At 40.0% G+C, this 230,686-nt stretch carries 207 protein-coding genes, 1 tRNA gene and 2 riboswitches (1 of these 210 running past the window's edge); of the genes, 114 read left to right on the forward strand and 94 right to left on the reverse strand.

What is annotated here, in order from left to right; translation table 11 throughout:
- Window positions 1–1,291 precede the first annotated feature (1,291 nt).
- Window positions 1,292–1,495 carry a hypothetical protein gene (locus ACFSKL_RS04325; protein ID WP_376883807.1) on the reverse strand — a complete coding sequence of 68 codons (204 nt, stop codon included), beginning with the start codon at window positions 1,493–1,495 and terminating at the stop codon, window positions 1,292–1,294.
- A 104-nt stretch (window positions 1,496–1,599) separates the two neighbouring features.
- On the opposite strand from ACFSKL_RS04325, the gene ACFSKL_RS04330 reads away from it, so the two are divergent.
- Window positions 1,600–1,839, forward strand: a complete 240-nt coding sequence (locus ACFSKL_RS04330; protein WP_241349912.1) for a helix-turn-helix domain-containing protein — start codon at window positions 1,600–1,602, stop codon at window positions 1,837–1,839.
- A 37-nt stretch (window positions 1,840–1,876) separates the two neighbouring features.
- Window positions 1,877–2,119: a helix-turn-helix domain-containing protein gene (locus ACFSKL_RS04335; RefSeq protein WP_376883809.1), complete on the forward strand. Its 243-nt coding sequence runs from the start codon at window positions 1,877–1,879 to the stop codon at window positions 2,117–2,119.
- A 131-nt stretch (window positions 2,120–2,250) separates the two neighbouring features.
- On the opposite strand, the gene ACFSKL_RS04340 is transcribed toward ACFSKL_RS04335, so the two are convergent.
- Window positions 2,251–2,472 carry a hypothetical protein gene (locus tag ACFSKL_RS04340; RefSeq protein WP_376883811.1) on the reverse strand — a complete coding sequence of 74 codons (222 nt, stop codon included), beginning with the start codon at window positions 2,470–2,472 and terminating at the stop codon, window positions 2,251–2,253.
- A 483-nt stretch (window positions 2,473–2,955) separates the two neighbouring features.
- On the opposite strand from ACFSKL_RS04340, the gene ACFSKL_RS04345 reads away from it, so the two are divergent.
- From ACFSKL_RS04345 to ACFSKL_RS04390, 11 genes are all read left to right on the forward strand, one after another.
- Entirely contained in the window at window positions 2,956–4,206 is a 1,251-nt protein-coding gene (locus ACFSKL_RS04345; RefSeq protein ID WP_376883813.1) for a GTPase-associated system all-helical protein GASH, read from the forward strand.
- A 1-nt stretch (window position 4,207) separates the two neighbouring features.
- On the forward strand, window positions 4,208–5,194 hold the full coding sequence (locus tag ACFSKL_RS04350) for a TRAFAC clade GTPase domain-containing protein (protein ID WP_376883815.1): 987 nt from the start codon (window positions 4,208–4,210) through the stop codon (window positions 5,192–5,194).
- Window positions 5,181–6,029 carry a TRAFAC clade GTPase domain-containing protein gene (locus ACFSKL_RS04355; protein WP_376883817.1) on the forward strand — a complete coding sequence of 283 codons (849 nt, stop codon included), beginning with the start codon at window positions 5,181–5,183 and terminating at the stop codon, window positions 6,027–6,029. The genes ACFSKL_RS04350 and ACFSKL_RS04355 overlap by 14 nt, the downstream gene beginning before the upstream one ends.
- Window positions 6,022–9,126, forward strand: coding sequence for a GAP1-N1 domain-containing protein (locus ACFSKL_RS04360; RefSeq protein ID WP_376883818.1), 3,105 nt, complete (start codon window positions 6,022–6,024; stop codon window positions 9,124–9,126). The genes ACFSKL_RS04355 and ACFSKL_RS04360 overlap by 8 nt, the downstream gene beginning before the upstream one ends.
- Window positions 9,127–9,142: 16 nt before the next feature.
- Complete coding sequence (locus ACFSKL_RS04365; protein WP_376883820.1) at window positions 9,143–9,823, forward strand: abortive infection system antitoxin AbiGi family protein; 681 nt, start codon at window positions 9,143–9,145, stop codon at window positions 9,821–9,823.
- A 631-nt stretch (window positions 9,824–10,454) separates the two neighbouring features.
- A complete protein-coding gene (locus tag ACFSKL_RS04370) occupies window positions 10,455–10,892 on the forward strand; it encodes a DUF4844 domain-containing protein (protein ID WP_376883821.1) in 438 nt (145 codons plus the stop codon).
- A 677-nt stretch (window positions 10,893–11,569) separates the two neighbouring features.
- Window positions 11,570–11,890, forward strand: coding sequence for a hypothetical protein (locus ACFSKL_RS23250; RefSeq protein WP_465252689.1), 321 nt, complete (start codon window positions 11,570–11,572; stop codon window positions 11,888–11,890).
- Entirely contained in the window at window positions 11,839–12,318 is a 480-nt protein-coding gene (locus tag ACFSKL_RS23255; RefSeq protein WP_465252691.1) for a hypothetical protein, read from the forward strand. The genes ACFSKL_RS23250 and ACFSKL_RS23255 overlap by 52 nt, the downstream gene beginning before the upstream one ends.
- A gap of 432 nt (window positions 12,319–12,750) precedes the next feature.
- Window positions 12,751–14,070, forward strand: a complete 1,320-nt coding sequence (locus ACFSKL_RS04380) for an ATP-binding protein (RefSeq protein WP_376883823.1) — start codon at window positions 12,751–12,753, stop codon at window positions 14,068–14,070.
- Between the two features lie 983 nt (window positions 14,071–15,053).
- On the forward strand, window positions 15,054–15,680 hold the full coding sequence (locus ACFSKL_RS04385; protein WP_376883825.1) for a C10 family peptidase: 627 nt from the start codon (window positions 15,054–15,056) through the stop codon (window positions 15,678–15,680).
- A gap of 25 nt (window positions 15,681–15,705) precedes the next feature.
- Window positions 15,706–16,191, forward strand: a complete 486-nt coding sequence (locus ACFSKL_RS04390) for a hypothetical protein (protein ID WP_376883827.1) — start codon at window positions 15,706–15,708, stop codon at window positions 16,189–16,191.
- Window positions 16,192–16,786: 595 nt separating this feature from the next.
- Here the strand turns inward: ACFSKL_RS04390 and ACFSKL_RS04395 are convergent.
- Window positions 16,787–17,761 (reverse strand): ATP-binding protein, encoded by a 975-nt coding sequence (locus tag ACFSKL_RS04395; protein WP_376883829.1) that lies wholly within the window; start codon window positions 17,759–17,761, stop codon window positions 16,787–16,789.
- A gap of 95 nt (window positions 17,762–17,856) precedes the next feature.
- Window positions 17,857–18,546: an ArsR/SmtB family transcription factor gene (locus ACFSKL_RS04400; protein WP_376883830.1), complete on the reverse strand. Its 690-nt coding sequence runs from the start codon at window positions 18,544–18,546 to the stop codon at window positions 17,857–17,859.
- 66 nt (window positions 18,547–18,612) lie between these two features.
- On the opposite strand from ACFSKL_RS04400, the gene ACFSKL_RS04405 reads away from it, so the two are divergent.
- The 21 genes from ACFSKL_RS04405 (at window position 18,613) to ACFSKL_RS04505 (ending at window position 40,024) form a co-directional block, all read left to right on the forward strand.
- A complete protein-coding gene (locus tag ACFSKL_RS04405) occupies window positions 18,613–19,008 on the forward strand; it encodes an amino acid-binding ACT domain-containing protein (protein ID WP_376883832.1) in 396 nt (131 codons plus the stop codon).
- Window positions 19,009–19,027: 19 nt separating this feature from the next.
- Window positions 19,028–19,498, forward strand: a complete 471-nt coding sequence (locus ACFSKL_RS04410; protein WP_376883834.1) for an OsmC family protein — start codon at window positions 19,028–19,030, stop codon at window positions 19,496–19,498.
- Between the two features lie 585 nt (window positions 19,499–20,083).
- On the forward strand, window positions 20,084–20,725 hold the full coding sequence (locus ACFSKL_RS04415) for an outer membrane beta-barrel protein (protein ID WP_376883836.1): 642 nt from the start codon (window positions 20,084–20,086) through the stop codon (window positions 20,723–20,725).
- Window positions 20,726–20,871: 146 nt separating this feature from the next.
- Window positions 20,872–21,789, forward strand: coding sequence for an AraC family transcriptional regulator (locus tag ACFSKL_RS04420; RefSeq protein WP_376883838.1), 918 nt, complete (start codon window positions 20,872–20,874; stop codon window positions 21,787–21,789).
- A 459-nt stretch (window positions 21,790–22,248) separates the two neighbouring features.
- Window positions 22,249–22,788, forward strand: coding sequence for a hypothetical protein (locus ACFSKL_RS04425; RefSeq protein ID WP_376883840.1), 540 nt, complete (start codon window positions 22,249–22,251; stop codon window positions 22,786–22,788).
- Window positions 22,789–22,954: 166 nt separating this feature from the next.
- Window positions 22,955–23,485: a hypothetical protein gene (locus tag ACFSKL_RS04430; RefSeq protein ID WP_376883842.1), complete on the forward strand. Its 531-nt coding sequence runs from the start codon at window positions 22,955–22,957 to the stop codon at window positions 23,483–23,485.
- A 175-nt stretch (window positions 23,486–23,660) separates the two neighbouring features.
- The gene (locus tag ACFSKL_RS04435; RefSeq protein ID WP_376883843.1) at window positions 23,661–24,500 is read left to right on the forward strand and encodes a LytR/AlgR family response regulator transcription factor; all 840 of its coding nucleotides are present in this window, start codon (window positions 23,661–23,663) and stop codon (window positions 24,498–24,500) included.
- An 86-nt stretch (window positions 24,501–24,586) separates the two neighbouring features.
- Window positions 24,587–25,228: a dioxygenase family protein gene (locus ACFSKL_RS04440; RefSeq protein WP_376883845.1), complete on the forward strand. Its 642-nt coding sequence runs from the start codon at window positions 24,587–24,589 to the stop codon at window positions 25,226–25,228.
- The gene (locus ACFSKL_RS04445; RefSeq protein ID WP_376883847.1) at window positions 25,221–25,850 is read left to right on the forward strand and encodes a YceI family protein; all 630 of its coding nucleotides are present in this window, start codon (window positions 25,221–25,223) and stop codon (window positions 25,848–25,850) included. The genes ACFSKL_RS04440 and ACFSKL_RS04445 overlap by 8 nt, the downstream gene beginning before the upstream one ends.
- Window positions 25,851–25,906: 56 nt before the next feature.
- Window positions 25,907–26,530, forward strand: a complete 624-nt coding sequence (locus ACFSKL_RS04450) for a hypothetical protein (protein ID WP_376883848.1) — start codon at window positions 25,907–25,909, stop codon at window positions 26,528–26,530.
- Between the two features lie 593 nt (window positions 26,531–27,123).
- Window positions 27,124–27,831, forward strand: a complete 708-nt coding sequence (locus tag ACFSKL_RS04455; RefSeq protein ID WP_376883850.1) for an SIMPL domain-containing protein — start codon at window positions 27,124–27,126, stop codon at window positions 27,829–27,831.
- A gap of 318 nt (window positions 27,832–28,149) precedes the next feature.
- Window positions 28,150–29,148: an alpha/beta hydrolase family protein gene (locus ACFSKL_RS04460; RefSeq protein WP_376883851.1), complete on the forward strand. Its 999-nt coding sequence runs from the start codon at window positions 28,150–28,152 to the stop codon at window positions 29,146–29,148.
- A gap of 58 nt (window positions 29,149–29,206) precedes the next feature.
- On the forward strand, window positions 29,207–29,419 hold the full coding sequence (locus tag ACFSKL_RS04465; protein WP_376883852.1) for an ester cyclase: 213 nt from the start codon (window positions 29,207–29,209) through the stop codon (window positions 29,417–29,419).
- Between the two features lie 179 nt (window positions 29,420–29,598).
- A complete protein-coding gene (locus tag ACFSKL_RS04470; protein ID WP_376883854.1) occupies window positions 29,599–29,895 on the forward strand; it encodes an RNA polymerase alpha subunit C-terminal domain-containing protein in 297 nt (98 codons plus the stop codon).
- Window positions 29,896–29,946: 51 nt separating this feature from the next.
- Entirely contained in the window at window positions 29,947–30,324 is a 378-nt protein-coding gene (locus ACFSKL_RS04475; protein WP_376883856.1) for a VOC family protein, read from the forward strand.
- 104 nt (window positions 30,325–30,428) lie between these two features.
- The gene (locus ACFSKL_RS04480; RefSeq protein WP_376883858.1) at window positions 30,429–32,687 is read left to right on the forward strand and encodes an amidohydrolase family protein; all 2,259 of its coding nucleotides are present in this window, start codon (window positions 30,429–30,431) and stop codon (window positions 32,685–32,687) included.
- Window positions 32,688–32,943: 256 nt separating this feature from the next.
- Complete coding sequence (locus tag ACFSKL_RS04485; protein WP_376883860.1) at window positions 32,944–33,117, forward strand: hypothetical protein; 174 nt, start codon at window positions 32,944–32,946, stop codon at window positions 33,115–33,117.
- A 219-nt stretch (window positions 33,118–33,336) separates the two neighbouring features.
- Complete coding sequence (locus tag ACFSKL_RS04490; protein ID WP_376883861.1) at window positions 33,337–33,876, forward strand: RNA polymerase sigma factor; 540 nt, start codon at window positions 33,337–33,339, stop codon at window positions 33,874–33,876.
- A gap of 232 nt (window positions 33,877–34,108) precedes the next feature.
- Window positions 34,109–35,086 (forward strand): FecR family protein, encoded by a 978-nt coding sequence (locus ACFSKL_RS04495; protein ID WP_376883864.1) that lies wholly within the window; start codon window positions 34,109–34,111, stop codon window positions 35,084–35,086.
- 73 nt (window positions 35,087–35,159) lie between these two features.
- Entirely contained in the window at window positions 35,160–38,408 is a 3,249-nt protein-coding gene (locus ACFSKL_RS04500; RefSeq protein ID WP_376883865.1) for a SusC/RagA family TonB-linked outer membrane protein, read from the forward strand.
- A gap of 14 nt (window positions 38,409–38,422) precedes the next feature.
- Window positions 38,423–40,024: a RagB/SusD family nutrient uptake outer membrane protein gene (locus ACFSKL_RS04505; protein ID WP_376883866.1), complete on the forward strand. Its 1,602-nt coding sequence runs from the start codon at window positions 38,423–38,425 to the stop codon at window positions 40,022–40,024.
- A 216-nt stretch (window positions 40,025–40,240) separates the two neighbouring features.
- Here the strand turns inward: ACFSKL_RS04505 and ACFSKL_RS04510 are convergent, their stop codons facing one another.
- Window positions 40,241–40,888, reverse strand: a complete 648-nt coding sequence (locus tag ACFSKL_RS04510; RefSeq protein ID WP_376883868.1) for an ATP-binding protein — start codon at window positions 40,886–40,888, stop codon at window positions 40,241–40,243.
- Between the two features lie 96 nt (window positions 40,889–40,984).
- Between ACFSKL_RS04510 and ACFSKL_RS04515 the strand changes: the two genes are divergently transcribed.
- The 10 genes from ACFSKL_RS04515 to ACFSKL_RS04560 all read left to right on the forward strand — a co-directional run bounded on the left by ACFSKL_RS04515 (window position 40,985) and on the right by ACFSKL_RS04560 (window position 49,568).
- Entirely contained in the window at window positions 40,985–41,464 is a 480-nt protein-coding gene (locus ACFSKL_RS04515) for a hypothetical protein (RefSeq protein ID WP_376883870.1), read from the forward strand.
- A 10-nt stretch (window positions 41,465–41,474) separates the two neighbouring features.
- A complete protein-coding gene (locus tag ACFSKL_RS04520; protein WP_376883871.1) occupies window positions 41,475–42,245 on the forward strand; it encodes a hypothetical protein in 771 nt (256 codons plus the stop codon).
- Window positions 42,246–42,304: 59 nt separating this feature from the next.
- The gene (locus tag ACFSKL_RS04525; RefSeq protein ID WP_376883873.1) at window positions 42,305–42,583 is read left to right on the forward strand and encodes a hypothetical protein; all 279 of its coding nucleotides are present in this window, start codon (window positions 42,305–42,307) and stop codon (window positions 42,581–42,583) included.
- 237 nt (window positions 42,584–42,820) lie between these two features.
- Window positions 42,821–43,456: a carboxypeptidase-like regulatory domain-containing protein gene (locus ACFSKL_RS04530; RefSeq protein WP_376883875.1), complete on the forward strand. Its 636-nt coding sequence runs from the start codon at window positions 42,821–42,823 to the stop codon at window positions 43,454–43,456.
- 97 nt (window positions 43,457–43,553) lie between these two features.
- Complete coding sequence (locus tag ACFSKL_RS04535; RefSeq protein ID WP_376883876.1) at window positions 43,554–44,480, forward strand: hypothetical protein; 927 nt, start codon at window positions 43,554–43,556, stop codon at window positions 44,478–44,480.
- A 119-nt stretch (window positions 44,481–44,599) separates the two neighbouring features.
- Entirely contained in the window at window positions 44,600–45,616 is a 1,017-nt protein-coding gene (locus ACFSKL_RS04540; RefSeq protein ID WP_376883877.1) for an OmpA family protein, read from the forward strand.
- 30 nt (window positions 45,617–45,646) lie between these two features.
- Window positions 45,647–46,327 (forward strand): hypothetical protein, encoded by a 681-nt coding sequence (locus ACFSKL_RS04545; protein ID WP_376883879.1) that lies wholly within the window; start codon window positions 45,647–45,649, stop codon window positions 46,325–46,327.
- Between the two features lie 111 nt (window positions 46,328–46,438).
- The gene (locus ACFSKL_RS04550) at window positions 46,439–47,419 is read left to right on the forward strand and encodes a BtrH N-terminal domain-containing protein (RefSeq protein WP_376883881.1); all 981 of its coding nucleotides are present in this window, start codon (window positions 46,439–46,441) and stop codon (window positions 47,417–47,419) included.
- Window positions 47,420–47,825: 406 nt separating this feature from the next.
- Window positions 47,826–48,590 (forward strand): type I methionyl aminopeptidase, encoded by a 765-nt coding sequence (map, locus tag ACFSKL_RS04555; RefSeq protein WP_376883883.1) that lies wholly within the window; start codon window positions 47,826–47,828, stop codon window positions 48,588–48,590.
- 495 nt (window positions 48,591–49,085) lie between these two features.
- Window positions 49,086–49,568, forward strand: coding sequence for a DinB family protein (locus tag ACFSKL_RS04560; protein ID WP_376883884.1), 483 nt, complete (start codon window positions 49,086–49,088; stop codon window positions 49,566–49,568).
- Window positions 49,569–49,643: 75 nt separating this feature from the next.
- Here the strand turns inward: ACFSKL_RS04560 and ACFSKL_RS04565 are convergent, their stop codons facing one another.
- A complete protein-coding gene (locus tag ACFSKL_RS04565) occupies window positions 49,644–53,690 on the reverse strand; it encodes a hybrid sensor histidine kinase/response regulator transcription factor (protein WP_376883886.1) in 4,047 nt (1,348 codons plus the stop codon).
- A gap of 267 nt (window positions 53,691–53,957) precedes the next feature.
- Between ACFSKL_RS04565 and ACFSKL_RS04570 the strand changes: the two genes are divergently transcribed.
- The 3 genes from ACFSKL_RS04570 to ACFSKL_RS04580 all read left to right on the forward strand — a co-directional run bounded on the left by ACFSKL_RS04570 (window position 53,958) and on the right by ACFSKL_RS04580 (window position 58,157).
- Window positions 53,958–55,289 (forward strand): serine hydrolase domain-containing protein, encoded by a 1,332-nt coding sequence (locus ACFSKL_RS04570; RefSeq protein ID WP_376883887.1) that lies wholly within the window; start codon window positions 53,958–53,960, stop codon window positions 55,287–55,289.
- A 67-nt stretch (window positions 55,290–55,356) separates the two neighbouring features.
- A complete protein-coding gene (locus ACFSKL_RS04575; protein WP_376883889.1) occupies window positions 55,357–57,339 on the forward strand; it encodes a glycoside hydrolase family 53 protein in 1,983 nt (660 codons plus the stop codon).
- 173 nt (window positions 57,340–57,512) lie between these two features.
- Window positions 57,513–58,157: a class I SAM-dependent methyltransferase gene (locus ACFSKL_RS04580; RefSeq protein WP_376883891.1), complete on the forward strand. Its 645-nt coding sequence runs from the start codon at window positions 57,513–57,515 to the stop codon at window positions 58,155–58,157.
- Between the two features lie 45 nt (window positions 58,158–58,202).
- Here the strand turns inward: ACFSKL_RS04580 and ACFSKL_RS04585 are convergent, their stop codons facing one another.
- The 3 genes from ACFSKL_RS04585 to ACFSKL_RS04595 form a co-directional block, all read right to left on the reverse strand.
- On the reverse strand, window positions 58,203–59,252 hold the full coding sequence (locus tag ACFSKL_RS04585) for a phosphohexose mutase family protein (RefSeq protein ID WP_376883893.1): 1,050 nt from the start codon (window positions 59,250–59,252) through the stop codon (window positions 58,203–58,205).
- Between the two features lie 360 nt (window positions 59,253–59,612).
- The gene (locus ACFSKL_RS04590) at window positions 59,613–60,179 is read right to left on the reverse strand and encodes an O-methyltransferase (RefSeq protein ID WP_376883895.1); all 567 of its coding nucleotides are present in this window, start codon (window positions 60,177–60,179) and stop codon (window positions 59,613–59,615) included.
- A 23-nt stretch (window positions 60,180–60,202) separates the two neighbouring features.
- The gene (locus tag ACFSKL_RS04595) at window positions 60,203–61,486 is read right to left on the reverse strand and encodes a voltage-gated chloride channel family protein (RefSeq protein WP_376883897.1); all 1,284 of its coding nucleotides are present in this window, start codon (window positions 61,484–61,486) and stop codon (window positions 60,203–60,205) included.
- Window positions 61,487–61,557: 71 nt separating this feature from the next.
- Window positions 61,558–61,624: riboswitch (Fluoride riboswitch) on the reverse strand.
- Between the two features lie 521 nt (window positions 61,625–62,145).
- Between ACFSKL_RS04595 and ACFSKL_RS04600 the strand changes: the two genes are divergently transcribed.
- A complete protein-coding gene (locus ACFSKL_RS04600; RefSeq protein ID WP_376883899.1) occupies window positions 62,146–63,057 on the forward strand; it encodes a TIGR01777 family oxidoreductase in 912 nt (303 codons plus the stop codon).
- Window positions 63,058–63,552: 495 nt separating this feature from the next.
- Here the strand turns inward: ACFSKL_RS04600 and ACFSKL_RS04605 are convergent, their stop codons facing one another.
- Genes ACFSKL_RS04605 through ACFSKL_RS04615 form a run of 3 tightly spaced genes read right to left on the reverse strand, consistent with a single transcriptional unit; the run spans window position 63,553 to window position 64,221 of the window.
- The gene (locus tag ACFSKL_RS04605) at window positions 63,553–63,726 is read right to left on the reverse strand and encodes a PLDc N-terminal domain-containing protein (protein WP_241273926.1); all 174 of its coding nucleotides are present in this window, start codon (window positions 63,724–63,726) and stop codon (window positions 63,553–63,555) included.
- 7 nt (window positions 63,727–63,733) lie between these two features.
- Window positions 63,734–63,979 (reverse strand): PLD nuclease N-terminal domain-containing protein, encoded by a 246-nt coding sequence (locus ACFSKL_RS04610; protein ID WP_376883901.1) that lies wholly within the window; start codon window positions 63,977–63,979, stop codon window positions 63,734–63,736.
- Entirely contained in the window at window positions 63,976–64,221 is a 246-nt protein-coding gene (locus ACFSKL_RS04615; protein ID WP_376883903.1) for a PLDc N-terminal domain-containing protein, read from the reverse strand. The genes ACFSKL_RS04610 and ACFSKL_RS04615 overlap by 4 nt, the downstream gene beginning before the upstream one ends.
- Before the next feature lie 73 nt (window positions 64,222–64,294).
- Here ACFSKL_RS04615 and ACFSKL_RS04620 point away from each other — a divergent pair, with 73 nt between their 5' ends.
- Entirely contained in the window at window positions 64,295–66,859 is a 2,565-nt protein-coding gene (locus tag ACFSKL_RS04620) for a M14 family zinc carboxypeptidase (protein ID WP_376883905.1), read from the forward strand.
- A gap of 362 nt (window positions 66,860–67,221) precedes the next feature.
- Here ACFSKL_RS04620 and ACFSKL_RS04625 read toward each other — a convergent pair whose 3' ends face one another.
- The 4 genes from ACFSKL_RS04625 to ACFSKL_RS04640 form a co-directional block, all read right to left on the reverse strand.
- A complete protein-coding gene (locus ACFSKL_RS04625) occupies window positions 67,222–69,654 on the reverse strand; it encodes a TonB-dependent receptor (protein WP_376883907.1) in 2,433 nt (810 codons plus the stop codon).
- Between the two features lie 221 nt (window positions 69,655–69,875).
- Complete coding sequence (locus tag ACFSKL_RS04630; RefSeq protein ID WP_376883909.1) at window positions 69,876–70,481, reverse strand: superoxide dismutase; 606 nt, start codon at window positions 70,479–70,481, stop codon at window positions 69,876–69,878.
- Between the two features lie 105 nt (window positions 70,482–70,586).
- On the reverse strand, window positions 70,587–71,030 hold the full coding sequence (locus ACFSKL_RS04635; protein ID WP_376883911.1) for a nucleoside deaminase: 444 nt from the start codon (window positions 71,028–71,030) through the stop codon (window positions 70,587–70,589).
- Window positions 71,031–71,837: 807 nt separating this feature from the next.
- On the reverse strand, window positions 71,838–72,968 hold the full coding sequence (locus ACFSKL_RS04640; RefSeq protein ID WP_376883913.1) for a hypothetical protein: 1,131 nt from the start codon (window positions 72,966–72,968) through the stop codon (window positions 71,838–71,840).
- Window positions 72,969–73,295: 327 nt separating this feature from the next.
- Between ACFSKL_RS04640 and ACFSKL_RS04645 the strand changes: the two genes are divergently transcribed.
- Entirely contained in the window at window positions 73,296–74,474 is a 1,179-nt protein-coding gene (locus tag ACFSKL_RS04645; protein WP_376883914.1) for a Na/Pi symporter, read from the forward strand.
- Between the two features lie 179 nt (window positions 74,475–74,653).
- Here ACFSKL_RS04645 and deoC read toward each other — a convergent pair whose 3' ends face one another.
- The 6 genes from deoC to ACFSKL_RS04675 form a co-directional block, all read right to left on the reverse strand.
- The gene (gene deoC / locus ACFSKL_RS04650) at window positions 74,654–75,313 is read right to left on the reverse strand and encodes a deoxyribose-phosphate aldolase (RefSeq protein ID WP_376883916.1); all 660 of its coding nucleotides are present in this window, start codon (window positions 75,311–75,313) and stop codon (window positions 74,654–74,656) included.
- On the reverse strand, window positions 75,310–76,527 hold the full coding sequence (locus tag ACFSKL_RS04655; RefSeq protein WP_376883918.1) for an NAD(P)-dependent oxidoreductase: 1,218 nt from the start codon (window positions 76,525–76,527) through the stop codon (window positions 75,310–75,312). Before ACFSKL_RS04655 ends, deoC begins: the two co-directional genes overlap by 4 nt.
- Window positions 76,528–76,792: 265 nt before the next feature.
- Window positions 76,793–77,341 carry an FKBP-type peptidyl-prolyl cis-trans isomerase gene (locus ACFSKL_RS04660; RefSeq protein WP_376883920.1) on the reverse strand — a complete coding sequence of 183 codons (549 nt, stop codon included), beginning with the start codon at window positions 77,339–77,341 and terminating at the stop codon, window positions 76,793–76,795.
- 23 nt (window positions 77,342–77,364) lie between these two features.
- Window positions 77,365–77,913: an FKBP-type peptidyl-prolyl cis-trans isomerase gene (locus tag ACFSKL_RS04665; RefSeq protein WP_376883922.1), complete on the reverse strand. Its 549-nt coding sequence runs from the start codon at window positions 77,911–77,913 to the stop codon at window positions 77,365–77,367.
- 9 nt (window positions 77,914–77,922) lie between these two features.
- Complete coding sequence (locus ACFSKL_RS04670) at window positions 77,923–78,861, reverse strand: FKBP-type peptidyl-prolyl cis-trans isomerase (RefSeq protein WP_376883923.1); 939 nt, start codon at window positions 78,859–78,861, stop codon at window positions 77,923–77,925.
- A complete protein-coding gene (locus ACFSKL_RS04675) occupies window positions 78,848–79,888 on the reverse strand; it encodes a DHH family phosphoesterase (RefSeq protein ID WP_376883925.1) in 1,041 nt (346 codons plus the stop codon). The genes ACFSKL_RS04670 and ACFSKL_RS04675 overlap by 14 nt, the downstream gene beginning before the upstream one ends.
- Before the next feature lie 191 nt (window positions 79,889–80,079).
- Here ACFSKL_RS04675 and ACFSKL_RS04680 point away from each other — a divergent pair, with 191 nt between their 5' ends.
- On the forward strand, window positions 80,080–80,502 hold the full coding sequence (locus ACFSKL_RS04680; protein ID WP_241273910.1) for a nucleoside-diphosphate kinase: 423 nt from the start codon (window positions 80,080–80,082) through the stop codon (window positions 80,500–80,502).
- A gap of 658 nt (window positions 80,503–81,160) precedes the next feature.
- Here ACFSKL_RS04680 and ACFSKL_RS04685 read toward each other — a convergent pair.
- Entirely contained in the window at window positions 81,161–82,684 is a 1,524-nt protein-coding gene (locus ACFSKL_RS04685) for a P-loop NTPase family protein (protein WP_376883927.1), read from the reverse strand.
- 7 nt (window positions 82,685–82,691) lie between these two features.
- Window positions 82,692–83,792 carry a vWA domain-containing protein gene (locus ACFSKL_RS04690; protein WP_376883928.1) on the reverse strand — a complete coding sequence of 367 codons (1,101 nt, stop codon included), beginning with the start codon at window positions 83,790–83,792 and terminating at the stop codon, window positions 82,692–82,694.
- 65 nt (window positions 83,793–83,857) lie between these two features.
- On the opposite strand from ACFSKL_RS04690, the gene ACFSKL_RS04695 reads away from it, so the two are divergent.
- Window positions 83,858–84,067, forward strand: coding sequence for a hypothetical protein (locus ACFSKL_RS04695; RefSeq protein ID WP_376883930.1), 210 nt, complete (start codon window positions 83,858–83,860; stop codon window positions 84,065–84,067).
- Between the two features lie 7 nt (window positions 84,068–84,074).
- Here the strand turns inward: ACFSKL_RS04695 and ACFSKL_RS04700 are convergent, their stop codons facing one another.
- Window positions 84,075–84,314: a Kazal-type serine protease inhibitor family protein gene (locus tag ACFSKL_RS04700; protein WP_376883932.1), complete on the reverse strand. Its 240-nt coding sequence runs from the start codon at window positions 84,312–84,314 to the stop codon at window positions 84,075–84,077.
- A 200-nt stretch (window positions 84,315–84,514) separates the two neighbouring features.
- Here ACFSKL_RS04700 and ACFSKL_RS04705 point away from each other — a divergent pair, with 200 nt between their 5' ends.
- Window positions 84,515–85,117 carry a trimeric intracellular cation channel family protein gene (locus ACFSKL_RS04705; protein WP_376883933.1) on the forward strand — a complete coding sequence of 201 codons (603 nt, stop codon included), beginning with the start codon at window positions 84,515–84,517 and terminating at the stop codon, window positions 85,115–85,117.
- A gap of 180 nt (window positions 85,118–85,297) precedes the next feature.
- Window positions 85,298–86,923 carry an ArnT family glycosyltransferase gene (locus ACFSKL_RS04710; protein ID WP_376883935.1) on the forward strand — a complete coding sequence of 542 codons (1,626 nt, stop codon included), beginning with the start codon at window positions 85,298–85,300 and terminating at the stop codon, window positions 86,921–86,923.
- On the opposite strand, the gene ACFSKL_RS04715 is transcribed toward ACFSKL_RS04710, so the two are convergent.
- Complete coding sequence (locus tag ACFSKL_RS04715) at window positions 86,864–87,580, reverse strand: phosphatase PAP2 family protein (protein ID WP_376883937.1); 717 nt, start codon at window positions 87,578–87,580, stop codon at window positions 86,864–86,866. The two genes, ACFSKL_RS04710 and ACFSKL_RS04715, sit on opposite strands and share 60 nt — an antisense overlap.
- Window positions 87,581–87,825: 245 nt before the next feature.
- Between ACFSKL_RS04715 and ACFSKL_RS04720 the strand changes: the two genes are divergently transcribed.
- Window positions 87,826–88,485, forward strand: a complete 660-nt coding sequence (locus tag ACFSKL_RS04720; protein ID WP_376883939.1) for a class I SAM-dependent methyltransferase — start codon at window positions 87,826–87,828, stop codon at window positions 88,483–88,485.
- A 39-nt stretch (window positions 88,486–88,524) separates the two neighbouring features.
- Here the strand turns inward: ACFSKL_RS04720 and ACFSKL_RS04725 are convergent, their stop codons facing one another.
- A complete protein-coding gene (locus tag ACFSKL_RS04725) occupies window positions 88,525–89,013 on the reverse strand; it encodes a YdeI/OmpD-associated family protein (protein ID WP_376883941.1) in 489 nt (162 codons plus the stop codon).
- 129 nt (window positions 89,014–89,142) lie between these two features.
- Between ACFSKL_RS04725 and ACFSKL_RS04730 the strand changes: the two genes are divergently transcribed.
- The 7 genes from ACFSKL_RS04730 to ACFSKL_RS04760 all read left to right on the forward strand — a co-directional run bounded on the left by ACFSKL_RS04730 (window position 89,143) and on the right by ACFSKL_RS04760 (window position 94,195).
- Window positions 89,143–89,958 carry a DUF6597 domain-containing transcriptional factor gene (locus tag ACFSKL_RS04730; protein ID WP_376883943.1) on the forward strand — a complete coding sequence of 272 codons (816 nt, stop codon included), beginning with the start codon at window positions 89,143–89,145 and terminating at the stop codon, window positions 89,956–89,958.
- A 12-nt stretch (window positions 89,959–89,970) separates the two neighbouring features.
- Window positions 89,971–90,324 carry a VOC family protein gene (locus ACFSKL_RS04735; protein WP_376883945.1) on the forward strand — a complete coding sequence of 118 codons (354 nt, stop codon included), beginning with the start codon at window positions 89,971–89,973 and terminating at the stop codon, window positions 90,322–90,324.
- Window positions 90,325–90,411: 87 nt separating this feature from the next.
- Window positions 90,412–91,272 carry an SDR family oxidoreductase gene (locus ACFSKL_RS04740; protein WP_376883946.1) on the forward strand — a complete coding sequence of 287 codons (861 nt, stop codon included), beginning with the start codon at window positions 90,412–90,414 and terminating at the stop codon, window positions 91,270–91,272.
- 246 nt (window positions 91,273–91,518) lie between these two features.
- Entirely contained in the window at window positions 91,519–92,748 is a 1,230-nt protein-coding gene (locus ACFSKL_RS04745; protein ID WP_376883948.1) for a hypothetical protein, read from the forward strand.
- A 20-nt stretch (window positions 92,749–92,768) separates the two neighbouring features.
- Window positions 92,769–93,458, forward strand: a complete 690-nt coding sequence (locus ACFSKL_RS04750) for a histidine phosphatase family protein (protein WP_376883950.1) — start codon at window positions 92,769–92,771, stop codon at window positions 93,456–93,458.
- A gap of 30 nt (window positions 93,459–93,488) precedes the next feature.
- A complete protein-coding gene (locus tag ACFSKL_RS04755; RefSeq protein ID WP_376883951.1) occupies window positions 93,489–93,857 on the forward strand; it encodes a hypothetical protein in 369 nt (122 codons plus the stop codon).
- A gap of 5 nt (window positions 93,858–93,862) precedes the next feature.
- Window positions 93,863–94,195, forward strand: coding sequence for a DUF4870 domain-containing protein (locus ACFSKL_RS04760; RefSeq protein WP_376883953.1), 333 nt, complete (start codon window positions 93,863–93,865; stop codon window positions 94,193–94,195).
- A 119-nt stretch (window positions 94,196–94,314) separates the two neighbouring features.
- On the opposite strand, the gene ACFSKL_RS04765 is transcribed toward ACFSKL_RS04760, so the two are convergent.
- A tRNA-Pro gene (locus tag ACFSKL_RS04765) sits at window positions 94,315–94,389 on the reverse strand.
- Between the two features lie 128 nt (window positions 94,390–94,517).
- On the reverse strand, window positions 94,518–95,006 hold the full coding sequence (locus ACFSKL_RS04770) for a GNAT family N-acetyltransferase (protein ID WP_376883955.1): 489 nt from the start codon (window positions 95,004–95,006) through the stop codon (window positions 94,518–94,520).
- A 71-nt stretch (window positions 95,007–95,077) separates the two neighbouring features.
- Here ACFSKL_RS04770 and ACFSKL_RS04775 point away from each other — a divergent pair, with 71 nt between their 5' ends.
- Window positions 95,078–95,863, forward strand: coding sequence for a type III pantothenate kinase (locus ACFSKL_RS04775; RefSeq protein WP_376883957.1), 786 nt, complete (start codon window positions 95,078–95,080; stop codon window positions 95,861–95,863).
- Here the strand turns inward: ACFSKL_RS04775 and ACFSKL_RS04780 are convergent.
- Window positions 95,847–96,518, reverse strand: a complete 672-nt coding sequence (locus ACFSKL_RS04780; protein WP_376883959.1) for a peptidoglycan DD-metalloendopeptidase family protein — start codon at window positions 96,516–96,518, stop codon at window positions 95,847–95,849. The two genes, ACFSKL_RS04775 and ACFSKL_RS04780, sit on opposite strands and share 17 nt — an antisense overlap.
- 218 nt (window positions 96,519–96,736) lie before the next feature.
- Here ACFSKL_RS04780 and porG point away from each other — a divergent pair, with 218 nt between their 5' ends.
- From porG to ACFSKL_RS04805, 5 genes are all read left to right on the forward strand, one after another.
- Complete coding sequence (gene porG / locus ACFSKL_RS04785) at window positions 96,737–97,507, forward strand: type IX secretion system protein PorG (protein ID WP_376883961.1); 771 nt, start codon at window positions 96,737–96,739, stop codon at window positions 97,505–97,507.
- An 84-nt stretch (window positions 97,508–97,591) separates the two neighbouring features.
- Window positions 97,592–98,329: an isoprenyl transferase gene (locus ACFSKL_RS04790; protein WP_376883962.1), complete on the forward strand. Its 738-nt coding sequence runs from the start codon at window positions 97,592–97,594 to the stop codon at window positions 98,327–98,329.
- 8 nt (window positions 98,330–98,337) lie between these two features.
- On the forward strand, window positions 98,338–101,034 hold the full coding sequence (locus ACFSKL_RS04795; RefSeq protein WP_376883964.1) for a BamA/OMP85 family outer membrane protein: 2,697 nt from the start codon (window positions 98,338–98,340) through the stop codon (window positions 101,032–101,034).
- 2 nt (window positions 101,035–101,036) lie between these two features.
- Entirely contained in the window at window positions 101,037–101,570 is a 534-nt protein-coding gene (locus ACFSKL_RS04800) for an OmpH/Skp family outer membrane protein (RefSeq protein ID WP_376883965.1), read from the forward strand.
- A gap of 21 nt (window positions 101,571–101,591) precedes the next feature.
- Window positions 101,592–102,140, forward strand: a complete 549-nt coding sequence (locus tag ACFSKL_RS04805) for an OmpH/Skp family outer membrane protein (RefSeq protein WP_376883966.1) — start codon at window positions 101,592–101,594, stop codon at window positions 102,138–102,140.
- A 150-nt stretch (window positions 102,141–102,290) separates the two neighbouring features.
- Here the strand turns inward: ACFSKL_RS04805 and ACFSKL_RS04810 are convergent, their stop codons facing one another.
- From ACFSKL_RS04810 to ACFSKL_RS04845, 8 genes are all read right to left on the reverse strand, one after another.
- Window positions 102,291–103,364: an agmatine deiminase family protein gene (locus tag ACFSKL_RS04810; RefSeq protein ID WP_376883968.1), complete on the reverse strand. Its 1,074-nt coding sequence runs from the start codon at window positions 103,362–103,364 to the stop codon at window positions 102,291–102,293.
- On the reverse strand, window positions 103,354–104,226 hold the full coding sequence (locus ACFSKL_RS04815) for a carbon-nitrogen hydrolase (RefSeq protein ID WP_376883970.1): 873 nt from the start codon (window positions 104,224–104,226) through the stop codon (window positions 103,354–103,356). The genes ACFSKL_RS04810 and ACFSKL_RS04815 overlap by 11 nt, the downstream gene beginning before the upstream one ends.
- 140 nt (window positions 104,227–104,366) lie before the next feature.
- Window positions 104,367–105,314 (reverse strand): pyridoxal-phosphate dependent enzyme, encoded by a 948-nt coding sequence (locus tag ACFSKL_RS04820; RefSeq protein WP_376883971.1) that lies wholly within the window; start codon window positions 105,312–105,314, stop codon window positions 104,367–104,369.
- A gap of 254 nt (window positions 105,315–105,568) precedes the next feature.
- Entirely contained in the window at window positions 105,569–106,444 is an 876-nt protein-coding gene (locus ACFSKL_RS04825) for an NAD kinase (protein ID WP_376883973.1), read from the reverse strand.
- Between the two features lie 11 nt (window positions 106,445–106,455).
- A complete protein-coding gene (locus ACFSKL_RS04830) occupies window positions 106,456–107,121 on the reverse strand; it encodes a CBS domain-containing protein (RefSeq protein WP_376883975.1) in 666 nt (221 codons plus the stop codon).
- A 177-nt stretch (window positions 107,122–107,298) separates the two neighbouring features.
- A complete protein-coding gene (locus ACFSKL_RS04835; protein ID WP_376883976.1) occupies window positions 107,299–107,859 on the reverse strand; it encodes an anthranilate synthase component II in 561 nt (186 codons plus the stop codon).
- Window positions 107,843–108,388: a CvpA family protein gene (locus tag ACFSKL_RS04840; protein ID WP_376883978.1), complete on the reverse strand. Its 546-nt coding sequence runs from the start codon at window positions 108,386–108,388 to the stop codon at window positions 107,843–107,845. Before ACFSKL_RS04840 ends, ACFSKL_RS04835 begins: the two co-directional genes overlap by 17 nt.
- Window positions 108,389–108,394: 6 nt before the next feature.
- A complete protein-coding gene (locus tag ACFSKL_RS04845; RefSeq protein ID WP_376883980.1) occupies window positions 108,395–108,844 on the reverse strand; it encodes a GatB/YqeY domain-containing protein in 450 nt (149 codons plus the stop codon).
- A 61-nt stretch (window positions 108,845–108,905) separates the two neighbouring features.
- On the opposite strand from ACFSKL_RS04845, the gene ACFSKL_RS04850 reads away from it, so the two are divergent.
- The 5 genes from ACFSKL_RS04850 to ACFSKL_RS04870 all read left to right on the forward strand — a co-directional run bounded on the left by ACFSKL_RS04850 (window position 108,906) and on the right by ACFSKL_RS04870 (window position 112,451).
- The gene (locus tag ACFSKL_RS04850; RefSeq protein ID WP_376883981.1) at window positions 108,906–109,622 is read left to right on the forward strand and encodes a pyridoxine 5'-phosphate synthase; all 717 of its coding nucleotides are present in this window, start codon (window positions 108,906–108,908) and stop codon (window positions 109,620–109,622) included.
- A 156-nt stretch (window positions 109,623–109,778) separates the two neighbouring features.
- Window positions 109,779–110,540, forward strand: coding sequence for an alpha/beta fold hydrolase (locus ACFSKL_RS04855; RefSeq protein WP_376883982.1), 762 nt, complete (start codon window positions 109,779–109,781; stop codon window positions 110,538–110,540).
- Between the two features lie 22 nt (window positions 110,541–110,562).
- The gene (locus tag ACFSKL_RS04860; RefSeq protein ID WP_376883983.1) at window positions 110,563–111,321 is read left to right on the forward strand and encodes an SDR family NAD(P)-dependent oxidoreductase; all 759 of its coding nucleotides are present in this window, start codon (window positions 110,563–110,565) and stop codon (window positions 111,319–111,321) included.
- Between the two features lie 77 nt (window positions 111,322–111,398).
- On the forward strand, window positions 111,399–111,983 hold the full coding sequence (locus ACFSKL_RS04865) for a hypothetical protein (RefSeq protein WP_376883985.1): 585 nt from the start codon (window positions 111,399–111,401) through the stop codon (window positions 111,981–111,983).
- A gap of 3 nt (window positions 111,984–111,986) precedes the next feature.
- Entirely contained in the window at window positions 111,987–112,451 is a 465-nt protein-coding gene (locus ACFSKL_RS04870; protein WP_376883987.1) for a hypothetical protein, read from the forward strand.
- Window positions 112,452–113,039: 588 nt separating this feature from the next.
- On the opposite strand, the gene ACFSKL_RS04875 is transcribed toward ACFSKL_RS04870, so the two are convergent.
- The 10 genes from ACFSKL_RS04875 to dgt form a co-directional block, all read right to left on the reverse strand.
- Window positions 113,040–115,439: a TonB-dependent receptor gene (locus ACFSKL_RS04875; RefSeq protein ID WP_376884664.1), complete on the reverse strand. Its 2,400-nt coding sequence runs from the start codon at window positions 115,437–115,439 to the stop codon at window positions 113,040–113,042.
- A 186-nt stretch (window positions 115,440–115,625) separates the two neighbouring features.
- Window positions 115,626–115,722, reverse strand: a riboswitch (TPP riboswitch).
- A 95-nt stretch (window positions 115,723–115,817) separates the two neighbouring features.
- Complete coding sequence (locus ACFSKL_RS04880) at window positions 115,818–116,882, reverse strand: fatty acid desaturase family protein (protein WP_376883989.1); 1,065 nt, start codon at window positions 116,880–116,882, stop codon at window positions 115,818–115,820.
- Window positions 116,883–117,226: 344 nt separating this feature from the next.
- Window positions 117,227–117,754 (reverse strand): AAA family ATPase, encoded by a 528-nt coding sequence (locus ACFSKL_RS04885; protein WP_376883991.1) that lies wholly within the window; start codon window positions 117,752–117,754, stop codon window positions 117,227–117,229.
- Window positions 117,744–118,364 carry a nicotinamide riboside transporter PnuC gene (gene pnuC, locus ACFSKL_RS04890; protein WP_376883993.1) on the reverse strand — a complete coding sequence of 207 codons (621 nt, stop codon included), beginning with the start codon at window positions 118,362–118,364 and terminating at the stop codon, window positions 117,744–117,746. The genes ACFSKL_RS04885 and pnuC overlap by 11 nt, the downstream gene beginning before the upstream one ends.
- A 391-nt stretch (window positions 118,365–118,755) precedes the next feature.
- Entirely contained in the window at window positions 118,756–119,388 is a 633-nt protein-coding gene (locus tag ACFSKL_RS04895) for a lipoprotein signal peptidase (protein WP_376883995.1), read from the reverse strand.
- Between the two features lie 72 nt (window positions 119,389–119,460).
- The gene (ileS, locus tag ACFSKL_RS04900) at window positions 119,461–122,844 is read right to left on the reverse strand and encodes an isoleucine--tRNA ligase (protein ID WP_376883997.1); all 3,384 of its coding nucleotides are present in this window, start codon (window positions 122,842–122,844) and stop codon (window positions 119,461–119,463) included.
- A gap of 333 nt (window positions 122,845–123,177) precedes the next feature.
- Complete coding sequence (locus ACFSKL_RS04905) at window positions 123,178–123,390, reverse strand: helix-turn-helix domain-containing protein (protein ID WP_376883999.1); 213 nt, start codon at window positions 123,388–123,390, stop codon at window positions 123,178–123,180.
- 213 nt (window positions 123,391–123,603) lie between these two features.
- On the reverse strand, window positions 123,604–124,737 hold the full coding sequence (locus ACFSKL_RS04910; protein ID WP_376884000.1) for a DUF4221 family protein: 1,134 nt from the start codon (window positions 124,735–124,737) through the stop codon (window positions 123,604–123,606).
- A gap of 62 nt (window positions 124,738–124,799) precedes the next feature.
- On the reverse strand, window positions 124,800–125,993 hold the full coding sequence (locus ACFSKL_RS04915) for an ATP-binding protein (protein ID WP_376884002.1): 1,194 nt from the start codon (window positions 125,991–125,993) through the stop codon (window positions 124,800–124,802).
- Window positions 125,994–126,196: 203 nt separating this feature from the next.
- Complete coding sequence (dgt, locus tag ACFSKL_RS04920; protein WP_376884003.1) at window positions 126,197–127,549, reverse strand: dGTP triphosphohydrolase; 1,353 nt, start codon at window positions 127,547–127,549, stop codon at window positions 126,197–126,199.
- A gap of 133 nt (window positions 127,550–127,682) precedes the next feature.
- On the opposite strand from dgt, the gene ACFSKL_RS04925 reads away from it, so the two are divergent.
- The 4 genes from ACFSKL_RS04925 to ACFSKL_RS04940 all read left to right on the forward strand — a co-directional run bounded on the left by ACFSKL_RS04925 (window position 127,683) and on the right by ACFSKL_RS04940 (window position 131,109).
- On the forward strand, window positions 127,683–128,516 hold the full coding sequence (locus ACFSKL_RS04925; RefSeq protein ID WP_376884005.1) for a DUF4382 domain-containing protein: 834 nt from the start codon (window positions 127,683–127,685) through the stop codon (window positions 128,514–128,516).
- A gap of 264 nt (window positions 128,517–128,780) precedes the next feature.
- Complete coding sequence (locus ACFSKL_RS04930; protein ID WP_376884007.1) at window positions 128,781–129,578, forward strand: DUF4382 domain-containing protein; 798 nt, start codon at window positions 128,781–128,783, stop codon at window positions 129,576–129,578.
- 32 nt (window positions 129,579–129,610) lie between these two features.
- A complete protein-coding gene (gene ribD / locus ACFSKL_RS04935; RefSeq protein ID WP_376884009.1) occupies window positions 129,611–130,612 on the forward strand; it encodes a bifunctional diaminohydroxyphosphoribosylaminopyrimidine deaminase/5-amino-6-(5-phosphoribosylamino)uracil reductase RibD in 1,002 nt (333 codons plus the stop codon).
- 14 nt (window positions 130,613–130,626) lie between these two features.
- The gene (locus tag ACFSKL_RS04940) at window positions 130,627–131,109 is read left to right on the forward strand and encodes a GAF domain-containing protein (protein ID WP_376884011.1); all 483 of its coding nucleotides are present in this window, start codon (window positions 130,627–130,629) and stop codon (window positions 131,107–131,109) included.
- A 58-nt stretch (window positions 131,110–131,167) separates the two neighbouring features.
- Here the strand turns inward: ACFSKL_RS04940 and ACFSKL_RS04945 are convergent, their stop codons facing one another.
- Together ACFSKL_RS04945 and ACFSKL_RS04950 are read right to left on the reverse strand one after the other, a co-directional pair.
- Window positions 131,168–132,295: an ATP-binding protein gene (locus tag ACFSKL_RS04945; RefSeq protein WP_376884013.1), complete on the reverse strand. Its 1,128-nt coding sequence runs from the start codon at window positions 132,293–132,295 to the stop codon at window positions 131,168–131,170.
- Between the two features lie 65 nt (window positions 132,296–132,360).
- Window positions 132,361–132,933, reverse strand: coding sequence for an LOG family protein (locus tag ACFSKL_RS04950; RefSeq protein ID WP_376884015.1), 573 nt, complete (start codon window positions 132,931–132,933; stop codon window positions 132,361–132,363).
- 353 nt (window positions 132,934–133,286) lie between these two features.
- Here ACFSKL_RS04950 and ACFSKL_RS04955 point away from each other — a divergent pair, with 353 nt between their 5' ends.
- The 11 genes from ACFSKL_RS04955 to ACFSKL_RS05005 all read left to right on the forward strand — a co-directional run bounded on the left by ACFSKL_RS04955 (window position 133,287) and on the right by ACFSKL_RS05005 (window position 144,710).
- A complete protein-coding gene (locus tag ACFSKL_RS04955) occupies window positions 133,287–133,856 on the forward strand; it encodes a non-canonical purine NTP diphosphatase (protein WP_376884016.1) in 570 nt (189 codons plus the stop codon).
- Between the two features lie 19 nt (window positions 133,857–133,875).
- Complete coding sequence (gene udk / locus ACFSKL_RS04960) at window positions 133,876–134,490, forward strand: uridine kinase (RefSeq protein ID WP_376884017.1); 615 nt, start codon at window positions 133,876–133,878, stop codon at window positions 134,488–134,490.
- 104 nt (window positions 134,491–134,594) lie between these two features.
- A complete protein-coding gene (locus ACFSKL_RS04965) occupies window positions 134,595–134,960 on the forward strand; it encodes a hypothetical protein (protein ID WP_376884019.1) in 366 nt (121 codons plus the stop codon).
- A 90-nt stretch (window positions 134,961–135,050) separates the two neighbouring features.
- Window positions 135,051–138,032, forward strand: a complete 2,982-nt coding sequence (gene secDF / locus ACFSKL_RS04970) for a protein translocase subunit SecDF (RefSeq protein WP_376884021.1) — start codon at window positions 135,051–135,053, stop codon at window positions 138,030–138,032.
- A 646-nt stretch (window positions 138,033–138,678) separates the two neighbouring features.
- A complete protein-coding gene (locus tag ACFSKL_RS04975) occupies window positions 138,679–139,353 on the forward strand; it encodes a hypothetical protein (RefSeq protein ID WP_376884022.1) in 675 nt (224 codons plus the stop codon).
- A gap of 26 nt (window positions 139,354–139,379) precedes the next feature.
- Window positions 139,380–139,787 (forward strand): hypothetical protein, encoded by a 408-nt coding sequence (locus ACFSKL_RS04980; protein WP_376884024.1) that lies wholly within the window; start codon window positions 139,380–139,382, stop codon window positions 139,785–139,787.
- Window positions 139,788–140,784: 997 nt separating this feature from the next.
- On the forward strand, window positions 140,785–141,549 hold the full coding sequence (locus tag ACFSKL_RS04985; RefSeq protein ID WP_376884026.1) for a sensor histidine kinase: 765 nt from the start codon (window positions 140,785–140,787) through the stop codon (window positions 141,547–141,549).
- A gap of 27 nt (window positions 141,550–141,576) precedes the next feature.
- The gene (locus ACFSKL_RS04990) at window positions 141,577–142,203 is read left to right on the forward strand and encodes a response regulator (RefSeq protein ID WP_376884027.1); all 627 of its coding nucleotides are present in this window, start codon (window positions 141,577–141,579) and stop codon (window positions 142,201–142,203) included.
- Between the two features lie 16 nt (window positions 142,204–142,219).
- Window positions 142,220–143,248 (forward strand): Gfo/Idh/MocA family oxidoreductase, encoded by a 1,029-nt coding sequence (locus ACFSKL_RS04995; RefSeq protein ID WP_376884029.1) that lies wholly within the window; start codon window positions 142,220–142,222, stop codon window positions 143,246–143,248.
- A 61-nt stretch (window positions 143,249–143,309) separates the two neighbouring features.
- Entirely contained in the window at window positions 143,310–143,729 is a 420-nt protein-coding gene (locus ACFSKL_RS05000; RefSeq protein ID WP_376884030.1) for an outer membrane insertion C- signal, read from the forward strand.
- A 270-nt stretch (window positions 143,730–143,999) separates the two neighbouring features.
- A complete protein-coding gene (locus tag ACFSKL_RS05005) occupies window positions 144,000–144,710 on the forward strand; it encodes an SAM-dependent methyltransferase (protein ID WP_376884032.1) in 711 nt (236 codons plus the stop codon).
- A gap of 129 nt (window positions 144,711–144,839) precedes the next feature.
- On the opposite strand, the gene ACFSKL_RS05010 is transcribed toward ACFSKL_RS05005, so the two are convergent.
- From ACFSKL_RS05010 to ACFSKL_RS05020, 3 genes are all read right to left on the reverse strand, one after another.
- Complete coding sequence (locus tag ACFSKL_RS05010; RefSeq protein ID WP_376884034.1) at window positions 144,840–145,982, reverse strand: cysteine desulfurase family protein; 1,143 nt, start codon at window positions 145,980–145,982, stop codon at window positions 144,840–144,842.
- A gap of 76 nt (window positions 145,983–146,058) precedes the next feature.
- Window positions 146,059–147,447 carry a phosphoglucosamine mutase gene (glmM, locus tag ACFSKL_RS05015; protein WP_376884036.1) on the reverse strand — a complete coding sequence of 463 codons (1,389 nt, stop codon included), beginning with the start codon at window positions 147,445–147,447 and terminating at the stop codon, window positions 146,059–146,061.
- A gap of 57 nt (window positions 147,448–147,504) precedes the next feature.
- A complete protein-coding gene (locus ACFSKL_RS05020; protein ID WP_241275041.1) occupies window positions 147,505–147,735 on the reverse strand; it encodes a hypothetical protein in 231 nt (76 codons plus the stop codon).
- A gap of 70 nt (window positions 147,736–147,805) precedes the next feature.
- Here ACFSKL_RS05020 and mazG point away from each other — a divergent pair, with 70 nt between their 5' ends.
- A complete protein-coding gene (gene mazG, locus ACFSKL_RS05025) occupies window positions 147,806–148,606 on the forward strand; it encodes a nucleoside triphosphate pyrophosphohydrolase (RefSeq protein ID WP_376884038.1) in 801 nt (266 codons plus the stop codon).
- Between the two features lie 359 nt (window positions 148,607–148,965).
- On the forward strand, window positions 148,966–149,559 hold the full coding sequence (locus ACFSKL_RS05030; RefSeq protein WP_376884040.1) for a YceI family protein: 594 nt from the start codon (window positions 148,966–148,968) through the stop codon (window positions 149,557–149,559).
- Window positions 149,560–150,098: 539 nt separating this feature from the next.
- Here ACFSKL_RS05030 and atpG read toward each other — a convergent pair.
- The 9 genes from atpG to ACFSKL_RS05075 all read right to left on the reverse strand — a co-directional run bounded on the left by atpG (window position 150,099) and on the right by ACFSKL_RS05075 (window position 157,073).
- Window positions 150,099–150,974 (reverse strand): ATP synthase F1 subunit gamma, encoded by an 876-nt coding sequence (gene atpG / locus ACFSKL_RS05035; RefSeq protein ID WP_376884042.1) that lies wholly within the window; start codon window positions 150,972–150,974, stop codon window positions 150,099–150,101.
- 78 nt (window positions 150,975–151,052) lie between these two features.
- Window positions 151,053–152,630 carry a F0F1 ATP synthase subunit alpha gene (gene atpA, locus ACFSKL_RS05040; protein ID WP_376884044.1) on the reverse strand — a complete coding sequence of 526 codons (1,578 nt, stop codon included), beginning with the start codon at window positions 152,628–152,630 and terminating at the stop codon, window positions 151,053–151,055.
- 32 nt (window positions 152,631–152,662) lie between these two features.
- On the reverse strand, window positions 152,663–153,223 hold the full coding sequence (gene atpH, locus ACFSKL_RS05045) for an ATP synthase F1 subunit delta (protein ID WP_376884046.1): 561 nt from the start codon (window positions 153,221–153,223) through the stop codon (window positions 152,663–152,665).
- A gap of 1 nt (window position 153,224) precedes the next feature.
- Entirely contained in the window at window positions 153,225–153,719 is a 495-nt protein-coding gene (locus ACFSKL_RS05050) for a F0F1 ATP synthase subunit B (RefSeq protein WP_376884048.1), read from the reverse strand.
- A gap of 84 nt (window positions 153,720–153,803) precedes the next feature.
- The gene (gene atpE, locus ACFSKL_RS05055) at window positions 153,804–154,064 is read right to left on the reverse strand and encodes an ATP synthase F0 subunit C (RefSeq protein ID WP_014771320.1); all 261 of its coding nucleotides are present in this window, start codon (window positions 154,062–154,064) and stop codon (window positions 153,804–153,806) included.
- 40 nt (window positions 154,065–154,104) lie between these two features.
- The gene (gene atpB / locus ACFSKL_RS05060; RefSeq protein WP_376884050.1) at window positions 154,105–155,124 is read right to left on the reverse strand and encodes a F0F1 ATP synthase subunit A; all 1,020 of its coding nucleotides are present in this window, start codon (window positions 155,122–155,124) and stop codon (window positions 154,105–154,107) included.
- Between the two features lie 429 nt (window positions 155,125–155,553).
- Window positions 155,554–155,823, reverse strand: coding sequence for an AtpZ/AtpI family protein (locus tag ACFSKL_RS05065; RefSeq protein WP_376884052.1), 270 nt, complete (start codon window positions 155,821–155,823; stop codon window positions 155,554–155,556).
- Window positions 155,774–156,199 (reverse strand): bactofilin family protein, encoded by a 426-nt coding sequence (locus tag ACFSKL_RS05070; protein ID WP_376884053.1) that lies wholly within the window; start codon window positions 156,197–156,199, stop codon window positions 155,774–155,776. The genes ACFSKL_RS05065 and ACFSKL_RS05070 overlap by 50 nt, the downstream gene beginning before the upstream one ends.
- 1 nt (window position 156,200) lies before the next feature.
- Window positions 156,201–157,073, reverse strand: a complete 873-nt coding sequence (locus ACFSKL_RS05075; RefSeq protein WP_376884055.1) for a M23 family metallopeptidase — start codon at window positions 157,071–157,073, stop codon at window positions 156,201–156,203.
- Between the two features lie 113 nt (window positions 157,074–157,186).
- Between ACFSKL_RS05075 and porW the strand changes: the two genes are divergently transcribed.
- The 3 genes from porW (at window position 157,187) to uvrC (ending at window position 163,981) form a co-directional block, all read left to right on the forward strand.
- Window positions 157,187–159,805 (forward strand): type IX secretion system periplasmic lipoprotein PorW/SprE, encoded by a 2,619-nt coding sequence (gene porW, locus ACFSKL_RS05080; RefSeq protein ID WP_376884666.1) that lies wholly within the window; start codon window positions 157,187–157,189, stop codon window positions 159,803–159,805.
- A gap of 27 nt (window positions 159,806–159,832) precedes the next feature.
- Window positions 159,833–162,106: a penicillin-binding protein 1A gene (locus tag ACFSKL_RS05085; RefSeq protein ID WP_376884057.1), complete on the forward strand. Its 2,274-nt coding sequence runs from the start codon at window positions 159,833–159,835 to the stop codon at window positions 162,104–162,106.
- Window positions 162,107–162,175: 69 nt separating this feature from the next.
- Entirely contained in the window at window positions 162,176–163,981 is a 1,806-nt protein-coding gene (gene uvrC, locus ACFSKL_RS05090; protein ID WP_376884058.1) for an excinuclease ABC subunit UvrC, read from the forward strand.
- A gap of 20 nt (window positions 163,982–164,001) precedes the next feature.
- Here uvrC and porN read toward each other — a convergent pair whose 3' ends face one another.
- The 8 genes from porN to ACFSKL_RS05130 form a co-directional block, all read right to left on the reverse strand.
- Window positions 164,002–164,814, reverse strand: coding sequence for a type IX secretion system ring subunit PorN/GldN (gene porN / locus ACFSKL_RS05095; RefSeq protein ID WP_376884060.1), 813 nt, complete (start codon window positions 164,812–164,814; stop codon window positions 164,002–164,004).
- Window positions 164,815–164,853: 39 nt separating this feature from the next.
- A complete protein-coding gene (gene porM, locus ACFSKL_RS05100; RefSeq protein WP_376884062.1) occupies window positions 164,854–166,452 on the reverse strand; it encodes a type IX secretion system motor protein PorM/GldM in 1,599 nt (532 codons plus the stop codon).
- 45 nt (window positions 166,453–166,497) lie between these two features.
- Window positions 166,498–167,304: a type IX secretion system motor protein PorL/GldL gene (gene porL / locus ACFSKL_RS05105; RefSeq protein ID WP_376884063.1), complete on the reverse strand. Its 807-nt coding sequence runs from the start codon at window positions 167,302–167,304 to the stop codon at window positions 166,498–166,500.
- Window positions 167,305–167,352: 48 nt separating this feature from the next.
- A complete protein-coding gene (gene porK, locus ACFSKL_RS05110) occupies window positions 167,353–168,447 on the reverse strand; it encodes a T9SS ring complex lipoprotein PorK/GldK (RefSeq protein ID WP_376884065.1) in 1,095 nt (364 codons plus the stop codon).
- A 117-nt stretch (window positions 168,448–168,564) separates the two neighbouring features.
- Window positions 168,565–169,536, reverse strand: coding sequence for a PorP/SprF family type IX secretion system membrane protein (locus tag ACFSKL_RS05115; RefSeq protein WP_376884067.1), 972 nt, complete (start codon window positions 169,534–169,536; stop codon window positions 168,565–168,567).
- Between the two features lie 77 nt (window positions 169,537–169,613).
- The gene (locus ACFSKL_RS05120; RefSeq protein ID WP_376884068.1) at window positions 169,614–170,387 is read right to left on the reverse strand and encodes a uroporphyrinogen-III synthase; all 774 of its coding nucleotides are present in this window, start codon (window positions 170,385–170,387) and stop codon (window positions 169,614–169,616) included.
- A gap of 42 nt (window positions 170,388–170,429) precedes the next feature.
- Window positions 170,430–171,548, reverse strand: a complete 1,119-nt coding sequence (locus ACFSKL_RS05125; RefSeq protein ID WP_376884070.1) for a DUF4271 domain-containing protein — start codon at window positions 171,546–171,548, stop codon at window positions 170,430–170,432.
- 4 nt (window positions 171,549–171,552) lie between these two features.
- Window positions 171,553–173,277 (reverse strand): BamA/TamA family outer membrane protein, encoded by a 1,725-nt coding sequence (locus tag ACFSKL_RS05130; RefSeq protein WP_376884072.1) that lies wholly within the window; start codon window positions 173,275–173,277, stop codon window positions 171,553–171,555.
- Between the two features lie 96 nt (window positions 173,278–173,373).
- On the opposite strand from ACFSKL_RS05130, the gene hemW reads away from it, so the two are divergent.
- A complete protein-coding gene (gene hemW / locus ACFSKL_RS05135; protein ID WP_376884073.1) occupies window positions 173,374–174,498 on the forward strand; it encodes a radical SAM family heme chaperone HemW in 1,125 nt (374 codons plus the stop codon).
- 26 nt (window positions 174,499–174,524) lie between these two features.
- A complete protein-coding gene (locus ACFSKL_RS05140) occupies window positions 174,525–174,839 on the forward strand; it encodes a DciA family protein (protein ID WP_376884075.1) in 315 nt (104 codons plus the stop codon).
- A 325-nt stretch (window positions 174,840–175,164) separates the two neighbouring features.
- On the opposite strand, the gene ACFSKL_RS05145 is transcribed toward ACFSKL_RS05140, so the two are convergent.
- Complete coding sequence (locus ACFSKL_RS05145) at window positions 175,165–175,881, reverse strand: DUF4197 domain-containing protein (protein ID WP_376884076.1); 717 nt, start codon at window positions 175,879–175,881, stop codon at window positions 175,165–175,167.
- A gap of 101 nt (window positions 175,882–175,982) precedes the next feature.
- On the opposite strand from ACFSKL_RS05145, the gene ACFSKL_RS05150 reads away from it, so the two are divergent.
- From ACFSKL_RS05150 to ACFSKL_RS05175, 6 genes are all read left to right on the forward strand, one after another.
- Window positions 175,983–178,046, forward strand: coding sequence for a GAF domain-containing SpoIIE family protein phosphatase (locus ACFSKL_RS05150; protein WP_376884078.1), 2,064 nt, complete (start codon window positions 175,983–175,985; stop codon window positions 178,044–178,046).
- A gap of 30 nt (window positions 178,047–178,076) precedes the next feature.
- Window positions 178,077–178,412, forward strand: a complete 336-nt coding sequence (locus ACFSKL_RS05155) for an STAS domain-containing protein (RefSeq protein ID WP_376884079.1) — start codon at window positions 178,077–178,079, stop codon at window positions 178,410–178,412.
- Entirely contained in the window at window positions 178,412–178,828 is a 417-nt protein-coding gene (locus tag ACFSKL_RS05160) for an ATP-binding protein (RefSeq protein ID WP_376884667.1), read from the forward strand. The genes ACFSKL_RS05155 and ACFSKL_RS05160 overlap by 1 nt, the downstream gene beginning before the upstream one ends.
- 91 nt (window positions 178,829–178,919) lie before the next feature.
- The gene (locus tag ACFSKL_RS05165) at window positions 178,920–180,926 is read left to right on the forward strand and encodes a peptidylprolyl isomerase (protein ID WP_376884081.1); all 2,007 of its coding nucleotides are present in this window, start codon (window positions 178,920–178,922) and stop codon (window positions 180,924–180,926) included.
- Window positions 180,910–181,788: a peptidylprolyl isomerase gene (locus tag ACFSKL_RS05170; protein WP_376884082.1), complete on the forward strand. Its 879-nt coding sequence runs from the start codon at window positions 180,910–180,912 to the stop codon at window positions 181,786–181,788. The genes ACFSKL_RS05165 and ACFSKL_RS05170 overlap by 17 nt, the downstream gene beginning before the upstream one ends.
- Window positions 181,781–183,172, forward strand: a complete 1,392-nt coding sequence (locus ACFSKL_RS05175) for a peptidylprolyl isomerase (RefSeq protein ID WP_376884084.1) — start codon at window positions 181,781–181,783, stop codon at window positions 183,170–183,172. The genes ACFSKL_RS05170 and ACFSKL_RS05175 overlap by 8 nt, the downstream gene beginning before the upstream one ends.
- Window positions 183,173–183,275: 103 nt before the next feature.
- Here ACFSKL_RS05175 and ACFSKL_RS05180 read toward each other — a convergent pair whose 3' ends face one another.
- Entirely contained in the window at window positions 183,276–183,536 is a 261-nt protein-coding gene (locus ACFSKL_RS05180) for a DUF4834 family protein (protein WP_376884085.1), read from the reverse strand.
- Between the two features lie 57 nt (window positions 183,537–183,593).
- Window positions 183,594–186,413: a carbamoyl-phosphate synthase large subunit gene (gene carB, locus ACFSKL_RS05185; protein ID WP_376884087.1), complete on the reverse strand. Its 2,820-nt coding sequence runs from the start codon at window positions 186,411–186,413 to the stop codon at window positions 183,594–183,596.
- A gap of 300 nt (window positions 186,414–186,713) precedes the next feature.
- On the opposite strand from carB, the gene ACFSKL_RS05190 reads away from it, so the two are divergent.
- Together ACFSKL_RS05190 and ACFSKL_RS05195 are read left to right on the forward strand one after the other, a co-directional pair.
- Complete coding sequence (locus ACFSKL_RS05190; RefSeq protein ID WP_376884089.1) at window positions 186,714–189,065, forward strand: TonB-dependent receptor; 2,352 nt, start codon at window positions 186,714–186,716, stop codon at window positions 189,063–189,065.
- 3 nt (window positions 189,066–189,068) lie between these two features.
- The gene (locus ACFSKL_RS05195; RefSeq protein ID WP_376884091.1) at window positions 189,069–189,971 is read left to right on the forward strand and encodes a DUF4249 domain-containing protein; all 903 of its coding nucleotides are present in this window, start codon (window positions 189,069–189,071) and stop codon (window positions 189,969–189,971) included.
- 80 nt (window positions 189,972–190,051) lie between these two features.
- On the opposite strand, the gene ACFSKL_RS05200 is transcribed toward ACFSKL_RS05195, so the two are convergent.
- Complete coding sequence (locus ACFSKL_RS05200) at window positions 190,052–190,936, reverse strand: carboxypeptidase-like regulatory domain-containing protein (protein WP_376884093.1); 885 nt, start codon at window positions 190,934–190,936, stop codon at window positions 190,052–190,054.
- A 133-nt stretch (window positions 190,937–191,069) separates the two neighbouring features.
- Here ACFSKL_RS05200 and ACFSKL_RS05205 point away from each other — a divergent pair, with 133 nt between their 5' ends.
- Genes ACFSKL_RS05205 through ACFSKL_RS05215 form a run of 3 tightly spaced genes read left to right on the forward strand, consistent with a single transcriptional unit; the run spans window position 191,070 to window position 193,145 of the window.
- Entirely contained in the window at window positions 191,070–191,606 is a 537-nt protein-coding gene (locus ACFSKL_RS05205; RefSeq protein ID WP_376884095.1) for an RNA polymerase sigma factor, read from the forward strand.
- The gene (locus ACFSKL_RS05210; protein WP_376884097.1) at window positions 191,603–192,334 is read left to right on the forward strand and encodes a hypothetical protein; all 732 of its coding nucleotides are present in this window, start codon (window positions 191,603–191,605) and stop codon (window positions 192,332–192,334) included. Before ACFSKL_RS05205 ends, ACFSKL_RS05210 begins: the two co-directional genes overlap by 4 nt.
- A 58-nt stretch (window positions 192,335–192,392) precedes the next feature.
- Window positions 192,393–193,145, forward strand: coding sequence for a hypothetical protein (locus ACFSKL_RS05215; protein WP_376884099.1), 753 nt, complete (start codon window positions 192,393–192,395; stop codon window positions 193,143–193,145).
- Window positions 193,146–193,498: 353 nt separating this feature from the next.
- Here ACFSKL_RS05215 and ACFSKL_RS05220 read toward each other — a convergent pair whose 3' ends face one another.
- From ACFSKL_RS05220 to ACFSKL_RS05260, 9 genes are all read right to left on the reverse strand, one after another.
- Entirely contained in the window at window positions 193,499–194,086 is a 588-nt protein-coding gene (locus ACFSKL_RS05220; protein WP_376884101.1) for a precorrin-2 dehydrogenase/sirohydrochlorin ferrochelatase family protein, read from the reverse strand.
- 401 nt (window positions 194,087–194,487) lie between these two features.
- Window positions 194,488–195,267, reverse strand: coding sequence for a uroporphyrinogen-III C-methyltransferase (cobA, locus tag ACFSKL_RS05225; RefSeq protein ID WP_376884103.1), 780 nt, complete (start codon window positions 195,265–195,267; stop codon window positions 194,488–194,490).
- Window positions 195,264–197,366 carry a HEPN domain-containing protein gene (locus tag ACFSKL_RS05230; RefSeq protein ID WP_376884104.1) on the reverse strand — a complete coding sequence of 701 codons (2,103 nt, stop codon included), beginning with the start codon at window positions 197,364–197,366 and terminating at the stop codon, window positions 195,264–195,266. The genes cobA and ACFSKL_RS05230 overlap by 4 nt, the downstream gene beginning before the upstream one ends.
- Window positions 197,367–197,532: 166 nt before the next feature.
- Window positions 197,533–198,828 carry a sulfate adenylyltransferase subunit 1 gene (locus tag ACFSKL_RS05235; RefSeq protein WP_376884106.1) on the reverse strand — a complete coding sequence of 432 codons (1,296 nt, stop codon included), beginning with the start codon at window positions 198,826–198,828 and terminating at the stop codon, window positions 197,533–197,535.
- A gap of 133 nt (window positions 198,829–198,961) precedes the next feature.
- Window positions 198,962–199,861, reverse strand: a complete 900-nt coding sequence (cysD, locus tag ACFSKL_RS05240; protein ID WP_376884108.1) for a sulfate adenylyltransferase subunit CysD — start codon at window positions 199,859–199,861, stop codon at window positions 198,962–198,964.
- A 69-nt stretch (window positions 199,862–199,930) separates the two neighbouring features.
- Complete coding sequence (locus tag ACFSKL_RS05245) at window positions 199,931–200,635, reverse strand: phosphoadenylyl-sulfate reductase (RefSeq protein ID WP_376884110.1); 705 nt, start codon at window positions 200,633–200,635, stop codon at window positions 199,931–199,933.
- Window positions 200,610–200,882, reverse strand: a complete 273-nt coding sequence (locus ACFSKL_RS05250; protein ID WP_376884112.1) for a DUF2061 domain-containing protein — start codon at window positions 200,880–200,882, stop codon at window positions 200,610–200,612. Before ACFSKL_RS05250 ends, ACFSKL_RS05245 begins: the two co-directional genes overlap by 26 nt.
- Window positions 200,883–200,957: 75 nt before the next feature.
- Window positions 200,958–201,374: an RrF2 family transcriptional regulator gene (locus ACFSKL_RS05255; protein WP_376884114.1), complete on the reverse strand. Its 417-nt coding sequence runs from the start codon at window positions 201,372–201,374 to the stop codon at window positions 200,958–200,960.
- 99 nt (window positions 201,375–201,473) lie between these two features.
- Window positions 201,474–201,803: a hypothetical protein gene (locus ACFSKL_RS05260; RefSeq protein WP_376884115.1), complete on the reverse strand. Its 330-nt coding sequence runs from the start codon at window positions 201,801–201,803 to the stop codon at window positions 201,474–201,476.
- A 399-nt stretch (window positions 201,804–202,202) separates the two neighbouring features.
- Between ACFSKL_RS05260 and ACFSKL_RS05265 the strand changes: the two genes are divergently transcribed.
- Window positions 202,203–203,354 (forward strand): ATP-binding protein, encoded by a 1,152-nt coding sequence (locus tag ACFSKL_RS05265; RefSeq protein WP_376884117.1) that lies wholly within the window; start codon window positions 202,203–202,205, stop codon window positions 203,352–203,354.
- A gap of 420 nt (window positions 203,355–203,774) precedes the next feature.
- On the opposite strand, the gene ACFSKL_RS05270 is transcribed toward ACFSKL_RS05265, so the two are convergent.
- Window positions 203,775–204,662, reverse strand: a complete 888-nt coding sequence (locus tag ACFSKL_RS05270) for an AraC family transcriptional regulator (RefSeq protein ID WP_376884119.1) — start codon at window positions 204,660–204,662, stop codon at window positions 203,775–203,777.
- Between the two features lie 507 nt (window positions 204,663–205,169).
- Between ACFSKL_RS05270 and ACFSKL_RS05275 the strand changes: the two genes are divergently transcribed.
- The 3 genes from ACFSKL_RS05275 (at window position 205,170) to ACFSKL_RS05285 (ending at window position 209,496) form a co-directional block, all read left to right on the forward strand.
- Entirely contained in the window at window positions 205,170–206,060 is an 891-nt protein-coding gene (locus tag ACFSKL_RS05275) for a dihydrodipicolinate synthase family protein (protein ID WP_376884669.1), read from the forward strand.
- Window positions 206,061–206,579: 519 nt separating this feature from the next.
- The gene (locus ACFSKL_RS05280) at window positions 206,580–208,025 is read left to right on the forward strand and encodes an aldehyde dehydrogenase (NADP(+)) (protein WP_376884121.1); all 1,446 of its coding nucleotides are present in this window, start codon (window positions 206,580–206,582) and stop codon (window positions 208,023–208,025) included.
- Window positions 208,026–208,497: 472 nt separating this feature from the next.
- The gene (locus tag ACFSKL_RS05285; protein ID WP_376884123.1) at window positions 208,498–209,496 is read left to right on the forward strand and encodes a 4-hydroxyproline epimerase; all 999 of its coding nucleotides are present in this window, start codon (window positions 208,498–208,500) and stop codon (window positions 209,494–209,496) included.
- A 292-nt stretch (window positions 209,497–209,788) separates the two neighbouring features.
- Here ACFSKL_RS05285 and ACFSKL_RS05290 read toward each other — a convergent pair whose 3' ends face one another.
- Window positions 209,789–211,000: an ATP-binding protein gene (locus ACFSKL_RS05290; RefSeq protein WP_376884125.1), complete on the reverse strand. Its 1,212-nt coding sequence runs from the start codon at window positions 210,998–211,000 to the stop codon at window positions 209,789–209,791.
- A 316-nt stretch (window positions 211,001–211,316) separates the two neighbouring features.
- Between ACFSKL_RS05290 and ACFSKL_RS05295 the strand changes: the two genes are divergently transcribed.
- A complete protein-coding gene (locus ACFSKL_RS05295) occupies window positions 211,317–212,561 on the forward strand; it encodes an NAD(P)/FAD-dependent oxidoreductase (RefSeq protein WP_376884126.1) in 1,245 nt (414 codons plus the stop codon).
- A gap of 246 nt (window positions 212,562–212,807) precedes the next feature.
- Here the strand turns inward: ACFSKL_RS05295 and ACFSKL_RS05300 are convergent, their stop codons facing one another.
- From ACFSKL_RS05300 to ACFSKL_RS05310, 3 genes are read right to left on the reverse strand one after another with little or no spacing between them, the layout of a single operon-like run.
- A complete protein-coding gene (locus tag ACFSKL_RS05300) occupies window positions 212,808–213,863 on the reverse strand; it encodes a hypothetical protein (RefSeq protein ID WP_376884128.1) in 1,056 nt (351 codons plus the stop codon).
- Complete coding sequence (locus ACFSKL_RS05305) at window positions 213,850–214,512, reverse strand: hypothetical protein (RefSeq protein WP_376884130.1); 663 nt, start codon at window positions 214,510–214,512, stop codon at window positions 213,850–213,852. Before ACFSKL_RS05305 ends, ACFSKL_RS05300 begins: the two co-directional genes overlap by 14 nt.
- Window positions 214,502–215,044 (reverse strand): RNA polymerase sigma factor, encoded by a 543-nt coding sequence (locus ACFSKL_RS05310; RefSeq protein WP_376884132.1) that lies wholly within the window; start codon window positions 215,042–215,044, stop codon window positions 214,502–214,504. The genes ACFSKL_RS05305 and ACFSKL_RS05310 overlap by 11 nt, the downstream gene beginning before the upstream one ends.
- 121 nt (window positions 215,045–215,165) lie before the next feature.
- Here ACFSKL_RS05310 and ACFSKL_RS05315 point away from each other — a divergent pair, with 121 nt between their 5' ends.
- Window positions 215,166–216,017, forward strand: coding sequence for a DNA/RNA non-specific endonuclease (locus ACFSKL_RS05315; protein ID WP_376884671.1), 852 nt, complete (start codon window positions 215,166–215,168; stop codon window positions 216,015–216,017).
- Window positions 216,018–216,096: 79 nt separating this feature from the next.
- Here the strand turns inward: ACFSKL_RS05315 and clpB are convergent, their stop codons facing one another.
- Both clpB and ACFSKL_RS05325 read right to left on the reverse strand, forming a co-directional pair.
- Entirely contained in the window at window positions 216,097–218,709 is a 2,613-nt protein-coding gene (gene clpB / locus ACFSKL_RS05320; protein ID WP_376884133.1) for an ATP-dependent chaperone ClpB, read from the reverse strand.
- 199 nt (window positions 218,710–218,908) lie between these two features.
- Window positions 218,909–219,397, reverse strand: coding sequence for a hypothetical protein (locus ACFSKL_RS05325; protein ID WP_376884135.1), 489 nt, complete (start codon window positions 219,395–219,397; stop codon window positions 218,909–218,911).
- A 381-nt stretch (window positions 219,398–219,778) separates the two neighbouring features.
- On the opposite strand from ACFSKL_RS05325, the gene ACFSKL_RS05330 reads away from it, so the two are divergent.
- Window positions 219,779–222,931, forward strand: a complete 3,153-nt coding sequence (locus tag ACFSKL_RS05330) for a histidine kinase N-terminal 7TM domain-containing protein (protein WP_376884137.1) — start codon at window positions 219,779–219,781, stop codon at window positions 222,929–222,931.
- Window positions 222,932–223,012: 81 nt separating this feature from the next.
- On the opposite strand, the gene ACFSKL_RS05335 is transcribed toward ACFSKL_RS05330, so the two are convergent.
- From ACFSKL_RS05335 to ACFSKL_RS05350, 4 genes are all read right to left on the reverse strand, one after another.
- Complete coding sequence (locus tag ACFSKL_RS05335; protein ID WP_376884139.1) at window positions 223,013–224,254, reverse strand: dipeptidase; 1,242 nt, start codon at window positions 224,252–224,254, stop codon at window positions 223,013–223,015.
- 267 nt (window positions 224,255–224,521) lie between these two features.
- The gene (locus ACFSKL_RS05340) at window positions 224,522–225,271 is read right to left on the reverse strand and encodes a ThuA domain-containing protein (RefSeq protein ID WP_376884141.1); all 750 of its coding nucleotides are present in this window, start codon (window positions 225,269–225,271) and stop codon (window positions 224,522–224,524) included.
- A gap of 219 nt (window positions 225,272–225,490) precedes the next feature.
- A complete protein-coding gene (locus ACFSKL_RS05345; RefSeq protein WP_376884143.1) occupies window positions 225,491–226,654 on the reverse strand; it encodes a THUMP-like domain-containing protein in 1,164 nt (387 codons plus the stop codon).
- A 32-nt stretch (window positions 226,655–226,686) separates the two neighbouring features.
- A complete protein-coding gene (locus ACFSKL_RS05350) occupies window positions 226,687–227,676 on the reverse strand; it encodes an aspartate-semialdehyde dehydrogenase (protein WP_376884145.1) in 990 nt (329 codons plus the stop codon).
- A gap of 189 nt (window positions 227,677–227,865) precedes the next feature.
- Here ACFSKL_RS05350 and ACFSKL_RS05355 point away from each other — a divergent pair, with 189 nt between their 5' ends.
- Window positions 227,866–230,686, forward strand: the 5' portion of a protein-coding gene (locus ACFSKL_RS05355) for a lamin tail domain-containing protein (protein WP_376884146.1). The gene runs 527 nt beyond the window's last position; the window shows 2,821 of its 3,348 coding nt (coding positions 1–2,821); its start codon is at window positions 227,866–227,868; its stop codon lies off the right edge, out of view.

Here is a 230,686-nt window from a genome sequence, read left to right on the forward strand (position 1 = left end):
AGTTATCAGTTGATTAGGCCATTGGTTGAATTGGTTGATTGGGGATTAGTCACATCGAGTTTACCTCCCAACTCAGTGGGGGGAGGCGTAGCAGCCTGTCCCGCAGACTTGCGGGAAGATGTCTCGAACTAGGGATAAGATGTCCTCCCGCAATCCTTTAGGACAGGCTTCGCTTCTCTGCTTCTCTGCTTCTCGCTTCTCGTATCTAGCTTCTAGTTTCTCGTCTGTCACATCGACCAAAGGGAGATGTCTCGTACTAGTATTCTTTACTAAAGCCCTTTATTATTGTCTTTCTTCTCGCTTCTCACTTCTCGCTTCTCGTATCTAGCTTCTTGTTTCTTGTCTCTTACATCGAGCAAAGCGAGATGTCTCGAACTAGGATTGAGATTTCTCACTGGCGTTCGAAATGACTTAGCGTAAAAAGCCTGGCAGTACGGGCATGGCGTATGAGGTTCGCCACAAACCCAGTTTAGCATCACTTGGTTTATTGTTAAACATATACCCCGTAGCTGCCATGGCTTATTTGGTTATTAGTGGATTAGGTTAGTGGTTGATTGAGGTTTGAAGGTTGGAAGAGCTTGTCCGCCGCGGCGGATTGGAAAGTTGGAAGGTTTGGGGTCTAGTAAAGTTCATGGGGCATTTGTTATAAGTGGATTAGGTTATTGGTTGATTAGGTTATTGGTTGATTAGGTTATCAGTTTTAGGGGCAGTCACATCGAGCATAGCGAGATGTCTCGAACTAGGGTTAAGATGTCCTCCCACAATCCTTTAGGACAGGCTTCGCTTCTATGCCTCTCGCTTCTCGCATCTAGCTTCTAGTTTCTCGTCTGTCACATCGAGTTTACCTCCCAACTCAGGGAGGCGTAGAGAGATGTCTCGAACTAGGGATAAGATGTCCTCCCGCAATCCTTTAGGACAGGCTTCGCTTCTCTGCTTCTCGCTTCTAGTCTCTCGTTTCTAGTCTCTCGTTTCTAGCTTCTCGCATCTCAAAAACAACACATACCCCTCCCATCCTGGAAAAAACCTGCGTTTTCTCCAACTGGGTCCAGAAACAGGGAAATGCTCCTGACGAATAAGAAATTAGAATATGGATCCTTCCCGAAAGTGCCCCTGCAGTAGCGATAGTTCCGGAAAGGGTGCGGGTACATCCATGGCGTATCGACCTTGGAAAAACGTATCTAAGTAGATGCCCCGTCTCGCATTGGTAATGTAGGTTTAGATAGGGTTCTTGGGCTTTCGCTCAAAGAGGATATCGAAGTTTGTAAAACTCATTATTGTTTTTTAAATGATTTTATCTTTCAAGATTTTCTTCTTTCAGATAATCCAATAGTTTGTATGTTTTTTTAATACATTCGATTAATTCAGAATTGCAATTGACTATTTCAAATTCACTTAGAATCCCCAATAGACTTTTCCTAAATTCCGCTAATTCTTCAGCACCACTAATAGGTATTGCAATATGATTTTTATTAGCAAGATCCGTTTTATTGTTCATGAATTATACTTTATATCGGTATAAATATACCGATTATCAGTATATAACAAAAATAATTAATAATATTTTTCAATATATTTATCCCGTTTTCCTACATTAGAATCATGAAAAAGGGGAAATATCGAACTAGACTTGGTATTTATTTAGATCAAAGAGCCATTAACCAAGCTGAGGTATCACGGAAAACAGGAATTGACACTAACAAGATATCAGGGTTTTGTACAAAAGATTTGCAACTTTTAAGAATTTCTGCTTGTGAATTATATTTAATCTCTCTTGCGATAAAGGTTAATCCGTGTGATTTATTGAATCACATCTGTGGAGATTTAAAAATCAAAAACTAAATTGTTCAAATAAACATATAATTACTAAATCACACATATGAAAAAGGGAAAGTACAGAACTAAATTAGGTAGTATCTTTGATGAAAGATCAGTAAATCAATCAGATGTTTCGAAAAGAACTAAAATAGGAAAAAATAGATTGACCGATTTATGCACCAAAGAGTTGGTAAGAATTAAGGCTGATGAACTCTACTTAATTTCTTTAGCAATAAAAATGGATCCTTGTCACCTATTAGAAGAATTATGCTCAGATAATAAACTAGTTAAAGATAAAACTTAAGGTTATTGAATTGAAAATGTACTTATTATAAAAAATATTCACATAACCATATAGGGCTATTCCTTACTCTTTGCCTTGATGCAAAAAGTAACAACCCCGAAGCTTTCGGGGCAAGACGGAGATATCTCTCGTCATACGTCGGGACAGGCATATCCTCCCACAATGCCACCGCCGCCCCGGATCTTCGTCATCCCGCCCGCATCAGACGGTTTGTAGTAGAAGAGGAAGGAGCAGAAAGTTGTTATTATCACCGTATACTTTTCAAAAGCCTCTTTATCGGGGCTTTTTTTGTTTGAGAGGGAATTTGTGGTTAGTATTCCTTTTACTTTTTGCCTTGATGCAAAAAGTAACAAAAAGATCAAGAATTTCGAATGCTCCCCCGCTATCGCCACCGCCGGCTCGCTCGAAATTCGTTCCTGCCCGCATCAGACGGTTAGAGTTGAAAATAAAAATTTTTTTCAGTGAAAAATACCCTGTAGTTGGTATTTTTTGTTTGAAGGGGAATTGGTAGGTTTGGGAATGGGGAAATATCAGTAATATAGTTGATATCACACTAGAATAGAATGATATCAACTATTGTGGAAAGTATACGTTGTGCTTCATACGAGAAAGAGAAAACTTAATTATTAAAATGAACCGAATTGAAATAGAAGTAACAAATAAGTACAGACCAATTAATCTGAATGCCCTCGCTACGCATTTTTTAAAATTTCTCCGCCACCTCGCATTTGGCACATTTGCAAAGCCACACAAGCTAACGCACAACCAAAGGTTTGCAAAAGAGCCAAATTTTGCCCACGTATTAAACAGCCTAACAACAATAAAAATATATAACTATGGACGATAATTTCTTACAGTCAACTCTAAAATCTGGCCTATTTGATATTGGAGATAGTGATGATAGATTAAAATGGCTTCAGCAATCAGTAACCGATTTGGTAAAGTTTCTGAAGAAGAATTATACCGTCTTGCCAAAGTATTCCTTGGTAGCATTAGACTCTAATATTTCTGAAAAAGAACCAGTATTAATTGAAGTCGAAGAAATTGTCACTAAATATTGGAAGGCGCTTCGGGGAAAATATCCTGATATGCCTAGAAATATTCATAGGGGTGTTATTCTAAATGCGTTGATGGAATTAGGAAGTGAAGATCCTGTTGCTGCAAGAATTATCTATTTAACATCCACTAATTTCTATCCTTACGCAAAACTTGGCAAGGAAAAGGATATTGTCAATACGCTCTTAACTGAATTAGGAGAAATAGCAGAAACCCATGCAGTTGAAGAATGGTCGTTGATTGAAGAAGAACCCAAATTGAAACTTGGAAGTTTAAAAATTAATGGTTTGGAACTAGGGAGTATTGAACTTGATACAGAAACACTAAAGCCAAAACTACTTGAAGCCGCCAAAAGAGACCCTCAAGGACATAACCCCTATCAGCATCCTGACCAATGGGGTGCACACTTTGCTTCGAAAGCCACAGAGGGCATAGCGAACTCTTTCAATCATGCTCTTAAAGATTTCTCAAAAACTTTGTCCCCTAGTTCTATTGAAGACCCGATTAATAAGTTCTTTGCTTCCTTTAAAAAATCCTTAGATGATAACTTAAAAGCCTCATTTGCTTCTATTGTAGCGGTTGAACGTAGAAGTAAGTTGCTTTGGTGGAAAGAAACCCTTTATTCTCCATCACTCAGGAAAAGCTACCGAGAAGTTCCACAACCTATTCTTCCAATAGTAATGGGAAGTGATTTAAATGAGCAGGTTGCTGAAATAACTCCAATAAGTGTAGACTATCTATTAAGAGATACCTTGTTAATTCTGAATGAAAAGAAAGGTGAAAAGATAAAGTTTAAAGACTTCTTTAACTCTTTAACAAAATCTGAATTAACCAACCTTCTACCAGAAATAAATGATTCAGATGGAAGAATTAGTGTAACTGATTTTATCATTCTTTTCTTAAATGAAAAGGCTAAACTCAAAGACTTTACTGAAAGAACAGGAATTAAACAAGATGATGAAGTTTCTAGTGAAGATTTATCTGTCACAATTTTCCATGATTTACTCACCAAAAGACTAAGCTCGAAGTAATATGGCTGGAAACTGCTCACAACCTAAATGTTACCCCGAGGACAGTGGATGCAATATTGAAGGATGTATAAACCTTTCAGATTGCAAATACTATGGTGAAAAGGATGCTTCTAAAAAGGAAGACAAGCAAGAAATAGATACTGAAGGGCATAGAATCTCTTGGACAGGAAATACAATGGGGCTCTATGACCTCAATTTTTTAACAGCATCAAGAAAGCCAATTCTTATAGGAGTTACGGGTGTAGCAAGTGCTGGAAAAACTACGTTTTTAGCCACACTGTACTGTCTTATTAGACAAGGTGCTGAAATAGGGGAATATAGTTTTGCTGGTTCTCTTACTCTTAACGGATGGGAAGATATTGCATGGTATCTCAGTTGGAAAAGCAATGCAGAAATTCAGTTCCCTGACCATACCACAAATAACTCAGGAAGAGTTCCAGGATTGCTCCATTTATCCTTAAAAAATAAAACAGGTAAGAATATTGACCTAATTCTCACGGATGCACCAGGTGAATGGTTTGATCACTGGAGCAATAATATCAATAGCGAAAATGCGATTGGTGCTCAATGGATATATGAAAACTGTGATGGTTTTTTACTTTTTGCGGACAGTGATATGCTTTCTGGTAGCCAAAGAGGAAATGCAAAACGACAGCTTAAACAAGTTGCAGATCGGCTAATTGAAAACATCAATGACCGACCAATTGGTCTAATATGGTCTAAATCAGATTTAGAGTTAACCCATCAGACTAAAGAACAAATTATTAAACATATAGAAGCCACTCCATTTAAACACTTCAATCAATTTGAAACTAGCGTCCAAGAAGGTTCTAGTGGTGAATTTCATAAGGCAATTTTGGGATCTGTTAACTGGGTTATTGAAGTATTGAACCAAAATTGTAATACTCTTCCAAAGATTTCAGTAGCCAAACCCGAGGATATGTTTCTTTCAAAACGCTCAATTAATGAATTATATGGAAAAACATAATATTTTGATAATTGGAGGTCCAAACACTGGAAAAACTCATTTCGGGGCTCAATTATACGAGCGAATAAACAGTAGTAGGTTTGAATTTAAAATTGACACTAGCAATCGACCTTCAGATTTGTCAATTTTTCAAGACGCAATAAATAATCTATATAATGGTAAAAGAGCCGCACATACAGAAACAGGAGCTAACCGAAGTATTGAACTGATAATTACGGATGAAAAGAACTCTGAGGTCAAATTGGCCTTTCCAGACTATGCAGGTGAACAAATCACCTCAATTGTAGATAATAGAAAGGTCAATGATTTATGGAAGGACTATATTGAAAATAGTACTTCATGGGTATTGTTCATTCGACTAAATGAACTAACTCCACTAGAGGATATTGTAAACAAGGGAATTCCAAGTCCCGAAGAAATTCAAAAAAGGAATAGCCAGCCACCTCCTGTAAAGGTATCGGAAGCGGCCTTCTATGTAGAGTTACTTCAAACATTAGCATATATCAAAGGACTTTCAACATTCTCTCCAATTGGTAAACCTAACTTAACCGTGGTTTTATCCTGCTGGGATGAACTAGAAATACCTGAAGGTCAAGTTCCAGCAACTTTACTTCAAGAAAGGCTACCTATGTTATTTGATTTCTTGAATAATAACTGGCAAGATGAATATCTTTCAGTTATAGGCTTATCATCAACAGAGAAATCTCTTACAGATGAACCTGATGATGAGTTCATCGATAAAGAACCTATCAGTTTCGGGTATTTAATTGATAAATCTGGGAAACGTCAAGAGGATTTAACTCTTTCAATTAGGGATTTCATCGGGCATGAGTAAAATTGTTATCCATCAAGCATATTATGGTGAAGTCAATAAGTCTCACACCAAAATTCATCAAACTGTTGATGATTTAGAACTAACTTCATTCTTAATCAGGTTCACGGACAGACCAGGTTCACTGGCACCAGGAGTTGTGCTCAAACCATATCTCTCAGGTTCATCTTTTAAAAATTATTACATATTCTCTAAAACCTTTCCAGACCCACAAGCTAGTCGTTCTGGCATGGTAGTAACACATGTTTTAATAGCAGATATATCAACACTTGAAAACATTAATGACTTACAAATCATCCTAAATCTATTGATATCAGAAGTTCCAGTTGAAAGAACCAATTTGGAGCCTATTGAACTTGACGTTAAGCATTCTGACCACTCCTATGAATTAATACAGCCAATTTTTATTCAAAAATCTCTTTCATCATTTATCAAAGGGGATTTACCTATTCTGTTTACGGGTGATTTAGTCTCTTTTGAGGAAATTCTTCAAAAATTATGGAATTCTCCAATCAGTGGTTTTAGAGAACAACTTAAGTACAGAGCCAGTTTTTCACCAACAGACATAGAAGGTTCGGATGATTTAACCTTAGTATTTATTCAAAGTGAATTATTGCCAAAGTGGAATACCAATAAGCTGATCCGTGGAGAAGAGAATGACATAATTGAAATCTCATCCCCAACAGAAGCCTTGTTTCTGGGAAAACAAATAGAAAACCCATTGTATGATTTTCTTAAAATAATTGGCGCAAATCTTGACGATCTAAATTCATATATACAAGGCAATATATTGTTTGAAGATTATGTTGATTTGGACAACCTGGATGATCCAGACCTTATAAGACGTGATTTAAGGATTCTTTCAAAACTTTCACCAAATAAGAGTCTAGGTGCTTCCGTTAAGGAGGAGTTTGTTGAAAAGTACAACATTTTAATCAATAGTGGCTTAGAGTCAAATGTCAAAGGGTTAAGGAACATCTTTTGGAGCGCCTATATTGATGGAGAAAAAAAAGGTAAAAACCTTGTCAATGCCATGATTGATAAAGCAATTAGAGATTCAAAGTTTAAGCATATTGAAATGCTTTCAGAAGTGTCTACTACTGCTGTAAATGAAACAAACAAAACGTGGTGGCATAAAGCCATCGTTGATTCATTTAAAAAAAACGTTTTAAAGGCAGAAGAGACCATTCAAAAATCGATTTGGAAACTCTTACTTCTTTCAAAAGACAGCTCCAAATCCATCTTTTCATTTATACCTTCTCACAAAGACTCAGAAACACTTCTAATTCAATATTTGCCTAAAGATGTTCCGACTGAAATTGGAAAGACTGTCTTGCTTGAGCTACAAAAAAGGAATTGGAATTTGCTGCATGCGGAAATATTATTAAAACTCTACAAACCAGTAGAAGCAGTTGAAAAGCAATTTCCTATTGAGGATTTAATGAGTTATGATGAGTCAATAGGATTGAAATTGATTCTCAAAAATCTTTCAGATAATGAGGCCTTAGCAATAACCTTAAGATTATGTAACAACAAATTAATTCATGGATTAATAAAAAGAGCAATAAAAAATGAATCCATTTTTAGTTCGATTGATCTTCAAGTTTCCTGTTGGCTGACTATCTGGACAGGTTTACTCAATGAAGAAAAACCTTTTAGTTACGGGATTAAAGACAAAGAACAAGCCCTAGTTTTCAGTGTATTTGATTTAGCGTTAAAGGGCAAGAAAATTGATGACGTAGTTTTTGAAAGAACTTCCGAAACGATCTACTCCAATATTTCAGAATATAAAAACCGTCAAAAAATCTGGGCCTATATTCCTGCTAGTTATCAAGCTAAGTACATTGAATCAACAGCAGAATCATTCGTAGAAAAAATGGTGAATGAGGGAATTGATGGTTCGTCAATTGAAAAAACATTGGCTGATCATATCACCTCAAAATCTTACATGACATCATTTCTAAGTAAATACAGGAGTGATATAGAGCCTGTATTAAAGATGTTTGAGAGCTTCACTTCTCTCACTGACAAATTTCTTAGTGATTACATTTCCTTCTATCATTTTCAAATTACTGAAAATCAATCAAGACGTCTTGGCACACTAATTTTATCAAGGAATTATATCACCTCTGCAAGGGCTGTTTATGATAAATCTCGTTTCTATGGATCATTCACGTTAGCATATGAAGTTTGTAAGTCTCTAGTAAAATTGAATTGGTTTGAATCCATTTGGTCAAGCCCTTCGTCACATTACAAATCACAATACTATCCAATGGAGCAACCGAAAAACATTCAACCAAACCCAATTGAGAACCTGCCAACAGTTGTTATTCTTACAGCAATCAAAGAGGAATATTTGGCAGTCAGGGAACATTTGGTACAACCAGTAGATGCCACTCAAAAAAGCACGAGCTATGAAGCAGGAGTATTTGAGTTTAATAACAAATTAATAGCTCGTGTTGTAATTCGAGAGTGTGGACCTAAGAATACGAATGCTGCACAAGAAACTGAGCGTGCTATTCAATATTTTTCACCTGATGTAATTTTATTCGTTGGTATTGCTGGATCAAGAAAACCTAAGGACTTCTCAATCGGTGACGTTATTTACCCTACAATGATTTATTCCTACGAAGGGGGTAAATCTGAAAAAAAATCATTTAGCTCAAGACCTGATATGGGGGGGACAACATTTCACCTAGACGAAATCGCTAAGAGAGAGAGATTGAATAATGACTGGAAAAAATTAATAAAAAATGAACAATCAAAAGACGTGAAAGCTGATTTAGGAGTTATCGCTTCAGGAGAAAAATTGGTTGAACATTATGATTCTGGAATAGGAAAAATTCTTTCAAAACATTTTAATGATACTTCAGCAGTCGAAATGGAAGGTTTTGGATTTGCCAAAGCAGCAACCAAACAGGGGAAAGAATATAACAATATGATGGTTGGAGTAGTAAGAGGAATTTCTGATATAATTGGGCAGCCAAACGAAGAAGAGCAAAGCGGTGCAAGAGACCGAAGACCAGACAATGCTAAACAACTTGCTTCAGATTCAGCAGCTGCATTTGCTTTCTGGTTGATATTTAAAGCATTTCCTTAAAGATTTTCAGTTTTTTATGGCAAGAATTAGTTCAAGTACTCTTTTCAATTTTACTGATAGCATTGACTACCTAGTCAATAATCTGAAAGATGGTTTTTATTGCCATAATACCTATGAAAAGCTCCCGCTTAGAAACAATGGCTATCGTGTTCCAATGGCCTGTTTCTGCGACATTCCATTGAGTCTAATTAAAGAGCATTTTGATTGGTATGGCCGATACGGTATTGGCATTAAAAGAACTTATGCAAGAAAACAAGGAGTTAAACCAGTTTGGTATGTAACAAGCGAAAGTAATCTTGTTCGAAACCTGGTTAAGCAGGAGAGTCTATCAGAATACGAAAGGAAACATTTGCTTCCATATTTGAAACAGTTTCTTGGCAATCAGGCATACCAAAGTGGTAAAGAGAAAAGAAAGAAATTCTATGACGAGCGTGAATGGCGTTATATACCAGATAACTCACTAGTGGAATTTTTCTTTGGACTAAAAGCCCAGCGAGAAAAAAGAACTGCTATGCAAAATGGAGAGAGAATGAAACTTGACTTGAATCAAGTGGAATACATCATCATTGAGAAAGAGTCAGATTTTGACAAGATGATAAATGAAATACGAAAAATCACAAATGGAAATAAGGAATTAAAGTTCGAAAATCTGATTGCTAAAATCATGACAGCTAAACAGATTGAAAGAGATTTTTAACCAACGTACACTTGTAAGCACATTTGTAGGTCGCACAATGCCAACGCATGACCAAAACCTGCAAAAGAGCTTTTAAGTCCCTGCCCGAGAAAAGAGAAATTTAAAAAATGCTCACGGCACAAGTAAACATTGATAATGACATAAAAAAATAAAGAAAATAAAGCACGAAAGCACAATCGAGTAGCCCGACCTGATCCAATTGGCTCAGGTTGAGGCTCTCACACCACCGTACGTACGAATCTCGTACCTGCCTCTGTCGGCAGACAGGTACGGCGGTTCACTGGATTGTAGGTTGCGCCCGCCTGAATGACATTGTCGGGCAGGATTTGAGGTAATAGGAAAGCATTGATTCGTAACCTCTTCTTCTTAAGCGGGACAAAGTTATTGTAGTGATTACTTGTTTGAGATCAAGAAAACTTGCAGTGATTATTTGGAATATGGTCGTGAAAGGTATACCCTACATAAACCCAGAGGAGTATCTTTTCTTGGATCAAAAAAGAAAGTTGGGCTTAGTTAAGAGAATAAAGAAACAAATCGATAAATTCGGTCTGACTAATGAGGATATAGGACTCGAAATCAGTACAGATTGAGTGGATTTTCTTTGGGTTGGTCAAAATTTTAAAAGGCGACAGTGAAACAAGCAATAAATATAATTATCGGACTGACTTTACTTCTTTTCGCTTCTTGTGCAGAGGGACAAATAAAAACACCAGAAAAGGCAATGACAATATTTGATGGATTTAAAAACAAAGAAAAATTCCTAAAAGACGACAAACTGTTTTATCCAGGAATAGGCGACTCGAGCCTAAAACCTGTTTTGACAAAAAAAATAAATCTTGCAGCAGACGACTTTGAAAAACTTGCTGAAAAAGGAAATGCAACAGACAAAGAATATCAAAACGCAATTAAAATCGGACTTGAGCGATTTGCTGACCTTTATTTACAACTTGACACAGAAGACAGGGAAAGAGTTTGTAGTTACTTTGAAGAACTTATGGACATTGTTGGACTTGAAAGTTCAGGTGGACACTTAAACAACTTTATGTATGGATTTGATCCTTCAAAATAGCAACCAATTGAAAAGGACATTTAAAATATAGACCTTTACATTTTCGGAATCCTATGTTTAGCACTGTTCATTTATATGGATAATTCCCAAGACTTGAATGGCTTTTTGAAAAAGGCAGACAGAGTAAGAACAGGTTGGGGGTTTGGTTTTTATGCAATGGTTGGACTTAATAAAATTAGTTTCACTAATTTCAGGTGTGACAATTCCATTAATATTGACAATAATGTTATTACGAGAAAAATTGAAGAAAAACTAACCATAGTCGAGGGAAAGGGAAATCCCACCCCTAAACCTCTCACAGAACTCCCGTAATCGGGACAGGCTGTGAATCTCTCGATTGTTCATATTGGTTTGATTTTATTTGTATTCACGAATGCTTAGGCATTTCATACAGCCTGTTCCTCTAACTGGATATTCCTGAGCATGCTGACCCCTTTTAACCGGAATGTTTTTGAGCAGTGAAAGTGGTCTGATTGGCCAGATTCGACTGACATTCCGGCGGATGTTGGACCCCCTAAAGTAAGGATTTTGATAAGATTCCGGAGCCTGTTTAAAACACTTTACGAAAACACAGCAAAAAACAATGCTCTGACAAAATACCAAACAAAAAATTGAAGGGCGATAGGACACCAAACAAACATTGGTTTTTGTAAATTTGTGCTCTGAATGAGCAGAATATGGCAAAGAGTAAGAAAATACAAGTAGAAGGCAAAGACGGAGATTTCTTTATTTCCGATTGGCTTCGTAACAGAAATACTGTTGAATATCTGGGAATTTGGGAGACAGTTTACAACCCAGATTTTAATTATGGCGAATTCGCCATAATTAAAAGTCAGGCAGGATTGAATAGCTACAAACTAAGTGTAAAAGATTGGGTTGAAAAAACCAATGCCATTGGATTGAAAGCAACAGCAGGGCGATATGGGGGACTTACGCACATCCCGACATTGCCTTTGAGTTTGGAATGTGGATTAGTCCGCAATTCAAAATCTATCTGATTAAGGAATTTCAACGCCTAAAAAACGAAGAAAATGACCGTCTGAAATTAGAATGGAACTTACAACGAACTTTAGCGAAAGTAAATTACCACATTCACACAGACGCAATCAAAGAAAACTTAATACCGAGTGAAATTACTAAACAACAAGCAAGTCATGTTTACGCCAACGAAGCTGATTTATTGAACGTTGCACTTTTTGGGGTTACAGCAAAAGAATGGCGAGACAACAATCCAAGCAAAGACGGAAACATCAGAGATTATGCGACTTTGGAACAGTTGGTTGTGTTAAGTAATATGGAAAGCATAAATGCATTGCTTATCCGGCAAGGTTTGACACAAAACGAGCGACTAGTCCAACTCAATAAAACTGCCATAACACAAATGAAATCATTGTTTGAAAATAACACAATGAAGAAACTGAAATAGACGGATAAAAAACAACGAACCGCCAGCCGAGTAGTTAAAGGGGAATCCCACCCCTAAACCTCTCACAGAACTCCCGAAAATCATAATGAACCTCTCGATTGTTCATGTTAGGTTTGTTTTTAATTGTATTCACGAATGCTTGGGCATTTCATACAGCCTGTTCCGCTCATTGCGGAAGCTCTTATTACGCAGTTGGATACATTTTGTCTGACTAATTGTAGCCTAGTTTCCAGTTGGATATTCCGGAGCATAGCCTGTCCCGCATTCGGGATTGACCCCTCTGAATAATGGTTTTTTCGAAAACCGCCAACTATAATCCGATGGCAGGAAAACCAAAACCAATGAGTCAGATAAGGCAATTGATAATACTTAACAGGCAACTTCAAGTCATCTTTTCATAATATTTATTAGTTTTAAGAAAAAATCACCATCGTGGCAGAATCTCAAAACATAGAATATAAAAGCACTTGGAGAGATGAATATCTGAAATGGATTTGTGGTTTTGCAAACTCCAACGGAGGAACTGTTTTCATTGGCAAAGACGATAACGGAAAAGTTGTCGGTTTAGACGATGCTAAAAAGCTATTGGAAGAAATTCCAAACAAAGTGCGTGATATTTTGGGGATTTTGGTTGATGTGAATTTACACACAGAAAACAAAAAACAGTTCATTGAAATTATTACTGAACCTTATCCAAACGGAGTAAGTTACAAAGGACAATATCATTACCGAAGCGGAAGCACCAAACAAGAATTGAAAGGTGCGGCATTGGATAAATTTTTATTGCAGAAAAAAGGAAAACAATGGGACGGTGCGCCAATTCCAAATGTTTCGGTAAAAGATTTAAAGCAAGAAACTTTTGACTTTTTCAAAAAACGTGGAATAAGGAGTAAACGACTTGATGAAGAAAGTTTGAATGACACACCTGAACAACTTCTTGAAAATTTAAAGTTGAAAGAGGGGAAATATTTGAAAAGAGCGGCTTTATTGTTGTTTCACCCCGATCCCGAAAAATTTGTGACTGGTGCTTATGTTAAAATCGGCTATTTTGAAAACGATGCTGATTTGATTTTTCAAGATGAAATTCACGGTAATTTGTTTGAGCAAATTGAAAAAACGCTTGACATACTTTTTACGAAATACATCAAAGCAATTATCAGTTATGAAAACAAAATCCATCGCATAGAAACTTATGAATATCCGAAAGATGCCGTTCGTGAAGCCTTGCTAAATGCCATTGCCCACAAAGATTATTCATGTGGTGCAACAATTCAAATCAGAGTTTACAAAGACAAGATTATGATTTGGAACGCAGGACAGTTACCCGAAAATTGGACAATTGAAACTTTGTTGGGAAATCATTCTTCAAATCCATTCAACCCCGACATTGCTAACGCTTTTTTCAGAAGCGGTCACATTGAATCGTGGGGGCGTGGAATTTCAAAAATGATAACGTTGTGTATAGAAGCAGGACTTCCAAAACCCGAATTTGATTATCAAGGTTCAGGTATGTGGGCTGTTTTTCAAAAAGACATTTACAACACTGAACACTTGCAAAAATTTGGATTAAACGACAGACAAGTAAAAGCGGTGCTTTACGCAAAAGAAAACGGCTCTATTACAAACTCTATTTACCAAAAAATCAACGGCACTAAGCAAACACTTTCATCAAAAGAACTTAGCGAATTAGTCAAAAAAGAAATTTTGAAATCATCGGAGACAAAAGGTAGAGGAGCAAAATATATACTCTAAATAATTGTTCACTAATTGTTCGTATTGTTCACTAATCGTTCAGTAATTGTTCGTATTGTGCAGACAAAAACAAGACAACCCAACAGACGACCAACTAACAGACGAGAGAAGGGCAGCTGATAACATCTAGCCCAAAGAGAAAAGCCCTTATCCCGATCCCTATCGGTAAGCTCTAATTGATGTGAAAATCTATCAGGGTCGCCGATAGTGATCGGGCTGCTAGTGGCTGCTGAGTGCGCCGCGGCGTATTGACTGACTTGTGCGACATGGCGTACATCCGTAGGGTGAAGGGTTCGCTAGATGGAATAGTAGGCTGATTTATGGTTTTTTGGATACGGTTGTTTTAGTTTTTGGTTGTTATTAGGGGGTTTTGCTTTGGTTTGGGCATGCCCCCCTACCTTTTTTGGGGAATTTGATTTTCCCGCATGTCTTGGACCTAATCATTGATTTCTTAGATCCTGTAAATGGATCAAGCAGGTGTTGTTTTGGCTTACTGCTTTGACCTTGCTTCCTTTGAAGCACTTGTACTTGTTCAGAATCCACCTGATCAACCATGACAAATTAAAAATACCTATACCCATACTTTGACCAAATATGTTTGGCCACCATATATGTAGTTGCACCTCAGATTGGTAGTACAGATTCCACAATCGAAACAGTTCCGATTTACTTTGCCTTTATCTTTCACAAAACAATTCATTGACTACATTTGTAAATATTGAAATAATTTTTTAGTATTATAACTAATTCAAAATAATAAACCCTATTAAAGGGTTTTATTCCAAGTGAATTGGGGAACGTCCTTAATGTTATACCTATCCAGTGATATTGAAATGATGTAGTTGTAATGGTTTTGGAGAAACCATTAGAAGTCATACAGATACCTTAAAAGTTCACTTCTAATGCTACCAGATTGGCAGAAGTAAAAGAGGAAATTGAGAAATTACAAATTCTGAAATCAACTTATTTTCAAACACATAAAAATGTTAGTCAAAATTACGAACGCATGGAAGTACTTACAAATGGGAGGGTTCAATGATGCATTACCTTTTATTACATGTAGCGGTACAAATTTTCAAGTGTTTGCAGGATGTGTACCCATTGCCATGGGGCAAGTAATGAGATACTATCAATATCCTTATAATTATGATTGGGCTTCAATTCCCTTGACTTCTTGGGGGGCGACCACTACAACGGCAAATTTTATTGCTGACATTCATGATGCCATTGGCAATATGTATAGCGGACAACCTATGTATGATTGTAATGGAACAGGGGTGTCAGCTTCTGCAAATATGGGTAATGTCTTTAAAAACAAATTTAATTATTCCTCTGCTAGTTGGGCTGACTTTAACAGAAATGTTGTTCGAAGCAACATTGCAAACTACAGCAGACCTGTCATTTTAAGTGGTGATAATGGAATAACGGGACATATGTGGGTCTTCAACGGGTATCGTAGTACCACATTCTACTTTGATGATTGCACTGGTGTTTCATTTCTTAGCCTTCATATAAATTGGGGTTGGTTGAATGGTAGCAATAATGGATGGTATTCATTTCAAAATTTCAACCCTGGAAACACTCATTTTAACAACAACAAAAAAAAATGATTTATAACATAATACCTTAAGCACTATGAAAAATTTATTAATTGTTATTGCAATTTCTACCTTTTTTTCATGTAGTAATACTGATGAAATAGACGAACTAAATTTCACCTTAATTGCCGGTTTAGAATTTTCCATTTTTAATGCCCAAAATGAAGATTTATTAAATCCTGGTAACCCAAATCATTTAAATACTGATGACATTAGATTGTTTTATGTTATCAACGGGGAAAGTCAAGAATTTTTTAAAGGAAATTTAGACAACCCAAGAGGCTATTTAATTGGCGAGCATGAAGGAATCTACAGAATTGGGATTTATCTTAATCATGCTGAAACAGAAGACAGACCGATAACATACATCCAATGGAACAACAATATAGAAACGGATACTATTGAAGTTTCATATCGAAAAATCCAACATGCTGTTATACAGGAAACCATTTGGTTAAATGGAGAACAAATTTGGGAAATAGGCGATAACACTTCTGATCCATATTTTGTACTGGAGAAATAACTACAGTTAACATTTAGCCCACCAGAGAAAATCCCTAGATACCGATCCCTATCGGTAAGCCCTGATTGATGTAAAGATCTATCAGGGCTTTTTATAGATAATGTGTTTGTTTTTTTAATGGCATCTATGAATGCATAGCATTTGTCTAGTGGCTGCTGCGTGCGCCGCGGCGTATTGACTGACTTGTGCGACGTGGCGTACATCCGCAGGGTGAAGGGTTTGCTAGGTGGAATAGTAGGCTGATTTATGGGTTTTAGGAAGTGGCTGTTTTAGTTTTTGGTTGTATTTAAGAGGTTTTGCTTTGATTTGGGCATGCCCCCCTACCTTTTTTGGGGAATTTGATTTTCCCGCATGTCTTGGTCCTAATCATTGATTCCTTAGATCCTGTAAATGGATCAAGCAGGTGCGGGATTGGGTTTGAAAGATTTTGGAATAGAAAGTTGGGGTTAGTTAATAATTATTTCCAGCCCATATTCATCAACAGCTTCAGTGCTGGAAGCTGTGAAATATGGTCTTCTTTAAATGATGGTACTGCCTTTAGTTTTTATTTTTTACTAGTTTATTCCCTAGTTTATTCCCTAGTTTATTCCCTAGTCTATTCCTTAATTACCCAGAATCCTGATTTTTTAGAACCTTCTCTATGTATAATTCCACTTTTTTGCATTTTAGCCAAGTTATATTCTACCCCTTTGTCAGAAATTTTTAGGGAATTAGCCAACTCCTTGGTAGTGATACCTGGTCGATTTTTTATCAAGTCGATCATCTTTATGGCAGTTTTACTAAAGGTAAATCCTCCATTTCTTTTCTCCACAGTCTTCTCCACAGCTCTGTGTAGAACTACTGTAAACATCCCATCTGTTTTAAATAGAGGTTCTGGAAGTTTTGCCTCCTTCATTCGATCTTTAATTCTACCTATTCCTGAACCAACTTGCTCTACCATTCGGATGCGTACAAACAGACCAAATATCAAGGGGTTCCGACTGTGGCTTTTGGTTCCAAAGTCAGCCAATGAAATTGCACTGGTCAAGCCTCCAGGATTACTGATTTCCACTCGGTCTTGAAATAGTTCAATAGTGATTTTGGCACCTTTATCATAATAGTCTCTGTGGGAAAGTGCGTTGATAATGGCTTCTTTTAAAGCTGTTTCGGGAATTTCCCAAATCTCTTTTCTAGGCCCGCTACCTTCTATTTCATATCGAACATTGAGTTTACCTTTAAGCCATTGTATAGCAAGCTGATACTGATTCATCAATGGCCCGCCAAAAGTCTTGTCATCAATAATTTGAGTTTTGTTATCTTTCTCAAAGGCAATGCAACGTAGCACGGCAGTTTCAATAAAATTCTCTGGGGCAGTACCAAAAAACAAAACACCTCCATTTTTAAAATTTCCATCTGCTAAAACCAGCCTTAAGTTTTGTATAATTTGATCCTGAGTGATTGTTTTTGACAATCCACTTTGTAGCCTAAACTCTTCAAACCATTTATGATCAATATCACTTTGAAGATTAAAACCAGAACAAGGAGCTTCATCAAAATAGATGCGATCCGATTGCTGAAAGAAATCACGCATTTGTTCTACAGAGGTGAGCTTTTGTGTATTAGGACCTTGTCTTACATATATGGCTCCGAATGCCTACCGTCTCCAAGCTGAATCACGTTATGCGGTCATTGTAGAACAATACCCAACAAATCATAAAGTTCCTGACGACCTTTTCCTGTTATGACCAATTCTCTTGAAAATTCAACTTTCTTAAACCATTTTCTTTCAAGCATTTTGTTTAAAAATTCTGCACCAAGCAGACCGGCTAAATGTGGGCGGCGTTCAGACCAATCAAGACATTGACGAGTTACAGGGCGACGATTATTAGTAAGGTCTTCTTTTAAAATATTAAAAAACAGAAACCATTCCCAGCCCTTTTCAGATACTAAGTAGTTATTCTTTGACTTTGTTACGTAGCCTTTTGCTTCTAATGTTTCAACAATTTTAACTCCAACAAAACCTGCCAAGTGGTCGTAACAGGTTCTACAATATTTTATACCGTTTTTCTTGGGTTCTTTCCTTACAATTTTAGTCAAATTATTGTTTGCAAGATTTGCTAACCCCTCAACGGCATAAGCAACCTCTGAATTTGAAAGTGAGTAATACCTATGTCGTCCTTGAATTTCAACTTTAACAATTTCTGCTTCAAGCAATTTTGACAAATGATTACTTGCAGAAGTAGGTGAAGTATTTGCAACTATAGACAACTCACTTGCCGTATATGCTCTGCCATCAAGCAAATTCCAAAGCATTCTTGCCCTTGTAGGTTCACATATCAAAGCGGAAATAGAAATAAATTTATCTTCTACATCCATAGTTCAGTATTAGATGAAGTGTAAAAGTAATAATTGTATTTCCTTTGCACAAATAAAAAAATAAAAATGCAAGACATAGAAATTTTATTAGAGAACAAGCCAGGCATATTGGCTTTGATGGGTGAAACATTAGGCAAACATAAAATCAGCCTTGAAGGTGGTGGCGTATTTCAAAATGGAAAAATTGCAATTGCTCATTTCTTAGTGGAAGAGGCAGAGAAAGCCAAAGAAGAATTAGCAAAGGTTCAAATTGATGTTGTGAAAATAAACGATGTGATTATTCAAAAACTGCGGCAAGATGTTGCAGGGCAATTAGGAATGTTTTGCAGAAAAATGGCAGATGCAAACGTAAATATTTTGGTACAATACAGCGACCATTCTAATCAGTTAGTTGTAGTTGTTGACGACTTTAAAAAAGGTAAAAAAGTTTCAGAAGAATGGATTAAAGAATGGTGGAGCTAAATAACTTAAAAATAAAATTATGAACGGACAGCACAATTACAGCTTAACTGTCAAGTGGACAGGCAATAGAGGAAAAGGGACTTCAAATTATAAAGAATTTGAAAGAAGCCATTCTGTTTTTGTTACTAATAAAACTGAAATTCTGGGTTCTTCCGACCCGGCATTCCGTGGCGACGGAACAAAACATAATCCGGAAGACCTTTTGTTAGCTTCTATTTCAGCTTGCCATATGTTGTGGTACCTGCATTTATGTGCTGTTGCAGGCATTATTGTTACAGAATATATTGATAACGCAACAGGCATAATGATTGAGACTACAAACGGGGGAGGGAAATTTACAGAAGTAACTTTAAATCCTACAGTTACTATCACAGATATTTCTTTGACACAAAAAGCGAATGAACTTCACAAAAAAGCGAATGAATTGTGCTTTGTTGCGAATTCATTAAATTTCCCCGTTTACCACAGGTCAACTTGCATAACGACCTGATCACACGGACAACTAACCGCTAACATTTAGCCCACTAGAGAAAAGCCCTTTCATAAAAAGCCCTGATTGATGTAAAAATCTATCAGGGCTTTTTATAGATAATGTGTTTGTTTTTTTAATGGCATCTATGAATGCATAGCATTTGTCTAGTGGCTGCTGCGTGCGCCGCGGCGTATTGACTGACTTGTGCGACGTGGCGTACATCCGCAGGGTGAAGGGTTTGCCAGGTGGAATAGTCGGATGCCTTTTACTTTTTGCCTTGATGCAAAAAGTAACAAAAAGATCAAGACGGAGATATCCTATCAGCGCTCTAGTCCAGCGCTGGCCCGGATCTCCGTCGTCCCGCCCGCATCAGGCGGTTAGTCTTGAAAACAAAAAGTATTTTCAGTGAAAATACCTTGTAGTTGGTATTTTATATGAAAATCGGAATGGTTATGTTTAGAGATAATTAAGAAATATCAGCAACTCTTATGCGTATAGCATGCTATATGGCATACATAGCGCAATTGTTGCGGAGAGCAAACTGTTGGTGGTAATGCTAAGAATATGAACCGAATAATTACAATATCATCGTTACTAATATTTTTGACATTTGCAGAAGCAATGGCTCAGAAAAAAATGCAAGTAAAATATGAAATTGGAATAGCGCATACGGACTATGAATTAATAAACCCTCAAAATAATGTTCAAATTTTAAACAATAATCACGCTTTCTATGGGGCAAGCATATCACGTGAATTGAATTATAACTTCCACCTTGAAACAGGTATTTATAGCAAATATTACGGAGCAGATTTCTATTCAAATCCCCCAGACACCGCTAACTTAATTTTAGGAATGAATAGAATTCAAATCCCAATCCGTTTAATTTACAAGAAGAAGATTTTATCAGACAGATTAAATTTTTCGCTATTTACAGGGACCTCCATTTTAATTAGTCATTCTCAAAACGGTTTCATATTTTCATCAGATAATGAATATAAATCCATTGGAGATAAGCCAAAAAGAACTTTTGGATTAGTTGAATTAGGTGTAGGAATAGAATACGAAATTTTCAATAACTTTTCGCTAGGATTTAATGTACGGACATTCTATGGGTTAAATCAAAACATCAATATTCAATATGATAATATTAATTCTGATAATACAATAACAAATTATGACATTAAATCCAATGGGAACTTTCAAGCATATACGGTTGCTGTTGGATATAAATTTGGAAAATAAGCACATACCACCAACATTGGCTAAAAGCGGGCGGGAAATGCTAGATTGGAAGTGATTACCTTTAATGAACTTTGGTCTTGGTGGACAGTGAATCGGGTTTAATGCCGGCCTGCTCTTAGCCTTGACCGTTGTACAGCATTTGAAAAATGATAATTACAGATAAAGAAATACAAGCTGATTATAAGAATCGTATCAATCGAGTTTTTGAATTTATTGACGAAAACTTGGAATCTGAACTGTCCTTAAATACAGTTTCAGAAATTGCCTTTTTTTCACCATTCCACTTTCACCGAGTGTTCAAATTAATTACAGGAGAAACTTTAAATGAATATATAACAAGGCGAAGAATCGAAAAATCAGCATTGGACTTATTGCACATAAATATTTCAACAACCGAAATCGCTCATAAAATTGGATTCAGCGATAATTCTTCGTTTTCAAGGGCATTTAAAAAATATTACGGAGTAAGCCCGACCGAATTTAAAAAGCAAAACCCAAACAGACTTAGCAAGATTCGTCAACTTGAAAGCAAGAACGGACATGAATATCCTGACTATGACAAATACATTTGCATCATTGATAACCTTAAAAATTGGATAAAAATGAATGCAAAAATTGAAATTACAGAAATGTCGAAAATGAACTTGGCTTATGTTTCAAGTATCGGGCCTCAAAACCTTGAAAACGCTTATGGAAAATTAATTCAATGGGCAACCCCTCAAGGATTAATGAACGACCAGACAAAAATGGTAACGATTTATCACGATAGTTTTAAAGTGACACAAGCGGACAAAGTAAGAATGAGTGCTTCTATTTTGTTAAACAAACCTGTGGAAGCAGATGGAGAAATTGGACTGACTTCAATCGAAGCAGGAAAATTTATCGTTGGTAGTTTCGAGATAGGCTTGAACGAATTTGAAAAATCGTGGACAGGACTATTTTTATGGATGAACGAAAACGGGTATAAAAAAGCCGACAGAAACCCATTTGAGATTTATCACAACAACTTTAATGAACATCCCGAAAGAAAGGCTATTGTTGACTTTTACGTACCGATTGAATAAAAAACGCTGTACAACAAACACTGTATAAGCGTAATGCGGCAGCTTAAAAGACGACACAACAAAAGAAAGTAATGGGACATAAAAAAGTTTGCTTAGAATGTAGATTGACATTTAACAGACCATATGACAGTGGCTCTGAACAAACTTATCCTTGCCCTGAATGCGGAAACCCAATGACACTTTTGTCTCACCGATTTAGGCCACCTAAAAAGACAGAAGACAAAAAATGGGAGACAGTTAAATTTCTAATTGAAAATGGATTTTATTATCAGCACATATACGAAATATTTGAAACTAAAAACGGAGTAACGAATTATCGGAATTATGCAAAGTATCCTGGCAACCTCCGTGACGCCAAGGAATTTGTTAAAAAGTATAAAGACCAAGTGCGAAATGGAGTGAAGACGCCATGATGGCGTGAAGAGACTCGTTGTAGAGCATTTGAATCTAACTAACGAAATGCCACTTGACAAAATAAAATATACCGACAAAAAACATATACTGATTGTTGGAAAGTCTGAAAAAGAAAGGAAAGATTACGTTGACGATATAATCGCAACAACGGACAAAGTTGTTTATCGTTTTGAACGAAATCTAAATGACTTTGATGAATATATTGAACAAGTCAGAAATTTATTTCCATTTATACCTTACAATTGGAATGAACAGAATCCTAAAAAATGGACTTTGAATCAAATTTGGGATTTCCATTTGGACTGGACTGATGACACATTTAATATTCTAATTATACTTGAAGAATTTGATAAAATTGAAGATAATTGGAAAACAGAAATCATTCGGGACTATTTCACAACAACTTATGACCAAGAAAAAGCCAGGAAATCTCATTTGAATTTTCAACTGATTCTTACTCTTCCTGAAGAGAATCAACTAATTAAAAATGTGGTTTCCGAATTTGGAAAAGATGTAAATGAAAAAAGATCTGAAGAACAGATTATACATGGAAAATTGGAAGTAATAAATTTAGAATCAGAATAAAAACGCTCTACAATAGCGTATAACAAAAATGGCGGGATTTGTGCTGAAACGAGAGATTTGTTTATTTTTAGAAACTTAAAGTTTAACCGAAAAACTTGAGCATTTTAGCTCGCCACTTAATGTTATACGCAAGAAGTTAGTCAACGGCAAAAAGAAGGAACAAGTAATGAATAAGATTTTAGGTACAATCATAATTTGTCTACTATCCTTTGATAGTGTAGCTCAGACAAAGGAGTTCACTGCAATGGAATATGTCGGTGGGATAGGAAATCGAATTCTTAAAGTTTGGGTTACGGACAGTTTAATATTTGCTGCCAAAGTTAAAGGCTTGACATCGGTGACGACATATTCCCCTCTGGACAATACACAATTAGTTGTGTCACCAGAAAAAAGAAATAATCCTGACTTCTATGTGGATGAAGAAAAAAGCATCCTGTATAGCCATATAGACTTTTCCTCAATCACTCCAAAAAAATTCCTCGAAATTGACAATAAAAATTTTGTAATAAGAAAAATTGACATCCTTGAATCTTATCATAAATCTAAAAAAAAATGGGGAATGGGAGGCTACACTCATAATGGGCGAATATTTGTTATCTCGACTCCAAATGAATTTAATTCGAAAAAGAAAAGGGAATTGATTTTAATCGGTGACCAAGATGAAAAGCCCATATTAGAATGGATTAAGAAACATTAATACCCACTAACATCACCTTGGATCAGTTCCGAGTAATTATGAAAGTTCACTATCTTTAAGAAGTTAGGAGTAAGCTGGAAGAGTAGCGCTCCGAATGCCTGCCTTTGGCAGGCGAAATCGCGCTACCGCCAATGCTAAGAAAAACCGGGCAGAAAAAATCAAAAGACATCAATGTATGGCAAACACGATTGCAAACAACGAATCCGGGCAGAATTTTGCACAAAGTATCGGTAAAGTCCTTTTTGTACTTTCAGGGATATTTTTATTCATTGTTGCCCTGACTGTCTTTCAAGATTTATTGGAATCAAAGAGAAGCGGTATTGTTTTCAACCTTAACGAGTCAATTCTCTTTAAAACTGTTTGGTTTCTGTTCATACCAATATTAGTCATTTTGTACATTAGACTGAAAAATGAGCGGTTAAACAGTTTTACCAAAATGACAGCTTTTATTGTTTTCCCCATCGCAACCCATCTTCTCATTTTACCTTTTGTCGGTGTGCTTTTCTCTGTACTTTTCTATGAAGGACGATATGACCTCTACAAATTTTTTTCATACACATTGGCACACGACCTGTATAAATTGGTTATCGTCTATACAAGCTTTGTGTTGGGCTACAAGTATTTTTCGAACCCTACACGAAACATGGACAGTAAGGAAACCAAACCTACATTGGATACCATTGTCATCAATAATGGAAAGGAAAATACGATTGTTTATGTTGAAGATATTGTCCAAATTACTTCTGCGACACCATATATCTTCATCCATCTCGATCACAAGCAGTATCTTCACTCCGAAACCCTGAAATCCATTTGCAGCGTATTAGATAGCAGTTTCTTTGTTAGGGTACATAAATCGACAGTGGTTAACATCACAAAGGTCAGCTCGTTCAAATCCCGCCTCAATGGCGACTACGATTTGCAGTTGACAAACGGGGAGTTGATAAGGTTAAGTAGGACTTATGTAGCCGATTTCAAAAAACACTTCAAGGCAAGTCATCGGGTTAAGGTATAAAATCATCTGCTTAGACCATTCCATTTTTTTGCTTCTTTTTCTGCCCATAATTTTGTCGAAACAGCAAATTTAAAATACATCAGATTATGGAGATTAAATTCAAAACATTTCAGTTATGCTTTTTATTGGTTTTGTGGATAGGCACATCTTGTGATGCCCAAACAAAAAAAGCAACAACCCTACTTGTTGGGGGTGGATGCGAGGGCTGTGAAGCAATCTATGAGTATGGGGACAAAAAATTAACCCCAATTGATACATTGCCCGAATTTCGAAACAACGAGCCTCAATTGAAAATTACGGGAACAGTATTTAAAAATGACGGCAAGACACCAGCAGAAAATGTCATTATCTACATCTACCACACCAACAGACAAGGCATCTATGAAATCAGGGGCAATGAAACAGGTTGGGCAAAAAGACACGGGTTTATCCGAGGATGGATCAAAACAGGGAAAGACGGAAAATATACGTTTTACACCTTTAGACCTGCAGCATACCCAGACGGCAGCGAACCCGAACACATTCATACTACAGTAAAAGAATCTGATAAAAATGAATACTATCTTGATGACTATCTCTTTGACGATGACCCAATACTCACCCAAAGCGTAAGGAATAGATTAAATAATCGGGGTGGTTCAGGAATTATGAAACCAATCGAGGAAAACGGAATGCTTACCATTGAGCGGAATATTATTCTAGGCAAAAACATACCGAATTATGAATAGGTTACATTATTTATTCATTCCTTTGTTGGTAGTCTCTTGTATTGGCAAACATAAATCAGACGCCCCAAAAGTAACTGTAAAGCCCACCGTTGGACAAAGCGTGGAATTAGAAGCCGACACGCTAACAATGAACCTGGAAAAATCAATAATTGGTTGGGTTGCTACCGAAATGCGAGGTGCAAAAAGACGTACAGGAACCATTTCATTTAAAGATGGCTTATTCCTTAGCCAAAATGGTGAAATAGTTGGCGGGAAATTTATTGTTGATATGGAAACAATGGATATAACTGATGTCCCTATCCACGAAAAGATTGCCCGAAAAAATCTGCTCAACCATTTGAAAAGCGATGATTTTTTTAATGTCACACTTTACCCTATATCAACATTGGAATTGACAGGCATCCAAAAAATGAAAAACAATAGTCTTAAAATTTCAGGAAACTTAACCATTCGGGAGATTACAAAGAACATTGAGTTTTTTGCACATCAGAAAGGTGACAATTTTAAAACAATATTTACCTTTAACCGACTCGATTGGAACATTGCGTATGAGGGAAGTTGGGCTGACAAAACCCTTGTGGACAAGGACGTGGAATTGACAATCGAAATTGTGATGGAATGAACAGAAAACCGAGTGAAGCACAGGCTATAACATCACCCTTACATAATATGAATAAAATGAAAACACTCAGACTATTTTCTATTTTGATATTTCTCTTCGGTTTTACACCAGGCTGCAAGACGCTGAAAATTGGAAAAGGAGATAAAGAAAGCTTCAAAACACAACTGGCAGTATTTCAAAATGGTAATAAAATCAATATCGACAAGCCCATAATGACGATTGAAATTGCCAGAAAAGAATTTTCATTGAGGTTTTACAATAAGAAGTACGATTCTGAGAACAAGAAATTCTATTCAGCTCAAATTGCGGCTTTTACCGATAAATCTGAATTTGATAAAATAGAATCAGGTTTGTCAAAGTCAGACTTGCCTTGCTTTGAACCAGGCTCAGGAATGGCACCGGGCAGAAGCGGTAAGTACGAGACCTTAATATTCAATAATAGTGGCCACCACTATGCACCATACGAAAATTCAGAGAGCAAGAGAGTAACCCTTTTGAGAGAATCAGACGGGCTATTCGAGCTTGGATTTGAAATCAATGCCCTATACTACGACAATAAAGAAGTCAAAATGACCGATACTGAATTGACAGAGTTTTATATAGCCTTCCTAATTGACAAAAACCTGGACGGAATAATTGACAAAGGAGAATTGAATAAGCTAATCATCAAAATAAAATAAAGCGCATAGTCGAGGCAAAGGTGAATCCAAGCCTTATACCTCTCACTACCTGTCCCGTCACACTGGAGAACCATATCCCATACGAAATAAGATGTGAACCTCACTCCCACTCCTTAAGGGAGCTCTTAGTATGCAGTCGGTTAATAGTCCATTATGTTAGACTAATTTGTATCCCATTTCCCAGTGACGTTGTTCTTACTTTTTGCTTCCGATTGAATCGGAACAGGCATTGATGCATCCGCTACGCCAGAGGTGCACAGGCACAGCGGACTTGAAGAGAAAAGTAACCAACCACGAAAGCTTTCGGGGCAAGAATTTCGAATGCTCCCCCACTGTTGCCACCGCCTGCCTCCCATAAAGTGAGACAAGCCGTCCGGTAATAGGGCGTCAGGCTCGCTCGAAATTCGTTCCCGCCCGCATCAGGCGGTTTGCGTTGAAAACAAATAGTTTTCTCAGTGAAAAATACCCTACAGTTGGTATTTTAAGTTTGAAAGGGAATTGGTATGTTTGGTAATTGGGAAATATCCGCCATGATGGCGTGAAGAGACTCGTTGGCAGCCATAATTTCACGACAACCAAGTAAAATACAGACCATGAAAAAATTATTCTTTATATTACTAATTTCTCCTTTCTTAGCCAATGGACAAACTGGGGACAAAAATTTTATAGACCAGAATTACATTGAAGTAACTGGAAAGTCTGAAATAGAGATAAGTCCTGACTTGATTTACATTAAAATTCTAATCAACGAGAAAGACAATAAAACTAAGACTCCTCTTGCTGACAGAGAGAATACGATGATTTCAAAATTGAAAGAAATCGGAATAGATATCAATAAAGACCTTTTAATAAAAGACATTTCAAGTAATTTTAAATACTATTGGTTAACTAAAAGTGAGATACTATTGGCTAAAGAATATCAATTATTGGTTAGAGACGGTAAGACCGCAAGCAAAGTTTATATTGAACTTGAAAACATCGGTATTTCAAGCGTATCAATAGACAGGCTTGACAACAGTAATATTCAGAAATATAGAAAGGAAGTAAAAATTGACGCAATAAAGGCTGCAAAGGAAAAAGCAGAATCGCTTGCAAATGCGATTGAACAAAACATAGGCAGAGCCATTTATATTCAAGAACTAGAAGGTACTCCACCGACCGTTTCAAATCGAATAGTAATTAGAGGAGCGAACTCAATATCGAATTCATCACTTTACGGCTCGAGAGCACCTGAACCAGATATGGACTTTGAAAAGATAAAGCTTGAGTATTCAATAATTTGCAGATTTGAATTGAAGTAGAAAAAGAAATTACGGCTGGCAACAAAATTCATAGAGTCTGCTGAAAAAGTCAGATTTGCGTAGGATACGAGTTGGCGAACTGAAGCCAATGAAGTAGTCCCGATGGCCAAGGGTATCGGGATGACGCTGGCTAACAAAACCAAGTCAATATACTGCAAGGTTTTTGCGCTCATTTGCTCAAAAAACCTACACAAGAACATTGACTATGTGAACTGTCCCATACATTACCAATTGGTTTTGTGTTTTTAAGCAGACCCTACATATGGCATTCAGTTTTTTTAGGTTGGTCAAAATATTGAAAAAACAACATGGTATAAAATGAAATACATACTAACATTTTTTTACTGTATAATTGTAGCTCAAGTTTTTGGACAAATAAAAAGTCCTGAAGACTTTGGGTTTAGACATTTTGAATATATGTTTAATGGAGATAAAGTTGACATCTTGGTTAAATCGAAAAAAGGGGAAGAAGGTATCAAAAAACCGATTTTTTTCTTTTGCCAAGGTAGTTTGCCACAACCATTGATAAAATTTGATGAACATGGCACATATGGCGTTTTTCCATTTAATACAGATAGCTTATCAAACAAATTCCATATTGTTATAGTAAGCAAACCCTATATTCCAATAATTTCAAATGTTAATGATTTAGGTGAAAACTTTTCGTATCAAGACAGTTTAGGTCAATTTCCGAAATCATATTCCGAGAGGAATCTTCCTGAATACTATGTAAGCAGAAATCTTAAAATCATCAAATACTTACAAAAAAAGGACTGGGTTTCTAAAAAGCAGTTAGTCGTAGCAGGACATTCAGAAGGCAGTACGATAGCTCTTCTAATGACATATAAATCTCGTTTAATTACTCATTTGATATATTCAGCTGGGAACCCATTTGGAAGAATGATGTCAATTATTCAACAGAGCAGAGAGTTTGAAACCGATACTGACAGTATTTCATATGGAGAAAAGCAAATTAAATTTTGGCAAGAGGTGGTGGAAAACAAAAACAATATGGATGCATCTAAAGGGGATCCATATAAAACGACGTTTGACTTTTCAAAATCACTTATTACTAATTTTGAAAAAATAAACATTCCATCATTGGTATGCTATGGCACCAAAGATTGGAGCGCACCATTTAATGACTTTCTAAGAGTAGATATGATTAGAAAAGGAAAGAACAACTACACTTTTCAAGCATACATAGGAACTGAACACAACTATTTCCCTTTGACATCAGATAACAAACCTAATCATGATGTGTATAATTGGGACAAAGTAGTAAATGATTGGTTAAAATGGCTAGAAAAGAATTAGGTACGAACGCATAATCGTAGGCGAATATTTTCCTGATTAAAGTATAACCTTAAATCAGGTGATACCAAATGAAAAGGACAACTGTGTCACTGTGGCTTGGGAATACAAAGGAACTCATAAGAATGGTGATCTTTTCGGAGTTAAATCATCTGGAAAACAAGTTTCGGTAAAGGGAATGACTTTGCTGGAATTGGAAAATGGTTTGATAAAAAAAGAAAATGGAATCATGGATAATTTAAGTTTGATAGTACAATTGGGGGCTTTAGGTTAAAAACCCAGCGCACAATATTATACGCATAATTCTGGTTAAAATATTGAAAATGAGTATTTTTAAACTTGGCAAACTTAACGGAAGCCAGAGAGTGTACAGCCCCCTAGCCCGCTTTACGCTAAAACTTTGTAAAAAAACGACACAGAAAAAGAAAACAGCGTTCCAAATAGACAGAACATATGGAGACTGGGAAAATCAAAAAAACCTGCAAACATGGACATATTTTCTACAAAAGTAGTGACTGTCCGACTTGCCCGACTTGTGAAAAGCTTAAGAAACCAGCATCGGGGTTTCTAGCACTTTTAAGCAATCCAGCAAGAAATGCTTTGCTTCATCACGGAATAGACACAGTTCAGAAATTATCCAAATTAACAGAGAAGGAGGTTTTGAAAATTCACGGAATAGGAAAGGCTTCTTTGCCTGCATTCAGAAAATCACTCGAAGAACAAGGCTTGACTTTCAAACAAAACGATTAAGCCAATATTGGGAACAATTGGATTTACACATCACATTCTAAAATTAAAACAATGACTCAAAAGATTTTAGGGCTTAGAACAGCCATCTACAAGGTTAGTAACATTGATGCCGCCAAAAAATGGTTTGCACAAGTATTTCAAACGGAACCTTATTTTGATGAACCATTTTATGTGGGTTTTGAGATTGGAGGTTACGAACTTGGCCTTCAACCCGAAAGTGAACCAAATCTTGACAAGGCGGAAAGTGTTGTCACATATTGGGGAGTGAACGATATTAACAAAGAGTACGATAGGATAAAAGATTTGGGTGGGAAGGAACACGAAAACCCCAAAGATGTTGGAGGTGGTATAATGGTTGCAACACTAAAAGACCCTTGGGGAAATATTATCGGTTTGATACATAACCCACATTTCAAAATCAACAACTAATATCCCAAAACAACAAAGCACACTGGGGAACTTCAAGTGCAGCAAACGGTGAATCAATTTGAATGGATACAATGCATAGAGAATGTAACCGACAAGTACAGATCATGTACAAGCTAATATTTTTACTTTTCACCTTTTTGCCAATCTCCCAAGCTTCGCATGGACATGGTATGGGTAGATATGAAGAGCTTACAGCTGACACAATCAAAGCTTCTGACTATCTAAAATCCTTTTTCAAAATCAACAAAGACAAATTGGCATTGAAGAATGTAAAGATAGTCGATGGCACTGCGGGGGAGATCAAAAATTCACAGACTATTTTGATTGTCAAAAACAGGATTTTTAAAGTTGGAGATACATCAGAGGTTGATATTTCCGAAGATTTTTCAATCATTGATTTATCAGGACGTACTGTCATTCCCGGAATTGTTGGGACACATAACCACATGAGATTGCCACAGGGAGCTATGCTCTATACTTCACCCAAACTATATTTAGCTGCTGGTGTAACAACCATTCAAACCTGTGGAACTGGCAACCCTAAAGAAGAAATCGAAATCGCAAATGCCATAAAAAACGGTCTACAACCAGGTCCTGACATCATCAACTCCGGACCATATATCACAGACCCTAGTGGAAAAGGAAATTTCATCCGTTTCTACAATGAAGACAAACTTCGGGATACTATCAGGTATTGGGCAGAACATGGGATAAAATGGTTTAAAGTTTACAGACACACCCGTCCAAAAGACCTGGCAATAGTTATAGACGAGGCTAAGAAATACGGAGCCAAAGTAACTGGCCATTTATGTGCCACAACATTTGAAGAGGCTGCCCATTTGGGAATTAGCGCTATTGAACACGGTTTTCTCCATAGCTATGATTATGCTGAAGGCAAAGAAGCCGACCTTTGTTCAGGGAGCACGGACTTCCGCACAGATCTGGATATCAACAGCGAAGAAGTAAAAAATATCCACCAGCTTCTAATTGACCGGAATGTTGCGATCTCTTCGACACTTGCGATTTTTGAAGCACAGGCAAGAGGTGTCGCCGAACCAAGATCCCTAGCTGCCCTTTCCTCCATACATAGAGAACAATATCAAGAAAGACGTAAGAGAATGGATGAAGAAGGAGACAAGTGGTATTTCAAAGAAAAGTGGCTTTATCAAGCCATGGCATACGAATTGGCATTTTACAAGTCTGGAGGCTTGCTCACTGCAGGTCCTGATCCAGGACTGCATAACCTACCTGGATATGGAGATCAGAAAAATTACGAATTGCTTATTGAGGCAGGGTTCAAAACCGAAGAAGCCATCCAGGTAATGACCTCAAATGGCGCAAAACTTTTAGGGCTGAATGATACTGGTGAAATCCGTGAAAACTATATTGCCAATTTAGTAGTATTACACACTGATCTTGAAACCAATCCCAAGGGAATTCAAGAAGTAGAATTGGTGATTAAAGACGGAAATGTCTATGACCCAATAAAGCTTACTTCACCTACCCTGGGTCATGTTGGCTCAGAATCAGACAATGACATGACATACTTTGGGTTAAGTCCTCCCGGAAATGAACCAGAGATTTTTGCCGCCCACCAAATCTCCAAACCTGACAGACATGAATTTGGATCTGTTTTTTCCAAGGATGGAAAAGAATTCTTTTTTGGTATAGACACGGAAGGTAAAGCAGAAATATGGTCTTCGAAATTATCAAATGGTGTATGGACTGATGCAGAGGTTGTTTTAACACATAAGGACTACAGTTTTAATGACCCCATGCTTTCTCCAAATGAAGATAGGCTATACTTTATTTCCGACATGGCATTGAATGGGTATGGAGAAAAGAAAGACTATGATATCTGGTATGTGGAACGTCTAAGGGAGCATTGGTCAGCACCTAAGAATATTGGCTCCCCTATCAACACAGTAGCCAATGAATATTACATTTCATTTGGCAATGATGGCAGTATGTATTACGCTTCAAACTTCAACTCTGAAAGAAAAGACAGTAAAAATTTCGATGTGTTTCGTTCAGCATCAGTAAATGGAAAATATCAAAACCCCATCAAACTAAAAAGCAAGATCAATACCAAATACTATGAAGCGGATGCGTTTGTTGCTTCAGATGAAACCTATCTAATCTTCTCTTCCATTAGGGAAAATGGATACGGCCAAGGGGATCTATATATAAGTTTTAAAGATCAAGAAGGGAATTGGACAGAGGCAAAAAATATGGGAAGTGAAATAAACAATGAACACCATCAGCTATGCCCCTTTGTATCAAAGGATGGGAAATATTTATTCTTCACAAGCAACAAGGATATTTATTGGGTAGATGCAAAAATTATTGAAAAGTATAGATGAACAGGTTTAGAGTTCTTTTGGCAAAATAAAGAAAAGGCTTGGTTCGATTTATTGAAAAGCGCAGCCCCGAACTCCCCGCCAAATCCACACTTCATTTATACAAAGAGAAACCCATCTAACAAAAAAACAATCCCATCAAGTACTTTTTACCCCTCTTCACACTTCTTAACTTCCATTAAATATTCTTAAGATGAATAGAAAGCCCTTTGTAACTAAATTCGCATCTTGTTATTATTTAAATTTTAATTGTGACGAAATGCGGAAATTCAGAAAAACAAAAGGTTCAGACCTAGCGGACAGTTATAAAAAGGGATGGGAGTTGGCGACAGATAGATTTGAAAAACTAAGCAATCAATACAAGTTGTTTGGGAGTGTCAACCAAGTATTGCCAAATCCAATATATTTCAGGACAACAAACCAAAAAGGCTAGGCCTATCGATGGAAGAGCACAGGATTCGTGACACCATTCTTAGACATTATAAAGACAGCAGCAAATACTATTGCTTCAACCATGCCCCAAAAGATTGGGAAAAACAAATTGACAAAGGAATTGCTGCATTCCCCCTACCGATTTAATGATTTCATAACTGGCTTTTCCCATTCTATCCTGATGCAATAGCTATTTTAGTGGTTCTTTAACCGCTGCCCTATGGACTTTCCGGACGATTCCCTTCTACACCAAATCAAAAAAGGGGATAGTAAAGCATTTGAGACCCTATTTGACAGATACTACAAGCTGTTGGCAACACAGGCATATGCGAGAATCGAAGATTGGGACAAATCAGAAGATATTGTCCAGGACATTTTTGCAGATATATGGCTAAAAAGGGCCAAACTGAATATTCAGAGCAGCCTGAGAGGCTACCTGCTAAGTGCCGTAAAATACAAAGTCTATAGACACATCGACCAAAGCAGGTTAACAGACTCCTTACAAGGACACCATGACATCAACCAAAGCATTTCAGGAGACATTCTAGCTTTTGAGGAGCTTTATGAAGAACTCAACCACCTATTGGATAGCTTGCCATCCAAAGAACAGGAGGTTTTTCGGCTAAGCAGATTCCACCAACTCAGTACTGAAGAGATAGCCAACAAGCTTAACATTGCCCCACAGACTGTCCACAACAAGATGCACCAGACACTTCGGTTTTTGAGATCCGAATTGAAGCACCATTTGTTTATCCTTTGAATTTCCGATACTCTTTCCTACAACAGGAAAAGATCAAAATTTGATTGTTTTTTTTCAGAAGATCCCAATAGGCAGATAGTTTTTTTGTCAGTAAGCACTCCCATTCCAGGAATCGATCTGGTATGTATATTATCAAAAGGTGAACTTTATATTTTTATCATAACCATTTCATAATCGGTTTTTTCGGTAGTGGAGATCCTTTTTATACACTTCATTCCAATAAGCACAAGGAATGAAAAAACCACAAAAACAACCTCTTCAAATCCAATTACTGATTGCAAAAGCACTCCGTGGAAAGATTGACCCCGAAGAAAAAGAATTGCTGGATCGATGGTATGAAGAAAAAGGGAAAAGCACACATATCCCCGAATCCCAAGTTGTCCAGTTGAATACCAAAAAGGCATTGAAACAAACAAGGAAAAAACTTTCCCCTCCTACCAAATCGATCCCAAGCTGGGTTCGGGTAGCAGCTGCCATTTCGGCTATTGCTGGCTTTGTTTACCTTTTGAGCCATTCCATAACCCCACCTGTCTCTAAAGGGGATATGATCAGCTACCAGACCATCGAAAACCAAAGGGGAATGCGCAAACATTTGCTTCTGCCAGATGGATCCAAAGTGACCATGAATGGAGAAAGCAGCTTGAAGATCCATCGCCTGTTTTCCAAGGAAAGAACTATGTATTTGGAAGGCGAAGCCTATTTTGAAGTTGCCAAAGACAGTATGAGACCATTTAAAGTTTTTACAGAAATGGCTATCACTGAAGTATTGGGGACTTCTTTTTCCATCAAAACCCAAAGGAAATCACAGGAAAAAATAGCCGTAAATGAAGGTATTGTCAAAGTGGTTGCAAAATCAACAGATCGAGCCAAAGAAAGCAAAACGCTAACAGCCGCTCAGGCTGTTGAGCTGCACAATTCCCATGGCTTCGGTCTTGTTCAACACATAGAACCCACCTCCACCTTCGGATGGGTACGGGGAGAATTGCATTTCGAAAACAGTCCTATCATGGAAGTGATGGAGACTCTGGGAGACTGGTATGGACTGGATGATATAGACTATTCGGGTATCAACCCTGCCTGTAAAGTAACCGGAACTTATACCAAAGTGGTATTGAAAGACATCTTGGAATCTATCAAATATGCAACAGAAATAAACTATGAGCTCAATGGAAAAAAATTAAAAGTAAGTCAGGGAAAATGTAAGGGGTGAAGCCAATGCCGTAGCAACACCCCAAAATGATCAGCCATCAAAGGAATTATGAAAAACCAATCTTAACAAAAATATGAAAAAAAAGATACTTGCAAGTCTTTTTATGAAGATAACCATGCACACGATCATCGTCAGCACCATGTTCTATTTGGGTAGCGGCGTAGTATGGGCTTTCAATACAGAAGCCCAAGAAATGAAAAACACCAAATTGGTATTTCAGGAAAACTCCATCAACCTGAAAACGCTGTTTGGGAAAATCGAAAAGCAATCCGATTTCAGGTTTGTCTATGAACAATCCATAGACTTGGAAAGGCAGTTGACCACGCCAAATGGCAGTACCAATCTGGAACATACCCTGGAGGTGGTCAGCAAACAGCTTGGGCTGAAATTCAAGCAGATCAACCACACCATCTCTGTGCATACTATAGACAAACAGCCTAATATCAGCACAAATGTAGTGGAGCTGATCACTGGAAAAGTATTGGATTCAAGTGGAGAACCTATCCCAGGGGCTACCATCATGGTTGAGGGAAGTTCTGTTGGTACTGTTTCAGATGCAGATGGCAATTTCTCTCTGGAAGTTCCACAGGGAGGGTCTGTCATTGTGTCGTTTATCGGTTATAAATCCATCAGGGTCGAAGTAGGCAACAGGACGAATATCCAGATCACCATGTCCGATGACGAGACTTCCCTTGATGAGTTTGTAGTAGTCGGGTATGGTTCTGTCGAAAGGAGAGAACTCACTGGGTCCATCGCCTCCATTGGGAGAAAGGATATTATCGCTGAACCCATCTATTCATTTGAAGGCCTTCTTCAAGGCAAGGCTGCAGGCGTAGACGTAGTAGCAGATAGCTATAGGCCTGGTGCTGGATCCACCGTTAGGATCAGGGGAGCCAGATCTTTGGTAGCAGGCAACGACCCCCTTATAGTCATGGACGGTGTCCCCATAGATGGCAACCTAATGGATATCAACCCTTCGGATATAGAGTCAATCGAAATCCTCAAGGATGCTTCTGCTACAGCTATTTATGGCTCCAGAGGATCAAACGGGGTGATTTTGGTCACTACAAGAAGAGGTTATAGCGGTGGCACGCAAATCGAATACAGTGGATTTTATGGAATACAACGCATGGCAAACCGTGTAGACCTGATGTCTGCTGAGCAGTACATCGAGATGAACAGGGAAGCAGCCAGACATCAGGGGAATTATACGACTGACGAGGCACTTTTCTTGGATTGGGAGCTTGAAGCAATTGAAAGGGGAGTGGATACCGATTGGCAAAAGGAAGCTTTCCAAACAGGGCTGCAGCAAAATCACCAATTGAGTATCAGAGGGGGGACAGAAGATACCCGATACGCAATTTCCGGAACATATCTTGACCACAAAGCCATTGTCTCCAACAATGATTTCTCAAGGTTCGTAGGCAGGGTAAATCTAGACCAAGATGTGTCAGACCGTATCCGGGTAGGTGTATCTACACAGGTAGCACGCAGCATAGAGCATCGGGGCGGCAACTTCCGTGACCTGATCCTGAGAAGTCCATTGGATTGGCCGGAAAGAGCTGAAGGAGCGCTCAGCAGTGAATTTGCCGTAGGCGAAAGCTTTCCAACACTTGCACTGAACAGAGACTTATTTATAGACAGAAGGGACAGGACCAGAATCATCTCCAACCTTTTTGGGGAACTGGATCTTGTTGAAGGGTTGAGCTATCGATTCAATTTTGCCCCAGACCTGACATTCAACGACAGGGGAACACATACTTGGCAGACATCTACTGCAAGTGTGAGCAACTCAAAGTCAAGCAATATCCTGTTTGAAAATATTGTAAACTATGACAAGGCCTTAGGTGACAAGCACAAGATCAAAGCAACTGGCCTTTATAGTATTCAAACTTACAAGGAAACCGGTTCTTCCATCTCTGTAAGAGGGCTACCCTTTGAGCAGCAACGATACCATAATATCGGTACGGCGGAAGAAACGACCGCCAGGAGTTCCTTTCTGAACGAGTGGAAATTGGAATCCTATATGCTCCGCCTCAATTACTCCTTGGTCAACAAGTATCTTTTTACACTTACAGGAAGGGTGGATGGATCTTCCCGCTTGGCTACCGGCAACAAATATGGGTTGTTCCCTTCTGCTGCCTTTGCATGGCTGATCGATCAGGAAGGTTTTATGAAATCCCAAAACAAATTTGATGAGCTCAAGTTGCGTCTAAGTTATGGAGAGGTGGGCAATACAGGGATCAACCCTTACCAAACGCAGGGAAGGGTCCAAAGGGTCGGCTATGCATTTGGTGACGAGTCTGTATTTGGATTCCAAAGCGCAGAGTTGGCCAACTCCGCACTGAGATGGGAAAGAACACGTCAGATAGATTTTGGTATTGACTTTGGCTTGTTTTCGGGTCGGGTAGCAGGGACTGTTGGCCTCTATCAACAAAACACCATTGATCTTTTGATGAACAGGCAGCTTCCGCCAACTTCTGGTTTTGTCAGTGTATTGGAAAACGTAGGGGCGACAAGAAACAGAGGGTTTGAATTCAATGTAAGTTTGGTCAATATAGAATCAAAAAGACCCGGTGGGTTCAGGTGGTCGACAGACATTATTTTCCATGCCAACAAAAACCAGATCACAGAGCTTTACGGAGGCAAGGAAGATGATCCAGGCAACAGATGGTTTATCGGACAACCTATCAATGTTTTTTATGACTGGGAATTTGAAGGGATATGGCAAGAAGGCGACAGGGAGCTTGCAGCCCAGTTTGGCCACGAACCGGGAGACATCAGGCTGAAGGATATCAACAATGACGGAAAAATCGATGCGGCAGACCGGGTAATCTTAGGTTCGGATGTGCCCTCATGGACCGGAAGTATCAACAACAGGATGTATTACAAGAATTTTGATCTTGCATTTTTTGTCTATACTACCCAAGGGATCAATATATTCAGTGAAGCAGGCGGAACTTCTCTTGGTGGCATGATCAACCTGAGAAGGGGCTACAACCTCAATTCAAGGGATATCCATTATTGGACACCAGACAACCCAAGCAATGAGTATCCAAGACCAAGGGTAAGAGGGCATGATTACTCTACCCCGATGGGATACTTTGATGCCAGTTTTGTAAGGGTGAGAAATATCACTTTAGGCTATAGCCTTCCTAACCCGGTTCTGGATAGAATGAAAACCAAACGTGCCAGGGTATATGGCGGTGTACAAAACCCATTCACATTCACGAAATTTCCGGGACTGGATCCTGAGGGAGCAAGAAATCATGACATGCCAAATTACAGGACATTCTTGTTTGGTATAGAATTAGGATTTTAAACAACATTAGAATTATGAAAAATATTAGAAGTATAGGATTCCTACTGATTTTGACCATGTCTTCCTGTGTCGACTTGACAGAAAACATGATCACCGACACGGTCGCAGATGTACAATTCTCCACCCCCGAAGGACTAGACGAAGCATTGATAGGGGCTTATCAGCCATTGAGATGGTTTTATGGCAGGGAGCCAGGCATGTTGATGAACCTTTATGGAACAGACCTGTTTCAGGAAGGCCAAAGCTACAACTCCTGGTGGGACAATTACGGACCAGGCCTGAATGCCTCCACCAGACTGGAACCTTCTGGGGACGTGTTGGTGTGGGAGCATTTCTATAGGGGTATCAACTATGCAAATACTGTCATCAGTAGGTCTGAAAACATTGCTATCGATGCAAGCCTTAAAAACGCAAAAGTCGCTGAAGCAAGATTTCTAAGGGCGCATTATTACTTTGTCCTGGTACAGCATTTTGGTGCAGTGCATTTGACACTCGAAGAAACCAAAGAAGTGGAGCTTGAAGCATACAGAACACCAGAAGAAGAAATCTACAAAGCCATCGTAGAGGACCTTGAATTTGGGATTGCAAATCTTCCTGTACAGCAGATACAATACGGCAGACCTACCAAATATGCTGCCGTCAACCACTTGGCAAAGGTGTATTTGACCATGAAAAATTGGGATAAGGCAGCCGAGTTGGCAATGGAGGTTATCAATGAAGGACCTTATCAACTATTGGACAATTATGCCGATGTGTTTGATCCATTCAACCAGCGACATTCTGAAGTAATCTGGTCAGTCCAGTGGGGCGACAACCCCGAAGTCAACAATCCTGGCAATGAGCTTCAGAGATTCTTCTCTCCCAGGCAATGGCTGCTTCCCGGATTGGTTGGAGATGACACATTCCACGTTGGTATAGCCAGATTTTGGCCCACGGATTACGCTCTGACCACCTTATACGGTAATGACTACAGGACCATGGAGCTGAACACCAAAAATGACTCCAGGTATCATGCCACTTTCAAAGAAGTGTGGGAATACAACGACGCTGCAAACATTCCTGCGGGCAGAGCCATTGGAGATACAGCGGCATGGTTTACAAATGATCCACTGATGCAGGAGCTTTCCGATGCCGATGCTGCACTTCTCCCCTATCGATTGGTAAGGATCAAAGACAGGAACGATGTCTTTTCCCCTACTGTACAAAAACACCGATATCCAATCCTGCGAAACAATGGTAGGGATTACATGTATATGAGACTGGGAGAGACTTATCTTATCGCAGCCGAAGCATTGATGATGCAAGGTAAATTAAGTGAGGCTGCCGGATACTTCAATACTTTGAGGTCAAGGGCTGCATACCCTGGTATTGAAATCCCCCTCATCACACCTGAGCAATTGGACATCGACGAGATCCTCGATGAAAGAGGCCGTGAATTGGCTGGGGAGCTGCACAGGTGGCCAGATCTTAAAAGAACGGGGAAACTTCTTGAGAGGGTAAGGAAATACAACCCCAAGGCTGCCTCAAATATAAGGGAACACCATCAGCTCAGGCCAATTCCACAAACCCAGATCGATAGGACAAAAAATGAGTTTGGACAAAACCCAGGATATTGATGGTTTTTCAAACTATCATCAGTAAAAACCAACTTTAATATTATCAAGCGAATCTTTCGGGATTCGCTTTTTTATTCCCCTTATTTCAAATTGGGTTTATGGGTTGATCATGGCTAGATCTAATCCCAAAAGACAAACTGTCATCTTACTAGAATTTTCCATTCCCTTACCTTAGTAGGTCCCCGTCTTTCTATAAACTTTCCTTTTTAAGTTTTTTCAATCAATCTTCAATTGCCAATACCCACCACGATTCCCTTCCTTTCTTTCCAGCAATTCAAGTCCCTTTAATTTTTGGATATTCTTTTCAATGGCCCTTTCTGTGATTCCCATTTTTTTTGCCATTTCAGGAATCGTTACCTCAGAAGAGGTGAAAACCATCTCCAATATTTTCAAAGCACTTTTACTGAGCTTTTTAGCAGATCTTTGCTGAATTATGATTTTCAGTTCAACCCAATCAGGTTCCGAACTTTTTCCCGAACCTTTTCCCGAACTTTTTCCCGAACTTTTCATTCGATTGAATATCGCTGTAAACATTCCATCCACTTTAAACTCAGGTTTAGGAAGGGCAGCATTATTCATTTCATCCCTCATCCTTTCAATCCCAGAACCAATTTGCTCTACAAGATTGATGCGGACAAACAACCCAAAAACCAATGGATTTCTACTATGGCTCTTTGTCCCAAATTCACTTGGAGAAATGGCGCTCGTCAAGCCACCAGGATTACTGATTTCAACCCTATCGTCAAAAAGTTCTATCGTAATCCTTGCTCCCTTATCATAGTAATCGCGATGTGATATGGATGATGTTGAAGAATTGTTTGTACCAAATCTATAAGGATAAAAAGGCTTACTTGGAAAAAACACCCTAATAATCCATCTCCCTATAATTGGTATTATCCGCCTTTCCCCAGACGAACAAATTTAATAACTTTATCCTGTTTAATTAAAAACCATAACAGTATGCAAAGATTCATGTTTAAACATGCAGTTTTTATTTTTATACTGGTGACTCTCACCATGTTTACCGGATGTAGCAAAGACGATGACAAGCCTCGGCGCAATACCTATAAGGTAACCGTTGTACTCTCCGGTGTCGAAGATTGGGACGGTAGTACCACCCACCAAGGGGATTACATTTCCGTTGTCGTTTCCGGCAGTAATTACGACAATACTGCCGGCACTACACTATGGAGGGTTAACGGACAGACCATGACTGGTGAGATAGCCGTAGGGGTTGATCGTGCAGATTTTATGGAAAACAATACGATTGTCATAGAGTCAATTAACCCTTTGGATGTAATGTCAGCTTCTATTCAGTTTCTGAACTACAACGCCACGCTTACCTATCAAGTCAAGATAGAAGTAAACGGGAAGTTGGATATAGATGAAAGCGGGACTCTCGCTGACGGTCAGGATTTTACCAAGCATTATAGTTTTTAAGATCATACCTATGAAAAAGCTAAACTTTGCCATGTTGGCTATAGTATCGACGACAGTGATATATGGCTGTGGCAGTGATAATCCCGAGCCGGATCCCTTCGTTGTCATTACACAGCAGGATTTTTCTGAATTGTGGGGGGATATCACCAGACACTCTGTATCACCCTTTCCAGGGACTCCCGGACCAGCAGGCAGGAATGTTTCCTGGGATTTTTCAGCGTATAGCTCTGTGGTCTCCACTATTCCCCAAGAGGGATTCGAATGTCCTGGAAATGAAGGTTGTTCCGGGTTTCCCGAAGCCAACAGGATGTTTAAACACAGCGTTGGGGGATACACTTACTATGTCCTGTCCGACAATGACCTCATCACGCTTGGTGGTACTGGAGGGGACGGTGGTATGGAAACCTACACCGATCCACAAACGATGTGGGAATTTCCCCTTGAGTATGGCAAAACATGGTCAGACAGCTTCAGCTCTATTCACGCCAACATGGCAGGTGATCCTTTTATGGCTACTGAAGGGGAAGGTATATGGGAAGTGGATGGCTATGGTACACTGATTACCCCTGCGGGGACTTTCCCAAACACTTTGCGCATCAAAGAAACTACAACCCGCGTTTTTACAGGTTTTGTCAATATGGTAAGTACTATAGAGATATACCATTGGATGAATAAAGACTATGAGGGAGGGGTCTTGGCTATGTTCATGGTGAGTACCAGTAATCTTCCGGGGGATGCAGGAAGCACGTCGTTCGCCTTTATGGATGCAAATCCTTTATAGGATAGGGGGAGGTTGGTATTACAAACAAAGCATATTCTTAATTAAGATTAAATTTAAAAATGAAACGACTCTTATTGTTTTCAATACTACTGGGGCTATTTTTCTCTGGTTGTTCCAATGATGACAATGATCCATCTGGAGAGGTGTTTTTCAGATGCAAACTCAACGGGCAACTAAAAGAATTTAATCATACCCCTACAGCTTCAAGCCATTTGGAGGGCGATCCTACAAATGGGCTATATATTTCTGCGAGCGATTCCGATGATTTTATGAACGCTGCTTTTTTGAGATATACCTTATCATCAATGAAGATATTACCGAAGGTACGTATCACGTAGCGGGAGAATCGTATCCCGAACTCGACGGGCAATACTGCATAGGAACAACAGGAGAGTGTTATGATGGAGGAAGAGACAGTGACACATACTTTACCTTGACCATTACAAGCATAGGTAGTTCGAGTATGAAAGGAACATTCAGCGGTTTGTTAGATCAGATCGCCGGAGATGAATTGATAGAGGTAACCGATGGGGAATTCTCCGTTCCTCTTAACTAACACTTAATAAAAGTATATTATGATGAAAGTGTACATTATTCCGTTGATGACTTGTTTTTTAATCACCACAACAAGCATGTATGCCCAATATGTAGAACCCGAACGCGATGATACCCTTCGAGTTTATGTCAAAATTCCCTTTGATACCATTTCTGCAAGAAATGCTCTGGCAGAAGGCAACATAACCATAAAGGGAGAGGCTTTTACCAGACCTCCGGGGTATATGGGAGAACAACTCGGTTTTGGGATAAAAGCCGGTAAAAAAATAAAGGCCAATAAAATTACGGTTTACCTTTATCCGGTCACGCCTTACTTAGTAGAATATTTAAAACAGAAGAAGAAAGAAAACCCAAAAAAACTTAAATTCGTTTATATAGACCCAAATGCCCTTCGGTATCGTCTTACTGCTGTTACCAATAGTGATGGCGAATTTACATTCCCAAAAATGAAACCAGGCGAGTATTACCTAGAAGCTATTTTACCTTGGTCTCAATCAGGTTATCAAAATGTGTATACCGGTAGTGGCTATGGTAGTTACGGTGGTCGGGTTGATTATTATGACAGACAACAGTATGTCCAAAGCCATCATGACATGTTGAGCAAATTTATCAAAATTGTTGACAACGAAAAAGTAGTGGAAGTAAAGTTAAAATAGATTTTCACTATTTTTAAAGATTTAGATAACAATTTGTGAGGGGGCATTTCCAAACTATGATGGCTAAACTCAAAAAAACAAAATCAATAGAAAATGTATGAAAAAATTATTTTTGAGCCTATTGAGCGCGGCGACTATACTTGCCTGTGACAGCAACAAAGACGATAAGAAAGTAACTGCTGAAACAGAAGAAAGTAAAGAATCACATATAGAGCTAACTACGATGGTAAAAAAAACGTTTACCGAAGGAAAAATAGATGTACAAATCTATTTTCCAGGAAACCGCTTCAGCGAAATCTTGAACAAGGTCGATCCTGCTCAGGGAGATATCCAGCAACAGATTGAAAAATACGCCAAAGAATTGTCTCAGGAAGATGCGGAGGACATACAAAATTTAATGAAGGGCAATATCGCTTTGGCCATGCAGGTCATGTTTGCCCCCATGTTGAAAAACGAAATTTTTGTCAGAGGGGATCAGGCGACCGCAAAATGTGACGGGTTGGTGTATCACCTAGAAAACACATTGAATGGGGGTAACGAAACCGGGACAGTATTCATACAATCACAGTCCGTCAAAAATAGTCAGATTACATTCGATTACGATAAGGATTTTTTCGGAGAAAGTCAGCTCCAAACCACCATAGACCTAAGCATGTACGACAGAAAAGCCACTTATGAAACCGATGAAATAGCCGGATATAAATGCAACAAAGTCATATATACATTAAAAAATGATTCCCCGATGGCTATTGGACAACTGGAAGTATGGACCTCGGAACATATGCCCAAAACCCTCAATTTCATACACCCATTCTATCTGGAAGAAGCACATGGAATCATGAAAATATCCATTTACCAAGATGCGCAATCAGATATGCCGATGGTTTATGAATTTAAAAAAGTGACTCCCGGCTCAGTAAGTGATTCGGATATGAACATCAGCCAAAGCCAACCTATCTATAATGGAAAGTCAGATACTGAAGCTATCGCAGCCAAACTGATGGGCATTATGTTTGGGATGTAATATTATTGAAAAGATTGTTTCATTTTAAACCTTTGGGATGTCCTAATCGAAAATAAGCACTAGTTTAAAGAACTGATTTTATCTTACCCTGATAATTTAAATAACTAACTTTACATTTCATGAAAAAACTATCTCTAAGTCTTTTAACCATGCTGATTTTATTGGCTTGCAACAGCAATGGCAACAAGGAATCCAATGACGCAGAAGAAACTATTGTGTCATCGACAGATCTTTCAACCGAAAAGCAGGAAGAAGCAGAAGGGAAAAGTATTACTTTCGACATCAACAGCATTCCTATTTCCGATACGGATCTGGGCGACTTTCCCTTTTTCAGCTTTCCTGAAGGTCTTGAAGCGCTTAACCGCCCTATTAACCGAAAATTTGACGAGCTGTACTTCCCAATTGATGGTGTCATGACACCTTTGGAGGGAAAAGTCTTTAAAACCTGGGTGTCCGTGGCAGGTAAACACGATGACGAGTGGTCATTGCCTTACTTTCTGAAAAGTTATGATGAGGCGATCACAGCTGCTGGAGGCGTTAAGATTTTCGACGGTAAGATCACATATGAAGAGTATGAACGTTATCACGATCTGGCCACCTATATGGGTGAAGATGGATCCATCGGCTATACGGATGAAAATATACGTGTTTATGTGATCCGGCGGGCAGATGGAGGCGATATCTATACCCAACTTACCGGAAATTCTGCGGGGGGAAGCCTGAACATCCTGCAACAGGAAGGTTTTAAGCAAACCATCACCATCCTTAAGTCAGATCAGATACAAAAAGATCTGGAAGACAGTGGCAAGGCTGTATTACATATCAATTTCGACCTCGACAAAGCTACACTCAAACCAGAAGGAAGAGAAGCTGTAGCCGAAATAGCCAAGGCCCTACAGACCGGCAAGACATTGAAAGTGGATATCCATGGATATACCGACAATTCTGGAAGCCAGCCCCATAACCAAAAACTGTCGGAAGATCGGGCACAGGCAGTGCTGAGTGAACTGGTAGACTTGGGCATAGATAAGACCCGGTTGACTGCCAAGGGTTTTGGCTCCCAAAACCCCATCTCCGACAACGGCACCGAAGAAGGCAAAGCCAAAAACCGCAGGGTAGAATTGGTCAAACGATAGTAACAAACACCGTACAATCAACAGAAAAATATGAAGGATATATTTATCAGAATATATATGGGAGTATCAGGAGTACTTATTTTGGTACTCTCATTTTTGGTTTATAATCTTTATGATCAAGAGATTATCAGAACCAAGGGGATCATTGTGGAAGACGAGCATGGCAGAGACAGGATATTGATCGGTGCGCCGATTCCCGAATCAAAAGACAGGGTACGAACGGATCTGAAAAAGGTGGAAGAGTACTGGGCCGGGCAGTATGGGGAGCAGTATATGGAGTGGTACAAAGACTACTACCATGGTACCAACGGCATGGTCGTGATGGATGAGCACGGCATTGATAAGCTGTTGGTCGGTGACAAGCTTGCCGATGCCAACGGAGGAGTGAGAATTTCTGAGTCAACCGGAATAATCTGGAACGATGAAAACGGTATGGAGCGAGGTGGAGTAGGAGTCGACAAACTAAAGGAAAACAATCAGTACAGAGGTACCTTGGGCTTTGATGACAACACAGGAGCCGAAGGGTTTCATCTTGCCCAATTTGAAGACGGTTCACAGCTTTTGAGGATGGTTTACCAAGACGGGTATCTTTTATTTGGACAAGCCAAACCCAACAGCTTCCTGCAAAATCAAGAGCCATTCATAGGTATAGTCGTATTTGACAAGGATGACAACATCGTTTTCAAGAAGAACTTTATAGAAAAGGAATAAAAAAACGTTAATACCATCAAGCGAATCCCGAGAGATTCGCTTTTTCATTACTTGTATTTTAAATTGGGTTTATGGGTTAAGCATGGCTAGATCTAATCCCAAAAGAAAAATATGAAAATAGAGAATTTAAAACCATTTGACGGACAGCATTGCGAAACAACAGCGACGGGAACTTTGTTGCATCAACTTGACATTGACCTATCAGAACCCATGCTTTTTGGTTTGGGTGAAGGGCTAGGTTTTATCTATTGGAATATGAAAACAATGGATTTTCCGTTCATTGGCGGAAGAATAAAGACTGACCTTTTGACGCAGAATATTGCGAGAAATCTAAATCTTGAATTGAGGGTCAAGGAGACAGCTTCAATCAAAAAGGCCTGGGAAAGTGTAAGAGAACTTATTGACAATGGACAAGCTGTAGGACTAAAATTGGATTGTTATCATTTGGAGTACTTTTCACGCCCATTCCATTTTGCAGGACATTATGCAGCGATTTATGGATACGACAGTGAAAATGCCTTCTTGGTAGACACAAGTCAACAGGGCGGACAGGTAAGGACAAGCCTAAAGAGCTTAGCATTGGCAAGAGGAGAGAAAGGTCCAATGTCATCCAAAAACCTGTATTACACATTGGGCAAGACAGACAAAGAAACAAACTTGAAAACGGCAACTATTACAGCAATCAGAAACAATGCAACTGATTACCTCAATCCACCTATAACAAATATTGGCTACAAAGGAATCTTAAAAGCAAGTACGGAAATAATCAAATGGTTTAAGACAAGTAAAGACATAGAAAACGACTTTAAAAAATCTGCAATGCTAATGGAAAAATCTGGAACAGGTGGAGCATTGTTCAGAAACTTATATCGGGACTTTTTAAAAGAAAGCCATGACCGGCTTGAACTTGACAAACTGAAAACAGGACATGAAGCTTTTGTAGAAATTGCAGAACTTTGGACCACTGTTTCCGGGCTGTTTGAAAGAATAAGCCAAACGAAAGACATTAAATATGTCAAACAAGCATCCGACATCTTGAAAACTATATCAAACAAGGAAAAATCAACAATGGAAATCTTGTTGGCCGTATAGCATAAACGTACACTACCTCAAACACAACCTTTCCGAACCCCTCAGCACTCCCCTACAATGGTTGCAAAAATATATTCACTGAAATAAAATAATCAGATTTATCAACTATCTTGGCAATAACGCACCAGGCTCGTGAGGTATCCTAAAGGTCTAAATACGTCATTTTAAAACTAAACTACTATCGGCTAAAGACCGATAGGTTTGGTTTCGCCTAAAGACGCCTAAAGTGAATCCGAGACTTAGTGTTCTTTGTGAAAAACTTGGTGATCTTAGTGGTTATAATTTTCACCACAAAGATCCCAAGGTAATAACACCAAGTTCACAAGAAAAAAAAACACTAAAGGCGAGGGATTTCCCCCCAGAGTGAGGCATTAAAACAAGTGGTTCAAAACAAAAAAAGAAACCCATGTCAATATCAAAAGAATCAGAACTAATCGGAATGCAAAAAGTAAGCGATGCTGTTGCTTACACTTTAAAAGAAATGAAGAACTATGCCAAGCCAGGTATGACAACCAAAGCACTTGATGCTTTTGGGGCAAGTATTCTGAAGGATTTTGGGGCAAACTCAGCACCCTTTATGACTTATAATTTCCCGGGCTGGACTTGCATCAGTGTCAACAATGAGTTCTGCCATGGCATCCCTTCCGACAAGAAAATCTTGAAAGAAGGTGACTTGATCAATATAGATGTTTCAGCTGAGCTAGATGGTTTTTGGTCGGACAATGGCAGCTCGTTTGTCTTGGGAGAAGACATCCACCAACATCAAAAATTAGTGGATGCGTCAAAAGAAATTTTGCTGAAAGCGATCAACAATATCAGAGGCGGTGTAAAAATAGCAGACTTGGGACATCTAATGGAAACAGAAGCCAAAAAGAGAGGTTACAAGGTCATCAAAGATCTAGGAGGCCATGGTATCGGCAGAAGCCTACATGAGCAGCCAGATGAATTGTTGAATTACAAAAACCGGTTTGACCACAGAAGGTTTAAGAAAAACTCGGTGGTAGCCATTGAAACCTTTATTTCAACAGCTTCATCGCACACTGTGCAGCAACATGATGGATGGACATTGGTTGGGAACAGAGGAGGATTTATGGCTCAGCATGAACACACCATTGTCGTTACTGATGCAAAACCAATTATTTTGACAGCTAAGAATGAACTTTGGGATTGAATGTGACAAAACAGAAAAAACCTGGATGCAAAACGTAAAATACATGCTTAAACTAACTGACCAAAATGCATCTTGGTATTTCACTGCGAAAAAACACCATCTATAAAAAAATACCAACTTATGGTGCTTGGAAAATTATATCCTATGGATACCAAGTAAAGATAGAGGGGCGAAAAGATGTTTGTTAGGAACATAAAGAAAAGAATAGAAATATTACAAGACAATAATATTGAACCTAACCAAACTACATACTGGGGAGGAATCGTGTCGCATTTGAGACTTTTAAAAAGAATGAGCCATGCCGGCAGTATAAACCAAAACCCAAAATGACCACAAAACCAATTCTTTTTATCTTGCTAATTTTGGTTCTCGTTTCCTGCAGAGAGAAAACCACATCCGATAAGAACAGCCTATAGAACTTTATGGATGGATAAAGCAGACTCAAGTCAAATGGATAAATGAGAAGTAAAATGACAAACTATTAAAATCATTCCGATGGACAGAAAGATCGTTGAAAACATTAGAGGACAGTTGAAAGATGTTCAGAATGGCATCACTTGGTACGATGACAATATTGAAAAGAAAATCAAACCGATTACGGAAAAACAAGCATTCATCAGACCAATCCCAGAAATACACAGCATCGCAGAATTGATTTCCCATATCTGGGTATGGAGAATGCATACCTTAAAAAAGCTCAAAGGCTTAGATTCAAATCTTACCATTGAAAGTCCGGAAAACTGGAAAGGGAACGAAGAATTAAAGACCATAGGCTGGACGCAACTCAAAGAGGATCTAAAGCAAAGCCAACATGAATTGGTACAATTCCTCGCCGATAAAGATGATGCATATCTGGAAAGCCATGCCCTCGGGGAAAAATACACCCCGAAACAGATGGCAGAAGGCATCATACACCATGATTTGTATCATCTTGGCCAGATCGGGATCACCATCAAGCTATTGAATGACAGACTTTGAGTTTCTCTCTTTTCTGAATTATGGAGACAAAAACACCTTAACATACCAAGCGAGATCGGGCAATGGCTACTATGTTTATTTCCTCCCATTGAACTTCTCTTGGTACTGTTTGGGACTCATCCCATACTCGGACTTAAATGCCCTTGAAAAATAGGACAAACTATTGAAACCAACCTGGAAAACGATCTCACTGACATTCCCTTCCTTATTTTGAAGCATAAGAGATGCTTTTTTCAATCTATACTTCTGAATCAGCTCTTTTGCCGAATGGTCTGTATTTGCCTTGAGTTTTCTGTATAGATGGGTGCTGCTCATCGCCATTTCCCTACTGATCATCTCTACACTCAGATCAGGATTGCTGATATTTGCCTCAATGATATCCATCACTTTTTTCACAAAGATATTATCCTCATTATCCATCCCTTTAGGCTGATCGGACAGCCCCATCAGTTCCTTCCGGAAATACAAACCCAATTCTTCCCTGCGGGCCAAAAGCTGATCTATATAGGCTTCCAAAAGCGGGATTTCAAATGGCTTGGTAAGATATGCATCTGCACCAACCCGAATCCCTTCCAATTGGTTTGCCGGAAGGGCTTTGGCAGTGAGTAGTATTATGGAAATAGGGCTGGTCATTGGGTTTTCCTTGATTTTGCTACAAAAGGAGATCCCATCCATTACAGGCATCATGATGTCAGAAACAATAATGTTTGGCAAAAAGCGGTTGGCTTTGAAAAGCCCCTCTTCCCCGTTTTCAGCAGTTATGAAGTGATATTTGTATCCAAGGCTGGTGACAATAAATTCAATAATCTCAGGGTTATCATCAATCAACAAAATAGTGGTTTTATCAGATGCTATATCAATCTGCACTGAATTTTGATATGGAGAATGAACTGGCATCCCTTTCCGTTCTTGACGATTTTCCTCCATAACGCAAGCTGATGGAGCAAGCCCATGCCCCATAGGTAGCGTCACCATAAAGGCTGTCCCCCGATTCAGCTGGCTCTTGACGGTGATCTCCCCCTGATGGAGGGACACGTATTCCTTGACAAGTGTCAAACCGATACCACTGCCGGAAGAATATTCTTTGCCTGCAGCTGCTTGGAAGAATCTATCAAAAATATGTCTTTGGGATTCTTCTTCAATACCTACCCCAGAGTCTATCACTTCGATATGAATTAAAGGGGGAAAATCCCCATCTTTAAGTTTTTCAGAAACGCAAAGGGTGATTTCCCCATAGTCTGGAGTGAATTTGAAGGCATTCGACAGGAGGTTAAACAGGATGGTTTCAAGTTTGTCTGCATCAGCCCAAAGTGTGGTATCTTTATCTATATGTTCAAAACCATATTGAATATGATGGCGCTGGGCTGTATCTTCAAACATGGCAAAAACCTGATGGCAAAAAGGGATCAGGTCAATTTTTTGGATATGGAGCTGGACACCATGATCAGGGATTTTATTGAAATCCAAAACCTGATTCACCAATTTGAGCAACCTGGAGGCATTCTTTTCTGCCAATTGAATTAATTTATGGCTGTTTTCATTTAGGTTTTGCTGGGTTTGAAGTTGATGTAGGGGAGGTAGAATCAAGCTGATCGGAGTACGTAGTTCATGGCTGATATTGGTAAAGAAATTCTCTTTCATTTTCTCCAATTCCTGGGAATGTTCCACTTTCAGCTTTGAGATTTTCAGTTCGTTTGTCAGCTTCACCCTTCCAGCATAAGTTTTGAGTGCGATATAAACAAGCCCAATGATCGCAACCACATACCCTACAACAAAATACCAACGCAACAGGAATGGTGGCAAAACATGGATCTTCAGGCTGCTGATAGCCGTTTCATTTTGTCCCTTCAGATTGATGGATTTGACCAAAAAAGTATATTCCCCAGCTGGGACGTTGGAGTAGACAGCCTTATTTTTTGTGCCCGAAACCTGATGCCAAATATCCTCAAAGTCTTGGAGTTGGTATGCATAGCGGTTTTGTTCAGGCTGTAAAAAATCCAAGGCAGAGAATTGTAGGGCAAATGAGCGTTCGTCATAGTCCAGGGTCAATTGCTCTACAAAAGAGATATCCTGTTCGAGCAATATCCTTCCATTGATTAGCTCGTTGATTTTCACAGATCGATTGTTTACTTCCAATCCTGTGATATATATGGGAGGTTGGCCTTTTGAAGTTTGTATTTGGAAAGGGGAAAAACTGATAAATCCATTGTCTCCCCCAAATATCAGCCGACCGTCATCCCTACGGGCAGCACAGTTATAATAAAAACTTTTGATGGGGAGATGGCTTTCCAGGGGGTAACTGTGAAGCTTGCCTGCATTGGGGTCAAACTTCTGGATTGAACTGTTGCTTACCGACCAAATATTCCCTCCACCATCCTCTGTGATGCTGCTGATGATCTCATCACTTACAGATAGGACGTCATGGATTGTTACACTATCCAATTTTGGATCATATTGTATGAGTCCATTGAGGGTTCCTGCCCAAACCTCCCCTTTCTTGGAAAAATACAGGGTATTGATCATCTGTCTGTCCACTGCTTTGTTGAAGGTAGGAATTGGGCGAGCTTGCAGGGTCTCTGGATCTACCCTGTAGAGCTCGTCATATTCTATGGTCCAGATACCTCCACCTCCATAGACAAACTTCTCCGAACTTGACTCCAAATCGCTGACTTCGTCAAAATAGACTGAATCCAATTGCCCATCTGTGTTTGCCAATCTATACAACCCGCCTTGCCAAGCACTCATCCAAATAGTCCCATCCGGTTCTTGGCAAAAATGTCCGATATAATTGGAGTGTAGTCCATTGATACTATCTGCACGGATTTCATACATCCTGTTTTCTTTGGAATCCCATATGTTGATCCCACCTACAGTCCCTATCCATATTCTACCTCTTTGGTCCTCCAACAGTGCCGAAACATTATCCGCAATAAGCCGTCTTTCAGGTTTGGACTGGCTGTTGAATATGGTCTTTGATTCTGTATCCGGATCCATTTGGATGACTCCATGTTGGGTGGCGAGCCAATAATCCCCCTGCTTAGAGACTATCAAAGACTTGATTTGGTTACCTATCCCCTGTCCTTTGGAGGAGATATCATGGACAGTATAGAAATTACCGTTTTTATTGACTTTACTAAGTCCATTGGAACTTGCCAGCCAAATCACTCCATTTCGGTCTTCATAGATTCTCCAGATCACATTGTTGGCAATGGAATAGGGATATAAAGGGTGGTGGAAATGTTGCGTATTTTCTGTCGAAATAGGATCATAGATGTTCAATCCAAAATCTGTCCCGAGCCACAATTGTCCCTGGTCATCCTGAAAAATAGTCTTGATTACTTTGTTGCTGAAGATTTTCTCTTCTGGTTCAATTGGCAAAACCTCCATTTTTTGGGAATGCACCCGAAACAAACCCTGCCCAGTACCAATCCAAAGATTTGGGTCTTCATTCAGAGAAGGTTTAATATCCAAAATCAGCATGTTGTCCAAAGCCAAATTCCCATTGGTCGGAAGTAAAAGTTGTGTAAACTCTTCCAGACCATTTCTCATGTAGTTGAGTCCATCAAAAGTTCCGACCCAGACATTCCCCATTTTGTCTTCGAAAATGCTCCGAATCATGTTATGGGATAAATTGCTGTTCTCTTTGTCATAAACCCTATACTTTCCAGTCACCAAATCGTAGCGGACAATACCACTTCCAGTCCCAATCCAGAGGGTATTGTCCCTCCCTAGGTGTAGCGTCCTGATGATGTTGATATTATCCAAATGAACCCTGGTGACCTCCAAGGTTTTTATATTGATCTTACTCAGACCTTTCCAACTCCCTACCCATAAGTCATCTCCACAAGGCAACAAAGCTGTCAGCAAATTTGATGGAATCGAAACATCTTGGTTACTTTTCCTGAAAATTGAAAAATTGTTCCCATCATATCTCGCCAACCCGGCATTGGTACTGACCCACAAAAAACCATATTTATCCTGGACAATATCGGAGATGACATTGGTCGGCAGGCCGTCTTTTATGGTGAGGTTATTGAAGTAAAGTTCCTGTGCATTGCAATGATTCCTTAGAATCAGCAACCCTACGATCAGCAATGCTTTCACCAGCGATTTCACTATCATTTTTTTTCAGGATAGGTCTTAAGACAGGTTATTTAGCCTGCGGTTATCAAGTGATTTAGAACATAACCTAATGGTTCATTCAAAACCCAATGTAGGGAAAATTGTCAGTTAATCTATCCCGTCATTTCCTGCAAAAGCTGTCAAAAAAGATCAAATGGGCTAAAAGTGCCAGTTTATGTATGAAAAGTGAAAGTTTTTTGCCTGATGAAAAACTACATTTGGTGTAGTTGAAACCAATAAATAATTACCAATTACCCAAAGTCACTTATGAAATTTACATTTCTACTATTTGTATTCTCATTTTTTGCGGCATTGAGTTGCAAGTCCCCCCAAAACCAAGAGCAAGAAGAGAAGGTTATCGAAACATTCAACTATAATCCGGATCTGCCCAAACTAGGGATTGATGCGAACAAAATCGAAAGCATAGACTCATTGCTACAAGGTTTTGTTGAGGATAAAAAGTTAAGCAGTGTAGCTGCATTTGTCGCAAAAGGAGGAAATGTAGTCTATAAAAAGGCTTTTGGACTAAAAGATATCGAAAACCAGATCCCCGCAGATATCAACGATTATTACGTGCTTTTTTCCCAGACCAAAGCAGTGGTTACGGTAGCTTTTATGACATTGGTAGAGAAAGGTTTGGTTGCCGTTGACGACCCTGTTTCCAAATATTTCCCCGAAATCCCCCATGAGATTGTAACCAAAGTGAATGATGACGGTACTTTTGAAACGCGTCAGGTAGAAAACCCAATGACTTTTGCCCACCTGATGTCCCATTCTTCTGGCCTCAATGCCGGACTTGTAGGGGATATTCGACGCAAAGAAGGAAAAAGGGGCGGAGCACCCGCAGGATTTGGTGGCAATATGCCTGAAAAGACTCCAAATGGCCAACGAAGTTTTGGAGGGAATCCGGAATCGAAATACCTCGAAGAACAAATGCTTTCCCTGGTAAAGTACCCTTTGGGGTTTGAACCCGGTACCGAATGGAATTATCACGTAAGCACCAATATGCTTGCCTACATGGTAGAGCGCATATCCGGTCAGCCTTTGCGCGAATATGTGAAAGAGAACATCCTCAGTCCACTGGGCATGGAGGATACAGATTGGTATTACCAGCCAGATGCTCTGGATCGATTTGTAAAACCATACAGCGCTATTGATGGTGAATTGGAACCAGGCACCCACATGTATGCCAAAGGAGCGGTCAGCGATGAGCAGACCTATTGTGAAGGAGCTATTGGACTGAATGGTCCTATAGAAGACTATGCGAGGTTTTGCCAAATGCTGCTGAACAAAGGCCAATTCAACGGACACCAAATATTGAAACCTGAAACCATAGAATTGATGACAACCAAAAACCAACTCCCCTCCGAAAATTCAGGAGGCAAGGGTTTTCAATTTGGTCTTGGCTTTGAACTCCACAATGAAAAGAAACCTATCCCAGCAGTTTCTGATTCTGCATATGCTTGGGGTGGCATGTTGGGGACGGCCTATATCATAGATCCAGAAAATGATTTGATTGTCTTGTTTTACACAAACATGTTTAAGGCAGAACCAACGTACCCGGTATTTTTGGAAAAGGTATATCGTTCATTGAAGTAGTTATCACGAAAGCAAAAATCCTTAATGAACCTTTTGGATCATCTATAGAAAATTAAACCAAACATCAATGAACCTAAAAAAATTGCGAATTTTAAGCCTGTTGTTTCTGATGACACTTTCGGTATCGTCTTTTGCGAGTAAAAATGAAGAAAAGAAATTCAGAATAGGAGCTGACATCTCCTTTGTACCGCAGGTAGAAGCGCAGGGAATGAAGTTTTATGATGAAAACAATGTAGAAAGGGATGTAGTAGAGATTTTGGCAAACAACCATTTCAACAGCATCAGACTGCGTATTTTTGTTGACCCTAGGGCGGAAAAGGGATATTCAAAAGAGGGTTTTTGTGATCTTGAGAATACTTTGGCCATGGCCAAAAGGATCAAAAAAGCCGGAATGGAATTTACGCTTGATTTTCATTACAGTGATACTTGGGCAGATCCAGACAAGCAGTTCAAGCCTTCTTCTTGGGAGGGGGCATCAGGCAAGGCACTCGAAGACAGTGTTTACAATTACACCAAAAGGGTACTTACTGTCCTTAAAAAAGAAGGGGTAGCCCCTGATATGGTGCAGGTAGGAAATGAAATCAATCACGGAATGATCTGGCCAGAGGGCAAACTCATGGATGATGCTACTGAAGATGACTGGAAAACTCTGATGGGATTATATGTAGCAGGCCAAAAAGCTGTACGCGAAACCCTACCGGATTCCAAACTGATGGTTCATTTGGCATTGGGTGGCCAAAATGGGCTATCTAGGGATTTTTTGGACAAGATGAAGCTCTATGGCGCCGAATATGATGTCGTGGGCTTGTCATACTATGAAAAATGGCATGGCACCTACAGTGATTTAAAAGAGAATTTAGATGATCTGGCAAATACCTATGGCAAACCAATTGTGGTTTGTGAGTATGGCGCAAATCAGGAAAACATAAAAATCATCAATGACATTGTTCGCTCAATCCCAGACAACTTGGGTATGGGAACCATGGCCTGGGAACCTCTCCGGGCATACTTTGGAAAAGATGGGAAACCAGTCAAAGAGTTCTTTGCGATCTATGAACAAATCCACCAGCAATATGAGGATCCAAATTTCTCACCTAAAGTAGACCTGCCTATAGAAAGGACACTTGCCATTGAAAAACCGATAATCGGTGCTGACATTTCATTCGTACCCCAGATGGAAGCTAGGGGCACCAAATACACGGACAAGGGTGTTGAAAAGGATGTTGTGGAAATTTTGAAAGACAATAGCTTCAATTGGATCAGACTCAGGCTTTTTGTAGATCCGACATCGGAAGGTGGCTACTCAAAAGAAGGGTATTGTGGTCTGGAAGAAACTATAAAAATGGCGAAAAGAGTCAAAGCAGCCGGCATGAAATTCCTTCTGGATTTTCATTATAGTGATACATGGGCAGATCCGGGCAAACAATTTATGCCTGTATCTTGGGCTGAATTAAAGGGGTCTGCATTGGAAGGCAAAATATACAGCTATACAAATGAAGTCGTAAGAAGATTTATTGATGAAGGCTTGAGACCGGAAATGATACAGATCGGCAATGAAATCCACAATGGCATGCTGTGGCCTGTGGGCAAGATAGAGGGTGATTCGGCAGAATCCTTTTGCTTGCTCCTCAGAGGTGCGAGTGCTGCAGTACGTGAAGTTGACCCCGATATTGGCATCATGGTACACATCGCCAAGGCACATGACCTCAAGAACTCCATCAAATTCTTTGACAAGATCATCAGCCGGGATGTCAAATTCGACATCATAGGTCAGTCTTACTACCCAGAATGGCACGGGAATCTCGAAAACATGGAATCAAATATGATTGAAATTGCCAACAGATACCATAAGCCTATCATTATCGTCGAATACAAAGAACATAAAAAAGAAGTGAACGAGATCGTAAAAAATCTTCCAAATGGCTTAGGACTGGGTACGTTTATCTGGGAAGCTACCTCTCCAAGATGGGGCGATCTGTTTGATCGAAATGGAGCTACCAATAAAAACATGAAGATATATCCGGTATTTTATAATGACTACTCCAAGTAAATATACAGAAGCATAGTTGAAGGCACTTCCACAAACCTTCCAATTGGCCTAACCAAAGAAACAATACCGAAAACTCCCCCTTGGAATACCCTAATTAATTTTCCATAGGGGGATTTTCATTTAAAAACAGTCAAACTTAGCGAGCCTTAGGTTATTTTTCGCCAACTTGGAAAATGAACAAAAACTGCCCCCTTTGTTTAGCCGACAACCAAAATTTTGCATACAATGGAGTATTTACCCATTGCCCCAACTGTGACTTGGTCTTTAGGAATCCAAGCCCTACTTTTCTAGGGGTAAATGAAAAAAAACACTACCAAAAACATGTGAACGGACCACAGTACCCAGGCTATGTCTCATTTTTAAAGAGGGCAATTAACCCAATTTCAGAATATTTGAAGCCAAATCTCCAAGCCTTGGATTTTGGCTGTGGGCCAGGTCCTGCAATAGATTTTATTCTTCAAGACCATGATATTTCCTGTGACAATTATGACCCGTTCTTTTTCCCGGATGGAATCAAATCCAAAGCCTATGACTTAATCTTCGCCACAGAATGCCTGGAACATTTCCACAATCCCGCAAAGGATCTTGAAAACATCCTCAACCTCCTAAAACCACATGGAAAGCTATCTGTCATGACTGATTTCCACGCTGGACTTGAAGCAATACCCACTTGGTACTATACAAAAGATCTTACCCATGTATCATTTTTTTCCCACAATACCATGCAGTGGATTGCCAAGAATCATGGCTTGGAAATACAGTATTCCGACAATACCCGGGTTTGTGTATTTGAAAAAAAAACCACCCCATGTTCTTAAGATGGAGTGGTTAAAGTATTTCAATTCAGAAATATTGAAGACGCCTCAAATTCCCCTGTTCAACATCTGGACCACTTTCATGATCTCCTGGTCCAACATTTTATTGACCACTTCAAATCTTTGTTTTGAATTCACAGACTCCCTGATGCTGATGTAATAAGTCATCTTTTCCGCTGTAGGGGCAAATGTGATAAAGACATAATTTGTCCCTTCGATCTTGAGCATATTGGTTGTACTAGATTCAAAAGGATAAACCTTATCGGTAAGTACATTGATTTTCTTGCCTTTCAAATAATCCGTAATCGTACTTAAAGGGAAAGTAGCTTCCAAAGCTTTGGGATTCTTCCTGATAGAATCCATAAAAGTCGTCAACTGCTTGCTTTGGGCTTTGGTAGCAATATCCAAGGAAACGGTCTTTTCCTTGTAAAAACCGTTATAGAAATAAATCTCCAACAGATAATCAAACATGGTTTTTTCCAAAGCACCTTGTTCTCCTTCTATTTGAACCAATGATGCAACGATATCGGCAAAACTCAAATCTGAATGCATCACCTGCTGATCGATATTGAATCCTGCTAGTACACTGTCTGCTTTTTCTTTGTTCACTCTTTGGAAAGCAGTATCCAGGTCGCCGTGGTCAAGAACTACATCAACGGTCTCTACCCCTCCTTTGTGCGCCAAATTATCCAAAAGGTCAGATATCAACACAGACTTCAGAAGTATCAAGTCTTGATATTCTCCAGAAGTAGACCATCTATACAATAATATCGCTGCAACTTGATGGCTATTCAAAACCATCAATTGCCCATCCTTTTCTTTTCTCACAACCATCGCCACCCTGTTATTTTCCGGATCAACTGCGATAATAAGGTTATGTCCTTCTTCCCTGGCTTTCTCAATGGCTGGCTTCAAAGCGACAAAATTGAATGTTCGGTCCTCAGGAACTTTGTCCAACACCACTTGGTCAAGTACATGGACTTCCTTTTCAATTTTCCTTGCAAGTTTCGATTGATCATCAAAAGATACCAATAAGACTTTGTTCTGAAATTCGGGTTTTGATGATTCTGTGCTTTGATCGATTGCTTCTTGGCTCATATGCTATTACTTCTTGTTTTATCAAATCCTCTCATAAGTCAACTGACCCACAAGCTTTTCTGTTCATTTAATTTCAAATCCCTCCTCACCAAACACTCAAAACCATTCCAATTCAAGCTTTCGCATGAGATTGTTTTCTTTGGTGACATGTTTAACAAATTTATCGGATAGATCAGTAGCTGATAAAAAATGCTTCTGACATCATAGGTGAATCCAGTGAGTTTTATTTGTTATTTTATACAAATTTATTGAAGATACGGGTTAAAAAAAATAAAAAGCGCATTTGAGAAGAAAAAGATTCTGTTTTTGTGTAAATAATTCGATGAAATGATTTTTCATTTCGGCCACCTCAGCAATCAATCACTTTTTGGCAGCAATGATTATTCCTGTCGCCCAGTTTTGCTTAGTAAGTACCAAATCACTTCTGCTTTCCAATTGCTCGACAAATTTGATTGCTTTTTCCTGATGTCCATCCGGCCAATTTGGTTGCGGAAGCATATCATCCACGATATATAGCCCACCTGTATTCAGCATATCCAAGACCTCGTCCAAAAGAAGGTATTTCCCATGCCAAGTATCTGCAAAAATGTAATCAAATTTCAATCCTGAATTATTCCTCACCCAATCTTCCCCGTCAACATGCACCAGTTTCAAGCGATTATCATAGCCCAAAAACTCATTCGCTATTGCCAATAAATTCTCATCATTGTCAATAGTGATGATGCTAGCATTGGCATCCATTCCATCAAGTATCCAAGAGGTAGAAAGCCCCGAACCTGTCCCCAACTCCAAAAAGCTACCTCCTGGTTTGGTCATTGCCAAAGTCCTTAACAAGGAGCAAGTCAAAATATCAGAAGCCATAGTAAAACCACTTTCCTTTGTTGCTTTATCGATTTCATGATAAAATCTTGGTACTCTGTACTTCATTCCTTGTACAGATAGGAACCAACCTACCCTCCTCCCAAGCGCTTCCCTTTTTCATTCATCCGCATTTTGCTCTTAGGTGACCCCACCACTTGGGAATTGTAGATCCCTGCATGTCCACTGAAGATATAAGCTACTACACAAGCCACCCCAATAAAAATCCCCGACTCTGCCCCAAAAAGCTCAATGCCCATCAGGGTACATGCCAAAGGTGTATTGGTTGCTCCAGAAAACACCCCTACAAAACCCATTCCTGCCAATAAAGCCACAGGCAAGGGAATCAAAAAGGAAAGGGCATTGCCCAAAGTCGCCCCTGTATAAAACAAGGGGGTCACTTCCCCTCCTTTGAATCCTGCACCCAGAGTCAAAGATGTCATACCGATCTTTGCCAAGAAATCATACCAGGGCAGATCTTCCGAAAAAGCCTCCACAATTGTCGGCACCCCAAGTCCAATATATTTTGTCGTCCCCATGGCAAGTACTATCAAAGCCACCATCAGACCTCCCACTACCGGCCTCAATGGTGGATAGGAAATATATTTCCTAAATACCTCAGACCAAAAGTGAGTTGCCTTGGCAAACAACCTTCCAGCCAAACCAAAACAAATCCCAGCAGGAATGATCCACAGAAGATTGATCAGGTCTATATTCGGGACAAAAGGTATCTCATACTGGGTATGGTGAACCTGCCAAAATCCCGCACAGGCATAATGTGCTACAAATGCACCAATAAAAGCTGGCAAAATCGATTCATAGCGGATCCTTCCGACTACCAACCATTCCAAGGCAAAAACAGCGCCTGCCAAAGGAGTCCCAAACACCGAGGAAAAACCTGCCGCAACACCAATCGTGATGATGATCCTTCTATCTTCCTTGCTCAGCTTAAACCATTTGGTAAATTGATCGGCTATCGCCCCCCCCATCTGGACTGCCGTACCTTCTCGTCCGGCCGAACCTCCAAATAGATGGGTTGCCAAAGTCCCAAAAAGCACCAAAGGAGCCATTCTCAGAGGGATGGTTTTTTGGGGGTTGTAAAATTCCTCCAAAAGCTGGTTGTTGCCCCTGACGACATCCTGCCCAAACCGGTGGTAAGTCCAGCCTATCAGCAATCCGCCCAAGGGCAATAGGGCAATGATCCACATATTTTCTTCCCGATAATCGGTCACCCAATGCAGTGAAACCAAAAAACCGGCAGATGCCGACCCTACAAGCAAACCAATCACAGTAGCCAAAATTAGCCATTTGACTGTAAACTGGAAACTTGGAAGAAACTCTTCTTTTGTAAATTCTCTGATTCTTAATTGTGCCATAACCTGCTCCAACATGCGCTAAAGGGAATCATTCCCCTCGAATAATTCCTTGGGAAATACTGATAATTAAAGTTGAAGTAGGAGTCATCAGCACCAAAAATGGGCGGTTGAAGGTGGAACCCCATCACCTATGCGTGACAAAAATAGCAAAGTATGTCTTCTAAGCTAAATTTATGTAGGTCTTTTTTCCATAGTTAAGTTGCTAACTTTTAAATATTAATATGATTATCCGAAAACATGAAATATTGTTTTGGGGATTTGGGTTTTCTGAAATCTTTAAAAGTCACCTTCAGATTTGGGCATCACAGATATTTAGTACATGAAGTAGAAGTTGATGCTGTGGAGTCCAAGAAAATTTGGGTGAAGATTTAACACCTCTTTTCTGAGAGATTTTTTTTGTACTGACATGCCATACGCCGTTCTTCCTTTACTTGGGTGTCCTCTGGGATCCTAGAGCTAATGACGAAAATATGAACGCCAATACCAAGCTTACCATTCGCAAAAGCTGTAAGGGTTTCAAAAAACAATACCATCACATTTCACCAAAAACCCGAAATTTTATTTCGTCTTTGAATTTACTTTGATTAACTTCTGATTCTTAAAACAATATACCTTCTAATTGATTTCATTAGTAAGGACATAGAGGAAAATTTAAAGTCATGAAAAAAGTATTAATCACAGGAGGATCTGGTCTGGTTGGTAAGCGAATCACTACACACCTGGAGACCAAAGGTCATGAAGTAGCATGGCTCAGCCGATCTCCAGACAAATACAGGCAAAAATCTTTTTTTTGGGATGTGGATGCAATGAAAATCGATGAAAATGCGATTGAATGGGCTGACACTATCATCCACCTTGCTGGTGAAGGGGTCGCAGAGAGCCGCTGGACTGCCAAAAGAAAACAAGCCATACTGCACAGCCGAACACATTCCACACAACTTCTTGCCGACACAATTTCCAGATCCAAAGAAAAGCCAAGTACTTTTGTGGCAGCCAGTGCAGTTGGTATCTATGGTTCAGACACAGCAGACACACAGATCAACGAAGGTAGCTTAGCTGGCAATGATTTTTTAGCCCAAGTTGTCAGTGCTTGGGAAAATGAAACCCAGAAGCTTGAGGGGCTAGGGTTGAGAACAGTAATACTGAGGATAGGAATCGTACTCTCTGAGTCTGGTGGTGCGCTCATGGAAATGCTCAAACCACCTATTGCCGCACCACTTGGATCGGGAAACCAGTGGATGAGCTGGATACAGATTGAGGATTTGGCACGCATGTTTGTTTTCGCAACAGAAAGCGAAGGGGTAACTGGGGTATTCAATGCAGTAGGTCCTCAACCTGTCACGAACAGAAACCTGACAGAAAATGCCGCCAAGAAGATACGTAAGCCTTTTGTAAGCATTGGTGTTCCCGGATTTATACTGAAGATAATTTTGGGCGAGATGGCACAGATCGTATTGGGAGGGAGCAAAGTGAGTTCAAAAAAGATTGAAGCTGCTGGATTCAAATTTCGATATCCTACCTTGGAAGAAGCTCTCGACAAAACGTTTTTGAAAGGTGGTGGGAGTGATTGAATAGCAGAAGGGGTCTGAATGGAAATCGGATATATGCTTCGCAATATAGATCAAAATATCCCCATACCTTTTGCAGACACGTTTGGCGATTAGAAAAATATTTAGGCTCAGATAGTCACAGGTCGTGATAAAGCTCACGTATTCTACCCATTTTGATCTCTGCTTCCTTGCGAAACTGTAGTAACCTGAGTTCGACTATTCTCACTTTGTCAACCTGCCTGCCGGCAGGCAGGAACGGTTTTAAATGGTGAGAACTACGAAAAGAAGGTGCGAACTTTTTTATGAAGTCATATTGGGATATTGCGGATTGAAAAAGTGAAGTAGATTGCCGTTTAAAACCGAATAGTCGGCTCAGTCAATAAAAACACCCATTTACTGCGTTAAATTCCTGAGCGATAGCTTAGGCTATCCCTCAAAAATTTGCCTTGTAACTGGATATTTTTATTGATTTTGACTTTGTGATAACAATCGAACTCAGGTTAGTAGATTTCAACATCAACTTGTCCCTTTTCTCCCAAAAAGAAACCAAAGTATGGTCCCCAACAATGGTAAAAACAACACTACTAAAATCCAAACAATTTTATCACTTCCTGTACCAAACCTTCTTGTCAATACATCATAAATAGTGTAGGCATATATCAAAAGCCCTATGATTCCCAGTCCAAACATTGCTCAATTATCTATAATTGTTAAAATTATTATTGCCTTTTTGTGATGGGGCTACTATCCAATAGATGATTGTTCCCAGTGGATTTGTAAATATAACTACCAAAACCCAAATGAGTTTCATATTTGGATCTTGAAAAGTTGATTTCACAATATCAATGATGGTCACAACCCAAAATATAAAAAACACAAAGGATAGAAAACCTAAGATCAGAAGGGACCTCCCTCCCAGTTCTCCAATAAATAATAAATTCATCTTAATCGGATTTTTTGTTTACGTGAAATATGACTGTAGAGAAATGGTGCAAGTGGATTTATAAAAATCAAAATTAGACCCCAAAGTAATTTTACTGAATTATCCTTAAATTCGGAATTCAATAAATCGACAATGCACCAAATCCACAAAATTCCATACAGCACCATCGCCAGGAAAACTGCATTTGGTATCATTGAAGTCGAGTAATTGGGAGTAATAAATTCCATATACATGATTTGCATTAAAACCACAAAGAACCGAATCTACTAAAAATAGCTTAAAACTACTGCCAACCTCCACATAATATTTAAAATAATGTCAAAAACAATATATATAGGATGCATTTCCATCGCCCTCTTCCTTGTCTCAACAATAAGTTATTCACAAATTGACCTTTCATATTATCTTCCAGACAACCATTTATACAAGCCTGAGATCCCTACCCCCAAAGAAGTATTGGGGTTTGAACTAGGAGAATGGCATGTTTCCCATGACCAGGTGGTGATGTATATGAAAGCGCTTGCTGCCGCTTCAGACAGGGTTACGATAGAAGAAATCGGCAGGACTTATGAAATGAGGCCACAGCTGACCCTTACCATTACGAGCCCCTCCAATCACAGCAAACTTGGAACAATCAAATCCGAACGAAAAAAAATCAGACAACCAAATTCCAATTTGAATATCAAAACGATGCCTGTAGTGGTATATGCAGGATATTCGGTCCATGGCAATGAGTCTTCTGCGGTCAATGCCTCCCTATTGGCAGCCTATCACTTTGCAGCATCTGTGGAAGTCGCTTCAGATCTGGATGACATGATCATCCTAATAGACCCTGCCCTCAATCCGGATGGGGTGAATCGCTTTGCTTCTTGGGTAAATTCGAACAAGAGCCAAACCCCCAATGGTGATCCTGCGGGCAGGGAACTCAATGAGCCATGGCCAAGGGGACGAAGCAACCACTATTGGTTTGACCTAAACCGGGATTGGCTGCCAGTCCAACACCCAGAGTCCAGAAATAGGGTTGCTGTCATCCAAGATTGGCTGCCAAATATCCAACTGGATTTCCATGAGATGGGCGCAAACAGTACTTACTTCTTCCAGCCTGGTGTTCCGAGCAGAAACCACCCTTTAACCCCAAAAAGAAACTTTGAACTCACAGAGAAAATAAGCAGGTACCATGCTCATTCCCTTGATAGTATTGGCTCTCTTTACTATAGCCAGGAGGACTTTGATGATTTCAATTACGGAAAAGGATCAACCTACCCCGATGTCCAAGGATCTATTGGAATCCTATTTGAGCAAGCATCCTCCCGTGGACATTTGCAGGAAACGATCTATGGGCCACTCAAATTTGAGTTCACTATCAAAAACCAGTTTAACACAACCCTTTCGTCCATAAAAGCCGCCAAGGAAATGCGGGAGGAATTGAATACCTATTTGCGGGATTTTTATGCCGAGGCAAAATCAGAATCCGATATGGACACCAACAAGGCATATATTTTCGGTGCCCAAAATGATGCCGGCAGAAGCCACCACTTAGCTGACATTGTCCTCCAACATGATATTGATGTCTACAGCCTGATGGAGGACATCACTGTCAACGGGGTGAAATTCGAAAAGGAAAAATCATACATAGTCCCACTCAACCAACCACAATACAGGTTGATCAAAGGGATTTTCGAAACCAGGACAGACTTCCAAGACAGTCTTTTCTATGACATCTCTGCATGGACCATGCCGATGGCATTCAACTTAGAATATGTGGCACTCAGCAGTAGAATCCTCAACTTGGCCAGTGTAGAACTATTAACCAAAACAAACCCACTTCCCGAAGGCAGTGTAATGGGTGAAGTCGCTGCCAAAACCTATGCTTTTGAGTGGGAGGAATATTATGCCCCAAAAGCCGCCTACCAATTGCTGGACAAAGGCTACCTTGTCAGAGTGGGGCATGCCGAACTCGAAAGTGCCGAAGGGCATAAATTCAAAAGGGGTAGTATATACATTGACAAAGGCCAGAGCAAAAAAAGTGACCAAGAGTTTTTCAAAGACCTGCAGCATGCCGCAAAAACTACAGGGGTAACAATCCATGCCATCAACAGCAGCAAGACCAAAGGTGTCAACCTTGGCTCCCCCAGCCTAGAGGTATTGACCAAGCCAAAGGTTGCATTACTGGTAAATGGGGGCATTTCCAGCAGTGAAGCAGGCGAAGCGTGGCATTTGTTGGATCAGCGATTTGGTATTCCAGTGACATTGTTGGACATAGACCGTGTCAGCACAGCTGACCTCTCCCGATACAACACCATATTGGCACCAAGTGGCAATTATAATTCCTTGGGAAAAGAAGGTACAGAAAAATTGAGAAATTGGATCAGCTCTGGCAACACCTTAGTAGCACAAGGTTCTGCACTGTCTTGGTTGGACCAAAGCAACATGGGGAATTTCAAGTTCAAAACCGAAGCAATGAAAGATACCGTCACACAAAAAGCCTATTCGGACTACAGCAAAGCAATTGGGGCAAAAGTCACTGGCGGTGCCATTTTCAATGCCATACTGGACATAACACACCCAATTGGGTATGGATATGACAATCCGAAAATCTACACTTTCAGAAGTGGGAACCAATTTTTGATTGCATCCGACAATCCGTATGCCAACCCGATGATCTATACATCTGCCCCACTTGCGAGTGGCTATGTACACCCTTCCAATCTCGAACAGATCAAAAACTCTGCATCCATAAGCGTCGCAAGCGTAGGCAGGGGAAGGGTGATTGGTTTTGTGGACAATCCGAACTTTAGGGCCTTTTGGTTTGGGACAAACAAACTTTACCTAAATGCAATTTTCTTTGGCAGTACCATAAAATCGGGAACAGGAAACTAGAATTTCTGAGACAGGGAGAGATGTGAGATTTGAAATAAGGTAGAAAATACGATGGAAATAAATTGAAATATTTGTCCGAAAAACCCTGTCCCAGGTATTCTTGATTTATTATTCAGAGTCCTGAATACTTGATTTGAAAAATGTCAAATTTCAAACATCGAATTATGAAATGCGAGATACTAATGAAATGAAACTAGAGTCAAGATCCAAGTAGAAAAAAGAGGAAAACATAAAGAGAGAAAGGTTTGGCTAAAACACCACCCCAATTCATTGGTTTTCCATTGACTTGAAAAAAATAAAACAAGCCCCGGAGATGCTCTGGGGCTTGATTGGTTTAGAAGAGTGTTCTTCTTACGATTAACCTAATCCAGTCTATTTCTTTCTTCAGTACTACCACTTCGATTTGATACCCTGAAGCTTTCGCCTTGTGCAAACTTATATCTTAATGTCAACCTTACTCCCTGATTGCTTCTGTACTGCCTGAAACTCGTATCAATCTGGTCAAACTGGACATTCGCCCTGATAACTTGTGTCCTCAACAAATCGGTACCATTGACAGTAAGGGTAAATTTCTCTTTCGCAAATGACTTGGTAATCCCTGCATCCAAACCTCCCATGGCACCAATAGTCGCCTGCCCCCAAAGCATCGGCCCCATATACGAACCAATCAGCTCAGCCTTGAAACCTTTTGGTAGTACAAAGTTGTGTTGCGACCTCATCATGTAGGATACTTGGGACACATCCAACATCGCATCGCCGATCATCGACTTCCATTTGGAGTAGTTTACCTGAACCATATTGCTGGTATTCCACCAAGGGGTAATCTCTACAGGAATAATCCCCCTAAAGTTGATGTTTTGTGACCTATCCAAATTGGCATTGTAAGTTGTTGTAGTCCTCGACTCTTCATCTTGCTCGAATATCTGCTGAAACACATCCGTCGTCAATGAATACCCCAAGCTAAACTGATAAGCACCTTTGATCACATGATTCATTTCAAGATTGTGTGCGTATTGGGGTCTTAGGTTTGGGTTGCCTCTTTCTGTAGTCAATGGATCAATGTAGAACACAAAAGGATTGAGCAATCTGTAATTTGGTCTAGTGATTCTCCTGTTTGCATTGTAGATGATCTGATAGTCTTTGCTTACTTTATGCTGTACAAACAAACTTGGGAACAGATTGAAATATTTCTGTGAATTCTCCTGATCCAAAGTCACAGAAGTGCCTAAGATGTCAGAATACTCCCCTCTCAGACCTGCCTGAAAACTTACTTTATCTGAGAATTTGCTTTTGTAGGAAGCGTAGGCAGCCAAAACATTTTCATTGTATACAAACCTGTTGCTATTGGGGTCAGGGGTGTATGGTTCTTCTTCAACCGATCTACTCAAGTCAAGGTTATTGTCCGACTTCACCCAGCTCCCTTTTACTCCTGTCTCCAACACCCTTCCTTTTCCAAATGGTTTTGTAAAATCCACTTTGGCTGTGAATATGTTATATTCCATGTCGTTCAAATTCCTGATCCTATCATTCGTTGCCTGACTTTCATTCTGGTTCAACCAATAAGCATTGGACAAGACAGCTTCCGCATCGGATCTCATATTTGTGAAGTCAAAATCTGTAGTGATTTTCGTCCCTAAAGTATCCAATAAGCCAACATAATGTAAGTTTGCAAAAAGCCTTCTGCTTGAAAACTCACTGTCATTCAATGATCTGAGAAAATTCTTGTCTTCCGTTCCTGGATTGGAGACTTCAGTAAGTGCGGCACTCACATCTTTCCCGTTTGAGCCAGACGCCTGTACACTCATCCCAACACTATGGTTTTTGTTGATTTCGTAATCTGACCCTCCATTGAAGAATAGATTCTTGTTTCTGGTGGTAATCCTACTTTCTTGATCAAAGTTTGAAATACCATCTTCCAATTGGAAATTCCTGTTGATTTCCAAGTCATTGAAGACTGCATACTCGCTATAATTAAGGCTGGCATTATTGGTCCACTTTCCTTTTTTTGCATTCACAGTGACGCCAGCATTTGGGGCAAATTGACCATTGTATTGGCCTCCAAGTTGTACACTGCCAAAAACCCCATCAATGTTGTTCTTTTTCAATTTGATATTGATGACCCCTGCACCACCTTCCGCATCAAACCGGGAGGTAGGATTGTTGATGATTTCAAGGCTTTTGATATTCTCTGCCGGCATTGCCCTCAAGAAATTCGCCAAATCCTCAGCACTCATGTATGTCTGTCGATCATTGATCATCACAGTGACCCCTGACCTTCCATTCAGATTGATCACCCCATTTTGATCCACATAAATCCCTGGAGATCTTCCAATCACGTCCAAGGCAGTATTGCCTTCAGCCATTACTGTACCTTCAATATTGACGGTGGTTTTGTCAGGTTCTATGATCACCTCCGGTCTTGTCGCCCTTACAGTCACCTCTCCAAGTGCAGCGATTTCCTCTTCCAAAGTAATGGCTCCAAAGTCTTTCAAGTCCCCGGCTTTTACTTCAAATATATCCGACTCGTAGGTCTCGAAACCAAGGGATGAGATGACCAATTGCATCTTGCCAGTTTTAGAAGATTCAATCTTAAATTTACCGGATTCATCTGTCACAGCCCCTGTAATCAATGAGCTGTTTTGGGAATCCATCAGCATGACATTGACAAATGGAAGCTGCTCCCCTTTTTGATCTTTCACTTGACCCAAGATTTGGGTCACTTCTTTGGCAGCTAGGTTACTCAGACCCAAAAAGAAGAAGAAAAAGATTGTAAAAACTTGTATAGTGCTTTTCATTGGAATAGAAATTAATTGTGTCCGTATTGATTGGTGATCTCCTTAATGAAAATCCAGTGCCAAAGGACAAAAAACACAACAAATCACTCACTATCAGTTACTTAAAAATATTACTCCAAAATAAGATGTCTCAAAATCGGACACAAAAACCGTTCGGTTTAGCAACAAAAAAAAACCTGAAGGTAGCTACCTTCAGGTTCTTTTGTTGAGATGGAAACAGCTTATTTGGCTGCCGCATATCTTTTACTTACTTCTTCCCAATTGACTAGATTCCAAAATGCGGACACATAGTCAGGTCTTCTGTTTTGGTAATTCAGGTAGTACGCATGTTCCCATACATCTAAACCAAGTACTGGAGTTCCTGGACATTCAGCAACGTCCATCAATGGATTGTCTTGGTTTGGAGAAGAACATACACAAAGCTCTTTTTTTGCATCAACACACAACCAAGCCCAACCAGAACCAAATCTGGTAGCAGCAGCTTTGTTAAACTCTTCCTTGAAAGCATCAAAAGAGCCAAATTTGGCATCAATTGCAGCTGCCAATTCACCCGAAGGCTGTCCTCCACCATTTGGGGAAAGAATAGTCCAGAAAAGGCTATGGTTAAAGTGACCTCCACCGTTATTTCTTACAGCTGCATTTGATCCTGCTACCTTCATCAAGTCTTCCAAGGACTTGCCTTCAAGGTCAGATCCTGCCACAGCGTTGTTCAAATTGGTTACATAGGCGTTGTGGTGTTTGCCATAATGTATTTCCATTGTTTTAGCATCGATATGCGGCTCAAGCGCATTAAAGTCGTAAGGTAATTTCGGAAGTTCAAAAGCCATTTTTTTTTCGGTTTTATAGTTAGAAATAATATTAAATTGTCTATTTGTGATTCAGTAAACAAACCAAGACTCTGCCAAAATGGTTCTGTTTTTATTCAAAACATGTCACTTTCTTAGTTTTTTGAAAAAATCATCCAACAATTGTTTGGCTTCTAAAGCCATCAGCCCATTTTTCACTTTTGTTTTGGGATGTAATAAGCCTTCAGAAACCCTTGAAAAGCCACGGTTTGGATCTGAGGCGGCATAGTGAATCTCCCCGATCTGAGACCAAAAACTAGCCCCAGCACACATCACACAAGGTTCCAAAGTGACATAAAGCTTACATTCATTGAGATACTTGGATCCCAAAGAATTGGTCGCTGAAGTGATCGCCAGCATTTCTGCATGGGCAGTGGCATCCGTCAGTTTTTCTGTTTGATTATATGCTTTTGCGATGATCCTGTTTCGACAGACCACTACTGCCCCTACAGGAATCTCATCTTCTTCAAATGCGATCCTGGCCATCTTCATGGCCTCATTCATAAAATATTCATCTGTAAACAACTCCATGCATTTTCCTGATTACCCGCAAATATACAGGTTAGTTAATAAAAAATCCCTTGCCGGATAATTGTTAATGGTTATTGGTTGATTTGGGAGAAAAGGACGAGCTGAAATTTCAAAAAATCTCTCAGAGCTTCGTTGAGGTGCGGAGACTGCCAAAGGAGGAGGCTTCACTCAACGGTTTTAAGATCTAGAGAATGTTAAGCGAAGGATAAATCAGTCTTAAACCTTTTCTTTTTTAATGTTAGTTGGTGCAATGTTCGACCTTCCGATTTACCTGAGATAGACTTTAAAGGGTCAAGTAGGCTATTAAGTGGCTTATTCATTTTGCCACAGTATTTATACAGGGCATTCCAAGGTTTGCCTCTGCCTACCGTCAGTCAGGCACTTCACAGATAAACTACTATCGGCTAATAGCCAATAGGTTTGGTTTCGCTTAAAGGCAACTAAAGTGCATTCAAGACTTAGTGTTCTTTGTGAAAAACTTTGTGACCTTTGTGGTTATAATTTTCACCACTAAGATCACAAAACAAAATCACCAAGTTCGCAAAGAAAAAAGACTAAAGTCTTCGCATAAAGGCGAGGGATTTCCCCCCAGTGTAAGACATAACGTAATTTGCTCCCCCGATAATTTCCATCTTATTCAATTCTGCATAACTCTACTAATTACGAGAATCAATTATGTCGCCGAACTTATCTGCTAAGGATATAAGCATATCTCCACATTATGTCGCAAAGCATATATCTGTTATCCTGTTAGTCTTACTTCCCCAATATTTATCGGCACAGGCTTTACTTCTTTTTTCTTAAATGCTAGAATATCAAATCAATCATTTCCTTCCTTACGCCTTCATTGATGATCAGTGCCAATACCAGTGAGACTAAAAGCCCAATCAGTGCCCTGACCACATCTTTTCTTGCCAACCTATAAGCCCTAACCAACCTCGCCCTCCTTTTCTTCAATTTTCTTGATTTGGCCAAAGCAATCGACAATTCCCTACCTCCAAGCAAACCTATAAACACCCAAGTCGTACTCATCGGCACATTGCTCATGATCTTGAAGTAAAACAAAATGACTGCATACACAAAATCCACTATGGTGGCAGCCCTTACATCTGTGACTTTGGTTTTTTCATTAACTATTCCCTGGATCCTATCACCTTTGAGATAGAACAAAAATCCCAACCCAATAAACACAAAACCCGCATAGGCCACAAACTCCCAAACATTCAGCTGACGGGGAAGAAACACAGCAATATTGGCGGCATCCTGCATGATCCAAACCGCCCAAAGTGTTCCTGAAGTGATCCATTGTAGTACATACCAATATGGCTTAGCCGTACCCTTCAAGTAGGTTTTAACAAATTTTTCCAATGTAAACCACACGATGATGGCGATGAAAAATGCAAGCAGATAGCCTAAAAAACTTTTTTGCATCACACTGACGATTGTCCCTGCCTTGTAGGTAAATACATTCAACAAAAGGAAGGTGGTAGAAACCGGCATTCTCAGCCTAGTCATTACCAACAGGACTATCGGGGCAGCAATCTGCAAAAACACGAAATTCGTAGGTGCCTGTTCCAAACCTGGCACCTGCAGTCTCTGGTAACTCACGTCACCATTGAAAGTCAGCCAACTGTAGGTGACCGTACCGACAAAAATCAAGCCCATAAAAAGCCAAAGCCAATACCATTTTCTACTCTGATTGGAAGCGATAAAAGTACCTATGGTCTGGATACTGTCATTGGCAATGGCAGAATATGCGGCCAAAGCAAAACCAAACCACATCGCAGCATAAGTATATGGTGTAATTACCCCGGCGATGGATACCAATACAAGAATGACTATTAAGAATGGCTTTTCTTTTCTGGTGAAATCAAAAAGTGAATAGGATGCTTTCGAAAGTGCGTCCTGGTTGATGTTTTGATCTTTGAGTTTGGCCATGGTTTTTTATTGGCGTTTTAAATTTGTGTGCAAAGTTAAAGAAGATTATTTGGCTTGAATGTTAATTTATTGTTAAGTCAATGATACCTTTTATTAACACAGGGTCTTCATCCATATAGTAGCCATTAGAAAGACTAAAACCAAACAATCAGAATTGCATCCAATAAAATAAAGAATAAAATTTCATATATTGAATTTTAACTCCAGCTAATTCATATTCATTATTAACAATATCTTCATATATATTCAGCACAAATATGAAACTTCTACATTTACTTTGCAGGATGATTTTGACGCTTTAACCCACTTCGCCCGTTTTTTCTATAGATGACAAGTATTCCACAAGATGTAATAAAACCAAATAGAGCAATCTTTCTACTACAGATGGTGTTTGCTTTGCTTTTATTCATGTTTTCTATAGACATGTTGACTGTCTCCATGCTACAGCTCAACAGCGATATCGCAAGGGATATTCTTCAATCCACCAACAATCCTTTTGTGGGCCTATTCATTGGCTTGCTGATGACTGCCTTGATCCAAAGCAGTTCCACTGTCACAGCAATGATCGTGGCAGTCGTAGCATCAGGCAACCTGAGCTTAATGCAAGCTGTCCCTCTGGTAATGGGGGCAAATATAGGCACTACCATCACCAGTACTCTGGTCTCCTTTTCTTTTATCATGAAAAAGGGGGAATTCAAAAAGGCGCTGTCCGCCGGTGTGATCCATGATATCTTCAATATCATTACCGTGATCATATTGTTCCCCCTGGAAATGTACTTTGGTTTCTTAAGCAATGCGGCTTCTTACCTGACCCATACTTTCTTTGATTCCAGCAACCACGACGCTACCAGATATCAATACAATGTCATATTTACCAGACCGGCTACCACTTGGATCGTTTCCAAAATAAACATTCCCATAATAGGGTTGATTTTAAGTGTTTTACTGGTTTTTGGGGCAATCAAACTCTTATCCGAAACAGTCTTCAAGACATTTGTTTCAGGGAATTTCAAAAAGGTAAGCAAACACATTTTCAAAAACCCAGGCATTGCATTCGTGTATGGCGTGTTTTTTACGGCTGCAGTACAGTCCAGCACCGTGACTACCTCATTGATCGTCCCTGCTGTAGCCAACAGAAAAGTTTCCCTCATCAAAGCATTTCCATTTATAATCGGAGCAAACTTGGGAACGACCATCACCGCGGTAATCGCAGCTATTTACAAGACAGAAGCGGCTATCAGCATTGCCATAGTCCATATTCTATTCAATCTGCTGGGAGCCATCATCATAATGCCTTTTCCCTCTATCAGAAATATCCCTGTGAAAATCGCCACCTTCTTGGGGACAGAGTCTGTCAGGACAAGATTTATTGGATTTGCCTATATCCTATTGACATTCTTCATCATCCCTTTTCTATTGATCTATTTCAATAAGAATGAAGATGTAAGGCAATCCCACCACCAAAGCAAACCTGAAGTGAAAACCGAAATCTCTGTGGATAAATAATTTTTATGATTATCCGCTACTTTGCCAGTAAATAGATAACAAAGGCATAATGTTGCGGATAATCGTCAACTACTCCACGGCGCACGAGTGTCTACGGTTAACTGTCAACAGACTGAATAGATCCTTTGTTGAGGGATGGTCTAAAGGGCTACTGGCAAAGAACGGTATATATGTAAATTTTATTCTGGTTTCTGTTCTTCCAATAACTGAACGCCTGAACTGGTTCCAATCCTATCCGCACCAGCTGCTATCAAAGCCTTTGCCTGTGCCAAGGTTTTGATCCCTCCACTGGCCTTGATCCCCACGTTGCTTGGCAGATTGGCCCTCATCAATTTGACATGCTCCACTTTTGCCCCCTCAGGAGCAAAACCCGTGGATGTCTTGACATAATCCGCTCCAGCGTCCTTACATATCCCACAAGCTTGCACTATCTCATCATCACTGAGGTAGGCAGTCTCTATGATGACTTTGAGGATGCGGTCATGCTGATGACATAAGGTGGATAGCTTGGCCAATTCGATCTTCGCCCAATTCAAACCTGCCTTGAATCCAGTCAAAGACCATACGACATCTATCTCGTCAGCTCCATCCTTGATAGCTTGCCCTGTTTCAAAAACCTTGGTTTCACTCATATTATATCCCAAGGGAAAACCGACTACAGTTACGAGTTGGATGGGAGCATCCCCAATTTCCCTTTTCGCTTTTTTGACCCAAAAAGGAGGTACACAAACACCTACAAACCCATAGGTTTTGGCTTCAGCAACCAACTTAACAATATCCGAATCAACCGTAAGAGGTTTAAGAACAGTTTGCTCAATATATCTAGCCAAATTTTTCATTCTTCCTTTTCTACTTCACCATTCAAATAATCCCGCAAATATATAAACTCCATGGTCAAATCCCCATCCTTGGCAATGGTGGCATTATCAATCATTTCGGATTGGGGTTTGAGTAATTCGGGAATAAAATACCTGATCAATTGCTCCCCAAAATCCTTGGAAGCATCCCGGGGAAGTTCGGTAGGCAGGTTATCTATCGCCATGATGGATATACTGTTTTGTTTGCCAAAAGGAGGCAATTCTTCGAATGTATCCCTATCAATATCAAATACTGGAGAGTGGACTTTGCTTGCCCGGATCGTAGTCGGAATGGAACCATCAATGTCACAAGTGATATCTGCGATGACCGAAATATTGAAATCCTCCGATTGGATGTCTTCCTTTCTGAATAAGCGAGGCGCACGGTTATCCCAATATGCCGCAGAAATCATGATGTCACTTACTTCTGTGTATTTCAGGAAATGACTCTCGTATTTTTCTGGCTGGGCGTAAAATTCTTCCTTATCGAAACCTCCATCTGTTTTTCGCCTGTTGTAGTGGGAAGATGACAGTAATGTGAATACCGGCCCATCATAATAATGAAAAAGAAAATCATGTGATTCTACCTGCCTGATCCCAGTGGCATGCAGTACCTCCAATGCACCCTGACCGACCCTACCTGAGCCTGTCACGACTATTTTGATTGGTGGAAGCTGGACTTTTTTGAGTTCCTCCATTAGCTCAAAGAGATCGAAACATTCAAAAGCACGTTTGATCTGATAAAGACCAGTCTTTTGCCCGTAGGTCCACAACCCATTATAAGCACCTACGACTCCTGCCCACCTGCCAAAAGCAGTCACTCTCTGCCCCTGGCTGTTCTTGAGGACTTCATAATCTACCAATTTGATGTTTTTATCTATGACTGCCCGCAACAGCGCTCTATTGTATGTCTGCTTCTTGATGGTATGTGAAAAAAACACATAGGTTTTGTCTGGGATCAATTGTTCGATAGGAACCTCCTTGATCCCAAAAAGCACATCACATTGGCTTATATCTTCTACAACCTTGATGCCTCTGGACTCATATTCGATATCAGAAAAACACCTGTGATCACTACTTTGCACAAAAAACTCAAGGTTGACGTGCGCCCTATGCAACTCTAAGATTTGCTCGGGAGTAAAAGCGACTCTTTTATCTACGGGGATTCTCCCCTCTTTGACCAATCCTATTTTCATATATTGCAAACAATAATCTGGTAAGTCTCAAGATAAAAAGAAAAATCGAAGGAATAATAGGGATGTCTACAAATGATATCAATTTACATGTATACTCCTTCCCTTTCTTGCCAATCGCCAGTTAAAATAATATGAGTATCCGCATGATTTCACTTGTATAATTTAGCAACTGATGCCATTGCAGATAATCATCTCTATTTAATGCTGCACAGATTATACAATCCCTTCCAAAAAACAAAGGCAACCCAGTGGGTTGCCTTTATACTTAATCTATTCCTTTGAAATCCACATCAAACCTGAGGATGGAATTGGGTGGGATCTTTTCATTGTTCTCAGCATTCCTGTAAGCCCAAGGTGAGGGGATCAATAGCACGGCTTTGGATTTTGGCCTTAACCTCCTAAACCCAAAGTTGAATCCCTGAATCTGATTTCCAGCACTTGTTAGTGGTGGAATAGTAAATACAAGTACACTGTAATTCCTGTTTTCCTGAAAAATATCATGCTCTTTGGCAACAGCCTCAATACTGGTATCAAAGACAGATCCATCGAGCAAGCTGCCTATATAATCCGTATATACGACTGTATTGGTGGTAGGACGGGAACCTTCCCCTTCTTCCTGTACGATAATTACCACCCCTGATGGATCTCTGATTATCTCCCCATCTATCGGGTTATCTCGAAGATAATCTTCTATTTTCAAGCTATCTATCTTCAAATTCCCTTCAACATCATAGGGTGGTCCTCCAAATGGATTCTGATCACAACCAATCAATGAAATAATGGGGATTAACAATAAGAACTGTAATTTCTTCATTCAGAAGTTATTTATTTTTTTAACTAATCGTTGTTTGCCGTATTCTTCTTTACCTCCACCATATGGATTTCAAAAATCAAAGGTGAATTTGGAGGGATGCTTCCCTGTTGGGTATTTCCATATCCAAAGAGAGAAGGGAAGATTGTAGTTACTTTATCACCCTCCTGCATCTTGGTCAATGCAAATTCGAATCCCTGAATCAACCTATCCCTACCAACCAAATACTCCATGGGCTTGTATGTCCTTTGGCTATTGTGAATATTATGTGCCTTGGCTATGCTGTCATTGGAAGTATCAAAAACAGTATTGTCAAGTAGTCTACCTGTGTAGTCGATAAGTAAAGTATCCCCGATTTTTAACGTATCAGTAGTATTCATCTTTTCTTTCCAAAAGATATAAACGCCATTTGGGACATCTTTGAATTCACCCATAGCAGGCATTGGATTTTCTGATATATACTTTAAAATGGCTTCTTTGTCCTGCTCTAATCTGATAGTGTAGTTTTCTTCTTCAGAAATACACGAAGACAATAGGGCTAATGCCGAAAACACAAGTAAACTTAACTTTTTCATACTTTATAATTAATTAACATCTGTAACTTCTACATCGAAGATCAATACAGAGTTAGGCTTGATGACAGCACCAGAACCTCTTTCTCCATATGCCAAGGTAGAAGGAATCAGGAGTTTGGCTTTAGCGCCTTTTTTCAACAATCCAAGGCCTTCATCCCATCCTGGAATAACTCTGCCCATCCCTACTTCTACATCAAGTGGTGCATAGCCGTCCATTTGGTCTCTCTGCTCATTGTAAACTCCAGCTTCCTGTGCTTTTTCCTTGATACTGGTATCAAAAACAGTCCCGTCAATAAGGTAACCTGCATAATTCACAGATGCTACCTGACCAGTCTCGATTTGATCACCATTTCCTTCTTCGTCTAAGACGTAAAACAGCCCTGATTCTGTCCTGCTGGCTTTCAAATTATTTTTGGAAATATAATCTTCAATAATCTTCACATCTTCTGCCAGCTGCTTTTCAGCATGCTCCGCCTGTTTTTTCACCTGTGCTTCCTGTAATGCAGTGAAGTACGCTTCAGTACCTTTTTCATCCAAAACATCGATTACACCAATCTGTACTTTCACTTCGGAACCGTCTTTGATAAATGGAGGGGTATTGAATTCACCGAATATTTTCTTGGCAGGTGCCTGAAGCACAATGCTATCTCCTTTTCTAAGCCCAAGCAAAATCTCCTCAATGCCTACTGTAGATTGCAAAGAATCATTGAACATGAAATATTGGGGGGCATTTTGATCATAGGTAGAAATGAATGTAGAATCATTGTCTGTAGCCACGATGAGATTATACAATACAAACTCACCATTTTTTGGGCTCTCTTTACCTTCTTTGATGTAGGTATATTCGATGCCATCAGTTGTCGTTTTCTTTGTTTTGGTACAAGACACCATACCTATTGCTACTGCAAAAACGACGGTTGATAATAAAAGACTCTTAATTTTTTTCATGGATAAGTTCAAGTTGTTTGAATAATGTATTATAGTTTTCTTTAATTAATTTCTCAAATTTCTCTGTTGTTTCGCTCAAAGTCAAGTCTGATTTTCCACCGGAGGCATTTTTGTGTCCTCCACCATTGAAATACTCCTGGGCAAATTTATTGACAGCCACTTCTTCGGTAGATCTGAAAGAGATTTTGATCCCATCTTCCCTTTCCGTGAAAAGTGCTGCAATCTTTATCCCACCGATAGACAAGGCGTAATTAACCAAACCTTCTGTATCCCCAGTCTGGGAGGAATATTTCCTAAGGTCTTTTTTGCTGATTGCAAAATAGGCTATCTTCAACTCTTCGTTAATCATCAATCTTCTTGAGATGGCAAAACCGATAAATTTCAGCCTGTTGACACTGTTGGTATCATAGATCAGCTTGGATATTTTGGAATTGTCAGCCCCCAATTCAATCAATTCAGCCGTGATCAGGTGGACATTTTTCGTCGTATTTGGATGCCTGAACCCTCCTGTATCTGTCATGATTCCAGAATAAAGGCATTCTGCAATATCAGAATCCAACAAATCCTTGTCACCAACCTTTACGATCAATTCATACAACAACTCACAGGTCGCAGCCGCATCGGTACTCCAAAATCTGAAGTCACAAAAATCTTTGGGGTCTTGGTGGTGATCTATATTTACTTTGTAAGCCTTCGCTTCTTTGACATACTCCTGCATTCCCTGCAACCTGCTCAAACAAGAAAAATCAAGGCAAAAAATAATCTCAGCTTCCTGGATTTTCTTTATAGCCTGTTCCTGTAATTTCTTGTCTTCAAAGTTGATTACAGCATCATTCCCCTTCATCCAATGAAGGAAAGAGGGATAATCAGAAGGTGTAATGACAGTAACATCGTGCCCTTTTTTCAACAAATAATTGGCTAATCCCAACGAAGAGCCCAATGCATCTGCATCTGGCTTGTAGTGGGTAGTGATGACAATCTTTGCTGGGCTTGCGATTTTATTTTTAAATAACTCGAATGCTTGCATTTTAAAGCTTTTGTACCAGTTCTTTTTAGAACACAGTCTGCAAAGGTCATGATAATTTCTTAAAAATCCCAATATCTATAAGGCTCTCAAAACAAAAGAGATAACACAGATTTCACAGTCAACTTTCGGAACTTCATTTATTTCCCGTATTTTTGCACCCTAATTCACAAAACTTATATAAATCCATCTATATGGCAACTAACAGAACTTTCACCATGATCAAACCTGATGCATTCGCAGCAGGAAACGCTGGTGCAATCTTGAAAATGATCGAAGAAGCAGGCTTCAAAGTAGTGGCAATGAAAGCCACAAAATTGACTCCTGAATTGGCAGGAAAATTCTACGAGGTACATCAGGCTAGGCCTTTCTATGCTGATCTTTGTGCATATATGTCTTCGGGACCAATCTTCGCAGCGATCTTGGAAAAAGACAATGCAGTGGAAGATTTCCGTAAATTGATCGGTGCTACCAATCCTGCTGATGCAGCTGAGGGTACCATCAGAAAAATCTTCGCTACATCTATCGAGGCAAATGCAGTTCACGGTTCTGACTCTGACGAAAATGCCGCCATCGAAGGCAACTTCTTCTTCAACCAAGCAGAGAGGGTTCTTTAATCCTAAGGAAAAGTAAAACAGCTAAGCAAAAGAAACATGCTAAGGTCTTTTGAAATATGATAGAAATATAGTTGAAATAAGCCTACGGCGAAATATAAAAAACTACCATTTATATTTTCACTAGAATTTCTATTGTAGGCCTTAGAGGATTCTTCAAAGAACTCGATTTTAGCAAAAAAGCCCATAGCTCGATTTTATTCAGGCTATGGGCTTTTTTAATTTGCTCACTATTCTTAAGATTTCAGAGCTACGCCCCTCATTTAATAACCTGAGTTCGATTGTTATCACAAAGTCAAAATCAATAAAAATTTCCAGTTACAAGGCAAATTTTTGAGGGATAGCCTAAGCTATCGCTCAAAAATTTAACGCAGTAAATGGGTGTTTTTATTGACTGAGCCGACTATTCGGTTTTAAACGGCAACCTACTTCACTTTTTCAATCCGCAATATCCCAATATTACTTCATAAAAAAGTTCGCAACTTCTTTTCGTAGTTCTCACCATTTAAAACCGTTCCTGCCTGCCGGCAGGCAGGTTGACAAAGTGAGAATAGGCGAACTCAGGTTAATAGTCTTTTACGAAGAGAGCAGGGCTAACGCCCCTTTTTGTTCAAAGACCTTTTTTCGAGACTAAATTGTTTTTCGACTTTAGATAAAGGCATCAATTATCATCTTCATCAAATTCATCTTCATCTGGTGCACCCATGTCAAACATGGAGCTGAACAGGTCTTTGAATTGCATCCCGGTATCCAATAGTTTTTTGCTCAGTTGGCTGTATTCTGCCAAACCATGCAAGGCAAATTCCATAAAGAATTCTTTTTCTTTCTCGGGAAGCCCTTCGATTGTTGCAGTAATTATCTCCTCCAATCCTGGCACTTGGTGCAGGGCTGATTTATACGCTTTGTCAGACTGTGAGGCTAGCACATCCAGCGAATTCCCTTCACCGAACCATGACAATGGCAAAACATATGGATTCCCTTCCCTATCCTTTTTCTTTTGTTCCGGTGATGGAAAATAATCAACAAAGAGAGTTCTGATGGCTTTCCCAATCAGATTGTAGGCAACAAGCCCTGCCCCTTCCTGCTCACCTTCATAGACCAATTCCACTTTCCCTGTGATGGCAGGAATGATACCTATCAAATCTGATATCCGTACAACTGTGTTTTCCTCCTTGTTTTTGTAAAGCCTTCGTTCGGCAGCAGAAATCAAGTTTTCATAAGCAGAAATAGTCAATCTTGCTGACACACCACTTTTCTCATCCACATATTCGCTATGTCTTGCTTCTATGGCAATCTGTTCGATCAAATCCTTCATCAGCTCTGGCACATGAATCTTGTCCAGAGGCTTGCCATCCAATTTTGCTTCTTGGGCAGTGATTTGTTTGCCAATCTCAATGGTTTTTGGATAATGTGTGATGATTTGACTTTCAATCCTATCCTTCAAGGGAGTTACTATCGACCCTCTATTGGTGTAATCTTCGGGGTTCGCAGTGAATACAAACTGGATATCCAGTGGAAGGCGAAGTTTGAAACCCCTGATTTGGATATCACCTTCCTGAAGGATATTGAAAAGTGCCACTTGGATTCTTGCCTGTAGATCTGGCAACTCATTGATCACAAAAATCGACCTATGAGAACGTGGAACCAATCCATAATGAATAACCCTTTCGTCATTGTATGACAATTTCAAAGTCGCGGCTTTGATGGGATCCACATCACCGATCAAATCTGCCACCGACACATCAGGCGTAGCCAATTTCTCTGTGTAGCGATCAGCCCTGTGCCACCAGGTGATTGGCGTATGATCCCCTTTAGCTTCGATCAATGACAAAGATGAAGCTGACAATGGCGCAAGTGGGTCATCATTGAGTTCCGAACCCTCTACGACTGGTACAAACTCATCCAACAAAAATGTCATCATCCTGGCGATTCTTGTCTTTGCCTGTCCACGCAAACCAAGCAGGTTTATATTATGTCTGGAAAGAATCGCTCTTTCAATATCCGGAATGACAGTGTCTTCATACCCCCAAATTCCTTCAAAGACATTTTCGCCCTTTTGAATTTTGGAGATCAGATTTTGTCTGAGTTCTTCTTTGATAGACTTGGGTTCGTAGCCAGCAGCCTTTAACTCTCCCAAAGTTTTTATATTCAGTAATTCTTTTGCAGTCAGTTTATTATACTCCATGTTTTCTTTAAAATCTTTTGGTTCTGTTACGCTTATAATCTTCAAAAATCAAATCTCCGAGCCCTTTCAAGCTACTGTAATAGGCATTTCCATTGTTCACCTTGGTAAATTCCTTCACAAACTCCTTCAAATAAGGATCGGAGGCAATCATAAATGTAGTCACTGGAATTTTTAGCTTTCTACATTGTGCTGCAAGCTTGAGGGTTTCGCTTAGGATTTTGCTATCTATCCCGAAACTGTTTTTATAATACTTGATCCCTACCTTCAGGCAAGTAGGCTTTCCATCGGTAATCATGAAAATCTGCTTATTGGGATTTTTTCTTCTGCGAAGCAAATCCATGGCTAGTTCCAACCCGGCGACTGTATTGGTATGATATGGCCCAACTTGCAAATAGGGCAAATCCTTGATTTCGATCTGCCAGGCATCATTACCGAAAACAATAATATCCAAGGTATCTTTGGGGTAGCGAGTTTTGATCAATTCGGCCAGCGCCATAGCAACTTTTTTGGCAGGGGTGATTCTGTCTTCCCCATACAGGATCATGGAATGGGATATATCAATCATCAGGACAGTGGAAGTCTGTGTTCTGACTTCATTTTCGACGATTTCAAGATCATCCTCGGTAAGCAAATAGTCGCCCGAAAAACCATGGTTGACCTGGGCATTTCGCAATGAATCAGTCAAAGCGATCTGATCGAGATTGTCCCCAAAGGAATAAGGTCTCCTATCAGTACCTTTTTCATCCCCTGTACCGGAATGGGTGGTTTTGTGCTGTCCACCTTTGGATTTTTTCAATTTCCCAAAAATCTCTTCCAGAGCTGATTTTCGGATAGATTGCTCTGCTTTCCCAGTGATTTTGAATTCCCCTTTTTGATTTTGTTCTGTCAAATACCCCTTCGTCTTGAGGTCTTCAATAAAATCCCCAATCCCATACTGTGGATTGGTCAGATTGTACTGTTTGTCCAAATTCGTCAGCCAACTCAATGCCTCTGCCACATCCCCCCCGGTCATTGTCACCAATTGCAGGAAAATATTGAGCAGGTTGTCAAAGTTGTTTTTGTCTGGGTCTTTTGGCGGTATATATTGTGTAAATCTGAATCCTTTCATAACAGGCACATAACAAGAATAGGTGCTTGCTAGTTTATATTAATGAAAGAATAAACCAAAAGATTATGAAAAAGCTGCTTTACCCTGTATATATGGTCACAGCCATTGTGATTATTTACGTTGCTGCCATTTTCACAAGTTTCAGCATCTCATTGATTTTATTTGTATTTTCTATATCCCCAACCTTGATTATCTGGATGGCTTACAAAGTTTTGACTTCAGATATAGAAGTCAACTCAACATTCGAAGAGAAATGGTATGAAGATGAGACATAAAGGCTGGTTACTTACAAGCCCCTTTTGTGTATGACTTAACTCCCGAATTGATCGCTATGCAATCATTCCCATAGGTCTTATTATCACATCCACAAACCGGATCATAAATCATATAGCAGGGGGCATCTTTCTTGATTTTAGATTTGTCAATACAATCTACAACTTCATTTGGTGAAAAATCCTCACATTGAAATGCTATCAGAAAAACCATCCCACTGACCATCAAAGCAAATATCCACTTTTTCATACTATTGCTATTTTTTGTTCTTTGACTAGACGTAGCAACTTGCAGAATTGCTACAATAATTTTTTAAACAACACTTTTATAGAATTAACAAACAGTGAATTCCTGAAAATCAAAATCTTGAAAAGAGAGAGAGATATTGGTTATTTAGTACCTTGTGTTTGAATTGATAGATTATATACAGGATTTATAGTTAGTAAAAAATGGATTTACAATACCCTTTGGAATTGGCAGGGACATTTGTCTTTGCGATCTCGGGAGCTCTTGCAGTCAGAGGACGTGAACACGACCTTTTTGGGGCTGGTTTTACTGGATTCATCACCGCTATTGGTGGGGGAAGTCTTCGGGATGTTTTACTTGGGAGCTATCCATTGGTGTGGGTTGGTGATGTGCATGTGCTGTATGCTATTTTTGCAGGGATTTTATCTGCATTTCTGTTTCAGCGTTTTCTGTTGAAACTCAGAAAAACGATGTTTTTGTTCGATACCCTTGGGATTGGTTTTTTCACTGTGTTGGGAGTGGAAAAAGCGCTCAGCCTAGGCGTAAGTGTAGAAATTGCCGCCATCATGGGCATGTTTTCTGCTGTGATGGGAGGCGTTTTGAGGGATACCCTGACCAACGAAATCCCTATACTTTTCAGAAAGGAAATTTATGCCTCAGCATGCTTGACCGGAGCTATTTTGTATTTGGTCCTGAATCATTTTGGATTGGAAAGAGACTACAACCTTTTGATATCCATATCTGTGGTGATTACCATCAGGATGATTGCAGTGAAATACAAATTGAGTTTGCCTAGTCTGGATTGACTTGACCAAAACCACCTACTGAATGTACCACACAAAACCAAACTTCTCTGGCTGCTCCTATTAAACAAAAAAAGAACTAGTACATTGCCATTATCAGTTGTTTTATAAAAAGCTGATATCCAACAAGACATATAAGATCTGCGGATTTCAGGTAATAAAAACTTCATATAAAATTAACCAATGCATCAATGGATAATGGATTGGGTTGTCGTAATCTTAGACATGAATACAACTCAGGCTAATAGAACCATTGTTTATTTAGGTCTCTTCGGGTTAATTATAACCCTTCATTTTTCAGGTATCGGCAAGTTGAGCATATATGCATTGGATGAAGCCAAAAATGCGGTAGCTGCCTACGAAATGTCAGAACGTGCGGATTATATCCTTCCTACTTTCAACGGAGAGCCACGATATGACAAACCTCCCCTGCATTATTATTTCTTTATGTTGGGATATAAAATCTTTGGATACACCCCATTTGGCGCACGGTTTTTCTCTGCTATTGCAGGGCTTTTTTGTATAGGCATATGTGCTGGGTTTTTGAAGGAGCAGTTTGGACATCGGATCACCTATATATTCCTATTCCTTATAGCTGGCAATATCCATTGGATGGTCCAATTCCATATGGCTGTCCCAGACCCATTTTTAGTCGCTTTTTTGACAACCGCCTATTTGTATGGGTTTCGGTATTATCAAAGCAATTATTCTCAGACCAAATACCAATACTACTCTTATATTTCACTAGGCTTGGCTGTATTGAGCAAAGGCCCTGTTGCTTTGCTACTCTACATGATTACCTTCATCTTGTTTATGTTGATCCAAAAACGGTTTTCATTAAAACCTTGGTTTCGGATTCTTCCTCTGACCTTGTTTATCCTCATCGCAAGCTCATGGTATGTGATCGTAGGTTGGAAAACTGGGGGAAATTGGTTGGAAGAGTTTTTCTTGACGCATAACCTTTCCCGATTTGGTTCAGCCATGGAAGGACACGGGGGATCATTTCTGAAGACTTGGCTCTTTGTAGCCGTTGGGACATTTCCTTTTATAGTCTTTTTGCCCAGAGCTATCAATAGGATTTTCATCAAAAACAGGAAGGAATCAGTAGATGGAAATAATTTTTTAAGCTTTGCTGCTTTGGCATTCTTAATCATCATCCTATTTTTCAGTTTCGCCTCCACGAGACTGCCCAACTATACCGTACCTGCCTACCCTTGGTTTTTCATGATCATGGCTGTCTATTTGGAACGCATCAAATCCATCAATCAGATTTATTGGCTTTGGGGAATTTCAGCTTTGTTTGTATTGCTGATTAGCGTTGGGGGATACTTTGGACTTGCACAGACCCCCTATTTGTCCGAACATCGATCATTGGCTCTTTATTTTCTGCTTGCAGTGATCCCATTGGTATTATCAATAAAATTTATCCTGAAAAGACAAATGCTCATGGCCTATGCAGGGATTTCATTTTGTTATTCAACGATGACTTTGGTCTTTTTCCTATGGGTAATGCCTGTTTTGGATCAAAAAAACCCAGTCTATCTTACCAAATCAATTTGGAAAAACCAGGATCGCATATCCTATTATGAAATTGCAAACCCAGCTTTTGTATTTTACCTACAGCGCCCTATCCCTCCCTTCAATCCTTCCGAGGTGCAGGCAGGTGATTTGGTGATCAGCAGAAAAAAACAATTGCAAAAATTAGCATCTGAAGGTTTTTCATTCGAAACCCTAGCCGAAGAGAATGACCTATTTGAGTCTCCTATAACGGTAATTGTCAGAATGAATCCTCCGTTTCCAGACAACTAATCCCAATTGGAGTTTGCTCAAAAGGAATTGATTCAACCGGAAATTTTGCCACTTTGGTGGAAATCTGAGTGTGATGGCTTTTGCGGCAAAGAAAGAAAAATACCCTATCCACATCCCAGCCAATACATCCACAAGAAAGTGCTGCATCAGGTAGACCCTGCTAAAAGCGACCAAAAGCGCCAATAAAAATGGAAAGAACTGATAAAAAGGCTGTCTCGGTCTTGTCTGCGCCAAGAGGGCAGCTAGCAGAAAAGCCGTGGCAGTATGGCCTGATGGAAATGTGTTGTAACTTGCGATTTTCACACCTTCTACAACATGCAGTGACAAGTCCTGAAAAACCAACATAGGTCTAGGCGCACCATGAAAAAACACTTGCTTGCCTAGATATACAAATACAAGATGAATCAATGCCCCCAAGTGCAGTATGATTCCATAAGTGGATTTTTTGAAAAAGATGATCGGCAAAAACAACAAAAGCATCAGACCGTCTCCAAGGTGGGTAATATGCTTAAAAAAAGCATCAAGGATGGGATGGTGCAGTTCATTGATATAAAGTGAGAAGCCTTTGTTGCTATATTTCAATACCAACATAAATATGAGGACACTCCCAAAAAGCAAGTAAAAGGTAAATGCCGGTATATCTTTCCGAAAAGTCATAGCTACAGATTTAGCTTTCAATATCCGATTTCTATGAACAATACTGATGAAGTGAATATAAACGAATTGTAAAGTTTGGATTATATTGGTTTGGAGAACACAAAACAAGCCCAAAATCTGCTCTCAAAGATAGGAGCATACATTTCCATAGCATATTTGTTCTTTTCGCAACTTTTCAACCTTGACCCCTTGTTTAAAAATCAATACCTTCACCAACGGTAATCATAGCCTTAAGCAATTTGAATATGGAGAATGAAAAACTCAAAGAAATAGCATCCCAACTAAGACAGCCCCATGGTGCCAAGGGGACAGAAATGGCTGAAGTCATGAATGACACAAACATCAAAATGACCTATCATGCTATTGACCAATTGAAGATCAATGACAATGATAGTATTTTGGAGCTTGGACATGGAAACTGTGGCCACTTGGGATACTTGCTTCAACAAAAAGCCAACCTCAAATACCAGGGGCTTGAAATATCGGACTTGATGCAACAATCTGCCCAAGAGTTAAACGAAGTATTTGTCAATAGTGGACAGGCTTCTTTTCACTTGTACGATGGACTTGGCATCCCATTTCAAGACAATAGCTTTGACAGGATCTTCACGGTGAATACAATCTATTTTTGGGCTGATCCAATCCACCTGATGGGAGAGCTCTGTCGTGTGCTAAAACCCAACGGGATATTGAACATCACATTTGCAGATGAAAAATTCATGGCAGAACTGCCATTTACCCAGTTCGGTTTTGAACTCTACGATATGGAGAGAATAAAAACCATTGTAAAACCCCCATTTAAAATTGTTTCCTCTGATTCCCAGACCGAAACCATCAAAAGCAAAACAGGCGAATCGGTCAATAGGATATTCACCACTGCTACGATTACCAAGGAAGTCCAATAGACCAGGCTCCACTATTTTTCTTCGGGAAATTTGCCTGGTTTAAGGCTTGTCCCTGCCAATAAACCTTTCTTTTCCCAAAAGAAACCGGATGGCACGCTCTACATTTTTCTCTACACTCTTATCGGATTTCAGAAATGATATATACCGTATAATTTCCTGACGCAGCGAGGGTGTCAAGCCATCAAAAATCATTTTGGCACCCTTGTTTTGGTTCAGTGCAGATACTAGTTTTGGGTGCGGTTCTATCATTCTTATTTCTGGATCAAAGCCAATGGAAACATCGATAATCTCTCCGATTCTCTTGGTAGATCTCTCCAGCATTTCCAAATTGATATACAACCTCCATTCCCCACTATACCTTACCAACGTCTGACGATATTCATTCCCATTGACACTTCCCTTTACCCGTATCGGGCTTTTGTCTTTCTTTGCCTGTAGAAATACCATTTCAAGAATCTCCTTGGGAACAAAAACAAAAGGATTGATACCAATCAACTCTAACCTTGCTTTAAATGCGAATGTCTCCATATGGATTATGAGTTTATATTTATAATATCGGTTGCAGTTTAGGGACAATATAAATGAAAACACACTGTTGTTTGCCCATTCAAGATTAATTTTTGGTAAATTGGGGTGATATTGAAATCAAACGAAGTAATGAATTACCTACAAATTCAGCCAATAGAACCCTTGCGGAAATATATCAGATACTTTTGGGTTTTGGAAAATGATAGCTGCTACAGAAGCCAAAAGTCTTTTAAAATAATCCCTGATGGTCTTCCTGGATTGATTTTTCAGGATAACCCAAAAGCATTTTGTGATCAAGACGATCAAGAATTACCCCAAATGTTTCTTTATGGACAGACGACAAGACACACTGTTCATAAGTCGGATGGGAAATTCAGGAATCTTGGCATTTACTTCCAACCAACAGCCTTAAAATCCTTTTTTGGGATTGACGCAAACGAACTGACCGACAGACATATTGGGATAAACGACCTGATCGAAACGGATGTAACAGGGCTACTTTCAGGCAATTGCTCTATCGGTCAACAGGTGGAATTATTGACAGATTTTTTCCTGAAAAGGATAAATCAAAAAAACACAAATTTGGAAAAAGTAGATTTCGCAACCACCCAAATTCAAAAAGGGTATTCATTAAAAAACATCCAAACAGACTTGAAAATATCCGAAAGGTCGCTAGAGCGCTACTTCAAACAATATGTAGGCATTTCACCAAAATTATATGCAAGAATCAGTCGCTTCCAATCTGCCTTGGCATACATCCGTAACCCCAATGCCAATTTATCCGGTGGAAAACCAAACCACCTGACCGAGATCGCCTACCGAAACGACTACTTTGACCAATCCCATTTTATCAGGGATTTCAATGAATTTGCAGGAACGAGTCCAAAGCATTTTATACTTCAGGCAAACGAGCAGGTAGCGAACTTCCCTGAATGGAAAGGTTAAATAGGAATAAAAATGGGAGTAAAACGAATAGTTATAAACATCGATACAGAAGACACTTCAAAAGCCGAAAAATTTTACGGTGACATACTTGGTCTAGAGGTATTGATGGATCTTGGCTGGATCAAAACTTATGGAAATGAGAATGAAAAGCAGGTTCAGATCAGCTTTGCAAATCAAGGAGGTTCAGGTACCGGCACCCCAGACATGTCTATTGAGGTCGAAGATGTTGATACCATCTACCATCAAATGAAAAAATCCGGGTTCAAGATAGAATATGGACCGGTGATAGAGCCTTGGGGTGTATATCGATTTTATGTAAGAGACCCATTCAACAAACTGGTAAATATACTTTCACACATCAAATAGGCAAATTTAGAAGATTTTCCGTTTTTGTCGGTTTTATCCAATCCTGACGGTCTACAGCCTCATAGTTTTGTGTAAAAATGTAAAGTTATGATAGCAATCACAGGAGCAAATGGAAATTTAGGTAGCGCAACTATCCAAAATTTGTTGCAAAAAACCGAAGCGTCTGATATCGTAGCCATTGTCAGGAACCCAGAGACGGTTGTGGATTTTCGGGAGCAAGGTGTAATTATCCTCAAGGCTGACTACAATGATTACAACTCACTCAGCAAAGCATTCGAAAATGTAAAAACTGCATTGCAGGTTTCCACTGTAGGTGTGGATACCCCGGCAGCCCAATTCCAAGAGGGAAATGTGGTCAAGGCCATGGAGACAAATCAAGTAAGCCATATTGTCTATACAAGTATGGTTCAAGCAAGACCCAACACAATTTTTCAGGGAACAGCAGCGCAATTCCATACAGAAGAATTGATTAGAAAAACTGGGATTCCCTACACTTTTTTCCGAAACAACATGTATATGGAAGCTATCCCCGGGCTGATTGGCTATGCTTTGGAAACTGGAGAAATCAGGTATCCTTCCGGTAATGGAAAAGTGGGCTATGCTTCAAGACAAGATATCGCTGAAGCTATCGCAAAGGTCTTGACAGCTGGCAACAACATGCACGAAAACAAAACCTATGAAATAACAGGAAGTGAAGCGTGGTCTTTTCGGGATTTGGCACAAATAATCAGTGAAGAGAAGGGTTTGACAATCAAGCATCTTGATATTTCCGATGAAACTTTCAGAATGGAATTGAACAGCTACCAATTGCCTATACAAGTAGTAGACCTATTGGTCAGTATGGCAAATGCAATCAAAGCAGGTGAATTTTCACACACCGAAAATACGCTTGGAAAATTACTGGGCAGAAAGCCAATGGATTTGACAGCGTACATAAAGAGTCTGTAATTGGGTTTGCCCAATTTGCAAAAATCACTTTTCATCAACATCCATTTTTACAGTATGGATAAAAGCTTCCTGCAATCATCATGGATTTTTTCAGGGGCTTTTTATTTTATTGATTTTGACTTTGTGATAACAATCGAACTCAGGTTATAAGAAAAAGCGAACCCATTTTTTTCATTCTTAAGGTTTACCATCTATTGATTTTTCCACTAAGGATAAAATAAAATTCTTACCAAAACCAATACAGCAATGAAAAAAATCAATGTAACACTACTTATTCTTCTCTCCATATGGGGTGGAATACAGCAAGGCTATGCCCAATTATGGGCAGGCACCCATAACTCTACCTATGGAGAACTTCGATTGGTTGAAGAGTCTTGGCCCGATGGGAAAAGTATTGTATATGGGGATTATAAGGCCGATGGCACTATCGTCGGGGAAATGGATAACGGAGGGAGGATTTATCGCGGTGAATTTCATAATGGTAGTTGGAAGGGAAAATTCTATTTCGATCGGAATTTCCTTCCATCAGCAGTATCTAGAATGACCGAAAACTTCAATTTCACCGGTTTTTATGGCCAAAGTTCAGATAATAGAAACAGTACCCGACCACAAGACAAATGGGATGGGAATAGAATAAACAACCAAACGGTAGGGAGGATTCGGACAGCAGTGTGGTCAGGTAGATGGAATACCAATTTTGATCCGATTTTTCTTGAACAGATCGGGAATGAAGTGACTGGAATCTATGGAAATGGAAATAGAATCGAAGGAACATACAATCCCAGTGATCGGAAATTAAGGGGGAAATTCACCAATGGCGGAAGGGTGGGTTCTTTTGAGTTCACCATCACCGGAAATGACTTTACGGGAGTTTGGGGTTGGGGTGCAAACCTGAACGAGGGCGCATGGAATGGCACCAAATTCTCCAAATCAAACGTTGCCATGCCTGCATTGGCAACTACCAATACCGCTAGCACCAATCTGAACGGCAGGTACAGAGTGCGAATCCAGGGAATTTATACTGCTGTCAAATCCGGTGTCATGTATCCCAACTTGGATATATATGGTTATGTAACTGTCAAAATGTTTGGAAGGTCTGGAAGCGGTCCTGTGACTGAAATCAAGGCAAGGGAAAACAGAAATCCAAACATATGGTCTCTCAACAATTCCAACTCCCTCAGGATCAACCAATCCTCTCCACTGAAATCCCTTCAAAATGGCCCCATGTATGCAGGAAGACACGTTGTTGACAGAACCATCGAATTTGACATCAACAATCAATTTGCCAACGATCAGGCCAAAATATACATCTCAGGATCAATCTGGGAGAAAAACTTTGCAGGAGGTGGTGTGGTATACAAAGCAATTCCTTTGGATATCCCCCTCAAAGACCTTGTCCCTGGCAAAACCTACATATTGGTCAATGAAAGAAGTAGCGATAGAATTTTTGTAACATTCACCATTCAGAAACTATGAAAACAATAACCAACCTGCTTATGGCTGTAATTTTAGTGGCTGTAGAAACCTGTGGAGGTGAAAGCACTTCCTCAGAGTCTTTGGTTGATTCTGGAAAAATCGACAAAGCGATGACAGAGCTCGGTCTGAAAACCGCAGAAAAATTCAATGGGAAATTGGATGAACTTTTGACGTTGGAAATGGCGGCTAAAGTAACGGAGAATGATCTCAATACAGCCGAGAAAAAATACAGTAAGGTTTTTGAGGACCCAAAGACCCATTATGTCTCTTACGGCTGGACCAATGGCAGAAAGCACATATCAGACCTGGGGTTTACCAAGATTGAAACCGACAAACCCGATCTAGTCCAATTAAGTTGGGTTTCTGCTACTTCGGCAGAGAATTTTAGAAACATGTACCGAGAAATCACAGAAGAGGATTTGCAAAATGTTCGTGATGCCATGGATTCCAAAATCAAAGAAGGTCAACTTGATGCCCAATCAGCCAAAATGGCAAAAGAAATGGCTGAAGGTTTTATGTCGGGAAACAACAGCCGGGAATGGTTGGATGGAGTAGCAGATATGGCTGTTTGGATGGAAAGAGACAAAAGCCTGAAGGTATTTCACAAAGGATTGACCTTTTCAGTTCTTGCTGATGTCAGCGATGACAATACCGAAAACAGGAATATTGCTATAGCTTTAGCAAAATTGATCATCAAAGAGAAGCTTTAGGCCATGAAAAAATGCCTAATCATCTTTCTTATGGCTTCTGTTTTCACAACCATCAGACTGTCCGCACAAAATCTGGAATTCACCAATAACAGCAGTACGGGAATCTATCCAAAATTTGTGATCCAAAACGGAAAAACCACCCTTACTGTCAAAGCCATGATCACCGTTACCTATACCTGGAATCAAATCCCTGTGAACTTTGACAATTCGGATGGAAGATCCAGATACAAAATGGTGGTTACCCAAAATATGGGAAGCGCTGTCGTTACCTACGAAATATTCTGGATGCACATGCGTTCAGTCAACCGCTATTCCGGCCACATAAAATCTACCACCAATTTCAACAACGGAAGCAGACCAATAGAAAGATCTGAATCATTTAGGGGAAAAATCATATAAAAACCATGGAAACAACATACAAAGAATCAGAGGATAAAACCATCGCCATTATCGCCTACATTACATTTATAGGTTTGATCATCGCATTCGTCTTGAATGCAGAAAAAAAGAACGAATTTGCCAAATTTCATATCAAGCAAATGCTTGGCTTGGTACTCATGGCTGTTGTCACAAGTTTCATAGGATTGATCCCTTTTATAGGTTGGTTGATCGCTTTTGTAGTCCTCTTTTTGGAACTGTACATGTGGATAGTCGGGCTTCTCAATGCCATTAATGGAAGAATGAAACCCTTGCCTATACTTGGCGAAAAATTTCAGGATTGGTTTAAGGGGATTTGATATTGGCTGACATCCCTGAATATTTGACTTTATCTTGGGTTGTCTGTTTTAGAATAAAAGTACAAAAGCCCGTAAACATATGTTCACGGGCTTTTTGCTGGACACTATAGCCAGATTTGTCGGGGTGACAGGATTTGAACCTGCGACCTCACGCCCCCCAGACGTGTACGCTAACCGGGCTGCGCTACACCCCGATATTCCCACAAAAAAATACCATTCATTGCTTATTTCAAAATTTCCCGATCAGAAAATCTAGGACATGATGCTTTTTTCTCCAAAACACAAATTTGTGACCCTTGTGAAACCATCATGCTCTCCATGGTCAATTGGTTCCTTTTGAAAGCAACTTCTCTATCTCATCCGCCTGCAGGTTGCAGTTGATCCATTCAGCATCCAGGTCGGCACCGTATTTTTTGTAGAAATTGATGGCAGGTTCGTTCCAATCCAGTACCTGCCACATCATTCCCGAGCACTTATCCTCCAGGCATTTCAGCATGGTACGGTCAAAAAGCAATTTGCCGGCTCCAAAACCTCTCTCCGATTCAGTGACTACAATATCTTCCAAATACAACCTTCTGCCCTTCCAAGTACTGTATCTATAATAATAAATCGAAATACCGATTATCTCTCCAGTTTTTTCCTTCACTGCGACAAAGAAACCATAAACAGGATTGGTTCCAAACCCATCCTCTTCCATCATTTCCACCGTATTTGACACCTGCTCAGGGGCTTTTTCATAAAGCGCCAATTCCCTGACCAATTCCAATACTCTGGGAATATCTTTTTTCTCTCCTTTTCTAATCTTATACATGTCCGAAAGTAGCCAAAATTCCAAAAAGGTTAAAATCAATTTTTATATTTGGGCAAAATAATCCACTACCTATGTTTCTATCCATCGATGCAGGCAACTCAAATATTGTTTTTGGATTTTATGATAACCTTATTGCTAATTGGGTTTATGAGTTTAGGGTAGCCACCAAACTTGACCTCAGTATTTTTCAGTTAGAGAAGGAACTGCATTTATTCTTCCTTGAAAACAACATCAAGCCAGATCAAATCACCCAGGTAGGATTCAGTTCGGTAGTCCCTGAAATCAATCCAGTCATCCAACAGCTCTGTGCAGAATTTTTTGGCACACCAACTTATGTTGTCTCGGGAAAAAGCTACAAAAAACTCAAAGTATCCACAAAAAGGCCAAACGAGATAGGGACAGACCTGATGTGCAATGTAGCCGCTGCTTTTGAGAAATTTCAAAAACCATGTATTATCGTCGATTTTGGGACTGCCTTGACCTTTACTGTCGTTGGGAAGGACGGGGATGTACTCGGTGTCAACATCGTCCCAGGTCTAAATACTGCAAAACACTCCCTTTTCCACAACACCTCCAAATTACCGGAGGTGGAATTGAAATTTCCAAAATCCGCCATAGGGAAAAATACCGTGGAGTCCATCCAGGCAGGAATACTTTATGGCTATTCCGGTTTGGTCAGAGGGATGCTTGAAGCAATAGTAAGCGAAACCAAGATTGATTTCAAAATCATTGCTACAGGAGGCTTGTCCTCTATCTTAACCAACCTACATACCAGTTTTGATGTTGTAGACAGGAACCTGACACTGGAAGGGATCAGACAGATCACTTTGGCAAATATCCCTACCGAAACCCAATGATGAGGTTTGGATCTGGGCAGATTTCCTGGAATTTATCCTTTTCACTTTGCGAACATACCCCTGGGAAATCGCCTGTGTTCCCAAGCATATCCCACATCAACTGAAAATGCAAATGGGGTGGCCAGTCTCCATTCTCGGGAAAAGGTCCCAAATGGCAGAGCAGGTCTCCTTTCCTCACCTGCTGCCCCAAAGACAATCCTTCCAAGTCAGTCAATGCCAAATGTCCATAAAGACTGTAAAGTGTCTTTCCATTCAGATCATGCTCTAGGATGATCGTAGGGCCATAATCTCCAAAACCGGCATTGTCCCGGAAACTATATATCCTCCCATCCAAAGGGGCATATACAGGCGTACCAGCAAGAGCCCAAATATCCACCCCTAGATGTATATTCCGAAAATCCTGTTCGGAAGTAGCGAATACAGCACTTCGTCCATAAATCGCCCTATGCTCCATGTACCCCCCGATACCAAATTGCTTTCCCGCATCGCTCAACTGCCCAAACACATAGGCATCAAATACGGGGGTTGAAACCAAATCGATTTCCGAAAGATCTTTGTTTGTACCAGAGAAATCCAAACACATCGTATTTGACCTATCCAAAGGTTGGCCCATTATGGGGAAATACCGGACTGAACCCAAAAGTGTTTGTGACATCTGTTAACCATTTTTTTGAACTGCAGCAAATATATGGTTTAGATGGAAAAATGAGAAACAAGAAACGAGAAGCTAATCTTATTATAGAGGGGGAGAACTTGTTAATTGTCAGTAAACTTTCCATATTTGCCCATACAAAACTTGTCTTAACATAAATTAACCCTGGAAATACCAAAGCAGGTTTTTATATCGTTAAGTACTTCATAAATTGCAACGTCTTGAAAAAAGTCAACTTTTATCTTTACGCATTTCTATTGGCATTTGGCTTCTTTAACCTCCTAGGTCTCAAGGAAGCGAAATCGCAGCAATATGAATTTGGTGGAGGTTTGGGAGTGGCCGCTTACTCAGGTGATATTGTCAGAAGATTGGACAAAGGCAGGGTAGGACTTCAAGGCACGTTGTTTGGCAGACGAAATTTTGACAATGTTTGGTCCCTCAGGGCCGGGCTATCCTATGGTCGGATCAGTGCAGCTGATAGTATCAACCCGATAGATCCAGTTGCTGAGTTCCGCAATGCCTACTTCAAGGGCAATATCTTTGAAGCATCGGCCGTGATGGAGTATCATTTTCTGGATTATTTGCATCCGCAATCTGAGCATAGATTTTCACCATATGGATTCTTCGGGTTAGGTTTTGCTTACTATTCAGGAAAAGGTGCATTTAACTATGATGGAAATGACGATAGGGGGAAGTATTCATTAGGTACACCAGTCATTCCTTTTGGGCTGGGGGTAAAGTATAAGATTGACAACAACTGGATTTTAGGTGTGGAATTGGGTTTCCGTGCGACATTCACAGACTTCCTTGACAGGATAGACAGCAAGCCTAGATTTGCCCCTCCGGTAGATGACCAGGGCAATACGCTGCCCATACCACCAGAATATTATAGAGCAATTTATTTCGGGAATTACAGCGACAAAGATTGGTATTACTTTTTGGGAGTCAGCTTAAGTTACTCCATAAACTCATTTAAATGCTACGCTTATTAATTAATTGACCGTTAGGTTAGAATATTGAAAAAGAAATAGCATTTTTGTACCTCCAAAAAACTACCGTATTTGGATTTGAACGGAATGAAGGAATCAATAGACAGTACAAAAATCCCTCAACATATAGCGATTATCATGGACGGCAATGGCCGTTGGGCACAAAAAAAGGGCGCTATGAGAATTTTTGGGCATAAGCATGCCTTGGCAGCAGTGAGGGACACCATAGAAGCAGCCGATGATTTGGGAGTGAAGATCGTGACGCTTTATGCATTTTCTACAGAAAACTGGTCTCGGCCGGCGGATGAAGTCAGTGCGCTGATGGAAATCATGATCAACAGCTTCATCAGTGAACTTCCCAGGATGGTCAAGAACAATGTTCGGCTGACCGCCATTGGAGACATCCAAAGCCTTCCGGAAGGAATGCAGAAAAACCTCAAAAACACTGTGGAGACTACCAAGCACAACACTGGGGTAAGGGTAAACCTTGCGCTCAGCTATAGTGGGCGTTGGGAATTGGAACAAGCGGTAAAAAACATTGCCAAAAAAGTAGTCGATGGTCAGATGACCTTAGAAGATATCAATCAGGAGACCATCGCTTCCTGTTTAAATACCAATGACATGCCTGATCCGGAATTATTGATCAGGACAAGTGGAGAGCTGAGAATCAGCAATTTTCTACTTTGGCAAATGGCCTATACAGAACTGTACTTCACAGATGTGTTGTGGCCTGATTTCAGAAAAAAGCACTTAGAGGCCGCTATTCTGGATTATCAAAAAAGAGAGAGAAGGTTTGGTAAAACCGGAACTCAGATTAAATCATAAAATAATTGATGAAAAAGTATTTTATTATCCTAGCTTTCCTCCTTACGGCAGGTTCACTTCATGCTCAGATCCGTTTGGGTCAGAGCCGATATACCTCTCCGAAGCCGGTGGATATTTTGGAACTTAATTATTCAAAACCGCAACAGTTTAGGATAGCAGAGATCAAGGCCGTAGGCCTTGCCACACTTGATGAGATTGCGATCGTTTCACTTTCTGGATTGAAGGTGGATGATATGATTTCAGTTCCCGGTGATGCTATCTCCAATGCATTGAAAAAGCTTTGGGGCCAGGGGATCATAGGGGATGTCAAAATCTTAGTCACCAAAATAGAGGGGGATGATATCTACCTCTTGCTCGATTTGACAGAAAGACCCCGATTCAGCAGGGTCGAGTTCTCAGGGGTCAACAAAACCCAGGAAAGTGAACTCAAAGACAAGGTGAAGATCAGGGGGCGTGTCGTAAGGGATGATGTATTGAACACCTCCCAGCGGAATATCCGCCAGTATTTTGTAGACAAGGGGTTCTTGAATACTGAGGTAAAGGTGATACAAGAGAGGGATACGACTCTGCCAAACAGTGTCAAACTGAAATTTGATGTAGACACCAAGTCCAAGGTGAAAATCAACGAAATCCGGATTGATGGCAATGAAGAGATCAGCGACAAGAAAGTCAAAGGCAAACTCAAAGGAACTAAAGAGCATCCGAGGCTTCATTTTTTCAGGGAAGTCTACAGCAGGTTGACCAACACCACACCAAAATCTGCCAAAGAAGCCATCGTATACAGAAATCCAGTTTCTGATGAGGAAGTCATCACCTATATGAACAAAAACTTCAAGTTGAATTTCTTCAACGGATCGAAGTTCGTGACCAAAGACTTCAGGGAAGACAAGGAAAGCGTGATCGACTTCTACAACACCAAAGGATTTAGGGATGCAGAAATCCTATCAGACACTGTCTACAAATACTCTGAGAGCACTGTCAATGTAGGCCTGAAAATAGAGGAGGGTAACAAATATTATTACAGGGACATCAACTTTACCGGTAATTACATCTACTCCGACAGTGTCCTTTTGGCCAAGTTAGGCATAGAAAAAGGAGATGTGTACAACAAGGAAAAGCTCAGCAAAAGACTCAACTATGATCCCCAAAAAGGGGATGATATATCTTCCCTATACCAAGATGACGGATACCTGTTTTTCAATATTGATCCAGTAGAAATCAATGTACAAAACGACTCCATCGACATAGAATTGAGGATACTGGAAGGTCCACAGGTAACTGTGAATTCTGTATCCATAGAAGGGAATGAAAGGACTTCCGACCATGTGGTCATGCGAGAGATCAGGATATTGCCAGGCCAAAAATTCAACAGGTCTTTGCTGGTAAGAACGATAAGGGAACTTTCCCAGTTGGGCTATTTTGATCCGGAGAATATCGAACCTGATATGCGTCCGAATTTCGAAGATGCCACCGTGGATATTGTATTCAAACTGGAAGAAAGACCCAATGACCAAGTAGAGTTGTCTGGTGGTTGGGGAGGACTCTTTGGCTTTGTAGGTACAGTAGGTTTGGTATTCAACAATTTCTCGATCAAAAACATTGGCAATTTTGAGAAATGGAGGCCACTTCCCGTAGGAGATGGACAGAAGCTGTCCTTGAGAGTTCAGGCGAATGGTAGGTCTTTCCAAAACTACAGTGCATCTCTGACCGAACCTTGGTTTGGTGGCAAAAAACCAAATGCTCTCAGCCTGAGTGTCAACCACTCGGTACAACGAATGGTAGATTTCCGAAATATCCAAGACTCAAGGAGTGACCAAGGTTCATTCAGCATTACGGGAGCCACTCTGGGATTGGCCAAAAGGGTAACCTGGCCAGATGATTACTTTATGATCAGCAATTCCCTACAGTTTCAAATATATAATTTCGATAGATTTGGAGACAGATTTGGGTTAAGTTACAATACTGGTAAATCGAGTAGTTTGACCTTCAACACAACGATTTCCAGAAACAACGTAGATAACCCTATCTATCCAAGATTGGGATCAAACATCTCTTTGGCGACGTCCTTTACCCCGCCCTATTCTTCATTGAATAGGAATATCAACCGTGAATCCCCGGATGAGGAGCGTTTCAAATGGCTGGAGTATCATAAGTGGATGTTTGATGCTACCTTCTACACCCCAGTATTTGGTTCTAATAAATGGGTGATAAGTGCAAGATCCCATATGGGCTTCTTGGGATCCTATGGCAACAGAATCGGAATGATCCCATTGGAAAGATTTGTGCTTGGGGGTGATGGGATGACTTTCAATAACTTTGCCCTTGGGCAGGAAATCGTAGGCCTTAGGGGATATGAAAACCAAGTCCTCACCCCAAACCAAGGAGGACGAGGAGGTGTAGCCTACAATAAACATGTGATGGAATTGCGTTTCTTGGTATCTCCCAACCCATCTGCTACGATATTCCTTTTGGGATTTGCGGAGGCGGGAAACAACTGGGGATCTTATGCTGAGTACAATCCGTTTAACCTTTATAAATCTGCAGGTGTAGGTGCCAGGATATTTATGCCGGCATTCGGTCTTTTGGGTATTGATTGGGGATATGGTTTTGATCCTCTTGAGCAGCGATTCCTGATTGACCAAACCCAAAGAGGCATCAGATCCGGACCACAATTTCACTTTACAATCGGTCAACAATTCAGATAAGTATGGAAAAATCCTTGAATTTGTTAATTTTGTCAGGAATATTGGTGCTGACAATGGGTGTACAACAGGCATCAGCCCAGAAATGGGGTTACATAGATTCGGAGTATATCCTGAACAAACATCCTGACTACAAGCTTGTTCAGAATGAATTGGAAGCACTGAATGCAGCTTGGAAAAAAGAGGCACAAAATTTGGAAAGAGAAGTAAAAGAAATGCTTTCCAACCTCAAGGCAGAGGAAGTACTATTGACAGAGGAGATGTATCAAGAGCGCATGGCTGCCATCGAAGAAAAGCAGAAAAGTGCGGTAGCATTCAACAACCGGGTATTTGGCATCAATGGCCAATATTACCAAAAACAGACCGAATTGCTACAGCCACTGCAATCCAAAATCTTTGACGCCATCGACCGGGTGGCCAAAAGAAATGGATTGGCTGCCTTACATGACAAAGCTGCCAATATGGGCTTGATCTATACTGATCCGCGACATGATTACTCTGAATTTGTATTGGAAGAATTAGGAATAGAAAACAAATAAAAAAAACAAATAAAAACTAAAATGATGAAAGCAAAATTTATCCTTTCGGCAATCGCTATCTTTTGCGTAGGATTTGTAGCTCAGGCTCAAGATGTAAAAATTGGCTATACCAATGTGGAATTGATTATGGATTTGATGCCGGAAATGGAGCAAATCGGTGCTGATATCCAGGATTACTCACAACAACTTCAAACCCAGATCCAAACTAAGGGGGCGGATTTTCAAAGACAAGTAGATGCTTATGAGAAAGCTGCTCAGACAATGACTGAAGAAGCTAGAAATACAAAAGTCCAAGAATTGACAAAGCTTCGTGATGACCTTCAGAAGTATCAACAAGATTCGGAAGTGTCTTACCAGAGAAAGCTGCAGGAGCTATTGGAGCCAGTACAGACTAAGGTATTCAATGCGATCAATGCAGTAGCCGCTGAGAACAATTATACCCATGTATTTGCAGAATCAGCTGGCCAAGCCCCAGTATTGCTGTATACAAGAGATGATGATAAATTCACTGAGTTGGTCTTGACGAAGTTAGGTATCGAAATTCCACAAGGAGGAGTTTCCAACCCATAATCAAGACAGACACAATTATATAAAAAATCCCACTTCAATCTTGAGGTGGGATTTTTTTATGGGAATTATGCCGCCACTTATAAGCTCCACGACAGTACAGCGAAAGTGAAAGGGCTACCATGTGGACTCAAAGGTATCTGAGCAAGCGTACTACAAGGGCTCCTGTTGGCTCAAGCAGTGAAAACTTCCCAATCCCCAAATCAAATCCAGGGAATCTATCCCCGTCACTTTTCTATCCGGAAAACAGGAAGCGATGATCTCCAATGCCTTATCATCATTGGCATCCCTAAAGGTAGGTACTACAACCAAATTATTGGCGATGTAGAAATTGGCATAGGATGCAGGCAGCCTCATGTCCTCATATAATATGGGAGCAGGCATTGGCAATTCTACCACATTCATTTGCTTTCCATTTTCCAATCTCAGTTTTTGCAACAGCTTGGTGTTGTCCTGAAGCGGTTTATAATTTACATCTTTTTTATTATGTTCCACTACTGTCACCACCGTATCCCCATTGACAAACCTGGTCAGATCATCAATGTGTCCATCTGTATCATCCCCCTCTATCCCGTCACCCAACCATAGGATATTCCCCACTCCATAGTAATCCTCCAAATACCTTTCAATTTGGGATTTTGAAAGATGTGGGTTTCTATTGGGATTGAGCAAGCAAGCTTCGGTAGTCAAAAGTGTCCCATTTCCATTGACCTCAATGGAACCTCCTTCCATAATGATCCCAGGTGTAAAACAAGGGATATCCCTAAGTTTTGCAATATGGTGCGGGATCTTGTTGTCCAGATCAAAGGGAGGGTATTTACCTCCCCAAGCATTGTAGTTCCATTTCACCAAAGCTTTTGGCTGGTCAGAAAGGGGATTGGTCAAAAAAGCAGGACCATGATCCCTACACCAAGCGTCGTTGGTGGGGAAGTAATGGAAAAAGACCTTGTTGAGGTCGGCTCCCACTACCTCAAGGTGCCTGAGCGCAAAGGCCTTCATTTTCTCATCTGACACATTGATATGCACTTCTTCTTCAGCTGCAAGTTCTTTGATAAAATTCGCATATGAAGGATATATCGTATCAATCTTTCCTGGCCAAGAAGCCTCCTTGTGCGGCCAGCTCAACCAAGTAGCTGCATGGGGCGCAAACTCTGCCGGAAAAGAGTAACCCAACTCCCTTGGTGTAGCATGCCCATCAACTATTCGGGTATCTATCTCAGTCTTCATCTATGTAGCGCTTGGTAATGGGACTGTATGTTTCGATGCGGCGGTCTCTCAAGAAAGGCCAGTGGGTTCTGTATCGGTCAGAACCTTCCATATCCAATTCTTCCACATGCACAGTTTCAGCTTCATGACTGGCCTGATAAGTAACCCAACCGAAAGCATTGGTAACAAAAGAACCTCCCCAAAACCTCATCTCTCCTTCTACCCCAACCCTATTGACAGCCACTACCGGTACACCGTTTGCCACGGCATGGGATTTTTGGATTGTCTGCCATGCGTGGTATTGCTCTTTGTTGGTCTTCTCATCTTGGTCTTTGTGCCAGCCGATGGCTGTTGGGTAGAATAAGATCTCAGCCCCCATCAATGCCGTAATCCTAGCTGCCTCCGGATACCACTGATCCCAGCAGATCAATACGCCTATTGTAGCCACTTTGGTTTTGAACACTTTGTATCCCAAATCCCCTGGTGTAAAGTAAAATTTCTCATAGTATCCTGGATCATCAGGAATGTGCATTTTCCTATATTTTCCCAAATAGGCTCCATCAGCATCCAATACCGCAGTGGTATTGTGGTATAAACCCTCCGCCCTTTTCTCGAATAGGGAAGCAATGATCACAACACCCAACTCTTTGGCAAGTGGGGAAAGGCAATCCGTAGATGGGCCCGGAATCTGTTCGGCCAGGTCGAAGTTCCCATGATCTTCCACATCACAGAAGTATAGTGAGCCAAATAGTTCCTGTAGACAGATGACCTGAGCCCCTTTGGCGGCGGCTTCCCTAATGCCCATTTCAGCTTTTTTTCTATTTTCGGAGAGGTCTTTGTCACAGGAATTCTGCACCAGACCAACGTTGACTTTTCTTTTCAAGGCAATTATTGATTAGATGATAAATACTAGATTTTAAAGCTTTAAATCTAAAGCAAATTCCTATTAAATCACATCAATTTTACTTGTTGAGGCAAAAAAGAATTGATTGAAAAAATCCAAATCATACATTCGACTATTGCTCAAAAAGGCAATTTACCCAAATCCACATTGCCTCCAGAGAGGATAATGCCAACTTTTTGACCTTTGAAGTGCTCTTTGTTTTTGAGCAAGGCTGCCAATGGAACGGCGCAACTTGGTTCTATGACGATTTTCATTCTTTCATAGATCAGACGCATAGCTTCTATGATTTCTTCGTCGTTGATGGTAAGAATATCATCAACATAATTTATGATGATATCAAAATTCAATTTTCCCAGAGAAGTCAACAATCCATCTGCAATGGTATTGGGTGCTTTCATGGGTATTAATTCCTTTGCGTGAAATGACCTGTAGGCATCATCAGCCCCTTTGGGCTCCGCACCGATCACTTTGGCATTTGGAGAAAGATATTTTGTAGCCAAAGCCGTACCACCCAAAAGCCCGCCACCTCCAACTGGAGTAATGATGGTGTCAAAAGAAATCCCTTCATCCCACATTTCCAAAGCACAAGTTGCCTGCCCCTCCACTACATCAAAATAATCGTAGGGAGGTATAAAAGTAGCTCCAGTCTTTTCTACAACAGCATTGAGGGTCGTCTCTCTTGCCAACAAATTGGGTTCACACTCTATAATCTCCCCACCGTAAGATTCCACAGCTTTCTTCTTGATCTCTGGAGCAGAAGATGGCATGACGATATAGGATTTGATGCCAGCGACTGATGCTGCCCTTGCCAAAGCTGCAGCATGATTCCCCGATGAATGTGTTGCCACCCCATTTTCCCTTTGCTCTTCTGTAAGTTTGACAACTGCATTTGCAGCTCCCCTGGCCTTAAAAGCCCCAACTTTCTGAAAATTCTCACACTTGAAAAAGATTTCGCAACCTCCTATCTGATTGATTGCCTCAGAGCTTAATATAGGAGTACGATGGATAAATGGCTGTATCCGCTGGTGTGCCGCTTTGATTTCTTCTAAACTTGGGAAGTTTTGCATTGAAAATAGTTGGTTAGGGAAATTGTTATTGATTAATTGAGCATGGAGGGTTTGTCATTATATTCTCCCTTCCCGCAAAGAATGCTAAGTGGCAAAGTTTGCAATTCTATTCAAGGTTTAACCCTGCCTGACGTCAGGCAGGCCCATTCGGGGTTAGATGTCACTTGCATCTTGCGTCTTGTGTCTTGTATCTTATGTCTTGTATCTTGCTTCTCTTCTCACGCTTCTCGTCTCTTGCCTCTCGCTCCTCGCCCCTAATTCCTCATATCAAAACCCCAATTCAGTTTCTGTCTGATTGTGTCGAAGAAATGGTAATCGTGGAATTTTACCAGATTCGCAGAGAAGCTTGCTTTTTTCACCTTTAATTCATCAGTCGCATCAACGGTAGTGGATCTGGAATCCAAAGACACGAGAAACTTTTCTCCCCTTCCTTCTATCTTGAAGCTCATTTCACACTCATCGGACAGGATGATCGGTCTCACATTGAGATTATGTGGACTCACCGGAGTAATGACAAAATTCCTCGCCCCGGGTGTAATCAACGGGCCTCCACAACTCAAGGAATAACCTGTAGACCCTGTTGGGGTAGCCACAATCAACCCATCCGCCCAGTAGCTATTCAGGTATTGTCCATCTATATAAGTATGGATGGTTATCATGGAAGAGGTATCCCTCTTATGCATAGTAAATTCATTCAACCCAAAATTCAGTCCATTGAAAATCTGCTTTTCTGTATTGACACTAACCAGCGCCCTTTTTTCCACCGAAAAATTCCCTGCAATCAATTGCTCAATCGCATTATCTATATCTTCCTTTGCTACTGTTGCCAAGAATCCAAGCCTACCGGAATTGATCCCCACTATCGGAATTTCAAACTCCCCCACCAAACAAACAGAGTCCAACAATGTCCCATCTCCCCCTACAGACAGTATAAAATCCATCTGCTCTATCAAACTCTTGGGATTCAAAGGTTCATAGCCCTCAAGCTTGACATTGTTCTTCTTAAGGGATTTGGAAAATCCCTCTGTGAAATAAATACGGATATCGTGTGATTTCAAACAGTTGATCAGCTGCTCAATATGGGGTACAAATTCTCTCGGAAAACCTATTCCGTGAATTGCTATGTTCATTTATGATTGGTTTAGATGTCCAAAAATCTCAACAGATTCCCAATGCGATCCTGCTCTCTGTCTGGCTCGTTTTCTTCTTGATAATGATCGATAATCCTATAGCCAAAGCGCTCCAAGGTCGCCTTGATATGTCTCAACTCTACTTTATCCAGTTTCAAGGTGACTTTGATCTTGCTATCATCAAGTGGGTCAATAGAGATGAAACTGGAGAGGATTTTGGCATTTTCCGATTCAATGACACGGGCGATCTCATACATGCTGTAGTCAGTCATAAACATGGACAATACCACCACAGCACCCTGAGACTGAATGGACAAGCTGTCTGCAAATGCCCCAATCGCATCTTCCATGGTGACTACCCCCAAGTATCTAAGGTCTCTATCAAGCACAGCGACCATATTGGAGTGATGTTCTGCCGCCACCCTCAAGACATCATAAATATGCTTGTCCTGGTAAACATAGCATGCCAATGAATCCGCTTCAATGTCCCCTATGCTAAGATTTGGGTCGTTGAGCGTATAGATCAAATCATCTGAAACAAGCCCTCTAAATTGGGAATCTTCCACTACAGGCAAAACATTGATACGGATCTCCTCCATCCAAGCCAATGCTTTCTTTGCATTGTCAGTAACTTTCAATGGCGGAATCAGATTGTTGATGAAGTCGTATGCCTGCATGATCTAAAGATATTAAATTGCTATCGAATAATAAACTAAAAATCGATATAAGAGGTTCGGGAAAAGAGAAGGAATGTAAAAAGGAGGTTGAAATTAGGAGGGTAGATTTTAGATTGAAGCTATTCAATCAGCTTCTGATATAAAACCAACCGAGTGCCACCCTTAGGATCCTAATAGTTATAGACCTTTTGTCCAATTTTTGATAATCTCCAATCCAAACTCCGTCAAATGTGCTTCGGGATGATATTGGATCCCCACAATTGGGAGCTCTCTATGGGCGATGGCCATGACCTCTCCTTGGTGCGTTTCCAGCAATAGCTGCAGGCAACCGGGTAGGTTCTCCAATACCAAGGAATGATACCTGGTGACTTCAAACTCATCCGGCAAATTCCGGAGTACGGGATGCCCTGAAACTTTTTTGACCTTATGCACTTTTCCGTGTACAGGGATGTTGCTTTTCACCAAGTTTGCCCCAAAAAACTCCCCTATTGCCTGATGCCCCAAACAAACCCCCAATACAGGGATTTTGTCATGGTAATATTCCAGAATCCCTGTCAAATTCCCCGCTTTGGCTGGTGTTTCAGGTCCTGGAGACAGGATAACCCCTTCAAAGACATCATCCTTGATCGATGCTATATCCAGGTCATTCCTCACAATTTTCAAGTCTTTGCCTGTCTGACGGAGATAATCGGCCAGAATATGTGAAAAAGAATCAAAGTTATCAATCAACAGCAGCATTCCTCGCAGTATTTACCAGTGTCTGTATAGACTCTACAGCTTGATTGATGATTGGGGTATAACTATCCACCAGATTGATTACAAAAGGTGCTATAGGCTGTAAAATTGGGTATAGTTTAGATTCATTGATCATATTATCGGAAAACTCAAACTCAAAAGAATTGGCTACCCATAGCAAAAGGCTCAGGATAAACCCTGTCTTCAACACGCCCAAAACTGAACCTGCAATATTATCCATGGAGCCAAGTACTGTAAGGTCAATGGTTTTTTTGACTAAGAAAGCCAAACTCCTGATACCTATAATCACGATCAAAAATATTATCAAAAATGCCACAAACGGCAGCATGAAAGTCAGGTTCTCAATTTTGGTGGCCAAAACTTCCGCCCCCCAATCCATCAGGTGAAAAGCCAAAACAATGGCGACAAAAAAAGCCACTATAGATATGATTCCAATAAATAAGCCTTGCCTATATCCACTATAGGCACCTATGGCTAAAATAATGAAAATGGTGATATCTAAAGTGGCCAAATGATATTATGCTAACAATGATTTGACTTTCGTAGAGATAGCTTTCCCATCAGCTTTCCCAGCCAATGCCTTGGACGCCAGTCCCATTACCTTACCCATGTCCTTAGGACCTTCTGCACCTGATTCTGCAATGATTTTCTTCAGTTCAGTTTCCAGCTCCTCCTCAGAAAGTTGCTTTGGCAAAAATTCAGATATGATTTCCAATTCTGCCAATTCAACTGCCAAAAGATCTTCCCGGCCCTGCTCCTTGTAAATATCCGCCGAATCCTTGCGTTGCTTTGCCGCTTTGGTCAACAACTTCAATTCATCTTCTTCCGAAAGACTTTCTGCCGCTCCGCCTTTTGTTTCTTCCAACATAATCAAAGACTTGATCGCCCTTAAGGCACGTAGTCTGTCCTTGTCTTTAGCCAACATGGCTTTTTTTATTTCACTTTCTACACTTAGCTTTAAACTCATTCCCTTGTTGTTTGTGTTATAGGTGTAAATTTGTTACAAAATTATCTTTTAATTTAGGAAAATGACCAAGTTAAGCGTAAATATTAATAAAATCGCCACTTTGAGAAATGCCCGGGGCGCAAACAATCCCGACGTAGTGCAAGTTGCACTAGATGCGGAAAGATTTGGAGCACAAGGGATAACTGTACATCCCAGACCCGACGAAAGGCATATCCGCTACCAGGATGTACTGGATTTGAGCAAAGTGGTGACTACCGAGTTCAACATAGAGGGGTATCCGGACCGACGTTTTATGGAATTGATCAAGCTGGTCAAACCTGCCCAAGCGACACTGGTACCTGACCCACCCAATGCCATCACTTCCAATTCAGGTTGGGACACTGTCACACATTTGGAGTACTTGAAGGATATTGTAGCCGAACTACATGAATATGGCACCCGGGTATCGATTTTCATCAATCCAGAAAGCAAGTTCTTTGAACCTGCAAAGGAAACGGGTACAGACAGGGTAGAATTGTATACAGAACCTTATGCTGTAAATTTCCCAAAGGACAAACACGCCGCTATCAAACCATATATCGAAGTCTCAGAGCTTGCGCGTGAGTTGGGATTGGGGCTCAATGCAGGGCATGATTTGGATCTGCACAACCTTAGGTTTCTGAAGGAAAGCATTCCATACATTGATGAAGTATCGATTGGCCATGCATTGGTTTGCGATGCGCTGTATTATGGTTTGGAGAACACCATACAGATGTACAGAAGACAGTTGGAGATTTAGTTGATATTGAATTGATATTTGATATTGGGATATTGACACTAATCACTATCAAATATCTTAATATCCAAGTATCCAAGAATATCAAAATCAGATTCCTAAAATCATGAAGTGAAATTATAGGAAATTAAAAAGGGAAAATATTTTATCATATATACTATGAAACTCCATTTCAAAAAAACTGGCTCTGGAGAGCCGTTGATTATATTGCATGGGCTATTTGGTTCGGCGGACAATTGGTACAGCATTGCCAAAGAGCTGGAGAAGCAATATACACTATATCTTGTCGACCAGCGAAACCATGGAGATTCTCCGCACAGCGATGAATGGAATTACAAAGTCATGGCTGAGGATCTGAATGAACTAATGCAGGATCAAAATTTAGACGCTGCCTACCTGATGGGGCATTCCATGGGAGGAAAGACCGTGATGAATTTTGCCTTGCAATACCCTGAAAAGGTCAAAAAGCTGATCGTAGCGGATATTGCACCAAGACATTACGCAGTCCATCACCAAAGCATCTTGGAAGGATTGACATCTATCAATCTGCATGAGGTCAAATCCCGAAAAGAAGCCGACGACCAATTGGCAAAACACGTTCCCGAAGCCGGAATCAGACAGTTTTTGCTCAAAAGCCTTGGAAGAAACAAAGAGGGGGAGTTTATCTGGAAAATAAACCTGTCTGTGATCAATGATCAAATTGAAAATGTTGGAGAAGCTTTGGATTATGACAACAGTTTTGAAAATCCCACGCTATTTATGGGCGGGGCAAATTCAAAATACATCCAGGAAAAAGACAGGGCAGACATAGATCGCTATTTCCCCAACAATCATTTAATTTACATCAAAAATGCAGGCCATTGGCTGCATGCAGAGCAGCCACAAGCTGTAGTGGATACAGTGAGGGCTTTTTTAAAGTAATCAATATAAAAGCCCATTAAGAATGAATATCAGTTTAAGAAACCATAGAATCCTAGTGACAGGTGCATCCAGAGGAATCGGGAGAGCAATTGCTGAACAACTTTCTGCTTCTGGTGCGGAGGTATTGATCCATTTTAACAAAAACCTCGAAGAGGCAAAATCACTCCAAGCGGATCTGCCCAACATTTCCCATTTGGTCCCAAACGATTTGTCAAACCTGGAAATGGTCAAAGGATGGATACCTGAGTTGATTAAAGCCTATGGCCCTATCGACACAATTGTAAACAATGCAGGTATTGCTATCTCTACCCCGGATGATACTGAGACCGACGAATGGACAAATGCTTGGCTAAAGACCATGGATGTCAATATCAATGCACTTGCGATCATCAGCAAGGAATTTATAGCGCATGCAAAAAGCAGAAATAATGGAAGAATCATCAATATCTCATCCCGCGCCGCATTTAGGGGAGACACGCCTGATTACTTAGCCTATGCCGCCTCCAAAGCGGCCATCGTCAGCTATACCAAATCAATTGCCAGGTACTATGGCAAAGAGGGGATCAAGGCATTTGTCATTGCCCCGGGATTTACCCGAACGGATATGGCGAAAAATTTTATGGATCAATATGGTGAAGGCTATGCACTGAATGATATTGCATTGAAGAAACTTACAGAACCCAAAGACATCGCCCCCATGGTCACCTTGCTTTGTTCGGGGTTGGCAGACCATGCTACAGGCTGCACAATTGACATCAATGCCGGCTCATATGTCCATTGATCCTGATTGGGGTAATAGGTTTTAGAACCCAAACACCACCCCCTTATCAGTGGTTAAATACAAAACCAAACCCCGTCATGTCAAAAAGTGATTCCCTTTCCCCAGAAATGATCAAAATCCTAAAAATTTTCGGGTTGGGATCAATTCTATTTGTGCTGACCCTCTCGTTTTTCAATGAAAAAAGGGCCAATAACTCGGGAAAGGAGGAATCTATCTTAAGCATCACTGATGCAGAAAGGTTGTTTTTCAAGAATGTCCGTGGGATATATTATGACATCGAAGCTCGGGATGATGCGAAAATGACCATTTACCGATATGGGAAACGCATCGAGGAATCTGAATCCCCTCTGATCAATCTTTCCATCCTCATCAATCGCATCAAAGATGAGGCATACATTTACGTAGAACCATCTTGGGACGCTAGCCATTTCAAATTGAGAATCACACAAGGCAATAAGGTTGACACTTTGGCTTATGAAAGCGGTGATAAGCTGGCACACTTTGGATTTGTAAAAAAGATCTACCCATTTTTGAATGAAAATGCCTATTTTGAAGTCTGGAAAGACAATAAATGGGTATCCATTCTTGAAAATGAAAAAGAAATAGATGCGCTAAGAATTCCCATTTCGGACTTTTACAGATTGATCAACAACCCAGAATAATCTATGGATCTCAAAAAAACCGATAATCTTTGGAGGTTTTTGGTTATCAAAAACAATCTAAAGATAGACCATCAAGTCTCCCTGCACGTGAATTACAGAATTCAAAAAGGAGACCAAGAGTTGATCCATAGCTTTAACCCGAAATTACCACAGACATCGACCCTTTCCATCCGTGACAAAGGCTATCAAGTGAACCTTCTCCATAAACATCACCAAACTGCGAAAAAAAGGTTTGGCATAAGGCAAAAAGCAATTTCTCCTGTTTCAGCAAATATTTTTTTTCCAAAAGAACTGCTCAAACTCAGCCTGAAATATGACCTTGAGGTACACCAAGACCGTCTTGGCCATTACAATGTCACAATCAGCCCCTTCCACCCCAAAAACATCTATGACATCCTCAATACCGTGAACCTCATAAGCAGGACACTCTGGGTGAAAAATTTCTTTGCAGAGGGGATTAGAAATTGAGGGAATGCGGGTTAAAAAGGTTAGAACGTTGGAAGGTTTGAAAGTTTGGAGGTTGAATTTTCTATACTTCTAAGCCCTAAGCTTCTAAACAGTTTTGGGATTGGGTTATTAGTGGATTAGGTTATCAGTGGATTGGACGAATAGTGAACGAGGAGATTGGGAGATTGGAAGGTTATGAGGCTGGTTTTCTTAAACTTCCAATTCTCAAGACAATACACAGATTAGGGAATGGGGTATCGGTGGATTGGTTGATTAGGGGATTAGGAGGCTTAACCCTGCCGTGCAGCAGGCAGGTACTTCGTGTTTGCTCTGTTTCTCATTTTTTTGTTACGTCCTGATTTTACATGACATCTTTTTCCATTGATTTCTCTGTATTTTCGATAGCCATTCAATTGCCTGCTTCAAAGATGGGACGAGACCTCTCTCCCGATGCTTTCAGGATCGAGGTGACGTAGTCGTAAAAACAAACTTGTCTTTTTGGTTCTTGCCTCTTGTTTTCTCGTCTCTCGCTTCTAAAATCTCATATCTAAAAAAAAAGCACCCCCGAAACCGGAGATGCCTTTACGCTCAACTAAATTTAAACTTTATTTAAAATCTAACCTTTACACCTGCCAGGAAGTTGGCTCCTGCCATTGGATAATAGAAATTCTCCGTTGTCAGGGATCTGCCAGTCCCCCCTTCTCCAGGGAGAAAATATGAGAATGTATAGCCGTTTGGCTCATAGAGTCTATTGAAAATATTGTAAACCATCAAGGTGAATTCCAAGTTTTTGACAAATCTAGGCTCCAAAGCATAATTCAACCTCAAATCTGTAGTCCAAAAAGCATCAAGCTTCCTGTTGTCATTCATGGTGTTGTCCATATATTGACTGCCAACATATTTGTTGAGCAAACTGATTTCGAAACCTTTGGCAGGTTTGTAATCCAATATTGCAGAAGCAACTACATTTGGGGAAAATGCTATGTCTGTATCCGTATAATTGATTTCCTCCTGAAAGAAGTCATCGGCTGAATAATCATCTATGTACTCCGTAAACTCAGAGATTTTGTTTCTACTGACTGCCAAATTCCCACCCAAGGTGAATTTTGGGGAGATTTTGTAAGCTCCATCTATCTCAATCCCTGCACGATAGGAATCAGCCACATTATCCCTAACATATGCACCTACATCATTCAGCTGACCTGTCAATACCAGCTGATTGTTGTAATTCATGTAGTATAGATTCACATTGTAGGAATACTTGCTATGACTTGCCTTGATACCAGCTTCAATATTTTGTAGATTTTCGGCCTGTGGTGCCCTGTCTATAATCGGAGAATCCGTAAAATCCCTCCTCACAGGCTCTCTGTTTGCTACTGCGTAGGATGCATACCATGATTTTCCAGTGCGGGTTTGATAAGTCAATCCAAATTTTGGGTTGAAGAAATTGTAGCTTACTTGACCAGATATATCCCTCAAGTCATTATTGATACCATCAAATCTGTAATCCACCCCTCTGTACTGCAGATCACCATAAAGAAAGAGTCCGTCTACAGCCTCATATGTCCCTTTTAGATAGACATTTCTATCATCTTTGACCGCTACATTGTCATAATACCTGTCTCTGATGTTCACATCAGCTGCGTACTGCATCCAGATGATTTCACCAAAGTGGTCCCCATCATACCTGTTTGCTCCTCCACCAAGTACCACATCCCATTTGGCATCATGGGAAAGGTAATTAAACGAAAACACCCCGCCATAAAAATCATTGTCCAGCCACCTTCTTCGGATGATGTCCATTCTGGATATGCTGGTCTCTCCAATGACTACAGGAGTAAGCCCATAACTACTCAACCGATCATTTTGTCTAAACTGCTCATAATATCCACGCCCATAAGTGTAATGCAAAGCTGCATTCGCCTTCCAGTTTTGGTTGATTTTTCCTGTGTAGATAAACTGGTAATGATCCTGCTGGTAGTTGTCAGTTTGATTATCATAAGTATAAAGGTTGAAAGTCCTATTGGTTTCCAACAGTGCTTCCGGCACCCCTTCCCAAGCTTGGTAGGTTTTTTCTGCCCCTGAGAACACATTCAATTTGAATACGTGGTTTTCTCCATGGTAACCACCAGTCAGAAAGTAAGACCTTAGATTCGAGGAAGCCCTATCCATATACCCATCAGAGGTGATTTGGGACAATCTTGCATCAATAGTCCAGCGGTTATTCAACAATCCTGACCCTGCCTTGACGGTATGTCTTCTGGTGTTGAATGACCCAAAGGTATTATCGATTTCACCATATGCTTCATCCTTTCTAGTATCTGTCTGGATATTGATACTTGCCCCAAAAGTAGCTGCCCCATTTGTAGAAGTACCTACACCTCTTTGGATCTGCATATTGTCGACCGAAGATGCAAAATCAGGCATATTCACCCAGAAGACTCCATGAGATTCAGCATCATTCATCGGTATGCCGTTGACAGTGACATTGATTCTTGATTGATCCGAACCTCTGATTCTCAACCCTGTGTAACCCACACCTGCCCCTGCATCAGAAAAACTTACGACAGAAGGCGTGTAATTCAAAAGCATTGGGATATCCTGTCCCAAATTGAGCTTGGCGATATCTTCTTTTTTGATATTTTGGAAAGTCGTAGGCGTGACGTCAGTCGCCCGAGTTCCGTAGACTACAAACTCCTCGGTAAATAAGCTGCTCTGTGCCAATGAAATATTCAATTCACCCGTAAGAGGGACATCAACACTTACCCTCTGAGTTTCGTACCCCAAAAATGACACAATCAAATCAAAAGTCCCCTTAGGAACATTTGTGATCTCAAACTTCCCCTGATGATCCGTATTTGTACCACGTCCTGTACCCTTTAGGATAAGATTAGCCCCAAACAAAAGCTCCCCCGTTTGGGCATCTTGGACTATTCCATTGATTCTGTTTTGGGCAGAAGCGACTAAACACACCAGCATCATTGCCAATGTAAATCCTAAGTATTTCATTTTTATTGCTTGCATACTGCCAAGGCAGTTTGGTTGAATCTCCAAAAACCAAGGGGACGGTTTTCTTCATTTTGTTCACCCTATTACCAAATCGAATAATCAAACACAGCCAATATGCTTGCTTCAGTACAGCCTGAGCTTGATAGTTGAGTCAAACCCCACGAAAGGCTTCAATCAATTCCTATTGTCATCGGTTACTCATTTCCCTTCGCCGGCACTACCCGGATCAGGTATTGTGGGTATGATCTCAGCCCGAAATTTTAAGGCACCCCTAATGATCTTGGGTACAAATGTAGGTGTAAAAGCTTAATAACCAAAAAGAGCATAAAAAAACCCGCTGCTCAAGTGAACAGCGGGAAAAATAAAAATCTAAAATACTTATGGACGTCCAAGTGTTCTTAGGTGATTTACGTGGGAAGCAAAAGCCATCCTTAATTTCGGGTGTTCCAAATATGGGATCCCATATTCCAAACAAGTTTCTTTGATGATTTTGCTAATTGCAGGATAATGTACATGGGAAATATTTGGGAACAAATGATGCTCAACCTGAAAATTCAACCCACCTACTACCCAAGAGAGTAGCCTGTTGTTTGTGGCGAAGTTGGCAGTTGTCTTCAATTGGTGAACCGCCCAGTCATCTTCCAATTTATTCGTCTCAACATGAGGCATAGGGAATGAGGTCTCTTCGATCGAATGCGCAAGCTGGAAAACCACACTGAGCAAAATACCGGTAGCAACCCCATAAAGCAAGAATCCAACTAACCACGGCAATACCCCCACAAAATAAATCGGGATGACAACAAACAAAACAATGTGTAGCAATTTGAATCCCCAGAATGAAAGGTGATCTGATATTGTCATCTTCTGAATCGGAATGACACCAACTTTTCTGGTAGCATATTTTTTATAATCTGTCACAAAAACCCAGTACAGATACAACAAAGAATATACAAACAAGAAATACTTGTGTTGGTACTTATGGATACTGTGGAATTTTTGGTGTGGACAAAGTCTCAAAAATGGCCTGGCATTCATATCATCATCAACCTCATCAATATTTGTGAATGAATGGTGAACGACATTGTGCTTAGTTTTCCACATAAACACATTGGCGCCAAGAAAATTGATGGATACTCCCGCAAGTTCATTGACCCAAGATTTTTTGCTAAAACTGCCATGTGCCCCATCATGCATGACATTGAATCCGATGGTTGCCGCCAACGCGCCCAAAAGCACACATCCGAGCAAAGCAAGAGACCAATGTGGTGTAAAAAACACCAAAGTAACATATGTGGCAATATAGCCAGCCACCAATAAAATGGCTTTTAGGTAAAGAGAGAAATTTCCTGTTTGCTTGAGATTTTTTTCTGTGAAGTAATTTTTGATCCTCAATTTCAAATCTGAATGAAACGAAGATGCGGCACTGAATCTAGGGGGACGCATGATAATGTATTTAATGATAATGATTACTGGGGAAGAAAAATAAATCGGGTGTCAAATATTTCAAATTCCTCTATAAAGATACACCAAATAAATTTAGAAAATCAAAAACTGACAAAGATCATCTAATTGATTCTGTTTGTTTTAAGTTAATTTAACAATATGATTACCTACTTCTTTGCAAGCGAGTAATTAGTAAGACATCATAATACGGATAATCACCAACTACGCAAAGTAAACAAGTGCCGATGGCAGAAACCCAACAACTGCTGCAGACAAAGTGCTTAAACCAATTTAAGCAGACATCATCAAGAAAACGGGTAACCAGATTCTACAATAAGAAAAAGTCAATAAATGCCGTGTTTTTTCAATGCCTTCATTGCACTTACAAACCTCTCATCATACCCTCCACTGATTATTTCAAACGGAATCCCTGATGCCTGTAGCAAATCTTTGTAAATATTGAAAAAGTGACTTCTCATTTCCGGGTTTGGATGTTCTCTTTGTGGATCATCTTCCCAAGGAATATCAATATCCGTCAAAAGGTATAAATCATATTTCCTTTTTTTGATTTGTTCCAAAATCCAAGGGTCAGTCTTACCAAACTTGTGGTCACTCCACACTTTGATTACGTTCAAATCAGTATCAATAAATAAAATATTCTTTGATTTTTTCAGCTTTTTATCTTCCAACCCAATCTGTTTTTTTGCTATTTCAAGCAAGTCTTCATATTGATAGGTTCTTCCCAGATCATTTAGATATTGACGTGCATATTCATATACCCAATGCTCACCAAATGTGGCAGCCAATGCTTTCGAAAGTGTACTCTTCCCCGTGGATTCCGGACCGATAATCACTACCTTTTTAACTTCCATATGCTATATTTTTGGAAGATTTCATCCATGAAACCAAGCCGATGGTAGCCAATACCGTGAAAAACAAAAACTGAAAAGATGTCAACATCAGCCCTTTGTACAAATACAAAGGTACAGAAACCAAATCTGTAATAATCCAAGCTATCCAGTTTTCAACTTTCTTTTTGGCCATGAGCCACATCCCAACAAACGCCGATGAAGTGGTAAAAGAGTCCCAATAAGGCACATCGCTATCAGTATACCTCGAAAGAACAAAATATAATAGGACATAAGAAACCAAAAACAAGACCAATGATTTCAAGATGCCGGTTTTGGACAACCAAGTGACAGGCAATTCTTTTTCACTTGGGCTTGGTCTGCTCCAGAGATACCAACCATAGATGGACATCCCAAAGTAATATGCATTGATGCCCATATCTGCGTACAGTTTATACTTCAGACAGATATACACATAAATCAAAGTACTGACCATGCCTGTAGGAAATACCAAGATGTTTTTTTTGATTGAATAAAATACACTCACAATGCCAAAAAACACAGCAACAGCTTCTAACCAGGTCATAGCTGCGATCCCTTCACGGAGGCCTTCCATTATCCATTCAAAATCCATGTGGCGAATTAAGTCAATATTTTTCTTTGGAACAAAAGAAATAGTTTATTATGATTATCCGCAATGATGCCAACAGGTAAATTATACGCTTGAAATTATGCGGATAATCGACAACTCTTGTGCACCTGTGGCGTAGTCAACCGCATTGCTAATAAAGTAGGTGCATTACTTCAAGTGGCTACTAATATGAAAGCGGATATACGTATAGTTTATTAGTCTTCCGATATGTTCTTTTCAAAATCAAAAATCAACCAAACCAATCGCAAAACAGGGGAATTGCTTATAAATCCTTGGACTGTGTCCTCACAGTCCAATCCTCCAAAAAGACAAACTCTAAGCATCAAAAAAGCCCTCCCAGTTATTCCGAAAGGGCTTTTTTAATGAATACCATCTACTCCTTATTCTCTTCAATGAATTGCTTCTGGATTTCATCCTCTTCTTCCTTTTTCTCCTCTTTGAAAAAACGGCTTTGGAAAACCAAGATAATGGCTACCCCAGTGAATATGGAGGCATCAGCTATATTGAAAATCGGCCAAAGTGCTGTATAGCTCCCTCCCCACAGTGGTACCCAGTCCGGAATTCTTCCTTCCCAAATGTCTATGTAAAACATATCTACCACTTGGCCATGAAACCAAGGTGATGTGGCATCATAAGGTGCATTGTTCAGCAAAACACCATAAAACACACTGTCAATCAAATTGCCGATTGCCCCTCCCAATATCATGGCAATGCAGACAATGTATCCTATGTGCATCTTCTTCTCAATGATATAGTACAGATAGTAACCAATACCAAACATGGCAACAAGCCTAAAGGAAGTCAATATCAACTTCCCATATTCCGAACCCAGTTGCATTCCGAACGCCATTCCAGGGTTGGTCGTGTAGTGCAGTTTGAACCAATCACCAAACACTTTGATCTGACCGGCTGTTCCGAAATCCATTTGGTAATGAACCAGTAATTTGACAACCTGATCCAGAACTATCACTGCCAAGGCTATTCCAAAATATTTTAGATACTTCATGTATTCATGTTAAAGCCACAGATTTAAGGATTTTTTTGCTAATCCTCCCTATCTGTGGCTATTATTTTTTACTTAATTTGCTTTCAAGACTTTCACGGACAATTCAAATTCATCCATATCCAAGGCTATTGGATCAGTGACATCTTCCAATACCTCAAGACTGAGTGCCTGTGTTTCTGTCTTGATATAAGACCCGAAATTGTCAAAAGAAGCATTGACCAAATCGTCGTGTTTGGCAATCTGAATATGAATCTTATCCTGAACTTCAAGCCCCATGTCTTTTCTCAGGTTCTGAATCCTATTGACCAAATCCCTCGCAATCCCTTCCTGCTTCAATTCATCTGTCAAAGTAACATCCAATGCCACCGTCAACTCCTGATCCGTGGCTACGGACCAGCCCGGAATATCTTGGGAACTGATCAACACTTCTTCCAAAAGCAATTCTAAAGACTCGCCATCTACATCCACATTGATCTTACCATTTCTCTCTATTTCAGAAATCTGATCTTTGCCCCAAGTATTGATGGCTGCAACAACAAGTCTCATTTTTGGTCCCAATTTTTTGCCCAAAACAGGCAAATTAGGCTTCACACTCTTTACCAAAACGTCAGAAGCATCATCGATGTATTCTACAGCCTTGATATTTACCTCCGATTTGATCAGATCTTCTACATGTTGGATTTGCAGCCTTGACTTTTTGCTCAAAACTGGGATCAAAATACGTTGCAATGGCTGACGGACTTTGATGCCGATTTTTGGATTTTTTCGCAGGGAGTGAACCAAAGAAGATATTCTTTGTGCTAAATCCATGCTTTCTTCCAAGTCCTTATTGATCAAGGAAGCATCTACACCAACCCAGTCTGTCAAGTGGATAGACTCCAATTGGTTTTCCGCAGAATCTGTGAGGTTTTTGTACAACCAATCTGAATAGAAAGGTGCAAATGAAGACATCAATTGACTCAATGACATCAGGCATTCATACAAAGTCTCATAAGCAGCCTGCTTATCGGCATTCATATCCCCTCTCCAGAATCTTTTTCTCGCCAATCTCACATACCAGTTTGACAACTGGTCTACAGTGAAATTCATGATCGCCCGAGTAGCTTTGGTTGCATCATAGTTGTCCATGGAGGACTCCACATCTGCTATAAGCGACTGAAGCTTGGAGATGATCCATTGATCCAATTCCGCCCTTTGTGCTACAGGGATACTCTTTGATTTGTCATAAACAAACTCATCCAAGTTCGCATACAGTGCAAAGAAATTATAGGTGTTTTGGAGCGTACCAAAGAACCTTCTTTGTACTTCAGCTACTCCATCAAGGCTGAATTTCAGATTGTCCCATGGGTTGGCATTGCTCAGCATGTACCAACGCAAGGCATCCGGTCCATATTCTTTCAAAGTCTTGAAAGGATCTACGGCATTGCCCAATCTCTTGGACATCTTATTGCCATTCTTGTCCAATACCAAACCATTGGCGATGACATTTTTGAAAGAGACGGTATCAAATAACATCACAGCAATAGCATGAAGTGTAAAGAACCATCCCCTGGTCTGATCCACACCTTCTGCGATATAATCTGCTGGATAATTGGCCTTAAAGATATCTTCATTCTCAAATGGATAATGCCACTGCGCATACGGCATCGCTCCCGAGTCAAACCATACATCGATCAAATCCGGCTCCCGATACATGGCAACGCCTTTCGGTGAAACCAATATCACATCATCCACATATGGTCTATGCAAATCTATTTCTTCTTCATTGATTGGTGATGACCCCATCAATCCAGCCTCTATGGACTTTTTGATCTCAGATTTCAATTCGTCGATAGATCCGATACAGATTTCCTCCGAACCATCTTTTGTTCTCCAGATAGGCAATGGGGTTCCCCAGAATCTGGATCTACTCAAATTCCAATCAACCAAATTCTCCAACCAGTTTCCAAATCGACCAGTCCCGGTTGCCTCAGGCTTCCAGTTGATCGTCTTGTTCAATTCCACCATTCTATCCTTGTAAGCAGTGGTTTTGATAAACCAGCTTTCCAATGGATAATAAAGAATTGGCTTATCAGTCCTCCAACAATGTGGATAGCTGTGCTCGTATTTTTCGACCTTGAAGGCCTTGTTTTCATTTTTTAGGATGATGGAAATGATGACATCTGTATTTTTATATTCCTTGTCATCTTCGTTATCATCAGTATAATTTTTCACATAGAAATCATTCACCCCATACTCCTTGTGGGCAGTGATTCCGTGTTCTTTCATTTTGGCAGCCAAATATTCTCCGATTATAGGAAGGAATTTCCCCTGCTTGTCTACAATTGGGATATCGTTTCCTTTTTCATCCTGTACAAAGACTCCCGGCACATTGTTTTGAACCAATGTTCTAAAATCGTCCGCACCGAATGCCTTTGCCAAATGGACGATCCCTGTACCATCTTCTGTAGTCACGTAGTCGCCAGAAACGACCGTGAAAGCTGGATGGGGAAGTGAAATCGCTTCAATTGGGAACAACTGTTCATATTCCAAACCAAGCAATTCGGATCCTTTCAACTCACCTACTATTTCGTATGGAATCAATTTGTCCCCTGCTTTGTAGTCAGTCAAAGACAATTCTTTTGCTTTCGGGTTGAAATAGGCAGATAATCTTGATTTAGCCAATATCACCGTCTGGGCATCATAAGTGTATGGATTGAAAGTCTTCACTTTCACATAATCCAGTTTTTCTCCAATAGCCAAAGCCGAGTTGGAAGGCAAGGTCCATGGTGTCGTTGTCCAGGCTAGGATGTAGGTATTTTCCTCCCCCTTCAGCTTAAACTGCGCGGTGATGGAAGTGTCTTTTACATCTCTATAGCATCCTGGCTGATTGAGCTCGTGGGAACTCAGGCCTGTACCTGCTGCAGGTGAATATGGCTGGATGGTGTAGCCTTTGTAAAGCAAGTCTTTGTCATAAAGTCTCTTAAGCAAATGCCAAAGTGTCTCTATGTATTTTGCATCAAAAGTGATATAGGGATCATCCAAATCCACCCAGTAGCCGATTTTTTCGGTCAAATCATCCCATTCATCCTTGAATCTCATCACCGTTTCGCGGCATTTGCGATTGTATTCCTCTACGGTGATTTTCTTTCCGATATCCTCTTTGGTAATTCCGAGTTCTTTCTCTACCTGAAGCTCTACAGGAAGGCCATGGGTATCCCATCCACCTTTTCTTTTTACCTGAAAACCTTTGAGGGTTTTGTACCTACAGAAAATATCCTTCAGCGTCCTAGCCATCACATGGTGGATTCCCGGCGTTCCATTAGCCGAAGGCGGTCCTTCGAAGAAGGTAAAAGTCTCTGCACCCTCTCTGTTGCTTACAGATTTGTTAAAAATGTCGTTTTCTTTCCAGTACTGAAGTACGCTTTCCCCGATATTGGGATAATCTACTTGCTTAAACTCCTGATATTTTTTCACGGTATTCCTTCATGTTTGATTTGAAAACCAACAGGTCTTTTGACTCGGTCGATCTTTTGAAATTCAAAAAAGCAAAATAAGACATCCCTTAGAATGAATACAATGCCCTTTTTTAAATCAATGCCTTTTATAGAAAAAGGAAAGCATATCCCTCTGGATATGCAACCATTCCAAATTTGGAATGAGCGCACAAAGTTAAGAGTTTTTGCAGGATTAGAGATAATTATTCACAGAATTCAATTCGGCTTTGTCTAATATCATCGATTTGGCAGGCTGACTGGATAAAAGTTTCAGTTTGGAGCATTAAGAATAGTTGGGTAAAAGTAAAATCATTCAAGCCAATAAAATTTCCGCAGGAATTTTCAATCCTTTATAAAGCGATTTTATCATTTCCAAAGTCAATTTTCTTTTGCCATTAAGAATCTCATTTACCCTACTTTGGCTGCCCAAATATTCAACCATATCCGCACTCGTCATCCCCATTTGCTCCATTCGGAATTTAATTGCATCAATAGGATCAGGTGGTGCAATTGGGAAATGTTTCATCTCGTATGATTCAACTAGGGTCACTAACAAGTCCAATTCATCCCCCTCCAAACTATCCTTTTTGCACCCCACAATTCTTCTATTCTTTCAATAGCAGCATTATAATCCTGTTCATTTTTAATTGGCTGATATCCATAATTAAATTGTTTTAACGTCAATTTTATCATACTGTTTGTGAGTACCGCTAAATCTTATGAATATTACTTGAAATTATCAATCAATCTCCTCTATTTTCAACCTTACAAAACCCAATTCATCATCAACATTTTCATGAATCCAAACACTTCCATCCTTGGCGAAGTAGCTTCCAGGTCTTTTTTTGTAATTATCCAATTCCTTTTCGGCAAGCATCTTCAGGTTTGAGTCAAATACAGTGAGAAACACACGGGTGTGGTTTGCTTCCTGATCTTCTGCATCAGAGGTTGTGAAATAAGATAATCGATAGAATTTTTGGTTGCTGCTATCCCAAACCCAACGTCCAAAATCGATTTGTTTGCTGATTATCTTCTGCTGCTCGCTAAACTCCTCCCTAGATCCCACTTTTTGCTTTTGACCACCTTCTTTTTGGTTTGGGGTTAAGGAGCTTTGAAATTCTATATGTTCGAAGCTGCCATTATTTTGATCGAATACCATGCAATCGTTGTAACAATTTGAGGTGAAAACAACTTTCCCGTCGATGACATGCATAAAAACACTCCCCAAATAGGCTATTTTCATTTCACCATCCATGACAATTGAATATTTTTCAAGTCGCTCTGGATAAGGGAAATCTATCAGGTCCATTTTCTTTTTACCCAAGTGAAGTTTGGCAAGGTGGGGAATATTTTCAAACATTCTTATCAAACCAATCAATACAGTGGTATCATTGAGAAAAACGAACTCCCCCTTAAAGTTAAAATCACCTTCTGAATCCTTATCGATGTAATCTGTTGGATGAAGGCTATATTTTTGGATCAATTTACCTTCAGTATCATAAACTCCACTTATATCAAATCCTTGCAAAAACAAGTTCCCATTTTTCCAATTCTTCATACTCATGACAAAAGCAGATACGGCATTGGGACCATCGTTGTCAAACTTTACTTTTTCCACCAATTTCAATTGATCCAGGTCAAATACTTCCAAATTGCTGGATTTCCTGTCATAGTTGAAAAGCTTTCCTTGGCCCTCGCTCAATACTGAAAGCATTAAATTTGATCCAGCCATCACCACTTCATCTCCCGAATCTACCAAAAGTGTGTCTTGTATTATTTGAAGGGAAATTGAAGATCCTTGATTTGATTTTGAGCTTTCCGAACCGCAAGAGCATGCGAGCAACACGAACAAAAAGAATATAGGGTTTTTCATAAAATTGAATTTCAAACAAATTAAGTGATTAGTTTTAAAAATCAAAGCGTTGCTCAAAACTATCACCTGACAAATCCAAACAACCAAAGTGGAATCCGGTTGTATGATCCAATAGGTAAATCAGCAACAGCTAAAAATGAATAGGGCTGGTTTTTGATTTGAAAATCTGTCTTATTTTTCCCTCCGACTTCTATGGTGAACTTTTCATCAAGCATGAAATCCCCATTTTTCGGAAGACTCAGCTGATGCTTTTCGGCCAATTGAGAATAAAAAAAAGTCTCTCGAAGGTTCCCCATGTCTAACTTTGCCCCTGCCAATGCAAAGCTGATATTTGTATTTTCCAAATATACTTTGTCTGGCTTTTGCAAAACACTTGTGCTTTTACCAACAGCAAAAAGACTGTTGATGATTTTCGCTTTTTCAAGATAATGGAAATACGTAGTAAGTGTATTCCTATGAATCCCAATTTTTTCACTCAACTTAGCAACATTGGGTTTGAACGGCACGCTTTGAGCAATTAGACCCAGAAGTTGATGGATTCTCTTGGTCTTGTGGATATCCATTCCTTCAACAAATTGAAGTTCAGTCTCTATAATCAATCTTATGATTTGTTCAATTCGAAGATGATAAGTTTTTGTTCCTTCTAAAAAGAACGGATAATAACCGTGTTTAAGATAATTTTCAAACTCTGCCAAAGGATTAACTTTAACTAAAACAGAATTAGCTAATTCTATTTGGTTTGATAGAATTTCCTCTAAAGAAAAAACAGGCAGCTGCATCTTATTTGCAAAATTCAAGTATTCTCGAAAAGACAAACCAGTAAGGTGGTACAATACTGCTCTTCTGCTCAAATCAACATCCAACTTCAACATATCAATTACAGAAGAACCTGTAAATACTACTTTCAATTCTTTATAAAAATCATACGCATTTTTAAGCTCCCTAGCCCATGAAGGATATTTGTGGACCTCATCCAAAACCAAAAATCTACCCCCAACTTGATAAAAATTCTCAATCGTCTCAATCAAAGAATGATTACTAAAGTAAATATCATCTAAAGACCAATAAGCTGCAAGATCACTTAAACCATATTTTTTTTTGAGATATTGCAAGACTAAAGTTGATTTCCCAGTGCCTCTTGCACCTAGAATCCCAATCAACCTGCTATCCCAGTCTATCTCATCATATTTGCTTCTGATTATATCCAAGCTTGTAGCCCCTACAATCAACTTGGATTTATTTACAAGATTTTCCATTTTGCTATTTTACTTAGCAAATATAGTATATTTTCGCTAAGTAAAATAGCATTTTATCAAACCCACTATTTGGTTTGATGATTTCTAATAAAAAAACGAGTCTACCAATGGTTAACCTAAAATATGAAAACGAAGTTACAGTCTCTGTTTAGGGAAATAAAACTCTTTGCGTTTCTGCGTGAAAATAATCGCAATATAAATCCTCAAGCTCCTGGAAGCGCAATCCCCTTCACCCTTCTATAGAGATTGAGGGCGTATTTGTCCGTCATTCCGGAGATGAAGTCCATCAAAATCCTGAGCATTGGGTAAGGGTTTACACCTGAATCCCAACCCTCCAAAGGAAAATCTTCTGGCAACAATCTTAAGATACTTCTGTCCTGACCCGAATAGAGGTCTGTTTGGTAAAATTTATGGTTCAAGGCTTTCGAAAACACCTCCAGCAGCCCTTCCAAAACCTGGAATCCTGCAGCTTCTTTCTCCAAAACAGGTTTGGACCTATAGATTTTCTTAACAGATAATTCGGAAATTTCAGCCAAAGCTTTAGCCGATGGAATGATATCGGTCAATGCTTGGTCAAATTCCCCAGAAAGCATCTTCTCCTCCTGCTCCTCAAATGCCACTACCGTTTCCTGTATCAATTGGTTGATTGCCATAGCCCTCAAAATCGCAAGCTTTTGCGTTTGGGTTTGGTAAGTCTCCAATTTTGCTGGGTCAAATCTATCTTTCAAAATCGTCGCCAAAAGCCCAATTGTCTCCTCCAAAGTCACCAAGCCGAGCGTACAACCATCTTCCAGGTCAATTATACTGTAGCAGATATCATCGGCTGCCTCCACCAAAAATGCCAATGGATGTCTTAGGTAGCAGCCATTTTCAGCCCTTTCGATACCCAAAACCTCTCCCAGGTGTCTATAATCTTCAGCTTGGTCGGAGTAATACCCGAATTTCTTTTGACTTCGCCTTCTTTGATCACGCTCAAAAACTTGGGAGGTCCGGGGGTATTTGGTAAATGCTGCCAGTGTTGCAAATGATAACTTAAGACCATTATTCTTGGATACCAACATCCTAAATCCCTGGGCATTTCCCTCAAAATTGCAGAGGTCAGCCCATTCTTCCGGTGTCACTTCCCGTTGCCAAACCTGACCATAGGGGTGGAACTTGAAAAAATCAGAAATTGCAGTCTCGCCAGCATGACCAAATGGAGGGTTTCCAATATCATGTGTCAAGGCAGCAGCAGCGACAATGGCACCAATATCAGAAGCGTTGATTTGATAACTTTCAAGATTTGGATACTTTTTCAACAAATATTCTCCAGCTGTCTTACCCAAAGTCCTCCCTACTGAAGACACTTCAAGGCTATGAGTCAGACGGGTGTGTACAAAATCATTGTCAGGCAAAGGAAAAACCTGGGTTTTATCTTGCAGATTCCTAAAAGGTGCCGAAAAAACAATCCTATCATAATCCCTTTCAGGCTCGCTTCTAAACTGATTATCAACAGGTTGTTTCTTTACTTTCGGATCAAACCTCCCAGGGTTCAATAACTTTTCCCAATTCATCATGCCCAAAAATACAATCTATTCGACAAAATCATGTAATTGAAACAAGCTTTCCGCCAAATTCTCCCTAAGAGTGACTTATTGGCACATTCATTGGGTATGATGTAAAGAAGAACAATAATTAACCAACGATGTTATGAAAACTTACCTAAAAAATCTAAACTTACTGCTCTTGGCAGTTCTGTCAGTATTTGCATTGTCATGTAATACTGACGACGATGTCGGCATTGCTGAGGGCAAAGCCAGAGTCAATGTGTTTTTAGTAGATGCTCCAGCTGATTATGATGCTGTATGGGTAGAAGTAATAGGAGTCGAGATTTTACCAAAAGGGGAAAACGAAGACAATGGAACTGCTTGGATCAACTTAGGAAATGAAGCCGCAGAAGACAACATGATCAACCTCCTTGAACTGGTAGGCGGAAATTCCGCTAAACTGGGAGAAGTAGAAGTCCCTGCAGGTGAAATTTCCCAAATCCGACTGCTCCTTGGAGAGAACAATTACCTGATGAACGGTGAGGAAAGGATCGAACTAACCACTCCGAGTGCTCAGCAAAGTGGATTGAAAATAAAAATCGACAAGCCTATTTTAGCAGGCATTTCATATGATTTGATACTCGACTTTGACGCAGGAAAATCAATCGTAAAAGCTGGCAACTCTGGCAAATACATTTTGAAACCAGTACTGAGGGCAATAGCAGAAGAATCTGCAACCATTGAAGGCATAATTACCCCGCTTGAAGCAGCTCCAGTAATGGTTCTGGGGATTATTGGAGAAGATACAGTTTCCACTTTTGCAAGTGAGAATGGTTCATTTATGTTGAGGGGCTTGACCGAAGGTGTATATACTGTGGTCCTAGAACCAAATGAGTTGTATCAAGCTTTGATTATTGAAGATGTTACTACTGTAAAAGGACAAGTCAAAACACTCGACCCAATCGAACTAGACCCTGTCGCTGAAGACGAGGACTAAAACCTAACAGATGGGCTTGTCTCTTATATCAATTTAGACATTCCCCTACCAAATACGATTTAGAGGAGCATCCTAAATCATGGAAAAAGGCGAAAAGAATTAAATCCTTTCGCCTTTTTCATTTCACCTTTAATTTGGAGGCATTGACACACAGAGCATCGTTTTTTTGAAACTGAGTGATTATTACCAAGATTAGAACCTCATTTTTTTAAGCATCTTATCGAGAAAGCAGGACAATCCACAATCTTTTCCTAATTTTAAGTCGTGAAAAAATTCAACTTATTTTCTTTAATCCTATTCTGTCTGCTATCCTGCACCGGCACAGAAGAGCGGTCAAATTCTTTGCTGAACGTATTTATGGTAGATGCCCCTGCAGATATCGATGCACTTTGGGTAGAGCTATTGGGTGTGGACGTGTATGTCTCAGGGTCAGAAGGGGATGAAAATCCAGCTCCTAAATTTCTCCCTTATCAAGCGGGAAACCAAATGGTGGATATCGCCCAACTCATAGCAGGACAGGAAGTCATGATAGGAAGAGGGGAAGTAAGGGCCGGAAGCTTAGTAAAGCTAAAACTCAGGTTGGGAGATGAAAACTACCTTGTCAAAGATGGCCTAAGAATCAATATAGATCTTTCACAGGCTGACCTTTCGGGGTTGGAAATAGATGTGGATTTCAATCTTAGACCTGGTATATCACATGATGTTTACATAGATTTCGACTTGCTCCAATCCGTAAAAGCTCCAAGCAATGCTTTGGATAGATATGTCTTCAGTCCCAAACTGAGTATGTTCTCAAAAGCTAACAGCGGGGAGATTTCAGGAAGTATAAGACCTGCCACAGAAGACGTATTCCTATATGCCATACAGCAAAACGATACAATCACCACTGGGGTAGATACCAGAGGCAGTGGACAGTTTCTATTCAGGGGGCTGGAAGGGACATATACCGTATACGTTGTCCCAAAAAACAACAACTATATAGCAGATACCATTCCAACGGTAATTGTCCAGCCCCAAACAGTGACACAATTAGGAAACATTACACTCAGAGATAGGGAGTAGAGGATCAGATTTTGGAAAACCACATCAAATACATGCGTAGAGCTATAGAGCTCGCCGAGTTGGGAAGAGCCAAAGTCAGCCCAAACCCTATGGTGGGTTGTGTGATTGTCCTTGATGGAAAAATCATAGCGGAAGGATACCATGAATATTATGGAGGCCCACATGCAGAACCGAATGCCATTTCCAAAGTAAATGATGCCAATGACCTTCAAAAAGCCACTGTCTATGTAACTCTGGAACCCTGCGCCCATTTTGGAAAAACGCCACCTTGCGCCAATCTTCTGGTGGATAAGGACGTCAAACATGTCGTCATTGGTGCGGTGGACAGCAACCCTTTGGTAGGTGGAAAAGGAATTGAAATCCTGAGAAAAGCCGGAGTGATGGTAATCACCGGCATATTGGAAGAAGAAATCAGGTTTCAAAACAGAAGGTTTTTTACCTATATAGAAAAGCAGAGACCCTACATCATCCTCAAATGGGCACAGACCCAAGATGGTTTTGTTGCCAGAGAAAACTACGATTCAAAATGGATCAGCAATCAATACAGCCGCCAGCTTGTCCATCGCTGGAGGACTGAAGAAGATGGCATCATGGTCGGTACAAATACTGCCCGTTATGACAATCCAAAACTTAACGTAAGGGACTGGACTGGCAAAGCACCTATTAGGGTCGTGATAGATAGAATGCTTCAGTTAAGCCCCGACCTTTCTCTTTTTGACCAAAGCCAAGACACCATCTGTTTTAATTTGGTGAAAAATGAAAAGTTGGAGAATTTGGAATTCATCAAATTAGAGCCTGATTTTCCAATCTCAGCCATATTTTCGGAGCTCTACAAACGCAAGATCCAAAGTATCCTTGTAGAAGGGGGAACATTTTTATTGCAAAAACTGATAGAAGCCGAACTTTGGGATGAGGCCAGGGTGTTTACAGGACAAAGTAGTTTTGGGAAGGGAATTCCAGCTCCGAAAATCCAAGGAAAATTGATCCACAAATCAAACATCCTTGGAGATGAACTCATGACTTGGATCAAATAAACTAAAAAGAAAAAATGTCTGAATCGCTTTATATACCTACGACAGCATCAAAAGTTGATAAATACGAAGCCATTATCCCACAGATAGAGGCATTGATCAATGGTGAAAATGACTTGATTGCCAATTTGGCAAATATCTCTGCTGTATTGAAAGAAGCTTTTGGTTTTTTTTGGGTAGGATTCTATCTTGTCAAGGAAGACCAATTGGTTTTGGGTCCATTTCAAGGCCCCATCGCATGCACCCGAATCAATCTTGGAAAAGGTGTATGTGGTACAGCTTGGAAGGAAAACAAGACCCAACTAGTCCCAGATGTAGACGCTTTTCCCGGTCACATTGCATGCAGCTCGGCTTCCAAATCAGAAATTGTACTCCCCTTTTCTTCAGAAGGGAAGGTACTTGGGGTTTTGGACATAGATTCAGACAAGCTTGCAGATTTTGATAAAATAGATCAAGAGTATTTAGAAAAACTCATCAATATCCTAGAAAAAACGATCTAATCGCAAAATTCATATAAATTTTGCGATTACGATCGCTGATTTCATATAAAATTTGCGATTACAGAATAAAGTCCTCCAAATTATCTGGATGAATTACTTTGACCTCAGCTTCGGGATAGGTTTTCAAAAAAGTAGCGGGAATCTTCACTTTGGCTTTGGGATTCCATTTGAACTCCCAAGCTGAAAGCTTCCCTCTTACATCTTCAACATAGTCGATTTCTTGCTGTGCATGGGTTCTCCAGAAATAGCCAATATTATAATCCCCATTGAGTGCGTTCATTTTCAAACGCTCTGCCATCAGAAAATTTTCCCACAAAGCCCCTACATCTGTCCTGCTTTCCAATGGTAGGAAATTGTTAATCAGGCTATTTCTGATACCATTATCAACAAAATAAATTTTCCTTGATTTTTTGAGTTCATTCCTAAGGTTTCGACTAAATGAACCTACCCTAAAAACAATAAAGGTTTGCTCAAGCAAAGTGATGTACTTTTCCACAGTCTCATTATCCAATCCGGCAAGCATCCCAAGTTCATTGTAAGAAACTTCATTTCCTACCTGATAAGCCAGTGCCTGAAGTAATTTATGAATTTGATCAGGTTTTCTCAGATTACCCAAAGCAAACACATCTTTGAACAAATAGCTATCTGCTATCATCTTCAATCTCTCTTCTGCATCAGTGGGGTTTTGGACGATTTCTGGATAGTAACCAAAGACCATCCTTTGATTGAGCATTCTTTTCTCTTCCAAAAAATTGGTATGGGAGACCATTTCCGAAAACGAAAAGGGGAAAAGGTAATATTCCCATTTTCTCCCAGTCAATGGCTCCTTGATTTTATTTGATAACTCAAAAGCAGAGGAACCTGTTGCAAACACTTTCACTTCCGAAAAGTTATCCACAATAATTTTTATGCAAACACCAATATTCTCTACCCTTTGAGCTTCATCGATGACTATAGTCTTTGACTTTCCAATTAATGTCCTCAATTTGGTAGAACTTGTATTGGAAAGCATTTCCCTGACGTCTGCATCATCTCCATTCCACCACAATACAGGCGCTTCAAACTGGCTATTCAGATTTTTCAACAAAGTACTCTTCCCCACTTGCCTAGGACCAAATACAATAATAGCCTTACCATCAGCAATCCTCTTGTTTAATTTGATCTGAATTTCCCTGTTGATATACATAATCGCAAATTTAATATAATTTTTGCGATTACATTCGCTAAATTCATATAAAATTTGCGATTATACTATTTCACTTCCCATTTTTCTATGTACTTGGGTTCGAAAGCTGCCATCTTATCCAGCAATTCTACAGGATCATCGGAAACAATCACCAAATCCAACTGGGCTTGGTGTAGGAATCCTTCTTGGCAACTGAATGACAAAAAATCAAGCAATTTGTCATAATACCCATTGACATTATACAATGCAAGAGGCTTTTTGATATAAGCTAGTTGATTGAGGGTCATGATTTCAAAAAGCTCCTCAAAAGTCCCAATCCCACCTGCCATGGCAATAAAACCATCTCCCCGCTCAGCCATTAGCCACTTTCTATCCCGCATGGTTTCCACCACCGTCAGCTCTGTACATCCCCGGTGTGCCACTTCTATATCAACCAATTTCTGAGGAATGATACCATATACTTTTTTGTCGGCCTCTAACATTTTGTCGGCAATGACTCCCATCAACCCAACATTTCCAGCGCCATAGACCAAAGACATATCCCTTCGAATCATTTCATTCGCCAAAGCATGTGCAGCAGTGACATAAATTGGGTTTTTCCCTTTATTAGAACCACAGTAGACAGTTATTTTTTTCATCCTTTTTTTTTCAAAGTTAGGAAAAAGGAGTTGGAAGGTTGGGAAAGTTGTAAAGTTAAAATGTTTCTTGATGACGATTTTTGCACTTAATTGGGTTATCAAGGGGTTAGGGAATGGAAAGTTAAAAAAGTTTGAAAGTTGAAAGGTTTTGGGATAGTGTCTAGTTCTCGCTAAGCTTCAACTTTGTAACTTTTAAACCTTGTAACATTCAAACCCGAAGATATCGGGGATAAGTAACTTGTAAAAACAACATTTCTCGCTATACGCCAACTTTTTAACTTTCCAACCTTGAAACCTTACAACTTTATAAGCTTCAAACACACTCGCATTCATAAAAACCCTAATTTTACAACATGAAAATCTGCTTTGCTACAAACAACAAAAAGAAAATAGAAGAGGTAAAGGCTGCCCTTGGAGACACTTTTACCATTGTTTCTTTGGAAGAAATAGGCTGTCATGAAGAGCTTCCAGAGACTGGTGACACGCTGGATCACAATGCATTTCAAAAAGCACGGTATGTGAAAGAGCATTATGGCGTAGATTGCTTCGCTGATGATACGGGGCTGGAAGTAGAGGCTTTGGATGGAGCGCCGGGGGTATATTCTGGGAGGTACGCAGGTGAACCTAGAAGTGATGAAAGAAACATTGATCTCTTATTGGAAAACCTGCAGGAAGCATCCAACCGGAAAGCAAAATTCAGAACTGTCATCGCTTTGATTCTAAATGGGGAAGAGCATACATTCGAAGGGGTGGCAAATGGAGAGATACTCAAAACGAGAACAGGGACCGGCGGGTTTGGATATGATCCAATCTTCCAGCCAGAAGGATATGGAAAATCTTTTGCTGAATTGAGCATGGATGAAAAGAATGAAATAAGCCATCGTGGCAAAGCAGTAAGGGCCTTAGTTCAATTTTTGAAATAATTCCCTAATTTTGCCATCTATGAGCAAACCTTACATTGTAGGAATTACCGGCGGAAGTGCATCTGGAAAAACCCTTTTCCTAGACAAATTACTCAACTCCTTTGAACAGGATCAAGTATGTCTGATTTCCCAAGACAATTACTACAAACCTAGACACCAGCAGCCTATCGATGACAAAGGTGTGCACAACTTTGACACGCCAAACTCGATTGACTTTGAACAATACGCCTTGGACATCAAAAAAATCCAAGCTGGTGAGACAGTCTATAGACAAGAATACACCTTCAACAATCCCAATAAAAAACCAAAAACCCTTGAGTTTGTACCTTCACCAGTCGTAGTGGTTGAAGGGATTTTTGTACTCTATTATCCTGAGCTGGCAAATCTTTTGGATCTGAAAGTCTTCATAGATGCAAAGGAATATATCAAACTAAAAAGAAGGATCGTCAGAGACAAAGTAGAAAGAGGTTATGACCTAGATGATGTACTATATAGGTATGAAAGCCATGTAATGCCTACCTATGAAAAGTACATTGAACCCTTCAAGCACGATGCAGACATCATTGTTCCCAACAACAGGAACTTTGACAAGGCACTTGATGTGATCAAAACTTATTTGAGGGCAAAATTCTAAATTCGCTAATACACTGAAATTTAACTGTTTAATTTTGTGAAAATCAGGTAATTTTTAGCCGATCAAGCTATGAAAGTTTCCTGTTTTTTATATATTTGCAGCCCGTGAGAAGAGAAGAACGAAATATAAGCCTATTGAAACAGCGCATCACATTGCTGATGGTGATGTTTTTCTGTATGCTTATTTCGGGTATGGAATACTTTCCAAATCAGGTTTCTGAAGACTCCAAAACCAATAGAGAAACAAAGACCGAAAAGGAAAGTCCTCAACAAAACCAAACTTTTTTGGATGTAGCAGTAGATGCAGTAGTTCCCTTTGTCACAAGCTTGGGACAGCAGACGCTTTACATCATCTATGAAATCATCAACTTTGAATCGGTTTCTATTTCGAAAACCGCCAACCAAGTCTTATTAAATCTAGAATTCAGGGAAATACTTTTTGAGAGGATAATTTCCACCAACGCTCCCTAATCCCAAAACCTTTGCCACCTTCATTGGATACAAAACTGTATCCATATCAATCTTTCATTTTAAAAATCAATCTATAATTATACAATTACTATGCGTAACCAAGGTGTTATTGTGTTTTTGACGGTAATCGTTACAGCACTATGTCTGTACTACTTGTCATTCACATTTGTATCCAGCAATATCCAGCAGAAAGCTGTAGAATATGCTACTGACGAAGTCGGGAATGTTGACTTCGGCAAAAAACAATCTTATTTGGATTCCATTTACAGGGAACCTGTTTACAAGTTTTTGGGAGCTGATTTCACATACAAAGAAATCAAAGAAACCGAACTTGGTTTAGGTCTTGATTTGCAAGGTGGTATGCATGTCACTTTGGAAGTGTCTCCGGTAGAGATTGTAAAGGGCCTCTCGGGAAATAGCAAAGATCCTATGTTCAACACTGCAGTTGAAGAAGCAATTGAATCAGCGAAGACTACCAATGAAAAATTTGTGGATGTTTTCTACAGATCTTGGCAGTCTAAAGCTGGCAACAAAAAGCTGAACACTGTTTTTGCTACTGCAGCTAACAGAGGTAGGATTTCCCTTGAAACATCTGACTCAGATATCTTGGGGATCATCGATGCTGAGATCGAGAATGCGATCGAAAGATCATTCAATATCTTAAGGACTCGTGTTGACCGTTTCGGTACTTCACAGCCAAATATCCAAAGGATCCAGGGTTCTGGAAGAATCCAGATCGAATTGCCGGGTGTAGACAATCAAGAAAGGGTAAGAAACCTACTCCAAGGAGTGGCGAAGTTACAATTTTGGGAAGTCGCAGAGATCAATGATTATGTAGCAGAGCTGGAAGCTGCAAATGCACTTTTGGTAGCTGAGGCAAAAGCCCAAAAAGCTGGAACCAGTGTGGAGGAAGTAGTTGCTTCTGAAGAAGAAGATGATGAAACACAAGAAGAAGAGGAAATCTCTTCCCTAGAGCAGCAACTTGCTGATGGTGACAGCACTACTGATTTCTCTTCTGAAATTTCTCCTATTTTTGCTTTGACAAAAGCAAATTATGGTTTGGTCTATGAAATAAGGGATACCGTAACGATCAATAGGATTTTTGCAAGAGAAGATGTCAAGTCTGTATTACCAAGGGATGTGAAGTTTTTGTGGTCAGTAAAACCACAAAAAGCGGATGGCATGGAATTGCTGGAGCTTTATGGAATCAAATTGACGAGAAATTCTGAGCAGGCACTTTTGGAAGGTGATGTAATCACAGATGCTGCACAAGAACTTGACCAGACTTCCAGACCTGCCGTTGGTATGCATATGAATGCTGAAGGAGCAAGAAAATGGAGAAAGTTAACAGCTGAAAGTATTGGTAAAAGAATAGCCGTTGTTTTGGATGACTATGTTTATACAGCACCTACTATCCAAGGCGAAATCCCAAATGGTCGATCTCAGATCACAGGAAACTTCACTTTGGAAGAGGCAAAAGATTTAGCAAACATCTTGAAATCAGGTAGCTTACCTGCCCCTACCAAAATCGTAGAAGAGGCTTTCGTAGGACCTACTTTGGGTAAAGAAGCCAGTAACCAAGGTGTGATTTCAATGGTTGCCGGTCTGGTGTTGGTAGTGCTTTTCATGATCGCATACTATGCCAAAGGCGGTTTTGTTGCAATTGCAGCATTGGTTTTCAATATCTTCTTTATCTTGGGAATCCTTGCCCAGCTTGGAGCAGCATTGACCTTACCTGGTATTGCTGGTATTGTGTTGACCATAGGTATGTCGATAGATGCGAACGTTTTGATATTCGAAAGGATCAAAGAAGAGCTTCGAAATGGATCTGGATTGCTTGTAGCCATCAATGAAGGTTACAACAAGGCATTCTCTGCAATCTTGGATTCAAACGTTACCACCTTCCTTACAGGTGCTATTCTTTATGCCTTGGGACAAGGTCCGGTCAAAGGATTCGCAATCGTATTGATGATTGGTATTGCATCCTCCTTCTTCTCAGCTGTATTTATCACAAGGGTGATTGTCTATTGGATGAGCAAAAAAGGTGGTGACAAGAGTTCTATTTCATTCGCTACGCCATTCGCAAAAAATGTGTTGAGCGAATTGAACATTGATTTCTTGAGCAAGCGTAAAGTAGCATATCTATTCTCTACAGGGTTTATCATCATAGGCTTGGCAGTGGCATTGATCAGTGGATTGAAATTCGGTGTGGATTTTACCGGAGGTAGATCATATATCGTAGAATTCAGTCAGCCGATAGCCACTTCAGACTTGAAAGTAGGATTGGACGGTGAATTTGACGGTTCTGTAGAAGTGAAGACCTTTGGCGGAAATAACATCTTGAAGGTCACCACGTCATACCTGATCAATGAAGATGACGATGCTTCAAATGCAGAGGTTGAACAAAAGGTAAGGGAAGGGATTGCTACGATTACCGGTCTTGCTTATACCAAAGATGCTACCAACCTTCAAGACAACCAGTTCTCTATCACCGGTTCATCCAAAGTAGGTGCAACTGTAGCAGATGACATCAAAGCATCCTCAGCAGAAGCCATGTTCTTTGCCTTGATCGCAATCTTCTTGTATATCTTATTGAGATTCCGTAAGTGGCAATTTTCACTTGGTTCTATCATTGCATTGATCCACGATGTATTCTTTGTAATTGCCGCATTTGCGATTGCAAGTGCATTGGGAGCCACATTTGAGATTGATCAGGTATTTATTGCAGCGATGCTCACGGTGGTAGGTTACTCCATCAATGATACCGTGATTGTATTTGATAGAATCAGGGAAAACATCGAAAGCCGAGGCACTTCCAAACTTGTAAAAATGTTCAATGATGCCATCAACCAAACAATGGCCCGAACATTGATCACTTCATTTACTACCTTGATTGTAGTGATTGTGTTATTGGTATTTGGTGGTGAAGTATTGAGAGGTTTCTCTTTTGCATTGTTTATCGGCGTATTGGTAGGTACTTATTCGTCTATCTACATTGCTACACCAATTGTAGTGGATTTGATGAAGCGTGAGATTGAAAACGAGGTGGAATCAGCCAAAAAGCCGGCATAAACCTGTTTTCTAAAAGAAAATGAAAGGGAGTTGAGCAATCACTCCCTTTTTTTTGTTTTAAAGGAAATTAATAAGGTTACTTCGTTCCATAAAGAAAGATTCAACTTCCCGAAAATATCGGGACAGGCACTTCGGTGTTGGGAGGAGTGATATCATTAGTTTCTTATTTCCTCCGCCTCCGCATTGTCATGCGGGGTTAATGATATTCATTCCCTTCGGGAATATGGGGTATCAAAAAATCAATAGTCTTATGGAAAATGGTGTTTTCTAAATACATTATTTAGAAAACACCTTAAAATTCCGCATTTACACCTTTTCCCGAATGGAACAAATTGATAAGCCGTATGCAAATACGGTGGAAAGAATGATTCTACTACACACATTCCAAACAACTCCAATGGTGATGATTTTCCACAATGTAAACGATCCGTTCCCAAACGGGAACAAATTTGATTAACCCCGAATGAAAATACGGTGGAAAAAATGACCCAACTGTACCTTATCCCCAACTCTATCGGAGTTGAATCTGGTAGAGAAATACAGTTTTATTAAACATCAAGGCAAAGAATCTCCAAAAAATACCAACAAGTTGGTATTTTTTGGGCTTTCCAAAGACCGTAGCTTTGTAGAAATAAATTTCTTTATCATGAACTCAAATTTTTATCTTATTTCTATTGGGATCAGCCTGTTTGCATCCCTGCTTTTTTGGGGAATCAAGAACAAACCACAAATCAAAAACCATGGAGTAATATTATCGATCCTTGCATTGGTTTTTGTAATGGAAACAGCTGGGGAATATACCGCTTCAAGGTCAATCAACAATTCCCTACTTTACAATATAGGCTGGGTTTACATTGAATCTATTCTCCTTATATTCTATTTCTACACCCTGGAGGATGATTCCAAAATGAAAAAGAAAATCCGTCTCTTGACAATCCCAATAATACTGTGGGGACTAATCAACACAATCTTTTTACAAGATATTACCAAAGAATTTCAATATTATTCCTTCCTACCATTTGCAACCATGATCTTATTTCTAAGTATTTACTTCCTGAAAAAGATTTTGGATCTTAAAATATTCGCTGAAAAAAACCTCTTGGAAGTCCCCCATTTTTGGATCATTTGTGCTATATTATTTTTCTACATAGAAGCCACTGTGCTTTTCGGAACTTATCAGTTTTATCCTGACATAGTCAAGGAGAATGTCTCGCTCTTCTTTTCTTTTAACCGAGTTTTGGCAGGTATTATGTACCTAACATTTGGCATTTCATTTTTTATTCCCTTATTTATGTACAAAAGAAATTCGCAAGCCTATTAGGCTAAAACCACCTAAATTCAATTAAAATGAACAGAGAAGAACTGAAAAAATTTAGAGAGTACTATCGAAAGCATGGAAAAATCAATAAGCCAGGTTTAGATTTCCGAGGTGAACCTATCAAAGAGCAAACCGATTGGGTTTGGTTTGACAGGGAAACAATAGAAAACGCATTAAAAGATGCTGATCCAGACGGGAAAATTGGCGGACTGAAAATGTATTTCGGCCAGTATGACAAAGAAACTATAAGGATGATTCCTGAAGATCGCGAAAAAAAAGAAGCGTATATTGGAAGAATTTCATTAGTTTTGAAACCATGTAATATGACTGGAGAAGGTCTTGAGGAAGTGAAATCATGTGATGAGAATGGCGATGATGATGATGACGATGATGGATTGAGCTGGAATGGGGGTAGGATTTGTCCGCCAAATTGCTGATGTAATAGTATAATGGAAATAATAGATTGGTATAATGGACTAATTTTAATGGGGTTGCTTTTAAGCACACCCCTCTTTTTTTTTAAAATATCATACAAAAAACAGCATCTCATTACTTTTCTTATTCTAATAGTTGCAACTATGTTAGAGTTTTATGGCACATACACCTACTTAAGAAAAATAAATAATACAATAGCCTACAATCTGTTTTTTGTCTATGCAGAAACTTTACTTATTCTGTGGCTTTTTTCAAGTATTCTTAACACAAAAAATTCTCTTAAAGCCATTAAAATTGTTTCTTTGACTTATATTATTATAGGTCTAACTTTCACTCTCTTAACAAAAGATCTAGATTCATTTCACTCATTTCCTTTTTCCGTCGGATGTTTTGTAATAATTACATTCAGTATTTATTTTTTCTCAAATGTATTTGTCAAAGAATGGTATACAAATGAAAATTTATTGGCTAATCCAATATTTTGGATTGTTACATTTGTGTTTCTCTTTTACTCCGCGACTTTTTTATACTTTTCATCTCTTAATCTATTAATTTCAGTTGACCCACAATTAAACTACATTCTGGGGACTCTAAATAGAGTTATGGCTGTACTTATGTACTTAGGAATGGGCTTTTCATTTTATATCCCTATCCTAGTTCATAGAAATAAAACTTCTAACTAGAATTCATTATTAAAAAAAATATTCTATCAACCTTCTTGTAATTTCCTGAAATTCCAGTCTGACTCAATATGATGACCTACAGTAATACTATTAGCCAAATTTAACACTTGGAATTAGGGAGATAATCGTTCACAATCAACATTTCATTGTCAATACCAGTCAAAAAAATGCAGGAAACATAGTGATAAGTTGTTACTTGGCAATAAAGCAGATATACAGAATACTCAAATAAAAAATCATATTGACCTAAAATTTTAATAAAAATTGATTCTTCAAATGAATTTTTATTAAATTTCTGACATACAAATCATTCCTGATGACTGAGCCTACACCTGATATTTTCTTTGTGATCCTTTCCGGTTTTTTTTTGATGGTTGTGATGGTGACCTTTATTGTAACATTGGTTCTAATCCATCGAAATCGACAAATCCAAAATCGGAGAAAACTTGAAAGCATCAAAGCTGATTTTGAAAAAACCATTTTGAATGTAGAAAAAGAGATCCAAGAAGAAACACTTCAGCATGTGGGAAGGGAATTGCATGACAACATTGGACAATTGCTATCACTCACGAAACTCACCCTCAACAGTTCCAAACCTGAAAAAATCCAAGAAGGAAAACAACTTGTCAACCAAGTCATCGGGGAAATACGAACACTTTCCAAAACGTTGAACCTGGATTGGGTAACCACCATAGACTTGGAAACCTATATCCAAAGGGAACTTACGAAACTTGAGCAATTGGACTTCTGTAAAGTCGAATTTGTGGTCGAGGGAGAGGATTTTGGCCTTGAAAATTCAAAAAAATTGGTTTTGATCAGAATCATTCAGGAATGCCTTAACAATGCCATCAAACATGCCAAACCAGATTTGCTATCAATAAAACTCCGCCGTACCGAAAAAGCCACTGAAATAACCATTGCCGACAATGGCATTGGCTTCGACACTTCAATCGAAAAAAACGGTTCTGGATTGTACAATTTGAAATCCCGTATGAAAACTATTGGGGGAGAAATAAAAATAATTTCTTCAGAAGGAAATGGAACTCAAATCAATCTTTTATTGCCTAATTCAATTGCATAAGTTATCTTTTGGGATATTACCCGAAAAATGATCAAAATAGCAATCGCGGACGATCATAAACTGTTCGCAAAAGGACTCCAAAGCCTACTGGAAGAGGAAGAGGATTTCGAAGTATGTGGGACTTTTATCAATGGTGAAGAATTGATGAGCTTTTTGGCATACAACAGCGCCCATGTTGTCCTCACGGACATGAACATGCCTATTCTCGACGGAGAAGGCGTGATCAGTGAAATCAAAACCTATTATCCCAGAACCCGTGTCATCGTCATATCCATGTATGATGATGAGGCTATATTCAAGAAATGCCAAAGACTTGGAGCAAGTGCCTATATCTTAAAAGACGCTGATCCTGATGAACTCATCTATACAATCAGGGAGGTAATGGAAGGAAGTCATGTGATGAGTTTTCAGAAAGTACTCCTGCAAAACAAAGATGATGAATTTGATGACTCTTTCAAGCAAAAATTCAAGCTGTCCAAAAGGGAATTGCAGATACTAATCATGATCAAAGATGGCAAAATCAACAGGGAAATTGCCGAAGAATTGCACTTAAGCCAACTCACAGTGGAATCCCATCGCAAAAAAATCAACTCCAAACTAGGTGTGAGTTCTGCATTGGAACTAGTAAAGAAAGCGATTGAAATGAATATCTAAAAATTCAGTCTAAAAAATGGAAAAAATAAAAACAGCCCTGGTTGGATTCGGTTCAGTTGGAGAAAAAACACATGCCCCACTGATTTCAGTTTGTGAATACCTGGATCTCGTCGCTGTAGTAGAAAGAACCAAAGAGAAATCGAAGGAGAAATATCCAGAAATAAGCATTTTTAGAAGCCTTGAGGAATTGCTTGAAGCAGATGTCGCAGACCTCATTGTGATAGTCACTCCAAACCACCTGCATTTTGAACAGGCAAAATCATGCTTGGAAAAAGGCAAACATGTATTGGTAGACAAACCTGTCACCTTGACCTCTAAAGAAGCCGAAGAGTTGAAAAATCTGGCTGAAAGTAAGGGGGTGTTGTTATCGGTCTTCCAAAACAGAAGGCTGGATGGTGACTTTAAGACAGTACAACAGATCATCAAAGAAGGGGTCCTGGGAAGACTTGTTCATTTCGAATCACATTTTGACCGCTTCAGACCTAATCTTACAGACAATTGGAGGGAAAAAGACATCCCCGGAAATGGGATTACATTTGATTTGGGGACACATTTGATTGATCAGGCTTACCTTTTGTTTGGCAATCCTGAATGGGTCTATGCAGACATTCGATCCCAAAGAACTGATGCGATTTCCGATGATTATTTCGATATCACCTTAGGATATGATACTATAAAAGTAAAGCTCACGGCAACTGTACTTTCCAATGCCCCAATGCCAAAATTTTTGCTTTTGGGAGAATTGGGCTCATACTCCAAATATGGACTCGATGTACAAGAGAAGGCCCTCAAAGCCGGGGAACTACCTCATGGTAAAGATTGGGGAATAGAGCAAGAGGCAGCTTGGGGCACAGTGTTCTTAGAAAATACAGCTTATAAATATGAAACCCACAGAGGGGATTACAGGTTGTTTTATACAAATATTGCCAAAGCAATAGCTGGTACAGAAGAACCTGATGTCAAAATAGATGAGGCAATTGCAGTTCTTAAAATCATCGAAGCAGCTTTCCAGAGCAACAAAAATGGAAAGAGAATTTACCTTTGACTTTTGATGGGTTTTGGCAGAGTCTTTGTAAAAACATGCTAAAACCAATTATTTACAAACTATGAAAAAGTTAATGTTATTTTCCATGCTGTTGTTTTTTGCAGCAATTTTAGAATCCCAAGCCCAAATTAGTGCAGGTGTTTACAGATTGAGTTCTGCTACATTTGCATCAATCGGTACGGATCCAGAGAACAAAATCTTCGGTGAAGCAAGAGTCTCTACAGGAGGTAACGTAGGTATAGAGGGCACTTTCGGGTATAATTTCGTCCAAAAGGATGAAGTAAATTTCTACAGTGGCTTCCACCTTGGTACGGAAGGCCGCAGGGATGGGGTCTATTTGGGCATCCCATTGGGAGTCTTGGTAAAGCCATTTTCAAATTCCAGAAACTTTGGTTTCTTGCTTGAAGCTTCTCCAATTTTCCCAACCGAATACGGAAATTACTTCAGGGCGGGGATAGGCCTGAAATATACATTTAGATAAAAATTTAAGTCAACGGTCAACAGACAACTGTTTTGGTGATCGTTGGCTGTTTTCCAATTCACATATTTTTGTATTGAATTGTTAATGTATCTACATGTTCTTAGGCTTTTTCCCAACGGAATGACTATTAACCAATCACAAATCAGCTCAATCACCTAGTAAACAGCTTGATTTTCATAAACCACAAAATTGCTCACTGAAGGAAGCATGGTCTTGGACTGTTGTCCGTCAACTGTTGACCGTTGACATTTTTATAGCCATCTTTGCAACATGAAAGGCAAACTCTATCTAATCCCATCTAGTCTAGCTGAAAATACTTCACAATCAGTCATGTCTCCACAGATAAAAGAGGTGGTCAAAAACACCAAACATTATCTTGTAGAAGAACTGAGGACAGCAAGAAGATATATCAGCAGCCTTAAACTGGGCATTGTGATAGAAGATTTACATTTGGAAATACTGAATAAAAAAACGCGAACCCCGCAACTTGCAGAACTGATGCAACCAATCCTCAATGGGCAAGATATGGGAATCATTTCAGAGGCAGGTTGCCCCGGAATCGCTGACCCAGGGGCCATTGCCGTTGCATGGGCACATGAAAAAGGTATTCAAGTAGTACCACTTTCTGGACCAAGCTCGATGTTTCTAGCCTTAATGGGATCGGGCTTCAATGGACAATCTTTTGCTTTCCATGGCTATCTCCCTATTGACAAAAAAGACCGGATTGCTGCGATCAAAAACTTGGAAGCAGAATCTATCAAGAGTAACCGAACCCAGATTTTTATGGAGACCCCATTTAGGAACAATCCACTTTTTGAAGATTTGAAAAACACACTTCATCCAAACACAAGACTGTGTATAGGCAAGAACCTGACTGGTGCAGATGAATTTATACAAACAAAGACAGTACAGAATTGGAAAAAGACCAAAATCGATCTTCACAAAATCCCTACTGTCTTTATCATTTATGCTGGATATTAGTCCTGCTTCTTGAAATTAATGCTTGAGGATCGAAACCTGACTGTTTTATACGGTTCAGAATGTGTTTATTGATTTTCTGATCATTAAGCCTGTCAGGTTTATGTCATTTATAAACTTTACAAAGTAGAGTTAGGCAATAACGCTGTATAACTCTTTCAATACCCTCACTGTATAATCTATATCATCAGCTGTATTGAATCGACTGAAAGAGAACCTTACGGAATCCCTTTCGGCACTTGCACCCAGAGCTCTTAGCACATGGGAACCTACTGTAGCACTACTGCTACAGGCTGAACCACCAGAAGCAGATATCCCATGTAGATCCAGGTTGAACAGCAGCATCCCGCTATTCTCTTCCGATGGGGGCAAACTCACATTCAAAACTGTATATAAACTCTTGTCCAGATCAGCTGACAAGCCATTGAAAGCAACACCCGGGATACATTCTTTCAGTTGATCAATAAATCTACTCTTCAAGCCCTCAACATGTTTGCGGTGTCCATCCATGTCTTCATAAGCCAATTCCAAAGCTTTGGCTATACCAACGATACCTATTACATTTTCGGTCCCACCACGCATATTCCTTTCCTGCGCACCTCCATAAATGAATGGCGTGATTTTCTTGTCTTTTCTAACATATAAAAAACCAGAACCCTTTGGCCCATGGAACTTATGTCCACCAGCAACTATGGAATCTACAGGGAGACTTTTAAGATCATGGACATAGTGTCCCATGGTCTGCACAGTATCAGAATGAAAAAAAGCACCAAATTCTTTTGACAAATTTCCAATTGCATCCAAATCATTGATGTTCCCAATTTCATTGTTTGCATGCATGATAGACACCATGCTATTTGGATTGGATTTCAGCAGCTCCTGTAGATGATCAAGGTTCAACGCCCCATATTTATCAACTTCTACCTTGCTCAGTTTTATAAATCCTTTTTTCTCGCATTCTTCTAAAGTATGCAGCACAGCATGATGCTCAATAGGGGAAGTAATGGCATGTTTTATTCCATGTGTATGAATCCCGCAAACGATCGCCGTATTATCAGCCTCTGTACCACCAGAGGTGAAAAATATCTCCGAAGGAGAAGCATTCAGCAATTCCGCTACCTTCTTTCTTGATTTCTCAATGGCAGATCTCACCTCCCTACCATGGCTGTGCACGGAAGATGGGTTGCCATAGTGCTCTTTCATATAAGGAATCATCGCTTCAATGACACGATCATCCATGGCTGTCGTAGCGGCATTGTCTAAATAAACTTTCATTCTTCTTTAATATTTGGGCTGTAATTTTAATATTATACTGGCTTGATCACATACTAGGATTAGCAGATCAGTATATTCAAGAAGCAGTTACTACCTCTTTGATGTCTTGCATGATCTTTTTTGCCAAATGCTCGGCAGTAGCCTGGCTTTCCGATTCGGAATAAATACGAATGATAGGTTCTGTATTCGATTTTCTCAAATGAACCCATTCCTTATCGAACTCAATCTTCACTCCGTCGATATCATTGATTGGCTGTTTGGAGTATTTCTTTTTGATCGCTTCCAATACAGCATCTACATCAATCTCAGGTGTCAGTTCTATTTTATTTTTGGAAATATGATAACCAGGATAAGTCGCCCTCAATCTTGAAATTGACTTTCCAAACTTTGCCAAATGTGTCAAAAACAAACCAATACCAACCAATGCATCCCGTCCATAATGGGACTCAGGATAGATGACCCCTCCATTTCCTTCTCCACCGATCACAGCATTGGTTTCTTTCATTTTGTTCACTACGTTCACTTCTCCCACTGCCGCTGCTTCATAGACTCCTCCCCGCTTCTCTGTCACGTCCCTCAATGCTCTTGTGGAGCTCAAGTTTGAAACTGTATTGCCTGGAGTTTGGGAAAGCACATAATCTGCTACCGCCACCAAAGTATATTCTTCACCAAATGGAGAACCGTCTTCATTCATAAAACACAGTCTATCCACATCAGGATCCACTACGATTCCAAGATCAAATTTCCCCTTTTTCAATTTCTCTGAAATGTCCCTAAGATTTTCAGGCAATGGCTCAGGATTGTGTGGGAAATGCCCATCAGGTGTACAGAACATTTCTTCGATATGCTCTACTCCCAATGCACGCAACAATTTCGGCAATGCAATTCCACCTGTAGAATTCACACAATCGATCACAACTTTGAAGTTTCTGGCAGCAATCGCTTCTTTATCCACCAATTTGAGCCCCAGCACATGCTCCACATGCCTATCTATATAATCATCAATAGTCGTATAAGAGCCAAGCTTCTTTACTTCCGCAAAGTGATAATCATCCTGATCCGCTTTGACCAAAATATCTTTCCCCTCTGCATCTGAAATAAACTCTCCTTTGTCATTCAATAGCTTCAGTGCATTCCATTGCATGGGGTTATGACTTGCTGTAAGGATGATTCCACCACCAGCTTTTTCCAAAGGAACTGCCAACTCCACAGTAGGAGTAGTACTCAAACCCAAGTCGATCACATCTATACCCAAGCCTTGAAGTGTAGCGGATACAAGCTTGGAAACCATCTCACCGGAGATCCGAGCATCTCTGCCGATTACAATTTTGGGATTATTGGTGTTTTGAAGGACCCAAGAACCATAGGCTGCTGAAAATTTCACTACATCTAGAGGAGTCAGACCCTCTCCAGGTTTGCCCCCAATGGTGCCACGAATACCGGAAATCGATTTAATTAAAGCCACTTGAAATGTTTTAGGTGATATTGAAAAAACCCAGCTTACTGGATGGTTAAAAGATATTTATTTAAATTTCGCCAACACTTTGTCAACCTCATTGTCTGGGTTGCCACAGCTACTGTCGGCATCTACTGTTTTCCCACAGTAACTGCAAGTCCCACCATCCTTATTCAAATAAGGGTTTTGGGAAGCACAAGTACCTTTGAACTCGCCGTTTTTTAGGAATATAAGCCTGACTGACATCATGATGAAAAACAGTGCCACAAATGCCAATGTCAAATATAGAGTTGCCATATAGAATTAATTTTTACAAATTTACGCAATACTTTCAAAACCCCCATACTTTCCAATTAGTTTCCCTCCTATGCCTGAATTATCAAATAGAAAACAGCAGCTTGAAGCTTTCGATCGCTTATTGACTATCATGGATGAACTGAGGGAACAGTGCCCATGGGACAAAAAGCAAACTATTGAAAGTCTCAGGCACCTGACCATAGAAGAGACTTTTGAACTTTCAGATGCGATTCTGGAAAATGACATGGATGAAATCAAAAAAGAACTTGGTGACATTCTTCTCCACATTGTTTTTTATGCAAAAATAGGCTCTGAAAAAAAATCCTTCGATATCAGCACAGTCATAGATAGTCTTTGTGAAAAACTGATCAGAAGGCATCCCCATATCTACAGTGATACCATTGCCGATGATGAAGAGGCCGTAAAGCAGAATTGGGAAAAAATAAAGCTCAAAGAAAAAGGCAATACCTCAGTCTTGGGAGGAGTGCCTAAATCCCTACCAGCACTGATCAAAGCCATGCGAATTCAGGAAAAAGCTAGGGGAGTTGGATTCGATTGGGAAGAGAAGAATCAGGTTTGGGAAAAAGTGGAAGAAGAAATGCAGGAATTCAAAGCAGAATTCAATGTGGCAGGAGACATGGAGATCGATCACGAAAAAGCCACAGGAGAATTTGGCGATTTGCTGTTTTCATTGATCAATTATGCGAGATTTATAGAAATCAATCCTGAGGAAGCATTAGAAAAAACCAATCTAAAATTCATCAAAAGATTTCAATACCTGGAAAATGCAGCCAAAGATTCTGGCAAAAAAATCGAAGACATGACTTTGGCAGAGATGGATGTCTATTGGGAAGAGGCTAAAAGGAGGTGATTGTTTTGTCAAAAATAGAGATTTTGGAGGTTTTACTTTGATATTGGTTGATATTAGATCCGCCCCGGCGGACAAGTTATTTATTGATATTTAAGCATTTATGTTAAAAACTAAGTTTATTCTGATGAAATGGTTTCTTCAAATATATTAAGATGATTGAAAAACATAAATAAGGGGCTATCTAAAATCTTCCACACACAAATGTAATTCAGATCGATTCGTAGGGGCGTAGCCCTGAAATCTAAAATGAGTACACCTGAACAAATTAAACATCAATACAGACATAATTTTACATAACCACATTAAACTAAATCGCATTTCCATAGTCTAAGTGAAATAATTTAAACCAATCAATAAATATGAAATTAATCACATCATTGGTCCTTTCTTTGGGGCTACTTTCCAGTATTCTATTTTCCAGTACAGAAATTGAAAAAGTTGCAATCAACAAAACAGAAAGTTCGGTTAGCTGGAAAGCCAGCAAAGTTACTGGGGAGCATTTTGGGAAAGTAAATATTTCTGATGCTAACCTAGATTATGAAAGTGGCAAAATCTTGGGAGGCTCTTTTGAAATCGATATGACAAGCATCACAGTAGAAGACATCAAAGATGCCAATTCCAGCCAAAGACTGGTAAACCATTTGAAATCCGATGATTTCTTTTCGGTAGAGAAACACAAAAAATCAACTTTCACCATCACTGAAGCGACTTCCAGCAATGGCAAAGATTTTCAAATCACAGGTGATTTGCTAATTAAGGGAATCAGCAGTCCGGTGACTTTCCCAGCAGAACTGACCGAAACAGGCAACAAAGTAGTAGCAATCGGAAAAATCACATTTGACAGAACAAAATATGATATCCAATACAGATCAGGAAGTTATTTCGAGAATTTGGCTGATAAGCTGATCTACGATGAAGTCACTTTGGATGTAAAATTGGTTGGGACGAAGTAACTGTAATATGATATTTGTTGGTATTAGATATTGACAGATACTGGCTACTCCATTATCTAAAGAGTAACAACCATCTATTATTATTTTAAAATTAAAATTGAGGCTGTCCTAGAAGGACGGCCTTTTTTGATCTCTATACAAAAGCGTAGACAAAAATTTCCATATTATAAAACTTGCTTTGTAACGGTTATCTGGGGCGTAGCCCTGTTATCTTCGTAGAAAAAATATATGCGAAACCGAATTTAAGGGGCGTAGCCCTGTCATCTGAATGTATCAAATTAATTTTAAACCTGAGAGCTGATGGGAATTTGAAGAAATCAGGGCTACGCCCCTCTTTTGAATTACTTGCCACTTCGTTTTCTACGAAGAATTCAGGGCTAACGCCCCCTTGTGTAAATCAAGAAGCAAAGGTAATTTTTATAACAAATATCAAGTTTCAAACCTAAAATATGAATCTCTCCCAACTAAAAAACCACAAACTTCTCAGCTTGTGGTTTTTTATATCTGTAAATCTAAAATCTTAGATCTTAATTCTAAAATTACTTCCCTCCAAGGGCATTTGCTCCAGCTACAATCTCTAGGATTTCGTTGGTAATGGCAGCTTGACGTGTTCTATTGTACATCAACCTCAATTCTTTCAATAGTTCTCCAGCATTTTCTGTCGCTTTGTCCATAGCTGTCATTCGAGCACCATGTTCAGACGCATTGCTTTCCAATACCGCTTTGAAGAATTGGATCTTCAATGAAGTAGGTACAAGTTCTTCGATGATATACTCTCTGGAAGGCTCAAGGATATAGTCAGTATCTGCTCCTTTTGTTTCATTCTCTTCGGCTTCAGAAATCATCGGCAAGAAGTTTTCTGTAATCACTTCTTGTGTTGCCACATTCTTGAAGTGGTTATATACCAAGACAACTTTGTCGTAATTTCCTTCTGCAAATTCAGCCATTGCAAATTCAGCTGCCAGCTTCACATTCTCAAAAGAGACATCAGAAAATACCTGATAGTAAGTATCAATTACATTGTATCCTCTTTTCTTGAAAAATTCAAATGCTTTTTTGCCTAAAGGAAGGATTGTGATATTTTTTCCAGCAAACTGATTGTTGACAGCAAAACTTGAAGCCTTTAACACATTTGTATTGAAAGCGCCACAAAGTCCCTTGTCGGAAGTGATAGGTATTACAAGCACATTGTTGATTTCGCGTTTTTCAGCAAAAACAATATCAGCTTGTCCGTCACTTGCGGCAGAAACATTATTCAGAATAGCAGTCAATTTCTGAGAATAGGGACGCATCTGTGTGATTTTGTCCTGGGCTCTTCTCAATTTTGCCGCAGCCACCATTTTCATGGCTTTTGTGATCTGCTGCGTAGAGACTACCGAATTGATTCTTTCCTTTACTTCCTTTAAATTAGCCATATATTATTGTGATATGGAGAGGTATTTTTATAAAAACATACTTGAAAATCCCTTTTCAAGTATGTTTTGATCGATTAATTACTTAGCGTATTTTGGAGACAACTCTTTTGCAGCTTCTTCCAACAACTTACCTGCTGTATCAATGTCACCTTTTTTGATCGCAACCAAAGCTTCAGGATAACTAGCAGCCAATAGTAAATAGAATTCTTTTTCGAATTGTCTTGCTTTTTCTACAGGAACATTGTCCATCAAACCTTTTGTAGAAGCATAGATAATCGCTACCTGATTCTCAACTGCTACTGGAGCATATTGAGCTTGCTTCAAGATTTCCTGGTTTCTTCTACCCCTTTCGATTGTTCTCTTTGTAGAAGCATCTAGGTCAGAACCGAATTTAGAGAAAGCTTCCAACTCACGGAATTGAGCTTGATCCAATTTCAAAGTACCCGCTACTTTCTTCATAGACTTGATCTGTGCAGATCCACCTACCCTAGATACTGAGATACCTACGTTGATCGCAGGTCTGATACCTGAGTTGAATAGGTTTGTTTCCAAGAAGATCTGTCCATCAGTAATGGAAATCACGTTCGTTGGGATATATGCAGAAACGTCAGATGCTTGTGTTTCGATAATCGGAAGTGCAGTCAAAGATCCGCCACCCTTCACCAAATGCTTGATAGAATCAGGCAAGTCATTCATTTCTTGGGCGATTTTGTCAGAAGCATTGATTTTCGCAGCTCTTTCCAACAATCTTGAGTGAAGGTAGAATACATCACCAGGATATGCTTCACGTCCTGGAGGTCTTCTCAATAGTAGGGAAACCTCACGGTAAGCTACAGCTTGCTTAGACAAATCATCATATACAACCAAAGCAGGTCTTCCTGTATCACGGAAGAATTCACCAATCGCAGCACCAGTAAATGGAGCAAAGAATTGCATTGGAGCTGGATCAGCAGCAGAAGCAGATACTACTACAGTGTATGGAAGTGCACCACCTTTTTCCAAAGCAGCGACAACACCAGCAACAGTAGAAGCCTTCTGACCGATGGCAACATAGATACAGAATACAGGTTCCCCTCTATCGTAGAATTCCTTTTGGTTCAATATCGTATCGATAACTACGGCAGTCTTACCTGTCTGACGGTCACCAATAACCAATTCACGCTGACCTCTTCCGATTGGAATCATCGCATCAATTGATTTGATACCTGTCTGAAGTGGCTCGGTTACAGGCTGTCTGTAGATTACACCTGGAGCTTTTCTTTCCAAAGGCATATCATAAAGTTCACCTGCCAAAGGTCCTTTTCCATCGATTGGGTTACCCAAAGTATCCACAACACGGCCAAGCATACCTTCACCTACATTGATAGAAGCGATTTTTTTGGTTCTCTTTACAGTGTCACCCTCTTTCACTTCTTTCGAGTCACCGAACAATACGGCACCGACGTTATCTTCTTCCAGGTTAAGCACCATTGCTTTGAGTCCGTTTTCAAACTCTAACAATTCACCAGCCTGAGCTTTAGAAAGTCCATAGATACGGGCTACACCATCACCTACTTGAAGGACGGTACCCACTTCTTCCAATTCAGCCTCAGTTCTGACACCAGAGAGTTGTTCTCTCAATATTGCCGAAACTTCGTCAGGTCTTACTTCTGCCATTATCGAATATGATTAAATGTTATTGCTATGATTTATATTTTACTTTCGTAGTGATTGTAGGAAAACTCCAAGCGAAGTGCTTTCAACTTGCTGCTGAGAGATTCATCCAGTTGCCTGTCATTTACTTTCAAGACAAACCCTCCGATGATATCTGTATCAATTTTCTCTACCAATTCAATTTTGTCCAGTCCGGAAATCTCTTTCACCACGCTCACAAACTTGCTTCTGAGTTCGTCTGTAATTGGGAATGTAGTCGTAAGGTCTGCTACCTGGATTCCTTTGTGGAGATTATATTGTTTTTGAAATTCTCTAGCGATATCCACCAAAAGATCCGCTCTGTTTTTTCTGGCCACAATACCGTAAAAAGCCATCGTCATTGCATTTGATGATTTCTCAAACAAAGCAGTCAACACCTTCAACTTCTTGTCGAAATTGATAATCGGGCTTTTTAGGCTCAAAGCAAATTCACGGTTGGCAGTAGCCACCGCAGACAATTGCTTCATATCTGCCAAGACTTCTTCAAGCACACCTTTTTCATTGGCCAGCTCAAGAAGGGATTTTGCGTATCTGGTAGAAACTCTAAATTCAGACATCTTAGTTCAAGTTAATATCTTTGACCATTCCTTCTACAAGCTCTTGCTGAGCTGCTTGGGACGAAAGATTTTTTCTCAATAATTTATCTGTAACTTCCAATGTAAGCTGTGCGACTTGGTTTTTCACCTCAGTCAATGCCGCTTTTTTCTCATTTTCAATTACAGCCTTTGCATTCTCGATCATTTTGGCTCCTTCGGAGATAGCTGCCTGTTTTGCATCTTCAATCATTTTTGCAGAAGCTTCATTGGCAGTTTTCAAAATGTTATCTCTTTCGATTCTTGCTTCTTGAAGCAATTTCTCGTTTTCAGATTTTAGGTTAGCCATTTCAGCTTTCGCTTGCTCAGCTGCCTTCAATGCATCGTCAATGCTCGATTCTCTTTCTTCCAAAGCCTGAAGGATAGGTTTCCAAGCAAACTTCATCAAAATAAACAACAAGGCTAGGAAACCGATAAGTTGCCAAATGATAAGCCCCGAACTAGGTAGTATAAGATCCATGTATATTGAGAGTTATATTTTCAATTTTTTGTTCAAATAAAGAGAAGGGACTGGCCAATCGCCAATCCCTCTTTTCTGTTGTTCTTAGAAAGTAAGACCACCTGCGTTCAAAGCAATAAGTAGACAAACTACTACTGCAAACAGGGATACTACCTCAATAAGAGCTGCAATGATCAACATGGCAGTCTGAACTTTACCAGCAGCCTCAGGCTGACGAGCAATAGATTCCATAGCCTGACCACCAATTCTACCGATACCTAGACCTGCGCCTATCGCTACAATTCCAGCACCGATACCTGCACCCATAAGTGCCAATCCAGCAGACAATAATAATGAAGTTAACATACGTGTGTATTATTTATAAATTGAACAAAGAAATTCCTAATTAATGATGCTCATGCTCGGCTACTGCACCACCGATATACATCGCGGTGAACAAGGTAAACACATAAGCTTGAATCGTTGCTACCAACAATTCGATGACATTCAAGAAAGTCACCATCAAGGTACTCACTACCCCAATAGCATAAGACTCAAATATGAATACCAATGCAATAAAAGCCAAAATCACAATGTGTCCCGCTGTGATAGCCACAAAGAGACGGACCATCAAGGCAAATGGCTTGGTAAACAAACCAATGATTTCGACCGGTACTATTACCAACAACAATGGAATAGGAACCCCTGGAGTCATAAATACGTGCTTCCAGTATTCTTTATTGCCGTTTACATTGACCAAGATAAAGGTCAAAACAGCGAGCGTAGCAGTCACTGCAATATTCCCCGTGAGGTTGGCTGCTCCTGGCATCAAGCCCATCAAGTTACCTATCCAAATGAAGAAAAATAGAGTAAGTAGGTATGGAACAAATTTCTTGTACTTAGGGCCAATTGCTTTGTGGGCAATTTCATCTCTTACAAAGATCACAATTGGCTCAATGAATGAAGCGATTCCCTTAGGGGATCTCACACCATGTTTTTTGTAATGACTTGCAGCTGACAATACCAGATACCCCATCACCAATATTACCAAAAACAACATGGCAACATTTTTCGTAATGGAAAGATCTGTAAAGCTCCCGCCATCTGCTCTATGCAAATGGTCATGCTCATCGATAAAATAACCATCCTTGCCATGCGCCTCCCCAAACTTGTGGGTATCGTGGTCTTGAAAATCCGAAGACATGAATATGTCCAAACCGCGATCTGCAGAGTATATGATAACTGGTAATGGCAGCGTCACATGTGTATGCCCGAAAGTAGCAAAATGCCACTCATGGGAATCCTTTATGTGATGCATAATAAATCCAGTCTTGTCTTCATCACCACCACTGGCAAAAGTGGGAGTTGAAAACGTCAGCAAAAAGGCTGTAAATAAAACACTTAGGCAAACAAACTTACGGAACATCAAATCGAATTTTTATGACCTATTTTGAATTCGGGCGCAAATTAGCTATTAACCCGTATATATCAAATATTAAGTAGAACAAATAAATAACAAAGAAATTAGCAACGAACAGAATTATATTCTCGACATCCAATAATAGATAGATTACAATGAAACCCAAACTCGCCAAAAATCTCAAAGCTGTTGCCCCAAGAAGGATATTTGGAGAATTTTCTTTGCTTAGCTTTATCAGATAATGCACAAAGGTACCTGTGAGCCAAGTCAATAAAGCAAAAAAAGAAAGGACCTTCCACACTGACGGATGAATCCAATTCGGCTGGATATAATTTTGAAGGGCATAGATGATACCTGCCAAAACGAGAGTTAGCGCCAAAATCCTTACCGTAAATATTTTTATGCTTGACATGATATCTGAACGAGGGCGCAAAATTAAGAATTTTTATTCTTTTCTTCTATCTTCTCGTCATTTTTAAGTGATTGAAAAAGTTGATAAAAAGCCAAAGTGATCGAAAGGAAACAAAAAAGCAAAAGCCAAACGGGAAATTTCATTTGGCTTTTTTGTTGAATTATCCATCCCAGCCAAGTTCCAAGACCTATTATGGCAAAAAGTTGAAAGGACAACCCTATGTATTTTACGTACACGGGAAATTTATCCTGTGACAAGTTCTTTTTCTGATTCTTCAAGTTTTCCTTTTCCATTGACTGCTTTTGGGGTGATTTCCCCCATCTCACATTTTCCGTTGAAGGTGGCGCCGTTTTCGACTACCAATTTCTGGGTATAGATGTTTCCGTTGATCAAAGCGGTTTTTTTCAAGTATAAAACCCCAAAACAATGGATCTCTCCTTCAATCTTGCCTGAAATCTCAGCCTCTTCTGCTTTTAGGTTTCCTATGACCAAGGCAGATTCTCCAATCACTATTTTGTTTTTGGAATCCAATGTCCCCTCTACTTTTCCTTCCACCCTGATGTTTCCTTGTGCCTTGATATCTCCTTTTATCCAGGTTTCTTTCGAAATCACATTGCTGGAATTAACCATTTCCGCAACTGATTTTTTATCTTCTTGCTTGTTGAACATACTAATTAAATGTGATAAATTCTTGGGGATTTAGTGGGCTGCCTTTGTACCATAGCTCAAAATGCAAATGCTGCCCTGTAGTCAATTCACCTGTGTTGCCGATGATAGAAATGATCTCTCCTCCTCTGATGATATCTCCTACAGATTTCAATAATACAGAATTATGTTTATAAAATGAAATTAATTCATTTGAATGCTGTATACCAATCACATATCCAGTATCCAAAGTCCATGAAGACATTATGACGGTGCCACCTGCTATTGCTTTGACTGGTTCATTTTCACTGGCGACTATATCTGCCCCAAAATGACCAATTTGGGGATCAAAGCCAGATACGACCACCCCTTTTAGCGGAGGAAAAAAATAAGTCTCCGTAAATGTATTTGGCATATAAGAACTCGGCGAAGTGAAGTCCAGAGGAACTCCCCTAAACTCCATCTCGATAGCTTTGGTGGATTCATTTTTCTCGAACAGGTCTATTTTATTCCCTGAAGCACCTACTCCATCAATACTGATTGAGTCTTGCGTGTAGGGATTTCCATCTGCCTCCCCGGTTATGATCCTCTGGATGTTTTTGACATACATATCTTTTTGCTTCAAATCCACCATCAGGGAATCGACAATCTCGGACAGCTCTACTATTCGGGTCATGTTCTCAGTCTCTAGATACTCAGGGTCAAACCAGGCCTTCAGGAATGTCTTGGAGGCAACTAGGGACAACCCAAAAGTGACGAATAAAAAAAGAAATATTATCAAAGCAATCTTTACTTTTGTAATACTCAATGACGAGATGACAGAAAAATCCTCTTCTTTTCTGATTACGAAGAGAAACTTTGTATCGATCCAACCTCTCACTTTATCTTTTAGTCCCAATCTATTGTTGATTTTAAGTATTTGTAAGTCCCAAAAATATAATATTAATCATAACCGTTTAATAAATTGAAGCAAAACCTTTATTTTGGTCAATTGAATTTCCCATGTCAGCAATGAAAACGCAACACACTTGTTTTATTATGTTTTTGATCTTGCTTTTTTCGGCATGTTCCTCAGAAAAAAACACTTTTACCAACAGGCTCTACCACAATACAACTTCAAGGTACAATGCCTATTACCTCTCCAATGAGAAGATCACCGAATTGGAAACCACAATCAAAAACAACCACAAAGAAGACTTCAGCCAAGTACTCCCTGTATTCTACCCAATTGACAGTGCCACCATCGAACAAAATGAAGAATTGCTCAAAGAAGCAAGAGAGCTCTCTTCCAAGGCCATTGATTGGCATAGAATTTCTAAATGGGTAGATGACAATTATTTTTTGATCGGGTTGATAGATTATTACCAGGCAGATACCGATGATGCCATCAACACATTCAAATACATCAACGTAAACAGCAAGGACAAAGACCTTAGACACAGAAGTTTGATCCAATTAATGCGGATATTTATCGATCAAAAAAATTACGATGATGTAATATTTGTAATAGATTACCTTTCCAAAGAGTCCAAGATCAACAAGGACAACAGGTATCTGCTTTTCAAAACGCTGGCCTATTACTACCATTCAAAAGGTGAGGTAGAAGGGAAAATTGGCGCTTTGGACAAAGCACTTCCATATACCAAAGACAAAAAAGAAAAGTCCAGAATCAACTTTATACTGGCCCAACTTTACCAAAGGGAAGGGCTGGACGCATTGGCTTTTAGCTATTACCAAGAATCCCTCAAAGGCAATCCTCCATATGAGAGAAGCTTCTTTGCCCAACTCTATGCCCAGAAAGTGGCAGAGCTTGACAAGTCCAAGGATTTCAAGAAGGTAAGGAACTACTATGATGATCTGTATTCAGATAGTAAAAATAAGGATCTGAGGGACGTCGTCCTATATGAGAAAGCTTTGTTTGAGCTCAAGCAAGACGATAAAGAAGAAGCGGTAAGCCTCTTGATAAGGGCCGCCAAAGAGGAAGGATCCAATCCCATCCAAAAGGGCTATATCTATCAGAAACTTGCGGAAATAAGCCTTGAGACGGACAAAAATTACCAGGCAGCAAAATATTATTACGACAGTGCTTTGACACATTTCAGACCGATGGATCCTTCCTACAATCAGATTGAGGCTAAAAAAGGGATTTTGGATGAGTACGTGTTGCATTTTGAGACCATCACCAAAAATGACAGCTTGATCCTGCTCAGCAAAATGAGTCCAGAAGAACAAAGCCTTGTAGCTGAAAACTATATCAAAAGCGAGGAGGAAAGGCTACTGAAAGAGGCTGCCGCAAAGGAGAAACCCAAGAATTCCGGGATTTTTGACAACCTATTAGCTTTTGGCGGGAAAAGTAGCGGTGAAAGTTTCTACTTTGACAATACTGTTGCCATGCAGCAGGGGTCCATCGATTTCTTCAGAAACTGGGGAAACAGGCCACTCCAAGACAATTGGAGAAGAAGCTCCCAGGGCTTTTCCTCGTCTGGCCCAAGTGAGATTGAAGAAGGACGTGACTTGGAAGAGGAAGAGGATCAAGAAGAAGAAAGCATTTCCGAACAAATACCCAGCAAGGAGAGTCTCTTGTCCCAAATCCCAAAATCGGAAGAAGACATTGACAAACTCAATTCGGAATTGGAAATCTCCTATTTTGAATTGGGTAAACTTCTGTATTTTGATTTTAAGGAGCCTGAATTCAGCATTGAGAATCTGGAAAACCTGATCACGGCATATCCAAATACGATCAAAAAACCTGAAGCCTATTATATTCTGTACCTAGCCCAAAAGGAAAGAGATGGAAATTCGCAACTCTACAGCCAAAGACTAAACAGGGAGTTTCCCGAATCACCATTTACATTTTCGGTGAACAACCCTGGTGGGGCATCTGGAAACCTCGCCTACATGCAGTCATCAAACGGCTACAAAGAAGCTTACCAACTGTATCAATCCCGTGACTATGGACAAGCAAGAAGGGTTCTCCGGACTACATTGGAAGAAAATCCGCTGACCAGAAATACAGAAAAACTACTTTTGTTGGATGTAATGGTATCCGGGAAACTCGATGACCGTGAAAGATATAAAACAAGACTGGAATCATATATCCAAAACACAGAAAATCCAGAGCTATTAAAAATGGCAAGAAATATGCTAATAGCACTTACAGGTGAAAAACCAGAGGAGGATCTGTTGTCTGAGGTAGAAAATGAAACTGATTCCGAACCAACTGAAGATTCAAATGTAGAGGCAATCGAGGAAGAAGTAACCCCTTATAAAGAGAATCCTAATCAAACACATATATTTGTGATTGTTTTGGAGCCTGAAAAGTCAAAGGCAGCCAAATCGCTTTTGGGTGAACTTGAAAACTTCCATTCCGCCAACTTTTCATCTTTGAGATTGAGAACTGGCAACATGAACCTCAACAAGGAAAATGCCATCTACATAGTCAGCCCATTCAATAATGCGGAGAAAGCTATAGAATACAGAAAAAAATTCTTGGATGATTTCGAATCAACATCCTTATCGGACAGTGATAAATCCCAAAGTTTTTTGATCTCTATAGAGAACTTCCAAGAACTAAACAAAAGAAAAAATATAGAAGAATACAGAACCTTCTATAAGAATTCGTACAAGTAAATTTCCTTATTCAATTTCATTCTTAAAATGACCAAAAAAACAATAAAATACCTCTGGTTGATATTCGTCGCCGGACTGTTCAGTTTTATAATTTTTGTATGGGCAGTCAGTGTCAATTTTCTCGGCCTGTTTGGGGAATTGCCTGATTTCAAAGCATTGGAGAACCCACAAAGTGAATTAGCCTCAGAACTATATTCTGCAGACAATGTACTTTTGGGCACCTATTTTAGGGAAAACAGAAGTCCGGTCACTTACAATGATTTATCCCCGAATCTTGTCAAAGCCCTGATCGCAACAGAGGATATCCGCTTTGAAGAACATTCTGGAATAGATTTCCAAAGTATGGGAAGGGTGTTTTTCAAATCTATCGTCCTGAGGCAAGGGGCAGGTGGTGGAAGTACCTTGTCACAACAAACCGCCAAAAATCTTTTCAAAACCAGAACCAAGGAATCACAGGGACTCCTAAGCCGAATACCGGGGTTGAGGATGCTGATCATCAAAACAAAAGAGTGGATAGTCGCCACTAGATTGGAAAGATCGTATACCAAAGATGAAATCCTTACGCTCTATCTGAACACATCTGAATTTGGAAGCAATGCCTATGGTATCAAAACTGCAGCAAAAACCTTTTTCGACAAAACGCCGAACGATCTGAACCTTCAAGAAGCCGCAGTACTAGTAGGATTATTCAAAGCCCCTACATACTATAGCCCTGTTTTCAATCCAGAAAACTCCCTCAGAAGAAGAAATACTGTATTGAGCCAAATGGAAAGATATGATTTCCTCACAAAGGCCCAATATGACTCTCTCAAAGTACTTCCCATTGAGCTTGACTACAATGTCCAAAACCACAACCAAGGACAGGCGCAATACTTCCGGGAGGTCTTGAAGGCAGATTTGATCAAGTGGACAAAAGAAAACCTAAAGCCAGATGGAACCCCCTATGACCTTTATGGGGATGGGCTAAAAATATATGTGACAATAGACAGCCGAATGCAAAAATATGCCGAAGAAGCTGTACAAGAACACATGAAAGCTTTGCAAGAGCTGTTTGAAAAAGAAATGGGCAATAGAGATCCATGGATAGACCAGCATGGAAGGGTGATCCCCAATTTCCTCGAAACACAAGTCAAAAGGACAGAGGCATATAGAAACTTGGTAAAGAGATACAATACCAACACAGATTCGATTCAGATCAAACTCAATGAAAAGAAAAGAATGAGAGTGTTCTCTTGGGAAAAAGGTGAGGTAGACACATTGATGAGTACCATGGACTCGCTGAGACATTATAAGAAGCACCTTCAAACAGGTTTCATATCAATGGATCCTGAAAACGGACATATCAAAGCATGGGTGGGTGGCATCAACCAGAAATACTTCAAATATGACCATGTGAAGCAAGGAAGAAGACAACCGGGATCTACATTTAAACCGTTCGTATATGCCGCAGCTATCGAAAATGGATACAGTCCTTGCTACTCGGTAATCGACCAACCTGTAGAGATCAACATCCCGGGACAACCAACTTGGAGACCAAGCAATGCCGACAGTAAATTTTCTTATGAAAAATTGACTATCAGAAGGGCCATGGCTCAATCGATCAACTCTATCACTGCGTATATGATGAAAAAACTCAGTCCAAAGGTAGTTGTAGAAACTGCAAGAAGGTTGGGAATTACAAGTGATTTGGAAGAAGTCCCTGCGCTTGCTTTGGGAACCAACGATGTTTCCATCTATGAAATGGTTGGTGCCTTTGGGACATTTGTCAACAAAGGAGAACACATTACACCTTTTTATATTGACAGGATTGAAGACAAAAACGGAAACCTGCTACAACAGTTTACACCGAAAAAGAAGCCTGCTATGAGCGAAGAGCATGCGTACTTGATGGTCTACATGCTTAGAGGTGGATTTGAAGAAACAAGAGGTACTTCACAAGGTGTTCCATATGCACTTCGGGAAGGAAATGAACTTGGAGGTAAAACAGGTACTACGCAGAATGCATCTGATGGTTGGTACATGGGAATCAGCAAAGATTTGGTATCGGGTGTATGGGTCGGTGGTGATGACAGGGCGATACACTTCAGAAGCTGGATCAATGGTCAGGGCGGCAGGACTGCCAGGCCTATTTGGGTGAAGTTTATGGAAAAAGTGTATGCAGACGAAACCTTAGGAATCACCAAAGGTCCATTCCCAAGACCTGAAAGACCATTGAGCATTGAAATAAACTGTGATCAGTATGAAATGCAAAGCAATCGATTTAGTGATTATGACTATGATCCAAGGAAAAACGATTTCTAAATTGACCTCCAATTAATAGTTTTGAAAAACAGCCTCCGACAAAGGCTGTTTTTTTATCTTTGTACAAATATGGAAGCTTCTTTTTATACACCGGACGACTACAATACCCTTCCCGACCAGCCCGGGGTTTATAAATATTACAACGAAAATCAGGAATTGATCTATGTTGGAAAAGCGAAAAGCTTGAAAAAAAGAGTCTCCAGTTATTTCGTAAAAAACACGGGGGTCAACCACAAAACCAGAAAAATGGTTAGGGAAATCAGGAAGATAGAAATCACCTTGGTCAATTCCGAGTTTGATGCCTTACTCCTAGAAAACAACCTGATCAAAAAAACACAACCCAAGTACAACATCCTCCTAAGGGATGACAAAACCTACCCTTATCTTCTAGTCACAAAAGAGAACTTTCCCCAAATCTACCCAACCAGAAAGATGATTCAGGGCAAAGGGACATACTATGGTCCATTTGCCAGTGTCAAGGCAATGAACAATGTGCTGGAATTGATCAGGAGCCTGTTTACAATCAGAACCTGCAAGCTTGACCTGAACCCATACAAAATAGCCGAACAAAAGTATAAAGTATGCTTGGAATACCATATTGGCAATTGCCTTGGCCCTTGTGAAGGGCTACAGGGAGAGCCAGCTTACATGAAAGATATCGAACAGGCCAAAAATATCCTCAAGGGAAATCTGGGCATTGCAAAAGCGTATTTCAAACAATACATGCAGGAAGCTGCTGAAAAATATGCTTTCGAAAGGGCACAATACTACAAAGACAAGCTTGATCTATTGGAGAAATACCAAGCGAAATCAATGGTAGTAAACCCGGGCATCAAAGATTTGGATGTATTCACCATCGTCACGGATGAGAAAATCGCTTACGTCAATTTCCTTAAAATCAAAAATGGAAGCATCAACATCACCAAAACTGTAGAACTCAAGAAAAAACTTGACGAAACTGAAGCGGAACTGTTGCTGACGGCAATAGTCAGGCTTAGGGATCAATTCAACAGTGAATCTCCCGAAATCATAGCCAACGTAGAATTTGAAGAAGAATACGAAGGGCTCAATGTACATGTACCCAAGATTGGGGACAAAAAGCATTTGCTGGAACTTTCTCTAAAAAATGCCAAATACTACAAAAAAGAAAAAGCATTGGCTGCAGGAGATGTCCAAGACAAGAAGTTCAGGGTCTTGAAACAACTGCAAAATGACCTTTCACTCCAAGAGATGCCAGACCATATCGAGTGCTTTGACAACTCCAATATCCAAGGAACAAACCCTGTCGCCAGCATGGTCTGCTTTCTCAACGGCAAACCGGCAAACAAGGAGTATAGACATTATCATATCAAAACTGTAGAAGGACCAAATGATTTTGCATCTATGACTGAGGTCGTAGGGAGACGGTACAAGCGATTGATTGAGGAAAACAAACCTTTGCCAAAACTAATAGTCATTGATGGTGGAAAAGGGCAGCTTTCGTCCTCCGTGGAAGCATTGAAGAATCTGGGGATCTATGGCAAAGTTCCAATCATAGGAATTGCGAAAAGGTTGGAGGAGATCTATTTCCCTGAGGACTCCTACCCAATCCATATTGATAAAAAATCAGAATCCTTAAGACTTCTTCAACGTATCCGGGATGAAGCCCACCGATTTGCAATTACATTCCATAGGGATGTGAGAAGCAAAAAAGCTTTTGGAACGCAACTTACCGAGATTGAAGGAATAGGGCCAGGGACTTCAGAAAAACTTTTGAAACACTTCAAATCATACAAAAAGATCAAAGAAGCAAGTCCTGAAGAGATTGAAGCCCTCATAGGTAAAAGCAAGGCAGAAAAGCTCTTGGAAGCAATAGGACAAAAAAAGAGCGATTGACAAGTCAATCGCTCTTTTTTTTACCATTCCCAAAGGGAATTTTCATAATCCAACAGTTTGTATTCAAACTCCAAAGCATCAAGGAAAGCCTGCAACTCTGGATTCGGGTGTTGCGGATCTACCATATCCACAATCAAAGCATCGTGTCTATTGGCATATTTCCTTACCACGGATCTGAACAACCTCAAATCAAAAGCCTGATCATATGTCAACTCCTTTGAAGCATTTTGGAAATTGATCCATTTGGCTTCTGGGTGGTCTTTGAAATGATTGTAAAAATCCTTGAACCTGATAAATGCCACCGATTTTTGCCCGGCATTGGAATTGGTCTCAGATGGCATTACAATTTCGATATGCTTCACATCAAACTTCGTTTGGGAGTGGTGCTTGTCAAAAAGGAAGTCTTCCCTAAAATCCAAATAATAAAGGTTTTTCACAAATATGCTATCTCCATTCGCAGCCATCCAGAAATTATTCTGGAATTCAGCAATTGAAAGAGGCTCTGTAAACTCCTCATCTGCGAACACCTCCAAAGCATTGTCTTCGACTACAGCTTTGTAAATATTGTTGATAATACCATTGCCCTTGGAATCTCCAGATCCATAAAGAGGCAAGTTGTATTTTTCTCGCAGATCAATCCTTCTCCAAACCGCAATCTGATACATTTTATCATCTTCCCTGATCGGTCTGATCGAATAAACTGTATCCATCTTAAACTGACGGTCACCTGTGCCGGATGGGTTCATGCTCGTAGGAACTTGCGCAAAACCATCTTGACTCAAGTAGAGACCGAGAAATAAGATTAGACTTAATATTTTAGCATGCTTTTTCATATGCTGATTTATTTACTGTCCTAATGGACATTTCAATTTTTACTTAATTGCAATTATTACAATCTGCGGATTCGGAAGTGGCATTTTGATTTTTCTGTTCTGGAAATTAGTTCTGGTAATCTCTGTTACCCTAATAACCAATCGATCGCCAGTTTTGGCTGTCTCCGCCAAATTCCTTATCCCTACCGTCTCTCCCGAGATATTCACAGAACCTCTCGGTACTTCACTCCTGATTAATGTAATTTCCCCTCCTGTCACTTCAAATTTAGCATCCCTCGCCATTGTTCTGGCGAAAGTAGGTTCTGCAACTGCTTTTATCAGTATAGACTGAAGTGGCGCAACTCCTTGTGACAAGTCGATTGGCCCTTGGGCTGTAGAAGGGACAATTGTAGGCATCGGAACAGGTCTGATATCATATGACACATCCCCAATCCTATTTCCTCCACTACTCACTCCTATCACTGTTTTACCCGATGCTCCCGGAATGATGGTTACTTGCCCAGGTCTAGATCCCGAAATCGCTGTACCATTGCTTACCGAGAATGACGGAGAATAGCTATTCCCCAATGCCGGCACATCAATCATCAAATCATTGGCACAATCTGCATACAATTGGTTAACTACTTCAGAAGTAACCCTAATTACAGGTTGAGCTACAAAGTACTCATACTCTATTGGCAATACTTGATCTTCTCCTCCCACATTTGTTGTAATCTCACCTTTAATCACACGTCTGGAAAGCCCTTTGTCATCATATTGCCCTGGAGTAGCCGTGAACTCTATTTTCCCGAACCCTCCTTCTACAGGAACATCTCTCCCATCTATGGTCATCTTTGGGACATCCGATGATGAACTAGATGCGATAAACATATCAGCTTGAAATTTGGTACCCGCAGCTACCACATTAGACTGAGCTGCAATCGTCGCCTGTACTATATCAGCTTTGTAGAAGAATGAGCCTATTGTATTTGTAATGGCAGCTAAAGATTCACTCTCCACATTCAGGACTTCATTTTGAAATTGTGATATCAATGTCAATACAGCTCCAATCGGTGACTTGACGAAAGTGAGGTTGACGAAATCCTTTGTTCTAACGTCTGGATCATTTTTGAATAAGTCAATTTGATCCGCATCCTTTGCAATAGGCTGAAATGTCATATCAATACCAACTTCTTTCAACAATGCACTCACTTCCTGGGGATACTTATTCAGGATCTCCTGCATTTCATACCCCTTACGGTTATTGTTGAAGATATTTCCAGGAACGTCTACATTCTTGAGGGCAGAGGTTTTGAACATTCCCTGATCGTCCTTTGCATTGGAAACGGTGATCAGTTCTTCTTTCATTGATTCCAGGTAGTTGAATACCTCTGCTGTCTTTTTTCTTAGTTCTTGAGCTACTTTTACTTTTGGTAGATCTTTTTCGTTATTACCTTGTTGCTCAACTGTCCCAGCTATCGATTGGACAGCAAATTCATTTTTAAGGATATAATTCTTTGATGTTCTCTCCAAACCATCATTGATCAATACAAACTTCTGAAGGATCTGATTGCTTACCTGTAGTGCCAACAATGCTGTCAACACAAGGTACATCATCCCAATCATCCGCTGTCTTGGTGTTTCTTTACCGCCGGCCATATTATTTTTCTAAAAGGTTAAACATACTTTATTGTTCAATAAGGCTTAACCTTTCATGGCTGATAACATGCCACCATATATTTTATTCAAAGAACTTACATTCGCATTCAATTTTGCCAATTCATTCTTGAAGGCCTCAGTCTCTTTTCCAGCTTCATTCAATCCTTCCAAAGCAGAAGTCATGTTGGAGTAGAACTTGTTCAAAGTCTTCACATGTGAGTTGGCATCTTGCAATTCCATTTCATAGACATTGTTCAATGCCGATAGGTTTTTGGTCACGGCCACCACTTGGTTATGGTACTCTTTTGCATCTGTCGATGCAGAAGACATCTCAGTAAGTGCAGCAGCAGTCTTTCCATAAGACTGGTTGATATCAACCAGGGTTTTGGAAGCTGACTTTACATTTTCAGCGTATTCATTTGTAGCTACGGCAGCATCTGAAAGCTTGCCCATTTTTTCGGCAGAGGAAGCAAGGTTTTGCATTCCTTTCCCAAGACTTTCGATCAGTTCGGGACCAATTTTGGCATTTTCCAACATGTCGTCCAATTGCTGGGTAGCACTTGGTCCTGTCGCTGCCATTTTTGCAGCAGCTCTCCTCTCGGCAGGCGTATCACCTCCAAGTTCCGGGTATACTTTTGTCCAATCTAACTCTTCATGCTTTGGTTCGAATGCCGATAAAAAGAAAATTGCAGCTTCTGTGGATAGACCTACACCAATCATCAAACTTGCGAAAGGCCAATCCAAAATCTTAAACATTGCTCCAAGGATTACAACGGCAGCTCCGATACCATATATCTTTGGCATAATGGAGCTATAAAATTTATACTTAAATGATTGTTTATTCTGTTCCATTTTGATTAAAGTGTCTTTTTAGGGATTGTGTGTTGTTCAAAAGTTTGTTTATCGTTGTCTTCTTCTATTGTTTCCAACATCCATCGATCCAGATCTACCCATAAATGTCATTGTAGTCCTGAAGCCTATGTGGGCTGTTTTCACATCTTGATATTCATAAGTCCTAGTACTTGTCTCTAGATAATGTGCAATATCTTTCCAAGAACCACCCCTTACTACTTTTCTAGTCTCTCCTTCATTTATGTATTTAGGATCCAAATCCCACGTCAAGGCAGTCCCTACTTCACTGAAATCATCCAACACCCATTCAGAAACATTTCCGGCCATGTTGTAAAGACCAAAACCATTTGGTGCAAACACATCAACAGGGGCTGTGTACGAAAATCCATCATCAATATAGTTACCACGTCCCGGTTTGAAGTTTGCCATAAGACATCCCCTCTTGTTTTTCAAGTACGGACCTCCCCATGGATACTTGGCCACATCTTTTCCTCCTTTGGCTGCATATTCCCACTCTGCTTCGGTAGGTAACCTGAATGGGGGCATATCAAATTCAGACTTGTCGTTTGCATTCATATGAAAAGTTCTCCACTCACAATACATATTCGCCTGTTCCCAGCTGACACCTACTACCGGATAGTTATCAAAAGCTGGATGGTCAAAATAGAATTCCATCAATGGATCACCGTAATGGTATGAAAAGCTGGTAGACCAAACTGTAGTGTCAGGAAGTACTTCATCAAGATTGAACTGTGGGGGATCTTTCAAGGTGGTAGGGGTAGAATATGAGTACTCACCCAATCTTACCGCCTCGATAAACTGTCTGTATTTATTGTTCGAAACCTCATATTTGTCCATATAGAATTCGGATATCGTAACCTGTCTATTGAAAGCAGAATTACTGGCAGCAATATCTTCATCAGCTTGCCCCATCCAAAAAGTCCCTGCTTTGACAGCCACCATATCTATGGGGAGGTTTTGTTGCCAACCTACCCTTTTTGCGACTCCCGTAACCTCTCCTCTCCTGTTATCCTTTTCACTTGCAGACCCTTTCTTTCCAAAGAGCCCACAACCTTGCATTACCGATGCCGCTATAACCATCGCTATTACAGGGAAATACCTTGAAATCATTTTTTTATACATCAATGACACTAATTAAGTTATGTAAATAACTGTTAAATTCCGCTTCCAACGAAAGCGAAATTTAAACGAAAATCTGAGAAAATTACTAACCAATCCCAAAATTTTATTCGTATTCTTTTAGAATCTGAATCTTGGTGTCCGCTGGATTGCCCGTTGAAACTCCCTCGATACTTGTGGCAGGTTGTAAGTCAACATAAACTCATGGCTTGTTGGAGACTTGGCCTCCAAGCCACCAACTACCAAATCAAATGCGTATCCTATCCTCAATGAGTTATCTTTAAGAAGGCTATAGCCCACCAAAAGAGAGACCGATTCTTCCCCCCTAAATGCTACACCTCCACTAATCTTTTGATTATGTGTCGCTATAACGCTCAAGTCATAGGAAAAATTATTAAAAGACACCGTTTTTAATAGAAAACTTGGCTCAATCGTCAGAAAAGCAAATGTCTTGATCCTATATCCTGCATTTAGATAGGAATGGTTTTTCAGTTGGTTTTCTATTGCACCATCTCCGAAATCAAACCCCGGCTCATTGAGATGCTTTGAACTAGCACCTACATAGAAGTTACCTCTATCATAAATCGCGCCAAGACCAAAATTCAGATTCATCTGCGTCTCCCTTCCACTTGCAGGCACATTGGGATCAGGATTGACAAGGATCCATTCGTCATACTTGACCGTACTGGAATAAACCCCTCCCGACAGACCAATACTCAATACCCCCCTTCTCAATCTTTTGTGATATCCTACCGCCAGATTCACTTCTTGGTTGGAAGTCGGACCAATATTGTCATTGACAAATGTCAAGCCATAGCCCATATTCAACTTGTCCAGTGAACCTGATGCAGTCAGCAACTGGGTGATGGGTGCAGGGCCGTTGGATCCCGAATAATTTGCCCATTGGGTCCTATGCAGAGCGGAGAAATTATATCCTTTTTCCTTTCCCGCAAAAGCTGGGTTATAAAACAACCCATTGTACATATACTGGGTAAACTGGGCATCTTGCTGTGAAAACACAGTTTTGGCTGACAGCAATGTCAGCAATAAGAACGGTAAAAATTTAAGTGAGGGGTATTTCAGCTTATCCATGTATCAAAAGATTTTATCTTTTCAGAACCTATTCTACACAATTAAACTGAAAAACCCCACAAAAGATTGAAAAGATGTCATAAATTATTTGCCTTTTTTATATAAAGTTCCAAAGCTCCAGTCATACTTGGGGCATTTGGCATCGGCGCCTCAATATCCAAAAGGAGATTTTCCTCCCTCACCGCCTCTGCCGTCGTTGGTCCAAAAGCAGCTATCCTTGTATTGTTTTGCTTGAAATCCGGAAAATTGGTCATCAAAGACTTGATTCCCGATGGGCTGAAAAAAGCCAAAACATCATATTTGATATCCCTCAAATCTGACAAGTCCGCGGCTACTGTATGGTATATGATTGCTTCTGTAAATTCGATATTACTTTTAGCCATATAAGTAGGGATTTCATCCTTTCTGATATCCGAACATGGGAAAAGGTATTTTTCCGATTTGTGCTTTTTGAAATAATCAAACAAATCAGACGCTGTCTTTTGCCCTACAAACAACTTCCTTTTTCTGATGACAATGTATTTCTGTAGATAATGGGCTGTCTGGTCTGAAATACAAAAGTACTTCATGTCAGCAGGCATCTCAATTTTCAACTCTTTACAGATTGTAAAGAAATGGTCAATCGCATTTCTACTCGTAAAAATTATGGCAGTATGCTTGAGTATATCAATTTTCTGCTTCCTAAAATCTTTTAACGAAACCGGCTCCACTTGAATAAATGGCCTAAAATCAATTTTAAGATTATATTTTTCCGCTAACTGAAAATAAGGTGACTTATCATCGCTAGGTTTAGGTTGTGAAACTAATATGCTTTTAACTGGGTGGAATCTGTCTTTAGTAGATTTACTCATAGTGTATCGCTTATTCTTATTTTAACCTTTTTTTGAAACTTGCTAACCCATGATAAATTTAGAAATTATCAAAAAGGGCACTAATTCCGCGGTGCAAATGTAAGCAAATAAATGGTAATTATTAAAAGCTACACGATTCATCATGATAAACATCAAAAGTCCGACGCCAAACAAATAGATCCAAAAAATAAATATGGCCGAATTTTTTACTATTATTCCCAACTGATCCGGGCTATTAAGGGCAAAAAACGATATTATTATGACAAAAAGTACCGCCAAAACAGAAACTACCCTCAATAAATAGAAAAAATGCGAAAATTCATTTTTCCCAAGTTCATAGATAATCGACATGAATTTGATGAAAAGAAACTTGGCCACCGTCAATCCAAAAAGCACCAAAGTTGCAAATAGCCAATATAGAAAAAGCTCATTCACACCCCCTTCTACAAATTTATTGACACTTTCAAAACCAACCTCCTTGACACCCACCATGGCTATCAGCGCCAACAGCAGATTTACGATGATTATGTAAAAGATGATATCCAGGGAAAAGAATTTCTGGATGGAATTGGACTCGGAAAAATCTTCTGCTGTGAATATTCCCTGGGGATTGATGATATAGCTCAAAACCAAAGGATAGATGACTTTATAAATCGCAATCAAAAACAATATCAATATCATGGCCAGGAAAAAGAAGTCATAAAAACCATCTGTTTCCCTACTTTCGATTTTCTGGATGGAATTATCTTCGAGCACCTCGGTAGTCCTACCCAAGTCGAAGTACCCTTTCTTGATGGATACTTCGGAAGTATTGATCCCCTTCTTCAATACCGAAAAATCCAAAGTCGGGGCATCCTCAAGACCAAAACCGGTCCGAAGCTCTTCTATCGAAATCACCAAGGCTGTATCTATAGGAGTATGGAACCACAGCACCTGACCCAAAAACACGGTTGCACCAGATGGGATTTCCAACAAGAATCCGGACTTGGGGAATTTTTCAAGATCAAGCGCCACTTGGACAATCTCAGAAGACTGAAACCAGCCAGGCTGGTTGACATAAGCCAACTTGGAATCATAATTTTCAATCACTTGTCCCAACGATTGAACTTGGAAAGCAAAAAAGCATATCCCAACCAATAAAAGCTTCTGAATTCTATTCATATATTTAAAATCTTCCTGTATAGCCAAAATGGATCTTGGAAAGGTTCAAAGCAAAATCTTGACCATTGGACTTTCCTAAAGCATAAATAAAATTGAAAATCCCGCTGCCGGTTTCCAAACTGAAGCCCAGCCCTGTGGAGAAAGTGTAATCTGTATCCAATCCCTGCACCGTATTTTCCAACCTACCAGCATCTGCAAAAATCATAAAATATGAATAGGTATCAAAATAGAATCTTGGTTCGAAGTTAAAATAGGCATAATTATTCGCAAAAAAGAAATTTTCATTAAAACCCCTGATAGTCTTCAAGCCCCCAAGCCTATACATATCGTTTCCCAGAAGATTATCATTCACCATGAGTCCTCCGGATAATCTTGTCATCAAGCCCCAATTGGAATTGAAATAAAAGTGCTTCTCAGTCTTCCCTCTTATGTAGTATTGTATAGTCTTTAGCGTAACCCCCTCATATACTTCTTCAGGCAGGCCCGTATTTCTCAAGATCTCTTTATTACCAATCGCAAACTCCATTTGTCCATAGAATCCCCTACGCGGCAGCAATATGTCATCCAGTTTGAAAAGCTGATACTCCACCCCATAGTTATTGTACCTAAAATCAGCAAACTCGGGTAAAGACTGTACTTCCCCAAGGCTTGTCGTCGCCAACAGATCCCCTGCCTGCCTTCTTCCAAAAAACTTGATGTAATTATCCACTCTGAACCTATATCCAAAATCCAACCTGAAATCCCTGTTCAGGAAAGTCGTATCTTCTTTCAACAGGAAAAATGAAGCCCCTATGTCGATCATTGAACCCAACACCATCGGTTCTACAGCCTCTATTCTGAGGTTTTGTGAATATTGGCTGAGTCGTTGCCAGTTCAGGATATAATTCCTCCCACGGCCTCCTACATTGTAAAGTGCCAAATCAAACTGACCGGTTATTAGGAGCTTGTTTTCTTCTATTTCATTTGGAAGAAAACCAACAATCCCGTCCAAAGTGTTTATTTTCCTGTCATTTATTGGGAGGTATAAAGTCGCCTCTTCATTCTGAAAACTGATTTCAGGTTCTCCGGACCATCTGAGGTATGGCAGGTTTTTGATCTGCCGAATCGCCATTTCCACCTTTTTTTGTGAAAATGGCTCTCCCGGAAGAATCTGGAGATACCTTGCCAAATACATTCTTTTTGACTTCGAATTGCCAGATATCTTCAGTGTATCAAAGGAAATGTAAGGGCCATGCTCTACATGCAAAGCTCCCGAAAACCCTTCCCCAGCTCTTTGGAGACTATCCAGTTTAATGGATGCAAAGGGGAATCCCTCATTTTCATACTGACTTAGAATCCTATCAAAAATCCCAGTTACCTGTTGGTATTGGAATGGTTTATTCTGAAACCTCCCTTGGTCAAATCCAGCTTTGAGCAGTACCACTGGGTCGACATTTCCCGGATTTAGCTCTACCCAATTGAACCTCGGTCCCGTCGCGATACCAATACGAAGTGTATCATTCTGATAAAACTTCAAATACTCGCTTGCCCCCAGAAATCCTGAAGCGTACAATTCGTTGTAGAGATCCTTTATCTTATTGACTCTGTCAAGAGAATCCTTGAAAACCAGTTCTTCTGATTTACCTATCTCTCCTGTAATCTCATAATGAAGGTATTTCCCTACTTGCGCCTCGGTCGAATAGACGCTCGTATAGAATAGTACTGCGATAATGAGGATTACTTTTTTCAATTCAACAGGGGAATAAACTCAATGCAAATTTAAAAATAAGGTAGATTTTGATACTTCTTAACATCTCCTCTATCTTTATATCCAAAACGATCCATTTTGTCCGGTATATACATCCATATTCCTTTTTGCAAGCAAGCCTGTCACTATTGTGACTTCCACTTTAGCACCAATCTCAGCATGGCCGAAGATATGGTCGACATGATTTGTAGGGAAATAGAATTGAGGAAGGATTATCTCTCCACCAACCCAACCATCAAAACTATCTATTTTGGAGGAGGAACACCCTCCATGCTTTCGGCTTCCCAATTGGAGAAAATACTGTCTACTATTTACAAAAACTACCCCATAGCCCTAGAGGAATTGACCATTGAGACCAATCCGGACGATTTGAAGAAAGAAAAGCTTGACAACCTGAAAACCTTGGGGTTTGACAGACTGAGCATAGGAATCCAAAGCTTTGATGCCAATATCCTCAAATATTACAACAGAGCGCACAATGCAGAGGAGTCACTAAGGGCAATCGATGCTTCAAAAGATGCCGGCTTCGAAAAACTGTCCATAGACTTGATCTATGGATTTCCGCATGAAGACCATTCGATTTGGGAAAGAGACCTCTCCATCGCCGTAAGCCAGGACCCCGGACACATCAGCAGCTATTGCCTTACTGTAGAACCCCATACAGCTTTGGGAAACTGGGCCAACAAAGGAAGATTCAAACCCGCTACGGAAGATTTTTCGGCAGAGCAATTTGAGATGCTGCAAGACACTATGGAGAAGGCTGATTACATTCAGTATGAGATTTCCAATTTTGGGAAAACAGGTCAATTTGCCCTACACAACACCAATTATTGGAAAAGCGTCCCATACTTAGGTATCGGACCGAGCGCCCATTCTTTCGATGGAACCGAGCGCGGATCAAATGTCGCAAACAATGCCGTTTACATCAAAAATCTGTCAAAAGGCTTGCATTCATTTACCACAGACCCAATGTCTAGGGAAGACCTCATCAATGAATACATTTTGACATCCCTGAGGACGATTTGGGGCGCAGATATCGATGAATTGAATAAAGGCACCAAGGAAGATTTTCTTACCCTGAAGGCAAGCTTGCTCAAACAGCTTGAAAATGAAAAACTGATAGAAATAAAAGGGAACCACTTACACTTAAGCAAGAAGGGGAAGCTTTTGGCAGATAGTATTGCAGCTTCGCTTTTTATCTGATAAATTAGCTTACTTTTGAAATTGATATGGAGAAGTACAAAGATCATTCAGGGAGAAAAAAAGATGTTGCACCACTTCAAGAGGCTTTTGATGAATTACTTAAAGCTTATCGGCTGAAAGATAAATTCGATGAAAGGCTGTTGGTGCAATCTTGGCCCGAAATGATGGGAAATACCGTGGCAAGCAGAACTACCTCCGTGTACATCAAAGACAAGAAACTTTTCGTAAAAGTGACATCCGGCGCCATCAAAAAAGAAATGTCTATGAACCGTACCAAAGTGTTGGAGATAGTAGAACAAAGATTCGGAAAAGGAGTTATTACAGAAATTGTCTTTTTGTAACGACAAGGTGTGTTTTTTTTTATTACGGGCTATTTTTCAGCTTCTGGTTCAAATAAATTCACCAGTTGTTTCCCACCTGCAACAGAGCCTCTCAAAACTTGATCAGACTTTTTTTGTCCTTCAATTGAGTTTCACGTGAACGCCAAAAATATTGAATGGCTCTAACTAAACCTTTTCGGTATTTCTCTATAGACAGTATTTTCAGGTTACTTTTTGCCTAATGTGAATTTACCCATTCAGAATACACACCAATATTCCTCTTCCCCAAAAGAGGAAAGCACTCCTTTATGGAATGCTTTCCAGTATATTGTGGGAATATCTTAACTTAATCCTGTGCGCCAAACACCCTTCTCATCAAAGCTGAAGTTCTGGCCATTGGATCCTTTCGGATATTTTGCTCTTCTTCTGCAATCAACTTGAAAAGACCATCAATTGCCCTGTTTGTCACATAGGAATTCAAGTCTGGGTCGATTTTCTTGTTTGTCAAGGGGATCGCATTATATGAGTTGGCGATGTCACCATAGTATTTGGTTGCTCCAACTTCATTGAGTGATTCTTGGATCCTTGGTTGAAAAAGCTCCACAAGCTGTGATTCGGTAGTCCTACGCAAGAATTGTGTCGCAGCATCCGGCTCGCCCTTGAGGATATTGAATGCATCTTGGATTGTCAATTGCCTGATGGCATTGATAAAAATAGGTTTCGCCTCAACGGCTGCTTTTTCAGCTCCCCTATTGATGGCTAGTAAAGCCCTGTCCACCTCTGAACCCAATCCGATTTGCCTCAAGGTAGACTCTACCCTCCTTGCATCTTCTGGAAGGAGGATTTTGATCAATTCATTTTTAAAAAACCCATCTGTTAGGGAAGCTTTATCAGCACCTTTGCTGATCCCCTGGATCAAAGCCTCTTTCAAGCCAGTCGAAACTTCCCCCTGAGTCAATGGCCCTTGTCCACCTGCCGATTGAAGGATTTTGTTCAAGTCAGCAGCAGTACATGATGCCAATAGCAAAATCAGGATTAGCGAAAAACTAAGTAATCTACTCATAATTTAACTTTTAAAATTTTAACATTAATTTATACTTATTCAGGTAAATCCATTCATGAAAATCAAGTTAGTTTGTGTATAATTGTAGTCTCCTACACAAAATGCTCAAGCTCCCAAACCTAAATATCGGCAAGATAAGTCTTTTGGTTGCCATTATGACTTGGCTATCCTTACTTTTTGTTGATATTACGAGACTTTTTGGAAATCTCAACCAAATGGACTCCGGTACTGCACCCGAAATATCCTATATTCTAGAGATTCTTTTCTTTATAGTTATATATCTTTATTTCAACCATTCTATCAACACCAGTTCGAGGAACAAATTCATTGACCTCATCTGGAGGGCTGCCATTACCGGTGTAGTGGCTACAAGTATATCAATATTTATATCAATTTTCTATTATTTTCTTGGAGAAAGCAGATTGGCTTCCGATCCTTTGCTTCGGAACCTATTCTACCATGTTGACTTTGCTTTTGCGACTATCTTTTTGGTATCATGTACCTTGTTGTGGAAGCATCTCATACTTTACCAAAAAACAAAAGCGGTGGTGCAACAATGGCAGGCATATGAAATTGGCCTGCTCGTGAGTATGTTTTTTGTGTTTTTCAACCACAATACCCTGGATTACAGTTTTCTTTTTGGGCTTGCAGTGCTTGTGATTTTTGGTGCTTCTCTGGCCATCAACCTAAAATGGATCCCATACCTCACTTTCAAGGAAAAGTGGAAGTCCATACTGTTTATGCTGCTCATTCAATTCTCGGCAGCATACCTATTTATCCAGATCCTATCATATAGTCAAGACGGCAGCCTCAACCTCAATCTCACCGACAATCTTTTTCTACTATCCTTGTTTGCGTTTGTCTTTATGTACGCAATGTTCAGTTTCCTTGTCACGCTTTTCAACCTTCCCACCTCCTCGGTATTTGAACAAAAGCTCGTGGAAGCTATCAATTTTCAAAGGCTAAGCCAATCCATCAAGCCTGGGGAAAATGAAAACCAGGTGCTGGATATCCTGATGGACTCATGTATGAGTGCCGCTTATGTAGATGCCGCATGGCTTGAATTGTACCCCTCTGGGGAAGAATGTAAAGTGATACATCAGAGGTATGTCAATGATGAAGAGCGCAAGGAGTTACAAAAACTTATTAATTCCAGTAAGCCCTTTTCGGAATTCTCCTGGCAGGCCAAAGACAATGATTCCAAAATTCTATCCGGAAAAATCCCCGATCTCAAGTACAAATCGGTGACCATAACCCCCTTGGTCATCAATAAAGAAACCGTAGGAAGGATTGTACTTTTGAAAGAGGTCAAGGATGGGTTCAATAAAGAAATGATGAATATCATCTCTACTTTCGTGGGACAAGCATGTATTTCGGTGGAAAATTATAGACTCCTGAATGAAGCACTGAAAAACGAACGCTACAAAGAAGAACTTCTGATCGCACAGCGGGTACAGCGGAGTTTGCTCCCATCAGAACTGCATCATGATGAGACTTTCGAAATCCACGGGTTTTCCGAAGCTGCAGACGAGGTAGGGGGTGATTACTATGAAACACAGGTCATAGGAGAAAACGAATTCGCGGTTATTATAGGAGATGTATCAGGCAAAGGAACCTCTGCTGCATTCAACATGTCCCAGATGAAAGGTATCTTCCATAGTTTGGTACAGCTCAATCCCAGCCCACGTGAATTTTTGATCAAAGCAAATAAAGCCCTGAGCCATTGTTTGGAGAAAAACCACTTTATCACAACAGCCTATTACATCATCAACACAAAGCAAAGAAGCATCCGTTATTCAAGGGCAGGGCATTGCCCTACCTTATATTACAATGCCAATTCGGATAGCTGTGACTATCTGAGTATCGATGGCATGGGATTGGGCATACTGAGAAATCAGCTTTACGAAAAATATGTCTATGAAAAAGAGCTGGCATATCATGACCAGGATATCCTGGTGCTCTTTACAGATGGTATTGTGGAAGCAAAAAACGAACACTCGGAAGAATTTGGGTATGAGAGACTCAAAAAAGTATTGGCCAAAAACCATCAATCAAACCCCCAGGAAATCCAACAAAAAATCATTGATGAAGTTTACCGATTTATTGGCACTTCCACTTTGCCTGATGATGACTATTCCATCTTAGTAATCAAGTTTATAAAATAACCCCATAGCTTTAAAAGCGTATATAAAAACATGTTGAAGATCGAAACTGCAAAAACCTCAAAGTATACCACAATCAAACTGATTGGAGAAGTTGATGCGAGCAATTCAGTGGAACTGGATGAAGCTATTGTCTCTTTGGTTGAGGGTGACACCATGAACCTATTGGTGGATGGAACCCAGCTTGAGTACATCTCATCGGCTGGACTTGGCGTTTTCATGTCTTACATAGAGGAGTTTAATGACAAGGACATCAATCTGGTCATATTCGGACTCAATGAAAAAGTATTTCATGTATTCCATATATTGGGACTGGATCAATTGATCAATATCAAACCAAATGAAGAAGATGCACTGACGGCATTATGATGAAGCACGAGCTAAAATTATATTGTGAAACAAGTAGGCTTTCGGATTTAAGAAACTTTTTGAACAAAATTCTACGGGACACTTCCTTATCCGATATCGAGCAACACCAAGTAACCTTGGCAGTGGATGAGGTATGTGCCAACCTGATCATCCACTCACATGGATGTAATTCTGAGGAATATATCCTCGTAGGGGTAGAGATAGGCACCGGTGAATTAAAAATCGAAATTATGGACTCAGGTGATGGCTTTAATATCACAGAGTACAAAGAACCAAAAATCCTCCAAGTCAAAAAGGAAAAAAGAAAAGGGGGCTTAGGCATTATCCTTGTTAAAAAGATTATGGACAAAATCGAATTTGAGACCTCAGGGATTCAAAATACTTGCAGGCTATTCAAAAACTTAAAATCCAAATAATTGTTAATTCTATATTCTTTATCAACAACAGCCAAAAAATTCTACATTTTAATTTGTAACATTGCAGTATAATTTTCGGCATGCCATCAATATGAATATCAAATATTTCTATATCACTTTATTGGTCCTTGCTTTTTCCTGTAGTCCCAAAACAACCATCAAACCGGAGGACAATCAGGCAAAAGGACCTATACCTCTGTTGACAATCGGAAACGAGGATATCTTTGCGGATGAATTTTTGCACATCCTTTCCAAAAACAGATCCTTCCAGACCAAAGAAGAACAGATTTCCAAAAAAGAATTCGAAGACAACTTTGACCTGTTCGTCAACTTCAAGCTAAAGGTAAAAGAAGCTGAAAATGAAGGATTGGATGAGGTAGATGAATTTCAAAAAGAGTTTTCGATGTTCAAGGAAGACTTGATAAAGCCCTTTTTGATCAAAAACTCACTTCAGGAAGGGGAATTGAGAAAAGCTTACAACCGTATGCAGGAAGTGGTCAAGGCAAGCCATATACTTTTGCAATTCCCTATGAATGCCAATGGAGATGACAGTCTTGCGGTATTTAGGATGGCCGAAAAACTGAAATCCGATTCGGAAAATGGAGCCAATTTCAATGAGTTGGCAGTAGAATATTCAGAAGATCCCTCCGTTAAGGATAACAAAGGAAGTCTCGGCTATTTCACGGCGCTCCAAATGGTCTATCAGTTTGAAGACGCGGCGTATAGATTACAGCCAGGTCAGATATCCGATCCTATCCTGACCGAATATGGCTACCATATCATCAAGTTGGAAGACAGAAAACCAAATCCTGGTGAAATACTGGTTTCCCATATATTGGTAAGAACACAAACCAATGACCCAGTAGTGGAAGAAAGGGCATTGAGAAAGGTTGGGGATATTTATACCGAACTTCAAAAATCCGAAAGTATTTGGGAAGAAGTCTGCAACATGTATTCTGAAGATATGGGTACTAAAAACACAGGAGGTAAGCTTCCGTGGATCGGTATCGGGTCGGTTATTCCCGAGTTCGAAAAAGTCGCTTTCAACCTCTCAGAAATTGGTGAGATCTCAACTCCAGTAAAGACCCCATATGGCTACCATATCATTCGGTTGGAGGACAAAAAACCCATCCCGTCATTTGATGATATGGAAGAAATGATCAAGTCAAAAATCCTAAGGGACAGCAGATCAAGCCTGATCAAATCACAGGTAAGTGCCATCCAGAAGTCCAGGTACTCTTTTGATGAAAATGATCAGTTGTTAGATTCGATGAGAAATATTTTCAAAAACAACCAAAAGCAGACAGCAATTGAGCAAATTGCCAATAAGCCATGGAAAGAGGAAATGATCATCTCCATACAGGGCGTTCAAAAACCTGTTAGCGAATTTATCAAATTCATAAATGAGGATTCGCAAATAGTACGTGTTGGAACCAAAGAATACTTTACGGCTTGGTATGACAAGTTTGTAGAAGTCAATCTAAATGAAGCGGAAGAAAAAGACCTGGAAGCCAATAATAAGGACTACCAATTGATATTGAAAGAATACAGAGATGGAATCTTATTGTTTTCTTTGATGAACCATAAAGTATGGCAAAAAGCGTTGGAAGACAGTCTGGGGCAAGTTGCATTCTTCGAAGAAAACAGGGACAAGTACCAATGGGACGACAGGTTTGAAGCATTGATTGTCAAGATGGGAAAAGACTCAAGAAAGGATGCTGTCAGAAGGTTTTTGGCGGACAAAAAGTACCAGGACAACCTTGAGACACGATTGGAAAACACCTTTCTCAATGACGACCCTTTGGCATTCACAATTCAAAACAACATCTTTGAGATCGGATCGCATCCGGTACTCAGTCGGGCAACCACAGACAAGTCATTCCAAGAACTCAATATTGATGGAAAAACGCACTTCGTGATCCTTGGAAACAAAATCCCTGCTGGCCCGAAAAAATTCGAAGAAACCAGGGGCAAGGTTATCCAGGACTACCAAGAGCACTTGGACAAGTCGATGATAGCAACATTGAAAGAGAATTATATCATCCGAATCAACGAAGAAGAAAAAAATAGAGTGTACGATATTGTTACGAAAAATTAATCTTATTCTCCCAATCCTGGCAATTTTCCTACTTAGCTCCTGTGATCTATTCAAAATAAAATCAGAAGAGGAAAGTGAGGAGGATGATCCTGTAGTGGCAAGTGTGGGCAATCAAAACCTGAGAAAATCAGATGTGGCAGTGGTAATCACCGGGAACACCAACAAAGAAGATAGTGTAAACATTACCAACCGCTATATACAATCGTGGATTCGGAAGCAACTCATGATCAAAGAAGCCGGGAAAACCATTACCTTTGATGAAGCCGAGTTGAACAGGAAGCTTTTGGATTATCGATATGCACTGATGGTATATGAATTTGAAAAAGCACATGTCAAAAACAATTCTGATTCAACAATAAGTGAGCCTGAGATAATCCGGTATTATGAAGAAAACAAAGAGAATTTCAGTTTGAAGGAGATCATCGTAAGAACCAATTTCTTCAAACTGGAAAAAGCAAATTCCCAAAACAGATCATTGGAAAGGCTGTTGTCATCCAACAAGCCCGAATCAAAAGAAAACATACAAGAAATCGCACTCAAGCATGCCGCCAACTATTACCTGGAGGATTCTACTTGGGTAAGGCTAGAGGACATTATCATCAATACCCCCTTAGCGCAAAACAACAACAAAGTAGAGCTGCTTAGAAACAACAAACTGATCAAAGTAGATGATGAAGTCTACACCTATTATTTCAAAATACTGGAATATAAATTGCAGGATCAGATACCCCCAGTAGATTTTGTGAAAGACGAGATCTCAAAAATATTAATGAATAAAAAAAGAGTAGCTTTGGTTGAGCAACTACAGAAAGATATTTATCAAAGAGCACAAGAAAATAATGAGTTCAAAATATATGATTAAGGCAAAATACTTCTTTGCAATCACAGGTTTGATATTGATGACGAATGTTGCATCCGGCCAAGAAGAGAAAAAAGAAGAAGAGAAGAAGGAAACTCCAAAAACAGGACAGGTATTGGACAGGATAGTTGCGAAAGTGAATAACTCCATTGTCCTTGAATCTGATGTCCAGAAGACATACATGGAAGCCATATCCAACTCACAACAAGGGTTTGAAGCACCGACAAGATGTGATATTTTTGAGTCTTTGCTTATCAACAAACTCATGGTGGCTAAAGCTGAAATAGATTCAGTAATTGTCAGTGATGCAGAAGTAATGATTCAGGCAGATCAGCGGTTTTCAATGGTCCTACAGCAATTGGGAGGAGATGAAAATACACTTGTAGAAGTCTATGGTAAAACATCCGAGCAATTGAAAGCCGAAATTACCGATGCATTAAAAGAACAAATGATCGTGCAGAGAATGCAGGGAAAGATTACGGAAGGATTAGGTGTATCCCCTGCCGAGGTAAGAAGGTTCTTCAATTCTATCCATAAAGATTCATTGCCGTTTTTCTCCGCTGAGGTGACAGTAGGGCAGATTGTACGCAAACCTGAAGTCAATGAAGCAAACAAAAATGAAGTGGCAGCATTCTTAAAAGGTCTCAAGGAACAGATTGGAAAAGGAACTTCGGATTTTGCTACACTTGCCAAACAACATTCCCAAGACCCCGGATCTGCCGTACAAGGTGGTGAGCTTGGATTCTTTAGAAGGGGCGAGCTTGCACCAGAGTATGAAGCTACAGCACTTGGCTTGAAGCAAGGTGAAATCTCTGATCCAGTGGAGACCATGTTTGGATTCCATATGATCCAATTGTTGGAAAGGCGTGGAAACACTTTCAATACAAGGCACATCCTAATAAAACCTGAGCCGTCCGAAGAGGACATCCTCAAAGCAGAGAGATACCTTGACAGTCTTAGGACTGTGATCATGGATGGTAAGATTGAATTTGCCAAAGCTGCCAAAGAGTATTCCGAAGACAGGAACACTTCCGATAACGGAGGATTCTTTTCCGACCCGGGATCGGGCTCAAACAAACTTACATTGAGAACTTTGGAAGATCCTGTATTGTATTTCACTATTGATAGCATGAAAGTTGGTTCTATTACCAAACCGATGAGATTTGAAGACCCGAGAGAAGGAACAAAAATCAGGATCCTTTACTATCAAAACAGATATCCAGCCCATAGGGCAAATATGAATGATGATTATGAAAAACTCAAAGCTGCGACGATGAGGAAAAAAGAAGATGACATCCTCAGCACATGGTTTATGACCGCAAAAGAAGATGTCTATATTGACATAGATCCTGCATATGACAAATGCAATGTGTTACAGGACAAATAATAACAAGTCCTAAAACACAAAAAAGAGCTCTGAATTGATTTTCAGAGCTCTTTTTTTGTTTAGGATCAAATGGAGCATTTATTTGATGCATGAAATAGTTCTTCTACTCCTTCACCTCTTCATAATCTACATAGTCACCCCCTTTTATTTCTTTGGAGCGCTTTGCTTTGAAGTTATCAGGAATGTGGTCTACATGCACGTTCCCATTTTTTGGATTTGTATTTCTCTGTTGTGCTTGCTGTTGTTCCTTGGCAGCTTCGCTTACTTGCTGGGCAAATTTCGCCAACTTGCTTCTCAGAAAGTATCTGATCAACTGCCCCAACAGCCATCCGATTCCCAATATAATTATTAATGCTTTTACCAATTGTTATCTGATTTTTATTGAATTGGGAATCAAATTAAATCTGATTCCCAAATTAAATTATCTACTCAAATACAAGTTTCGCTCACCATAAATCTTCAAGAAGAAGTCATCCATCAAATCGTCGATAAAGTAGATCGCTTCACCGGTCGATTTCATTTCTGGTCCCAATTCTTTGTTGACATTCGGGAATTTGTGGAATGAGAAAACCGGTTCCTTGATAGCATAACCTTTTTTCACTGGTTTGAATTCAAAATCCGTGACTTTATTCTCTCCCAACATCACCTTAGTGGCGTAATTGACATAAGGCTCTTGATAAGCTTTACAGATAAATGGAACGGTTCTAGATGCCCTTGGGTTGGCTTCTATGATGAAAACTTTATCATTTTTGATGGCAAACTGAATATTGATCAGTCCTTTTGTCTTCAAAGCCAGGGCAATTTTGTGCGTATATGTCTCTATCTGTCTGATTACCAAATCCCCCAAATTGTATGGAGGCAATACTGCATAGGAATCTCCAGAATGGATCCCGGCAGGCTCGATGTGCTGCATGATCCCAATGATGTAGACATTTTCACCATCACAGATTGCATCTGCTTCTGCTTCTATCGCACCTTCCAAGAAGTGGTCCAAGAGGATTTCGTTGTTTGGGATATCCCTTAAGACATTCACCACATGCTCTTCCAGCTCTTTTTCGTTGATCACGATTTTCATCCCTTGACCACCCAATACATAAGAAGGTCTTACCAAAAGTGGAAAGCCAATGGTTTTGCAAAGCTCCAAAGCTTCGTCAGTATTGTGAATCGTGCCGAATTCAGGATAAGGCACATCATTTTCTTTCAACAATTGTGAGAATCTCCCCCTGTCTTCTGCCAAATCCAATGCCTCATAACTGGTGCCAATGATCTTGATCCCGTATTTATCAAGCTTTTCTGCCAACTTCAAAGCGGTCTGTCCACCCAATTGGACGATTACGCCTACTGGGTTCTCCTGAAGGATGATCTCGTAGATATGTTCCCAGAAAACCGGCTCGAAATATAATTTGTCCGATATATCAAAATCCGTGGAAACAGTCTCAGGATTACAATTGATCATAATCGTCTCGTAGCCACATTCTCTGGCTGCCAAAACTCCATGGACACATGAATAATCAAACTCTATCCCTTGCCCTACTCTGTTTGGACCAGAACCTAGTACGACTACTTTCTTCTTGTTGCTTGATATTGATTCATTCTCATCTCCAAAAGTAGAGTAGTAATAGGGGGTCTGCGCCTCAAATTCAGCAGCACAGGTATCCACAAGTTTGTAAACTCGCTTGATCCCCATTTCCTTGTAGCGCTTGTCAAATACTTCGCTTTCCAAGCAATCCAAAAGATGGGCAAGCTGTCTATCTGCATAGCCTTTTTTCTTGGCTATATCCATCAAGTCACGGGAAATGGTATTGATATCAAATTTCTCAATCTCCTTTTCCAGGTGAATCAACTCTTCGATCTGCTTGAGGAACCATTTGTCGATTTTGGTCAAATCATGGATAGTCCTAAACGAAATCCCTAGCTTAAACGCATCATATACGTGGAACAACCTGTCCCAGCTGGGATTGGCCAAACTGTATAAAATCTGATCCTGGTCTTTCAGTTCTTTGCCATCAGCGCCCAGTCCGTTTCTTTTTATTTCAAGTGATTGACAGGCTTTCTGAAGGGCCTCTTGGAAATTCCTCCCAATCCCCATCACTTCACCTACCGCTTTCATCGAAAGGCCCAATCTCTTGTCAGAGCCTTTGAACTTATCAAAATTCCATCGAGGGATTTTGACAATCACATAATCAATGGATGGCTCAAAAAATGCTGAAGTTGTTCCTGTGATTGAATTTTGTATTTCATCCAAATTGTATCCTATGGCCAGTTTTGCTGCCACTTTTGCTATCGGATAACCAGTGGCTTTGGAAGCCAAGGCTGATGATCTTGAAACCCTAGGGTTGATTTCAATCCCTATGATGGTCTTATTGTCAGGACTTACAGAGAACTGGACATTACATCCCCCTGCAAAATTCCCAATACCATTCATCATTTTGATTGCCTGATTTCTCATTTCCTGAAAAACCGTGTCTGGCAAAGTCATCGCTGGTGCTACTGTGATCGAATCACCGGTATGCACACCCATAGGGTCAAAGTTCTCAATCGAGCAGATCACCACCATATTGCCGATAGAATCCCTCAAGACCTCCAACTCGTACTCCTTCCAACCCAAGATACTCTGCTCTATCAACACTTCATGGGTAGGAGAAGCTTGAAGACCTGTTACCAAAGCTTTTTCAAAGTCCTCGGCTTTTTCCACGAATCCCCCACCTGTACCCCCTAGGGTATAAGAAGGTCTGATGACCAATGGGAAGCCTATTTCCTGCGCAATCTCATTCCCCTGCAAAAAGGAGGTCGCTGTCTTTCCAATACATACGCCAACCCCCAATTTTTCCATCAGGGCTTTGAATTTCTCTCTATTTTCGGCCGTCTCTATCGCATCGATATCTACGCCAATCATCCTAATTCCAAATTTCTTCCAAATTCCTGCGACATCACAATCTATGGCAAGATTGAGGGCTGTCTGCCCTCCCATGGTTGGCAATACACAATCAATGGTCGGATGTTCCTTTAGGATTTGAATGATTGATTTCTTTTCCAATGGGAGCAAATACACGTTGTCGGCTGTAACTGGGTCAGTCATGATAGTTGCCGGATTCGAATTGATCAGGGTGACAGTGATGCCTTCTTCCCTGAGTGACCTGGCAGCCTGAGAGCCTGCATAGTCAAATTCACATGCTTGACCGATGACAATGGGACCTGAACCGATGATGAGGACGTGTTTGATACTGCTATCCTTAGGCATTATTAGTGAGGGTTTAAGAGGTGTAAATACTTATGGCTAAATTGGTGCAAATTTAGACAAAAAAATTTAAGTAGCCCGATCGAATGAAAAAAAAGGATAATAAAATCCCGATGTTTACTTTTTGGTGGCCAATGTAAACTCCGGAATGTCGATTACCTGAGTCTATCCATTTGGAAAAGCCCAAATTTGTTAAATAATTATAATTTAAGTTTTCATATAAGGTTTTAAGATGATTTTACTTAATATTGTCGAGTCTTTCGATTATTTTATTTGTTTTTGAACATTTTATATGAATATCCAATGAAAAAAAGCTTTTTGTTTCTATTGGCCTGCCTTCTGATGGGGCAGTTGTATGCACAGAAGGTCACCATCAGTGGGACTATCAAGGAAGAAGGTTCCGGAGAAAATCTCATCGGCGCCAACATATATGACAAAGTCGCCCAAAAAGGTGCGGTCGCCAATCAATTTGGATATTATAGCTACACGATCGAAGGTGGAAGTGTAGATCTATACTTCAGCTTTGTAGGCTACCAAACCAAGAGACTTCAATTTTCTCCCAAAAGTGATACATTGATCAATGTCTCTCTGGTACCGGACGGTGTATTGGATGAAGTAGTGGTCACAGCCGAGTCTTCGGAAAAGGTGCAGGAAATCACAAGGATGAGCTCTATCAATGTCCCAATAAAACAAATCAAAGAGCTTCCCGCATTGATGGGCGAAGTAGATGTATTCAAAGTCCTACAACTGCTCCCTGGAGTGCAATCAGGTACAGAAGGAGCAAGTGGTTTGTATGTCAGGGGTGGTGGCCCCGACCAGAATCTCATATTGTTGGATGGAGTACCTGTATACAATGCATCCCATTTATTTGGGTTTTTCTCCGTGTTCAATGCCGATGCGATCAACAATGTGGAGTTGATCAAAGGTGGGTTTCCTTCAAGATATGGAGGAAGGCTATCATCTGTCATTGACATCACCATGAAGGAAGGAAACATGCAAGAAGTCAAAGGCGAAGGCTCCATCGGCCTTATTGCATCCAAAATCACTGTTGAAGGACCTATCAAAAAAGACAAAACATCTTTTATCCTTTCGGCCAGAAGAACTTACCTTGACCTATTGGCAAGACCTATCGTGAAAGCAGCTTCAAACGGCAACGAAAATGTAGGCTATTATTTTTACGATCTCAATGGTAAGGTAAACCACAAAGTCAACGACAAAAACAGGCTCTATTTCAGTGTATATACCGGAGATGACAAGGCATATTCCAAATTCAAAAACTTCTATGTCAATGACAATGAACGCACTGACTTCCAAGAAGAGTTTGGGTTGAAATGGGGCAATTTCATTTCTGCATTGAGATGGAACAACGTAATCAACAGCAGGCTATTCAGCAACTATACCTTCACTTACAGCAAGTATCAATTCGATCTATTTAATGAATATGACGAAAAAACAACAACAGCCTCAGGTGTAGAAAGAAATGTTTATTCTGAACGTTATTTCTCGGGAATAAGGGACTGGGCAGCCAAAGCTGATTTCGAATATATCCCAAACCCAGATCATTATATCAGATTTGGCACTAACATCATTTTGCATAAGTTCTCCCCGGGAGTCTATGCAAGCAAAAGCACCCAACAGGAAAATGACCTGCAGTTGGGTGCCAGCGAACTCAATTCTACCGAATATTCCCTCTATGCAGAAGATGATTTCAATATCAGCAGTAGGTTCAAAGCCAACCTCGGACTTCATTATTCGGGATTTCTTACAGATGGCCAAAACTACAACTCCCTTCAGCCTCGACTAGCTGCCAGGTATTTGGTCAATGAGAGCACCTCTATCAAAGCTTCTTTTGTCACCATGGCCCAGTTTATCCATCTATTGACAAATGCAGGCCTGGGACTTCCTACAGATCTTTGGGTGCCTGCTACACCAAACATCGGCCCACAGAGAGCCATGCAGGCAGGACTAGGGGCAGTCAAAAACATCAATGGCTTTGAGTTCAGTGCTGAGGTGTATTACAAAACCATGGATGGGCTGATCGAATACAAAGATGGGGCAACCTACCTGAACATCGATGAAGATTGGCAAGATAAAGTAGCAGTAGGTGAGGGTAAAAGCTATGGTGTGGAGCTACTTGCACAAAGAAAAATCGGCAGGGTTTCGGGATGGCTGGGCTACACCTGGTCCAATACCGAAAGAAGATTTGACGAAGTGAATTTTGGGGAGTGGTTTCCTTACAAATATGACAGGAGACATGATATCAGTCTGGCATTGACCCACGAATGGAAAGACAATAAGGACTTTTCGCTCGTATGGGTTTATGGTACCGGAAATGCAGTTTCTCTCCCAACACAAAGGTATGAGGGGCCCGAAATGAACCGATGGGGAGGAGGATCATACAAACCAGAAGTCCAATACTATGAAAGCAGAAATAATTTCAGAAACCCAGCATACCACAGATTGGATTTGAGCTTTAGCTGGTGGAAGACCAAAAGGTGGGGAGAAAGAAAATGGACCCTTGGCATATACAATGTCTATAACAGGATGAATCCATTCTTCATGGATCTCAGCTACGACAGAAGTGGAAATAGAAAAATCATCCAATACAGTCTATTCCCAGTAATCCCTTCATTTTCCTACGGTTTTAAATTCTAAGTCATGATGAAATCAAAACAGACATTCCGAACTTTTATAATGATCTTCCTTGGGATAATTTCATATTCCTGTGAAACAGTAGTGGATGTAGACATCCCCTTTGATAAGCCGCAAGTCACCATGAATACGGTATTGAAGGCCAATGGATTCCCGAAAGTAAGACTGACTTTCAGCAAACATGCTTTGGATAACAATTACATTTATGAACCCATCAAAAATGCCCAAGTCTATCTGGAAAGCGAAGGTGTCTCCTACGAACTGGAGTTCGAAGAGGAAAATGGAATTTATAAAACCCTCGATTTCATGATACAAGCAGGAAAGCACTATACGGTTTCTGCCAACGTTCCTGACTACCAAGTTGTGACGGCTACAGAAACAATCCCTGAAATCGTCCCAATCAAAAACTTCAGCTATAATGGAGAAACACAAAAAGATTCATGGAACGTAGAACAAGACATTACCATTTTATTTGATGATCCAGTAGGGGAAAACTACTATGAGATCTCCGGTTATTCGATCACCAAAACCACCTATCTCGACCAAAATGGCAATGAGCAAGAACATATCGATTTTCGGAATCTCTACTTGAATCCCAAAAACCCGACATACCAAAATGATTATGGTTCTAGCAATACCGTTTTGATCAATGACCAGCTGTTTGAAGGACAAGAGGCAAAAATAGACATGTTTTCGTGGGGGACACATTTCTCTCCGGAAGTTGACTCTGAAATCTATATTATATTGAAATCCGTCACAGAAAGCTACTACAAATTCCATACGACATTTGGCCTCCAAAGGTGGAATGATGGTGACCCATTTGCACAGCCAGTTCAGGTGTTTACCAATATCCAAAATGGTATGGGGATCATTACTGGTGAATCGAGTTTTACCTATCAAGTAAAATGAATTTTAAGCGTTTATCACGCTTAAAATTCATTTCAGAAAATTATGTTGTAATTCTTTTTACTCCCGATATGTTATAGCGCTCAAAAATCGAGCATTTCTACATCCACTTTAATGCTGGGCTTCCCCATGACCGAATTCCATTCCCCCAAGCTACTTTCCCTCGACAAATATTTACCCAAAGGAAACTTGACAGGCAAAGTAATGATCCCGAGATCATTATCCCCTCGAAAATCAACAAACTCTAATGATACCCAAAATTTTTCGCTTATGATCAAATTTTCACTTTCAAACATGACTGAATAGGCACCATTCCCTCTCTCCTTAACCTCATACATCTTTTCCAGTATCTTTTCGCCTGGCCTTCCTTCCAGTTTGACATCTTCTCCATAGATATTGACCCTACATATTATATGTCCAATTTGATTGCTCTGAAGTACGAAATTAACTTCATTCAATTTCATCATCTTACCTTTCGGATCAATTTCAATAGCCAATTCCCTTCCTAAATTTGCCCTTGCATTTGATTTTATGGGATTAAAAGCAAAACCAAATCGTGATCTCAATACAAGGCTTCCAAATGATTTTTTGCCTTCAACATAATCTGCACTTACGACAAATTCACTCATATCAATCAGGTTTTGTTTGATTGAGATGATCTGAGGTTCAGAATCTGACAACACCATATTTTGTACAGGGATTTTAAGCTTTTCATATCCGATCCTTGAGACTTCGATGGTATCTGAATCGGCAAGTGATGATAATTCGATTGAAAAAAAACCTGACGAATCGGAGACAGTTCCCACAAACTTATTTTTGATGCCAACATTCGTATAAGGAATCGACATTTCAGTGTCTCTATCGATGATCAGTCCAGAAAGCTTCAAACTTTGTTGGGAGCTGGCATTGTTTGAAATAAAAACAATGCAAAATGCAAAAACTGACAAAACCTTTGAAAATGAGTCCATACATTTCCAATATCGTGATTTCTATCAAATGATGGTTGTTTGCTGTCTTGAATGCTGGATATTATGAAGAATATTAGCTTTTTTTAACTTTCATTCCAACCTTTTTTAGGTAAGAAGACTCTTTAAGTTGAATATGGAAAAAAACTACTCCAATGAAGATGAACTGATTGAAGCCTGCAAAGCTCAAAATGCTCAGGCTCAGTTTGCGCTCTTTGAGAAGTATAAGGTAGCCATGTTCAATCTGATCTATAGAATCTGCAATGATTATGATCAAGCGAATGATCACTTGCAGGAAGGATTTATTGATGTATTTAGAAATATCAAAAACTTTCGCAAAGACTCGACTCTAGGAGCTTGGATCAAAACAATAATGATTCGAAAAGCGCTGAAAGGCATCCGTTCTGGGATAGCATACGAAGAACTGAATGAGCAAATCCAATCAAATGATTTACTGCTAGACCAATGGATTGACGGAGATATGCTAGATCAAGCCATCCGAAACCTTCCAGAATCAAGCCGTGCAGTATTTGTACTTTACGAAATCGAAGGCTATTCCCATGAAGAGATCTCCAAAATGCTCAAAGTGAGTATTGGAACTTCCAAGTCTCAGCTTCATTACGCAAAAAAAGTATTGCAGAAAACCCTAAGCAAAGACTACTACTCCAAATGAAAGATCCTAAACATAATTCTTGGAAAAACCGCTTGACAGAGCACCTTCCGGATGATAAGGTCTGGGATAGGCTCTTGGATAACAAATCCTTGGATCAGCAAGTATCAAATTTGAAAAATCTGCTTCCTATTCATCTCCCCAAAGAAAATACTTGGGCTGAGGTTCAGAAAAGTCTCAAACGCAAAAAGCGAATAGTAGCCTTTTATAGATTTTCTACAGCAGCAGTATTCCTTTTGGGGATTTGGGGAATGGTTTGGATAGTGAACAGTCAAAACAACTTTAAAGAAGAGTTCTTAACGACTGACATTTCAAATACAATCATTATAAAACCAACTCTGACCCAAGCTCAACCACAAGAAGTTAGGAAGATAGAAAGTGTTAACGCTACAAAAAAAGAGGTTTCATCTTCTGAGGAATTGATCCAAACTATGCGAAAAGAAGAGGCAGTGGAAGCAATCGAAATTGATATTCCTCTCCCTGAAATATTTGTGGCTGAGATTCATGAAAATGAAATAGAAACCGAACTTGATGAAAAAATGGAAATCAAAGGAGGTAAAAAAACCATTGCAGTCAACTGGGAAGAGTCTGGCAGAAGGATTAGAGTTGATGGATTCAACATCGAACTTACCGAGGAAGAAATGGCTGCAATGAAAGATCTAAACAACAGAAAGAAAGGCAAGCTTAGGCTGCATGTAAATGCCCTGACTGCCCGTCTTTACGAAAAATAATACAGCTGAATTCCTAAATCCTGTGCACAGCGATTATTCAACCAAAACTCACTAACCAATGAAAAAACTTACCATTCTAATCTTCTTTTGTAGCTTCAGCTACCTTGCACAGGCACAGCTAAAAAGTAATACGCCTAGATATATTACTTCATTCAAAAACTTTGCTGAAAAAAACCCGGATTACTTTACCGACACTTTGGTTTTCGTTATGCCAAACAATGCTCAGGTAGAAGCTATATTTAATAATGTAGACTATCAAAAAGAAGAGGTTGAAGAAAAAATATTCAATGCACTAAAATCAGCAAAAAACATCAAAGAAAATGAAGTCAGAACATATTATTTACATTCTGATTGGCTTAAAAATACGCTTCATGAAGCACTAAGGGATATCTATGTCCAATATGTTCCTTACAAACCTGATTTTACGCTAGGCCTTCCTTTTGGTTTAGACTATATAGGTGGAAAGTTTGCTCCTGAGATGGGATTTAGAGCTGTGGTTAACTTAAAAAAAGTAGGTCTTGGAGCCTCTTTTACCAATTCGGTTTTTTTCTCTGACAAACCAGATGGTGGAATCAATGTATTCCATAATCCATTCGTAAATGCCGAAATTGTACTAAGCCCCAGTAGCGCTCCTTGGAATACAATTCAGGTTGGTTATCTGTTGAATGATTCAGGACCCATTTTTCAAGGTGAAACGATTAAATTAGCCTATAGATATCACATCAAAGGCAACTTTCAACTGAATGCAGGCTTCATAATTACTGACAATATTAAAACAATCATCCCAACAGTGGGAATTAGGTTTTTCTAATTTAAAAGTCTAAAGATCAGGTTATATATAGAATATTTAATCTAAGGGTATAGCCTGGTTTTTTTAAGTCAGTTCTGCTTTTTATCGGTTTATTTTTCTTCGCCTTATAACAGTTCAACCTCACGATGTTCTCGGGACAGGCATTTCAGGGTTGTTACACTCGTCACTTACTTTGATCCCCGGGTTGCAACCCGGGGTTATTGAAAGTTAAACCACTTCGTGGTTTTTATCTTATGTTTCGTGGCTCTTGATTCTTGTTTCTTGACTCTTCTGTCTTTGTCTCGCTTCTAAAATCTAACTTAGCGCATCTCTGCCCCTTTGAGTTCTTTGCGAGAAACACATTGTTCTTGCTTCTAAGCCTTTCCCTTCTCCACCAACAAACCTGTAATTTCATTCATGGCTTTCACCTTATATTCAAAATCTCCCTTAAGCGTGTCTCGGTATGCGTTGAGATTTTCTAGTAGGTCGTCTACTTCCTCGGGCAGTACTTCTTCTAGCAGCTGGCGAAATCTTTTGGCTGTAGTTGGGGATTTGCCATTGGTGCTGATGGCAATTTTCAGGTTCCCTTTAGTGACGATTCCACCCAAATAAAAATCACATAGATCAGGAGTATCTGCTACATTCACCAACAAAAACCTTTCTTTTGCATCATCGTGGATCTGTCTATTGACTGCCTTATCATCGGTAGCGGCGATGACAATGTGTTTTCCTCCCAAATACTTCTCATGGTAAAGATCTTCTATCAGTGTCACGTTTTCCACATCCTGGGCCAAAGCCAGAAAATCTTCGGAAAACTCCCTGGAAACCACCGTCACCTGGGCTTCCGGGCTACTTTTGAGCAGAAAACTCAACTTCTCTGTCCCCACAAACCCTCCACCAACTAGCAGAAAATTGAGTTCATGGGCTTTAAGGAAGATGGGGTAAAGGGTGTTTTTGGACATGGGATATGGGATGCTAGATATGAGACTTTAGATTTAAGATGCTTCGCAAGGAGAGATCATTGTTAGAAATATGCCTTCGGCGAAATATTTTGAAATAGATATTGATGGATATTTCCTCTGGGATATTGGATATTGAAATATAATCCAAGAAACGGGATAGAAATATACTTCGTGAAATTTAATAGAAATAAAAAAGCTTTTGAGATAGGGTGAAGTATTTCAATTTATGACTATCTGCTTTCTTCCACGTAGCCAAACAATAGATTGTTGGATGAACGATCCGTGGTTCTGTTGACGAGTATCCGCAACTTATAAAGCTACTTCTTACCCAACGTGCAACATTGCGGATACTCATATTTCAATTTATTTCTACTGTATTTCAATCATATTTCCATAATACATCAAACTCGATTTACTTCAACATTTACCACTTCAGCATAAATTTCCTTCAACCTATAACTTTCCTTCACTACTTCACCGATGATGATAATCGCAGGAGCTCCTACTCCTTCATTTTCGGCTTTTTCCTGGATGTCATTTATCGTACCAGCTACTACTTTCTGATCCTTGGTAGTTCCACTTTGGATGATCGCTATGGGAAGATCATGCTTAGAATAGTCTTGGTAGGTTTTGATGATTTCGGGCAGTTTTTTGGTTCCCATCAAGATCACAACTGTGGCTGTAGACTGTGCAGCCAATGCTATGTCCCTCGATATCTCACCCTTGGAAGTCGTGCCTGTTATCACCCAGAAACTTTCGGAAACTCCTCTTTTGGTAACAGGAATCCCTACTGCCGCAGGTACTGCGACGGAGGAGCTGATACCCGATACAACCGTTGTTGGTATTCCGAAGGCTTCAATATAATCAATTTCCTCGGAACCTCTTCCAAATACAAATGGATCTCCACCTTTCAGCCTAACCACATGGCCATGCTTCAATGCATATTCCACACAAAGTCTATTGGTATCCTCCTGTGGGCAAGAATGCTTGCCCACCCTTTTTCCTACATATATCTTGATTGCCTTATCTGGCGCATGCTTGAGCAATGATGGATCTATCAAAGCATCATAAAGTACCACATCAGCTTTGTTGATTGCCAAAATCCCTTTGAGCGTGATCAACTCCGGATCGCCTGGTCCTGCCCCTACTAGGGTCACTTTAGGTTTGATTTCACTTCTCATGCCTGTACTTCTTTAGCTCTATAATCACTGATAGTTCCGAAAACACTTTGGGCGGTAGCAAAATATGCCTTCGCAAACTCCTCAGATGGTTCGTTACTTTTTATTTGGTAGGTAATCTCTTCTATTGAATTGCCCAGTTCGATTTTTCCAGTTTGGGTAAATTGCTCGTCATATTGTTTCAATATGCTGGCATGTGAATTGGTATTCACACCTTCTGCAAGCAAAATAGCCTTTGCTGTATTTACCAAACCTGCATAGGTATGATAAATCGCATCTGACCATGCCCCAGATTCCAAACTCTCCTCTGCATTGGCGATTTTCTCACGTGCCTCCAAAAGCAACGTAGAAACCAAATCAATGATCACCCCTGCACATTCTCCTACACCGATTTCTTTGACATATGGATCATTGTTTCCCCAATCGATAAAATCACTTTCAACCACATCGTCGATGTTTGCTGTATCTTTTAATATCTCGTAGAAATACATTTGTCCCTGGCGGTCATAGTAAGCAAGGAAATTCTCTCCTTGAAGAGCATTTGCTTCGAAATCATCCAGTAGAATCCTCAATGCCTGAGGACCTCTTTTACTTGGGATCTTGATTACTTTGTCCGCAAACCTTCCTTCTCCATTTCCCAAAGTACCTCCACCTAGCAAGACCTGCAAAGCAGGAAGTACATTCTTACCAGCCTTGATAGACATGCCTTGGAATCCGATAGACGCCATGTTGTGTTGTCCACAGGCATTCATACAGCCTGATATTTTGATGGTCAGGTCTGTATTATTGAGGTATTGTGGATATTCGTTGAATATCACATCCTCCAACACATCGGCAGCTCCCGTACTGGATGCAATGCCTAGGTTACAGGTATCTGTACCTGGACATGCGGTGATATCACCAAGTGTATTGTACCCTCTATCTACAAATCCCAATTTTTTCAACTCTTGGTAGAAAAATGGAATCTGCTCATTTTTCACATCCCGAATCAGGATATTCTGTCTCAGGGTGAACCTAATTTCATTGTTTGCATGCTTCTTTACCAAATCTGCCAATAACCTTGCCTTATCGGTATAGAAATCCCCCAATTTCACCTTTATCCCAATGGCAACAAATCCCTCTTGTTTCTGGGGAATGATGTTGGTTAATTTCCATTGCTCATAAGCCAAATCAACCGGCTCCTCTACCTTGATGATTACATTGGAAGGAAGTGTTTGCGCAGCTTCATAATTTTTATAATCTATCGGATAAGTCTTGAATGGCAAAGATTTCTCCTCTTCCTTGACTAAGTCCAAGAACACATCCAGCCCTAAATCTTTGACCAAGAACTTCATCCTTGCTTTCATCCTTTTGGCCCTTTCGCCATGTCTATCAAAGATCCTGATCACACTTTCGATGAAAGGGATCAACTTTTCTGTTGGCAAAAACTCATAGACTGCATCGGCATGTCGAGGCTGGGAACCAAGCCCACCTCCAAGGAGTACTTTGAATCCTCTGACCGTTTCACCATTTTCAACCTTTACCTTGGGAATCACCCCGATATCATGAAGGTATGCCAAGGCCGTATCTTCATCACTTGAGGAAAACGCTATCTTGAATTTCCTTCCCATTTCTTGGGAGATTGGGTTTCTGAGAAAATATTGGAAAGTGGCTTCTGCGTAAGGAGTCACATCAAAGGGCTCATTGGGATCAATCCCTGCCATTTCTGATGCTGTTACATTTCTTACGGTATTGCCACATGCCTCCCTGATCGTCACATCGTCTTTTTCCAATTCAGCCCACAATTCAGGGGTCTGATCGATTTTGACATAGTGAATCTGAATATCCTGACGGGTAGTGATATGGAGTCTTCCTGTTGAATATTTGTCAGAGACCTCAGAGATACGATGCAACTGCTCTGAACTCACCCGTCCATAAGGAAGTTTGATTCGGATCATTTGAACACCCTGTTGCCTTTGCCCATAAATCCCACGGGCAAGCCTCAGGCTTCTGAATTTCTCATCATCAATTTTACCATCCTTGAAAAGGGCGATTTTCTTTTCAAGTTCGATAATGTCTCTTTCAACTACCGGATTTTCTATTTCTGTTCTAAAGCTTTGCATTTTATTTTTCTCTATAGGTTATATAGGTTTTTTATATTGTACAATGTAACAAGTACGATGTACTAAGCGCTGTAAACCTGCTTTAATAATTGACTTGGTGTACCTTAGTTCGAATCCCCTCACCTTTCCACCCCTAAATCAATCTAAGATCTCCCTTCTCAAATCTTCAATTAATAAAACCAACACTGACTGTATCGAAAGAGCCTTCATCTATGAGGATGAAGCTTCCAGTTGATTTATTTTGTTTGTATGAATCAAAATGGATGGCTTTGCTCAATCTGAAGCTTACTTTTCCGATGTCATTCAACTTCAATTGGTCAGTAGCTTCCTCCCCGGAGAAATCTGTATGGATTCTTGCCTGGATACTTTCTACTTTTGCCAAAACCCTATTGACACCATGTTGAAGTGTATATTTATCCCCCACCCGAAGTGGTTTGCTGTTTACCTGGCAGATGGTTGCAGCTATTGATTTTTCTGATTGTGGTAAATCATTCGTCTTGACGATGGTATCTCCTCTGCTTACATTCACCTCATCCTCAAGGGTGATCGTAACCGAAGAGCCCGGGATGGCTTCTTCCAATTCATTTTCAAAGAAATGGATTGATTTAATCTTGGATTCTGTTAGAGATGGCAAAACTGTAATCAAGTCACCTTTTTTCAGACTTCCACCGTAGACTTTGCCAGCGAAGCCCCTGAAGTCGTGATACGCCTCTGTCTTTGGCCTGATCACAAACTGAACGGGAAATCTTGCCGAACTGCTCTCTTGCAGATCTTGTGGCTCCAATACTTCCAAATGGTCCAAAAGGGTGTTGCCAATATACCAATTCATCAATTCAGACTTTTCGGAGACATTTTCACCTTTAAGTGCAGAAATTGGAATAAATGTGATCTGCTCACTTTGAAAGTCACTCTTTGCTACCAATTCTTCAAAATCCGATTTGATTTTCAAATAGACTTCTTCATCATAGTCCACCAAATCCATCTTGTTGACAGCCACGACTACATGGCTCAAACGAAGGAGATTGCTGATGAAAAAGTGTCTATAAGTCTGTTCGATCACACCTTTTCTGGCATCAATCAATATGATTGCCACCTGTGAGGTAGATGCTCCCGTCACCATGTTTCTGGTGTATTCCACATGTCCGGGGGTATCGGCCACGATGAAATTTGTCTTGTCGGTATTGAAATAAATATGTGCTACATCAATGGTAATACCCTGCTCTCTCTCTGCCACCAAGCCATCTGTAGCCAAAGAGAAATCCAGGTAATCATATCCCCTTTGCTTGCTGTTTCGCTCGATTGCCTCAAGCTTATCAGTGGTCAAGGATCCCGTATCGTATAGTAGTCTACCGATGAGTGTACTCTTCCCATCATCCACCGAACCGGCTGTAGCTATCTTTATTAATTTTCTATTTTCAGTCATCTTAATTTCTTTGTATTTCGCAGATTCCACGGATTTCATTTTTATTTTTTTTCTCCGAAGTTCTAATCAAGGTTTAACCCCTTCAGGGTTTTTCTTTTTTTCCGACATTTGTTTATCAAACAAAGAGTTTAAAGTCTTGCATCTTGTGTCTAAAATCTTGAATCTCTTTTTTTTAAAAGTACCCTACTTTCTTCCGTTTTTCCATTGCTGCTTCTGAGCGTTTGTCGTCGATTCTTGCTCCTCTTTCAGAAATGGTCGATAGTCTGATTTCATCCACTACTGCTTCCAATGTATCTGCTTCTGAAAGTACGGCAGCAGTACAAGTCATATCCCCAACTGTTCTGAACCGCACCATTCTCTCTACTACTTCTTCAGAAGTATCTCTGTAAACATGCTGATTTGCAGTCCAAACCATTCCATCTCTAAAGAAAACTTCTCTTTTGTGGGCAAAATAGATCGAGGGGATTTCCATATTTTCGTTTTTGATATATTCCCAAACATCCAGTTCAGTCCAGTTTGAAATAGGAAACACCCGAACATTCTGTCCTTGATGGATTTTTCCATTGAGCATATCAAAAAGCTCTGGTCTTTGGTTTTTCTCATCCCACTGACCAAAATCATCCCTTACCGAAAACACTCGCTCCTTGGCCCTGGCTTTCTCTTCATCCCTTCTTGCACCACCGATACAAGCATCAAACTTAAATTCTTCGATGGCATCCAGCAAAGTCGTCGTCTGTAGTGTATTTCTACTTGCATAACGCCCCCTTTCCTCGGTAACTTTACCTTGGTCAATAGAATCCTGCACATTCCGTACAATCAGCTCAAGTCCAAGTTCTGCCACAAGTTGATCCCTAAACTCGATCGTTTCAGGGAAATTGTGCCCCGTATCGATATGTAGCAAAGGGAAAGGGATTCTAGCCGGATAAAATGCTTTTTGTGCCAGTCTCACCAAAGTAATAGAATCTTTTCCTCCTGAAAAAAGCAAAACCGGCTTTTCAAATTGGGCCGCTACCTCTCTCAGGATATGAATAGACTCCGTTTCTTTGGGATTTGGTATAAATAGGTTTGACATAACTTCTTAATTTGTAATGTTTTTATTTCTTTACAGACTCTAAATTTCTTGATTCTTATCTCTCGATTCTCATCTAGCATGCAGCCCACACTCCTTCTTCGAATCCTCCCACCACCATCTGCCGGCCCTCGCTTCCTCTCCAGGTGATATTGCCCTTGTACATGGTGCGCAACCTATGCTGACAAATCCCTTGTCATGCAAAGGATTGTAGGGAATACCATTTTCATTGATGTATGCAATCATTTGGTCATAGGTCCAATCCAACAATGGGTTGTATTTTATTATTTGGTTGGCTTCATCCCATTCCAACTTTTGCATATCACTCCTATTGGGGCTCTGCTCTGCCCTAAGGCCTGTCACCCAGATACTCTTTCCTGCCAATGCCCTTTTGAGAGGCTCTACCTTTCTTACATAGCAGCAGGATTTTCTGTTTTCTACAGAATCGTAAAAACCATTGATCCCTTGCTCCTGAACCAAAGACTCAACGGAGGATCTTTCAGGATACAATAGCTCAATCCTCTTTTTGTATTTACTTTCTGTTCTGGCCAACAAATCCAAAGTCTCTGGAAACAACCTTCCTGTGTCCAGAGAGAATATATGTATGGGGATATAGTTTTCCACGATCAGCTGGGTAATCACTTGATCTTCCTGTCCCAAAGAAGTGGAAAACACCACCTTGTCCCTAAATAGATCAGAGAGAAAACCTAAGCCTCTTACAGGACCTAGACCATCAACTTTAAGTCTTAACTCATGCAAATTCTTTTGGATGCTCATCTTTTTTTTCTTTTGTAAATTGTTCCCAAACCCTCTCGTGAAAATAATAGAGTATTATCTTACTTACTACTTCAATAGATCCAATGGAAATGGCCATCTTCAACTGACCAGTAATAAAGAACGAGATGACAATCGTATCGAATGTCCCTACTATCCTCCAAGAAATCGATTTCAATAAACTCTTGATATTGCTATCCTTGCCTGTTTTGTCTACAAACCATTTTTTGATCGGCTGATCCAGAATCATAGGAACTTTATTAGAAGTTGAAATACAAAAGTATATAAACTCTATAAAAAAAGTAGGGTTTATGGAGAAAAAATTTTATTCTTTATCCAAAATATCTGCTAATGACTTGTTCTCCAGGACATTAAGCATTTCATCCCTTACTTGGATCATGACTTTATTCAATCCGCATTTTGCTTCATTTTGACATTCTACACATGGCTCATAGTAATTTAAGCTAACGCACGGGAGCAATGCAATGGGACCATCCAACAACCTGATCACTTTGGAAAGTGCGACATCTTTGGGTTCTTTGATCAGGTAATAGCCTCCACCTTTTCCTTTTTTGGAGCCCAGGAACCCGGCCTTCTTAAGTTCAAGGAGAATATTCTCTAAAAATTTATGCGAAATCCCATACTCCAATGCAATATCTTGGATAAGTACATTTTTTTGGTCTCTCTGCTTGCCCAAATAAGTGAGGGCATGAAAAGCATACTTGGTTTTTTTGGATAACATAAAACAAAAATAGCCTTTTTCTTTGATTTGAAAAGGGGAAACTAATGCCTGTTGGTTTCCGAAGGGAAAATTTAAGCCAAAAATATAGGCTTTACATAATTAGGGAGTTGAAATAAATGGGTGAAATTCTTCTGGCAAATATTCCCTCCCATAAGATTTGATGGATTTGATTTTAGCATGAGGACCAATATTTTGAACCATCTTTTCCTCTAGGTCCATGGTAGCCTTTTCTACTCCCAAAAAAGAAGGGTAAATTTTGAATAGTATCAATTGTGCTCCTTTCTGAACCAATTTCAATTCTTGCTCTTCACAAAAGTTGATCAGATCAACTAAAAGTACACCTCGACTTTCTTCCAATTCTATGACCTGATAGATTTCGGGGTAAAGCACCATCATCTTGACTGGTTCTTTCATTTTTTCTTGTGCCATCGAATGAAAACTTAGCATGGACAAAAATAATATAAGGATGGATTTCATGATCAATAGTCAAAATGTTTTAAGCCAAGACGTAATATGATAGAAGATTGTTGTAAGGATAAAACAAACAGGCTTTGGAATATGAAGTTTTATTTAATGTTCCACACAAAGTGTCCTCGGCTCTGATAACTAAAATCGATATTTTAGCGAATCAAAAAATTAGATTACAGGGCTATCCCATCATTTCCACACTTTTCCTGACACAGGGGACTACCTGGTCTCCAAAAAGCGGGGTAATGGACTATTTCAACAGTTACATCAAAGCTGATTTATTTGCGGACGACGATTCTCTTTTTTAAATTTTAATCAATCATCCCTGCAAATATAAAAATAACTTTTATATTTGCAGGGATGATTCGACGACATCTACATAAAGAATTTGCTTTTTCAGTATCCAATTTTCCTGTGACGGGGATCATTGGGCCAAGACAGGTGGGCAAAACCACTTTGGCCAAAACCTTTTCATACGAGAAACCTTTTCTTTATTTGGATCTAGAAAAACTGTCGGATCTTAACAAATTAAATGATCCGGAACTCTTTTTGACCTCCATACCAGACCACACAATTATTTTGGATGAAATCCAACACAAGCCCGAATTGTTTCCTTTGATTCGATCATTGGTTGATGAGCAGCGAACTCCCGGGAGATTTGTGGTTTTGGGATCAGCCTCACCTGAACTATTGAAACAATCATCTGAAAGCTTGGCAGGAAGGATCAATTATATTGAAATGTACCCACTGAACCTTTTGGAAGTAGAAGATCGAATTCCGAAGGAATCATTATGGATAAATGGAGGATTTCCTGAACCTGCTTTAAGCACCAGCAAAAAATTTATCCAAAACTGGTACAGAAGTTTTATCAACAGCTATATCCAAAGGGACTTGCCTTCACTTGGGCTTCCCGCCAACCCGAATGTAAGCAGACAAATGCTTATGATGATGGCCTCATTGAATGGCGCGACACTTAATTATAGCATGTTGGCAAAATCCCTGGGATTAAGCATTCCGACAGTAAAAACCTACCTGAGCTTCTTTACAAATGCATTTTTACTGACCGAGCTTCCATCTTGGTACACAAATATAAAAAAGCGTCTAGTGAAATCCCCAAAAATGTACTTCCGAGACAATGGAATGTTGCATTACCTTTTGGGAATCAGTGATAGGGAGTCCCTTTTCGGAAATATTGCTGTAGGAACATCTTGGGAGTCCTTTGTAATCCATCAGGTAAAATCAGTATTGAATATCGATGATGAAATATACTATTACAGAACCCAAGACGGTGCTGAGATTGACCTACTGATCAGAAGGGAAAACCGATGGCTTGCTGCAGCGGAGATCAAACTCAGTCTTTCACCAAAACTGACCAAGGGAAGTTATTTGGCCATGGGAGATTTGGGGGTAGAGAAACTGTTTGTCATCACGCCAGGTGAAGGCTGTTACGCTTACGAAGCAAATATTGAAGTGATTGGATTAAGGGAGTTTTTGAAAAAAATAATAGACTGAGCATAATCTCAAGCCGAAAGATGAGCAAGAATAGAATCACCGATAAAGCATGGCTTAAATAAAGAACAAGAACGAAAAAGGACTTCCGATATCATCCATGCAGTACTCAGCACCTTGTTTGGAATGATATTGCTTGTTTTCACGATTTACTACCACCAAATAGTTGCGCCAATCAGATCAACCCGAAACATTCAAGAACACCAATACTGGATCTATATTTTTGCTTTGGCAACATCCGGCTTGGCTTTGTTAATCAACGGACTGATGAAGGCTGTGGATATCAGAAAGAAATATTTTTGAGCATGTCTAGAAAACCTCGGGAAATCTTGAATTTCAAAATGATGTTTATGAGACTGCCTTTTCATACATATTTATATCAATACATTTTGGGGGCAGTTTCCCCATGGCCATATTTCAAACTCAATACATCTTCGTACCAAGCTTGGCCACACGTCCCCTAAACTCCTTCGGGGATTCCCCTTGTATTTTTTTAAAAGCCCTATTGAAATAAGATAGGTTTTGGAATCCACATTGGTAGGCTATCTGGGATATTGGCATTTCGGAGTCTTGCAATAGCTGGCAGGCCTGATGCACCCTCACCTGTGCCAAAAATTCCGTAAATGTCTTCCCTGTCCTTTCCTTGAAAAATCTGCAAAAAGCCTCTTTGCTCAGATGGGCCACCGCAGCCACTTCATTCAAACTAATGGCATTTTGGCTTTGTGTTAAGATAAAAGACATCACCTGTCCCATTCTTTTACCCTCAGTCTCCGTATAATCCCTTTGTGGGATCAGGTGATTCAGCAAATGGAGCTCATCGGAGACCTGTAGGTTTTTCAAAATCCCCAAGGCTGTCAACATCTTATCCAATCCCTGAATCTCGGAAAACTGCATCAATTCTCCACGGATCTTTTTTTGTTCCTTTCCCAATACTGAAAAGCAACCTTTGGTCTGTGAAAGCCAGTGTTGTAGCCCGACAAACTCTTCCACCTCTACCATACTTTTACCCAAAGCTTCGAAATCAAAAAACAGGGTGTATCCCAAGGATTGCTTTTCGGATTCAGGTTCGAAATACTCAGGGTCGGACCGAAATACATGTGGCATATTGGAAGAAAACAAAAACATATCTCCCGGACCAAATCTCCCCAAGTAATCACCTACCATCAACTGCCCCTTCCCCTCCAAAATCAAGGTAAGCTGCCACTGTGGGTGTTGGTGCAGCTTGTCATAAAAATGCCTCCCTGAATCTATCTGAAAACGGACAAACTCCTTGTTGGATTTTGGGATCTGGAATGAAATGATTTTTTTCATGGATAGGAGAAAATACAAGACGTAAGGTTTTAATATACCTTGGGTAATTTACGTAAAGGGACAAGAGCAAAACCTTGAAGTTTTACTCCAAGGCCCAGAGACCAAATCTATGGATTTGGTCTCTGGGCCTTTCGTTGACAGTCAACTATTGGCAATTATACACAACGTTTTAATTGCTTAAACTTACTTAAAGGCATAGTAAACCGAACAAACATATTTTTCGATTTTGTTATTTCGATATTAAATTAATCTATTTAACAGAATTTAACTACTATTCCGTCAATATTGTACCAACAACTACTAATTATGTATAGAAAAAAAACATTTTGGGACAGTAACTTTGAAAAAAGAATCGATAGGTTTATATCCTTTCTATTCTGATTCAGAAAAGGGTATCTGAACATAACTACAAAAGTCATCCAAATCGCCATAGGCCTGACGGACTTGACTATCCTCTAATCCCTCCTTTCTGAAAAACAGATGCAAACAAATCAAAACTACAACAATATGAATTGGCAAGGTGTATTCCCAGCAGTCACAACCAAGTTTCACCAAGACGGTAGCTTGGACATGGACATGTTTTTCAAAAATATCGATGCGCAGCTGGAAGCTGGTGTAAATGGAATAATTTTAGGCGGTACACTGGGAGAGTCTTCCGTGCTATCGTTGGAAGAAAAAATCCAATTGACTACAGAAACAGTCAAATACATCAATGGAAAAGTCCCTGTCATCCTCAATATCGCAGAAGGCGCAACAAAAGATGCTATCTACTGGACAGGGAAAGCAAAGGAAATAGGTGCATCAGGACTGATGTTGCTTCCCCCCATGCGCTATGCCGCAGATCATCGGGAAGTAGTTGCCTATTTCAAAGCCGTGGCAAACAGCACCGACCTTCCCATCATGATCTATAACAACCCCGTGGACTACAAAACATTGGTGACTTTAGATATGTTTGAAGAATTGGCTGCATGTAAAAACATCCAATCGGTAAAGGAATCTACTCGGGACATCTCCAACGTCACCCGCATGCGAAACCGATTTGGTGATCGCTTTAAAATACTTTGCGGAGTAGACACTTTGGCAATGGAAGAACTGGTCATGGGGGCTGATGGCTGGGTAGCTGGCTTGGTCTGCGCCTTCCCCAAAGAAACCGTCGCGGTGTACAATCTCGTGAAAGCAGGTAAATATGAAGAGGCTTTGAAAATTTACAGGTGGTTTTTGCCCTTACTCGAACTTGACATCCACCCCAAACTCGTACAATACATCAAACTCGCTGAGCAATTGACAGGCATAGGTACCGAATGGGTTCGGGAACCAAGGCTCACATTGGCTGGGGAAGAAAGAATCAAAATAGAAAACATCATCAAGATAGGCTTGGAGAGTAGACCGGTGGTTTGAGAGAAGAAAGATGCGAGAGGCTAGAAGCGAGAGACGAGATTCAAGACATAAGTGAAGGTCTCGCAGAGATCGCAAAGTTGCAGAGATGCGCTGAGGATAGTAGATGCTGGATTACAATCAAGTACCTAGCGAATTCTTGATTCATTATTCGGAGTTCAAAATTCATAATTTAAAAAATGTCGAATATTGTTTCTAGGGCAAGTTGACTGTCAACCGTTGACGGTTGACAATTATCCGCATCATTTCATATGCATAATTTTACTATAGGTGTCATTGCGGATAATCATATATCGAATTATGAAGTCCTATAAGAAAAAGTAAGTCTCAAAAAACAATGAAAAAAAGCGTCAACTATTTTCAGGACGTGACAAAGAGCCAAGACAGAGAGAGAAACTTGACCCTGTGGCCTTTGTCCCTCTGCTGCCTCCCGCAATTATACGGGACAAGTTTTGCGAGAGCCGAGAATTTGCCCTAAATTAACTTAATCCACTATTCAACCAATAACTAAATAAATCAACCATGAACTACGACCATATTTTCCAAGAAGCGCACGAGGCATTTTTGTATTATAAGAATGTTTCAGGAAAAGACAAAGCGGATTTCCTGAGGAGGATTGCTACTGGTATTGAATCAGAAAAAACCACCTTGATCCCTTTGGCTTCAAGTGAATCCAATTTACCTGAAGGAAGGATCACTGGAGAACTAGGCAGGACAGTTGGGCAAATCAGGCTTTTTGCTGATCTGATAGAGGAAGGAAGTTGGGTCGAAGCGGTCATAGACCATGCCAACCCAGAAAGAACACCTGCACCAAAACCAGATATCAGAAGATTTTTGACAGCCCTTGGACCAGTAGTGGTGTTTGGTGCGAGTAATTTCCCCTTGGCATTTTCCACAGCAGGAGGCGATACTATTTCGGCTTTGGCTTCGGGTTGTCCTGTGATATACAAAGCCCATCCTGCCCATCCGGAGGCTTCCAAATTGGTGGGGCAAGTGATATCCAAGGCAGTGATAGATTCAAACCTCCCCAATGGGATATTTACCCACGTGGAAGGCGGAATAGCAACAGGACAGGAGCTTGTCAAGCATCCAATAGCCAAGGCAATAGCATTTACAGGTTCATTTACCGGTGGCAAAGCCATTTTTGACCTTGCCAACCAAAGAGCTGAACCTATACCGGTATTTGCAGAAATGGGATCTGTCAATCCCATCATTACATTGAAGAATAAGTTGGGTGCAAATATAGATTCCTTGGCAAAATCCTTTGTAGGTTCCCTTACCTTGGGAGCTGGGCAGTTCTGTACCAACCCAGGCTTGGTCATGGTACCGAGCATACATGCAGAAACTTTTGCAATTGCCATCAAAAAAGAACTGGAAGATATTGCAGCGGCACCGATGCTTCACGAAGGCATTGCCGAAGCCTATTACAGCGCACTGTCTACTTTGCAGGACAAAAAGGAACTGGAATGGATCCAAGTAAGCGAAGCCAAAGACCTCATCCAAGCCTATCCTGCATTGGCAAAAATCAAGGCCAAAGACTGGTTGGAAGATGACCATTTCCAACAGGAAGTCTTCGGATCTTTTGCTCTGATGGTGGTCTATGAGGATTTCAGCGAACTCTACGCCATCGCCCAGAGGCTTCACGGGCAGCTGACTATTACCGTCTGGGGAGAGGATGAAGAGCTTTCCAATAAAATTGACCTGATCAATCTCTTGGAGGAAAAATGCGGGAGACTACTCTTCAAAGGTGTGCCGACTGGTGTCGAAGTAGGATTTGCCATGCAGCATGGTGGACCTTACCCTTCCACGACTGATAGCCGCTCCACATCGGTAGGAGCCTATGCCATCAAGCGTTTTGCCAGACCTATCGCCCTACAAGACATGCCGAATGCATTATTGCCGGATGCTTTGAAAGAAGAGAATCCGTTAGGGATTTGGAGGACTGTGGATGGGGAATTTAAGAAATAATTGAAATGTACTTCGTGAAATAAAGTAGAAATATGCTTCTCGAAATAATGTAGAAATAAGGCTTCGCCGAAATATATTGAAATAGATATTGATGGATATTTGCAGTGCGATATTGGTAGATATTGACATGTAATACATGAAATCAAGGTAGAAATCCACAGCACCAGACAAGTTATGCCTACGGCGAAATATTGTTGAAATATATTTCGTGAAACATGGCTATGCTTGGTTGCGGAGTGGGGAAATTGCTTTTAACAATTTCAAAGTGAGAATCTTCGAGGGTTGTCCAATTTAGGAGGATTGGTCTGTGGAGACACAGTCCAATGCTGATTAAGTCCAAACCCCCGAAGGTTTTTTTGGATAAAAGCGATTTCCTAGGTTGCAGAGAAATTCGCCAATGTATTTCAATTTTATTTCTACCCTATTTCAATCGTATTTCCACCATATTTCAATTCTATACTAATCTTAAAATATGAAAAAAACCTTCCAATGCATTGATGCGCACACATGCGGCAATCCGGTGAGAGTAGTCTCCGGTGGAGTTCCATTTTTGAAAGGAAATAATATGCTGGAAAAGCGTCAGTATTTTCTTGAAAACCTAGACTGGATCAGGACAGGCTTGATGTTTGAACCAAGAGGCCACGACATGATGTCTGGCTCCATGCTTTTCCCTCCACACGAACCGGAAAATGACTTCTCTGTTCTATTTATAGAAACTTCTGGCTGTCTGGCTATGTGTGGGCATGGAACTATCGGAACGATTACAATTGCCATAGAGGAAGGGTTGATACAACCCAAAAAACCCGGCTTTCTACGGATGGAAACCCCAGCTGGCTTAGTGTTGGTGGAATATAAGCAAGAAGGTAAAAAAGTAACCTCCGTCAAACTGACCAACGTCAAAAGTTATTTGGCTGCCGAGGGGCTGGAAATCGAAATCGAAGAGCTGGGCAAGCTGTCTGTTGATGTGGCATATGGAGGCAATTTTTACTGTATCGTAGATCCGCAGGAAAACTTTCCAGGTCTTGAGAATTTCAGGGCAGAACAATTGATCTCGATGGCGAGAAACCTGAGAAAGCAGATGAATGAAAAGTATGAGTTTGTCCATCCAGAACACGATCAGATTAGGGGTTTATCCCACATATTGTGGACAGGAAAAACCTTGGAATCCACCAGCACGGCAAGAAATGCGGTTTTTTATGGCGACAAAGCCATAGACCGATCCCCTTGTGGCACAGGTACATCAGCAAGAATGGCACAGTGGTACGCCAAGGGCTTACTCAAAGCCGGTGAGGATTTTATCCATGAGAGTTTTATTGGCTCCAAATTCACTGGAAGGATAGAAGAAGTCACCGAGATCGCAGGTAAATCTGCTATTATCCCAAGTATTGAAGGTTGGGCAAAAGTGTATGGATACAATACAATTATTCTGGATGATGACGATCCTTATGTACATGGATTTCAGGTAATTTAGAATATGGAAGATGGAACGCGGATGACGCAGATAGAGCGGATGGTCACAGATATTTTTCATCTGCGTCTATCCCCAAAATCCGTATCATCTGTGTTCTATAGCACACTGAGCCTATCCCGTAACCGGGGTGGCGCTGATCGAACAGATGACCACAGGTTTTTCATCAGCGACTAACAGCATAATCCATGTCATCTGTGTTCTATAGCACATTGAGCCTGTCCCGTAATCGGGATGACGCTGATCGAACAGATGATCACAGATTTTTCATCAGCGACTATCTGCATAATCCGTGTCATCCGTGTTCCATCCTGAAAAAATCCTCACTCCATGGGCTAAGTGTAGCAAATACGAAATTAAATTGGGGATAATTTTCTTGGAAGTAACTATATTTTTTTGGTTTGATTAGATTTTCATCAAATTTAACCTCCAAAGCAATTGGTGGCTGCATATCAGGAATAATAAAATCCACCTCTTTTCCATCTGCTGTACGCCAAAAACGAATAGCATCCTCACCATGCTTATCAACCAACATTCTAAACACTGTCATCTCCCATAGCTCACCTTTATCTATCCTCATATTTATCGACTGGAAATTATTGACCAGACAGTTCCTCAAGCCTGTGTCCATCAAGTATCCTTTTGGCATTTTTGTGAGTTCCTTTCTTAGATTCGCATAGAATGGTTTAACCAAAGATAAATGGAAACAGGTTTGCATGACATCCAAATAGCTTTGGATAGTCTCATTCCTTGTTTTCAAAGTATTTGCCAATTCATTGATATTGACCAATCGACCTGATTGTGACGCTATCAACTTCATAAGCTGGAAAAACACTTCTTCATTTCTAATACCCGCCTCTTGAATGTCTCTTTTCACAAAGGAATCCCTTATTTCTTTAAGAATTTCTTTCTTTTCATTGATATCTGATTCTATCACCACAGCAGGATATCCACCAAAAAGCATATATTCCTCCCATTCCAATCTTATCAATTCTATCTTGACTGATTTGTAGCTTTTATTTACTTGTATTCTTTTGATTTCATCTAATAATGACTTCTTGTTTTTCAACATCAAAAACTCCTCAAAGTCACAAGTATTGATTCTGAAAATTCTTTTTCTTCCAGCCAAGGAGTCTTTAAATTTATCATCCATATAAAAAGCACTGCTACCACTGCAAACTATCTTGACTTGATCGTTGTGATCATCATAAAGCAATTTCAAAAAATTGGATGGGTCGTTTAAATATTGTATTTCATCAATAAAGACAGTTACTTTTTGCTCCGTTGTCGGCAAATATGCCAATAAATTCAATGGAGAAATATTCAAGTCCTCCAAAAAGAGTCTGTTTTCGAGATTCAGAAATAAAGTGGGCTCTCCTTTACTTTTAAGGTTTTGTTCGAGATCTTTTAACAAGGTAGATTTACCTGTTTGTCTTGCTCCTGTCAATATCGTAAACTCTTTCTTCAAACAATGCTTCAAGAGTTTATCAAACAATTTTCTTTTCATGGCACCAGTCTTTATTAACACAATTATAGCTAAAATATTAGATATTTTTACTATTACAATAGATAAATTATCCGATATTTTTACTATTATGATCAAAAGACTATCGTGAAATCGACAAAGAACTTCCACAACACCCATCAATCCAATACCATTTTTCGTCAACCCATTCCAACTCTATTTTTCCAATAAACCTTATATTCGTAGATTGAAAGAAGCCAAAAGCATATAACCAAGACGCTTATCTTTCTCTATCAATACCATCAAAAACCTAAGCACCAAGTACTTTGTACATGGTACTTGATATATTGTACAAAAAATGAAACCAACCATCATCATCGGCGGCGGCATTGTAGGCTTATTTACAGCCTACTACCTACAGAAGCGAGGAATAGCAGTCACTATCATCGACAAAGGAGACATGCTTTCCAACACCTCCACAGGCAATGCCGGAATGATCGTACCGAGTCATATAATCCCTTTGGCAGCACCCGGGATGATCAGCAAGGGGATCGGTTGGATGTTTTCTTCCAAAAGCCCATTTTATATCCACCCCAGGTTTGACAAAAAACTATTGGAGTGGTCTTGGCTATTTTATAAATCTGCCAATGCAAAGCATGTGGAAAAGAGTATTCCGTACCTCAAAAACATCAGTCTACTCAGTAAGTCCTTGTACAATGAGTTCAAACAAGACCACATTGATTCAGAATTGGAATTGGCAGAAAAGGGCTTGATGATGCTCTATCAGTCTGCAGATATGGAAAAGGAAGAAGTGGAATTTGCAAAATTAGCGAGACTTCATGGCTTGGAGGCAGAAGTACTCAGTCCATCGGATATCGAAAAAATAGAACCAAATATACAAGTCAATGCCAGGGGTGCAGTTCTTTTTCCGGGAGATGCACATCTCTCCCCTACTGCTTTGTACAGTTTTTTGAAAAAACACCTAATCGAACAGGGTGCAGTTTTCAAACCCAACCTTCAAGTCAGAGGGTTCGAGAAGTCAAGAGACAAAGTTACCGCTGTAATCACAGATGCAGGAGCAATCGAAGGAAATCAGTTTATCCTATGCGGAGGAGCCTGGACAGGTGAATTGGCAGGAATGTTGGGATTTAGATTGCCGATGATGGGTGGAAAAGGCTATAGCTTCATTCAAGAAAACCAGCCTGAGATCAAGCAAGCAGCCATTCTGACTGAGACAAAAGTAGCGGTGAGCCCATATGGGCAACAAATCCGATTCGGTGGGACAATGGAAATAGCCGGCACCAATGAAAAAATCAATCTCAACAGGGTCAGAGGCATATTTGAGTCCATCAATCGCTATTATCCCGATTTCCAATCCAAATTCCCTGAGCCCGAACAAATTTGGAAAGGACTCAGACCCTGCTCACCTGATGGCTTACCATACATCGGACAGGCACCAGGCCTAGAAAATGTCCTTGTAGGATCTGGACATGGAATGATGGGAATCTCCATGGCTCCTGCTACAGGAAAACTCCTCACCCAAATCCATCAAAAAGAGTCCGAAGAAATCCTGATTGATGCATTTGGGGTTGGTAGGTATTAGTGACAAATCCGGTATAAGTAAACTAAAGTTTGCAAAATTTAAAAGTTGAGGGCTTAACTATGCCATTTATTTATGCCATTATCTGTACACCAAGATCATAGCCTACTGACTATGACAATTCCCAATTGAGGCTGTGGAAAAACGGTTTTTCACCATTAAATCATTCGGGTTGGCACCCTTCAAATTTCATTTTTACACAGCCTCCATTGCCTACTATACCAGTGGAAGAAATGCGGACAATATAATCTAAAAAAACTTATAGGATATCCCCACTGACCCCACTTCATCTTCTTTGAAATTCTTAAAAATAGATTCCAATGTAATCTTAAACTTAGGATGAAAATGAAAATCGATAGCTATCCTGTTTTTATAGTCCTCAAAAAACGAATTCTTAGTTCCCAAAGACCTTCCATATTTTATAGTCCAATCCGATCCGAGGAGATTTGTCCTATACCCCAAGTTGATGAAATGATCATATTTATAGCCAAATCCCGAAATCTCATCTTTGGACAAGAAACTATACCCTGTGTACGATAACTCCAACCCGTCAGACACTCCTGACCTTTTTCTATATTTCCCCAAATCTAAAAGCATAGAAATATCAATAGCTATTGGAAAGTAAGACCCAAGGAATCTAGGTCCAAAGTCCGCATTAAATTCAAGCCGCTCTATCCCTTCGAGATTATGATAACTAACAATCTCCTTCTCTCCGTTATCCCCTATTTTTAGATCCTTATTGAACAACCTATTATTATACCGACCAAACCAGCCATTGTCCAAAAGCATATTTCTTACGATATCAGTAATACCAGCTTCCTTCAAAATATGTAGCTCATCAATCTCTCCCAAATAAATCTCTATATCTGTCAAGCCTTTTCGATTGGTAAACCTTACTGTATGTCTGTGAATGGGAATTGCTGTATCTCCAATTTTTTTGTATTTAGTGCTCCCCCCATTTTCATAGGTCAACTGGGCAGTTTCCGGACTGAATCTAATGTTGTAATTATTGACTTTAAAGTCCAAACCAATTTGATTCACCAATTCGAAAAACGAGTCAATATTTTTTTCGAATTCGGGAAAATTTTCATCTTCACCAATATTTGTCCATAGGTACATCAGTTTCTTTTCTTCGCCGATATAAACTTTTAAAGTGTCATTGACTTTCTTTAATACAAAGTCCTCTTGGTCATAAGATGAATTGAAGAATTTGAAATCCCTACTTTCCTTAATTTTCTCTTGAGCATAGGATTTGCCGACAAAGCAAAGAGACAGTATCAAAACGAGTAACTTAATTTTTCTCATGATTTCCACGAATTAATGATTTTAAAATTGATTCTTGATTTATACTACTTTCCTTAGCTAAGTCTATATTTCTGTTGGCACCGAGAAACTCTGCCAATGTCATTCGTTGGAGGATTATTTTTTCTTTAACCTCCGATTTTGGATTCACCTTGTCCAAACTTGCCTGCAATCTCTGGGCAGCTAGACTAAGTTGAATCTCAGCTGAATTTGATTCTGTTGTTTGGATATTACCAGTTGAATCATTCTCGACTAGATCTGTGAGAAAACTGTCTACTGCTTTAATTTCAGGTTCATTTAATGCTTGTCTTAATGGTTCTTCTTTTGGTGGAGCAGTTTTCGACTCCTTGACCAAGGCTACATTTTCATTAGGCCTTACCAGTTCTGGCTTTTCCACTTCAGGAAGTGTAATAATTTTTATTTCCTGATTCTCTACTTCTGTCATTAATAGGTTTTCCTGAAAATCATCATTTTCTGAAAACAAAAAGATTCCAACCGAGGCAATCAGAGCTGCCGAGGCCGCAATCCACCAGAAGTATGGTTTTTTGCGATTACCTTTGGGATTGATTTTATTCCAAATCTCTTCTTGACGAAATTCTATTCCTTCAGGAAGATCTACATGATGGTCTATATTTTTTCTGTCAGGATGCATGGTTCAGTCCTAGTTTGGTGATTATTTCTCTCAAATATGCTTTTGCTTTACTCAGTTGGGACTTGGAAGTCCCAACCGTTATACCAAGTTTTTCGGAAATTTCAGCATGTGAATACCCTTCTATTTCATAAAGGTTGAAGATTGTTCTATATCCCTCAGGAAGCCTCAATATCAATTCGAAAAGCTCCTGATTGCTGAGTTTGTCTATTGCTGACTCACTTTGTTCTGCTACATTTTCATCTGGCTCGATGGTCTGTGGGGCATTTTTTCGCTTCCGCAAAAACATCAAAGACTCGTTTACAGCTATTCTTCTGATCCAAGCTTCAAATGATCCTTCCCCTTGGGGTTCGAAACTCGAAAGCTTGCCAAAAACTTTGGTAAATGTTACACTGAGAATTTCTTCGGCATCATGTTGATTTTTCACATACCTCAAACAAAGCATGAATAAGGGCTTTCCCATCAGCTCAAAGATTTTTCTTTGCGCCTTAGGCTTTCCTTTTTTTGCATCTTGTATAAGGTCTATGTCGATCAAATCAAATACTTTTGGCTTACAAAATAATAAATGCAGCTGATGGGAAAATGGTTGTCTGCCCCAGCTAAATTTCTCCCAATTTATCTTTACTTTCGACACCAAACAGAAAATCTTGAAAAGAATGAAACGGGCAGCGCTTCTCTTACTGCTTTTTACATGTATTACCAATTGTAAAACAATTGAAACCACTCAAAGAAAAAGCCCTGATCCACAGGAAATTTCACAATCTAGGTCAAATTCATTAGCAAAATTTGAAGAATCTCAGGTTGATCTATCTTTTGTATCTGAAGAATTCAGGGATTTTATTCCAGAGGTAATTTCAAGAGATCTTTTTTTGGATTACAATGGTTTTGTTTTGGAGTTTGACACCATGACCCAACATGCCAAATGGGTAAGTTATTTGCTTTGTAAAGATAATCTGGGGCATGGAGAAGAAAGGTCAAGCAATTTTAGAATGGAAAAAAGGTTGGGTCACCATAGCCCAAGGGATGCTTCTTACAAAAATTCAGGATATGACAGAGGCCATTTGGCTCCTGCTGCAGATATGAGCTACAGTACTGAAAGCATGTACGATAGTTTTTATCTTACCAATGCCAGCCCCCAAGTTCCTGGATTCAACAGGGGAGTATGGAAAAGGCTTGAGGAGCAAATCAGAAAATTCGCTGCGGAAAAAGATACAATCTTTATTGCTACAGGCCCGATCTTGGACAAAACCCTTCCAACAATGGGCAACAGTCAGATTTGCATTCCAGAATATTATTACAAAGTCATATTGAAAAAAGACCAGTTGAGCCCACAAGGCATCGCATTCATTTTGAAAAACGAAGCTGCATCAGGTACTTTGAGCAGTTTCGCTGTCAGCATAGACAGTGTAGAGGTTTTGACTGGAATTAACTTTTTCCCTTTGCTTGATGCAAAACAAGAAGCTCAAGCAGAAAGCAAGTTTGATCTAAAATATTGGTTTGGGAGTTGAAGTGGAATCTCATCATTTGTCAGAGAAAATAAAAATACCCCTAAACTCTCGCCTAGGGGTATTCCCAACCAACCACAACCTACTCCATTTCTACACTTTCAATATTCTTGAAGTATACCTGGTTCTCAGCATCCAAATCTACCAGAACTGCCGAATCATTTTTGATATATCCAGATAAGATCTGTTTGGACAACTCATTTAAAATCAACTTTTGCATAGTCCGCTTCAATGGCCTGGCGCCGAATTGCGGATCAAACCCGACTTGTCCCAAATAATCCAAAACCTCTCTGGTGGCATCGATTTCAATCTTTGCTTCTGCCAACCGCTGCTGTATTTCCTTCCATTGGATATCAACTATCTTTCTGATCACTTTCTGCGTCAATGGCTCAAACATGATCGTTTCGTCAATCCGATTGAGGAACTCAGGTCTCACTGATTTTTTTAAAAGCTCATAAACCTCCGTTTTTGTCTTTTCCAAAACCTCTTCCTTGTTCCACTCTTCCATTTCAGCAAACCGCTCTTGGATCAGACCTGAACCAATATTTGTCGTCAGGATAATGATCGTGTTTTTGAAATTGGCAATCCGGCCTTTATTGTCCGTCAACCTCCCATCATCCAATACCTGCAACAAAATATTGAATACATCCGGGTGGGCTTTTTCTATTTCGTCCAAAAGCACTACGGAATAGGGCTTTCTCCTAACCGCTTCGGTCAACTGTCCTCCTTCATCATAGCCCACATATCCTGGAGGCGCTCCCACCAGCCTGCTCACCGCATGTCTTTCCTGATACTCGGACATATCGATCCTTACCATGGCATTGTCGTCATTGAAGAGGTACTCGGCAAGTGCCTTCGCCAACTCTGTCTTGCCTACACCTGTGGTACCCATGAATATAAAGGAACCGATAGGGCGTTTTGGATCTTGCAAGCCTGCCCTGCTTCTTCTCACGGCATCTGACAAAGCCGTGATGGCTTCAGACTGCCCAGCTACCCTTTTTCCCAATTCATCTTCCAAGTGAAGCAGTTTTTCCCTTTCACTTTGGATCATTTTGGAAAGTGGTATACCTGTCCATTTGGATACCACGGCTGCGATATCTTCATGGTCGACTTCCTCTTTCAGGAGTGGTGACCCCTGCTGCATTTCAGCCAACTGGGACTTAAAAGCCTCCAGATTCTTTTCTGCTTCTACGATCTTGCCATACCTGATTTCAGCTACCTTCCCAAAATCACCTGCCCGCTCAGCTTGTTCTGCTTCCAGTTTTAGCTTGTCAATATTTTCCTTTTCAGTCCGGATTCCTGTAATGACACCTTTCTCACTTTCCCATTTGGCTTTGATACTTTGTCTTTTTTCGGTGAGTTCGGCGATTTCTTTACTGAGGACAGTCTCTTTATCCTTGTTGTTTTCCCTTCTGATTGCTTCCCTCTCAATCTCCAACTGCATGATCCTCCTGTTGAGCTCATCCAATTCCTGCGGAAGAGAATCTATTTCCATCCTGAGTTTTGCGGCAGCCTCATCCATCAAATCAATTGCTTTATCAGGCAAAAACCTATCAGAAATATATCTTTGGGATAATTCGACTGCAGAAATCACCGCATCGTCCTTGATTCTTACTCCATGGTGCAATTCGTACTTATCCTTGATTCCCCTGAGGATGGATATCGCATCTGCCGCATCCGGCTCGTCAACTATCACTGACTGAAATCTCCTCTCCAAGGCTTTATCCTTTTCGATGTATTTCTGATATTCCTTCAGTGTAGTTGCTCCAATTGCATGCAACTCGCCCCTTGCCAGAGCAGGTTTGAGCAAATTGGCTGCATCCATTGCGCCCTCTCCGCCACCAGCACCGATCAGAGTATGTATCTCGTCTATAAAAAGAATGATCTGACCATCCGAATCTGTCACTTCCTTGATCACAGCTTTGAGACGTTCTTCAAACTCCCCTTTGTATTTGGCACCTGCTACCAGCAAACCCATATCCAGGGATATCAATGTCTTGGTCTTGAGATTCTCTGGTACATCCCCACTGACTATCCTCTGTGCCAAGCCCTCTACAATCGCTGTCTTGCCCACTCCCGGTTCACCGAGCAAAATCGGATTGTTTTTTGTTCTCCTGGCCAAAATCTGCAAGACTCTCCTGATCTCTTCATCTCTTCCGATTACAGGATCTATTTTGCCTTTTAAGGCCAGTTCGTTCAGGTTCTTGGAGTATTTTTCCAATGCCCTGTATTTTGATTCTGCGTTTTGATCTGTCACTTTATTGCCTTGTCTTAGTTCCTTGATTGCTTCGATCAATGGTTTTTCTTTTAGCCCTTGATCTTTTAATAGTAGAGCGGCCTTATCCGTCCCATTGAGAATAGCCAAAAGCAAATGCTCAATAGCTACATACTCGTCCCCAAATGTCTTAAGGTAGTCCTTTGCTTTACCCAGTACTTGGTTGGAAGCATTGGACAAATATGGCTGCTGTCCGCTCACTTTGGGGAGGTTTTTGATTATTTCGTTTAATCCCCCAGTGATTGACTCTTTATTTATATTCAGCTTCTTGAAAATAAAGTCTGTTACATTTTCATCCTCGGAAAGGATTCCCAAGAGCAAATGTGCAGGCTCAATCAACTGCTGCTGTTCAGACATTGTCAATTCCGCTGCTTTCTGTATTGCTTCTTGTGATTTTATAGTGAATTGATTGAAATCCATATTGCTAAATTTTGATTATCATGTGGCTTTGGTTCATTTTCATCAAATCTTCAACCAAACGGATTTACACTGATTTTTCGGAAAAAACGACATGAAAACGAACAAAAACTCTTTAAAAAATGCCAAAAAGTCAGGGATTTCATAAAAAAACCCATGCCTGATGGACATGGGTTTTTTGTTCATACACTGATTGATTTTACTATCGATTCCTATCTTCCCTTGATCTGTATCTCTGCATATCCCTTTCAAACTTGGAAATATCGGCGTTTGCTTTCTCCACATCAATCTCCATCTGTTTTAACTTGAGCTCCATCTTGGCCAATTTATCATTGGTGGTTCCTTTTTGGACTGCTTTCTCAATTTTCAGATTTTGCTGGGAATATTTCAACTCAGCTTTTTGTCTTTTCGAAAGTGCTTTATCATACCCACTTTGGGCTTTCTCCAGGTTTTTTATCCGTTTTTCCTCAGCTTTTTCGGCAGCTTGGATTCTTTTTAATTCCTTTTCCTCCGCCTTTATTGCTGCTTTTTCTTCTTTAGCTGCCTGTTTTTCTTCCTTGGCAGCCTGTTTCATTGCCGCAATTTCTTCCTTGGTCTGTTCTTTTTTGCTCTCCGCTTCTTGTGCAAACCCCTGAAAACTAATGAGCAGGCCTATTAAAAAAATCCCTGCGATGGTTTTTATCTTTTTCATAACTAATAGAATTTGTTAAACGTTAATTTATAATAATCTACACAATTTTTATTCCTAATCTTCTCAAGAACTAATTTAATCCAAAATTACTCAAATATTCTAAAAATATTAACAGCCATTTAACTTCATTTTTAAAACATAAATTTTGTACTTTACATCATCAAAAAAGTACCTACAAAACAAACCTAAATACTTCCCCCGAAAGAAGGCGAAATTATTTTCTGATAAACGTCAAAAAAATGAGTTTTTATTCCAAAACAACCCAATTCAACAACATTACCATTGATGGAAAAGAATTTTTATCCCGTAAAAATTACTTTTTTCAGTTATCTTAACTCTGGTTATCAGCTTTTTTGTAAATTCGAAAATAAGCACATATAGATGGAAGTCTTCGATCAGTTCCGGTTTAATATAATATTCATACCTGTCTTTATCACAAGTATACTTTTTTTGTTTCTTATTGTTTTGAGTAAAAAGAAAGACAATCAGTATGGGGAAAGATATTTCTATTATTTGGTCATCAGCTGCTTTGCCTATGCTGTTCTTTACAGTATGGAGATCATATCCACCAAATACGAGTACATCCTTGGCTTTTACAAGCTGGAATATTTGGGGGGCGTATTCCTCACCCCATTACTCTTGGCTTTTGTGCTGAAATATTCAGGAAATGAAAAATATTTAACCAAAACCAATCAGACTATCTTGTTTGGCTCAGCGGTATTTTTCTTGACGATGATTTTGACCAATTCATGGCATCACCTATTCTATAAATCATTCGATGTAGTCCAAAACGAATTCTTCTACCCTATTACTTTTGAGCCGGGAATCTTCCATTGGATTTATGGTGGCTACAACATCCTAATGGTGGTTATGGCAAATACCCTGTTGATAAGAATGATGCTGTTTGTCCCAAATGCATTCTCAAAACAGGTGTTTGTATTCGTGATTGCCTCACTAGTACCATGGCTTACCCATATAATTGATTTGTCTAATCTATACACCTATAAACTTGACTTAGTGCCTTTTTCATTGGCAATTAGTGCCATCTTTATGTACTGGGGATTATTCAAGCTCAACCTATTCAAGTCTATCCCGGTAGCATTTGAACAGATTTTCAACGAACTGAATGACGGAGTGATCATCCTGGATCCCCTTGGCAACATCATAGCCCAAAATAAAGCAGCATCAAAACTACTAGGCATCAAAACTTTACCTGAAAACCAAGAAATCATCAGTCTTTGGCCAATCCTCACACCTTATCTGGACATTCACAGCCAAACGGAGCCCTTAGAGTACCAACCCAATCCGAACCAAACTTTGCTGATCAAAAGGGAATCTGCGACAGTAAGTGATTCCCAAGAGTATTTGATCCATTACATTATGATTCGTGATATCACGATGGAAAAAGAATCTGAGGAACGTATCAGGTCAAATGAGCTGATGTTGAAATTGGTCAATGAAAACCTTCTCAGAAATGAAAAAATGCTCCAGTCAATCGCAATAGCGACAAAAGAGCTCCTCTCAAACCCTGATTTTTCAATTGCTACACAGAAAGCAATCACTTTGTTGGGAGAAGGAGCATGTGTAGATCGGGCTTATTTATTTGAAAACAGCATCGATGATGAAGGAAAGAGGTACAGCTCACAGCGATTCGAATGGAGTGCCAAGGATGTCCCACCAGAAATCAACAACCCTGAATTGCAAAACTTACCAATGGAACTCTACGGTGAGGCTGTTGCTTTTTTGGAGCAAAATCAAATCTACCAAGCTATAGTGTCGGAAATAAGTGATCAAGGGATAAAAGAGCTGCTGATAAACCAAGACATAAAATCAATTCTGTTAATCCCCATATTTATTGGTCAAAATTTTTGGGGGTACGTAGGGTTTGACGATTGTACCAATGAAAGAACCTGGAGTGAGGCAGAAGCTGCCCTTCTTTTGAGTTTTGCAGACAGCATCTCCAGTGCATTGGAAAGAAAAAACCTGGAACAAAGCTTGGTCAAATCCATGCAACAAGCAAGGGAAGCGAGTGTTGCCAAATCTGAGTTTTTGGCAAATATGAGCCACGAAATCCGAACGCCCCTTAATGGTGTCATTGGATTTTCAGACCTATTGATTCGAACAAGGTTGGACAAAACACAAAGGAGCTACCTCACGTCAATCACGCAGTCGGGTAACCTCCTTTTGGAATTGCTCAATGACATCTTGGATTTTTCCAAAATTGAGGCTGGAAAGCTTGAGCTAAGCCCAGTCCGACTAAATATCAAGGATATTGCTGAAGAAACACTCAACGTCATCAAACCAGCATCAGAAGTCAAAAACGTCAAGTTAATACTTTCGCTTGACTTGGATCTTCCAGAAACAATAATCCTAGATGTCACGAGGATCAAGCAAATATTGATAAACCTCCTCAGTAATGCAATCAAGTTTACAGATACGGGGGAGATAGAATTATCCATTCAGGTAAAAGAATTGAACCCACGGATCCAGAGATCAAAGATCATTTTTGCTGTGAGGGATACGGGGATCGGTGTTTCCAAAGAAAAGGAAAAGATCATTTTTGAAGCATTTGCCCAAGAAGACAACTCCACTACCAGAAAATATGGGGGCACAGGTCTGGGGCTTTCTATTTGCAATAAACTTCTCGAACTCATGGACAGCAAACTTGAGCTGGTTACCAAACCCATGGAAGGCAGCAAATTCTCCTTTGAACTCGAAGTGCCATTTGAAAATCATGAACCTAAAGTCGATAATGAAAAAACTGTCTCTACCTCAAGCACCATAGAACCTCCACCCCTAGCCACAGTCAACAAAAAATTCCTTCTGGTGGATGACAATGCCGTAAACATGCTATTGGCCAAGACCATTGTGAGAAACCTGGTGCCAAAAGCTACAATTTACGAAGCCAAAAATGGCTTGGAAGCCGTGCAAATGTTTCAGGCATATGCACCTGATATCATTTTCATGGATATCCAAATGCCTGAAATGAGTGGGTATGAAGCCACTATAGAAATCAGAAAAATTGAAAACAAAAACCTCCGGACTCCTATCATTGCACTGACTGCAGGAACAGTAAAAGGGGAGTACAACCGCTGTATAGAGGCAGGAATGGATGACTATCTCAGCAAACCTATCCTTGTATCTGATATTTCCGAGAAACTGTCCCAATATCTCAAAAACGACACCCCAAACAAACCCCAACTTTACGATTCCAAATTCGAGGAGTACAAAAATACCGATCCTGAATTTTTCAAAGAACTGATTGAAGTGAGCAGAAGGAATATTTCAGAGCTGCACAATACACTCTTAAAGCACGCAGCAGAGAAAAACCTGATCAAGCTAAAGCAAACGGGACATGCTTTAAAAGGGATAGCGCTCAACCTAGATTTGAAAAAACTATCGTATCTGTCCAGCGAAATCGAAAAATTGAAGGAATTCCCAGAACAATCCAAAAATGGCATCATCAAAGAAATTGACCAAGAAATACAAATCATCATGAAGAAATTGGATCATGAGGTCAGTAGTTTAGGTTAAAAAAAATGAGGCTGCCCCATAAAAACCCAAACAACTTCTGGAATCGAAAGTTGGGTTGTGGGACAGCCTCATCTTCAAGATTTATTTTTTGGCGACAGCCTCTACAGCCTCCCAAACCCTAAAAAAGTTTTTGTAACAAATTTTCTCCAAATCTTCTTTAGAATAACCCAGCTTCATCAATTCAGCAATTAGATTTGGGTACATAGAAGCATCTTTCAGCCCTTCGGGCAAAGTATCTCCCACCCCGTCAAAATCCGATCCCAGACCTACATAATCTATCCCTACCAATTTGACCACATGGTCAATATGCTCTGCAACTTTCGAAACATGGACTGTCGGTTTGTTGTCAGCCATATAGTTACCGATGTATTCCATTGCAGCAGAATCTCTTCTCTCAAGGCCATTTTCTTCCAACCAAGCCTGGATATGGGTACGGTTTTCGGCATTCTTTTCAGAATATGCCTGATCCACAAAGCTCCCTCCAAATGTAATCATGACCATCCCATCCTTTTCGGCTATTTTTTTGATGATTTCATCAGATACATTTCTCTCAAAACCAGGAGTAAACTGCCTCACTGAGCTATGGGTAGCCACAATTGGCGCAGAACTGATTTCCGCAACATCAAAAAACGTCTTGTCTGTAATATGGGAAACATCTATGATCATCCCCAAGCGATTCATCTCCCTCACTACTTCTTTTCCAAACTCACTCAGCCCTCCATGTGTCTCCGTATCATCATAAGAAGAATCCCCCACCAAATTATCCTTGCCATGGGTCAAGGTCATGTACCGGATCCCCTTGTCAAAGAAATAGCCCACATTCTCCAGGTTATCTTCAATAGCTGCTGCATTCTCAATACCCATAGGGAGTGAGAGCAAGCCATTTTTGAAGTTCTCTTCAATGTCTCTTGGAGATTTGGCCAGCGCCAAGCGATCCGGCCATGTGCTGACCAACCGTTCAACCATCATAATCAAAGTATCCGCCAATTCTTTGGCTCCCCCCTTTTCCTGATAACCAGCAGGAATATAAATCGCCATGAATGGCGCATCCATTCCCCCTTCTTTTGCCCGAACATAATCAATATTGCCTTGATCGCTTCTATTGATAAAGTCATATACATCTCCAGACATTGTATTACCCGTATTGTACATTCTGTAGGGTAAGTCCATGTGACCGTCTACCAAAATGGTACTTTTTGTGAACTCTTTGGCAAGCTCAATCCTCTCTTCGTCGGTCAACAGTGCGTAATCTACTTCTCCATCCTTTTCACTGCATGACATCGATAGCGCAATACTGAATACTATTGGTAAGATCTTCTTCATAATGATTTAGGTTTTAAAACCAATTTATACAATCAAGAAGATATTACATTTACAAGATTTATAAACGGTTGAAATAAAGGGTAAAACAGAACCCTATCTCTATAGGAGTGCCAAAACCAGACATCTTCCCTTCTGCAACGTTGGGTTACCCCATCGAAAAAGATATTTAAAGGCTTATTGGGATATTGTCAAATGACGAAATATTTCTGTTTATTTCAACCAAACTTCGAACTATCCCACTTCCGGTTCATTGAACTCCTCATGTAATCAATCTACCGGATAACCCTTCGCAGCCCACCAGATACCTCCCAAGATGTGTTTCATAAAATTGTCATCTTGAAAAGCCCAATCTGTATGGCCCAAAGCCGTATAAAAAACCCTGCCTCCATCATACTCGTGTGTCCAAGCCAGTGGATGAAAATCCCCCATACCATCTTTGGCTTCATAGGTTTTTTCGTCTGCGGTGATCAGGACATTTACTTCTGGATTGAAATTTTTGAAAGCATAGATTTCATCTGACCAAATCCATTTTTCAGGTAAATGATACGTGGCAGGATGGTTTCTATTGATCACATTGAGCTTCAATGTCTGCTGATGGGGATGGTTGAGAAACTGGGCACCGATCAGTTTGGTAAACCACGGCCATTCGTATTCAGTATCGGTGGCGCTGTGAATCCCAACTATTCCTTTGCCACTCTGTACGAATTTTTCTATGCTCTTTTTCTGTTCTTCATTGAATATTGTCCCAGTAGTACTCATTAAGATGATGACATCATAGCCAGCCAAGTTTTTGTCAGTGATATGTGCTTCGTCTTCCGTGGTGTAGATTTGGAACACATTGTCTTTGGCGAGTTTTTTAAGAGCCACGACACCATCAGGGATTGATTGGTGGCGAAACCCCTTGGTTTTGCTGAATACCAAGACTTTGAATTGATTCTGCGAAAAAGAAACTTCGCTGGTGCAGAATAAAATCGAAAATGTCAGCAAAAATGGAATGAGATAGGTTTTTAGGTTCATTGTCAATAGGTTTAAAGTTTCAAGCTAACAAATGATTTTCAAAAAGTGAAGTGGTTTTTGAAGAAAGGGAAATGGTTTTATGTCTAAACCAAAATATGTCTATGGAATCTAATTTACTCATTTTTCACAAACACAAAGTATCGGAGATACTTTAGTCGCCTTTAGGCGAAACCAAACCTATCGGTCTTTAGCCGATACTAGTCTAGTTCCCAAGAAGATTTACTTCACCAACTCCGCCAAGAGCAAAGTGTACTTTCCTCCTGCTTTGGTACCAATCAGAAATTGTGAGCCACCGTCCCTGAGCTTGTACTTTTTCTTGAACTCATCTGCTGAGAGGATATAGTTTCTTGTGATCACATTTACCTTTCCGGTAGGAACTAGGTGTTTTAATTCTTTTTTTGGATTGGAGATCTCCTGAATTACCCTGAATACCCGCCCTGGAATCTGACTTTTGGGTAAGTGCTGGGATGTATAGAGATGGCTATTCGGATGCAGTTTTTTCAGGTCGAATTTAACTCCAAATACTTTAAAAGCTCCTGCTTTCAAGATGCTTCCCATTGGCTCAATAAGGTATTGTCCAATCGATCCAAAATTGCTTTCTGACTTTTCCTCTTCTTCAAAAGTGAAAGAAAAAGAACGCCCACCATCGGGATGAAGGTCCATACAATGGATTTTTCTTTGGACATCCTCCACTGTCTTTTTCCATAAAAGCAAGATTTCCTTGACCTCGTTGCGTACAGAGATTGTCCAGATCTCTTGGACTTCGGGGATTTCGATCAGCGCCTGCTTGATATCCAGCATTGGGGAGGCTTTGATCAAAACCGCATTGGCTTTCGATTTCATCAAATCCCAATATCGAACCACATCGGGTTCACAGTCGGCAAGTTTGTAGAGTTTTTGATTTGCCCCTCCTCGACGTGCAGGGTCTACATAGATGAGATCGAAGGTTTCTTGATATGAACTTAGAAACTCCAAGCTATCTCCATTGACTACCGTGAATTTATTGGGAGAGAGCTGCTCAAAGTTATGGTGGGCAATGCGCGCCAATTCATCTTGCCGCTCGCAATATGTAGCTTTCTCAAAATTTCCGGAAAGAAAAAACGTGTCTACACCAAAACCGCCTGTGAGGTCAACCATGGATTCCCCATTGACCAATGTTGACTTGAACTTGGCTGTTTCTTCTGATGAAGCTTGCTCCATGGAGATGGAAGCGGGGAAAAGTAAATTGGGGTTTGAAGCCCAAGAGGGGATTTTGCTTTTTGCTTTTTGCCTGGCTGAAATCTGCTGAATAGCCAGCTTGATGTCAAAATCAGTTTTGCCAGCATATTTAAAAAGTAAATGTGCAGGATCTTCCCAAAGATGATCCTGCACAAATTTTATCATTGATTCGGTATAGATATGCTCTATGCCCAATTTTACACCAAGCTATGCGCTACCAAATATTCTGCGATTTGTACGGCATTGGTAGCGGCACCTTTTCTAAGGTTATCTGCTACGATCCACATATTGAGTGTATTTGCCTGTGACTCATCCCTTCTCAATCGACCTACAAATACTTCATCTTTTTTGTGTGCCGTCAATGGCATCGGGTACACATTGTTGGCAGGATCATCCTGAACGATGATTCCTGGAGCCGATGCAAGCAACGCTTTCACCTCTTCCAAGTCGAAATCTTTGTGGAATTCCACATTGACAGCTTCAGAGTGACCACCCATCGTAGGGATTCTGACCGTGGTGGCAGTTACCTGGATGTTGTTGTCATTGAAGATTTTCTTGGTTTCGTTGATCATTTTCATCTCTTCTTTGGTGTAGCCATTTGGTTGGAATACATCAATATGTGGAAGTACGTTCAGATCAATTTTGTGTGGATAAACCATGTCTGCCTTTTCACCTGCACGCTCTGCCATCATCTGATCCACAGCTGCCTTTCCAGTACCTGTCACAGATTGATAAGTGGAAACTACGATCCTTTTGATGCCATACTTTGCCCTCAATGGCTCCAAAGCCAAGACCATCTGTATGGTAGAGCAATTTGGATTGGCAATGATTCTGTCATCTATACGAAGGTCTTTTGCATTGATTTCAGGCACTACCAGTTTCTTGGTAGGATCCATTCTCCAAGCAGAAGAGTTGTCTATTACAATGGTGCCTGCTTCAGCAAACAGCGGTGCCCATTCTTTGGAAGTATCACCACCAGCCGAAAAAATAGCGATGTCAGGCTTCTCAGAAACTGCCTGTTTGAGTCCAATTACCGTATATTCATTTCCCTTGAAAGTCATCTTCTTCCCTGCGGATCTTTCACTTGCTACCAAGAGTAATTCATCAAATTGGAAATTGTGCTCTGCCAGCACTTCTAGGATTTCTGAGCCTACCAATCCGGTAGCTCCTACAACGGCTAGTTTCATTTTAATAGTTTTTGAATTGTTTGAATTTAAACCGCAAAGGTAAGGTAAGATTTTTCAAAATGAACCTTTATGGCGGTGATAATTGCTTAAACATCAAATATATGTTGGATGGTTTGCCTATTTTGGAATAAAATTGATTTAAACGTTTATTTTCCAAACATATTGAAGGTGATTTGCTATTTTTAATTCATGAGGATCCTTCTTTTTGTATGGAGTTTCATTGCTTTTTCCATACTAGGCTGTAGTTTTTTCAAACAAGCCGAAACTTTTGCCCAAAATCAGGATTTTGAAAGCAACTTTGAGATTGTAAACCATCCTGATGAATTTTTGCCATTTTGGTCCGCCAATGAGGTCAGAAGCACTTCGGCTAGGATCTTTCAAGCCAATCAGGAAGGAAGAAACAATTCCCGGGCTCTGGCTGTACAACCCATTGGGAGTTTTGATGGACTGATTTATAGCCGGATTAATTTACAGGATTTGGTCTCGCCTAAAATTGCTTTTTTTGCCAAAACAAACCAAAATGGAGCTGGAAATAGACCAGCGATCGTTTTGGTTTCATTTTCCTTGGACCAAGATCTATATTCAAATGCAATCCAAGTCGGAAATGACGATACTTTTGGCAATCGGAACTCGGATTATCACTTGTATGAAATAGCTGTCCCGGAAGAATTTTGGGAGGAAGAAATTGTTTATTTGAAAATAGAAGTGAAGTTTGGATCTGGCACTGGATCAGCAGCGAGGTTTTTTATGGATGATTTTGGGGTATATTCTGGAGATGAGCAAGTAGATCCAATCCGTGTGAAAGAAGCATTGATCCTTCACCCATATGCAATCCAAGTGACTTTTGACAGATACATCCAACAATTCGACCTGTCCCAGGCAAGCCCTCAAGGCTTGGAAATTGAATCCATAGATTTTATCGATGAAAATGAAATAACCATACACACACCCACCCCTATCCCAAAAGGGATTTTTCAGCTTTTATTTGAAAATATAAAAGACATAAACAATGCAGTGACTGAAGAGGCCACAATTCTGGTGGATAACACAAAAATTCAAATAGGTGAAATACTCATAGAGAACCCCTATACAATACGTCTCGGTTTCAGTCAGAATTATTTGGAGTCAGATGTAAGCCAGACATCCAAGTTGATGGTCAATGGATCGAACCCGAAATCTATCAGTCTCCATGGAGATGGCTACACGGTATTGTTGGAATTGGCAACACAACTTGAACGGGATCAACTGATAAACATCGAAACCCAAGGGATCCAAAACATTGCCCAAGAACTGGGGCTTCCCCAAGGCCGCACTTTTTACTATTTGGATGGGATTGAGTCGATGGCAGCGATTGGAGAAAACCAAATCAGCTTCACAAACATAAGCGAGCTGGACTATGCATCATTTGGAGTTGACGATTTTTCCATTGTTGATGGAGAATTTGGGTTCTCGGAAATCATTGTTTCAGCAGATAAGATTTCCTTTGATTTAATTTCCAAAGAGTCATTTGAAGAGAGTGTATCCTATACGATCGAAATCCCTCCGAGAAAAACTATCCGCGGCAAACAGTTGCATGGCTCTTTTAGGGATTTTGTATGGGATGCTACTCCCCCAGAGGTCGTAAGGGTGGATGGGATTGGAGATAGAGAAATATTGGTGATTTTTTCAGAACCTATAGACCCTGTTTTTGCAGTGATTCTAAGCTACTACAAAATCAATGGCCAAGAGCCTATCGAATCCCATATCCAAGGAAACAGAAATTCTGTAATCTTAAAATGGGGTTTTGGTTTTGAAGATAACCAAGAATATGTTTTACAAATAGAAAACATCCCCGATCTGGCAGGTAACGTAATAGAAAAAATCGATTTCAATTTCCTCTTTGAGCCTCCCGTGGGTGTAGCTTTCAAAAACCTCATCATCAATGAAATCATGCCGGCTCCAAGGCCGGGAAACACATTGCCAAATGTCGAATATGTGGAAATATATAACCCCAGCCCAGACCCTATAGCATTGGGAGGCTTTCAATTGGCCAATTCGAGGAGAGCCACAACACTTCCTTCTGAAGTGATATTGCCGGAGCAGTACATCATCCTATGCCCAAGAACCCAAATTCAACAATTTACCAGATATGGCCACGTGATTGGCTTGACAAACTGGCCCACTTTGCTGAATTCTGCAGATCAAATCAAGCTATACGATAATGATGGAGGAGTCTTAGACAGTTTGAATTACACAACTGCAAGTTATGGAGGGAGTTCATTTGCTTCTAGTGGATACAGTTTGGAAATTGTCAATCCACTTATCGATTGTAATTTGACCGGTAATTTGAAAACTTCCATTGCAACAGAAAGGGGAACTCCGGGAAAGGTCAATTCTGTGTTTGATGTGACCCCAGACCGAAGCAGTCCGATCCTGATAAGCTCAAGTGTTATTTCAGACAACCAGGTTGAATTGTTTTTCTCGAAAATTTTAAGTCCCAATTTGGAGAATTTGATTTGGGAATTTAGCCCTAACTTGACAATCCAGTCTATAGAAATGGGAATTGGGCAAGAGACTTTGGTCTTGACATTCGAGGAAAACATCAAAGAAGGCACACAATACCGGGTGAAATTGACTGGGTTGAGAGACTGTATCGGAAACAGTATTCGAGATGGTGAAAATGAAAGCAGTTTCACAATTCCATCCTTGGCCGAGATTGGTGATGTTGTCATCAATGAAGTACTGTTCAATGCCAATACTGGTGGACCCAAATTTGTTGAGATTCATAACCAATCCGACAAATTCATCAATCTGAAAGATTGGAAATTGGCAAACCTAAATTCGTCCGGAGAAATTGCAAACAGAAGATCTGTTTCAAGTGAAGACCTGATTATACCCCCACATGAATTCTTGGTTTTTACCACAGATACCGAAAGATTGGCTTCTGAATATCCCAAAGGAATCAGATCAAAATATATACAGTTAAGCTCACTTCCCAGCTACCCCCAAGCATCAGGCAATGTGGTGTGGC

The sequence above is a fragment of the Belliella marina genome, assembly GCF_042682445.1.
GTDB classification, from domain to species: Bacteria; Bacteroidota; Bacteroidia; order Cytophagales; family Cyclobacteriaceae; genus Belliella; species Belliella marina.

Bases quoted from the DNA above. Each gene is read 5' to 3' on its own strand.
- ACFSKL_RS04325 (WP_376883807.1), bottom strand. From the start codon at position 1,495: ATGAACAATAAAACGGATCTTGCTAATAAAAATCATATTGCAATACCT.
- ACFSKL_RS04330 (WP_241349912.1), top strand. From the start codon at position 1,600: ATGAAAAAGGGGAAATATCGAACTAGACTTGGTATTTATTTAGATCAA.
- ACFSKL_RS04335 (WP_376883809.1), top strand. From the start codon at position 1,877: ATGAAAAAGGGAAAGTACAGAACTAAATTAGGTAGTATCTTTGATGAA.
- ACFSKL_RS04345 (WP_376883813.1), top strand. From the start codon at position 2,956: ATGGACGATAATTTCTTACAGTCAACTCTAAAATCTGGCCTATTTGAT.
- ACFSKL_RS04350 (WP_376883815.1), top strand. From the start codon at position 4,208: ATGGCTGGAAACTGCTCACAACCTAAATGTTACCCCGAGGACAGTGGA.
- ACFSKL_RS04355 (WP_376883817.1), top strand. From the start codon at position 5,181: ATGGAAAAACATAATATTTTGATAATTGGAGGTCCAAACACTGGAAAA.
- ACFSKL_RS04360 (WP_376883818.1), top strand. From the start codon at position 6,022: ATGAGTAAAATTGTTATCCATCAAGCATATTATGGTGAAGTCAATAAG.
- ACFSKL_RS04365 (WP_376883820.1), top strand. From the start codon at position 9,143: ATGGCAAGAATTAGTTCAAGTACTCTTTTCAATTTTACTGATAGCATT.
- ACFSKL_RS23250 (WP_465252689.1), top strand. From the start codon at position 11,570: ATGGCAAAGAGTAAGAAAATACAAGTAGAAGGCAAAGACGGAGATTTC.
- ACFSKL_RS04385 (WP_376883825.1), top strand. From the start codon at position 15,054: ATGTTAGTCAAAATTACGAACGCATGGAAGTACTTACAAATGGGAGGG.
- ACFSKL_RS04390 (WP_376883827.1), top strand. From the start codon at position 15,706: ATGAAAAATTTATTAATTGTTATTGCAATTTCTACCTTTTTTTCATGT.
- ACFSKL_RS04395 (WP_376883829.1), bottom strand. From the start codon at position 17,761: ATGCGTGATTTCTTTCAGCAATCGGATCGCATCTATTTTGATGAAGCT.
- ACFSKL_RS04400 (WP_376883830.1), bottom strand. From the start codon at position 18,546: ATGGATGTAGAAGATAAATTTATTTCTATTTCCGCTTTGATATGTGAA.
- ACFSKL_RS04405 (WP_376883832.1), top strand. From the start codon at position 18,613: ATGCAAGACATAGAAATTTTATTAGAGAACAAGCCAGGCATATTGGCT.
- ACFSKL_RS04410 (WP_376883834.1), top strand. From the start codon at position 19,028: ATGAACGGACAGCACAATTACAGCTTAACTGTCAAGTGGACAGGCAAT.
- ACFSKL_RS04420 (WP_376883838.1), top strand. From the start codon at position 20,872: ATGATAATTACAGATAAAGAAATACAAGCTGATTATAAGAATCGTATC.
- ACFSKL_RS04425 (WP_376883840.1), top strand. From the start codon at position 22,249: ATGCCACTTGACAAAATAAAATATACCGACAAAAAACATATACTGATT.
- ACFSKL_RS04430 (WP_376883842.1), top strand. From the start codon at position 22,955: ATGAATAAGATTTTAGGTACAATCATAATTTGTCTACTATCCTTTGAT.
- ACFSKL_RS04435 (WP_376883843.1), top strand. From the start codon at position 23,661: ATGGCAAACACGATTGCAAACAACGAATCCGGGCAGAATTTTGCACAA.
- ACFSKL_RS04440 (WP_376883845.1), top strand. From the start codon at position 24,587: ATGGAGATTAAATTCAAAACATTTCAGTTATGCTTTTTATTGGTTTTG.
- ACFSKL_RS04445 (WP_376883847.1), top strand. From the start codon at position 25,221: ATGAATAGGTTACATTATTTATTCATTCCTTTGTTGGTAGTCTCTTGT.
- ACFSKL_RS04450 (WP_376883848.1), top strand. From the start codon at position 25,907: ATGAAAACACTCAGACTATTTTCTATTTTGATATTTCTCTTCGGTTTT.
- ACFSKL_RS04455 (WP_376883850.1), top strand. From the start codon at position 27,124: ATGAAAAAATTATTCTTTATATTACTAATTTCTCCTTTCTTAGCCAAT.
- ACFSKL_RS04460 (WP_376883851.1), top strand. From the start codon at position 28,150: ATGAAATACATACTAACATTTTTTTACTGTATAATTGTAGCTCAAGTT.
- ACFSKL_RS04470 (WP_376883854.1), top strand. From the start codon at position 29,599: ATGGAGACTGGGAAAATCAAAAAAACCTGCAAACATGGACATATTTTC.
- ACFSKL_RS04475 (WP_376883856.1), top strand. From the start codon at position 29,947: ATGACTCAAAAGATTTTAGGGCTTAGAACAGCCATCTACAAGGTTAGT.
- ACFSKL_RS04480 (WP_376883858.1), top strand. From the start codon at position 30,429: ATGTACAAGCTAATATTTTTACTTTTCACCTTTTTGCCAATCTCCCAA.
- ACFSKL_RS04485 (WP_376883860.1), top strand. From the start codon at position 32,944: ATGCGGAAATTCAGAAAAACAAAAGGTTCAGACCTAGCGGACAGTTAT.
- ACFSKL_RS04490 (WP_376883861.1), top strand. From the start codon at position 33,337: ATGGACTTTCCGGACGATTCCCTTCTACACCAAATCAAAAAAGGGGAT.
- ACFSKL_RS04495 (WP_376883864.1), top strand. From the start codon at position 34,109: ATGAAAAAACCACAAAAACAACCTCTTCAAATCCAATTACTGATTGCA.
- ACFSKL_RS04500 (WP_376883865.1), top strand. From the start codon at position 35,160: ATGAAAAAAAAGATACTTGCAAGTCTTTTTATGAAGATAACCATGCAC.
- ACFSKL_RS04505 (WP_376883866.1), top strand. From the start codon at position 38,423: ATGAAAAATATTAGAAGTATAGGATTCCTACTGATTTTGACCATGTCT.
- ACFSKL_RS04515 (WP_376883870.1), top strand. From the start codon at position 40,985: ATGCAAAGATTCATGTTTAAACATGCAGTTTTTATTTTTATACTGGTG.
- ACFSKL_RS04520 (WP_376883871.1), top strand. From the start codon at position 41,475: ATGAAAAAGCTAAACTTTGCCATGTTGGCTATAGTATCGACGACAGTG.
- ACFSKL_RS04525 (WP_376883873.1), top strand. From the start codon at position 42,305: ATGAAACGACTCTTATTGTTTTCAATACTACTGGGGCTATTTTTCTCT.
- ACFSKL_RS04530 (WP_376883875.1), top strand. From the start codon at position 42,821: ATGATGAAAGTGTACATTATTCCGTTGATGACTTGTTTTTTAATCACC.
- ACFSKL_RS04535 (WP_376883876.1), top strand. From the start codon at position 43,554: ATGAAAAAATTATTTTTGAGCCTATTGAGCGCGGCGACTATACTTGCC.
- ACFSKL_RS04540 (WP_376883877.1), top strand. From the start codon at position 44,600: ATGAAAAAACTATCTCTAAGTCTTTTAACCATGCTGATTTTATTGGCT.
- ACFSKL_RS04545 (WP_376883879.1), top strand. From the start codon at position 45,647: ATGAAGGATATATTTATCAGAATATATATGGGAGTATCAGGAGTACTT.
- ACFSKL_RS04550 (WP_376883881.1), top strand. From the start codon at position 46,439: ATGAAAATAGAGAATTTAAAACCATTTGACGGACAGCATTGCGAAACA.
- map (WP_376883883.1), top strand. From the start codon at position 47,826: ATGTCAATATCAAAAGAATCAGAACTAATCGGAATGCAAAAAGTAAGC.
- ACFSKL_RS04560 (WP_376883884.1), top strand. From the start codon at position 49,086: ATGGACAGAAAGATCGTTGAAAACATTAGAGGACAGTTGAAAGATGTT.
- ACFSKL_RS04565 (WP_376883886.1), bottom strand. From the start codon at position 53,690: ATGATAGTGAAATCGCTGGTGAAAGCATTGCTGATCGTAGGGTTGCTG.
- ACFSKL_RS04570 (WP_376883887.1), top strand. From the start codon at position 53,958: ATGAAATTTACATTTCTACTATTTGTATTCTCATTTTTTGCGGCATTG.
- ACFSKL_RS04575 (WP_376883889.1), top strand. From the start codon at position 55,357: ATGAACCTAAAAAAATTGCGAATTTTAAGCCTGTTGTTTCTGATGACA.
- ACFSKL_RS04580 (WP_376883891.1), top strand. From the start codon at position 57,513: ATGAACAAAAACTGCCCCCTTTGTTTAGCCGACAACCAAAATTTTGCA.
- ACFSKL_RS04585 (WP_376883893.1), bottom strand. From the start codon at position 59,252: ATGAGCCAAGAAGCAATCGATCAAAGCACAGAATCATCAAAACCCGAA.
- ACFSKL_RS04590 (WP_376883895.1), bottom strand. From the start codon at position 60,179: ATGAAGTACAGAGTACCAAGATTTTATCATGAAATCGATAAAGCAACA.
- ACFSKL_RS04595 (WP_376883897.1), bottom strand. From the start codon at position 61,486: ATGGCACAATTAAGAATCAGAGAATTTACAAAAGAAGAGTTTCTTCCA.
- ACFSKL_RS04600 (WP_376883899.1), top strand. From the start codon at position 62,146: ATGAAAAAAGTATTAATCACAGGAGGATCTGGTCTGGTTGGTAAGCGA.
- ACFSKL_RS04605 (WP_241273926.1), bottom strand. From the start codon at position 63,726: ATGTTTGGACTGGGAATCATAGGGCTTTTGATATATGCCTACACTATT.
- ACFSKL_RS04610 (WP_376883901.1), bottom strand. From the start codon at position 63,979: ATGAATTTATTATTTATTGGAGAACTGGGAGGGAGGTCCCTTCTGATC.
- ACFSKL_RS04615 (WP_376883903.1), bottom strand. From the start codon at position 64,221: ATGCAAATCATGTATATGGAATTTATTACTCCCAATTACTCGACTTCA.
- ACFSKL_RS04620 (WP_376883905.1), top strand. From the start codon at position 64,295: ATGTCAAAAACAATATATATAGGATGCATTTCCATCGCCCTCTTCCTT.
- ACFSKL_RS04625 (WP_376883907.1), bottom strand. From the start codon at position 69,654: ATGAAAAGCACTATACAAGTTTTTACAATCTTTTTCTTCTTCTTTTTG.
- ACFSKL_RS04630 (WP_376883909.1), bottom strand. From the start codon at position 70,481: ATGGCTTTTGAACTTCCGAAATTACCTTACGACTTTAATGCGCTTGAG.
- ACFSKL_RS04635 (WP_376883911.1), bottom strand. From the start codon at position 71,030: ATGGAGTTGTTTACAGATGAATATTTTATGAATGAGGCCATGAAGATG.
- ACFSKL_RS04640 (WP_376883913.1), bottom strand. From the start codon at position 72,968: ATGGCCAAACTCAAAGATCAAAACATCAACCAGGACGCACTTTCGAAA.
- ACFSKL_RS04645 (WP_376883914.1), top strand. From the start codon at position 73,296: ATGACAAGTATTCCACAAGATGTAATAAAACCAAATAGAGCAATCTTT.
- deoC (WP_376883916.1), bottom strand. From the start codon at position 75,313: ATGAAAAATTTGGCTAGATATATTGAGCAAACTGTTCTTAAACCTCTT.
- ACFSKL_RS04655 (WP_376883918.1), bottom strand. From the start codon at position 76,527: ATGAAAATAGGATTGGTCAAAGAGGGGAGAATCCCCGTAGATAAAAGA.
- ACFSKL_RS04660 (WP_376883920.1), bottom strand. From the start codon at position 77,341: ATGAAGAAATTACAGTTCTTATTGTTAATCCCCATTATTTCATTGATT.
- ACFSKL_RS04665 (WP_376883922.1), bottom strand. From the start codon at position 77,913: ATGAAAAAGTTAAGTTTACTTGTGTTTTCGGCATTAGCCCTATTGTCT.
- ACFSKL_RS04670 (WP_376883923.1), bottom strand. From the start codon at position 78,861: ATGAAAAAAATTAAGAGTCTTTTATTATCAACCGTCGTTTTTGCAGTA.
- ACFSKL_RS04675 (WP_376883925.1), bottom strand. From the start codon at position 79,888: ATGCAAGCATTCGAGTTATTTAAAAATAAAATCGCAAGCCCAGCAAAG.
- ACFSKL_RS04680 (WP_241273910.1), top strand. From the start codon at position 80,080: ATGGCAACTAACAGAACTTTCACCATGATCAAACCTGATGCATTCGCA.
- ACFSKL_RS04685 (WP_376883927.1), bottom strand. From the start codon at position 82,684: ATGGAGTATAATAAACTGACTGCAAAAGAATTACTGAATATAAAAACT.
- ACFSKL_RS04690 (WP_376883928.1), bottom strand. From the start codon at position 83,792: ATGAAAGGATTCAGATTTACACAATATATACCGCCAAAAGACCCAGAC.
- ACFSKL_RS04695 (WP_376883930.1), top strand. From the start codon at position 83,858: ATGAAAAAGCTGCTTTACCCTGTATATATGGTCACAGCCATTGTGATT.
- ACFSKL_RS04700 (WP_376883932.1), bottom strand. From the start codon at position 84,314: ATGAAAAAGTGGATATTTGCTTTGATGGTCAGTGGGATGGTTTTTCTG.
- ACFSKL_RS04705 (WP_376883933.1), top strand. From the start codon at position 84,515: ATGGATTTACAATACCCTTTGGAATTGGCAGGGACATTTGTCTTTGCG.
- ACFSKL_RS04710 (WP_376883935.1), top strand. From the start codon at position 85,298: ATGCATCAATGGATAATGGATTGGGTTGTCGTAATCTTAGACATGAAT.
- ACFSKL_RS04715 (WP_376883937.1), bottom strand. From the start codon at position 87,580: ATGACTTTTCGGAAAGATATACCGGCATTTACCTTTTACTTGCTTTTT.
- ACFSKL_RS04720 (WP_376883939.1), top strand. From the start codon at position 87,826: ATGGAGAATGAAAAACTCAAAGAAATAGCATCCCAACTAAGACAGCCC.
- ACFSKL_RS04725 (WP_376883941.1), bottom strand. From the start codon at position 89,013: ATGGAGACATTCGCATTTAAAGCAAGGTTAGAGTTGATTGGTATCAAT.
- ACFSKL_RS04730 (WP_376883943.1), top strand. From the start codon at position 89,143: ATGAATTACCTACAAATTCAGCCAATAGAACCCTTGCGGAAATATATC.
- ACFSKL_RS04735 (WP_376883945.1), top strand. From the start codon at position 89,971: ATGGGAGTAAAACGAATAGTTATAAACATCGATACAGAAGACACTTCA.
- ACFSKL_RS04740 (WP_376883946.1), top strand. From the start codon at position 90,412: ATGATAGCAATCACAGGAGCAAATGGAAATTTAGGTAGCGCAACTATC.
- ACFSKL_RS04745 (WP_376883948.1), top strand. From the start codon at position 91,519: ATGAAAAAAATCAATGTAACACTACTTATTCTTCTCTCCATATGGGGT.
- ACFSKL_RS04750 (WP_376883950.1), top strand. From the start codon at position 92,769: ATGGCTGTAATTTTAGTGGCTGTAGAAACCTGTGGAGGTGAAAGCACT.
- ACFSKL_RS04755 (WP_376883951.1), top strand. From the start codon at position 93,489: ATGGCTTCTGTTTTCACAACCATCAGACTGTCCGCACAAAATCTGGAA.
- ACFSKL_RS04760 (WP_376883953.1), top strand. From the start codon at position 93,863: ATGGAAACAACATACAAAGAATCAGAGGATAAAACCATCGCCATTATC.
- ACFSKL_RS04770 (WP_376883955.1), bottom strand. From the start codon at position 95,006: ATGTATAAGATTAGAAAAGGAGAGAAAAAAGATATTCCCAGAGTATTG.
- ACFSKL_RS04775 (WP_376883957.1), top strand. From the start codon at position 95,078: ATGTTTCTATCCATCGATGCAGGCAACTCAAATATTGTTTTTGGATTT.
- ACFSKL_RS04780 (WP_376883959.1), bottom strand. From the start codon at position 96,518: ATGTCACAAACACTTTTGGGTTCAGTCCGGTATTTCCCCATAATGGGC.
- ACFSKL_RS04790 (WP_376883962.1), top strand. From the start codon at position 97,592: ATGAAGGAATCAATAGACAGTACAAAAATCCCTCAACATATAGCGATT.
- ACFSKL_RS04795 (WP_376883964.1), top strand. From the start codon at position 98,338: ATGAAAAAGTATTTTATTATCCTAGCTTTCCTCCTTACGGCAGGTTCA.
- ACFSKL_RS04800 (WP_376883965.1), top strand. From the start codon at position 101,037: ATGGAAAAATCCTTGAATTTGTTAATTTTGTCAGGAATATTGGTGCTG.
- ACFSKL_RS04805 (WP_376883966.1), top strand. From the start codon at position 101,592: ATGATGAAAGCAAAATTTATCCTTTCGGCAATCGCTATCTTTTGCGTA.
- ACFSKL_RS04810 (WP_376883968.1), bottom strand. From the start codon at position 103,364: ATGAAGACTGAGATAGATACCCGAATAGTTGATGGGCATGCTACACCA.
- ACFSKL_RS04820 (WP_376883971.1), bottom strand. From the start codon at position 105,314: ATGCAAAACTTCCCAAGTTTAGAAGAAATCAAAGCGGCACACCAGCGG.
- ACFSKL_RS04825 (WP_376883973.1), bottom strand. From the start codon at position 106,444: ATGAACATAGCAATTCACGGAATAGGTTTTCCGAGAGAATTTGTACCC.
- ACFSKL_RS04830 (WP_376883975.1), bottom strand. From the start codon at position 107,121: ATGCAGGCATACGACTTCATCAACAATCTGATTCCGCCATTGAAAGTT.
- ACFSKL_RS04835 (WP_376883976.1), bottom strand. From the start codon at position 107,859: ATGCTGCTGTTGATTGATAACTTTGATTCTTTTTCACATATTCTGGCC.
- ACFSKL_RS04845 (WP_376883980.1), bottom strand. From the start codon at position 108,844: ATGAGTTTAAAGCTAAGTGTAGAAAGTGAAATAAAAAAAGCCATGTTG.
- ACFSKL_RS04850 (WP_376883981.1), top strand. From the start codon at position 108,906: ATGACCAAGTTAAGCGTAAATATTAATAAAATCGCCACTTTGAGAAAT.
- ACFSKL_RS04855 (WP_376883982.1), top strand. From the start codon at position 109,779: ATGAAACTCCATTTCAAAAAAACTGGCTCTGGAGAGCCGTTGATTATA.
- ACFSKL_RS04860 (WP_376883983.1), top strand. From the start codon at position 110,563: ATGAATATCAGTTTAAGAAACCATAGAATCCTAGTGACAGGTGCATCC.
- ACFSKL_RS04865 (WP_376883985.1), top strand. From the start codon at position 111,399: ATGTCAAAAAGTGATTCCCTTTCCCCAGAAATGATCAAAATCCTAAAA.
- ACFSKL_RS04870 (WP_376883987.1), top strand. From the start codon at position 111,987: ATGGATCTCAAAAAAACCGATAATCTTTGGAGGTTTTTGGTTATCAAA.
- ACFSKL_RS04875 (WP_376884664.1), bottom strand. From the start codon at position 115,439: ATGAAATACTTAGGATTTACATTGGCAATGATGCTGGTGTGTTTAGTC.
- ACFSKL_RS04880 (WP_376883989.1), bottom strand. From the start codon at position 116,882: ATGCGTCCCCCTAGATTCAGTGCCGCATCTTCGTTTCATTCAGATTTG.
- ACFSKL_RS04885 (WP_376883991.1), bottom strand. From the start codon at position 117,754: ATGGAAGTTAAAAAGGTAGTGATTATCGGTCCGGAATCCACGGGGAAG.
- pnuC (WP_376883993.1), bottom strand. From the start codon at position 118,364: ATGGATTTTGAATGGATAATGGAAGGCCTCCGTGAAGGGATCGCAGCT.
- ACFSKL_RS04895 (WP_376883995.1), bottom strand. From the start codon at position 119,388: ATGAAGTATCTAAAATATTTTGGAATAGCCTTGGCAGTGATAGTTCTG.
- ACFSKL_RS04905 (WP_376883999.1), bottom strand. From the start codon at position 123,390: ATGAAACATTTCCCAATTGCACCACCTGATCCTATTGATGCAATTAAA.
- ACFSKL_RS04910 (WP_376884000.1), bottom strand. From the start codon at position 124,737: ATGAAAAACCCTATATTCTTTTTGTTCGTGTTGCTCGCATGCTCTTGC.
- ACFSKL_RS04915 (WP_376884002.1), bottom strand. From the start codon at position 125,993: ATGGAAAATCTTGTAAATAAATCCAAGTTGATTGTAGGGGCTACAAGC.
- dgt (WP_376884003.1), bottom strand. From the start codon at position 127,549: ATGATGAATTGGGAAAAGTTATTGAACCCTGGGAGGTTTGATCCGAAA.
- ACFSKL_RS04925 (WP_376884005.1), top strand. From the start codon at position 127,683: ATGAAAACTTACCTAAAAAATCTAAACTTACTGCTCTTGGCAGTTCTG.
- ribD (WP_376884009.1), top strand. From the start codon at position 129,611: ATGCGTAGAGCTATAGAGCTCGCCGAGTTGGGAAGAGCCAAAGTCAGC.
- ACFSKL_RS04940 (WP_376884011.1), top strand. From the start codon at position 130,627: ATGTCTGAATCGCTTTATATACCTACGACAGCATCAAAAGTTGATAAA.
- ACFSKL_RS04945 (WP_376884013.1), bottom strand. From the start codon at position 132,295: ATGTATATCAACAGGGAAATTCAGATCAAATTAAACAAGAGGATTGCT.
- ACFSKL_RS04950 (WP_376884015.1), bottom strand. From the start codon at position 132,933: ATGAAAAAAATAACTGTCTACTGTGGTTCTAATAAAGGGAAAAACCCA.
- ACFSKL_RS04955 (WP_376884016.1), top strand. From the start codon at position 133,287: ATGAAAATCTGCTTTGCTACAAACAACAAAAAGAAAATAGAAGAGGTA.
- udk (WP_376884017.1), top strand. From the start codon at position 133,876: ATGAGCAAACCTTACATTGTAGGAATTACCGGCGGAAGTGCATCTGGA.
- secDF (WP_376884021.1), top strand. From the start codon at position 135,051: ATGCGTAACCAAGGTGTTATTGTGTTTTTGACGGTAATCGTTACAGCA.
- ACFSKL_RS04975 (WP_376884022.1), top strand. From the start codon at position 138,679: ATGAACTCAAATTTTTATCTTATTTCTATTGGGATCAGCCTGTTTGCA.
- ACFSKL_RS04980 (WP_376884024.1), top strand. From the start codon at position 139,380: ATGAACAGAGAAGAACTGAAAAAATTTAGAGAGTACTATCGAAAGCAT.
- ACFSKL_RS04985 (WP_376884026.1), top strand. From the start codon at position 140,785: ATGACTGAGCCTACACCTGATATTTTCTTTGTGATCCTTTCCGGTTTT.
- ACFSKL_RS04990 (WP_376884027.1), top strand. From the start codon at position 141,577: ATGATCAAAATAGCAATCGCGGACGATCATAAACTGTTCGCAAAAGGA.
- ACFSKL_RS04995 (WP_376884029.1), top strand. From the start codon at position 142,220: ATGGAAAAAATAAAAACAGCCCTGGTTGGATTCGGTTCAGTTGGAGAA.
- ACFSKL_RS05000 (WP_376884030.1), top strand. From the start codon at position 143,310: ATGAAAAAGTTAATGTTATTTTCCATGCTGTTGTTTTTTGCAGCAATT.
- ACFSKL_RS05005 (WP_376884032.1), top strand. From the start codon at position 144,000: ATGAAAGGCAAACTCTATCTAATCCCATCTAGTCTAGCTGAAAATACT.
- ACFSKL_RS05010 (WP_376884034.1), bottom strand. From the start codon at position 145,982: ATGAAAGTTTATTTAGACAATGCCGCTACGACAGCCATGGATGATCGT.
- ACFSKL_RS05020 (WP_241275041.1), bottom strand. From the start codon at position 147,735: ATGGCAACTCTATATTTGACATTGGCATTTGTGGCACTGTTTTTCATC.
- mazG (WP_376884038.1), top strand. From the start codon at position 147,806: ATGCCTGAATTATCAAATAGAAAACAGCAGCTTGAAGCTTTCGATCGC.
- ACFSKL_RS05030 (WP_376884040.1), top strand. From the start codon at position 148,966: ATGAAATTAATCACATCATTGGTCCTTTCTTTGGGGCTACTTTCCAGT.
- atpG (WP_376884042.1), bottom strand. From the start codon at position 150,974: ATGGCTAATTTAAAGGAAGTAAAGGAAAGAATCAATTCGGTAGTCTCT.
- atpA (WP_376884044.1), bottom strand. From the start codon at position 152,630: ATGGCAGAAGTAAGACCTGACGAAGTTTCGGCAATATTGAGAGAACAA.
- atpH (WP_376884046.1), bottom strand. From the start codon at position 153,223: ATGTCTGAATTTAGAGTTTCTACCAGATACGCAAAATCCCTTCTTGAG.
- ACFSKL_RS05050 (WP_376884048.1), bottom strand. From the start codon at position 153,719: ATGGATCTTATACTACCTAGTTCGGGGCTTATCATTTGGCAACTTATC.
- atpE (WP_014771320.1), bottom strand. From the start codon at position 154,064: ATGTTAACTTCATTATTATTGTCTGCTGGATTGGCACTTATGGGTGCA.
- atpB (WP_376884050.1), bottom strand. From the start codon at position 155,124: ATGTTCCGTAAGTTTGTTTGCCTAAGTGTTTTATTTACAGCCTTTTTG.
- ACFSKL_RS05065 (WP_376884052.1), bottom strand. From the start codon at position 155,823: ATGGAAAAGGAAAACTTGAAGAATCAGAAAAAGAACTTGTCACAGGAT.
- ACFSKL_RS05070 (WP_376884053.1), bottom strand. From the start codon at position 156,199: ATGTTCAACAAGCAAGAAGATAAAAAATCAGTTGCGGAAATGGTTAAT.
- porW (WP_376884666.1), top strand. From the start codon at position 157,187: ATGAAAACGCAACACACTTGTTTTATTATGTTTTTGATCTTGCTTTTT.
- ACFSKL_RS05085 (WP_376884057.1), top strand. From the start codon at position 159,833: ATGACCAAAAAAACAATAAAATACCTCTGGTTGATATTCGTCGCCGGA.
- uvrC (WP_376884058.1), top strand. From the start codon at position 162,176: ATGGAAGCTTCTTTTTATACACCGGACGACTACAATACCCTTCCCGAC.
- porN (WP_376884060.1), bottom strand. From the start codon at position 164,814: ATGAAAAAGCATGCTAAAATATTAAGTCTAATCTTATTTCTCGGTCTC.
- porM (WP_376884062.1), bottom strand. From the start codon at position 166,452: ATGGCCGGCGGTAAAGAAACACCAAGACAGCGGATGATTGGGATGATG.
- porL (WP_376884063.1), bottom strand. From the start codon at position 167,304: ATGGAACAGAATAAACAATCATTTAAGTATAAATTTTATAGCTCCATT.
- porK (WP_376884065.1), bottom strand. From the start codon at position 168,447: ATGTATAAAAAAATGATTTCAAGGTATTTCCCTGTAATAGCGATGGTT.
- ACFSKL_RS05115 (WP_376884067.1), bottom strand. From the start codon at position 169,536: ATGGATAAGCTGAAATACCCCTCACTTAAATTTTTACCGTTCTTATTG.
- ACFSKL_RS05120 (WP_376884068.1), bottom strand. From the start codon at position 170,387: ATGAGTAAATCTACTAAAGACAGATTCCACCCAGTTAAAAGCATATTA.
- ACFSKL_RS05125 (WP_376884070.1), bottom strand. From the start codon at position 171,548: ATGAATAGAATTCAGAAGCTTTTATTGGTTGGGATATGCTTTTTTGCT.
- ACFSKL_RS05140 (WP_376884075.1), top strand. From the start codon at position 174,525: ATGGAGAAGTACAAAGATCATTCAGGGAGAAAAAAAGATGTTGCACCA.
- ACFSKL_RS05145 (WP_376884076.1), bottom strand. From the start codon at position 175,881: ATGAGTAGATTACTTAGTTTTTCGCTAATCCTGATTTTGCTATTGGCA.
- ACFSKL_RS05150 (WP_376884078.1), top strand. From the start codon at position 175,983: ATGCTCAAGCTCCCAAACCTAAATATCGGCAAGATAAGTCTTTTGGTT.
- ACFSKL_RS05155 (WP_376884079.1), top strand. From the start codon at position 178,077: ATGTTGAAGATCGAAACTGCAAAAACCTCAAAGTATACCACAATCAAA.
- ACFSKL_RS05160 (WP_376884667.1), top strand. From the start codon at position 178,412: ATGAAGCACGAGCTAAAATTATATTGTGAAACAAGTAGGCTTTCGGAT.
- ACFSKL_RS05165 (WP_376884081.1), top strand. From the start codon at position 178,920: ATGAATATCAAATATTTCTATATCACTTTATTGGTCCTTGCTTTTTCC.
- ACFSKL_RS05175 (WP_376884084.1), top strand. From the start codon at position 181,781: ATGATTAAGGCAAAATACTTCTTTGCAATCACAGGTTTGATATTGATG.
- carB (WP_376884087.1), bottom strand. From the start codon at position 186,413: ATGCCTAAGGATAGCAGTATCAAACACGTCCTCATCATCGGTTCAGGT.
- ACFSKL_RS05190 (WP_376884089.1), top strand. From the start codon at position 186,714: ATGAAAAAAAGCTTTTTGTTTCTATTGGCCTGCCTTCTGATGGGGCAG.
- ACFSKL_RS05195 (WP_376884091.1), top strand. From the start codon at position 189,069: ATGATGAAATCAAAACAGACATTCCGAACTTTTATAATGATCTTCCTT.
- ACFSKL_RS05200 (WP_376884093.1), bottom strand. From the start codon at position 190,936: ATGGACTCATTTTCAAAGGTTTTGTCAGTTTTTGCATTTTGCATTGTT.
- ACFSKL_RS05205 (WP_376884095.1), top strand. From the start codon at position 191,070: ATGGAAAAAAACTACTCCAATGAAGATGAACTGATTGAAGCCTGCAAA.
- ACFSKL_RS05210 (WP_376884097.1), top strand. From the start codon at position 191,603: ATGAAAGATCCTAAACATAATTCTTGGAAAAACCGCTTGACAGAGCAC.
- ACFSKL_RS05215 (WP_376884099.1), top strand. From the start codon at position 192,393: ATGAAAAAACTTACCATTCTAATCTTCTTTTGTAGCTTCAGCTACCTT.
- ACFSKL_RS05220 (WP_376884101.1), bottom strand. From the start codon at position 194,086: ATGTCCAAAAACACCCTTTACCCCATCTTCCTTAAAGCCCATGAACTC.
- cobA (WP_376884103.1), bottom strand. From the start codon at position 195,267: ATGAGAAGTGAAATCAAACCTAAAGTGACCCTAGTAGGGGCAGGACCA.
- ACFSKL_RS05230 (WP_376884104.1), bottom strand. From the start codon at position 197,366: ATGCAAAGCTTTAGAACAGAAATAGAAAATCCGGTAGTTGAAAGAGAC.
- ACFSKL_RS05235 (WP_376884106.1), bottom strand. From the start codon at position 198,828: ATGAAATCCGTGGAATCTGCGAAATACAAAGAAATTAAGATGACTGAA.
- cysD (WP_376884108.1), bottom strand. From the start codon at position 199,861: ATGTCAAACCTATTTATACCAAATCCCAAAGAAACGGAGTCTATTCAT.
- ACFSKL_RS05245 (WP_376884110.1), bottom strand. From the start codon at position 200,635: ATGAGCATCCAAAAGAATTTGCATGAGTTAAGACTTAAAGTTGATGGT.
- ACFSKL_RS05250 (WP_376884112.1), bottom strand. From the start codon at position 200,882: ATGATTCTGGATCAGCCGATCAAAAAATGGTTTGTAGACAAAACAGGC.
- ACFSKL_RS05255 (WP_376884114.1), bottom strand. From the start codon at position 201,374: ATGTTATCCAAAAAAACCAAGTATGCTTTTCATGCCCTCACTTATTTG.
- ACFSKL_RS05260 (WP_376884115.1), bottom strand. From the start codon at position 201,803: ATGGCACAAGAAAAAATGAAAGAACCAGTCAAGATGATGGTGCTTTAC.
- ACFSKL_RS05265 (WP_376884117.1), top strand. From the start codon at position 202,203: ATGATTCGACGACATCTACATAAAGAATTTGCTTTTTCAGTATCCAAT.
- ACFSKL_RS05270 (WP_376884119.1), bottom strand. From the start codon at position 204,662: ATGAAAAAAATCATTTCATTCCAGATCCCAAAATCCAACAAGGAGTTT.
- ACFSKL_RS05275 (WP_376884669.1), top strand. From the start codon at position 205,170: ATGAATTGGCAAGGTGTATTCCCAGCAGTCACAACCAAGTTTCACCAA.
- ACFSKL_RS05280 (WP_376884121.1), top strand. From the start codon at position 206,580: ATGAACTACGACCATATTTTCCAAGAAGCGCACGAGGCATTTTTGTAT.
- ACFSKL_RS05285 (WP_376884123.1), top strand. From the start codon at position 208,498: ATGAAAAAAACCTTCCAATGCATTGATGCGCACACATGCGGCAATCCG.
- ACFSKL_RS05290 (WP_376884125.1), bottom strand. From the start codon at position 211,000: ATGAAAAGAAAATTGTTTGATAAACTCTTGAAGCATTGTTTGAAGAAA.
- ACFSKL_RS05295 (WP_376884126.1), top strand. From the start codon at position 211,317: ATGAAACCAACCATCATCATCGGCGGCGGCATTGTAGGCTTATTTACA.
- ACFSKL_RS05300 (WP_376884128.1), bottom strand. From the start codon at position 213,863: ATGAGAAAAATTAAGTTACTCGTTTTGATACTGTCTCTTTGCTTTGTC.
- ACFSKL_RS05305 (WP_376884130.1), bottom strand. From the start codon at position 214,512: ATGCATCCTGACAGAAAAAATATAGACCATCATGTAGATCTTCCTGAA.
- ACFSKL_RS05315 (WP_376884671.1), top strand. From the start codon at position 215,166: ATGAAACGGGCAGCGCTTCTCTTACTGCTTTTTACATGTATTACCAAT.
- clpB (WP_376884133.1), bottom strand. From the start codon at position 218,709: ATGGATTTCAATCAATTCACTATAAAATCACAAGAAGCAATACAGAAA.
- ACFSKL_RS05325 (WP_376884135.1), bottom strand. From the start codon at position 219,397: ATGAAAAAGATAAAAACCATCGCAGGGATTTTTTTAATAGGCCTGCTC.
- ACFSKL_RS05330 (WP_376884137.1), top strand. From the start codon at position 219,779: ATGGAAGTCTTCGATCAGTTCCGGTTTAATATAATATTCATACCTGTC.
- ACFSKL_RS05335 (WP_376884139.1), bottom strand. From the start codon at position 224,254: ATGAAGAAGATCTTACCAATAGTATTCAGTATTGCGCTATCGATGTCA.
- ACFSKL_RS05340 (WP_376884141.1), bottom strand. From the start codon at position 225,271: ATGAACCTAAAAACCTATCTCATTCCATTTTTGCTGACATTTTCGATT.
- ACFSKL_RS05345 (WP_376884143.1), bottom strand. From the start codon at position 226,654: ATGATAAAATTTGTGCAGGATCATCTTTGGGAAGATCCTGCACATTTA.
- ACFSKL_RS05350 (WP_376884145.1), bottom strand. From the start codon at position 227,676: ATGAAACTAGCCGTTGTAGGAGCTACCGGATTGGTAGGCTCAGAAATC.